This window comes from Streptomonospora sediminis (assembly GCF_054778995.1).
Genome location: NZ_BAAGYZ010000082.1, coordinates 1 through 171,994 on the forward strand (window position 1 = coordinate 1; position 171,994 = coordinate 171,994).

A 171,994-nucleotide genomic window follows, 5' to 3' on the forward strand; every position below is an offset into this window, starting at 1 on the left:
GTGCGCGCGCCGCCGCCGGTTCGCCGGCGGCCGGGCAGCGGACCGGCCGCCTCAGGCGGTCCCGGACGCCTGGCTGCGCGGGGTGAAGTCCACGGGCACCCGTTCCGGGCCGCGGGTGAACACGCCGGCGTCGCGCCGCGCGTAGTCGTCGGCCAGGCGGGCGTCGGGCATGGCATCCAGCAGCATGTTGGCCGCGACCTCCACCTCGGTCTCGGCGAGTAGCGCGCCGACGCAGAAGTGCCGGCCCAGCGCGAAGGCGAGGTGGCCGGCCGCCGCCGTGAAGGCGGTGGAGGCGTCGAGCTCGGTGCGGAAGACGTCGAAGGAGTCGGGTTCGGCGTAGCGTTCGGGGTCGCGGTTGGCGGCGCCGATCAGGCAGGTCACCGTGCTGCCCGCGGGTACCGCGCCGCCGCTGAAGACGACGTCTTCGGCGGGCTGGCGCATGATCATGTGCACCGGCGGGCTGTAGCGCAGTGTCTCGGCAAAGGCCTTGGGGATCAGCGAGCGGTCGGCGCGCACGGCCTCGAACTGGTCGGGGTGGGCCAGCAGGTTGGCGAACATGGCGGCGATGGCCTTGTCGGTGGTTTCGCCCCCGGCGGCCAGCAGGAGGCTGCAGAACGCCTTGATGTCGTCGTCGCTCATCGAGGTGCCGTCGATCTCGGCCCGGCACAGCACCGACAGCAGGTCGTCGCCCGGGTTCTCGCGGCGCGCGCGGATGATCGGGATCATGTAGTCGGCGAACTCCTGGCGGGTGCGCAGGCCGTCGGCGGCGACATCGGGGTCCTGGGTGAGGTTGCCGAGGAACGCGATGATGCTGGTGTACCACTTGTGGAACCGGTCGTGGTCGGCCTTGTCCAAGCCCAGCATGTCGACGATGACGTTGATCGGGAAGTGCGTGGCGAACTGGGAGACCAGGTCGGCCGATCCGGCGCCGCGGAACCCGTCGATCAGCTCGCGGGCGTTGCGCTCGATGACCGGGCGGAACTTCTCGCGCAGCTCGCTGCCGCGGAACGCCGGCGCCACCAGGGCCCGGCGCACCGCATGTTCGCGCCCGCTGAGCTGGAGGATGGTGCGGCCGTGCACCGGCTCCAGCTGCCAATCGTAGTTGGCGGTGGTGAACACTTCGTCCTTGAACGCCCGCTGCACGTCCTCGTAGCGGGAGATGATGTAGCTCTGCATCGGCTCGTGCCAGATGAGCGGTGCCTCGCTGCGCATGATCCGGTAGGCGGAATACGGGTCGGCCGTGAACTCAGCGGAGAGGATGTCGGGGACGCTGGGCGTGTCCGGAACTGTGGTCATGCTGCGCCTCACTAATGAGGGGACGAAGATCGACTCGCCCAGCTTAGAGAAGTGATTGGCGGTGATCCAGCCGCATCCGTCGCAATCGGGCGATCAGCTGCTGGAATTTCCAGTTCAGGGGATTTGGCTGCTTTGGGTCTTAGGTGGCAAACCGGACAGCCGGTATCGGGGTGCCGGTCCGGTCGCGGTGAGTCGGGATCCGGTTGCCCGCAGGCGTTGCGGCGCTCAGGGGCCGGCTACCGCGGGGCCGCGGACAGGTGGAGTTTCGCCCGTCCGAAACCCGGGATAAGGCTCCGTGTTGCCGAGAAACACGAGTGCGACGGAAGTTAAAGAAGTGGCATGTGATACGGGAGATAATTGCTCCGGTGTCGCCGCACGGAATTTCACCGCGGCCGTTATGGGGGAATCACCGCCGGCGGCGGACCGGCGGCCGGCTCAATTCCGCACTGCGCTATACTTCCGCCGATCCGCCGGGCTTTCCGCCGGCTCGAATCCGATCGCTGCGCACCTGCTGGTCACGCGGTCCGCGGAGATGCAGGGGCGGGTCGGGCTACTGCGCGGGCTCAAGCAGGGCCAGGAGGATCCGCTGCAGCTCGGTGCGATCGCGAGGGGCAATCCTCGCCAGCCTGCGGTCGAACTCCGCCGCGAGCGCTGCGAGCGCACGATCCCGCGCCGCCTCGCCCGCGGCGGTCAGTACGAGCCGATGCCGCCGCAGGTCCGCGTCGTCGATCTCGCGGCGAATGAGCCCCTTTGCGACGAGGTTGCGCACGTAGACCGTCACGCTCGCCTTGGGGATCATCAGCGTCGCCGCCAGCTCTGCCGGGTACGGCGACGCGGTCACCTCGGCTAGCACGAAGAACTCCTTGGTCTCCAGGCCGAGTTCGGCCAGTTCGGCGCTGCAGGCATCCATCACGACGGTCAGCAGGCGATGGTTCAGCGTCCACAACTGGGCGGCGTCAACCGACACGCGACCCCCCTCATCCTGGTGGTACAGTTTGGAACTAGTTCAAATTCGTATTAGATCAGCTTCGGACTGATCGGTTATCGCACGAATCATACGTGGAAGGTGCCATCAGGTGCTTCAGCATGTCACGGTCCCGCGCGGACCGATCGAGCTCGCGGCCGACCTCCATCTGCCCGACGGCACCGACGGGGCCGCGCCGCTGCGCGCCGTGGTGCTCTCCACGCCTGGCAGCAGTGTGAAGGAGCAGATCGGTGCGAATTACGCATCCCGCCTCGCCGCCCGGGGCATCGCGGCGCTGGTGTTCGACCCCGCCCACCAGGGCCGGAGTGGCGGTGAGCCCCGCGACCTCGAGGACCCGTACCGCCGCGGTGAGGACATCTCCTACGCGATCGACGCGCTCAGCACGATGCCCGGCATCGACCCGGAGCGCATCGGCGTCCTCGGCATCTGCGCAGGCGGCGGCTATGCGGTGCACACCGCCCGTACGGACCACCGCATCAAAGCGGTTGGAACGGTCGTTCCGGGCAATATGGGCACGTCGTTCCGCGGCTTCCAACCGGACGGCCCGGCGGCCGCGCTCGATGCCATGGCCGACGCGCGCACTGCAGAGACCCGCAGTGGAGAGCTGACCCGCGTGAACTGGTTGCCCGACACCTTGGCGGATGCCGCCGCGGCAGGGCTGACCGATATCGACACCACCCAGGCGATCACCTTCTACCGCACCGGGCGGGGCTGGAACGAGCACACGACGAACCGCCGCCTTGCCCGCGGCGACTCCCTGCTCCTGGGCTACGACGCGTACCACCTGGTCGACCAGCTCATGACCCAGCCGCTGCAGGTCGTCCTCGCCGGACGCATCGGCAACACCGGCTCCTATGAGTCCGGCATGAAGCTTTGGGAACTGGCACCCAACCCGGTCGATCTCATGGTGGTCGAGGGCGCCGGCCATTACGAGATGTACGACGAGCCCGAGTACGTCGACGCCGCCGTCGACCGGCTCGCCGACTTCTACACGGACAACCTGTAAGCCGGACGCGGCGGCCCGTTGCCCCGAAGCGCTCAATGCCCGGCCGCGGACCCGATAGCGATGAGCGGCGGAGGAAGCGGGGGTTCCCGGACGAGCAGGGCGTTGCCGTGCTGCCGTGCTGCCATACGGCGACCGCGGCGGCACGGGCCGCGCTATACAGAGCGAGTGCCGGCGGGTTGAATGTAACGCGCATCGAGGCGGTCACCCAGCGGGCACAGCGCGTGTCCGAGGTGCCGGTGCCCGGCGCGGCGATCCCTCCCCGCGGATGCGCCGCTGCCGGGGCCGCCTGCCGCGGAGCCCGGCTCCCCGGTCACCGCCCGGTGGTCCCGCCCGTCCCGCAGTGCCGACGAAAGGCAACGCCCCGGCCATGTCCCGCCCGAAACCGGAACCGCCCGCCCGCCGCCGCGACCGCTTCTACTGGCTGCGGCGCATCGCCGAGTTGGACCCCGCGACCGACTACCACCGGATCTACCGCATTTCCGCGGGCCATGAGTTCCCCTGGGACTACACGCGCGCGCTGGAACTGGCGCTGTACCGCACCTACTGCGTGCCCTCGATCTCGGCGCTGCTGGACGCCACCGGCGAGTTCGGCCGCCGCGGGCAGCGGCGCTACGACGACACCGCGCTGCTGATGGCCGAGATCGCCGAGCACGGCGCCGGCTCCGAGCGCGGCCGGCAGAGCCTGCGCTCGATCAACCGCATGCACAACCGGTTCGCGATCGCCAACGACGACATGCGCTACGTGCTCTCCACCTTCATCTTCGAACCCATCGACTGGATCGACCGGTACGGGTGGCGCCGGCTCACCCGCGCGGAACAGCTGGCCGGACTGCACCACTACACCGACGTGGGGCGCCGGATGAACATCCGCGACATTCCGCCCGATCTCGCCTCTTTCCGCGCGTTCAAGGCCCGCTACGAACGCGACCACTTCCGCTACGCCGACACCAACGCCCGGGTCGGGCGCGCCACGCTGGACGTGTTCCGCTCGTGGTTTCCCGCGCCGCTGCGGCCGGCGGCCGACGCGGGCGTGCGGGCCCTGCTCGACGACCGCACCCGCGAGGCGTTCGGGTTCGCGCCCCCGCCGCGGTGGCTGGGCCCGGCGGTGCACACGGCGTTGCGCATGCGCGCAGCGGTCGAGACCCAGCTACCGCCGCGGCGCGGTTCGCGCCTGGCCGCCGACCCGGGCAACCGCACCTATCCCGGCTACCCGCACGGCCACGACCTCGCCGACCTCGGCGCGCCGGAGCCCGAGAGGATCGACCCGAAGTGGCTCAGGAGGCCAACGGGGCCGTGAGCACGGGGCGGACGGTCCTGCCCGCCGGACGGGCAGGACCGTCCGCCGCTACCGCGTCACGGGCAGCGGCGGACGGCGCGCCTGCGGCGGCGTCCGCCGCGGGCGGCCTGCTTGCGCATGTCGTAGAGGTAGAAGTCGCGCGGCAACGAACGCACGGCCATCGGCAGCCGCGGGTACACGGCGCGCACGACAGCCACCAGCCGGTCGAACCTGCGCTGCGACACCGGCCCCCACTCCAGGCCGAACCCCTCGCGCACGTGCTCGGGCAGCAGCCCGGCCGCGAGGAACCGCTGCACCTTCACCAGCATGCGCACCACCGGGTTGGCCGGGTGGAACAGGTCGTGTGCGATGGCGCGCGCCGTGTCGTCGACCTCGATGGCCGCGATCCGGTCCTGCCAGTACCGGTCGAATTCGGCGCGGGTGGCCGGCCACCGGTCGCGGGGGCAGCCGAGCGCCGTGGCAAAGACCGCGGCGTACTGGTACACCTGCTCCTTCTCGCCGGGGTCCATCGGGCCGAAGACGAGTTCGTAGATGTGCATGTCGCAGGCGTAGAGCGTGGCCGCCACCCACACCTGCAGATCGGGGTCCTGCGCGCTGTAACCCGGACCGACCACCCGCTTGTGGACCGCGCGCACTATCCGCGAAATACGTTCGGCCTCGTCGGCGGTGCCGAACACCACGCCGTACACGAAGACCAGCGTGCCGCGCAGCCGGTCGACCGGCCGCCGCGAGAAGTCGCTGTGGTCGCGCACACCCTGCCCGACGCCCGGGCGGGCGATTTGCAACAGGACGGCGTAGGCGGCGGCGCCCAACAGCACCGCCTCGCTGTAGACCCGGTGCATCGGCGCGGCCGTTGGCGCGGGGCGGTCCTCCACACCGCCAATGGTAAACGCCGTCACACCCGCCGTCCGGCCCCCGGCAGTCCCATACGGCCCGGGCCGCCCGGCACCTCGTCCGCCGGCGCTTCCACCTCCAGCTCCAGCAGCGCCGGCCCCAGGCTCTTGCCGTGGGCATCCAGGAACAGCGACGTGGTGACCGTGTCGTCGCCCGCCCGCGGGCAGACGAAGATCAGCGCGGGCAGGTTGTCCAGCCGGTGGCGCACCACCTCGCCCGCGACCCGCTCGGCCAAGTGCTCGGCCACCCGCCGGGGCGTCACCGCCGAGCACAGCAGCGGGTACCAGCCGGGGTCGTAGGGGATCAGCGAGATGGTGTTGAGGTTGCCCTTGTCGCCGGCGCGCGCGTGGGCGATGTCGTAGAGCCGGACCCTCATGCCTCGGCGCTCCCCTCGAAAACGACGACGTCGGTCTCGACCCGCTCCCGCGGGATCGTCGTGGACAGCACGCCCACGACCTCGGTGGTGCCCACACGCAGCCCGCCGCCGCCCGCCGGGCCGGAGGTGTACAGCGCACTCACCTCCTCGCCCACCGCCTCGGCGGTCGCGCGGTCGGGGGCCGTACCCGCGACGCGCAGGCGGCACTCGTAGGGTTCGGTGCCCGCGGCGAGCGCGTCGCCGTGCAGCGCTCCGTACCCGATCACGTCGGCCCGCAGCCGCGGGACCGCGCCGCCCAGCCGCTCGCGTACCACTTCGGCGGCCAAGCGGGCGCGGTCGAGCGCGCCCCGCCCGGCGTAGGAGAGCTCCCCCTCGCCGCGGAACCCGGCGCGGTAGCCGACACTGGCCTTGAGCGCGCCGGGGCGCGGCCGGCCGCGGGCGCCGTGCACCCGCACGCGGTCGCCGCCGTCGTCGTGCACCTGAACGGCGCTCATGTCCAACTCCAGATCGGGCGTGAGGTAGGCGCGCGGGTCGGTGACCTCGTAGGTGAGCTGTTCGACCACGGTCATCCGGTCCACCCGGCCGCCGGTACCGGGCAGCTTGGTGACCACCGCGGAACCGTCGGCGCCGACCTCGGCGAGCGGGTAGCCCAGGTCGGCGAGTCCCGCGACCGGCTTGCGGGCGGGATCGGCGAAGTAGCCGCCGGTGACCTGCCCCGCGCATTCCAGCAGGTGGCCCACCAGTGTTCCGGCCGCCATGCGCTCCCAATCGCCGGGCTCCCAGCCCAGCAGGTGCGCCAGCGGCGCGAGGAACAGCGACGGGTCGGCCGCCCGCCCGGCGATGACCACCGGCGCCGGCCCGCGCAGGGCCGGAAGCAGCGCGTCGGCGCCGATGTAGGCGTTGGCCGAGACGATCTCGCCGTGGGACTCCAGCGGGGCGCCGTCCTCCCACGCCGGTGCCGACAGGTCGATGCGGTCCAGCACGTCGTCGCCGGTGACCGCCGCGGCGGTGGTGGGCACGCCCAGTTCCGTGCCCAGGTCGCGGACCATACGGGCCGCCGCGACCGGGTCGGCGGCGCCTGCGTTGGTCACGAGCCTGGTGCCGGTGCGGCTCAGCGGCTCCAGCAGGGCGGACATGCGCTTGCGCAGCATGGGGTCGAATCCGCCGTGCGGGTCGGACAGTTTGCGCAGCGCGGCCAGCGAGACGGTGCGCTCGCCCAGGCACTCCAGGGCGATGACGTCCAGGCCGCCGCGTTCGACAAGGTCGACGGCCGGTTCGATGCGGTCGGCGGCGAACCCCGCGCCGCAGCCGATCCGGGCCTGTGTTCTGCTCACGTGTGCTGCTTCCCCCCGGTTGCGGTGTGTGGTGGCGGTGCTGTTGCGGTGTGCCCGGGCTCAGCCGGCCCACAGCGGGATGGTGCCGGTCACGATTGCCGCGGCCAGCACCACCAGGCTCACCAGCCAGGCCCAGGGCAGCAGGAAGCGGATGTGGCTGCCGATAGGGACGCCCGCCAGCCCGGTGAGCAGGTAGAAGGACCCGGTGAGCGGGCTGACGGGGAAACCGACGGTCTCCTCGCCCACGATCGAGGCCTGGGCGAGTGTGCCGCCGGGGATGCCGAAGGTGTCGCCGACGGCGGTGAGCACGGGCAGCACCGCGAAGTAGTAGGCGTCGGGACCGAAGAGCAGGCTGAGCGGCACGGCGAGCAGCCCCACGAACAGCGGCAGGCCGGGGCCGACCGCGTCGGGCATCGCGCCGGTGAGGGCCTTGGCCATCCCGTCGATCATGCCGCTCTCCTCCATGATGCCCAGGAAGACCCCGGCGGCCAGCAGGGTGCTCGCCATCAGTACCGCGCCCTGGGCGTGGGCGTTGATGCGGTCGGTCTGCGCCTTGAGGCCGGTGTAGTTCAGCGGCAGTGCGATGACCAGGGCGAGCATGAATGTGAGTTCGGGCGGCAGCAGCCCGGCGATCAGCACGGCGACGGTGGCCGCGGTCAGGGCCGCGTTGACCCAGAACAGTTCGGGGCGGCGCAGGGCGCTTTCGCCGCCGGTGGGCTCGCCGGAGTCGGAGTCGGCGCCGGCGCCGGATTCGGCCGAAGGTGCGGATGCAGAACCGGATGCGGGGGCGCCGGCCGGTGCGGTCTCGGGTGCGGGGGCGGCCGAGGCGGCGGCGATGCGCGACTTCTCGCGGCGCCCCAGCAGGTAGGCGACGGCCAGGCAGGCGGCGATGCCCGCGAGCTGCGCCGGGATCAGCGGCGCCCACAGCGCGTTGGCGTCGATGCCGGTCGCCGAGGCCGCGCGGGCGGTGGGGCCGCCCCACGGGACCATGTTCATGATGCCCGCGCCCAGGCCGGTCAGCGCGGCCAGCACCAGCCGCCGCATGCCCAGCGCGTCGTACAGCGGCAGCATCGCCGGGATGGTGATGAGGAAGGTCGTGGCCCCGGCGCCGTCGAGGTGGGTGAGCATGGCCAGCACCAGCGTGGCCAGCGCGATCGTCACCGGGTTGCTGCCTGCGAAGGCCAGTACGCGCCGGACGACGGGATCGAACAGCCCGGCGTCGCGCATGACCCCGAAGTAGAGGATGGCGAAGACGAACATCGCCGCGGTGCCGGCGACACCGGAGATGCCGGTACCGGCGAACTCGCCGATCTCGGTGGGGGAGAAGCCCGCGGCCAGCGCCGCGGCCACCGGCACGCCGATGAGCGCGACGACGGCCGAGACCCGGTTGGACAGCAGGAGGCCGAGTACGGCTGCGATGGTCACGAAGCCCATTGCGGTGAGCATGTCGACGGTCCTTTGCGAAGGCGAGCCAGATGTGATGCGCCTCACGTGGTGGCTGCCACCCATGCTGGCAAGACCGGCTGTTGCGCGTCCAACATCAATCGGACAAGGATCTATGCTCGGATTGCATGGACGGCACTAACGGCACTAACGGCATCAACGGCGCTGAGGGCACGCACGGCGCCGGTGGCGGCGTCCCGGACGCTTCGGCCCGCCCGGAGTGGCCCGACCTGTCGTTGCGCCAGTTGGGCGTCTTCGCCGCGGTTGCCCGCGCCGAGAGTTTCACCGCCGCCGCGGTCGAACTCCGGGTGGCGCAATCCTCGTTGAGCCGCACGGTGCTGGAGATGGAGCGCGCCCTGGGCGTGCGGCTGTTCGACCGCACAACCCGCCGGATGCGCCGCACACCGGAGGGCCGGCGGCTGCTGGAGGCGGCCGAGCGGATCCTGGCCGCCCACCGCGCCGAAATGGCCGACCTGGAGCGCTACCTGGCCGGTGAACGCGGCGTGGTGACCATCGCGACGCTGCCTTCGGTGGCCGCGGTGCTGCTGCCCCCGGTCATCGCGCGGTTCCGCGAGCAGCGGCCCGACATCGCCGTGCGCATCCTCGACGGGATGTCGGAGGCTGCCCTGGAGCGGCTGCGCTCGGGCGCGGCCGACCTGGCCATCACCGCCGCCGAAGGGCTGCCCGCCGACCTGCGCGCCCACCCGCTCGCCGAGGACCGCTTCTTCGCGGTGCTGCCTCCCGCACACCACCGCGCCGGCGCCGCCGAGCTGGCCTGGGCCGATTTCAGCGGCGAGGAGTTCATCGCGGTGGGCGCCGACTCCAGCGTGCGGGCCGGCACCGACCGCGCCTTCGCCGACGCAGGGGTGCGGCCGGGCGGTGTGACCGAGGCGGGCAACGTCTCGACGGTGGGCGGCCTGCTCGCGGCGGGGCTGGGTGTCTCGGCGATGCCGGCGCTGGTGGAGGTGCTGATGAGCTTCGCCGACCATGTCCGCCTGCCGCTGGTGCGCCCGGTGCTGGACCGGCGGCTGAGCGTGGTGCTGCCGCGCGACCGCCGCCTGCCCCCGCCGGCCCGCGGCTTCCTGGACTGCCTGCGCGGTCTGCGCGAGGAGGACCACCCGCTGCCCGCGGATGTCCGCTGGATCAGCTGAGGCGCCGGTGCGCCGGACCGCAAGGCGGGCCGCCGGTGCACGCGCGTGCCCTGGGGCGGGTGCGTCGGCGGGCCGGTTCCGGCGGCGCACCGCACACCGCCGGCCTGGCCTGCGCAGACAGCGGCGCGCGCCCGGCGGGCGGCACCGCCCCTGAGCAGCGCGAACCGCGAGGGGAATCTGCGCGGAAACTGCATGTGGTGAAAACCTGTGTGTTATATGTGAACCCGTGCTGGTAGGGCGGGGGGCGGGGCGGCGCCGGAGCGGATCGGCGCGGCGCGGAGGGCCGCGGGTGCTCGAACGGCTACTCAGCGGCGGTTATCGTGGCAGTGGCCGCGTCATCGACTTCACGGCCCAGCGGTCCGGTGCGAACGCGGTCGAAGCGGGCGCCGGCCCGTTTCTCCGCGGCTCCGGCTCGCAGCGTTCGCGGCTTCGGCCGCCGGCGCTTCGCGAACCGGGCGCCGGGCGGTGCCTGTACGCGATCCCCCGCGCGTGCCGGGCATACCTGCGCGACCGTACAGCGGGGTGTACCCCTCCCGGGAATCATCCGGGAACCGGGTGTCTCTCCGGTGGACAGCGGTCGGCTGCGGCGTTAACGAAGACGAACTGTTTCCTTTGCTCCCAGTCGAAAAGAGCCATAAGTTCCATGAGCATGGATCTTCTACGCAAGATGAACTCGGCGCTCGGTGCGACCGTGGGCGTTGAGCTGCGCAGGGCCCGTAAGAAGCAGGAGCCGGCACCCAAGGCCAAGCCGGCGGCCGCTGCGCCGGCCCCCAAGAAGCCGCCCAAGGTCGACGTCCCCTTCCGCGCTCCGGAGAACCCCGAGCTCGACCGCCTGCTGGACCGCCCGATTTTCGTCATCTCCCCGGTGCGGTCGGGATCGACGCTGCTGCGCCTGCTGCTCAACGCGCACTCCCAGCTGCACGCCCCCCACGAGCTGCACATCCGCCGCCTGGAGGTGCACTTCCGCACCAAGCTCTCCGAGCGTGCGATGGCAGCCTGCGACCTGGAGCGCGGCGACATCGAGCACCTGCTGTGGGACCGCGTCATGCACCGCGAACTCGCCCGCTCCGGCAAGGACTTCATCGTCGAGAAGACCCCCAGCAACGCCTTTGTCTGGAAACGCATCGCCGCCTGCTGGCCCGACGCCCGCTTCATCTGCCTGCTGCGCCACCCGGTCTCCATCGCCAAGTCCTGGCACGAGGCCGACCCCGAGAAACGCACCGCCGACGAGGCCGCCGAGGACGCGCTGCGCTACATGAACGCGGTCGAGCGGGCGCGCCAGGGCCTGCCCTCGTCGCACACCGTGCGCTACGAGGACCTCACCGCCGACCCCGCAGGTGAACTGCAGCGCATCTGCGACCACCTGCGGCTGGACTACGAGCCGGAGATGCTGGAGTACGGCGACGGCGCCGAGGGCGGCTTCACCAAGGGCCTCGGCGACTGGAAGGACAAGATCCGCTCCGGCAGCGTCCAGCCCGGCCGCAAACTCCCCGAGGCCGCCGAGATCCCCGAGGTGCTGCGCAAGATCAGCGAAAAGTGGGGCTACATCGGCGAAGGCGAGAGCGAGAGCGAGGGCGACGGCGGCAGCAGCGCACGCGAAGGAGCGGCCGTCACGTGAACGCCCAGACCGAAACCCCGCATGCCGAGATCGCCGAGGTGTGGCCCCGCGACGGAGCCGTCCGCATCGTCGGCGACCTCCGCGGCGGCGCCGCAACCGGCGACGGCCCCTGGCACCTGGTGATCGTGCTGCGCGAAACCGAAACCAGGCTGCAGTACGACCTGCCCGTGACCGGCGGCCGCTTCGACGTGTCGGTGCCGCTGGGCGACTTCGTCCCGGCCGGCTCCGCCGCCGGCACGCCGGACGACGGTATCAAGTGGGACCTCTACGCGGCGCCCGCGGACCTGCTCGAATCCGGCCCCGACACGTGGCTGCGCGTCGGCCGGCACCTCGACGACATCCGCGGCAAGAAGAAGATCATGGTCTTCCCCGCTCAGCAGGCCGAAACCGGCGGTGCGCGGCTGGACGTCCGGCCGTTCTACACCATCAAGGACAACCTCTCCGTCGAGTGCGTCCCCAGCCCCCAGTCCGAGTCACCCGGCAAGGAATCGCGATGAGGATCCGCTACCTGCTGCTGAACGCCTTCGGTACCGGCGGCACCATCCGCACGGTCTTCAACCAGGCCAGCACCATGGCGAAACTGGGCCACGAAGTCGAGGTCGTCAGTGTCCTGCGGCACAAGGACGAACCGAACTTCCCGCGGGACGAGCGGATCAAGCTGAGCCACATCGTCGACAACCGCGCCGAGAAAGGCCGCGCCCCCGCCTCCGACGGGGCCGCCGAGCAGCAGCGCGGGCTGGTCGCGCGCTACCGCAAGTGGGAACGCGACCGGCTCGCGAACCTCGGCGGTTCGATCGTCCCGGAAGGCGAGTTCGGCGCCGAGGCGTTCAACCGCTACGTCGAACGCGAAGTGATCCGCTACATCAAGAGCGTGCGCGACGGCATCCTGGTGACCACGCGTCCGGCGCTGAACATCCTCTCGGCGCGCTACGCCGACACCGGCCTGATCCGGGTCGCCCAGGAGCACATGAACCTGGCCACCCACCGCAAAGACGTACGCAAGGCGATCGAGAAGTACTACCCGCGCTTCGACGCGGTGGCGGTACTCACCCACCGCGACCGCGAGGACTACGAGAAACTGCTCTCCGGCACCCGGGTCGTGCGCATCCCCAACGCCGTGCACTCCGCCGAGCAGGAGCTCTCCGACCACAGCAACAAGATCGCCCTGGCCGCGGGCCGGCTCATCCCGCAAAAGGGGTTCGACATGCTGATCCCCGCGTTCGAGCAGGTCATCAAGCGCCACCCCGACTGGCAGCTGCGGATCTTCGGTACCGGCAAGCGCAAGGCCGACCTGCGGGCCCTCATCGAGAAGCACCACCTCTACAACCACGTCTTCCTGATGGGCCACACCGACACGATGGACGACGAGCTCACCAAGTCGGCGTTCTACATCCTCAGCTCCCGGTTCGAAGGGCTGCCGATGGTCGTCATCGAGGCGATGACCCACGCCCTGCCGGTCGTCAGCTTCGACTGCCCCACCGGGCCCGCCGACGTCATCACCGACGGCAAGGACGGGGTGCTGGTGCCGCCGAAGGACGTCGACGGTCTGGCCGAGGCGGTCTCGCGGCTCATGGACGACCACTCGCTGCGGTCGTCCATGGGTGCCGAGGCGCTCAAGACATCGCAGACCTACACGCCCCAGGCCGTCCACCCGATGTGGGAGGAGCTGTTCACCGATCTGGTGCGCACCTCGGGCAAGGGCGGCACCGCGGCCGTCTGAGCACTTCCGCGGGCCCTACCGGAGCCGGCCGGGCCGCGGAAACGGGCGCCGCTTAGGGTGGCCGAAGGCAACGGGAGGTGCCCGACCGGCGGGTGCCGCCCGCGGCCGCGCCCAGCGACCGCGGCCCGCCGCGCCCCGCCGGCCCCCGGCACCGCTACCGGGGGCCGCCGCGGCGCGGTGCCGCCGCGGGCGCCCACGCTCGGAAAGGACGGCCAGTGAGCCAGGCGAGTGCGTTCGACGCGGTGACCATCGACAGCCTCCGCTCCCGCGGCGGCGTCAAGTGGACCCTGCACGGCGATGACACCCTGGGGGCGTTCATCGCCGAGATGGACTTCGGCACCGCACCGCCGATCACCGAGGCACTGCACACCGCCGTGGACTCCATGGGCTTCGGCTACCTGCCGCCCCGCGCCGCAGCGGCCATGTCCCGCGCCTGCGCGCAGTGGCAGTACGACCGCTACGGATGGCACGTCGAGGCCGCCGCCGTCCACGCGATCGCCGACGTGGTCAAGGGCTTCGAGACCGCCATCACGCACTTTTCGCGCCCGCACAGCCCGGTGATCCTGCCCACCCCGGCCTACATGCCGTTTCTGGCCGTGCCCCGCAGCCTCGGCCGCGACATCATCGAGGTCCCCATGGCCTCCGACGGCCACCGCCACGTGCTCGACCTCGACGGCATCGACGCCGCATTCCGCGCCGGCGGGCACCTGCTGACCCTGTGCAACCCCTACAACCCGCTGGGCCGGGTCTTCACCGCCGACGAACTCACCGCGCTAAGCGAGGTCGTCGAACGCCATGGCGGCCGCGTGTTCGCCGACGAGATCCACGCGCCGCTGACCTACCCAGGACACCGCCACGTGCCCTACGCGTCGCTGTCGCCGGAGACCGCCCGGCAGGCCGTGACCGCCACCTCGGCGTCCAAGGCCTGGAACGTGCCCGGCCTCAAGTGCGCCCAACTGATCGTCACCAACCCCGGCGACGCCGAGACCATGGCCCGGATCGGCCCGGTGCTGTCCAACGGCGCCGGCACGTTCGGGGTCGCCGCCGCGACCGCCGCCTACACCCGGGGCGGCCCGTGGCTGGAGGACGTGCTGGCCTACCTCGACGGCAACCGGCGCGCGCTGGCCGGCCTGCTCGCCGAGCACCTGCCGGAGGCGGGCTACATCCCGCCCGAAGGCACGTATCTGGCCTGGCTGGACCTGCGCCCCCTGGGACTGGGCGACCACCCGGGGCGCGTGCTGCACGAACGGGCCGGGATCGTGCTGGTCGACGGCCCCGCCTGCGGCGAGCCCGGGCGCGGATTCGCCCGCCTCAACTTCGCCACCCCGCGGCCCATCCTGGAGCGGCTGGTCACCGGGATCGCCGCGGCAGTGGGCGCCGGGGCCGCGGGCCCGCGGCCCTGAACCGCCCGGCCGCGCAGCGGGCCGCGGAGCGCCCCCCGCAGCCCGCCGCGTGCACCACCGGATCAGTGGCCGCGGTCGATCCACTCCTGCACGTGCGGAGCCTCGGCGCCGACGGTCGTCGTCGGCCCGTGCCCGGTGTGCACGACGGTCGCGGGATCGAGGGCCAGCAACCGGTCGCGGATCGAGGCGACGATGGTGCCGAAGTCGGAGAACGACCGGCCCGTCGCCCCCGGCCCGCCCTGGAACAAGGTGTCGCCGCTGAACAGCGCCGACAGTTCGGGCACGTGCAGCGACACGCTGCCCGGCGAGTGGCCGGGCGTGTGCAACACGTGCACACCGACCCCGGCAACGGTGAGCACGTCGCCGTCGGCGAGCTCCGCGTCGGGTTCGCGGTCGGGGTGGGTCAGCGCCCACAGCTCACGGTCGTCGGGGTGCAGCAGCACCGGTGCGCCCGCCTGCTCGGCCAGCTCCGGCGCCACCCGGACGTGGTCGTCGTGGGCGTGGGTGCACACGATCGCGGCCAGCCTCCGGCCGCCCACCGCCGCCGCGATGGCCTTCGCGTCGTGCGGGGCGTCGATGACGAGGACCTCGTCGTCATCGCCGAGGATCCAGACGTTGTTCTCGACCTCCCAGCTGCCCCCGTCGAGGGAGAAGGTCCCCGACGTGGTCAGGTGCTCCACCCGCGCGCTCACAGGACCACCACCGAGCGGAGCACGTCGCCGTCGTGCATCTTGGCGAAGGCGCCCTCGATGCCCTCCAGTGGGATGGTCTCGGTAACGAACGAGTCCAAATCAAACCTGCCCTGCAGATAGAGGTCGACCAGTATCGGGAAGTCGCGGCTGGGGAGGCAGTCACCGTACCAGGACGACTTCAGCGCGCCACCGCGCCCGAAGACGTCGAGCATCGGCAGTTCCAGGGTCATCTCCGGGGTGGGCACGCCCACCAGCACCAGCGTGCCCGCCAGGTCGCGGGCGTAGAACGCCTGCTTGTAGGTTTCGGGGCGGCCCACGGCCTCGATGACGACATCGGCGCCGAACCCGCCGGTCAGCTCGCGCACCGCCTCGATGGGGTCCTTCTCGTGCGCATCGACGGTGTGCGTGGCCCCCAGGCCGGTGGCCTTGTCGAGCTTGCGCCGGTCGATGTCGACCGCGATGATGCGGCTCGCCCCGGCCAGGCGGGCGCCGGCGATCGCCGCCCCGCCGACCCCGCCGCACCCGATCACGGCGACGCTGTCGCCGCGCCCGACGGCGCCGGTGTTGATGGCCGAGCCGATACCGGCCATCACCCCGCAGCCCAGCAGCCCGGCAGCGGCGGGCGCCGCTTTCGGGTCGACCTTGGTGCACTGGCCGGCGGCCACCAGGGTCTTGTCGGCGAACGCGCCGATGCCCAGCGCGGGGGAGAGGGGAGTGCCGTCGGCCAGGGTCATCGGCTGGGCGGCGTTGTGGGTGTCGAAGCAGTACCACGGCCGGCCGCGTTTGCAGGCGCGGCACTGCCCGCACACCGCCCGCCAGTTCAGCACCACGAAGTCGCCGGGTTCCACATCGGTGACGCCGGCGCCCACGGTCTCGACGACGCCCGCGGCCTCATGCCCGAGCAGGAACGGGAACTCGTCGCTGATACCGCCCAGCTTGTAGTGCAGGTCGGTGTGGCACACACCGCACGCCTGCACCCGGACCACGGCCTCGCCTGGACCGGGGTCGGGGATTATGACCGTCGTCATCTCGACGGGTGCGTCCTTGGTCCGCGCGACGACTCCGCGCACTTCCTGCGTCATGAAGCGATGCCCTCTTTCGTTGCCGCCCTATCGCGTGGGAGCGGCTGCCCCGCCACTTGCAGCGCGGGGCAGCGGGGCGCCGGCCGCGTGTTGGACGCCCCTCCCTGGGGCCATGGTGGCCAGTCGCCCGCACCGCGTCCAACACCCGTTGCGGATCGGATTCAGCATTCTTGGTGCTGAATCATGGCGAGTAGCGCGTGGGCGGCTGCGCTGGGGCGGCGCGTGCACGATTCCGCCACCCCTACCTGCCAGGTCGCGGTGGCGGTTAGCGGCACGGCGCACAGGGCCCGGGCCTGCGGTTTGGCGGTGACAGGGCGCGGCACCACCGCCACACCCAGCCCGCGCGCAACCAGGTCCAACAAGGTGAACACGTCGCTGACCTGCATCGACACCGTGCGTTGCACTCCGGCGGCGCTGAACACGGCATCGGCGGTCCGGCGGGCGCCCCAGTCGGGGTGCAGATCGACGAACACCTCGCCGGACAGGCGGCGGGGTTCCAGCTCGCCGGAGTCGGCGAGCGGGTGGCCGGGCCGGCACAGCAGCATCAGCGGTTCCTCCGCCAGCGGGCGCACGGCCACGCCCTGGGGCGGCGCAACACCGGCGACGAAGGCGAGGTCGAGATCCCCGGTGCGCACGGCCTCCAGTAGCCGCGCCGACCCCGCCTGCATCAGGTGCACCTCGACGCCGGGGTGGCGGGTGCGGAAGTCGGCGAGCAGCGCGACCGGTTCGACCGCGGCCATGCACTGCTCGGTGCCCACCCGCAGTGTGCCGGACAGCAGACCGCGCACCGCAGTCACCGCCTCGCGGGCGGCCGCGGCGGCGGCCAGGGTGCGCTGGGCCTCGGTCAGCAGGGCACGGCCGGCCTCGGTGAGCCGGACCCTGCGCGTGGTGCGCACGAACAGCTCCGCCCCGAGTTCGCGCTCCAACGCCCGAACCGACGCGGACAGCCCCGACTGCGCGATCCCGAGCACCTCGGCCGCCCGCGTGAAGTGCTGGGCGTCGGCGACGGCGCAGAAATGCTCAAGATGCCGGAGCTCCATGGTGGGCAAGCATAGAGCCCGCACCGGTGGAAAGCCGTGCCGGGCTCAACGAGGCCGTTGGGCCGCTTGGGGCAAGTGGGTGTACCCCATGGATTATTCCAGCTTCGCGAGTCAGAGTCCGGACACATCGGATTGCGAACTCCACAGTACGGATCGGGCGATCCGGACTGCTTTTTTGGTGGCGACCAAGCAGCCTTTGAATTCAACATGAAATTCGATAACCCCGACAATGGCGGCCCCGGGCTGGAGGTGTTATGGACGGAGAAGACCGCTCATGCGAGTACAGGCGCCCACCGGTCGCCTTGCTCGGATGTTTTGCCGGCATGCTCGCCTTCCCGGCGGGGTGCTTCTTTTCGTGCTGGGTGATCAAATATATTAAAATCGGATGCGCCGGCCCGTTTCCCGAGCCGGCGGCGTCCAGGTATATATCTGAAAACAGCGTCTACTTTGCCACGGTTCCGCTTGGTGGACTGCTGCTCTCTGTTCTTGCCGTCCTTTGTTATTCGTTCATTGTGTGGAAGTACGGATCCGGGGCGTTGAAACACCCCGATGAGCCCGATTGATCGTGGCCCGGTGCCGGACAGGGCCGCAGCGCTACCGGACCGCCGGGGCCGCAGTGCCATCGGCCGGTGTGAGACGGGACGCACTCCGGTGCCGCAGGGGCCCATGGGGTAGAAACGCAGCATGACGGAAACCACGGACACCTCGCCCGGCTGGCTCTCCCGCACCGAGATCGAGGAGGCGCGCGGGCGCCTGCCCATCGTCTACGTCAACGCCGTGCCGGTGAGCGTCGACGACTCCGGCACGGTGACCAGCGTGGGTCTGCTGCTGGGTGTGGCCCCCGACGGCACCATCAGCCGCTCGCTGGTCTCGGGCCGGGTGCTCTACCACGAGCGGATCCGCGACGCCCTGCTGCGCCACCTGGAGAAGGACCTGGGGCCGGTCGCGCTACCGCGGGTTCCGGCGTCGCCCCAGCCCTTCACGGTCGCCGAGTACCTGCCCACCCCGGGCGTCACCCCCTTCCACGACCCCCGCCAGCACGCGGTTTCGCTGGCCTACATCGTCACGGTCACCGGCGACTGCCGTCCCCGCCAGGACGCGCTGGACCTGGTGTGGGTCTCCCCGGAGGAGGCGGTGGGCGAAAGCGTCCAGCAGGAGATGAGCGGCGGACAGGACGTCCTGCTGCGCCAGGCCATCGCGCACGCCGGGCTGGCGCCCTGAGCCCTCTCCCAGCGCACGTTCCGTGGTGTTCCACCGGCGCGTTCGGCCGCTGCTGCCCCGCGGTTGCCCTGCGGTGCGGGCCCGACTGCGGGGACCGGCCGAAAGGGCGGATGGGCGGTGGGATACCGTATTCCATTGTCACTGCACGTAAGCGGCGCTAACCGCACGGCCCGGTGCGCGGCGGCCCCCCTTGCCCGCCGAGACGGCCGCCGCCCCTAGAGACATCCGATCGCCCCACGCCCGCGCCGCCCCCCAGCGCCCTCCGTTGCCGCGGCCGCACCGACGAAGGCAGGTGTCCTCGCTGTCCTCCCGCCCCCAGACCGGATCCCCGGCCGGCACCAACCCCGCAACCGGAGACGGCGGCAGCGCCAGGACGGCCCGCCCCGCTGTCGCGGTCGCGCTGTGCGGCGCGGTCCTGGCCCTGAGCGGCCCCGGTCAGACCGCCGGCATGTCGGTGCTGATCGACCACTTCATCGCCGACTTGGACGTGAGCCGCTCCGCCGTCTCCACCGCGTATCTGATCGGCACCCTGTGCGGCGCCCTGGCCCTGCCCTGGATCGGGCGCGCCGTCGACCGGTTCGGCGTGCGGCCCGTCCTCGCGGCCGTGGCACTCGTATTCGGCTCGTTCCTCACGCTGCTCTCGCTGGTCGAAGGCATCGTCGGGCTGACGATCGCCTTTGTGGGCGCCCGCGCGATGGGCCAGGGCGGAATGACGCTGGTGGCCACCACCGCCGTCGCCATCGCCGTGACCCGCAAGCGCGGCACCGCCATCGGCATCACCACCGCGGTTGGCACAGCGGGGATCTCGCTGGTCCCTGTGGCGGCGGAGATCCTCATCGCCGAGTTCGGTTGGCGCGCGGCCGTGTTCGGCGAGGCGGTGGCCGTCTGGGCCATCGCGCTGCCGATCGCGGTCTGGGGGCTGCGCGGTGTGCGCGGCGGTAGGCGCACGGCGCCGCCGCAGCAGGCGGTGGCTGGAGCGGACGGCGGCGATCCCGGCGACGCGGAAACGGACAGTCTCGAAACCGGCAGCGCCGAAGCCGACAGCGCGGAGGCAGACGGCGCCGGCAACCCCGCCTGGCCGCTGCGGTCAATCGTGCGGACGTCGATGTTCTGGGTCATCACCGCGGCGGTCGCGTGCAGCGGCCTGGTGACCACGGCGGTGTTCTTCCACCAGATCGACATCCTCGGCGAACAGGGCTTGACGCCCGCCCAGGCGGCGGCGAACTTCTTACCCCAGACCGCGGCCGGCCTGCTGGCCGCCTTCGTCTTCAGTTCGGCGACCGACCGCTTCCCACCGAAACTGCTGATCATGCTGTGCATGGCCATGCAGGTGGCCGGGCTGTGCATGCTCCCGTTCGTGGGGCCCGGCGCCTCCGCCATCGCCTACGGGATGATCCTGGGCGCGGCGGCCTCGGGTGCGCGGTCGGTTGAAGCGGCGGCGTTCCCCTTCTACTACGGAACGGCGAGCCTGGGCACGCTGCGCGGACTCACCCAGGCCGTGGCGGTGTCGTCGACGGCCGTGGCACCGCTGCTGCTCTCGCTGGGCCGCGACCTGACCGGTTCCTACATGCCGGCGGTGGTCGCACTGGCCGCGCTGCCCGCCCTGATCACCCTCGCCGCCCCCTTTGCCCGCCGTCCCCGCCGCAGCACGGCTCCCGCCAACCCGGCATAACCAACACGCCCGCGCCCGCCCGGCCCCGGCCCCGGCCGCTTACGTGCCCCCGTCGTCGCCGGCACCGCGCAAGCGGGTGTTCTCCTCCTGCAGGTCGAGGATGCGGGCGATGCCGGTGAGGTTGACCCCCTCGCCGGCCAGGACGGCGATGCGGCGCAGCCGGGCGACGTCGTTGTCGCTGTACAGGCGCCTGCCGCCGCCGGTGCGCGCCGGGGTGAGCAGGCCGCGCTGTTCGTAGAGCCGGATGGACTGGGGCGCGACCCCGGAGAGTTCAGCGGCCACCGAGATGGTGTAGAGCGCCCGGTCGGGAGCGGGGCGGCTGTCGTTCATCGGCGGGGGTCCTTCGCTTGCGGGGCGGCGCACCGGAGGGCTTCCGGGAGCACATGTTTCCTCCCCCCTCGGATGACTTCTTTTCTGCCGTGTGCATGTTTAATATCCTTACGGACAAGGTAGAAAACCTGCGTCTGGCCGTATCAGGTTACTGCGTAACACTGGAGGTGACCATTGATGCTGGTGCGTACAGACCCCTTTGGCGACTTCGACCGCATCACGCGGATGCTCGGCGACACCGCCCGCACCACCGCGATGCCGATGGACGCCTACCGGGACGAGAACACGTTCGTGGTCCACTTCGACCTGCCCGGCGTACGTCCCGACTCCATCGACCTTGAGGTCGAACGCAACTACCTCACCGTCCGGGCCGAGCGTGCCGCCACCGCCGAGGACGGCCGCGAGGTCGTCGCGGCCGAGCGCCCGACCGGGACGTTCACCCGGCAGCTCTTCCTCGGCGAGGCCCTGGACTCCGACAACATCTCCGCCAACTACGCGGACGGAGTCCTGACCCTGCGCGTCCCAGTGGCCGAACAGGCCAAGCCCCGCAAGATCATGGTCAGCGGAGGCGACTCCGAGGCGCGCCGGATCAGCACCTGACAACCGCGCCGGCCACCGAAGCCGCACCCCGGCGGGGCCGGCCACCGGCCCCGCCCTCCGGCCGTTGCGGCCGGTCCATTCGTTCCGCCGAACCCTGCTGAACCCTGCCGAAGCCCGTTCAAGGCTTGCCCACGCCCGGCTGCGCGGCCCGGCCGCGCAGCGCGCCGAGAGGAGACCCGGGAAAACCCATGCCGACCACGGTGAACAACAGCCTGCGCAAGACCCGAGCCGCCGTTGAGCACACGCTCCGCGCCTCCAAAGGCGGCGCACGCCACCTGCGCATGCTCGACCTGCTGCACGCGCTGAAGGCCTATGAGGGCGCCCTCGGCGGCGACCCCGCCGCGATCCCCGCACGGCAGGAAGCCCTGCGCGCGGCCACCGCCGCCGCACTTGCCGATGCCCCCGGCCGCCCGATCCGGATCCCGGCCGCTGCAACCGTGCGGGAACTCGACGAGGCACTGGCCGCCGCGCTGTGGGCCGGACTCGTCCACGAGCCCGGGCGCACGCCGGCGCGCTGACACCCGGCCGCGCCGGATCGCCGGGGGATTGCGGGACCACCGGAGGCCGGCTTGCCGGATCGGCGGCGCGCCGGCGGCCGCTGTACCTGCCGCACCCGCCGGACTGAGCCGCCCGGCCGGCTCAGTCCGTTGCCGCCGCCTCGGCCAGTGCCCGGAAGACCAGCGCGGTCGAGACCGCACCCGGGTCGAGATGGCCGATGCTGCGCTCGCCCAGGTAGGACGCGCGGCCCTTGCGGGCCTGCATCGGCTCGGTGGCGCGCATACCCTCCTCGGCGGCGTCCGCCGCCGCCCGCGCCGCCTCGGCCAGGCTGCCGCCGGAGTCCGCGGCTCGGGTGAACGCGTCGACGGCGGGCGCGAACGCGTCGACCATCGTCTTGTCGCCGGCCTGAGCGCCGCCCAGGCGCTGCACCTCCGCCAGCGCGGCACCGAGCGCGCCGCCGAGCCCGGCCGCGTCGGTGCGCTCGGCGGTGAGCGCCTTGCCCGCGGCGCGGAAGGCGGAACCGTAGAGCGGGCCGGAGGCGCCGCCGACCCGCGAGACCAGCGTGGTCCCGGCCTTGGTCAGCACCGCGCCGACCGTCTCGGCCTGGAGCGTGTCCACCGTGGTGACGGCCGCCGCGAACCCGCGCTGCATGTTCTCGCCGTGGTCGCCGTCGCCGACGGCGGCGTCCAACTCGCCCAGCCTCTCCCGCTCCTGCCGGATGGCCGTGTCAATGGCCCGTACCCAGGCACGGGCGAGTTCGATGTCCAATCGGTGGCTCCCAACGGTCGTGTCGCGGGTCGTACTCCACCCAGCATGCCCGACCGCCGCGGACGGCGAACGGCGCCCCGGCTCAGACGCCCCACCGCAGCCCCGGCGTGTTCACCGGTGCGTCCCACAGTTCGAGGAACCCCTGCTCGACCTGGCAGACGGTGATCGAGCACCCGGCCATGTCCAGGCTGGTGACGTAGTCGCCGACGAGGCTGCGGGCGATGGTGATACCGCGCTCCTCCAGCAGCGCGGCGACTTCGCCGTAGACCAGGTACAGCTCGCTCAGCGGGGTGCTGCCGAGGCCGTTGACGCACACGATCGCCTCGTCGCCGCTTTCCAGCGGGCGGTCGTCCAGCACCGCGTCGACCATGCCGGAGACGATCTCGGTCGCCGAGCGCAGCTTCTCGCGGCGCCGGCCCGGCTCGCCGTGGATGCCGACGCCCGCCTCGATCTCGTCGTCGGGCAGCTCGAAGCCGGGCCGGCCGGCCGAGGGGGTGGTGCCGGCGGTCAGCGCGACCGCGAACGAACGGGAAGCGGCGTTGACCCGGCGGCCCACCTCGGCGACGGCCTCCAGCGAGTCGCCGCGCGCCGCCGCCGCGCCGGCGATCTTCTCGACGAACAGGGTGGCGCCGGTGCCGCGCCGCCCGGCGGTGAAAGTGGAGTCCTCAACGGCCACATCGTCGTTGACCAGCACGGTTTCGACCCGCAGGCCCTCTTCGCCCGCAAGCTCGGCGGCCAGGTTGAAGTTCATCACGTCGCCGGTGTAGTTCTTCACGACCAGCACGGTGCCCTCGCCGCTGTCGACCGCGCGCACGGCCGCGGTGACCTGGTCGGGTACGGGCGAGGTGAAGATCTCGCCGGGGCAGGCGGCATCGAGCATTCCCGCGCCGACGAACCCGGTGTGCAGCGGCTCGTGGCCGGACCCCCCGCCGGAGACCAGGCCGACCTTCCCGGGAACGGGTCCGCTGGAGCGGGTGGCCACCCGGGACTCCAGATCCACCGACAACTCGGGATGAGCGGCTGCGAAACCGGCCAGCGAGTCGGTGAGGTAGGTGTCGGCGGTGTTGATGAACTTCTTCATACTCGTCGCTCCCGCGGTGGCGTCGGCCGTGGCGTGCGCCACAGCGCCTTCCTCGGTGAGTAGCCTAAGTGCCCATGGACACAACCGATGACTCCGCTGTCGGAATCGTGCTCGTGTCGCACAGCGAGCAACTCGCCGAAGGCCTCCGCGCCCTGATCGGCCAACTCGGCTCGGCGGGCGGGCGCGTCTTCTGCGCCGGCGGCACCGACGAAGGCGGGATCGGCACCTCCTACGACAAGGTGAGCGCGGCCATATCCGCGGCCGACTCCGGGGCGGGCGTGGTGGTGCTGCCCGACATCGGCAGCGCGGTGCTCACAGCGCGGCTGGTGCTGGAGGACGGCCCGCGCGAGGACGCCCTCGTCGTCGACGCCCCGTTCGTCGAGGGCGCGGTGGCCGCCGCCGTCACCGCAGCCACCGGCGGCACACTGGCCGCGGTCACCGAGGCCGCCCGAGAGGCGAGCGGCCAGGCCAAGTTCCCGGCCTGAAGCAACCGTGCTGGGGCACTGGCGGGGCTGCGGTGCGGAGCGCCTCGGTTGAGGGTGGTGGCGGGCGGTGTTGGGGGGGCTGCGGCGCGGAGCGCCTCGGTTGAGGGTGGTGGCGGGTGACGTCTGGGGGTTCTGCGGCGCGGAGCGTCTCGGTTGAGGGTGGTGGCGGGTGACGTCTGGGGGTTCTGCGGCGCGGAGCGCCTCCGTTGAGGGTGGTGGCGGGCGGCGTTGGGGGGCTGCGGCGCGGAGCGCCTCCGTTGAGGGTGGTGGCGGGCGACGGGTGGGAAAAGACCTTGTGCCCCCTCGTATCCTGGGGACCGGTATGAAAACGTCGCCCGCGGCCCCCTCCGGCTCCCAGCACTCCCAGCACCGCGAACTCCGCGAACTCCGCAACCGTCTGGCTCCGCTGATGCTGACCGACCGGCATCGGCTGCGTCGGCGTGTCGACGGACTGCAGAAGGTCCGCACCGATTCCAAGCGCGCCGGTATCGCGGCCGAGATCGCCGCTGAGATCGACACCGCCCAGGCCCGCGTCGACCGCCGCGCCGCCGCCGTGCCCAAGATCGACTATCCCGAGTCGCTGCCGGTCAGCCAGAAGAAGGACGACATCGCAGCGGCCGTGCGCGACAACCAGGTCGTGATCGTCGCCGGCGAGACCGGTTCGGGCAAGACCACCCAGCTCCCCAAGATCTGCATGGAGCTCGGCCGCGGGGTGCAGGGCGCCATCGGCCACACCCAGCCCCGCCGGCTGGCCGCGCGCACCGTTGCCGAACGCATCGCCGATGAGCTGGATACCTCCATGGGCGAGGCCGTGGGGTACAAGGTGCGCTTCACCGACCGCTCCGGCGAGGACACCCTTGTCAAGCTGATGACCGACGGCATCCTGCTGGCCGAGATCCAGCAGGACCGCATGCTGCGCCGCTACGACACGCTGATCATCGACGAGGCGCACGAGCGCAGCCTGAACATCGACTTCCTGCTGGGCTATATCAAGCAGCTGCTGCCGCGCCGGCCCGAGCTGAAGGTGATCATCACCTCGGCCACCATCGACCCCGAACGGTTCTCCCGCCACTTCGGCGACGCCCCGATCGTCGAGGTCTCGGGCCGGACCTACCCGGTCGAGGTCCGCTACCGGCCCGTCGATGACGAGCCCGGGCAGGAGGAGGACCAGACCCAGGCCATCTGCGCTGCGGTCGACGAACTGCAGACCGAGGGCACCGGCGACATCCTCGTCTTCCTCAGCGGCGAACGCGAGATCCGCGATACCGCCGACGCGCTGGAAAAGCGGCGATTGCGCAACACCGAGATCCTGCCGCTGTTCGCCCGGCTGTCGGCGGCCGAACAGCACCGGGTGTTCGCCCCGCACAACGGGCGCCGCGTCGTGCTGGCCACCAACGTGGCCGAGACCTCGCTGACGGTTCCGGGCATCCGCTACGTCATCGACCCCGGCACCGCCCGCATCTCGCGCTACAGCCACCGCACCAAGGTGCAGCGGCTGCCGATCGAACCCGTATCGCAGGCTTCGGCCAACCAGCGCAAGGGCCGCTGCGGCCGGGTGGCCGACGGCATCTGCATCCGGCTGTACTCCGAGGACGACTTCCTGGCCCGGCCGGAGTTCACCGATCCCGAGATCCTGCGCACCAACCTCGCGTCGGTCATCCTGCAGATGGCCGCGCTCGGGCTCGGCGACATCGCCGCGTTCCCCTTTGTCGAAGGCCCCGACCGCCGCCAGATCAAGGACGGCGTGCACCTGCTGCAGGAGCTCGGCGCGCTCGACCCCGGCGAACCCGATCCGGGCAACAGCCTCACCCCGATGGGGCGGCGGCTCTCCCAGCTGCCCGTCGACCCCCGGATGGGGCGCATGGTGCTGGAGGCCGAGGACAACGGGTGTCTGCGCGAGGTCATGATCATCGCGGCGGCGCTGTCGATCCAGGACCCGCGCGAACGCCCCGCCGACAAGCAGCAGGCCGCCGACGAACAGCACGCCCGCTTCGCCGACAAGGAATCGGACTTCCTGGCGTATGTGCACCTGTGGAACTACCTGCAGGAGCAGCAGCGCGAGCTGTCGGGCAGCCGGTTCCGCCGCATGTGCCGCGACGAGTACCTCAACTACCTGCGGGTCCGCGAGTGGCAGGACATCTACAGCCAGCTCAAGCAGGTCGTCAAGACCATGGGCGCCACGCTGAACACCAGCACCCCGGCCCCGCGCGAGATCCACGTTTCGCTGCTGGCAGGGCTGCTGTCGCACGTGGGGCTCAAGGACCCCGACAAGCACGAGTACCTGGGCGGGCGCGGCGCCCGGTTCGCGATCTTCCCCGGCTCCTCGCTGTTCAAGAAGCAGCCGCGCTATGTCATGGCCGCCGAGCTGGTCGAGACCTCGCGGCTGTGGGCGCGCATGGTCGCCCGCATCGAACCCGAGTGGGCCGAACGCCTCGGCTCCCACCTGGTCAAACGCAGCTACAGCGAACCCCACTGGGAGAAGAACCGCGGCGCCGTCATGGCTTACGAGCGCGTCACCCTTTACGGGGTGCCGCTGGTGGCCCAGCGCAAGGTCGCCTACGGTTCCATCGACCCCGAGGTCTCCCGCGAGCTGTTCATCCGCCACGCGCTGGTCGAAGGCGACTGGGAGACCGGCCACCGCTTCTTCCACGAGAACCGGCGGCTGCTGGAAGAGGTCGAGGACCTGGAGCACCGCGCCCGCCGGCGCGACATCCTCGTCGACGACGAAACCCTGTTCCAGTTCTACGACGAGCGGGTGGGCGCCGAGGCGGTCTCCGCCGCCCACTTCGACACCTGGTGGAAACGGGTCCGGCGCCGCCGACCCGACCTGCTCACCTTTGAAAAACCGATGCTGATCAACGAGGGCACCGCCCGGGTCAGCGAGCAGGACTACCCCGACCAGTGGCGCCAGGGCGAGCTCGCGTTCGCGCTGAGCTACCAGTTCGAACCCGGCGCCGACGCCGACGGTGTCACCGCCACCATCCCGCTGACCGTGCTCAACCAGGTGTCGGAGGACGGCTTCGACTGGCAGATCCCCGGTCTGCGCGAAGACCTCGTCACCGCGCTGATCCGGTCGCTGCCCAAGCCGCTGCGGCGCAACTTCGTGCCGGTGCCCGACACCGCCCGCGCCGTGCTGGGCCGCCTCACGCCCTACACCGAGCCGCTGGCCCAGGCCCTCAGCCGCGAACTCGGCACGATGAGCGGCGAGCGGATCGCGCCCGGCGATTTCGACTGGGCCAAGGTGCCCGACCATCTGCGGATCACCTTCCGCGCCGCCGACTCCGAGCAGCGCACCCTCGCCGAGGAGAAGGACCTCGCCTCGTTACGCAGTCGGCTCAAACCGCGGCTGCAGAAGGCCATTTCCGCCGAGGCCCGCGGCATCGAGCGCAGCGGTGTGACCGACTGGGACTTCGGCCCGTTCCCGCGCACCTTCGAGCGCAAGTCGGCCGGCCCCACCGTCAAGGGCTACCCCGCTCTGGTCGACCAGGGCGAGACCGTGGCCGTGCGGCTCTTCGACACCGAGACCGAGCAGCGCCAGGCCATGTGGCGCGGCGCCCGGCGGCTGCTCCTGCTGCAGGTACCGTCGCCGGCGGCGGTGGTCCAACGCGGCCTGGACAACCGCACCAAGCTCGCCCTCAACCACAACCCGCACGGCAGTGTCCAGGCGCTGTTCGCCGACTGCCAGGAGTGTGCCGCCGACTCGCTGATGGCCGCCCGCGGCGGTCTCGACGCGCTCACCGCGCCCGGCGGCGGTGAATGGGACCCGGCGGCGTTCGCGGCGCTGCGCGAGCACGTGCGCGCCGAACTCGCCGACACCATGGCCGAGGCGGTGGCCGGCGCGGCGCGCGTGCTGCAGTCCGCCCACGATCTCGGCCGCAAGCTCAAGGGCTCCACCAGCCTGGCGGTGCTGCCGTCGCTGAACGACATCCAGGGCCAGATCGCGGGCCTGGTCCACCCCGGGTTCGTTACCGAGGCCGGGCTGGCGCGGCTGCCGCACCTGCACCGCTACCTGCGGGCCGTGGAGTACCGGCTGGCCAAGCTGCCCGAGAACCCGCGCCGCGACCAGGTCAACATGGCCAAGCTGGAGCAGATGCGCCAGGCCCGCGGCAAGCTGATCGCCTCGCTGCCGCCGGGCCGCGAATCCGACACCGACGTGCGCGAGATCGGGTGGATGTTGGAGGAGTTCCGGGTCAGCCTCTTCGCCCAGGAGATCGGTGCGGCCTATCCGGTTTCGGAAAAACGGATCCTCAAGGCGATCGAGGCGGCCAAGAGCTGACAAGAGCTGAACCGGGTCCGCGGCTGCGCGGTCCGCGCAGGCCGCGGCCGCACCCCGACACCGAAGGAAGGGCACGAATGACCGCACAGCGCCTGCTGTGGATCGGGGCCTACACCCCCGGCTCCGCCACCCCCCAAGCCGCCGGATCCGGGATCCACCGCGCCTGGCTGGACCCCGGCACCGGCGCGCTGAGCGGCGGGGAACCCGCGGCGTTCACGGCCAACCCGTCCTTCCTGGCCGCGCACCCGAGTGGCGGCCTGCTGTACGCGGTCAACGAATGCGACCAGGGCGCGGTCAGCGCGTTCGCGACCGGTCCGGCCGATTCGGCGGACCGGCCGGACCTGACCGCGCTGGGCGGCACGCCGACCGGCGGGAGCTCGCCCTGCCACGTGCTGGTCCACCCCGAGGGGCACCACGTCATCACCGCCAACTACGCCGACGGCAGGGTCAGTGTCCACCGGCTGCCGGCCTTGGGCGTGCCCCAGCCGGCGAGCGTGGTGCTGGAGCACACCGGCCACGGCCCCAACCCCGACCGCCAGGAAGGGCCGCACGCCCATTCCGCGGCGATGGCCCCCGGCGGGCGGCACCTGCTGGTGTGCGACCTGGGCACCGACGAGCTGCGCTGCCACACCTTCGACCCCGCGGCGGACGAGCCGGTGGGGCCGCTGTCGATCGCAGCCCGCCTCGCCCCGGGCGCCGGGCCGCGCCACTTGGCCGTCCACCCCAGCGGGCACATCTACGTGGCGGGCGAGCTCGACTCGCGCGTGCACATCCTGTCGTGGGACGCCGAGCAGGCGCGGGCGGTCCCCGTCGCCGATGTCGCCGCCAGCGGCCACGACGGCCCAAACCACCCCGGCGAGATCGCGCTGTCGCCCGGCGGCGAGCGCGTCTACGTCTCCAACCGCGGCGCCGACACCATCGCGGTCTTCGAGGTCACCGGCGGCGGATCCGCTCTGCGCCGCATCGCCGAGGTCCCGTGCGGCGGGGCCTGGCCCCGCCACTTCGCGCTGGCGGAGGACCACATCGTGGTCGCCAACCAGCACTCGGACGAGCTGTCGTCACTCCGCCTGGACACCCAGGGCATACCCGCCGACACCGGCCACCGCCTGGCGGTCAGCGAACCCGCCTGCGTGCTGCCGGGCTAGCGTGCCGGCCCGCGGGCGGCGGGCCGACCGGAGTACTGACGATCATGCAGAAATGCCGAGACTCTAAAGCTGAGAGCGGCATTTCCGCATGGTCATCGCCGACCACCGCCCCGGCGCCCCGGCCAACGGCGGCCACCGTGCCCGCCCGCCCTGACCGGGGCCGCCGGGCGCCCGGCGGCCGCTGTGCGGCGCCTGGTAAGGGCGGGTCATCCGGCATTGCCCCGCATAGTCGACAATAGGGAGCACGCCCGCCGACCAGGATGCGTACGGAGAGGACGATTTCCCCCATGCCTGAAACTTCCGACAGCACGGTTCGCCGCCGCGGATTGGCCGCGCGCGACATTGCGCTCATCGGCGTATTCGCCGCTCTCCTCGCCGTGCTCAGCATGCCGGTGGCCATCCCGGTCGGCCCGGTGCCGATCACCTTGCAGACGCTCGGGGTGATGCTCGCCCCGAGCATCCTCGGTGCCAAACGCGGCTCGCTGGCCGTGCTGACCTTCCTGGCGCTCGTCGTGGCCGGACTGCCGCTGCTGCCGGGCGGGCGCGCCGGCCCGGCGCCGTTCGTCGGCCCCACCGGCGGCTACATGCTCGGCTGGGTCGCCGGAGCCCTGGTCATCGGGCTGCTCGTGCATCTCATGCTGCCGCGCTACCGCTTCTGGCCGGGGCTGGGCGCCAACATCGTCGGCGGCATCGGCGTGGTCTACCTGGTCGGCGTGCCCTGGAGCACGGTCGCCCTCGGCGACGGGCTGCTGGCATCGATTCTGGGCGTGGGCGTGTTCCTGCCCGGCGACCTGGCAAAGGCCGCGCTGGCCGCCGGAATCGCCGCCGCCGTGCACCGGGCCTACCCTGTGCCGCCGGCCGGGCGGCCCGTTGCGGCCGGCAGCGGCACGGCAGCCGGCACCAGCGGCGGCAGCGGCACCGACCCGGCCGGGTCCGCCGCACCCGCCGGGCCCGCCGATTCCACCGGAGCCGGCGAATCCGGTGGCCCGGAGGACCGGACGGCATGACGCTGCGCCTGGAAGGGGTCTCCCACGCCTACGACGGTCGTGCGGTGCTGCGCGGCATCGACCTGGAGCTGAGCGAGCACCGGATCGGCGTCATCGGCGCCAACGGCTCCGGCAAGTCCACGCTGGCCCGTACCCTGAACGGCCTGGTGGTGCCCGACTCCGGGCGCGTGCTGCTCGACGGGCTCGACACGCGCCGCCACGCCCGCGAGATCCGGCGCCGGGTGGGGTTCGTGTTCTCCGACGCCGCGGCGCAGATCGTCATGCCGACAGTGGCCGAGGACGTCGCCATCGGCCTGCGCCGCAGCGGCCTGGACCGCGCCGAGATCGAGGCGCGGGTCGCGGCGGTCCTGCAGCGCCACGGCTTGGCCGGACACCGCGACCACCCGGCACACCTGCTCTCCGGTGGCCAGCGCCAGATGCTCGCCCTTGCATCGGTGCTGGTCACCGAACCCGAGGTGCTGGTGTGCGATGAGCCGACCACGCTGCTGGACCTGCGCAACACCGCCGTCATCGAGGAGACGCTGCGGGAACTGCCGCAGCAGGTCGTGCTGCTCACCCACAACCTCGACACGCTCAGCGGCTTCGACCGCGTGCTGGTCATGGACGAGGGGCGGATCGTGTTCGACGGCGCACCGGCAGCGGCGGCCGCGCACTACACCGCGCTGATGGGGCCCGAAACCTCCGCCCCGCCCCCGGAGAACCGCGAACCGCACCCCGAGAGCGGCCGGCGGCAATGAGCATGACCGGCCTCTACGTCCCGCCGCGTTCGCGCGGGGCGGTGCTGCACCGGCTGCCGGCCGGTGCAAAGCTCCTGGTCCTCGTGGTGGCCGTGGCCGCCGTTGTGGCCGCCGCCAACACCGCCGTCTCGCTGGCCGCGGCGGCCCTCGTCGCCCTGCTGTACCCGGTGTGCGGGCTGGGAGTCCGCCCGGTGTGGCGCACCCTGCGCGCACTGGCACTGTTCCTGGCCGCCATCGCGCTGTTCCAGTGGCTGGCGGGGGACTGGCAGGCGGCGGCCCGGGTGTGCGGGCAGCTCGCGGCGGCGGCGCTGCTGGCGGGCCTGGTGACGGCCTCGACCCGGGTCAGCGAAATGCTGGACCTGTTCGAGCGCCTCGCCCGCCCGCTGGCCCGCCTGGGAGCCGACCCGCGGCGGGTGGCCCTGGCGCTCGCCCTGACCATCAGGTGCATCCCGCTGGTCGCCGCTTCCTGGCGGGCATCGCGCGAGGCCTACATCGCCCGCGGCCTGCGCGGCCGGCCCGACGCGATGGTGGTGCCGGTGATCGTGGGCCTGCTGCGTTCGGCCGACTCACTCGGCGAAGCCCTCACCGCCCGCGGAATCGACTGAGGGGGCGCGGGGCCGCCCGCCGCCGGTGACCGCCTGGGGGCAGGGGGCCACCCGGTCACCGATCCACCCGACCAAGGCCATGCGGCACGCCACTAGAGTGAGCAATCGGCCTCACCAGCAGATATCGGGCAGAACGGAGTCCCGCATGATCGACCTTCGCTCGGACACGCTCACCCGCCCCACCCCCGGGATGCGGCGGGCCATGGCTGAGGCAGAGGTGGGCGACGACGTGTTCGGCGAGGATCCCACCGTCCGGGCACTGGAAGAGGAGACGGCGGCGCTCCTGGGCAAGGAGGCCGCGCTGTACGTCCCCTCGGGGCACATGGCCAACCAGATCGCGGTCTACGCCGCCACCCGCCGCGGCGACGAGGTCTGGACGCACCGCGACGGCCACGTGATCGGCAACGAGCAGGGCGCGAGCTCGGTGCTGTCCGGCGTGCTGCCCCGCATCTACGACGCCGAACAGGGCTACCCCGACGCCGGGCTGCTGGAGGAGTGGGCCCGGGGCGCCGACGACGTGCACCGCGCCCGGCCGCGGCTGATCTGCCTGGAGAACACCTTCACCGGGCGGGTGGTGCCGCCGGACGAGCAGCGCCGGGTCGGCGACTTCGCCCGCAGCCGCGGAATGCTGCTGCACCTCGACGGTGCCCGGCTGTGGAACGCGGCCGTTGCACTGGGCGCGACCCCGGAACAGGCGGCCGCAGGCGCCGACACGGTGTCGGTGTGCTTCTCCAAGGGCCTGGGCGCTCCGGTGGGCTCCGCGCTGGCCGGCGGCGCCGACACCGTCGCCGAGGCGCGGCGGACACGCAAGCTGCTGGGCGGCGGCATGCGCCAGGCCGGGATCATCGCGGCGGGGGCGCTGTACGCGCTGCGCAACCACCGCGACCGGCTCGCCGAGGACCACGCGCGCGCCGAACGGCTGGCCGAGCGGATCGCCGGCACACCGCCGCTGGCCGCCGAGGCGCGCACCAACATGGTCGTGGTGAGCGTCCCCGACGGCAGGGCGCGGCACTACGCCGAGCTGTTCGCGCGCGAGGGCGTGGGCTGCGTGCCGCTGGGCCCGGACCGGCTGCGGCTGGTCGTCCACCTGGACATCAGCGCCGCCGACATCGATTCGGCCGCCGAACGCATCGCCAAGGCCGCGGCCGCCGCCTGACCGGAACGGTCCGCGCGGTCGGCACGTCCCGGCGCACGCAGCACGCCGCCCCCACCGCACCACGCCGCACCGCCCGCGCCGCAGGCTCCCGGCGCGCCGGCCGGCCGTTTCCGGCCGCCGGCACACCGGGGCCCGCCCGGCGTCCCGCGCCCCGGCCGTACCCCGGAGCCCGGCCCTGCTGCCGCGCAGTAAGCGGCTCAGCCCGTCGGCGCGGGCAGATCCACCTGTTGCGACAGCGCGAGGCGGTGCCGGTCGGCCGTGCCCAGGGCGAGCGCGTCGCTCTTGGCGCGCTTGAGGTACAGGTGCACCGGGTGCTCCCAAGTGAAGCCGATCCCGCCGTGCAACTGCACCGCCTCCTCGGCGGCCTTGACCGCCACACCCGACACGAACGCCTGGGCGAGGGAGGCGTTGATTCGGGCTTCGGCCCGCGCCTGGGCGGCTTCCGCAGGCCCGGCGCCGGGCTCCTGCGCGGCCGCCGCGGCGCTTGCCGCGCTGCGCACCACCGCCCGCGCTTGGGAGACCGCCACCCACAGGTCCGCCAGCCGGTGCTTGACCGCCTGGAAGGAACCGACCGGCCGGCCGAACTGCGTGCGGGTCTTGACGTAGTCGACGGTGGTGTCCAGCGCCCACTGGGCCACGCCCAGCTGCTCGGCCGACAGCAGCGCCGCACCCGTCACCAGGGCGCTGTCCAGCGCCCGCTCCGCGTCCGCCCCCGAGGCCAGCCGCCTGCCCACCGCACCGTCCAGCGAGATGCCGGCCAGCGGGCGGGTGAGGTCCAGGCTGACGACCGGAGTGACGCGGACCTCCTCGGCCGCGACCGCGTACAGGCCCGGCCCGTCGGAGCCGACCGCCGGCACGACCAGGGTGTCCGCCGTCAGCGCGTCGACGACGCCGCTCACGGCGCCCTGCAGCAGGCCGCCCTGCTCGCGCACCTCCTCGGGGAAGGGCGACCCCGGCACGGTGGCCAGCCCGACCGCGAGCGCGGCGGTGGAGCCGCCGGCCGCCAGGGCGCCCAGCTCCGCCGGCGCTGCGGCTCCCGCCCCGGAGCCGGGGACGGTTTCCAGCAGTGCCGCGGTGGCCAGCACCGCGCTGCCCAGAAACGGCACCGGCGCCACGGCGCGGCCGAGTTCCTCGGCGACCACCGCGCTTTCGCGCAGACCGGCCCCGGCACCGCCGAACTCCTCGGGGATGGGCAGGCCGGCGGCGCCGATATCGGCCAGTTCCTTCCACAGCGAGGTGTCGGTGACCTGGTCACCCTCGACCCGCGCCAGCACCGCGGACGGCGGGCTCTTGTCCTCCAGCAGCGAGCGGACGCTCGCCCGCAGTTCCTCTTCGATCCCGCTGTAGAGCAGGTCGAGCTGCTTCTCGCTCATCGCGCTCCCTGTTCCGCGCGCGCCCGGCGCGCCGCCGTCGTTGTCCGGTGGCCGTCCATCGCCCGTAAGCTCCTGCCCGCCGCAACCCGTGCGCCGCTCACTTGGGCAGGTCCTTCCAGGCCACGTCCTTGTCGACGCGGGGCTCGGCCGGCAGCCCCAGGACGCGCTCGGCGATGATGTTGCGCAGGATCTCCGAGGTGCCGCCCTCAATCGAGTTGCCCTTGCTGCGCAGGTAGTGGAAGCCCGCCGAGCGCTTGGCGAATTCGACGCCTTCGGGGCGGCGGAACGTCCAGTCGTCGTAGGTCAGCCCTTCGCCGCCGAGCATCTCCAGCTCCAGCCCGGAGATCTCCTGGTTGAGCCGGGAGAAGGAGAACTTGGCCGCCGACCCTTCGGGGCCGGGCTGGCCGACCGCCAGCTGCTGGCGCAGCCGCTCCTTGGTCAACCGCGCGGCCTCGGCGTCCACCCACAGCCGCAGCAGCGAGTCGTGCAGCCCGGGGGTGCGCACCTCGGGGCGCGACCGCCAGATGCCGGACACGGCCGCGATGAGCCCGCCCTCGCGCGGCTCGGGGTGGCCGCCGATGGAGACGCGCTCGTTCATCAGCGTGGTCTGGGCGACGCGCCAGCCCTCGCCCACGCCGCCGAGGCGCTGGGAGTCGGGGATGCGCACGCTGTCGAGGTGGACCTCGTTGAACTCGGCCTCGCCGGTCAACTGGCGCAGCGCACGCACGTCCACGCCGTCGGCGGCCATATCGCAGATGAAGTAGGTGATCCCCTTGTGTTTGGGCACGTCGGGGTCGGTGCGGGCGATGAGGATCGCGAAGTGGGCGCGGTGGGCCAGCGAGGTCCACACCTTCTGGCCGGTGACGGTCCAGGAGTCGCCTTCGCGCACTGCGCGGGTGCCCAGCGCCGCCAGGTCGGATCCGGCGCCGGGCTCGCTGAAGAGCTGGCACCAGACCTCCTCGCCGGTGTAGAGGGGCTTGAGGTAGCGGGCGCGCTGCTCGGCGGTCCCGTAGGCCAGGATGGTCGGGGCGGCCATGCCCAGGCCGATGACCAGGCCCTCGCGGCCGGCGGGGGTGCAGCCCAGGCGCTCGAACTCCTCGTCGACGACGGCCTGCAGCGCGCGCGGTGCGCCCAGGCCGCCCTCGCCCTCGGGGAAGTGCACCCAGGCCAGGCCGGCGTCGAAGCGCGCGGCAAGGAAATCGTGTGGGTCGGTGGTCTCGGGGTCGTGTTCGGCGACGAAGCCGGCGACCCGCTGCCGCAGTGCGGGGGCGTCGAGCGACGCTCCCGCCTCAGCCGTAGTCATGGAACCTCCGCGGTCGGGACGGATGTCGGGGGTGGAGCCGTGCCGGCGGCGGTGCCGGCGGGGATGTCAGTCCCGCGGGCCGCCGGCCACATAGATGACCTGGCCGGAGACGAAGCCGGAGTCCTCGCCGGCGAGGAAGGATACGGTCGCGGCGATGTCCTCGGGCACCCCTGTGCGGCGCACGGGGATCTCCGCGGCGGCAGCCGCTTTGAAGTCCTCGAAGTCCATGCCGACCCGCTCGGCGGTCGCCCTGGTCATGTCGGTGGCGATGAACCCGGGCGCCACCGCGTTGGCGGTGACTCCGAACTTGCCGAGCTCGACGGCGAGCGTCTTGGTGAAGCCCTGCAGGCCGGCCTTTGCCGTGGAGTAGTTGGCCTGGCCGCGGTTGCCCAGGGCGGACGTGCTCGACAGCGACACGATGCGGCCCCAGCCGGCACTGGTCATGTGCGCCTGGGCGGCGCGCGACATCAGAAAGCTGCCGCGCAAGTGCACGTTCATCACCGTGTCCCAGTCGCCCTCGGACATCTTGAACAGGAGGTTGTCGCGGAGCACGCCGGCGTTGTTCACCAGGATCTGCGGCGGGCCGAGGCGTTCGGCGACCTGGGCGACCGCGGCGGCCACCTGGTCGGCGTCGCTGACGTCGGCGCCCACCGGGATCGCCGTGCCGCCGTCGGCGGTGATGAGGTCGGCGGTGGCCTGCGCATCGCCTTCTGTGAGGTCGACGACGGCGACGGCGCGTCCGTCGGCGGCCAACCTGCGCGCTGTCGCGGCGCCGATGCCGCGGGCGGCGCCGGTGACGATTGCGACACGCGGGGTCTCTGGCATGTGGCTACCTTTCGGTCGGGAGTGGTCCGGAACACATCGGGGAGATCCTATCCGCTTCATACCGACCAGGTGGTATGTGGTGACCCTGTGCACGCCGGGCGGCGGGGCGGAGGAGCAGCCGCACCGCAAAGGCAGCGTGGCCGGTAGCGGACCAACGGGCCTTGGCGACGCGGCGCTTCCCAGGGGGCTACCGTGGTCGCTCGGGCCGAGCTGACCGCACAGGACGCTCCGGCCCGACCTTTCCTGTGCGGTTGTCCCTGATCCCGGCCGAAACGAGGCATCGGCGTTGTTCGACGCCCACCTGCACATCATCGATCCGCGCTTCGAGCTGCCCGGAAACGAGGGCTACCGCCCCGCCCCGTTCACCGCAGCCGACTACCTCCACCGCGTCCGGGAGCTGGGCGTCACCGGCGGTGCCGTGGTGGCGGGGTCGTTCAACGGCACCGACCAGGAATTCCTGGCCGCTGCCCTGAGCGAGCTCGGTCCGGCCTTTGTCGGCGTGGCCCAGCTCGCCGCCGACACCTCCGACTCCCACCTGCGCGACCTGCACGCCGCGGGCGTGCGCGCGCTGCGGTTGAACCTGTACCGGGGAACGGTCGACGACCTCGACGCCTTGGTGCAGTTGGGCAGGCGCGCGGCCGAGCTGCTCAACTGGCCCACCGAGCTCTACGTCGACTCCCGGGAGCTGCGTGCCCTGGCGCCGCGCATCGCCCCGCTGCCGCGGGTCAGCGTCGACCACCTCGGGTTGTCGCAGGAGGGGCTGCCGGCGCTGCTGGCGCTGGTGGGATCGGGCGCGCGGGTAAAGGCGACCGGTTTCGGCCGTGTCGATCTGGACGTGCCCGCCGCCCTGCGCGCCATCGCCGAGGTCAACCCCGGTGCGCTGATGGCGGGTACCGACCTGCCCGGAACCCGTGCGCCGCGCCCCTTCGACCCCGCCGACCTGGACCTGGTCACCGAAACCGTGGGGCCCCGGCATACCAACGCCGTGCTGGGGGCCAACGCGCGCGACTTCTACGGGCTGCCGGCCTCGGGGCTGCGGTGAAGCGGACGCGGAATACATTACACACGGTAATCGCAGCCGGTCCCGCCGGGCCGGCGGTAGAGAGCGGGGAAGCGGGTGCAGTGAGTGCGCACTGTGTCCATCCGGGCACCAGTAGTGCGCACTCCGTCGGCCGGTGCGGCGTTTTGCGGCCGAATCCGGCCCCGGTACCCGTTGAACGGGTGCTGGTACCACCGTTCTGGTAGGGTCTACCGGCCACTACCCGCCGTAACGGATTTCTGCCCGAATCAGCGGTATCGTGACTCTGTGAATCCGCCCGTGATACGCGTGACCGACCCGACGTCGGCGACCGGGCAACCGCCCGGCGCACTCCACCGGGCGATCACTCCTCGGCCACCCCGTGTTGGCCAGGAGCGGTGAGGCTTGAGGCGGGCCCCACCAGGACCGAGTGGAAAGAGGCGGTGGCCATGTCGCTCGCCGGTGCTCCGGCGCGCAAGGTGTCCGGTTCGGCAGCGGAACCCGGCGCAGCCCGCTGCGCCGACCCGGGTGGCTCCCGGCGGGGGTGGCGGCCGTGATCGTCGTGGCCCACCGCGGGGCTTCCGCCTACGCCCCTGAGAACACCGTTGCCGCCCTGCGCGAGGCCCGTCGGCGCGGCGCCGACATGGCCGAGATCGACGTGCGCCAGACCGCCGACGGTGCGTTCGTCGTGCTGCACGACGCCTCGCTGCGTAGAACCACCGATGCCGCCCGCGTGTACCCCGAGCGCCGCAGCTGGAACGTCGCCGACTTCACCCTGGCCGAGATCCGCCGCCTGGACGCCGGATCCTGGTTCGGCGCCGAATTCGCCGGAGAGCGCGTTCCCACGCTGCAGGAGTGCCTGGCGGTACTGCGCCGGGAAGGGCTGGGCGCGCTGGTCGAGCTGAAAGTGCACCGGCGCGACCGCACCATGGGCCGCCGCCTTGCCGAGGAGATCCGCACCGAGCCGCACTGGCGCGAAGCCGGCGCCGAGGGCCGGCTCATCCTGCAGAGCTTCGACTGGGTCACGCTGCGGGCGATGGCGGGCGAGGTCCCGGGGCTGCACACCGCTGCGCTGGGCAAGACCTACGGCCGCTACGGCCTGCGCCGGATCGCCCAGTACGCCCGGCTGATCAACCCGCACCACCTGCGGGTCTCGGCCCACTACGTGCGCCACGCCCACGCGCAAGGGCTGTCGATGTTCGGTTGGACCGCCAACAACGACCAGGCCATCCGCCGGCTGATCCGCGACGGCGTCGACGGGATCATCACCGACTACCCCGACCGCGTCCACCGCACGCTCGCCGCCTGAGGCGGTCCGGCCGCCGTTCCCGCCCGGCCCTTGCGTTGCCCGGTGCCGGGAGGCGGCGCGGGCAGGGGCGGCCCCGGCTGCTCCCGGCCCCCGGCTGCGGCCTGCCGGCCCGCCCCGCGCCGGATCGGCGGTCCGGGCGCGGGATGTGCGCGCCCATCGGCGCGTTTGGGCCGGTCGACGGCTTGCCGCCGTTTCGCCGGCGAAAACTCTGTGGCGAACTCCACGCTTTTTCTGAAGTCGGGCCCGTCGGTGCCCTAGGATGCGTGCAAGCGGAGAATGCACGTGCAGATGGCTTATGCGCGCGCGAACGCCAGGACGTTTCGGGAGCCGGGCGCCTCGGCCCGGGCCCGGAACCCGATACACGACTGCGAGGGGATCGCGGTGACCGGACAGCCAGCCCGCGGATCGATGGGAAGACTCCACGACGGACAGCGTCCGGGGCCTCTGCCGGCTCTCTCGCCCAGAGCCTGGTGGACCGCCTGCCTGCTGAGCGGGTCGCCGGACACCGCCGTTCCACCCTGCTGCGACCTGCTCTCGTGGAGCCTGGCGGCCGAACCCGGGGCGGCGGCCACGGCGCGCGAGATCTGCCTCAGCGTGCTGCGGCGGTGGGAAATGCCGGCCCACGCTCCCGACGCCGAGCTTGTGGTCTCCGAACTTGTCACCAATGCGCTGCGGCACGGGCGCCGGCCGGCGGCGGCCGAGCCCGGAACCGCCGACGATCCCATCCAGTTGAGCATGCTGCGCAACGGCTCGGAACTGGTCTGCGCGGTCCGCGACCGCAGCGACCGCATGCCCGCGCGGCGCGATCCCGACTTCCAGGTCGAAAGCGGGCGGGGTCTGCACCTGGTCACGTGCTTCTGCAGTGGCTGGGGCGTTCTGCCCATGTTGCCCTCTGGAAAGCATGTCTGGGCGCGTTTTGGGTGAGGTGGGGTTTTCGCGGCCCTTATAGGGGCCGTTCGACCTGTTCCGGGCCTGGGCGGTCGCATGCGATGCTTGCGGTTTCTCGGGTGCCGTCCTTCGAGATGCCGACCGCATCGGCGATATCGTGGGGTGTGCGTGGGCGTTCCGCGCAGCGCGGCGGCCCCTGAACACGGTCGGGCCGCGGGCAGCGATGAGTAGGGAGGCAGCGGCTGTGGACATAGCTCGTCTGAAGAGGGGGAGCGGTCCCACAGTCCGCCGTATGCTGCTGGGGTCCGAGCTGCGCAAGTACCGCGAAGCCCGCGGGATGACCCGCGGCGAGGCGGGCCACTACATCCGCGGCTCGGAGTCCAAGATCAGCCGGATGGAACTGGGGCGGGTGGGCTTCAAGGTCCGCGATGTCGAGGACCTGCTGAAGTTATACGGGGTCACGGATAAAGACCAGATTCAGACGATGGTCCAGCTTGCGCGCGACTCCAAGAAACCGGGTTGGTGGCAGACCTACGGCGAGTCGCTGCCGAACTGGTTCCAGGTCTATGTGGGCCTTGAGGAGGCCGCCACCCGGATCAGGGTCTACGAGGCGCAGTTCGTGCCGGGCATGCTGCAGACCGAGGAGTACGCCCGCGCGGTCATCGCTGCGGGGCGCGCCATCCCCGACCCCATGGCCGAGGACCGGGTGGCCGTGCGCATGCGCAGACAGCGCCACATAGAGGGCGACAACGGGTGCAAGCTCTGGGCCATCATCGACGAGGCCGCAGTGCGCCGGCCGGTAGGCGGCCCCGACACCATGCGCGGGCAGTTGGAGCGCCTGATCAAGCTCAGCGAGCGGTCGAACATCACGCTGCAGATCATTCCCTTCAGCGTGGGTGTGCACGCCGCCGAGGCCGGAACATTCACGATTCTGCGCTACCCCGACTTCGGGCTGTCCGACATCATCTACCTGGAGCAGCTCACCGGCTCGATGTGCCTCGACCGCCGAGCCGAGATCGACTCCTACACCATGGCGATGGAGCGGCTGAGCGTGATCGCCGAGCCGCCGAACCACACCAAGGACATTCTCAAGTCGATGATCGACGACCTGGCCTAGCCGGCCAACCGGCCAGTCGGCTCCTGCCTGCCCGGCCTGCAGGCGCCCTGCGGCCGGGTACCAGTAAACGCGAAAAGCCCCGCGGTGCGGCCTGTTCGGCCGCGGACCGCGGGGCTCTTGAGCTATGCGCCCCCGCTATCGCTGAGCGGGTGCTCGGCTTGCCGGTGAGGGGAGGGAGTCAGCCGAGCAAGTTGTCGAAGTCGCCGTCCTTGGCGCCGAGGATGAGCGCGTCGACCTCGGCCTGGGTGTATACGAGAGCGGGGCCGTCGGGGAAGCGGGAGTTGCGCATCGCAATGGAACCGTCGGTCAGCTTGGCCATTTCGACGCAGGCGCCCTGCGAGTTGCTGCGCTGGCTTTTCTGCCAGGTGACGTGCTGGAGTTCGGTGGCCGAGATGCCGTTGTAGGCGCTCATGGAAACTCCTGTCTCTGTGGAACCAACTGGTGCACAGCCCGATGCACTATCCAATGCACGTGCATTAGCACCATACTTTGTGCAGGATAGCGCACGTGCATCTCCATGTCCCTACTTGGCTGCGGTTCTCTAGTGTTCACCCCCAGATGAGGGGGCTCGGGCGCGCGGCGGACACCATTGCCGGGCCCGGAACAAGTGGGCCGGCCCGCCGCCGAGCGAAGGTGAGGGCTTCGTTCGGCGGCGGGCCGGCCAGTGGCGCGCGCGGGCGGTGGGCGCGGGCTGTTGGCGCGCCCCACCCGGCAAAGCTTCTAGGAGCAGCCCAGCGCGCCGGTGAGGGTCTCCAGGTTGCCGCGCATGATGGAGGGGTAGTCGTCGCCGGGCGACTTGTCGGTGATGCCCTCGATGGGGTCGAGCACCGCGGTCTCGGCGCCGGACTCGTCCGCGATGGTCTCGGCGACCTGCCCGTCGGCCAGCGGTTCGCTGAAGACCGTGGTTATGTCGTGCTCGCGGACGGTCTCGGCGACCTCGGCGATGCGCTTGGGTGAGGGCTCGCTGTGCGAGTCGAGCCCTGCGGGGCTGATCTGGTTGAGGTCGAAGCGCGCCGCCAGGTAGCCGAAGGCGCTGTGGCTCACGACGATGTCGCGGCTGTCGCACTCGGCCAGGCCCTCGTCGTACTCGGTGCCGATGTCGCCGAGCAGGCCGGTCACCGACTCGGCGTTGGCCGCGTAGTCGGAGGCGTGGTCCGGGTCGGCCTTGCTGAGGCGGTCGGCCAGACCGTTGGCGGCCTCGGCGAAGCGTTCGGTGTCCAACCACATGTGCGGGTCGAGGTCGCCGTGGTCGTGCCCGTGGCCGCCGCCCTCGCCTTCGCCGTGCTCGTGGCCGCTTTCGCCTTCGCCGCCTTCTTCGGCGCCACCGTGTTCGTGGCCGGAGCCGCCTTCGCCCTCGCCGTGCTCGTGACCGCTCTCCTCGGCGCCGTGGCCGTGTTCGGCGGCCTCGGCGTTGGCCTCCAGGGTGCGCAGGTCGACCAGGTCGGCGACGTCGAGCGCGCTCTCGCCGCCCTGGGAGTCGACGGCGTCATCCACGGCCGGCTGCAGCCCGCTGATGTAGAAGGTCACGTCGGCCTCGCCGACGGTGCCGATCTGGCGGGGGGTGAGCTCCAGGTCGTGCGGTTCGGCGCCGGGTTCGGTCAGGTTGGTGACCTCGACGTGGTCGCCGCCGATCCGGCCGGCCAGCCACTCCAGCGGGTACACGCCGGTGACCACGCTCAGCCGCTCGCCCCCGTCCGGCGAGCCCTCCTGGCCGCCGCTGCCGCAGCCTGCCACCGTGAGTATCCCTGCCGCGCTCAGCGCGGCCACCTTGACAAACGTCCGTCCTCGCATGCATTCATCATGAGGACAATGAAAATGGTTGTCAATTTTCCGGCTTTGTGAGCTTCTACCGGTATGTCCGGGCTGAGCGGGAGCGGGACCCGAGCGCAGCCGGTCCGAGACGCGTCCGGCGCGGGTACCCGCGGGCGCGATCCGCCCGCAGGGCCGGGGTTGCGGCGGCCGGCGCCTCAGGCGATCTCGGCGAACCGCTCGACGTCGTCGGTCTTGCCGGCCACCACGATGACATCGCCCTTTTGCGGGACGGTCTCGGCGGTGGCGTAGGTGAACTGCTCGCCGTGGCGTTTGATGCACACCACGGTGATCCCGTGCTTGGTGCGGACCTTGGTCTCGCCGAGGTTGCGGCCGATCATCTCGCGCGGCGCGCGGGTCTTGCCCAGCGCGAAGTCCTCTTCCAGCTCGACGTAGTCCAGCATCCGCCCTGATACCAGGTGCGCCACCCGCTCACCCATGTCGTGCTCGGGCAGGACCACGTGGTGCGCGCCGATCTGCTGCAGGATGCGCCCGTGCCGGCGGCTGGTGGCCTTGGCCCAGATGTGCGGCACGCCCATGTCGACCAGCAGGGAGGCGGCCAGGATGCTCTCCTCCAGATGGGTGCCGATCGCCACGACGGCGCGGGTGAACTCGTGCGCACCGACCTGGCGCAGCGCCTCGTCGTCGGTGGCGTCGGCGACCACGGTGTGGGTCAGCGATTCGGAGAACGCCTGCACCAGGCGGGGGCTGGAGTCCATACCCAGGACCTCCCAGCCGTGGGCGACCAGCTCCAGCGCCAGGGAGCTGCCGAACCGCCCCAGCCCGATGACCAGGACTCGCTTGTCGTGGGGCCTGCTGCGCTGCACTGTTTTCTCCGTCTCCTCGTATGCGGCCACCGGTCGGCGGTCCCGTGGCCGCTGGACCCCTGCGGTTCAGGGGGCCGGCTCAACCGATGATCGGCCGCGACTCCGCAAGGTCGTAGCGCCGCGTATGTTCGCGCAGCGCGAGTGCGGAGGCGAACGTGATGGGCCCGATGCGCCCGGCCAGCATGAGCACGACGAGCAGCAGTTGGGCGGGTTCGGGCAGATCGGCGGTGATACCGGTCGACAGCCCGACGACCCCGGAAGCCGAGACTACCTCGAAGAGCACTTGTTCGAGCTGGAAGGGCGTGGTCACCAGCAGCCCTACTGTGGACGCCACCACGACGGTCATCGACAGGAACAGCAGGCTCAGCGCCTCGCGGATGACGCCGGTGGTCAGCCGGCGGCCGAAGATGTGCACGCTGGGGTGTCCCCGGATCTCCGCCCAGACGACCAGGAAGATCACCGCCAGGGTGGCCACCTTGATGCCGCCGGCCGTGCCGGCGCTGCCGTTGCCCACGAACATCAGCATGATGGTCACCAGCAGCGTGGACTGGTCCATGGCGCCCACATCGACCACGTTGAACCCGCCGCTGCGCGGCATTACTCCGTGGAAGGCGCCGTCGACCAGCCTGGCCCAGGTGCTCAACGGGCCCAGGGTGCCCGGGTTGCCCCATTCCAGGGCGGGCACGAGCACCACGCTCGCGGCGAACAGCAGCGCGCTGGTGCACACGGTCAGCTTGGCGTGCAGCGTCCAGGCACGCGGGGTGCGCAGGTGGCGGCGCAGCTCCAGCAGCACCGGAAACCCCAGGCCGCCCAGGATGGTGGCCAGCGCCACCGGCCATAGGATCAGGGCGTCGCCGGAGAACCGGGTCAGGCTGTTGTCGTAGAGCGAGAGCCCGGCGTTGTTGAACGCGGAGATCGCGTGGAAGACCCCGCTGTAGAACGCTTCGCCCAGCGGGATCCCGTGGCCCAGCCACATCCGGGGCACGAGCACCGCGGCGAGCACGGCTTCGCACACCAGGCTGGCGCGCACCACCCGGCCGACGATGCCGCGCACGTCGCCCACGCTCAGGCTGCGGGTCTCGGCCTGGACACCCAGTTGCATGCGCAGCCCGAACCTGTGGATCACCACAACGCTGAGCACCGAGGCCAGGGTCATGATGCCGATGCCGCCGACCTGGATCAGCACGGCCACCACCACCTGGCCGAAAACGGTCAGCTCCGAGCCGATCCCGATGGTGCTGAGCCCGCACACCGCCAGCGCCGTTGTGGACGTGAACAACGCGTCGACCACGGAGAGGTCGGTGCCCCCGGTCTGAGCGGCGGGTAGCAGGAGCAGGCCGGTGCCGAGCAGGTCGACCACGACGAACAGCGCCACGAACAGCCGAGCAGGGCTCGACCACGCTGCTTTGCGCAGGCCTTGCGGCGGCCGCGGCCGCGGTAGGCGCCGCAGCCTGCGGGATAGCAGACTGCGTACGCGCGAGCCGCGCGCTGGCGTTTTCACTTGCATCGTGGTCCTGTTGTATCGCCTTCAGTCGCTGCCGCACTGGCGAGGCCGGGGGCGCAGGCGGCGGGAGCGTTTGGGAGGGGCCGCGGCCCGCCGGGGCCGCTGTCGTTTCCCATGAAACCGCGCCCACGGCGCGACCGCCTACTGGGGGAGCCCCGGCGTGTCGGGCCTGGGCGCCACCAGAGGCCGTCAGTGGGCTCCGTGCCCGGGGGAGCCGGCCCGGCGCTTGGGCGGGATCGGGCCCTGCCTGCGGTACTGCACGCTGCGCACACCCAGTACGCCGGCGGCGAGCACGGTCGCGATCAAGGATGCCAGCAGCACGCCGGCCTTGGCGTCCTCCATCATCTGCGGATGGTCGGCAAAGGACAGCTCGGTGATGAGCAGGGACACGGTGAATCCGATACCGGCCAGCAGCGACATGCCGCAGATGTCGATCCAGCGCAGCGACGGGTTCAGCTCGGCGCTGGTCAGCTTGGTCGTGACCCAGGCCCCGCCGAAGATGCCGATGAGTTTTCCGCCCACCAGCCCGACGATGATGCCCACCGCCGCGGTGTCGGTGAGGATCGTGCCGAGACCGGTGAACACCACCCCCGCCGACATCAGCGCGAACACCGGCAGCACCACGCTGGAGGACCACGGCCGGATCATGTGCTCCACGCGGTGACTGGGGTCGCCGGCCTCGTCGGGCAGGCTCACCGTGCGCATGAGCAGGCCCATGGCGACCCCGGCAATGGTGGCATGCACACCGCTGGCGTGCATCAGCGCCCAGATGGCCGCCGCCAGCGGGACATAAACCAGCCAGTTGGGCACGGGGGAGCGGTTCAGGGCCCGGGCGAGGCCGCCGCCGCGCTGGAGGTAGCCGAAGACGGCGAGCAGCGCGATGGCCGCCAGCAGCGGGGGGAAGGAGAGGTGGTCGGTGTAGAACACCGCGATGACGACGATGGCGCCCAGGTCGTCGACGATGGCAAGAGTCAGCAGGAACGTCCGCAGCGCCGGCGGCAGCGAGCGGCCGACGACGGCGAGGATGGCCACAGCGAAGGCGATGTCGGTGGCCATGGGGATACCCCAGCCGCGCAGGGCGGCGCCGTCACCGGCGTTGATCACCGCGTAGATCGCCGCGGGCACGGCCATGCCGCACAGCGCGGCGACGATGGGCAGCATCGCGCGGCGCGGGTTGCGCAGCTCGCCGTGGACGAACTCCTGCTTGAGTTCGTTGCCGACCACGAAGAAGAAGATCGCCAGCAGCCCGTCGGCGGCCCATGCCTCGACCGACAGGTGCAGGTGCAGGTTTTCGGGGCCGAAGGTGAAGTTGCGGATGACTTCGTAGGTGTGGCCCCAGGGGGAATTGGCCCATATCAGGGCGACCACAGCGCCGGCTATGAGCAGGAACCCGCTGACGACGTCTTCGCGGAGGGCATCGGCGAGTCCGCTCAGGCTCCGTCTGTTGGTCATGTGTCGTGTCTCCCCCACAGGCAGGATCGATCCTCTCGCTACGCCACTTACCCCCTGCGCCGCCGTTCGATGGCCGAGTGGCCTTCCGATACGCAGGTTGCCGGTGTTTACCGGTGAGGCGCGCGACCAAGATCGCCCGAGCCCGAGCGGTGACTTTGCCAGAGAATCGGGCCCTTTGTCCAGATCAACGGGCGTAACGCCGGTTCAGTGGCGCCCTTTCGGGCTTTGTCACGAACTCTGACCGTATGTGGGGTGATGTGTGTCACGCGTGGCGGGCCCCCTCGTGGTCGACATGTCCGTCGGGTTCCAACTGCAGTGTGGAGTGCTCGACATCGAAGTGCCCGGACAGACACGCGTGCAGATCGTCGAGGACGCGGCCGGCGTCGGCGAGGCGGTGCTCCTCGACCACCACGTGCGCCGACATCACCGGGATGCCCGAGGTGATCGTCCAGGCGTGCAGGTCGTGCACGTCGATGACGCCGGGTTGGCGCATCAGGTGCGCACGCACCTCTTCCAGGTCGACCTCGCGCGGGGTGGACTCCAGCAGCACGTGCACCGCCTCGCGCAGCAGGCCCCACGCGCGGGGCACGATGAAGGCGGCGATACCCACGGAGATCAGCGAGTCGGCCCGCTCCCAGCCGGTCAGCCAGATCACCAGGCCGCCGATGATGACCCCGACCGAGGCCAGCGCGTCGCCCAGTACCTCCAAGTACGCGCCGCGAACGTTCAGGCTCTGGCGCTGCCCGCCGCGCAGCACCAGTAGCGCGATCACGTTGGCCACCAGGCCCAGGGCGGCCACGGCCACCATCCAGCCGCCGGTGACCGGATGCGGGTCGAACAGCCGCTGCACCGCCTCGTAGGCCACGAAGCCGCACAGTGCGAACAGCACCAGGGCGTTGATCGCGGCGGCGAGGACCTCGGCCCGCTGGAGTCCGAAGGTGCGGTCTGCGCTGGGCGGGCGGTTGGCGATCCACACCGCGATCAGTGCGAGCACCACGCCGAAGGAGTCGGTAACGGTGTGCCCGGCGTCGGCGAGCAGCGCCAGGCTGCCCGACATGGAGGCGCCGATGACCTGCACCACGGCCACCGCCAGCATCAGCCCCAGCGCGATCGCCAGCCGGCCGCGGTTGGCACCGGCGGCGGTGGCGGGACCGTGGCTGTGGGTGTGTCCGTGGCCCATTGGTGTCTCCTCCTCTTCCTGCTGTGTGCATGCGTTGCACGGGCGCTCGGGCGCTCGGGCTCGCGGGGGACCGGAGCCGGCGCCCGCGCTCCGGTGGCCGCCCGGCGGTTAGGCGGTTCGGCGGGTCGGCAGCGCCGCCGCGGCGGGCGGGAGCGGGTCCGGTGCGGCGCGCAGCTGATTGTTCAGCCGTGACTGTTTATACAGCCTCGGCTGTCAATACAGCAAATACTGTAAAATGATTTTCATGTTGACCACCGAGCAGCGCCTCGCAGCCATCCAGCGTCTGGGGCGGGCGCTTGCCGACCCCACCCGATGCCGCCTCCTGCTCGCTCTCCTCGACGGCCCCGACTACCCGGCTCACCTTGCCGAGCACTTGGGACTTACCCGGCAGAACGTGTCGAACCACCTGGCCTGCCTGCGCGAGTGCGGCCTGGTCACCACCACTGCGCGCGGCCGCCAGGTCAGCTACCAGTTGGTCGACGACTCGCTCACCCACGCGCTGGACGACCTGCTGCGCGTGGTCTGGGGGGTCGCCGACGAGCACCTGCCGCCGGGCGAGAGCACCCCGGTGCCCGCCGGCTGAACCGGCGCCGCGGGCCGAACCGGGCTCCGCCTGCGCCGCGCCTTCTGGCGGCCGCCCGCAGGCCCGCCGCGGCGCCGTTGCCGCCCGGCCCCCTGTAGGCCGCCGGGCCGTTGCTCAGCGTTGACCCCCGGGGTTCCGCGCGCCGGTGGCCGAAAGTGGCCCGCCCCGGTGGCCGTGTACGCCTTGCATCGGTGCTCCGGCGACCAAAGCCCAGGTCACCGGATCTCCCGTTGGTTCGGGCCGTATCGGGGACCCCCTGATAGCACCCTGATACGTCCCTGACAGGCACCTGATGTCGGCTCACTCACGGTGAATTCGGGCGATGTCGCGAAGTATCGTTGTTGCTGCGTGCCCGGCAGTACACGTGCGGCCCCGTTCTGATGCCCGCATGACGATTCCACCATCTACCGCTCGTCGCAGCGGTGCCGTTCAGCGCGAGAAGTCTTCCTGAGGAGTAACGACTCTCATGTCCCAATCTGCCAAGTGTTCTCTTGGCGTCGAGATCCGCCCCTTCCGACGAACGGGCGCGCAGCGGCGCAGGGGGGCGAAGTGAACCGGCTAGCGAAGCTCTCCCTCGGCAACCGGGCGCTCATCCTGCTCATCACCCTGGCGGCCGTTGTCTTCGGCGGGCTGGCCACGGTCAACACCGAGCGCGCGCTGATGCCCGCACTCGAAGTCCCCATGGTCTCGGTCAACGCCCAGTACCAGGGAGCATCCCCCGAGGTCGTCGAGTCCGACGTGGCCGAGCCGCTGGAGCAGGCGGTGCAGGGCGTTCCCGGCGTCGTCAGCTACACCTCGACCTCCAGCACCGGCTCCGTCCAGGTGAGCGCCGAGTTCGACTACGGCGACAGCAGCGAAGCCGTCGTGCGCGACGTGCAGCAGGCGGTCGACCAGGTCGAGGCCATGCTGCCCGAAGACGTCGACCCCACGGTGTCGGCCTTCGGCACCGACGACATCCCCGTCGTGATGCTGGCCGCCGGCGCAGGCGACGGCGACGCCCAGGCGCTGGCCGACCCGCTCCAGGAGCAGGTCGTGCCCGAACTGGAGTCGATCGACGGCGTGCGTGCGGCCACGGTCACCGGTATCCGCGAGTCCTCGGTCATCATCACGCCCAAGGACGACAAGCTGGAGGACGAAGGCCTCAGCGTCAGCGACCTCACCGGCGCGCTGGAGGCCAGCGGCACCCTCACCCCCGGCGGCCAGATCACCGAGGACGGCAAGTCCCTCACCGTCACCACCGGCGGCAAACTGGAGTCCGTTGACGGCGTCAAGGACGTCTGGGTAACCCCCGGCGGCGGAGGCGCCGCGGGCCAGGGCGGTGCCGCGGCAGGGGCGGGCGCCGCAGCCGGCATGGCCGGCGCAACGCAGACCGCATCGGACCCGGTGCGGCTCGGCGAGGTCGCCAAGGTCGAACTGCGCACTGACGAAGCCTCCAGCATCACCCGCACCAACGGCGACCCCAGCCTCGGCGTGATGATCACCAAGACCCCCGACGGCAACACGGTCGAGATCTCCGAGGCCGTGCAGTCGGCGATGGACGACATCGAGCCGATGCTCGGCGACGACGCCGAGGTCAACGTGGTCTTCGACCAGGCACCCTTCATCAACGACTCCATCGTGGCGATGGCCGAAGAAGGCGGCCTGGGCCTGGCGTTCGCCATCATCGTCATCCTGGTGTTCCTGCTGTCGCTGCGCTCCACCCTGGTCACGGCCGTGTCCATCCCGGTCTCGCTGCTGGTGGCCATGATCGGCGTGCAGGCGTTCGGCTACTCCCTCAACCTGCTGACCCTGGGCGCGCTCACGGTCGCGGTCGGGCGCGTGGTCGACGACTCCATCGTGGTGCTGGAGAACATCAAACGGCACCTGTCCTACGGCGAGGAGAAGTTCGACGCGGTCTTCACGGGTGTGAAGGAGGTGGCCACGGCCATCACCTCCGCCACGCTGACGACCATGGCGGTGTTCCTGCCGATCGGCTTCGTCGGCGGCCAGACCGGCGAGCTGTTCCGGCCCTTCGCCGTCACCGTCAGCCTCGCGCTGGGCGCCTCGCTGCTGGTGTCGCTGACCATCATCCCGGTGCTCGCGTACTGGTTCATGCGTCCGCGCGTGGTCCCGCCCGAGGACCTGGAGCGGGTCAAGGCCGAGGAGAACCAGCGCGAGCTGCGCACGCCGCTGCAGCGCATCTACCTGCCGGTGATCCGCTGGTCGACGCGCCACCGCATCATCACGCTGGCCGCGGCCGTGCTCATCCTGGTCGGCACGTTCTTCGGTGCCGCGAACCTGCAGACCAGCTTCCTGGGCGACCAGGGGCAGAACACCTACTCCGTCACGCAGGAGCTGGAGCAGGGCACCTCGCTGGACGAGGCGGACGAAGAGGCCAAAAAGGTCGAGGACACCCTTGAGGGCTTGTCGTGGGTGGAGTCCTACCAGTCCTCCATCGGTGGCGGCGGTGGCGGCGGTATGGCCGCGATGATGGGCGGCGGCGGCAACAGCATCAGCTACACCATCACCGCCGATCCCGAAGAGGACCAGTCGGTGCTCCAGGACCGGCTGCGCCAGGCCATGGACGACGTCGAGACCGACGCCGAGCTGCGCGTCGCCACGGCGGGAGCCGCGGGCGGTAGCTCGCTGGAGGTCCAGGTCCGAGCCGAGGACCGCGAGGCCCTGGCCGAGGCCGCCGACCTGGTCGAGGACGAAGTGCGCGACATCCCCGGCGCCGCCGACGTCGAGAACAGCATCGCGGCCTCGCAGCCGATGCTGGACGTCGACGTCAAGGGCGAGAAGGCCGCCGACGAGGGCCTCACCGAGGGCGCCATCGGCCAAGCGGTCTCGCAGGCGTTCCAGGGCGCCGAGGTCGGCACCGCCACCATCGACGGCACCCAGCACGACATGGTCGTGCGCGACATCCCCAAGCCGTCGACAGTGGAGGACCTGCGCGACCTGGAGCTCACCACGGCCACCGGCGACGACATCCGGCTGGGTGCCGTCGCCGACGTCAAGGAGGTCATGCAGGCACCGGAGCTGACCCGCTCCGACGGCGTGCGCACCGCAACGGTGTCGGCTTCGCCCACCGCCGACGACCTCGGCGCGGTCACCACGGAGCTGACCCAGGCGCTGAACGGCCTGGACCTGCCCGAGGGCGCCTCCGCCAACATCGGCGGTGTCAGCTCCGACCAGTCCGACGCCTTCACCCAGCTGGGCATCGCCATGCTGGCCGCGATCGCCATCGTGTACCTGATCATGGTGGCGACCTTCAAGAGCCTGGTGCAGCCGCTGATCCTGCTGGTGTCCATCCCGTTCGCGGTCACCGGTTCGGTCGGGCTGCTGCTGCTCACCGGCCAGCCGATGGGCCTGGCGGCGATGATCGGCATGCTGATGCTGATCGGTGTGGTGGTCACCAACGCCATCGTGCTGATCGACCTCATCAACCAGTACCGCAACGACGGCATGGACCTGCGCGAAGCGGTCGTCGAGGGTTCCCGGCACCGGCTGCGGCCCATCCTGATGACCGCCCTGGCCACCGTCGGCGCGCTCACGCCGATGGCGCTGGGCATCACCGGCGGCGGGGCGTTCATCTCCCAGCCGCTGGCGATCGTGGTCATCGGCGGTCTGATCAGCTCGACGCTGATCACGCTGGTGCTCGTGCCGGTGCTCTACACCATGTCCGAGGGCCGCAAGGAGCGCCGTATCGAGCGGCGCCGCCTCAAGCGCGAAAAGGCGCTGCAGAAGGCCCGCGAGAAGTCCGGGACCGGCGAGGAGGAGGCCGGCAAGGTGTCGGCGTCCGCCGGCGACCCGGGCGGCGATTCCAGCGCCTGAGCCGCGTTCGGAGTAATTCGCAGCAGTACGCAGCCGGGGCCTCAGGTCCCACCCGGCATTGAGGCGGCGGCCGCCGCGGGAGCCACCCGCGGCGGCCGCCGCCTTTTGCGTGCCGGCGCTCTTGGCACCGGGCGCCGGCAGGGGAGGGCGGAACCCGGTTGCGGGTGCTGCGGGTGCCTTGGGGGCTCAAGTGGGCCGGGTGGCCAGGTGCCGGGTACGTCCGGTGCGCCGTGCCGCGCCGGAGGCGGCGACTCCGCGCCCGGGAACCGGTATCGGCCCAGGTGCGGACCCCCGCGGATCGCGGATTCCGCGCCCGTCCCCGGAGCGCTGATTTGTGATCCGCCCCCTACGGCAGGCAAGCTGCAGATATGGAAAGCAAGGACACTGAACTCGACGAGCTCGTCCGCGAGGAACTCGGCGAAGAGCCCTCCCAAGAAGCCAAGGACTACGCGCGCGAGCTGTACGAGAAGTACCGGCTGCCGAGCACCCCGCCCGACACCGAGGAGGACAGTTAGTTCATGGGCTTTTGCCCAGCCTGTTTTTCCTATCCGCCATACATCCCACGACGACCGGGGTCTCCCCGAGCGGGAGGCCCTTCGTCATGCCTGGGCCCGCTTGGCGGCGTTGCCTGCCCCGTCCACCCGGCGCACCGACGTGACCCTGCAGAAATGCCCGAAAATCGGCGCTGAGATGGGCATTTCTGCAGGTTCGTCGCCGACCAGCGCCCCGGGTGGCCCGGGCGCGCCGCGAGTAGCCGCCCGGTGGTCACTCGTCCGGGTCTGCGGCGGCGTCCGTGCCGTCCCACACCAACTCGAACCAGACCCGCCGGCCCAGCCCGTCGGGCCGGGCCTCGCTGCCCCACTTGGCGGCAAGGGCCTCGACCAGGTCCAGGCCCCGTCCGTGCTCGCTGGTGTCGTAGGCGTCGCGGTGCTGGGCGCGCGGATGCTCCGGACTGCCGAGGTCGCGGACCTCCACCCGCGCCCAGCCCTCGCCCAGATCGACCGCCACCTCGAATTTCCCGCCGGGCATGCCCGACGTGCTGTGCGTAATGGCGTTGGTTGCGAGCTCACTCGTGAGCAGGGTGGCCGTGGTGAGCTCGGGCGAGCGGGCGAGCATCCGCTCGACGAAACGGCGCGCGTGCTGGATCTGGCTGGCGAGTCCGGGAAACCTGCGGCGCGCAGTCGGGTCGCCGGGCCCGGAGGGCGGTGGGCGCTCTTCCATGGTGTTGGCCGGATCGGTGGAGGGTCGGTTGTCGCCCGCCTCGGCGAGCGCGGTACGCGGACCGATGCCGCCCTGCGGTCTCGCCGTCGGGATGTCGGGCATGCGGGTCTCACTCCCCTGTGACGTTGGACGGCGCCACGCCGCGGCGGTGCCGCAGTGACGTTGAGCGGCGGCGCCTGCAGCGGTCCGTTCGTGCCCGTTGCCGGGTCACGACGTACTGGCACAGGCGCAGGGGATCGCTCATCGGATCGGTGTCGGGCGGGTGCGGGGGTCAGTGGAGCCGGACCTCACTGCCTCAGAGGTCACATCCACGCACAGAATACGCGGGTTGACTTCCGGTGAATCGGGTGGGGTGGTATGTCCCACGTTAGGGACCGCGCATGCTCCGATGCATTCGGAGCCGTATTCGAACACGTATACGCATCAGGACCCGGAGTTACCGACCGGCGCTCGGGTCGGGCCCGGCGGGTCGCGCCGGGTTGCAACGGGTTTCTGCAGGTTCCATCGGGTAGCAACCGCGGAATGGGGTGAATGTGGCCGGAACCGGTCAAAACAATCGTGCCGCAGCCGGCGGCCGCGGCGCCCGTCCCGCGGCTCCCTCCGCGGCCGCCGCCGCCCCGGAAACCGGTCTGCGGCGGGACGGTCGCAGGCGGTGCATGCGGCGTGCGCGATGCGTATGCGCTGCAGGTGTGGTGACGAATTGTCGGGCCATTCACGGTGGATTCACGTCCTCGAACGACTTCTCCGCCATGGTCTTGAAGGTTCGGACACCGCTACCGGACCGAACGCCGACCACCAGCGCGCGGCCCCCGCGACCGCCGCGCCCCCGGTCGAAGGTCATCCCCGCAAGCAATAGGAGGACCCAGTGCCGCAATCCGCGCCCCACCGCCGTTCACTTCCGCTGATCGGCCAAGTCGGCGGTGGCCGGTCCCGGCAGACCTGCCGATTCCGCTGCGGCGACGCCTGCTTCCACGAGGCGCCCAACAAGAGCGACAACGCCTATTTCGGCGACATCGCCGCCGCCGCGCTTTCGCGCCGCAACGTCCTCAGGGCGGGCGCCGTGGGCGCCGGCGCCACCGCTGTCGCCGGGTTGGGCGGCATGGCGCCCGCTTTGGCCGACCGCAACCACGGCAGAGGCAACCCCCGCCTGAAGTTCGAGAGCATCGAAGGCGGAACGGCCGACAAGGTCGAGATCCCCCGCGGCTACGAGCAGAGCGTCGTGGTCCGCTGGGGCGACCCGGTGCTGCCCGACGCCCCGGAGTTCGACTTCGCGAACCAGACCGCCGAGGCCCAGGCCAAGCAGTTCGGCTACAACTGCGACTACGTCGGCTTCCTGCCGTTCGGCCGCAACCGCGGGCTGCTGTGGGTCAACCACGAGTACACCAACGAAGCCCTGATGTTCGCGGGCTACACCGACGGCAACGACGCCGACCCGGAGCTGATCAAGACCGCCATGGCCGCGCACGGCGGCTCGGTGGTCGAGCTGCGCCGCGATGACGGCGACCACGGCCGCGGCCGCGGCAAGGGCAAGCGCTCCGGTGCCTGGCGGCTCTCCCGCGGCAGCCGCCGCTTCAACCGCCGCATCACCGCCTCGACCCCGATGAAGCTCACCGGCCCGGCCGCAGGCGACGACCTGCTGCGTACCGAGGCCGACCCCGAGGGCACCCGCGTGCTGGGCATGCTGAACAACTGCGCCGGCGGTATGACCCCCTGGGGCACCATCCTCACCTGCGAGGAGAACTACAACCAGTACTTCGTGGGCGGCGAGCAGACCACCGGCGACACCAAGACGGCCCTGGCCCGCTACGGCTTCGCCACCGAGGGCGACACCCGCGAGGGCAACCGCCGCTTCGACCGGGTCGACGAGCGCTTCGACCTCTCGCGCCACCCCAACGAGGCCAACCGCTTCGGCTACGTGGTCGAGATCGACCCCCTCGACCCCGACTCCACGCCGAAGAAGCGCACCATGCTCGGCCGGTTCAAGCACGAGGGCGCCAACCACCGCATCACCCGCGACGGCCGCATCGCGGTGTACATGGGCGACGACGAGCGCTTCGACTACATGTACAAGTTCGTCAGCGAGGGCCGCTACCGCAAGGGTTCGCGGCGCGGCAACGACCGCCTGCTGGACTCGGGCACGCTCTACGTCGCCAAGCTGCGCGGCGACAGCCCCGCCAAGGAGTTCGACGGCTCCGGTGCGGTGCCCTCCGACGGCGCGTTCGACGGCTGGGGCGAGTGGGTTGCGCTGTGCACCGACAAGGAGAGCTTCGTCGACGGCTTCACCGTCGCCGAGGTGCTCGTGCACACCCGGCTCGCCGCCGACAAGGCCGGCGCCACCAAGATGGACCGCCCCGAGGACTTCGAGGCAAGCCCGGTCACCGGCAAGGTCTACTGCGCGCTGACCAACAACACCTCCCGCGAGCCCGGCCAGGCCGACGAGCCCAACCCCCGCGGTCCCAACCGCTACGGCCACATCCTGGAGATCACCGAGCGGCACAACGACGCAGGCGCCACCCGGTTCCGCTGGGACGTGCCGATCGTCTGCGGCAACCCCGAGGACGCCGGCACCTACTTCGCGGGCTACGACAAGTCGAAGGTCGTGCCGATCTCCTCGCCGGACAACCTCACCTTCGACGAGCAGGGCAACCTGTGGATCTCCACGGACGGCCAACCCGGCACGCTCGGCATCAACGACGGGCTGTTCGCGGTCCCGGTCGAAGGCAAGTACAAGGGGCAGCTCAAGGCGTTCGCCAGCGTGCCCAAGGGCGCCGAGTGCTGCGGCCCGCTGATCACCGAGGACCAGAAGACGGTCTTCATCGCCCCGCAGCACCCCGGTGACGGCGGCAGCGTCGAGGAGCCGGTGAGCACCTGGCCGGACGGCGACTTCCCGCGTCCTTCCGTGGTGGCCATCTGGCACGGCCGCGGCAAGGACATCGGCAGCTAAGGGAACACCGACAAGCCGGGACATCGGCGGCCGAGGCCGAACGTTCCCGGCGCCGGCTGAACGGGCGGGGCCCGGCGCCCCGCCCGTCACGCCGGCCGCACGCGGGGGACCCGCGCCGGTGCGGACACGCCCCGGCGAGGTACGGCTGCGGTGCCGCAGTGGGATCATGGGACGCATGGTGCGAGAGAACGACATACCCCGACTCGACGTCCCCAGTGCCGGTGTCCACCGGGCCGGCACCGACCGCTACGACGGGCGGATGCCCTACCGGCGCACCGGGCGCAGCGGGCTGCAGCTGCCCGCTGTCTCGCTCGGACTGTGGCAGAACTTCGGCGACTCCCATGCGCTGGACAACCAGCGCGCGATCCTGCGGCGCGCCTTCGACCTCGGCGTGACCCACTTCGACCTGGCCAACAACTACGGCCCGCCGCCGGGCGCGGCCGAGCTGAACTTCGGCCGCATCCTGCGCGAGGACTTCCGCGCCTACCGCGACGAACTGGTCATCTCCACCAAGGCCGGCTATGACATGTGGCCCGGTCCCTACGGCAGCGGCGGCGGCTCGCGCAAGTACCTGCTGGCCAGCCTGGACCAGTCGCTGGCGCGGATGGGGCTGGACTACGTCGACATCTTCTACAGCCACCGGTTCGACCCCGACACCCCGCTCGAAGAGACGATGGGGGCGCTGGCGACCGCCGTGCACTCCGGCCGGGCGCTGTACGCGGGCATCTCCTCCTACTCCGCCCAGCGCACCGCCGAAGCCGCCGCGCTGCTGCGGGAGATGGGCGTGCCGCTGCTCATCCACCAGCCCTCCTACTCGATGGTGAACCGCTGGATCGAGGACCAGGGTCTGCTCGACACCCTGGAAAACGTCGGCGCGGGCTCCATTGTGTTCTCGCCACTGGCCCAAGGCCTGCTGACCGGGCGCTACCTGCAGGGGGTCCCCGAAGGGTCGCGGGCGAGCCGCAGCGGGTCGTTCTCCCGGGAGTGGCTGGCAGAGGGCAACCTGGAGCGGATCCGCGCCCTGGACGCGGTGGCCCGGGGGCGCGGGCAGACGCTCGCCCAGCTGGCGATCTCCTGGGTGCTGCGCGATCCCCGCGTCACCTCGGCGCTCATCGGAGCCAGCAGCGTCGGGCAGTTGGAGGACAGCCTGGCAGCGGTGAGCGGCCCCGCCCTGAGCGGTGACGAGCTGGCCGAGATCGACCGGAACGCGGTGGACCTGGGCGTCAACATCTGGAAGCGCTCCAGCGACCGGTAAGGCGGCGCAGCCGCCGGTTCGCGGCCTCCCGCTCGCCGGGGGCCGCCGCCGGGCCGGCGGCTGCGGCAAGTGTTCCGGGCGCCGGCGGCGACGAGCACGGGGGGTTGCGGCGGGTGAGCGGCGGGCACAGCGTGATACCCCCGACACAGTGCGTCCGCAGCAGGGTTAAAATTCTTCCATGTGGCGCAGTGAGATGCAGAAAAGCTACGCTCGTTGCGCTTTCTTGATTCACCGGTAACCCTGCAGTGTCCGAACGCGGCCCAAACTCGTGGGAATTCGGATCACTAACCGTGAATCGGATGTAAGCGGGATGCGGTCACCGCCAAGAGCCGATCCTCTGGCGGACACCGGGCTTGCTCCCTTGCGCCGGTAGCGCCTGTGTGGTTACTCCATGGCAGGGCGGCGCACAGACTTGCGCCGATCCACCACGGTCGTTCCAAGGTGGTCCGTTCGGGCGACAGGTAGGGGCATGAGTTGGCGAAGTTCTTGGTCAGGCGGCTACTCGGCTATCTTGTCCTGATCTTCCTGGCGTCGAGCATCGCCTACCTGATCGCATCCACCACGCTGAGCCCCCGCAGCTACTTCGAGCAGCAGCAGCCCCCGCCCAGCCAGCAGGCCATCGAACGCCAGCTCGACCGGCTCAACCTCAACGACGAAACGCCGCTCGCGGAGCGCTACGCCACCTGGGCCACCGACCTGGCCGTCGGCGACTTCGGCCGGACCATCACCGACGAAAGCGTCAACGAGGCGATCGCCCGCAAAGCCGGTGTCACACTGCGGCTCATCCTCGCCGGCACGCTGATCGGAGCCACGCTGGGCGTGGCGGTCGGCGCCTACTCCGCGGTCCGCCAGTACGGCAGGTTCGACCGCGCCGCCACGGTCGCGGCGTTCTTCCTGCTCGCGGTGCCGGCCGTCGTCGTCGCCGTAACACTGCAGGTCATCGCGGTGTGGATCAACGATGTCAGCGGCCAGCAGTTACTGGAGTACGGCGGCGAGTACAGCGCCAACCTCCAAGCCGGGTTCTGGGGCACGCTGGCCGACCGCGTCCAGCACGCGATCCTGCCCACGCTGGCGCTGTCCCTTTCGTTGTTCGCCGCGTTCAGCCGCTACCAGCGCAACATGATGCTCGACGTGCTGGGATCGGACTTCGTGCGCACCGCCATGGCAAAGGGCCTCACCCGCCGCGCCGCGATGCTCAAGCACGCCCTGCGCACGGCGCTGATCCCCACCATCACCTACTTCACCTTCACCTTCGGCATCCTGATGGCCAACGCCACCTTCACCGAAAAGATCTTCGGGTGGCACGGCATGGGCGCCTGGGTGGTCGACTCGATTGTGAAGAACGACGTGAACTCGGTCGCGGCAGTCACCTTCTTCATGGCGGTGTGCGTCATGGCCGCGTCGTTCCTGTCCGATGTGCTCTACGCATGGCTCGATCCCCGGGTGCGGGTGAGCTGAGCATGGCTGCCATCTGCCGTACCACCGGCCGAGCGCAGCGCCCGGCACCGAGATCCCTGCGCACAGCGTTGGAGGAGAGCGCATGAGCATGTCAGCCGAACGCGAGGCGGCCGCCCCGGGTGCCGCCGCGGCGGTGGAGATCTCGGGCCGGTGGACCTCCCTGGCCAAAGAACTGCTGGCCACCCGCCGCGTCATGGCCGGACTCGCCATCATCGGGGCGCTGATCATCCTGGCGTGGGTGGGGCCGCTCGCGAGCCCGTGGGACTTCGACGAGCGCGACTTCACCGCCTTCCGCAGCCCGCCCAGCGCCGACCACTGGTTCGGCACGGGCAACACCGGCCGCGACATCTTCCACATGACCATGGTCGGGTTGCAGAAGTCCATCCTCATCGGCCTGTGCGCCGCGCTTGCCACCACCATCATCGCCGCGCTCGTGGGTGCGTTCGCCGGCTACTACCTCGGGCTGACCGACCGGGCGCTGATGTGGGTCACCGACCTGTTCCTGGTGCTGCCGCAGTTCCTGATCCTGGCCATCCTCTACCCGATGCTGCGCGACCAGGGCTGGCTGGTGTTCGTCCTGCTGCTCGCCTGCCTGATGTGGATGGTCACCGCGAAGATGGTGCGCGGCATGACCATCTCGCTCAAGGAACGCGAGTACGTGCTGGCCGCCCGGTTCATGGGCGTCAGCAACGGCCGCATCATCCTGCGCCACATCCTGCCGAACATGTCGTCGCTGCTCATCGTGGACGCGACCATCAACGTCAGCTCCGCGATCATTCTGGAGACCGCGCTGTCCTACTTCGGATTCGGCGTGCAGCCGCCCGACGTCACGTTGGGCTCGCTGATCGCCGACGGGGCGCGCCAGGCGCTGGCCTTCCCGTGGACGTTCTGGTTCTGCACCGGACTGCTGATCGTGCTCGTGCTCGCGGTCAACCTCATCGGTGACGGGCTGCGCGACGCTCTCGACCCGCACGCCAAGAGCAGGACCTAGAGGGGGATCGAACCGCCATGACCGCAACCAGTGGTACGGCCGCCGCCGCGCAGGAGAACGCCGGCGCGGCCGGCGGGCCGGACGGCACCGGTGCCCCCGTCCTCGAAGTCCGCGACCTGGAGGTGACCTTCCCCGGCGCCCGCGGCAACGCCGACGTCACCGCGGTGCGCGGCGTCAGCTACGAGGTCCGCCGCGGCGAGATCCTCGGCATCGTCGGCGAATCCGGATCGGGCAAATCCGTGTCGTCGATGGCGGCCATGGGACTGCTGCCCGACTACGCGCGGGTGAGCGGCTCCATCCGGCTGCACGGCGAGGAACTGCTCGGGCTGGGCGACCGGGCCATGTCGCGCAAGCGCGGCCAAGCCATCTCCATGGTCTTCCAGGACCCGCTGAGCGGGCTGACCCCGGTGTACACCGTCGGCGACCAGGTCGCCGAGGCGGTGCGCGTGCACAACCCGCAGATGGCGCGGGCCGCGGCCGAGAAACGCGCCGTCGAACTGCTCACCCTGGTGGGCATCCCCGACGCGCAGCGGCGCCACCGGTCGTTCCCGCACGAGTTCTCCGGCGGCATGCGCCAGCGCGTCATGATCGCGATCGCGATCGCCAACGACCCCGACGTCATCATCTGCGACGAACCCACCACCGCGCTGGACGTCACCATCCAGGCCCAGATCCTGGAGGTCCTCAAGACCGCCCAGCGCGAGACCGGCGCCGCCATCATGATGATCACCCACGACCTGGGGGTGGTGGCCGGCCTCGTCGACCGGGTCCAGGTGATGTACGCGGGCAGGCTGGTCGAGACCGGCAGGGTCGACGACGTCTACTACCGCACCCGCATGCCCTACACCATGGGCCTGCTCGGGTCGGTCCCGCGCCTGGACCAGGACGAAAAGACGCCCCTGATCCCGATCAAAGGGACCCCGCCCAGCCTCACCGACATGCCGCCCGGCTGCCCCTTCGCGCCCCGGTGCCCCATCGCCGTCAGCGCGTGCGACTCCGCCGAACCTCCGCTGGAGAACGCGGGCGGCGAGGGCCACCGCGCGGCGTGCATCCGCGCCGGCGAGATCGAGGCCAACTCCTGGACCGCGCACGACGTATACCCGGTCACCGAGATCGAGGAGAGCCCGGTCGCCCGCGTGCCGCGCGAGGACCGCGACGTCGTACTGCGCGTCGAGGACCTCGCCAAACACCACCCGCTGATGCGCGGCGCGCTGTTCAAACGGCGGGTGGGCACCGTCTACGCGGTCGACGGGCTCAGCTTCGACATCCGCGAAGGCGAGACCCTGGGCCTGGTGGGCGAGTCCGGGTGCGGCAAGTCGAGCACACTGATGGAGATCCTCAGCCTGGAGAAACCGCAGCAGGGGTCGGTGGAGCTGCTCGGCAAGGAGTCGGGGAAGGCGGGCAGGCGCGAGCGGATGGACGTCCGCCGCGACGTGCAGGTGGTCTTCCAGGACCCGATGAGTTCGCTGGACCCCCGCATGCGGGTCTTCGAGATCGTCGCCGAACCGCTGCGCACCCACGGCCACCCCAAGGAGCAGGTGCGCTCCCGCGTGATGGAGCTGATGGACCTGGTTGGACTGGACCCCTCCGCCGTCACCCGCACCCCCGCGGAGTTCTCCGGCGGCCAGCGGCAGCGCATCGGCATCGCCCGCGCGCTCGCGCTGGAACCGCGGCTGCTCGTGCTCGACGAACCCGTCTCCGCACTGGACGTGTCCATCCAGGCCGGCGTGATCAACCTGCTGGAAGAGCTCAAGGCGCGCTTGGGGCTCTCCTACCTGTTCGTGGCGCACGACCTTTCGGTGGTGCGCCATATCGCCGACCGAGTGGCGGTGATGTATCTCGGCAAGATCGTGGAGATCGGCGACGTGCAGTCGATCTATCAGCGCCCCACCCACCCCTACACCAAGGCGCTGCTGTCGGCGATCCCGCTGCCCGACCCCGAAAAGGAGCGGCGGCGTTCGCACGTCGTGCTGCAAGGAGACCTGCCCAATCCGGCCGAGCCCCCGTCCGGATGCCGGTTCCGTACCCGGTGCCAGAAGTTCGCGGTCCTCAGCGCGGACGAACGCACCGCTTGCCTGGAACAGGAGCCGGAGCTGCGGTCGCGTGTGGAGGGGGTGGCCGACCAGCAGGCCGCCTGCCACTACGCCGAAGCGGATCCGGTCTGACCGTGCGCGGCCCAGCGCCGCTACCAGCCGAAACACCAGCCGAGGCACCGGCCGAACGACCAGCCCAATCCCGGCCGAACCACCACCACTCGATCCCCCCGGTAACAGATCAGTGAGGAGAATCCCGTGCGAATCAGACGCGCCGCCAAGGTCGGCGTCCCGCTGCTGGCTCTGGCCCTTATGGCCGGCGCCTGCGGCGGCGGCGATGAGGGGAGCAACAATGAAGAGACCCTCGCCGACATCCCCGCGATCGACATCAACGCAACGGACCGTTCCGAGCTGAAGGACGGCGGCACGTTCCACTGGGGGATCAACGAGTTCCCGCCCCAGTACCAGGTCAACCACACGCAGGGGAACCTCGCCAACGCGGTGCGCATCGCGTCGGCGGTGATGCCGCAGGCCCACTACTACGACGAGAAGGGCCAGCCGCATCCCAATAAGGACTACGTCCTCTCCAGCGAGGCCAGCGACGACGGCTCCGAGCTGACCTTCGAGCTGAACCCCGACGCCGAGTGGTCCGACGGCAAGCCCATCACTTGGGAGGACTACGCCGCCCAGGTCGAGACCATCGGCGGCCACCGCGACAACGCCAACGAGTTCGACGTCGGCGACACCACCGGTTACGAGCGGATCGGCGAGGTCGAAAAGGGCAAGGACAAGTACGAGGTGATCTTCCACTTCGACGAGCCCTTTGCCGAGTGGCCGCGCCTCTTCGACGCCGTGTACCCCAAGGAGTACATGGAGGACCCGAAGAAGTTCAACGAGGGTTACCAGAAGGCGTTCCCGGTCACGGCCGGGCCCTTCGGCGACGTCGAGTTCGACGAGACCGCCCAGACGGTCACCGTCCACCGCAACGAGGACTGGTGGGGCGACTCCGCCAAGCTGGACGCCATCGTCTACCACACCTACGGCAACGACGCGCTGCCGGGTGTGATGAACAACGGCGAGATCGACGGCTTCTACCTCGGCTACGATGCCGCCGCCTACGACCAATTGCACGACGCCGACGGGGTGCGCCTGACCAAGGCCATCGACAACGCCTACCGCCACCTGACCTTCAACGGCGGCGAGGGCAAGCTCCTGTCCGACAAGGAGCTCCGCAACGCGCTGGTGCACGCCATCGACCGGTCGCAGATGGCCAAGGCGACACTCAGCGGCGTCAACTGGACCACCGACCCGACGGTGAACCGCCTCATCCGCTCCACGCAGACCGGCTTCAAGGACAACAGCGAGGGCTACGGGGAGTACGACCCGGAGAAAGCCGCCCAGATGCTGGACGACGCCGGCTGGACCCAGAGCGGTGAAGGCGAGATCCGCACCAAGGACGGCGAGAAACTGCAGCTGGACTGGGTGATCCCGAGCGAGCTGCAGAACACCGCGGACGAAGCCGAGATCGCCAAGGCGCAGCTCAAGGAGGTCGGCGTCGGCGTCAACATCGAGACCGTGCCGTCCAACTCCTTCTTCCCCGAGTACATCGTGCCGGGCAACTACGACGCCACGACCTTTGTGTACGCCAGCACCAACCCCTACGCCGGGTACTACGCGGAGAACTTCACCGGACCGGTGGGTGAGGACGAGAACGGCAACCCCAGTTGGGGCAACAACCTGCACTTCTTCACCACCGACGAGATCAACGCGGCGTTCGAGGAACTCTCCACGCTGACCGACCCGCAGGAGTACGCGGCCAAGGCCAACGAGATCGACCGGATGCTCTGGGAACAGGGCATGGCGGTGCCGCTGTTCCAGCGGCCCGGCATCTTCGCGGTCAACCCCAAGGTCGCCAACTGGGGTGCCCGCGGACTGGCCTCCATCCGCTACGAGGACATCGGCTTCACCGGCTAGGAGCTCAGAGTTCCTGGAGCCTGGAGGCAGGCGCCGGGAGCCGGGATCGGCCGGAGTCCTGCGGGATGCCGCCCCCGCCCGCCCGGGCGGGGGCGGTCCTGTGCTCTTAGGGCGCGCCGCCCGGCGGGCACGGATCCGTGAGCGGGTGCGGCGGGCATGCTGATGGCCCTCCGCGCGCCCGCGCGAGCGCAGAGACGTGCAGCCCGCGGCGCCCGGCCGGCCGATGGGGAAGAGCCGCGCCGGGTCGGCGGGGCCGTGCGCTGGGCAAGCCCTGGAACCAGGGCTGCGCCGGGTTCCCCGGCCCGGCGGCGACTGCCGATCTCCGGGCGGTTGGGTCTAGACTCGGTGCGGCCGCACCGCGCGTCCACGCGGACCCGGTCGGTCACCGCCGCGAGGCGGCGCGAGCGGTGCGGCCGTTTTGCGTACCGCCGGCGCGCGGCAAGCGCGGTACCCGAGCACAAGTCGGCGGATCGGCGGAGAGGCGATGGTGGAGTACATCCGGGCGTGGGTCATCGGCGCCGTGGCATGGTTCATGCTGACAAACCTCGGGACCCTCGCGTTCGGCGTCCTGGCGCCGGCCGAGCACCTGCGCAGCTTCGGGTGGGCGCTGCTGTGGCTGGGCGGGATCGGGTTCGCCGCCTACTTCCTCTCCGCCGTCGCCGCAGCCGCCGTGCACCGCGCGCCGGACCGCCACCGGTTCGGCCGCAACGCCGCCGCGGTCCTGGCGGCCCCGGTGGTCGGTACCGCGGTCGACACGGCGCGACTGCTCACCGGCACCGGGGTGAACTGGGCGCTGTACGGTTCTTGGACCGCCATTGCGCTGGCCGGGGCCGTACTCGGCTTCGTGCTGATGCGCCGCGTACAGGCCCCCGTCGTACTGGACTCGGCCACCGGCGAACGCGTCCGCGTACCCCGCACATACTGGGACCGCACCGAGTCGGCCGCCACGGACGACGCGGAGCCGGGCGAGCCGGGAACTGCGGAATCCGGCAACGCGGAGCCCGGCGATGCGGAGCCGGGTGAGACGGGTGACGCTGATCCGGACAATGCCGGGGCGGGCAACGCAGGGAAGGATATGGCGGGCGCCGCCGCTGACACCGGGTTCGGCACCGAGGCCCGCGCGGAGGACGCTCCGAGCGCGGCTGAGACCGACCGCACGGCGCCGTAGCGCCCGGGGGCTCAGCGCTCCGGCAGCGAATGGGCTCCTTGCCGTGCGAGGGCGCCACCCGGCATTGCGCCGCGAAGTACCCCATCCCTGGGCGGATCTCCGCGCGCCGCTCCGATGTGCCCACGCAGGACCTCGGCGGTCTGGTGCCGCTGCGGTGAGTCTCGCGTCTTCAGTACCTTGTCTGCTTGCTGCGCGGGGGGCCGCAGGAGACCTGGAACCCCCGGGGCATAAGGCGGAACAATGCTCTCGCCGCCGAGCGGGGGTGTCACAGGCGACCGGCTCCGGATGTGCTGCCAGGCGCCCGGAATCGGACTGTTCGCCCCTTGTCCGGCTGTTTTTCGGGTCGTGTCAGCCTGTGGCCTGCGAATGTGCCCAAGGCAAGGGCGGGCAGCGCTGCAAGCAGGGCAGGGAGGTCGAGGCCGTTTCGGGTGAGGGCGGCCACCTCAACGGCGGCCCCGAGGACGGGCAGCGGCAGGACGGCGCCCCACTCGCGGGAACGGACTCTCCGCGGGCGGGCCGCCAGCCCGGACGCGAGTGCCACCAGGGTGTAGCCCGTCAGCGTGGTCGCGGCGATCCAGAGCAGCCGCACGTGCGGTACCGCGAGGGCGCCGAGCGGTAGCAGCCACAGGTGCAGCAGAGCGCTCGCCGCCGCCCAGGCGACCCATACGGCGGCGCCGGCGCACCAAGAGCGCACGAGGTCCATGATGGCGGCCGTCCCTTCCAAGAGCCGGTCAACGCGCGGGCGGTGAGTGGGTTGGGTGGCGCGGCAATGCGGCTGCTGCGGCGGCGGTCGCGGCCGGTTCGGGTGGCGACGGGTGAGCCGCCGGACACGGCTCACCCGGCACACTCCGCAAAGGGGACGAGCTCTCGGCGCCCGTGCGGGCCGGGCGCTGCCAGGTAGCGCGCACCGGTGGCCGCCCGCGAGACCGACTCCCACCCGGTGGCTCCACCGAACGACAGACCGCCCAGTGTCGCGTCGGCGCTGAACTCCCGGCCGGTTGTCTCGGTGGCGTAGCGGACGGTGCTGTAGGTGCCTTCGCGGTACAGCAGTTCGTCGAAACCGCCGACCCTGCCGACCCTGCTGCCTCTGCCGGCTCCGCCGCCCTCGCCGGCCCCGCCATGTGCGGCCTGCGGCGCGGCCGGCTGCGTTGGGCGGCCGGTCGTCGACAGGAATGACAGGGCCCGCAAGGATTCGCCCGCTGCGAGCCAGCGGCGGACGGTCGCCCTGTTGCGGTCGGTGACCTCCAGCCGCGCCGTCCCGACGACGTGCCCGCCCCCGTCGCCGCCATTTCCCCTGGCGCCTCCAGCGCCGTCCGCGCCGCGGCTGTTGTCCACTTCGATCACGACCTCCTCCAGGTCCCCGGTGCCGCGATCGCGGGTCGTGGTCAGGGCGGCGCGGGCGAGGCGGTCGTGCGCATGGCCCGGGCTCAGCACGGACTCGGGCACCAGGGGTCCGACCGCACCGGTCTCGGCGAACTCGAACGCGACCGTCTGCGACACCGTGCCGCGCCGATCGTCGGTGGTGCGGGTCAGCTCGGCGTTGCCTTCGGCGCCGGCGGAAACGAGGTGCAGCAGGTCCGGGCCGCTGGTCACACCGGCTCGGCGCTCGTCGGAGGCGGCGGGATCACTGGTATCAGCGGCATTGCCGGGATCGTCGGGGGCGCCAGCGGTGCCGGCGGCCCCGCCACCGGCCGAATCCGCGGGCCTGTCGGCGTTGGCGTCACCGCCCACATGCAGCTCGACCCCCGCATCACCGGCCAGATGGACCCCGGCGTGCGTTGTGACCGCGCGCCGGTCGGGTGGCGGCAACCCGGCGGCACCCCCATCGCCGAGCAGTTGCGCGGCGCCACCCGCGATCCGGGCGCCCAGCGCGTCGAACGCACCGCTGTCCGCGCGGAGGCCGTCCAGATGCTCCGACCGAGCGACGCGCTCGCGGAAGCGGTCGGCTGCGTGCTTGCTGGGGAACACCCACGTGCTGGTCGCGGCCGCTCCGCCGTGCACACCGGCGCCGAGTCCGGCCTCGGCTTCGGCGGGGCCGAGGCCGGCTCCCCAACGGAACGGGTTGGGCGCGTCGGCGGTTCCGTGCACGGCGCGGGTCAAGCTGACCTCGGCCGTGCCGTCGGTGAAGTGGCGTTCGCCGATGCGCACGCGCCCGCTTGGGGAAGCGGCCACCGAGACTCCGGCAGAGGCGCTGACCTGCTGTGCGCTGGCCGCGCACACTTTGGGGCGCAGCGGGTCGGCCCGGTGGTCGCGGCCGGTTGGGCAGGGTCCGAGGCCCAGGGCAGCGCACACGGCACGTTCGACTTCGGTCAGGATCCGGCGGCCATGGTCGGTGGCGCCGAACAGGGCGATGCCAAGAGCGCAGGCGAGGATGGCGACGCCGGCGTAGCCGATCGCGGTGGCGCCGCAATCGGCCGCGGATGGCGGGGTGGGAGGGCGGAGAATGGGGCGGGGACGCTTCGGCGCAGCCATGGTCGGCCTCGCAGCAGAGGGCAGGCGGCGGACGAACCCTGAGCAGCGGGGCGGGTCGGCGTCTTCCGCGCGGCTGTCGGATGCAGCGGCGGCACGGCGAAAGCGCGATGGCGCCCGAAACGGGGTTGCAGGCGGGCGGCGACGCGGCGGCCGTTAGTCGGCGGGGGCGGTCACCGGTGTGACGTTGTTCCAGTTGCGCAGCGACAGGGCGAACCAGCGGGCCTGTAGCCCTGTGCGGTCGGGTGGGAGGTACTGGTAGTAGGCGACAGGGCGGTTCTTGCCGTCGACCCACAGCTCCACATCCACGGCGGCCTCGCCGAGGTTCAGCGCGATGAGCTTCGCGTACTCCTGCTGGGCGTAGCCGACCGTGTTCTCATGCAGGTCGTTGACATAGGCGGTCCCCTGCCAATGGGAGACCGGAGCGCCGTTGACTTCGATCGCGTCCACCAGGCGCAGGTCGCTGCTGGCGGCGAGAGTGGCGGTGATGTGCGAGCAGTTGGCCCCGCGGGCCGCGGCGAGGTCCTCGGTGTAGGCGGTGGGGACCTCGGCGGCGTCCAGTGTCCAGGAGCCGTCGCCGCCGTTGGCGTGCAGCCCTTCATCGGTCGCAACGGAGCCTGCGGCTTTAACCTGGGCGGGGACGAGCTCCTTGGCATCGAACTCGCGGCCCGGCACGAAATCATCCGCGGGCGTTGACCGGGTCGCGTCGCCCTCGATCGCATAAGCCCCGGAGCCGTCGCCACCGCAACTCAGCCGACCGGTGTTGATCGTCACGAGACCGCTGCTGTCGAAACTGAGCAGCTGCCAAGCAGCCGAATCCGCAGCATCGAGAGCCGCAGGCAATACCTCGGCGAGTTCGGCGCGGTCGCGGGCGTCGCCGGGGGTCGGCACGGCCGCGGGACCGGCGGGTTCGGCGGGGGAGCCGACGCAGGACGTAGCCGCCAGCACGGCCAAACACAGCGGTAGGCTCAGCGCCGCGGTCTTACGCGGCACGGATCGCAGTCGGCGCGGTTGCACACATCGCCCTTCTTCTCAGCCCTCGGCTCAGCCTTGCGGGATACGGGCCTGACCATGCCATCTGGCCTCCCAGTACGGATTCCCGAGGACCTGCACGACCTGCACGGGATCGCCGGCGTGCACCATCTGGCCGCCTCCCATGTACATCCCCACGTGCGTCGGCTGGGGACCGGACATCGTCTCGAAGAAAATCAGGTCGCCCGGTTTGAGATCGCTCTTTGGGACCCGCTGCAGCGCGGCGATCTGATCCCAGGTGGTCCGCGGAATGCTCACCCCGGCTTCGCGCCACGACTCCATCATCAGCGAGGAACAATCGTAGGTCTGCCGCCCGGTCGCCCCCCACTCATACCGCTTCCCGCGCTGCGCAAGCGCGAACTCGATCGCCACCTTCGCACTGCCCGACCCCCGCACCTGTCCGTCCCAGGAACTGGCGGTCAAGGTCCAGCTGTACTCTTCGGGCTTCTCCGGCCGCTCGCGCTCGACCCAGGTCTCGCTACCGCACTCGGGCCCTTCGACACGGCAGACGTACTTCCGCGTCGCGTCATGGAGGGTATCGCCGATCGACGACGACGAAAGACCGATAACGACAATAGCGGCGATCGAAACCAACGCCGCAGTCTCCAGAATCGAAGCCCCGCGATCACTCCCATCCTCATGCAGCCGCGCAAGCACTCTCTTCGGCACCGTCACCGGACCGTCCTCCTCACCTCAGCGGCACGTCACCCGACAGGAACATCTTCAATGGGATCGAAGCCCGGGATCTCCACGGTGACGCTCTGCACGTCCCTGGGAATGCTGTACATGGCCCAGTAGTCGACGGACCCGCCAGACCAAACGAACGGCATATACGGCGCTCTGGGAGCGTAGCCCGAGCAACTGCAGTAGCTCTTTTCATCCATTATGGGGCTGTGGCGTGAATTGCTCGTTTCGTTGAAAATTTGCACGCCGCTGAAAACGTCTTCCCGATAAATATATACAGGGTGGCCGAACCACTTGTCGTGTATGTTGTCCGAGCCGTCGTTCGTGACCTTAATGGTGACCGAAGTCAAGTTGCTGGAATCAGATCGGTTGATGCCGATGACTTCCGCTGTCGCGTTCGTGATGCGATCGTCCGAGCCATTGCTCTGCGCGCTGGCCAAGGAGGGTGGAGGTGTGTTGTCGGATGGAGAAGCAGTGGTTGAGGGGGGAACTGCTGCTGCTGAGGTAGAAGTGGACACCACCAAAGCCAAGCTTCCCAACAGGGACGATATCGCCGAAGAACGCGAGATATGCTTCAGCATGTGGTGATCCCTTACCTCTTAAAGGTGATGGTGACTCGCCGGTTCTTCTTCTTTCCCTCGTCTGTTTCATTTGTTGCGATAGGCTGGTCAGATCCATGGCCGGTCGACTCATATTCGACGCCGGGCTTTTTCACGAGTTCGGAGAGTGCTTGTTCGACAGATTTCGCGCGGTCGAGTGACAACGGGTTGTTTACCGAGTCTGTTCCGGTGTTGTCGGTGTGGCCATCTATCTTCACTGATGTCCCCGAAGAGTCGTCTACCTCGTTTGCCACCTGCTTGAGCGTCTTGTTTGCTTGATTGTCCAGTTTAGACTTTCCAACATCGAATAGCACGTCGGTGGATAGTGATATTGCTACTTCTTCCCCGGTTTCCTCGCGGACTGATCCGGCTTGGAGATCGTCTTCGATTGAACGAAGATTCCAAATCACCGGCTGTGCAACCTCACCAGAAGGTTTCCTATTTTTTCCTTCGTTGGTTACGGGGATATCGAGTATTGGGGGAGCGATGGCCGAAGTGAGTGCCATGGAGGCGGTACCCTTTGGAGGGCTTGGGAACGCCATCCATGCCCTTATCCGATTGCCAGGATCGATCCCTGTATCTTGCCAGTCACTGCAGTAGCAATCCCCATTTGAATAAAGCATTGGCAAGTGCTTGGTGTTATTTAGTCCGTCCAAGAGCGAAAAGGGTTGGAAGTCGGCTGCAGCATCACCTGATTTCGGAGCGGTTAGGGCGGTCATCCTCTCTTGGCCCATGTTTACCATGGAAAAATCGAGGATGGTAACATCGGCACTTTGCCGGTGCAGAGCGTGGACCTCAATGCGGAGGTCATTCCCGAATTCAGTGGATGAAGTTTCGGTTCTCGCAATGACTGGTGGACCCGGCTTGTTTTCTGTGGACTCCCCAGAGGAAGACGCCGAAGGGCGATCCTCGCCACCGTCGTCGCTGACATTCCCCTCGCTGCTCACGCATGACGAGAGCGCGATTATAGAAGCGGCGAGTACGGAGCCAACAATATAGTTCCGACTGGATCGATCCCGTCTTCTCTGCATCGATAGCACCGTAGATCCGTCTCGGAGTTTCTATTCGGGCCCGGAGGATTCATCCCCCATTGGCTTGTATATGTAGCGTCCTTCTTCATCGGTGATCCGAATATCTATGAGTTGCTGGGCATGGCGGAAACTTTGGATACGCTGCCCGTCGCATGTTATCCCTGAGATGGTTGTATCGCCGATGGCGTATTCGCATTCGGGGAGCACCACTTCGGCAATGGATGCCGCGTTCCCTGTATGCTCTGCGTCCTCCTCTACTCCAGTATTTCCGTCACAGGCAACATCGGACCAGTCTTGGCTCCGATCTTCCTGGAGTTCCTTTTGGCACGCATTGGTATTGATTTCCACCCGGACGACGTTTCCCAGATTTCCTTGGCTGTCGTCGCTCGCGCGGATGGCCTCTACAAGCGCTCCGTTCGTTTTGGCGTAATGGTCGGCCGCAGCCCGTCCTTTTGCTGGATCGTAGAGCCGGCTGTAAGGTATTTCGTCTTCGGCCAACGATTGGGCCGCCGTGTCTCGGGCCACTCCAGCAGCGGCTAACGCAGCGGCGTCTGCTGCGGTTTGAGCGTCACTTCTAAGGTTGTTGGCGTTTCCAAGCCTCGTGAAAAGCAGCATGATGGCTATCAAGGAAATTGTCAGGCCAATCAAGAAAAATAGATTGGCTTGCCCGTTTTCGCTTTTTCTGTCCGCGAGGGTTAATTTAGCATACATGCATGGCTTCTATGGATTATTCTCCAGGGTTTGGGTTCAGTACTTCCTGGATGGAGGTTGAAATGCTCGTTGGTATTTCCTTGAAAACCTCTAGTTGCATTACCGCAACTGCGATTCCGCCAACCAGGATGATCACAGCCGCATACTCAAGTATGCTCCCGCCCTTGTCTTGATTGTTCGGGATGAGATGTTTTGTGATCATCGCTCGTGTTCGTGCGTGCAGGGACAGCAGTAGTTGGTGCATTCATCCCTCCCGGGAGGGTGCGTGGGGTGTGGGGGCCCTGGCGACTGTTATTAAGTTACGGGCGCCGCGTGCTTTTGTGTAGGGCCTTGGGCCCGGTTGTGGATAACTCATCCGCCGAAGACACCTCCGAAGTCGACTCCAGAGCCCAAGATCATTGCTCCTCCGACGAGGAGTAGGAGGCCGGGAAGCATGGTGGCCGCGGTGATGCCGGTGACTCGCGGGTTGAGGCGCTGGGCCTTGCGGCGCATGTACTGGGCGTCTTGGCGGCGCATGTCCTGGCCGATGTTGAGGAGGGTGTGCGAGAGCGGGGCGCCGAGTTCCTCGGACTGCTGGATGGCGGTGACGAACTTGCCCAGCGACTCGTTGGAGTTGCGTTCGCGCAGGGCGTGGAAGGCGGCCTTGCGGCTGGTGCCGAGATCCATTTGGCGCAGGGCGATACGGAACTCGTCGGCGAGGGTGCCGGGCATGGAGTCGGCCACCCGGGCGAGTGCCTGGCGGAACGCGAGGCCTGCTCCGACGCTGACGGCGAGGACGTCGAGGAAGTCCGGCAGCTGGCGCTGGATGTCGTCCTGGCGCTGGCGGGTCTTCAGCAGCAGGTCGGCGTCGGTCAGCAGCACGAAGCAGAGGGCGAGCAGCGCGAGCATGGTCTGGCCGCGGGTCAGCAGCAGTACGGCGGCGCTGCTGTAGAGCAGCACCTCGCCGATCTTGCGTTGGAGGTAGCGGTCGACTGTGAGGCCCTCAGGGCGGCCGGCGGCCTCGATGCGCACGCGGATGCTTTCCTGGCGCTCTTCGCCGATGATCTCGCGCACGGCCCCGCGGAAAGGCCGGCCGATCAGCTCGGTGAGGCGGTTCAGGATGAACGTGGATTCCCGCTTGGGCTTGGGCGGGGCGATCGAGATGTCGCCGGACACCTCGCTCTGCTTGGTGAACAGGTAGATGCCCCAGCAGAAGACCGCGACGACCGCAGCCGCGCCGAGGCCGAGCGCCAGCGTGAGCGCGAAGGTCATGAGGACTCCGGGGGTCGGGGGATCGGGGGTCGGGTGGGACGAGGGGCGGGCCGAGTGCGTGGCCGGGGTGGCGGGTGCCGCACCGGCCGGGTGGGCCGCCTCCCGCTGGTGCAGCCGGTACGGCAGGTGCGGTCAGAGGTCGATACCGGTGGTCATCCTGCGGACGGCGATGAACCCGGTCAGGAACAGGCCGCAGGACAGTGCCAGCACCAGCGTTCCGGCCGCGCTTTCGGTCATCGTGCGGATGGCGTCCGGCTGCAGCATGTTGACCAGGAACAGCGCCCCGATCCCCATGGCCAGCAGCGCCCACGCCGTCGACGTGGTCTCGGTGAGGATGGTGTGTACCTCGCGGCGGGACTCCTTGCGTTCTTCCAGGGTCTCGGAGATCGACCGCAGCGCCGACACCAGCGCCCCGCCGGAGCGCGACGACACCAGCAGGGTCGACATCAGCACCCCGATCTCGCGGGAGGGCATCCGTTCTCGGAGCTCGTTCATCGCCTCTTCGAACGGCAGACCCAGCTTCATCGACTCGGCGGCGCGGCGCAGCTCCGAACCTCCCGGCTCCTCAAGCTCGTCGGCCGCCATGTCGATCGCCGTGGGCAGCGCCAGCCCCGCCTGGGTTGCGTTGGACAGCACCCGGGCGAGCTCGGGCAGTTGCGCTGTGAAGGCCTCCTTGCGCCGTTCCTCCTGGCGTTTGAGGTAGGCGAAGAACGCGAAACCCACGCCGATCGCCGCGGCCAGTCCGAACACCGGTGCCAGCGCCTGCCAGACGAACACCACCGCGAGCACCGCGGCCGCCGCCATCAGCGACACGAACGTCGACACTTTGACCTTGACCCCGGCGCGGGCCAACCGGTATTCGATCCGCTGGCCGGGTTCGGTGCGCCGCAGCAGCACGTCCAACCGGGCGAGCGGAGTGTTGGCGCGCCGTTCGACCTCGTGCAGCGCGCTGCGCGAGGCGAGCTGGCGCCGCTGCACGCTGCCGTCGATGTAGATGACCAGCCCGACGACGAACAGGCAGATCACCACCAGCGCAGCGGACAGGATGACGGTCGTGTAGATCACAGCGGGACCTCCGGGGAGGGCAGGGCGGCGCCGGTATCGGGCCGCCGGTGGCCGTTGGCCGCAGGCTGCACACCGAACGCACCCGGCACGGTCTCGCCGGCGCTGTGGATGCGCGCAGCGATGTGGCGGGGCAGCCGGTAGCGGCGGAACTCGCCCCGCACCCACTCGTTGCCGTCGCTGGGGTAGGGCTGGAAGTGCAGCAGCGGCTCCAACCGGAACTCCTCGTCGCGCTGCGAGGCCACGACGCCGACGTGCGACACCCGCCGCGAGCCGTCGGCGTAGCGACTCAGGTGCACGATCACGTCCACTGCCGCGTTGATCTGGTCGCGCAGCGCCTCGAAGGGGATCTTCACCTCCGACATCGACGCCAGGGTCAGCAGCCGGTACACCGCGTCCTCGGCCGAGTTGGCGTGCACCGTTGCCAGCGAACCGTCGTGGCCGGTGTTCATCGCCTGCATCATGTCGAGGGTTTCGGAACCGCGGACCTCGCCGACGATGATGCGGTCCGGGCGCATGCGCAGCGAGTTGCGCACCAGGTCGCGGATGGTGATCTGCCCGGCACCCTCGATGTTGGGCGGGCGGGACTCCAGCCGGATCACGTGTTCCTGCTGCAGCTGCAGCTCGGCGGAGTCCTCGATGGTGACCACGCGCTCGTCGGCCGGCACGAAGCTGGAGAGCGCATTGAGGAACGTGGTCTTCCCGGTGCCGGTACCGCCCGAGATGACCACGTTGAACCGCGCCCGCACCAGCGACGCCAGCAGGACCGCGGTGGTGCCGTCGACGCTGCCCTTGGCCACCAGCTCCTCGACCGTGAACGGCTTGGGGAAGCGGCGGATGGTGACCACGGGGCCGCTCAGCGACAGCGGCGGGATGATGACGTTGACGCGTTCGCCGCTGGGCAGCCGCGCGTCGACCATCGGGCTGGACTCGTCGATGCGCCGGTTCACCTGCGAGACGATCCGGTCGATCGTCTGCATCAGCTGTTCCTCGCTGGTGAAGGCGGTATCGAGGCGGTGCACGCGCCCGCGCTGCTCGACGTAGATGTGGTCGGGGCCGTTGACCATGATCTCGGTGATGCTTTCGTCGGCCAGCAGCGGCTCCAGTACACCCAGCCCCAGCGCTTCGTCGACGACGCGGCGCACCAGCCCGCCGCGCTCGCGGTCGCTGAGCACCGGGCCCTCGCGGGAGATGATGTGCCCGACGACCTTTTCCAGGCGGGTGCGGCGCTGGTCGAGGGTGAGCATGGCCATGTCGTCCAGGTTGACCTCGCGCAGCAGCCGCTGGCGCCAGTGCGCGACATGGTCGGTCTGGTGCTCGGTGGCGGGGTCGTCGGTGAGGCGGTCTTTGAGTCCCATGGGCAACTACCTGCGCTCGGATGGCGGTGAGTGGCGGACGGGGGATTCGGGGGTCACAGCGGCATCTCCACCCGGCGGGAGAGGTCGAACTCGAAGCCGGGGGTGGGGAACATCAGCGGGAAGTCGACGGTGATCTCGGTGTAGTACCCGCCGCGCCCGTTGTTTCCAACCGACACCTCGGCCTGGTCCAGCCACCCCGGCAGGGCCGCGCGGGCGGTGGATTCGGCGCCGGCCGGGCCCGCGGTGCCCGCAGCGCGGGCGGCGGCGCGCGCCGCGTGCTCCATCCGTTCGGTTGCGATGAACGCGAAGAAGGTCTCAAGCGCGATGGTGGCGACCAGCAGGAACACCGGGAAGTAGGCGGCGAACTCCAGGATCTGCGAACCGTGGTCGCCCCGGCCGGCCCGGCGCCGCGGGCGCGCCGCACGGGCGGGCCCGCGGGTGTCATACCTGCGCGGGCGCATGGGTGCTCACCTCCCCGGATGGCTCAGGCACCGTCGGTCTGTGCGGGAACGGACGGGTCGGCGGCGGGGTCGGGATCGCCGGAATCCTCGGGGACGATCAGCGCTTGGCTGCTGATGTTCCACGGGCCGTCGATGCCCGGCAGAAACACCGGTGTGGCGATGCTGACCTGGACGGCCCGCCCGGCATCCGTGCCGATCACCTCGGCGGTGAACGTACCTTCGTCGTTCCAGGGCGGGCTGACACGTTTGGCGGCCTGATCGGTGATGGCCTCGGTGTCGGAGACGTCGATCGCCGCCTGGCGCGCACCCTCGTTGGCGGCGTGCGCGGCGTACATGCCGGTCAGTCCCACCAGCAGAACCTGCCAGGTCAGCAGCAGCGCCAGCCCGACGAACGGCAGGGTGGCGGAGAACTCCACGAACAGCGCCCCGGAGTCGCCGCGCCGGCGCCAGGCCCGGGATCGGCGATCGCGCGGGGCGGCGGGTTCGGGACCGGTGTCGGCGGCGCCGGGTGCGGCGAAGTGGGCGGGGTCGCCGCCGGCCGCGGGGTCGCGGTCGTAAGGGGACTCGGGTCCGTGCAGCAGGCCGAGTTCGCTCGCGATCTGGGCGAAGGAGCGCAGCAGGGTTTCGTCGGTGAGACGGGCCGGGTTGCCGGTGTTGGAGGCTTCCTCGACCGCCCGGTAGGCGGCCGGCACCGCAGTGCGCAGCATGGGGGTGGCCAGCAGCTTGCGGGCGAAGTCCGGCTGGATCTCGTTCTTGCGGCTGTGGCGCATCAGCAGCGCGGTGGCGTTGCGGGAGTCGCGGATCTGCAGCCGCCCCCACATCGCGACGATGCGCTGGGCCGCCCGCAGCGCGGGCAGATCGGGGGTGACCAGCAGCACCGCGGTTTCGGCGAGTTCGACCGCCATGGCGGTGGCCTCGGTGGTCGCGGTGCCGCAGTCGACCAGGACGAGGTCGTAGCGCGACCGCAGCGCCCCCAGGATCTGGCGGGCGGCGCGCGCGGTGACGTCCTCGCCCCGCTCGCCGTCGTTGGGCGCGAGCAGGATGTGCAAGCCCTCGGGGTGGACGTAGAGGGTATCGGCGAGCATGGAGGCGCTGATGTCGTCCGCGGCCTCGACGAGGTCGGCGATGCTGCGCCGGTGCTTGATGTCGAAGTAGCCGGGAACGTCGCCCGACTGCAGGTCGAGGTCGACGAGGCACACCATCTTGCCCGAGCGGGCCGCGGCGCGCGCCACGTGGATGGTGCTGGTGGTGGTGCCCACCCCGCCCTTGGCGCCGCTGAAGGTGACGATGGTCCCTTTGCGGCCGTCCATCGGGACGTCGAGGGAGGCCGCCTCCAGGTGCCGCCGCAGCGTGCGGGACCAGTCGGCCGCTGCGGTGACCCGCTGGCCGATCTGTTCGGTGGTGGCGTGCGCCGGCAGCACACTGCGTGCGCCGGCCTCCATGGCGTTGGTGAAGGTGTCGGCATCGGCCTCGTCGACGATGAGGATAACGGCGAGCTGGGGGCGGTTGCGGGAGAGGTCGCGGATCAGCTCGAAGACCGGCAGCGGCCCCAGCCGCTCGTGGACGAGGACGACGTCGAGGGTGGGCATGCCGCTGACGCTGTCGTTGACCTCCTGCGAGGTGTGGTGCACGCCCACGACCTCGGTTTCCAGGAGCTCGTCGAAGCGCCCGCGCAGCGAGTCCTCAAGATCTGGCGAGGGGACGCCGAGCATGACCTGGTAGTTGCTCATCAGTTGTCCTCGCCCTGTTCGGGCTGCTCGGTCTGCCCGCTGCCCGACTGCGCCTGCTGGTCGGACTGGGCCTCGATCTGCTCGAGCTGGTCCTCGGCGCAGAACTGGACGTTGCCGGGGTCGCCTCCGCCCTGGGGGCTGACTCCGGCCAGACGCAGGCTGGTGGAGAAGGACTCGGCATAGGTGAGGTTCAGCGCCTGGTCGGGGGTGAGCCGGAAGGTCACCGGTACGACGCTGTTGGTATCGCCGGTGGTTTCGTCGATGGTCGACCCGGTGTCGCCGATGTCGAGGATCTCGATGTTGGTCAGCACCCGGTAGGCGCACGCCTGCTGCTGGCCCTCGCCGGGGTTGAAGGTGGCGTAGATGTCGACCCGCGACTGGCGGCCGACCTTGCCGGCCACGCCGGTTTCGGCGTCGACCATGATCGCGATCTCGCGTTCGCCCTCTTGGAGGTCGGGCGCTGCGATCACCATGCTGCTCTGCAGGAGTTCGCCCTTGCGCAGCGCGCTGGAGGCGACCGGCAGTCTGCCCACCTCATCGCTGATCTCGCCGAAGTCGCCGATGAAGGTTTCGGGGTCGAAGAAGCGCGCGGGGACCTCGTACTCCTCCAGCATCTGCGGAGTGATCTCCTCGTAGGGCTCCACGTTCTGGGTCAGGCGCAGAGTCGTGCGGGAGGTGCCGAGTTCGCTGTTGAGGTCGCTGACGTAGGCGACCACCCCGAGGAACACGGCGACACCGCCGATGGTGGCGATGATCATGAGCAGGATGCCGCGCCGTTGACGAGGGTTCATGGCGCTCCGTTTCTAAGCGGACGGGGGGCCGGAAGGCCGCTGCGGATCTCTCGGCGCCGGGGCGGGGCGGCCCGGGGCGCTCATTCGGGGGCACGGGGGACGAAGACGCCCTGCGCCCGCCGCGTATCGCCGGTGCGGTCGTCGGGGGGCGCGGGGTGCTGCGGTCCGGAGTCGGTCGGCGGGTCCGGGGCGGGACCGCCGGCCGGCGGCAGGGCCGGCAGTGGCCGTGCGGCGGCCGCCTGCGGCCCGGAGGCGGGCGGCGGTTGCGGCGTGTGGGCGCTCGGCGGAGCGGAGCCCGAGGAGGCGGACGGAGCCGGCGGGCCGTCGGGGTTCTCGGGCAGCGGCGGCAGCGCTTGGGGCACCGGCAGGTCCTCGTCCTCGACGGGTTCGGGGCGCCGCGGCCGCCGCGGCCGTGCGGGTTCGCCGGGAGCGGGCTGCGGCTGCTGCGCGGGTGCCGCAGGCGGGGGCCCGGTGGGCTGGGCCGACCGGGCCGGATGCGCGGCGGGATCGGCTGGGGCCGGGCGGGCCGGTGCGGCCGGCTGCGGCCGCGGCACCGGTGCAGGTGCAGGTGCGATGGCCGGGTTGCCGCCGGTGCGGGGACGCTGGGCCGGTACGGAGTTCGCGGCGCCGCAGAAGCGGCACACCTGGGTGACGGTGGGTTCGCCGCACCACGCGCAGGTTCCCGGCCGCACCGACCGGGCGGGTTCGGTCAAGGCGCGGGGGTGGGCGCTGAAGGCCACGAACTCGACATATCGCGGTGACCCCCAGTAGAGCGGTCCGAGCGGCTGGGCGGGCAGGCGGCGCGCCGCCACCGCCTGCAGCGCAGGCAGGAACTGTTCCTCGAAGCCGGAAGGGTCGGTGCTGCCGCCGCTGGAGAGCAGCACCTGCACGGGTTCCGGGGGCCGGAACGGCAGATGGGCCGCGAGGTCGGCCTTTGGCATGCGCCCCACCTGCGGCACCGGCGAGCACAGCGCGAGGTAGGTGACACCGGGGGCGAACGAGCCCAGGTGCTGGGGCACCGATATGGGGATCGTGGCGAGGTTGGCGACATTGCGCAGCCATCCGCCGGCCAGGGTGTGGCGGGGGAGTTCGCCGGCCAGGCCGGCGATCATGCCGGCCGGCAGGTAGGGGCAGAGGTAGGCGAGTTGGTCGGCGACAAGGGACAGCGCCAGCGGCGACAGGTCCAGGCCGACGGCCGCGATGGAGTCCTCGCGCAGGGCGCCGCGCGCGAAGGCGACGGCGCGCCGCGGGTGTTCGCCGCGCCAGTTCGGGTAGAGCGCGACCACCTTGGTGCCCTGGGCCGCGTGGTAGCGGGCGTAGTCGACGAAGGCGCCGGACCGTTCCGCCGGGTCATGGCCGTCCAGGGTGAAGCGCTGCGCCTGCACCCCGCCGAGGTGCCCCGTGCTGGGGATGTCGGCGAGGAGGGCGACAACGCTTGCGGACCTGGGCTGGTCATGGCTCACGTGGCAGGCTCCCGGAGGTGGGCTGGCATTGCTGCGGCCGGAGATCGGCTTTTCTGCTGCGGGGGGACAGTGAAGGGGCAAGCGGCACTGTCCTGGCATATGGTAACGGTGCGCGTCTGATCAATGGGGTTGGAGTCCGCTCTCTTGTTGCATTGGCGGTTCCGGGGCGCGGGAAGCCCGTAGTGCGGCCGGAGCTGAGCATGACCAGGGCGGGCCTGCAGCGGAAATGATCGCGGCCCTTGGTCCGGCGGTCCCGCGCGATTCGATTTGCGGTCATTGGCCATCGTGCGCGAGCGGAAAAAGGTGAGTAGAGCCGCACCTGTGCGGTTTTCGTTCCCCTGATTTGCACCCGCTCTTTGCCGGGCCGAACGGCGGTGTTCTCTCGGGTGGCGTCCGGACCTGCGGATCCGCGGACCGGTTCAGGGTGCGGGCGGCGCGGCGGCTGCAGGGGGTGCAGCGGGGGCGGGCTCGGGCGCCGGCGGTGTTCGGCGGGTATCGGGCATGGGGGGCTCCTCGGGTAGGCGCTGCGCGCGGGTGCGGCGGTGCACCCGGCGATGGATGGGGGAGTGCGGGTGGCCGCCGGCCCGGTTGCCGCAGGCTGCGGAGTTCCGCACGAACCCCCATCGCGTTTGTATCGTAACCAAGCACTGCCGCCCCGTGCCTAGGAGAATCCGGCGGCTGTGGAAAACCGGCGTGCGGAGGCTGGGGTGCCCGGTGCGGAGCGGAGCCCGCTGGGAGCGGGCGGATAGCCGGTTCGCCGGCCGCGGCACACGGGCGCTGCGGCGCGGCGCCGCGCCCGGAGTCCGAGCGCAAAAAGGCCCCGCGCCACGGTCTGAACCGTGGACGCGGGGCCGATACCCGGGTGAGTGAGGGGACTTGAACCCCCGACTTCTTGGACCACAACCAAGTGCTCTGCCAACTGAGCTACACCCACCATGGCCGCGGGCCCGGGATGTGCCCGTGCCTGCGCTCCAAGATGATTCTAGCGGATGTGCGGGGGTGCTCCGATCAGTTTTCCGATCCGGGGGAGCGGTCGGCCGGCTGGCGCGGGCGGCCCGTGCCCCCGGCGACGACGTCGGCGGCGATGGAGCGGGCGGTCGCGCTGTCGGGTCCGGGCGGCGCGACAAAGGCCGCGGCGCGGTAATACCGCAGCTCGCGGATGCTTTCGGTGATGTCGGCGAGTGCCCGGTGGCCGCCGTGCTTGTCCGGGCTGGCGTAGTAGATGCGCGGGTACCAGCGCCGCAGCAGCTCCTTGATGCTGGAGACATCAACCATGCGGTAGTGCAGGAAATCGTCGATCCGGGGCATGTCGCGGGCGAGGAAGAGCCGGTCGGTGGCGATGGAGTTGCCGCACAGCGGCACCTTCTTCGGATCGGCGACGTAGCGCCGGATGTGCTCCAGCACGAGGTCCTCGGCCTCCTGGAGCGAGACCCCGCCGTCGAGCGCGTCGAGCAGACCCGAATCGGTGTGCATCTGCGTTACGAACTCGCCCATCTGGTCCAGCGCGGCCCGCGGCGGCTTGATGACGACATCGACGCCCTCGTCGAGCTGGTTCAGCTCGCCGTCGGTGATCAGACAGGCCACCTCGATCAGCGCGTCGTGTTCGAGGTCGAGCCCCGTCATCTCGCAGTCGATCCACACCAAGCAGTCATTCATACCGGCCAGCTTAAGCCGTTCCGCCCTGCGGTCGACCGCGGTGATCGTGCCGCGTACGCCCGGGAAGCCCTTTGCCGGGTGCGCAAAGCACCGCAAGGGGCCCGCCCGCGGCTACAGGTCGATGCCGATCAACTGTTCCATGAAGTTGTAGGTGTCCGAGAACTCCAGGTAGGCGGCGAGGCCCACGCCTCCCACCAAAAGCAGCAGCACGAACATGAAGCAGCCCAGGCAGCCGCCGCATCCGCTCTTCTTTTTCTTGCGTTGGCGGGGCTGCTGCGGCGCGGGGCCGGGCGCGGGCCGACCGCCACCGCCTCCACCGCCCCACGGGCTTTGGCCGCCGGCGGGCGGGCCCCACTGCTGCGGGCCGCCGCCGGGCCCGGCCTGGTAACCCGGGCCGGGCGGCTGCGGCGGCCGGCCGGCGTGCGGCGGGTATCCGCCCGGTTGGGGCCCGCTGGGATAGCCCTGCGGCATCGGCGGCTCCGAGCCCCGCTTCTTCTTGCCGCGGCGTTTCTCCGGCGCCGGTCCGGGCGGCGGCTGCTGGCCGTAGTAAGGGGCGGGCGGCCCACCCGGCGGCGGGTATGCGCCCGGCGCGGCGTTGGCGCCGTAGCCCGGTTGCGGCGGGTAGCCCGGGGGCGGTCCGTAGTCCCGCGGGGGGCCTGGCGGCTGCGGTGGTTGCTGCTGCGGCGCGGCGGGCGGGTAGCCGGGGGCGGGGCGGCCGCCGCTGGGTGTGTAGCGCTGCGCGGCGTTGGGGTCGTAGGGCGCCTGCGGGCCGGACGGCGGAACTTGCGGTCCCGACTCGGGACGCTCGGCCGGCCGGTCGGCAGCGGCCCCCGGCCCGCCGGGGGCGCCCGCACCGGCGGCCCCGCCCGTTCCGGGTGCCTTCGGTGCTTCCTCTGCCGGGCGCTGCGCCGCCTGCTGTGCTTCGGCGGCCCGCCGGGCGTTCTCCTCTTCAGCCCGTTTGGCCTGCTCCTCGGCGCGTTTGCGGGCCTCTTCCTCGGCCTGCTTGCGTTGCTCCTCCTGGCGCTGCTTGCGCTCCTCGGAGATCTCCGACCAGCCCTCCTTGAGGTCGCCGAGCAGCTTGTTCAGGCTGAACTTGCGCTGCCGCTCCTCCTCGGAGTCGGAATCGCCAGGCTGCGCGGCGGCTTCAGCGCCGTAGGCCCCGGCGCCGCCGACCGCACCCGCTCCCGCGTTCAGGGTCATGCCGGGGTCGCCGGGGTTGAACACCGCGGTCTGGGGCGCACCGCCCCCCTGCCCGCTGCCCGCGGACGGACGCTGTCCGCCGCTGGCGAGGTCGGCGGTGGACTCGGCACCGCCCTCGCGGGGCCCGATGTGCATGGTCGAGCCGGCCGCCGGGCCGCCGCCCAGCACGTCGTCCGTTGGTTCGTCGTCGGCGGGGTCGTGGCCGCCGGGGGGTGCGGGGGGAGTCTGCGGGGTGAAGCGTGCGGTGGCGTCGGGGATGGCGCCGTGCAGGTCGTCGGTGGGTTCGTCTTCGTCGGCGGGGTCGTGGCCGCCGGGGGGTGCGGGGGGAGTCTGCGGGGTGAAGCGTGCGGTGGCGTCGGGGATGGCGCCGTGCAGGTCGTCAGTGGGTTCGTCTTCGTCGCCGGGGGCGGGAACGTCCCGAGGCGGTGGGGATTGGCCGGATGCGGCCGCGGAGCCGATACGCATGGTGCTGGGCTCGTCGCCGATCCCGGGGCCGGCGGGTGCGGAGCCGGGCCACCGGCCCGGTTCGGCCCGCATCGTGGCGCCGTCGGCGAAGCCGCCCGCGGGCTCGGCGTTGCCGCCGCCCGGAGGCGGCCCGGGTTGCTGCCCCGGGGACATGCGCATGGTGCTGGGCTCGTCGCCGATCGCAGAGCCGGGGCCGCCGGCAGCCGCACCCGGTCGCTGGTCAGGGGCGATGCGCATGGTGCTGGGTTCGTCGCCCACCTGCGGGCCGTCTGCAGGCGCGGCGCCGCCGAGGCCGGGCGCAGTGGCCTCGGCATCCGCCTCGGCCGCCGCCCCGCTCAGGTCCGCGGTCGCCTCGCCGTCCGTATCCCCGTCCGCGGCCGGAGCGGGCACCGCCTGGAGTTCGGATAGGGAACGTACGTGCTGCGTCCACTCGTCGCCGTTCCACCAGCGGAGGAGGTCCTGCCCGCCGTGCGGATCCGCGTACCAGCCTGGCTCGATCGATCCACCCATGGCCGACAGACTAAAGGGTGCGCGGACCGGCACCGACCGGCCGTCCCCCGCCCTGCGGCCCCGTGCGGGGCTCATGTACCTGGGGTAACCGGCGTTGCAGTACCGGGGTTGTCCGGTCGGTGGTGCGGCGCCGGCGAAACCGGTCCATCCGGGACATCGATCCTGGCGACATGTCCTAGGCGCTCGCCGCCGCCGCGTAGCGGAGCTCGGTGTCGGAGGCGCGCTCCACCGGGGGCAGCGCCGGCGGCTGCGGGGCGGCTGCGGGCCGCGGGCGGCCGGACTGCTGGGGGATGCCGAGCAGCAGTTGCGGAGAGATCGCCCCAGGCGTGCTCGACTGCGTACCGGGCACCTGGGAGTGGCCGAAGTGGCCGCCGCGCGCCCATAACCGCTCGCAGGAGGCCCGTTGGTGCGGGGCCGGCAGTGCGGCGGGCGGAGCGCCGGCCGGCCAGCGGCGCGGGATCTCCCAGGAGTCCAGCCAGTGCAGGATCGGGTCCAGCTCCCGCAGCGGTGATTCGGTGAAGGGGGAATGGGACCATCCGATCACCCGGATGACAACGCACACGCGTCCCTCGCAGGCCCGGTCGGGGGTCCCCGCGGTGAGTTCGCCTCCGGCCGGCGCCGTGGCCGGGAGCAGCTGCACGGTCTCGCCGGTTCGGGGGTTCCACACGAGGTGTCCGGTGCGCCCGTCGCCGACGAGGCGCTGCGCCACCGAGCGGGCCGTCAGGGCAGTGGGATCCGATTCCGTCGTCAGCCATACGGCGCGCGGCGCCCCGCCCGCAAGATGCGCTCCTTGCGGGGATGTGCAGGGGACTCGTTTGGCGCCCGGCATCCATGCGTTGACCACTGCAGCCACCTCTCACCACTCCCGCGCGTTCCGACCCCCTTTGAGTACGTGAAGTGGAGGCCTAAGTCCATAGGGGGTAAGCGAGGGGAAAGGGTGATCTATCCGTCCGGATTGATCCCCGGTCTCCCGCCCCCGGGCCCGGCTGCACGCGGCCCCTGCCGGGCACGGCCGGACGGTGCTTGGCAGGGGGCCGGCCGGGCTCAGTCGCCGCCGGTGTCGAGCCGGTGGGAGAACGCCTTGAGGAAGATGTCGCCGATCTCGGTGGGGTCCTCGGTGGTGTATGCGGCGCCGCCGGTCGTGTCGGCGATCCGCTGCAGCGGCTTGGGGTCGATGTCGGGACCGAAAGCGATGGTGAAGATCGGGATCGGCCGGACCGGGGAGGATTCCTCCTCCAGTTTCGCGATCAGCTTGTCCAGGCTGATGCTGTCGGCGTCGTCGTTGTTGCCGTCGGTCAGCATCAGGATGGAGTTGACCCGGTCGTCCTTGTAGGTGCGCGACATCTGCCGGTACGCGGCGAGGTAGGTGTCGTAGAGGCCGGTGTCGCCGTCGGGCACGGGCTGCATGGAGCCGAGCGCGGCGGCGATCGCTTCCTTCTGCGTCGCGCCGTCCTCGGCTTCTGCAGTCAGCTCGCGCACCGGCAGCAGCTCCTCGTAGTCGAGCCCGTCGTTGATGCCCACGGAGAAGCGCCACAGCCCGTGCTCGGCGTCCTCGGGGAACAGGTCGAGCCCCTGGGTGGCGGCCGCCGCGGTGATCTGCATGCGGTTCATGCCGGTCCCGGGCACGGATTGCAGCATGGAGCCCGAGACGTCGACGACGGTCAGCAGCCGCGAGTCGAGGCTGAGCCGGTTCCAGGCCTGGGTGAGCCGCTGCACGTCATTGGTGGAGGGGGTGGGCAGGTCCTGGGGCGCCGTCTTGTTGAATCCGGAGTCCGCGGTGAGCACCTGCGGGTCGGCGTCGCCGCCGGGGGTGCGGAATCCGTCCTGGAGCAGCAGCCGCTTGGAACGCTTGCGGGTCAGCTCTTTGCGGAACAGGTCGGCCGCCTGTGAGACGACCGGGTCGGTGCTGCGGTCGATGTAGGGGTAGTCCAGCGTGTAGGTGCCCCCTTCGGGGTAGCTGATCTGCGCCGGGGCGCCGCTGTGGTCCTGGTTGTACCGCCAGGCCGCCTGCTCGGAGAGGACCAGCATGCTGGAGGCGCCGGGGTGCTCGGCGAGCTCGGTGAAGGCCGCCTGCTGGTCGGGCGCGACATTGCGCTGCAGGGCCTGCAGCGCGGCGACGAGCTGGGGCCCGCTTTCCTTCTTTTGCTCCTGGCCGATGGCGCCGGCCACGAGAGCGAGCGTGGCCATGCCCGAGGAGCTGCGTACGGGATCGACGAGCTGCACCTGCGGATCCTCGGAGCCGCCGGAGTCCGCGGCCGGTGCCGCGGTGGGCACGAGCGACTGCCAGGAGGGCTGGTCACCTGCCGCCTCGGCTTCGGCCGGGCGTGTCAGGACCAGCGGCGAAGCGGCCACCGAGGTGCCGGTGTCGGTGAATGCGGCGTCGCCCGAGTCCTCCCTGACGAGGTTGGACCACAGGGAGGAGTCGGGGATCCACACGTCGGACTCGGTCCCGCCGGAAGACGGTCCCGAACCGGTGATGCCGTAGGTGACGCCGGCGGACTCGGCGGCGCGAACCTCGGCCTGCACGCAGCGGCCTTCGACGCCCTCGTTGTTCTCGTTGAACCGGGCGGCGGCCTTCTTGAGAGCCGGAGCGATTTCCGGGCTGGCGGCGACGGTCAGGGGGACCTCCTCCCCGCCGCAGCCTCCCCGGGTCTGCACGACGTACCAGCCGGTGGCACCGAGGCCGATGATGAGCACGAAGGCGGTGGAGAACGCAAGGACGGCCCGTCCGCGCCGGCGTCTGCGCCGGCTGCGGCCGGCCGGCCGGTGGTCGCGGCTGCGGGTCCGGCGGTCCGGGCCATCGGAGTGGTCCGGGTGGTCCGCGCCGTCTTCGGGGTTTCCGCGGTGGCGTCCCAAAATCTTCCTCACGGGGTCTGTACCTGGGGGCAGGTGTGGAGAACGGTACTGAACTCCGCATTACGGGTTAAAGACCGTCTAAAGGATGACCACTCCGTATCCGGGTGCGGGATGATCATGGGGTCGGCGGCGAACTCCCGGTGAGTCCGGGGTTCGCGGTGTCGCTGCGGACGGAGGGGCGCGGCGATGCCGGGGTGATACCGGAAGTAACACCGTTATGCGATCGTGACAATCTTGGTGGCCGGGTCGGTCCGGGCGGTACCTCGGAAGCAGTGCACTGCGCGGCCGGCCCGTCACCGCTCGCAGTCCGGAACGCACAGCCGGCGCGAGATCGAGCTGAGGAAGATGTCGCCGATCTCGTCGGGGTCGTCGGTGACCGAGAGGGTTCCGCTGGTCGCGGCGGCGATGTCGGACAGTGCGGCGCGGTCGGCCTGGTCGCCGAAAGCGATGATGAACAGTGTCACTGGGCGTTCGGGATCGAAGCGGTCCTGCAGCTCGGCGACCAGCTCCCCGCGGGAGATCCGGCTGGAGCCCCCGTCTCTTCCGGCGGTCAGCACGATGACGCTGTTGATCCGGTCCTCGCGGTAGGAGCCGGAAACGGTGTCGTAGGCGGCGAGAATGTTGTCGTACAGCCGCGATCCGCCGCCTTCGACCTCGATGCCCTCGGCGATCCCCTGCAGTTCCTCGCGCCGGGTCGTGCCCGACCCCGTGTCGGCGCTGCCCAGCTCGGCCGGCCCCTCGACCTCCTCGCGCCCGGATCCGCCCAGCTCTTCGGAGAGCAGCCACAGCCCGAGTTCGGTGCTGTCCGGGAACAGCGACAACCCCAGCAGCGCGGCGTCGCGGGTGACATCCAGGCGCGTGCCGCCCCCATCGATGCCGGCGCGCATATGGCGCGAGACGTCGGCCAGCACCAGGGAACGCGAGGGCATCGACAGCCGGTTCCAGTCCTCGACCGACGACAGCAGCGCGTCGCCGGTCAGTTCCCGGTGGGTCTGCGGCGGTTCGGCGACGATGCCTTCGCTGCCCAGCAGCGGAGCCGCGGCCGTGCCGTCGGGTTCGCGGAAGCCCAGCTCGCGCAGCCGCTGCCGGTAGGGTCCGCTGCGCAGGACCGACCACAGGTCCTCGGCCGCGGCGCGCATGTCCGGGTCGCCGCTGGTCAGCACGTAGGGGTAGTCCAGGCTCACCGTTCCCTCCCGCGGGTACAGCGCCTGCAGTGCCGTTTCGGGACCGGTTTCGTTGTACCTGATCACCGCCTGCTCGGGGAGCACGGCCAACGGGGCGCGGCCCGAGGGCACCGGGTAGACGCCGGCCGGGTCGACCGCGCCGAAGGCGGTGTCGGGCTGGGCGTCGCGGACGAACGCGGTCATGGCCGTGTCGGCCTCGTCGCCGCCGCCCAGGTGCCGGCGTATGGCGTGCATCGCGGTCATGCCCGCGGCGCCGCGGTTGGGGTCGACCATCACCAGCGGGCGCTCGCCGGGGCGCTCCTCGGGCAGCAGCATCTGCCAGCGGGCGGAGGAGGGCGCCGGCAGTCCGGGGGTGTCGGCGGGCGCGGCGATGACCACCGGGGTGGAGGCCGCAGAGCGCGGATCGGTCCCGATCGTGCGCGCGCCAGCTTCAGAGACCCGGGCGAGCTCGACCCAGGCGGAGGACTCCGGCACCCACACGTCGGGCGCGATGGTCGAACGGCCGGTGCGCCCGCCGGACAACTCGGTCATGACCAGGTGCGGCGGCACCTCGGCGGCCTGGGCGAACACGCAGTTCCCGGAGTATTCGCGGTCGCCCTCGTTGAACCGGTCGGCGGCCTGCTGCAGTACCGGCGCGATGCTCAGTGCCGCGGCCACCCGCAGGTAGCGGGTTTCGGCGCAGTCGGCGAAGCGCACGGCGACCGGGACGGCGGCGCTCAGCGCGGCGATCAGTGCGACCACCGCAGCGGTGAACCCCAGGGGGGAGGTCAGCGCGGTGCGGGTGCGCGAGGTCTGGCGGTGTCGGCCGTTGGGCACGTGGCCTCCGGGGGTGCAGCGGGTGCTTGGCCGCGACCCTACTGGTTGGTAATGCGGGAGAGAAGCGCCACATTCGCAATGGGATCGAACCATACGCCCGGCATGGCCACTCTTACCGAGCGTGGCTATTATGCGTACTCGGCTCAGACCGGTATCTTGCGGTGTGCGCGCCCATGCGGCCGGATTGCTTCCCGATCGCCGCTGTGCCCGGGTTCCCTCAACCGGTGCAAAGCGCGCCTTCGGGGGTATTCGCGGGAAGAAGGGGCGACATGGGGATCTTTCCCCGTCATTGCCCTGCGTAGTAAATCGACTCCCTAGAGTGGCGGCTATGGTGAAGCTGAACCCGCGCCGAGGATGGATCGGCCCCGCCGGGACCGCGGTCCTCGGGGCACTCTGCCTCGGTGGAGCCCTCTCCTACGGCGTGGCCGTGGGCGGCTCACTGCTGGCGCCCGAACCCGCGCCGGCCGCCGAATCCGCGGTCAACGCGGTCAGCAGCCTCGGCCCGACCCCGGATGCGCCGGTGGGCGAACTCCACATCCAGGTCGTCGACCAGGGCCGCGCCTACGTGCAGAACCTCACCTGCGAAGGCGATCCCAAGTCCGACCCCGGCGCCTGCGCCGAAACCGCGCGAGTCGCCGCCGAATGGGCTGCAGGCACCGCCGAAGGCACGCCCGAAAACCCCTTCGCCGAGGTAGCCGAAGGCGCGGTGTGCACGGAGAAGGAGTACGGCCCCCAAGAGGCGGTCATCACCGGAACCTGGGAAGGCGAGCGGGTCGACACCACGGTCGACCGGTCCGACTCCTGCCAGGAGGCCCGCTGGCAACGGCTCCGGCCGGTAACCGCACCGCTGGGCTGATACCGGCGCCCGATGGCCGCCGGCCGCCGCTACCACGCCCGGCCGGCCGCCGTGCCCGGTCACGGCCCCGGACCCCCGTCCGAAACACCGCCGGATGCCGCCGATAATCGGTGGGCATGGACGTCATCGAGGTGCCCGATCCCGGCGATACGCGCCTGGCCGACTACTTCCGGCTGCGCGACGCCAACCTGCGCAAGAGCATCGAGGCCGAGCACGGGCTGTTCATGGCCGAAGGCGACAAGGTGATCCGGCGGGCCCTCACCGCGGGCTACACACCCCGTTCGCTGCTGCTGACCCGGCGCCGCCTCGAAACGCTCTCGGGACTGGCCGCCGCGGTCGATGCCCCCGTCTACGTGGTCGACGACACCGTCGCCGAGGACCTGACCGGGTTCGATGTGCACCGCGGCGCGCTCGCGTCCTTCCACCGCCGGCCGCTGCGCGGCGTCGCCGAGGTGCTGCACGGCGCCCGCCGCATCGCCATCCCGGAGGACGTACCCGACCACACCAATGTGGGGTTATGTAAAACGGCGGACTCGGCGAGCGGGCGACCGCGGGTCGCGCTCCTGGAGAACCTGGTGGACCACGCCAACGTTGGCAGTGCGTTCCGGAATGCGGCCGCCCTCGGCATCGACGCGGTCCTGGTGACTCCGGAGTGCGCTGATCCGCTCTATCGGCGAGCGATCAAGACGAGTATGGGGAACGTCTTCAATGTCCCCTGGACACGTATCGGCAAGATGCCTGAGACGCTCGACCTGCTCGGAGCCCACGGATACACGACGGTCGCTCTCACGTTGTCAAAGGACGCGATCACACTGGATGACCTGGCGCAGCGAGATCTGCCGGCGATCGCGATGGTCTTCGGCACCGAGGCGGCGGGCGTGGATCCTCGGACTGCCGGGCAGGCCGACCTGCGGGTGAGGATCCCCATGGAGGCCGGTGTTGACTCGCTCAACGTCGCAGCGGCAACAGCGGTGACGTTCTACGCGACGCGGTAGGCCCTGAGCAGCAGAGCGGGTTCATGATGGCCGGGACCTCGGGGCTGCTGCGATCTTCACAGACTGCGCTCCGTCGTATCGGCATCGGCATCAGCAGAGATGTTGTCGGGTTGTGGGGCGCGGAACGCTAGGGCGGTGAGGAGCAGGCCGAGGAACGCGAACATCGCGCCGCCGAATCCACCCCATCGCAGGAGCCCGGCGGCGACGCCGAATCCCCCGAGAGCCGATCCGATCGCGTTGGCCATGTTGAACGCTCCCACGTTGACAGCCAGAGCCAGGGTCGGCGCGGTCGAGGCGTGGCGGAGTATGAGCGACTGCAGGGGCGCGATCGTCGCGGTCGAGAGCAGGCCCAGGATCAGGACCAGCCCGATCGTCGGTGTCGGATCCCCGGCGAGCAGCGGGAACGCAGCCAGGACGACGGTCAGCGCGAGGAACACTCCGACGAGGGTCCTGCCGAGCGAGAGATCGGCAAGACGTCCGGCGATCAGGTTGCCGGCGAAACCACCCGCACCATAGGCCAGCAGCAGCGCGGGGATGACACCGGCGGCCATACCGGTCACGTCGGTGAGCAGCGGCACGAGGTAGGTGTAGACGACGCTGACTCCCGAGAAGCCGATCACCGTGGTCGCCACCGCCAGCAGCACCGGCCCGCGCAGCAGCGTGCGGACCTCGTCACCGATGCCGGTGGCCGGAGCGGGTGTTCGGGGCATGGCCGCGGCCAGCAGCAGCGCCCCGAGCGTCGCGGCGGCCGCGACGGCGACGAACGGTATCCGCCAACTCGTGCTTCCTCCCAACAAGGTACCCAGCGGTACCCCGAGCACGGTGGCGACAGTGAGCCCGGAGCTGATGATCGCGATCGCCTGTCCCTGGCGCGTCGGCCCCATCGTTTCAGCCGCGGTGGTCAGTCCGATGGCGAAGAGCGTGGCCTGGCTGCACGCCGAAACCACTCGTCCGGCGATGACCCACGCGAACGACGGCGCGAGGGCGGTCACCACGGTGCCTGCGATGAACAAGCCCCCCATACCCAGGGCCAGGCCTTTCCGCGGCAGTCGGGCGGTGAGCACTGTGACAATGAGGCCGCCGATCGCGACCCCGAGTGCATACGCCGTCACGGTCTGCCCGGCGGTGGCGATGCTCACTGACAGATCGGCGGCGAGCTGCGGAAGAACCCCGGCGACCAGGTACTCGGCGGTGCCCGTGCAGAACACCAGCAGTACGAACCCGGCCAGCATGAGTACAGGTCTGGTACGGGCAGTGGAGGAAGGAGAGAATTCAACGTTCACGCTGCTATGCTCAACATTCACATTGATGTGAAGGCAAAACGGTGGGTAGAGAGTGGTGCGAGTCACTTGCGTATTGCCGAGGTCGCCGACCGCACCGGCACCCCCTCCCGGCTCCTTCGGTACTACGAGGAGCAGGGCCTCTTGGCGCCCGCGCGCAACTCATCCGGGTACCGCGACTACAGCGAGCACGACGTTGAGGTCGCGCGGCGCATCCGCCGGCTCCTCGATGCCGGGCTCAGCACCGCGACCATTCGCATTGTGCTGCCCTGCCTGGCCGAACGCGCCGGCCGTCTCGCCCCGGTCTGCAGCGACACCGTCGACGACCTCAAACGCGAACAGGCGCGCATCGAAGCGTCCATCGAAGCCCTGACGGCCTCGCGCGATGCCATCAGCGCTGTGATCACCGGTGGGGAATGGGCCGGTGCGTAGCACGCGGGACGGCGGGGGCCGTTGGGTGCGCTCGTGAGGCGGCCATCGCCTGCTACGAGCTGATGCGGCCCGCCTGCCCGGCCGGGTGACGCGGCGGCGCGCGGAGCCGCGCCGCGGGACGTTCCGGCGGGGATGCTAAAAGTGGGCACAGCGGGCGCTGCCCGGCCGGGACGGCGCCGAGAGCGACGAGCAGTAGGAGACACCGAACATGGCCGAACGCGTGCTGGTGCCCTGGGCGCAGAACCTGGACAACGCGCCGGAGGGGATGGTCGGCGACGTATTCGCCGGCGAGGGCGAGCCCGCCGCCGACCTGTCCCAAGTCGCCTTCTACGTGGTGCCCTACGGCCGCGGACAGCGCCTGGACCTGATGGAGCGGATGCCGCGGCTGCGCGTCGTCCAACTGCTCACCGCCGGCTACGAGCGTGCGCTGGCGCAGCTGCCCGACGGGGTCGAGCTGTGCAACGGGCGCGGCCTGCACGATGCGAGCACCGCCGAACACGCCCTGGCGCTCATCCTCGCCGCGCAGCGGGAACTGCCGCGCTGGGCCGCCGACCAGGCCGCGCAGCGCTGGCAACCGCACTACACGCGCTCGCTGGCCGATTCCCGCGTGCTCATCGTCGGCTACGGCAGCATCGGCGCGGCGCTGGAGGAACGGCTCGCCCCCAACGAGTGCGACGTTGTGCGGGTGGCCCGCCGCGCCCGCCCCGACCAGGGCGTGCACGGCATCGACGAGCTGCACCGGCTGCTGCCCGAGGCCTCGGTCGTGGTGCTGACCGCGCCGCACACGCCCGATACCGAAGGCCTCATCGGAGCCGCGGAACTGGCACTGCTGCGCGACGACGCCCTGGTGGTCAACGTCGGCCGCGGCGCGCTGCTGGACTCCGCCGCGCTGCTGGCCGAGAAGGGCCGGGTGCGCGCGGCCCTCGACGTCACCGACCCGGAGCCGCTGCCCGCCGGCCACCCGCTGTGGGAGGCGCCGGGCGTCTTCGTCACCCCGCACGTCGCCGGGGGCGCCGACACCTTCTACCCGCGCGCCCGCCGCTTCGTCGACGCGCAGCTGCGGCGCTGGGCGGCCGGAGAGCCGCTGGACAACGTGGTCCGCCCCGGAAGCTGACCCGCCACCGGGGACCGCCCGCGCTGGTCTGCACCCGAGCGTGGGCCGGTGCCGCCGTGCCGGGTGGGAAATGCGGGCACCATGGAGCAGACTGGCCGGTATGCGTATCGCGGTGGTGGCTGAGGCCGAAGGCGGCGGGCGCCTGCGCGAACTCTCCGAGGACGGTGCCGGTGCCGGCGGTGCGCTGTGGCGGGTCGGCAACCTCGCCGGCGCCGTCGCCGACCACGAGAGCCGCGGGCGGCCCGGATCGCCCATCCGCTGGATCCTGGACGACACCGCCCAGATCTACCCCGCCCTGCTGGACCGCGGGGTGCGCATGTCCCGCTGCCACGACACCACCCTGGTGGAGGCGCTGCTGCTGGGCTACCACGGCCGTTTCGGCGAGCCGCATTCGCTGGGCGCCGCCTGGGCGCGGCTGCACGGCCGCGAGGTCCCGGCCGACCCCGCGCCCGCCGGCGGCGAGGGCGCCGATCCCCAGCCCACCCTGTTCGAACCCGACCGCTCCACCCTGCCGCCCGACGCCGACCCGATCGAGGCGCTCACCGAGGTCTACACCGACCACCAGCGCCGCATCGCCGAGCTGCCCCACCCCGGGCGCTTCGCACTGCTGGCCGCCGTGGAGTCCGCCGGAGCACTGGGCGCCGCCGAAATGGCCCACGCAGGCGTCCCCTGGCGCGCCGACATCCACGACGCCGTCCTCACCGAGCAACTGGGCCCGCGCCCGCCCGCCGGTACGCGCCCGCCGGTGCTGGCCGACCTCGCCGCCCGCATCTGCGAGGCCTTCGGCCGCACCGTCAACCCCGATTCCCCCTCGCAGCTGCTGCGGGCCTTCGAGGCCATCGGCCACCCGGTCCCCTCCACCCGCTCCTGGGTGCTGGAGCGGGTGGACCACCCGGTCGTACCGCTGCTGCTGCGCTACAAGGAACTCGCGCGGCTGCACTCCGCGCACGGCTGGGCCTGGCTGGACAACTGGGTCTCCCGCGGCCGGTTCCGCACCGACTACGTCGTGGGCGGGGTGGTCTCGGGCCGCTGGGCCACCCGCGGCGGCGGTGCCCTGCAGATTCCCAAGGTCGTGCGCCGCGCCGTGGTCGCCGACCCCGACTGGACCCTCGTCTGCGCCGATGCCGGCCAGTTGGAGCCACGCATCCTGGCCGCGGTATCCGGCGACTCCGGGCTCGCTGCGGCGGGCGGCAGCGACGACCTCTACGCGAGCCTGGCCGACTCATTCGGCGGCGACCGCCAGCGCGCGAAGATCGCCCTGCTCGCCGCGATGTACGGCCAGACCAGCGGCGACGCGGCCCAACTGCTGCCGCGGATGCGCCAGTCCTATCCGCGGGCCGTCGAGTACGTCGACTCCGCCGCGCGCGACGGCGAGGAGGGCCGGCTGGTCCGGTCGTGGCTGGGCCGCACCTGCCCGCCTCCGGCGTGGGGGTCGGCATCCGGGCTGTTCGGCGGGGCCGGCGAGCACACCGCGGCACCCAGCGAGCGCGCCGCACGCGAACGCGGCCGCTTCACCCGCAACTTCGTCATCCAGGCGACCGCCGCCGAATGGGCGCTGGTGCTGATGGCGGCCGTGCGCCGGGGGCTCGCCGAACTCGACACCGCACACGGCCGCGCGCAGATGGTGTTCTTCCAGCACGACGAACTGCTGCTGCACGTTCCCCGTTCGCTGGCCCAACCCGCCGCCGACACCCTGCGTGCCGCCGCCGACGAAGCCGCGGCGATGATGTTCGGCGACACCCCCGTCCGCTTCCCGCTCGACATCGCCATCGTCGACCGCTACTCCGACGCCTGAACCCGCCTCCCGCAGCACCGCCCGCGCCGCCGTGGTTCCGCGAACGCGCCGGCGAAATCGGCCCGGCGGCCTTACACGTCGCTGACCTTGCCAATGTCCCCTGAATACGCCGCGTTCACGTGTCGGACGCTTGAAATCGGTACCCGGGGAACAGCATGCTTGTATCCGATCGGCGGGGTGGACCCTGTCCGGGGCGCCAGGGTTCAGCAGGCGAGAGCAGGGAAGCAGGGTACACGTGCGTCATCGGTTGAGATCATGCGCGGGAACGACTGCGGCGTTCGCGGTCGCGTTCACCGCTTTCGGGGCCGCTCCGGCATGGGCGGCGCCCTCGCCCGACGTCCAGGACCGCCCGCCCGTCGGCGAGCACCTGGCCGCACCCGCCGGCGCTGCGCAGCAGAACCCGCCGGCGTCCGGCTCCTCGCGCCCCGGCGCCTCGCCGCCCGTGGGCGACACCGGCGAACTCGACGGCGGGGTCGAAGTGGCCGACTTCGATGCGGCCCGCTCCCGCGAATACTTCGCCGTCCTGCCCGAATCGGTGCCCGAGCGCCGCATCGACCAGGTGCGCGGTCTCAACGGCGTCGAGTCGGCCGAGGTCGTCGACGCCGCCCGGGTCGACATCGACGGCAAGAGCACCTCCGTGCTGGGTGTCGACCCCTCCGACTTCCGCAACTACGCCCCCGAGCCCTCCGCCGAATCCGACGAAATCTGGCAGGGCATCGCCGAGGGCCGCGTCGCCCTCTCCGACCAGGTCGGCAAGCAGCGCGGGTTGGACGTGGGCAGCAGCGTCGAACTGGCCGGCGCCAACGGCGGTGTCACCCGCGAGGTGTGGACCCACGCCACCTCCGGCGTCGCCGGCATCGACGCGCTGGTCTCCCGCGGGCTGGCCCAGGACCTGGGCTTTCCCCGCGGCAACGCGCTGATCGTCTCGGCGCCGGACGCCGACCTGTGGGATCTCCACGACCGGCTTGAGGATGCGCTCGGCGACGAGGCGTCGCTGCAGCTGCTCGCAGAGGACCCCGAACCCCGCCCCGCGGGTGCGCCCGGCGAGGCGCTGGACTCGGCGACCCTCGATACCGCGATCGAGGCGGCCAAGACCCGGATCGGCGTGCCTTACGTGTGGGGCGGCGAGTCGATGTCCGAAGGCGGCTACGACTGCTCCGGGCTCGTGCAGTGGGCGTTCGGCCAGGCCGGGGTGTCGGTTCCGCGCGTCACCCACGACCAGTGGTTCGCCGGGGAGCAGGTCGACTACGCCGACGCCCGCCGCGGCGACCTGATCTTCTGGCGCACCGACCCCACGGCGCCCGACTACATCTCCCACGTCGCCATCTACCTGGGCGAGGGGCGCATGCTCGAGGCGCCCCGGACGGGGCTGGACGTGCGCATCACCGAGGTCCGCACCGAGGACATGGCAGGCGTCGTGCGCGTCCACGGCTGATCCGCGGGTTCCCGTTGCTGATCATGCAGAAATGCCGGTCCCAGCGTTGAAATCCGGGCAATTCTGCAGGGTCGGTGCGTCGCCCGCGCCCGCCCGGTTCCACCGGGCCTCACCGAACAAAGAAGGGGCGGCGCCGCGCCGGCACCGCCCCTTCACTCCTGTCGGATGAGTCCAGCCGGGAGGGGGTGGCTGGGCTCGTTCCACAGGAGAGGACGCAGGGCAAGTCACTGAGGGAGGGGGAGCCAGCGAAACCAGCCCTGCCTGTGGTCCGTATCCAGGCCGCCGCAGAGAACCCGGCGGCCATCGACTTCTGGATCAAGGTAAGCAGTGCCCGGCCGTTTTGGCAAGAGCGCAGACCGCGGGCTCCGGTCCCGTAAACAGCCAGGAAACCCGCGTTTCATGGGTATTTCGCCCGTATCCCACGCAAGGGGAGGACAGCCCGCAAAGCTGGGTAGAAGGACACATACAACCGCACCGCCGGTGCTCGGTTCCAGCGCGGGCAGCGGGTCGCACGGCACGGAGGAGGTGCCGATGGAGGGCAGCAGCGCACGGCCGGAGGATAGGGTGCTGCAGCGGCACCCCGGCAGCGGTGCCGCGGTCGGCCCTGCTCCCGGCGGGCCGGGCACGAACACGGGGCACCGGGCATACGGCGCATCCGACGGGGGGTATGCGGTGCAGGCCGGTGAGGACACCCCGGCGCAGATCCTGCTGCGCGGGCTCGTCGACGACGCGGGCCTGTGCCCGCCCGACGGCCACCCGCTGCAGGCCGCCTCCCGCCACCACCCTGCAACGGGGCGTGGCGCACCGCCGGACCACCTGCCGCTGCCCGTGGTCCAGGCGGTCGAGCGGCACCGCTCGGACGGCATTGTCGGCCACCCCATGCTGTCGCACCGGCTGCTGTGCCCGATCGGCCGCTGGGCCGAGCTGCTCAACAGGCTCAACGGCAGCGAGCCGATCGAGGTCGGCCTCATCCTCGACACCGCCGAGGGCACGGCCGGGGAAGTCCCCGAGCGCGACTCCCGCGTGCGGGTCGCCCACTACGAGACCCGGGCCCGCCCCGACGACCTCCGCCTGGTGGCCGAGCTTTTCCGCAGCGGCGAGATCGGGGCCGCCGGCCGCGTCGTCTACTTCGAACCGGTCCGCGAACCCGACTGGCTCGAAGCCATCGACATCCTCAGCGGGGCGCGCCCGCTGGGAGCCAAGATCCGCTGCGGCGGCCCGCGGTCCGAACTCGTGCCCAGCGCCCGCGAACTCGGCGCCTTCATCACCGCGTGCGTGGAGCGCGACGTCCCCTTTATCACAGCCGCGGGACTGCACCGGGCGGCTGCGCGCACCGACGCCGCCACGGGAGCGGCGCAATACGGCTACCTGAACGTGCTACTGGCCACCGCAGCCGTGGTCGAGGGCGACTACGACGACGTTGTGGACCTGCTGACCAGCAGCGACCCCTGGTGGCTGGCCCGCTTGGCCACCGGCCTGGACCCGGCCACGGCGCTGCGCACGCGGGAACTGCTGATGAGCTACGGATCGCGCAGCACCGGCGATCCGGTGCGCGAGGCCGCCGAGCTGGGGCTGCTGGGATCCTGGCAGGTGTGAGCGGCCGCGCCCCGGCCGTGCCGGGACCCGGCCCGCTCCGGCCGCCGGCGGGCAATGCCCGCCGCGCGGCGTCCTGCTGAATCCCGCCGGTACCAACCGCGCCTCCGGACCCGCCGGTTCCGCCGGTGCCGGATCCGGCCCCTCCGCCGAACCATCGAGCGTGTCGGGTGGCCGCGTGTTCGCTCCTGCAGCCGCCGCCCCCATAAAATCGCACGATGTGTAATCAAGCATGCACACTCCGCGGTACGCATGTCGCAAAAGCGACACCGGTGCGCAATGCCGCACAGGGGAGTTTCGGGGCACTGCACCGCCGGATCTTCTCCGCGACACCTGGCCGCAACCGACCGGGATCAGGGTGGGACGGTCAGTGATGTACCTGGGAACGAGGGAGTGACATGTTCCGACGGTTCGGGCTAGCCGCGGCGGCCCTGACACTGGCGGTGGTGGGTACCAGCGGCGCCGCAGTGGCGGCGCCGGCGTCCCCCGCCGTGCCGGGGGCCGCCCCGGGAGCGGGTGCGCAGGTGCCCGACGTCCTCGACGTCGCACACCGCGGGGCCTCGGCCTACGCGCCGGAGAACACGCTGGCGGCCATCGACGCCGCCGACCGGCTCGATGCCACAACTGTCGAGCTGGACGTCCAGCGCACCAAGGACGGCGAACTCGTCATCATCCACGACACCGACCTGCAGCGCACGACCGACGCCGAGGAGGTGTTCCCCGGCAGGGGCTCCTACGCGGTCGCCGACTTCACCCTTGCCGAACTGCAGCGGCTCGACGCCGGATCCTGGTTCGGCGCCGAGTTCGCCGGCGAAGGGCTGCCGACACTGGAGCAGGCGCTGCAGCGGCTGCGCCGCCACCGGCTGAACCTGCTCCTGGAGGTCAAGTCGCCCGCGCTTTACCCGGGCATCGAAGCCGAGATCTCCGCGGAGCTGCGCGAGCACCGCTACTGGCTGCGCCCGGGCCCGGCGCGGGCCTGGCCGCGGCTGGTGATCCAGAGCTTCGACTGGGCTTCCATGCGCCGCTCGCACGACCTGCTGCCGCGGGTGCCGCACGGTCTGCTGGGCAAGGTCCCCGCAGCCGAACTCGGCGACTACGCGCGCTGGGCCGACCAGGTAAATCCCAGCCACACCGATCTCGATGCCGACTATGTCGAGCAGGTGCACGACGCCGGCATGCAGGTGCACACCTACACCGTCAACGAACCCGCCGACATGCGCGCGGCCATCGGCAAGGGCGTCGACGGTCTGATCTCCGACCACCCCGACACGGCCCGCGAGGTGATCGCCGAGGAGACCTCGGCCCGCAAGTCCCCGGCGGCCTGATCCGCCGCACGCCCGGCCGCGGCCGCGGCCCCGGCTGCGGCCGGGCGTGCGGCGGTCCGGTCAGGTACCGGAGCGCGGACGCCCCGGCACTCCCGGGCGGCGCTGCCAGGGCCGGGGGCCCGACAGCGGGCGGTACTCCACGCCCAGGGCGTCCAAGCGCCCGAGGTGGTGCTCCAGCCGGGGCTCGAACTCGGCGTGGTCGCGCGGGCCCGCCGACCACACCGCTTCGGCAAAGGCCGACAGCCGGGGGAAGGCCATGTAGTCGACCGAGCGGGGCGTGTCGAGGTGCTCGGTCCAGATATTGGCCTGGGCGCCCAGCACCCGCTGGGCCGCTTCGCCTGCCAGTTCCTCCGGCACCGGATCGGCGGCGTAGACGTCGGCCGTGGTCAGGACGGTGCCGACCGGGATCGGCTCGTCGTCGCCGTCCGACTGCCGGTAGTCCAGGTAGGACGTGGCGGTCGGGCACATCACCACGTCGTGGCCGGCTTGTGCGGCGGCGATGCCGCCTTCGGTGCCGCGCCAGGACATCACGGTGGCGCCCGGCGCAAGGCCGCCGTCGAGGATCTCGTCCCAGCCGAGCAGGCGCCGGCCGCGTTCGGCGAGGTAGGTGTCGAACTGCCGGATGAACCAGCTCTGCAGTTCGTCCTCGTCGGCGAGGCCCTCTTCGCGGATCCGCTGTTGGGCGGTCTCGCTGACGCGCCACTGCTTCTTGGGGCACTCGTCGCCGCCCACGCACACGTAGGTGCTCGGGAACAGCTCCAGGATCTCGTCGAAGACGCCGCGGTAGAACTCCAGTGTGGCGTCCCCGACGTTGAGGACGTGCTCGATGATTCCCCAGTTCCGGGCGACACCGACCGGCTCGCCCTCGCCGAGTTCGGGGTAGGCGGCGATGGCGGCCTGGGAGTGTCCGGGAATGTCGACCTCGGGTACCACGGTGATGTGCCGGGCGGCGGCATAGGCGACGATCTCGCGGATGTCGTCCTGGGTGTAGAAACCGCCGTGCGGACGGCCGTTGAAGGCGGGCGGCCGCCCGGCGCCGACCTGGCTCTCCGCGCGCCAGGCGCCGACCTCGGTCAGGCGCGGGTAGCGCTTGATCTCGACCCGCCAGCCCTGGTCGTCGGTCAGGTGCAGGTGCAGCACGTTGAGCTTGTGCAAAGCCAGCAGGTCGATGAAGCGCAGCACGTCGTGCTTGGGCATGAAGTGCCGCGCGACATCGAGCATGCATCCGCGCCAGCCGAAGCGCGGCCGGTCGGTGATGCGCACGCTGGGCAGCGTCCATTGCGCCGCGGCCGGCGAGTGGGCCGAGTGCGCGCCCTGGTTGCCCGGTGCGGCCCGGTTGCCGTGGGCGGCCTGCGCCGCGGCGTCCAGCGGTGCGCGGCGGTATGCGGCGGGCGGCAGGAGTTGGCGCAGTGTCTGGGCGCCGTAGAAGACCCCGGCCGCGTCGTGCCCGACGACCAGCGCGCCCTCGCCGTCGACGATGAGCCGGTAGCCCTCGGCGCCCAGGCCGGCGGAGGGATCCACACTCAGCCGGATCTGGGCGCTTTGGCCGTCGCCGCGGGACAGCGGCAGGCCGGTGGCGGCACCCAGTTCCGCCCGCAGCCAGACCTCGGTGCCGCGGGCGGCGGAATCGGCGTCGATCCTCGTCGAGGTGTTCAGTACGAGGCCGCCGTAGGTGCCGGCCGACAGTTCGGCCGGCCGCGGCACCAGAGTGTGTGCGGGCACGGATGTGCTCCCATCCGGTCTAGACCAATGGCCGCCCCATGGTGTCATGCCGGAAGGAGTCCGCGGGAGTCCGGGGCCGCAGCCGGACGGTACCGCGCACCCCGGCGGCCCTTCGCGCCCGCACCGCCCGCGAGAACGGTGGGGGAGTGCGGGCGCGGAAGGCCGCCGGGGCCTACCGGATCGGAATGCGGATGCGCTCTGCGTTCTCGGCTGCGGGCGACGAGGGCGATAGCCATTCGTTGGAGAGCAGAACGGCCATGGAGTAGAGGTGCCAGGTCTGGCCCGTGCGCCGGACCGGTTCCTCGCGCAGGAACGCCTCGGTCTTTTCCTTGTCGACCAGTTCGAACAGCTCGGGGGTGTCCAGGATCCGTTCGCGCATCGGCGCGACGTATTCGGGGCCGAGCTTCTTCCGCCAGTCGAACCCGCCCACCGTGGTGGCGGGCTTGAGCGCCTTGCGCCGGCCGCGGGCCCTGCGCTCCATCGGGTTGAGGATGCGCCGCTGGTCGAACCGCCAGGGGCGGTCGGCCACCGGCATGCGGGCCAGTTCCGGCGCGAGGTGCAGCAGGAGTTGGTAAATGACCTCCTCCGACCAGCGCCAGCTCGGCGAGAGCCGCATCGCCTCCCACCGCACCCGGTGGTCCAGGAACGGGTGGTACATGCAGAAGCCGATGAGCGTCGCCGTTCGGGACCCGGGCAGCCAGCGGCCGCTGCGGAACCGCAGGAACATCCGGTCCAGGCCGGTCGCCAGATCGTCGAACTCCGACGTGTAGGCCTCGTAGAGCCGATCGCCCTCGGCGTTGGCCTGCGCGGTCATCATCGGGGTCTGCGCCCGGGTGATCGTGTCGAACTTCTTCAGCAGCGACTTGCGGTCCAGGCTCTTCTGATCGTTGAGCCAGCCGCCGCGCAGCGCCTCGCCGCCCGATCCGGACAGGCGGGCCTCCAACAGGAACTCCTTGGGCGCGATGACGTTCTCGAACGCCGAGTTCATCCCCTCGGTCATGCGCAGCAGCCGCGCGGTGCGCGGCAGCGGGTGCTCGGCGACGACCGCATCCTCGCCGTCGCGCTCGGGCGGGGTGACCCGGTGGTCGGTGACACCCAGCCGCGAACAGATCTGCCGGGCCAGGATGACGTCGGGGTGGTCGTCGAAACCGCGCGTGGTGGCACGGAACGGAATGCCGGCCGCGTGCAGCAGGGCGGCGACCAGCCGGCTGTCGCGCCCGCCGGTGAGCGACAGCGAGATCGCCTCGTTGTGCTTGCGCACGGGCTGCACCGACTCCATCAGCGCCTCGGCGAGTGCGGTCACCCGCGCCCGCCGTGCCCGGGTTCCGCTGGGGGCGGGTTCGGGCTCGGGCAGGTCGCGCCGGACGGTGCGGGCGGCGCCGTCGCGGATGCGCAGCGTGCTGCACTCGGTGAGGATCGAGGTGCCCCGGAAGGGGGTGTGGTCGGTGACGTAGAAGCCGTGGCGCACCAGTGCCTGCATCGGCGGGATGTCGTAATCGGGCGCGGGCGGCAGGTGCGCGTCGGGGCCCTCTTCGGCCGCACGCGCGACGAGGTGGACCAGTGCCGCGCGGTTGCCGACGACGTGCAGCCGTGCCCGTTCGGTGAAGTACACCGGGTCGTTGCGGGTGATGGTGGTGACGGCGTCGATGCCGGCGGGCGTGGCGCGGAACACCCCGAAGGCTCCGCCGGTGTGGTCGACCCGCGGCCCGGGGTCGCCGGGGATTCTGCGCAGTGTCTCAAGGTCGCCGGGATCGGCCAGGTAGCCGCTGTAGCCGAGCACGCCCTCTTCGGCGGCCAGCGGGTTCAGCGGTTGCGGCAGCCATTCGTGGTCGGGTTCGTTGGTCCACGCCAACAGGGCGATGTTGCCCGCGGGCGACTGCCAGGAGGTGTGCCGCAGGGTCTCGGCCGGCAACGGGAGCACCTGATGGGCCAGCGTGCGCGCCGACGCCAGGACATGCTCCGGGATGGGCGCTCTGCCGTCGGGGACGGCCGAGCTGAGAGCCAGGTAAAAACGCATGCGGATCCTTGCCTTTCGAGTGGGTGCGGTCCTGACTTCGGTCGTCGGCTGGATGCGTGGTGCTCGTGGTGCTCGTGGTGCTCGTGGTGCGCGTGGTGCGCCCGCTCGCGGGTCACATGAGGACGCGGCGAGTTGCCCGCGGGTGCACGGACACGGAGCGCAGTCATTGAATGTTCGGTCAGAGTTCACCGAAAGTCAGTGCACAATGCCGATTAACTTGGAAAAGGTTGCCCGCTGATTCGGTAACCCGGTGGAATCCTTGAGTGGAGCGATTCATCGGATCACCATGACATCGCATGAATATGCTGTCTGTTTTTAGCTGCTTAAGGTGATTTGTAGCCCAGATTTCTCCGAGCTGGTGCCTGCCGTGCCAGTGTGCCGTGCCCCATACAGCGCCTGCGGTTCGCGCCGGAAGGGCCGCTGATCGGATATCCGCGTATCCACCGCAACGGAGCGGAGCGGGGCGCTTCATGGGTCGGGCGGGCTAATCACCCATATTCCCATACCGCCATTGAATCCATTTCAAGTGCACTGGATGGAAAACCGCGGAAACGCAACCCGGCTTCCCCGGAAACGCATTGCCGTCCGTTGCCGCGGCGCGCCGCGGCGCCGACCGGGCGCGAGCCGGGTTTCGGGCTGGTTTCGGCCGGCTGTGCGCCGCGAATCGTCCGCAGCCCGGCCAAGCCCCCGTGCAGGCCGCTCACCGGCACCGCCGCCACCGTGCGCACCGGTGGCCGCACCCGGGCACCGGGCCAAGAACCCAGGTGTCCGCGGGCTCGGCGGTCCATCCGGCCGCACCGCCGCCGCTCCGATTCCGCCGTTTCGCGCATCGCCCCGGTCGCTCCGCGGGCCCCATTCGGGCGGGTTCCGGGCACTCAGCGGGCGGGGTGGCCGACATGGCGGTGATTCCCGCGGGTAGGGGATCCGGGAAAGGCCGCATCCGGTCACCGACTCTTGACTAGATGTTTCCCCTGATTCCCCGTACGGCGGGCGACAGGACAGATCGGGCGGATATCCAAGGGGCAGGATCCGCGTACGGCGCGGTCGGCGGGCAGCGGCACCGATGGAGCCGAGGGAGGCAGTGTGCATCCGCAGCGGGTGCGGTAGAGCGGTAGGGGTGGCACTACCCGGATTCGGGTGGTGACTTCCTCGATCCGCCGAGCACTTTGTAATTGGCTAGCGGGTAGGCAGGGGGCGTCCGACCGGCGCCGCAACGGCCGTCGATGATGGGGAGGCGCGACGAGCGTGATCTTGTGGTCCATACTCATCGCCCTGGCGGGCGCGTTCTGCATGGCTCTGGGATCAGCGCTGCAAGAGCGGGACGCCATACGCGCGCCCGGCCGCAGCGTCGCCCCGGTCGGGTTCCTGGTGCACCTGGCCCGCCGCCCCCGCTGGGTCATCGGCACCGCGGGTGCGGGTGCCGGTGTGGCGCTGCACCTGGTCGCGCTGAGCGCCGCGCCGCTGACGATCATCCAGCCCATCGGCGTCACCGGGCTGCTGTTCGCCATCGTCCTCTCGGCGCTGTTCAACCGCCGCCGGGTGCACATGCGCCAGATCGCCGCCGGCGCGGCCGTGATGGTCGGGCTGACCGGGCTGCTGCTGCTTTTCCCGCACAGTGCGCAGACCCCGCAGATGTCGACCGGTACCGGGCTGGCGCTGGCCGGGGTGGTGGTGGCATTGGGTGCGGCCGCCTACATCGGCGCGCACTGGGTGCCGCCCACGCCGCGGGTGCTGCTGCTGGCCGCGGTCGGCGGCGCGGCGCTGGGCACCACGTCGGCGCTGGCCCGTGTCGTGGCCGCCAACGCGGTGGCCGACCCGGCGGCGCTGCTGACCTGGCTGACACCGATGTGCGTTGCGGTGGCCATGTTCGGCGGGCTGTTCCAGCAGAACGCATACCGCACCGGCCATTTCGCGGCCGCTTACGCCACGCTGCTGGTCGTCGACCCCATCACCGGTGCCGGTATCGGCGCGCTGCTGCTGGGCGAAGGCCTGCCCGCCACTGGAACCGACCAACTGCTGGCCACCGCCGCGGGGGCACTGGCCATCGCCGGAACCGTCGTCCTGGCCATGGCGCGCAACCGCAACCCCGAAGCGTCGCGCCCGTCCGCGGCCGAAACCGGATCTCCCGCCACCGATCCCGACCCCGCTGCGGCGGGCAGTACCCGAGCATCCACGAGCACGAACTCAGGAGAGTCCCGATGACCCCGATGAGCCAGCGCGCACTGCTCCGCACCGCCCACCGTGAGGCGTCCGGCGGACAAGCCCGGCTCCGTATCCTGATCGCGACGGACACGTACCCGCCCGACGTCAACGGTGCGGCCTACTTCACCTACCGCCTGGCCACCGGACTGGCCGCCCGCGGGCACGACGTGCACGTGGTCTGCGCCTCGCCGACCGGCGAACCCGGCATCAGCATCCGCTCGGGGGTGACCATGCACTACCTGCGCTCGGTATCGGTGCTGGTGCACGACTCCATGCGCACCACGCTGCCGGTGGGCATCAACGGCCACCTCACGCGGCTCATCGACCGCCTGCGGCCGCACGTCGTGCACGCCCAGAGCCACTTCACCGCCAGCCGGGCCGCGATGTCGCGCGCCAAACTGGCCGGCGCCGCCGTCGTGCTGACCAACCACTTCATGCCCGACAACCTCTTCGCCCACGCCCACATCCCCGACCGGCTGCACACCGCGGTGGGCACGCTGGCCTGGCGCGACATGGTCCGCGTGGCCGAAGCGGCCGACTACGTCACCACACCCACCGAGCGCGCGGCTGCGCTGCTCAGCGACAAGGGCTTCAGCCGGCCGGTCGAGGCCGTCTCCTGCGGCATCGACCTGGACCGCTTCCACCCGCGCCCGGCCGAGCGCGCCGCCGCGCGCGAACGCTTCGGCCTGCCCGACCGCGACACGATCGCCTTTGTCGGCCGGCTCGACGAGGAGAAGCGCATCGACGACCTCATCCGGGCGCTGGCACGGCTGGTCGACCGCCGCGACGCGCAGCTTGCCCTGGCAGGAGTCGGCCAGCGCGAGCAGGAGCTGCGCCGCCTCGCCGCCGAACTCGGCGTCGCCGACCGCGTGCACTTCCTCGGGTTCGTGCCCGACGCCGACCTGCCGCAGGTCTACGTCGCGGCCGACCTGTTCGCCATCGGCAGTGTCGCCGAACTGCAGAGCATCGCGACCCTGGAGGCGATGTCGACCGGCCTGCCGATCGTGGCCGCCGACGCGCTGGCGCTGCCGCACCTGATCTCCTCCGGCCGCAACGGCTACCTCTACACCCCCGGCGACGTCGAGACCCTGAGCGAGCGCCTGCTGGCGGTGCTGGAGCCCGGGCGGGCACGCAGTGAAATGGGAGCCGCCAGCCGCGAAATCGCCCGCCAGCACGACCACCGGCGTTCGCTGGACCGGTTCACCGAGATCTACGGCGAGGTCCGCCCGCGCCACTTCGCCGGTCTGCGCCGGCGCCGCACGCTGGTGGGCGCCCGGTCGCGCCGGCCGGTCATCGCCGCCTGAGCGGCCCGGCCGCCGGTCCACTGAACCCGGCATCACGCCACATTTGCGGCGTGTGGTGCAAACTGCGCGTTCCACGTCAAGTAAGCGGTTTGACGGACGTCGGTGACTTTCCGCATTCTTTGCACCACATACCGGTGATGGTGTGGACCTGCAGGATAGGTCTCTTGATGTGTGGTTCGTTGGGACAGGGCGGCTGAACGGTGCGGCGCACATCCATGGTGTGGCCGTCCGGCTGCGGCGTGTCCAGCGCGAGGCCGACGAGTGCGACGCCGCACTCGCCGGCCTGGAACGCGCCCACGCCGAGGTCCAGCGCCGGGTCGAGGCGGCCGAAGCCGAATTGGAGGAGCTGCGCCAAGAGCGCATCAAGGCGTTCGAACGTTTCTGGGCGGCCCGCGAGCAGCGCGACCGGGCCCGCCACGTCGCCCGGCGGCTGCGCAGGCGCCTGCAGCGCCTGCACCGCCGGCTGCGGCCGTTCGAAGGGTGCGCCGGCGACTGACACGCCTCCGGCCGCCTACAGCACCCCGGTGCCCTCCAGCGCATCGTCCAGGCTCTGCTGCACCTCGGCGGCCGACTCGCGCAGCGCCCGCAGGGTGGCGTCGATCGCCGGGCGGCGCACGCTGCCGGCGCGCACCACCGCATAGATCTCCCGGGCCGGGGAACGGGGCAGCAGCCGGAACGTCAGCCCGGCCGTGCCCGCCGCCAGCGCCAGTGCGGGCACCGCGGCGATCCCGATCCCCTGTGCCACCAGACTCAGGATGGTGCCCTGGCCCTGGAACTCCCAGGCCGCCGCCGGCGCCCCGCCGACCTCGGCGAAGAGCCGGTCGGTGCCCGCGCGCGAGGGTTCGCCCTGCGGCGCGGCGATCCAGGGCTCGTCCAGCAGCCGGCGCAGTTCGACCGGGCGCCGGGTGTCGGCCAGCGGGTGGTCTTCGGGCAGGGCGAGCACCAGCGGGTCGCGCAGCAGGTGCAGATGGCGGAGCTTGCCGGCGCCGCTGTCGGGAAACCGCCCCGTCCAGTCGTCGATCACCGCGATATCGGCCTCCGCCGAGGACACCCGGCTCGCACCGGCCCCGCCGATGCTCTGCCGCAGCACGAGCTGCATGCCCTCGTGGCGGTGCAGGCTCTGCGCCAGCAGCGGCGCGAAGGCGACCGCGGCGGTGGGGAAGGCGGTGACGGTGACCACCCCCTGGGCGACGCCGCTCTGCTCGGCCAGCACCGACTCCGCGGCCTCGACCATGGCCAGGATCTGTTCGGCGTGCACGACCAGCAGCCGGCCGCTGTCGGTGAGTTCGGCGCTGCGCGCGGTGCGGTCGATCAGCGCAGTGCCGGCCTCGCGTTCCAGCGCCGAAAGCTGCTGGGACACCGCCGAGGGTGTGTAACCCAGGACATCGGCCGTACCCGCGATGGTGCCCTGCTCCGCGAACTCCTTGAAGATCTGCAGCCGCCGGAAGTCAAGCATAAGTACAGCTTACTGTCTGCATCGCAAAGACTCGCTTGTACTGATGGGGGCGAGTGGGCAGGGTGAACGTACAGGCCGCAGCCACCTCCGCCGCGGCCGGCACTTCCGTCACTCGGACGATTGCGGAGTTGATCTCTCCATGCCTGTCACCCTGTCCGCAACCCTCGCCGTGAACGAGGTACTGGCCGAGAAACGGCGCCGCGGCATCCCCGTGCTGCCGCTGGGATTCGGCGAGGCGGGGCTTCCCGTCCACCCGGCGATGCGGGAGGCCCTTGCCGCGGAGAGCGGCAGGAACGGCTACGGGCCGGTGGCCGGCGCCTGCGAACTGCGCGACGCCGCCGCCGGGTACTGGCAGCGCCGCGGCCTGCCCACCGACCCCGACCTCGTGGTGGCCGGGCCCGGCAGCAAACCGCTGCTCTACAGCTTGCTGCTGAGCATCGGCGGCGACACCGCCGCAGCGGCGCCCAGCTGGGTCAGCTACGCCGCCCAGGCCCGGCTCGCCGGGTACCGCTGCCTGCAGATCCCCACCGCACCGGCCCAGGGCGGCGTGCCAGAGCCCGCCCTGCTGGCCGGCGAAGTGTGCAGGGCCCGCGCCGAGGGCCGCGACGTCCGCTCGGTCGTCATCACCGCCCCGGACAACCCCACCGGCACGCTGGCCTCGGCGGCGACGGTGCGCCGGCTCGCCGAAACCGCCCGCGAACTCGACCTCGTCGTCATCTCCGACGAGATCTACCGCGACCTGGTGCACCAGGAAGGCACGGACGTGCACAGCGCCGCCGAGTACGCGCCGGAACGCACCGTGGTCACCACCGGGCTGAGCAAGAACCTGGCTCTGGGCGGCTGGCGGCTGGGTGTCGCCCGACTGCCCGACAGCGACTCCGGCCGCAGGCTGCGCGCCGCGCTGCTCGGGGTCGCCAGTGAAATCTGGTCCACCCCGGCCGGTCCCGTGCAGCAGGCGGGCGCCTACGCCTTCACCGAACCCGCCGAGCTCACCGCGCACATCCGGCGCAGCGCGCGGCTGCACGGCACCGTCGCGCGCGCCGTCGCCGACCGCTTCGCCGCCGCCGGCGCAATGGCCGCCGCACCGCAGGCCGCCTTCTACTGCTATCCCGACCTGGAGTCCTGGCGCGGCCACCTCGCCCGCACCCACGGAATCACCACCGGGGCCGGACTCACCGCGCTGCTGCTGGAGGAGTACGGCATGGGCGCGCTGGCGGGCGAAGAGTTCGGCGACAGCCCGCAGGCGCTGCGCATGCGGGTGGCCACGAGCCTGCTCTACGGCGACACCGACGACCAGCGGTCCACCGCCCTGGAGGCCGATGACCCCCTCGCCCTGCCCTGGATCGCCGACCACCTCGACCGGCTCGGCGAGGTCCTGGAATCGGCGGGCCCCGCAGAGGTGCCCGAGCCCGCCGCCGGCCCGCCGGCCGGGGAGCAGCGGTCGGCGGGGAGCGGAGCCCCGGTCATTGCGGAAGGGCCGGGTCCGCACCCCGCCGCGTGACAGCGTAGCGCTGCCCGAGCGGCCTCAGGTGCGCAGGGGCACGTGGGGCAGCGCCACCTCGCCGGGTGCGATCACCGAGCGGTAGTGGTCGAGCAGCTGATCGCCGACGACCTCCCAGGTGCGCGACTCCACCGAAGGCCGCGCAGCGGCGGCCATGCGCCGCCGCAGCGCGCCGCTGTGGATCAGCCGCCCCACCGCCACGCGCATCTCGCGGACCGACGACGGGGCGTAGAGCAGCCCGTTCGCTTCGGGGTCGACCAGGTCCAGCGGGCCGCCCGCCGCCGGGGCCACCACCGGCACGCCCGAGGCCAGCGCCTCCTGGATCGCTTGGCAGAAGGTCTCGTCGGCGCCGGTGTGCACGAAAACGTCCAGCGCGGCGTAGAGGCGCGACAGCTCCGCTCCGGTGCGCTGGCCGGTGAAAACCGCCGAGGGCATCTTGCGGCGCAACCGCTCCCGATCGGGGCCGTCGCCGACGATCACCAGCTTGGCGCCCCGCAGCCGCGCCGCGTGGGCCAGCAGACCCGCCCGCTTGTCCTTGGACAACCGGCCGATGTAGCCGACCAGGACCTCGCCGCCCGGGGCGATCCGCCGGCGCAGTTCGTCGTCGCGGTGGCGGGGATGGAAGCGCTCGGTGTCGACGCCGCGCTGCCACAGGCTCAGCCGCGGGAACCCGCGCTCGGCCAGTGCGTGCATCGTGGCAGACGAGGGCACCAGGGTGCGGTCGACGGCCGCGTGGATCTGGCGCAGCATCGGCCAGAGCGCATCCGAGCCGGGAACGCCGTGGCGGGCGGCGAAACCCGGCAGGTCGGTCTGGTAGACCGCCACAGTGGGCAGCGCCAGCGGGCGGGCGACCTCCACCGCCGCGTTGCCCAGCAGGGCCGGCGAGGCCAGGTGCATGAGATCGGGCGCGAACGCGCGCAGCGCGGCCGTCAGCAGCCGGCGTACGGGAAGTCCCAGCGCGAACGTGCGGTACCCCGGCAGCGGCACGCTGGGCAGCCGCACCACCGGGAAACCCGCATAGGTCGCCGGGCCGTCGCCCGGCGCGAGGATGATGGCCTGGTGGCCGCGTGCGCGCAGGTGGTCGGCCACGCGGCACACGGAGTTGGTGACACCGTTGACCTGGGGGAGGAAGGACTCGGTCACGATCGCCACGCGCAGCGGGCGGGTCGAGTCGGGACTGGGGGACGAGTACGGCGGACGCATGCGGCTCTCCCGCTTTTCGGGACTGCTCCTGGTCGGCACGTTAGGCACCGTGTGTGAACCGGTGCGGACCGCCGGCGAACGCCCGGTCGACACTCTGCCACCGGGAATGCGACGCGGGTCCGGGCGATGCGCCGCGCCGCCGCACGCAGCGGCGCCCGCGCCCGTATGATCGGCGACTGTCGCCCCAACACCCCGGCAGAGGAGCAGCGACGATGACCCTGGTCGAATGGGCGCAGCAGGTCTGCGCCGAACTCGAACTCGCAGACGAGATCGGCAAGTCCGACGTCGATCGCGTCCTCGACCTCGCAAAGGACGCTGCGCACTCGATCGCCCGCCCGGCGGCGCCGGTGACCGCCTACCTGGTCGGCATCGCGGTAGGCCGGGGTGCCGACCCCGTGGAGGCCGCCGCGGTGGTGGCGGCACTGGCCCGGGATCAGGCCGACGGATCCGCAGCGGACGGCTGAGTAGCCGGATCGACCGTCCACTGCCGGGGAAACCGCGCAACCGCGATCGGTACGTGCGCCAACCGTGACTTGTGTGTGACACGACAGTGCAAACCTTGCCGTGCTTTCCGCGTGCTGGCTGCTGTGCCGATTCGCCACGCCGAGCCGCGCCGTGCATTCACCGCCCGCGCCACTCGCTGCGCTGGATTCCCCCGGTGAAGTACCCCCCGTATTTCGATTGATTGGATCTCGTCCATGGCACAACTCCAGGCGATCCTGGACCAAATCTCATCGGTGGTGTGGGGGCCGTTCGTCCTCATCCCGCTGCTGCTGTTCACCGGGATCTTCCTCACCCTCCGGCTGAAACTACTGCAGTTCCGGGTGCTGTTCCATGCGCTGTGGCTGGCGCTGTTCCGCCGCAAGGAGCACCACTCGGTCGAGGGCGACATCTCGCACTACCAGGCGCTGAGCACCGCCCTGGCGGCGACGGTGGGTGTCGGCAACATCGCCGGTGCCGCACTGGCGGTCGGCGCCGGCGGCCCTGGCGCGCTGTTCTGGATGTGGCTCGTCGGCCTGGTCGGCATGGCGACCAAGTACAGCGAGGCGCTGCTGGGTGTGAAGTTCCGCCGCACCGACGCCAAGGGCGAGCAGAGCGGCGGCCCCATGTTCTACCTGCGCCGCGGCCTGCCCGGCGGGCTCGGGCTGGCACTGGGCGGCGCGTTCGCGGTCTTCGGCGCCGTCGCCTCGTTCGGCATCGGCAACGGCACCCAGGCCAACACGGTCGCGCTGCAACTGGAGTCGGTGTGGTCCGTGCCGCCGTGGGTCTCGGGCCTCGTGCTGATGGTCCTCGCCGGTGCAGTCATCATCGGCGGCATCAAGAGCATCGGGCGGTTCGCCGCTGCGGTCGTGCCGATCATGATCGTGCTCTACATCGGTGTCACCCTGCTGGTGCTCGCCGCCAACGTCACCGCGCTGCCCGGCGCGCTCGCACTGGTGTTCACCGAAGCGTTCACCGGCGCCTCGGCCACCGGCGGCCTGCTCGGGTCGGCCCTACTGTTCGCCATCCAGCAGGGAGTCTCGCGCGGCATCTTCTCCAACGAGTCGGGTCTGGGCACCGGTGCCATCGCCGCCGCCTCCGCAAAGACCGACCAGCCCGTGCGCCAGGCCATGGTCTCGATGACCCAGACGTTCATCGACACCATCATCGTGGTCACCATGACCTGCATGGTCATCATCGTCACCGGCGCCTGGCAGGCCGAGGACGCCGAGGACGGTTCGCTGCTGACCTCCCAGGCGATCTCGGACGGCCTGTCGACGATTTCGCCGGCGCTGGCCCCGATCGGCGGCTACAGCGTCGCCATCGCGGTGATGGTCTTCGCCTTCACCACGATCGTCGGCTGGTCCTACTACGGCGAGCGCTGCATCGACTTCCTCATCGGACGCAAGGGCGTGCTGCCGTTCCGCTTCGTTTTCGTGGTCGTCGTGTTCGTCGGCGCGACCGTGCCGCTGGACATCATCTGGAGCTTCAGCGACATCGCCAACGGCCTGATGGCGCTGCCCAACCTCGTCGGGCTGCTGCTGCTGTCCGGCGTGGTGGCAAACGAGACCAAGAAGTACTTCGCCAACCCCGACTGGAAGAACCCCGAGTCGAACATCGAGAAGGTCTACGACTCCTGACCCCGGCCGCGGCGGGGCCGGAACACGCATTCGGCCCCGCCCGTCCCGGAAAACGCAATGGGGGTGTCCGCCGCGGCGGACACCCCCATTGCGCATTTGCAGTACCCGGAAGGACCAGGCGTGCCTGGATCGGGGATGGGGGTTTGCTGAAGCACCTGCGGATACGACGGAGTTGCCCCGAATCCGCCCGTGGCGCGGCGGTTGGCAACCGCCGCGCCACGGGAGTGGGAATCACTCGGGCCGAGGGGCCTCAGTTGGCACTGCAGGAGACCGTCGGCCACGTCCAGTTGCCGTTGTGCTCGATCGTCGCGCCCCAGTTGTTGCCGTTCCCGTTGGGAGTGGCGACCAGCGTCTGGGCGTCGGGATAGTTCGCGTCGATGTTCCACGTCGACATGACCTTCGCCGGCGACGGCACGTTCATCGTCACGGTCCAGTCGTTGGAGCCGCTGACGGAGACCCCGAGGTTGTAGCGGTCGTCCCACTGCGAGCCCTCGGACAGCGTGGCGGTGCAGCCGTTGTTGCCGCCGCCGCCACCACCGCCGCCTCCGCCACCACCGCCGCCGCCGGAGGTGCCCAGGGTGATGTTGGAGCTGCCGCTGCTCTGGTAGCCCTCGGTCGCCATGATCATGTAGTCGTGGTTGCCCAGGTTCATACCGTGGCCGGCCCAGGCGTCGAAGTGGTTGCCGGCGGTGATGGTTCCGCCCGTCCTGCGGGACTGGCGGACACTCCAGTACTGGGGGAACGTCGCAGTGCCCTCGATGGAGGGCTTGTCGTAGCGCATCGTCCGGTAGATGTCGTAGGTGCCGCCGTCACTGGTGACGGTGCCCTGGTACTCGCCGTTGGGCCGGTAGCTGCCCCAATTGTCGACGACGTAGTACTCCACGAGCGGGTCCCGGGTCCACCCGTAGAGTGTCAGGTAGGAGTTTCCGGAGGGGTTGTAACTGCCGGAGTACTCCACGGTGCGGCGCCCGCCGGTACTCCAGCCCTTGCCGGCGACGAAGTTGCCGGTGTTGCTCCATTGGGTGCTGTAGTTGCCGCCGGGGCCGTTCTCCATGGATACGGTGCCCTCGGAATCGGTCCAGAACGAGTAGAAGTAGCCGTCGTGGGTGCCGGTCTGGTTGGACGTGATGGCCGCGCTGGCGCTGGTAGGCAGCACGGTCGAGGCCGTGACCATCGCTACCGCGGCGACGAAGGCGCGTCCGGCGACCCGTCTGACTCTGCTGTGTCGACGGCTCTTCGGACGTGTGGGGGATGTGATCATCTGCGGTTCTTCCTCCTCGTGAAGAACGGCGGGACTGACGGCGGCCGGGGGCGGCCGCCGCGGCTCGGCGCTGTCCGACGCGTCGGAATGGTCCGGTCGACCTGCGCCGACGAACGGAAAGACCAGGTCGAAGTGGGTGGTCGCGGTTGCAGCTCGGGGTCGCTCCGTCAGTAGTGACAGTGTTCGGGCGGCCACATGGGGCTGTCAATAATTTCCGGAAGATTTCGGAGGCTGTCGACCGTCCCTGCGGCAGGAAGCCCGCATAACTGGCACCCGAAAACCACCGCAGGCGCCCAGCTATGGCTAGTCGATAGTTTCGGGTGGCTTCCGGATCACCGTTCGGTGTGATCGACGGGGGTGCGCCCTGCCGCACGCGAGCGCGCCGACGGGCTGCAGGGGCCGCCTGCCCCAGGACAACGGCGCCGCGAGCAGCTTGGTGAATCCGAACTGCGGCGCGATCTCCTCGAACTCCGCCTTCTTGCTCCACAGGTCGCTCTCGAAAACGGCGACCGTGTGAGCGGCGTTCTTCCCGTTCGCCGTTTCCACGACGACGCCGCAGAACCCTCGGTCCCCGATCTAGTGGGTTCGGTCCCCGCCGTCCCACCAGGGGTGGAAGTGGTGCACCGGGCCCCGGCCGCGGCCCGCGTCGAGCTCGTCGGCGCGGCGCAGCGCCTCGGTCAGGTAGTCCTTGGCGCCCCGCACCGCCTCGGCGAAGTTGCGCCGCTGGGGGCGCAGCGCAGCGATCGCCGAGGACAGCGTGCAGCCGGTGCCGTGGGTGTTGTACGTGGCGATGCGCTCGGCGGAGAAGGTCTCGGTCATACCGTCGGCGGCCACCAGCAGGTCGGTGCTGCTCTGCCCGCTGAGGTGGCCGCCCTTGAGCAGCACCCGCTCGGCCCCCAGCTCCAACAGCCGCTCGGCCTGCTCGCGCATTGAGGACAGGTCGTGGCGCTCGTTCTCGCCGAGCAGTTCGGCGGCCTCGGGCAGGTTGGGCGTGATCAGGTCGGCGCGCGGCACCAGGTCGGTACGCACGGCCTCGATGGCGTCGGGTGCCAGCAGCCGGTCGCCGCTCTTGGCCACCATCACCGGGTCGAGCACTACGTTGGGCGGTTCATAGGAGTCCAGCGCCTTGACCACGGCGCGGACCACCCCGGCGTTGGCCAGCATGCCGATCTTGACCGCGTCCACGCGGGCGTCGGTCAGCAGCGTGTCGAGTTGGCGTGCGACGAACTCCGCCGGGATCTCCTGCACCCCCGCCACACCCGTTGTCGACTGCGCGGTGAGCGCGGTGATAACGGTCATGCCGTAGCCGCCCAGGGCCGAGAACGTTTTCAGATCCGCCTGGACACCGGCTCCGCCGCTGGGGTCGCTGCCGGCGATGGACAGGATGTTGCAGGTGCTCACGTTCGTTCCTTCGCTGCTACGGGCGGTCGGATGCGGGGGTCGCCGGTGCGGCGGCCGGGAACGCGGCAGGGGGCCGCCTCCCGTCCGGAGTCGTACCCGCCGGCGCGGCGCCCACATGCCGTGTCCGCGGCGAAACGATGCCGAACCGATCACAGGCTTTCACGGCGGCGGCTCCCGGCCGCGGGCGGCAGGGGCTGTGCGCCGCCGGGTGCAGCTGAGGGCCGCCGCGGCGGAAGCGCTTCGCGCACCGGGGGAGCGGGTATCCACTCAGCGTCAATCGATCAACGGTGATCGGAGGAACCTGGATGAGCGAGACCCGCGCTCTGGGACCACAGGATTCCGGCGGCGACCCCGCCGGAGCCATCGACTCCACCGGCGAGCACATCAGGCTGGCCGAAACCCACTCCGCCCGCAACTACGCCCCGCTGCCCGTCGTCATCGCCGAGGGCGAGGGCGCCTGGGTCACCGACGTCGAGGGGCGCCGCTACCTCGACTGCCTGGCCGGATACTCCGCGGTGAACTTCGGCCACCGCAACCCCGACCTCGCCGCTGCCGCACAGCGCCAACTCGAACGCGTCACGCTGACCAGCCGCGCCTTCTACCACGACCGGTTCGCCCCCTTTGTCACTGCGCTGGCCGGGCTGGCGGGCAAGGAGCAGGTGCTGCCGATGAACTCCGGGGCCGAAGCGGTCGAAACCGCCGTCAAGGTCTCGCGCCGGTGGGCCTACGACGTCAAGGGCGTTCCCGCCGACCGGGCGACCATCGTCGTGGCGGGCGGCAACTTCCACGGGCGCACCACCACCATCGTCTCCTTCTCCGACGACCCCGACGCCTACGGCGGCTACGGTCCCTACACCCCCGGGTTCCGCAGCGTTCCCTACGGCGACGCCGACGCGGTGGCCGGCGCCATCGACTCCACCACCGCGGCGGTACTGGTCGAACCCGTGCAGGGCGAGGCCGGCGTCATCGTCCCGCCACCCGACTACCTGCCGCGCCTGCGCGAACTCTGCGACCGGCACCGGGTACTGCTCATCGCCGACGAGATCCAGTCGGGCCTGGGCCGCACCGCAACCGTGCGCGCCTGCGAGCACACCGGTGTCGTCCCCGACGCCTACCTGTTCGGCAAGGCGCTGGGCGGGGGCATCCTGCCCGTCTCGGCGATGGTCGCCGACGCCGACGTGCTGGGGGTCATCAAACCCGGCCAGCACGGCAGCACCTTCGGCGGCAACCCCATGGCCTGTGCCATCGGGACCGAGGTGGTGCGGATGCTGCGCGAGGGCCCCTACCTCGGCAATGCGCGGCGCCTGGGCGAGATACTGCGCACCCGGCTCAAGGAGTTCGAGGGCAACGGCGCGGTCGCCACCCGCAGCATCGGCCTGTGGGCGGGCATCGACGTGGCGCCGGAACTGGCCACCGGCCGGCTGATGTGCGAGCTACTGGCCGAACGCGGCGTGCTGGTCAAGGACACCCACGGCTCCACGATCCGGCTGTCGCCGCCGCTGGTGGTCACCGAGGACAACCTGAACTGGGCACTCGACCAGATCGGCGCCGTGCTGGCCGAGCTGGGCGCCACCCGCGGCTGAGCCCGGCCGAACCCCCGCGGACACGGCGCCCCGCCGCCGCGAGCGGGACGGGCGAGCGGGTGCGGGCGCCGCGCGCGCCGGCACCCGCTCGCCCGCCGCACCCGGGCCGGGCACAGCGGTCGGGCTCAGTCGACCTCGCCTGCGAGGACCTCGGAGTCCACACCCTCCAAGGTCTCCTGCGCGGCGTACAGCGCCCGCCCCGGCCCGTCGTCCAACTGCCGCACGATCCGCTTGGTGAACGCCTTGTGCCCGCGGGCATTGGGATGGAAGGTGCCGTGGTCGACCTCGACACCCCCGGAGAGGTCGCCCAGCAGCACCCCGTTGAGCCACGGATGCTCGGCACCGATCTCGTGGCCCTTCAGCGCCGTGTACATCCGTACGTACTCCACGCTGCCGGTCTGGCGGTCGTCGACGATCTGGGCGTCCAGTTCGCCCACGTCCTCCTGGATACGGGCGTCGAACCGCTTGAGGATCGTGTTCAGCCACTCCTGGTCGTGGGGCGCCAGCGTGTAGTACATGCCTTCCGGGTCGGCGGGGAAGAGCCGCGGGTAGCCGACGACCAGGATGCGCGCATCGGGGGCGCGCTCGCGGATCTCGCCGATGATGTCGTCGAAGGTGGAATCGAACGCGTTGATGCGCGCCTCGATGTCCTCCTCCTGGTCGCTGCAGGCGCTGGTCTCCATCAGCGGCACCCGCACCATGCAGGCGCGCAGCACGCTGGTGAACCCGAGATCGTTGCCGCCGATACCGATGGTGACCAGCGACGTGTGCGGGCCCACCCGCCCGATCTGGGACTCCGCACCGTCGAGGGTCTCCAACATGTCAGCGCCGCGCTGGCGGCTGCAGGCGTAGAACCCGAGCTGCCCGGAGAAGTCGTAGGAGTCCGACAGGCGCCGGGGGTAGGCGTTGGCCGAACGCCGGCAGCCGTCGGTGGCGGCCGTTTCCGGCGTGTAGTCGCCGGCGCCCTCGCCCGAGGAGTAGGAGTCGCCCAGTGCGACATAGTTGCCCCAGGACGCGGCCTCTTCAGGGGTGAGGCGCTGGCGCCAGCCCGATGCGCCGTCGTAGTCGCGGCGGGGGTCCTCCAGCCGGGAACAGCCCTGCCCGGTGGTTTCGCACCAGGCGTCGAGGACGCCCTCGCGGGTGGGGGGCACCAGCATGACGGCCGTGCAAACGAGCACGATCGCAGCCGCCGCCGCGCCGATGATCCGCGCCCGTCGGCTGAATTCGGGAATGCGCACCGCCCGATCTGCCTCCCGTCCCCAGCACGTCCGCGGCCTTGGCATGTAGGGGAGCCCCGGCACGGCGGACCGGAGCCCACGCAACGAAGGTTACCCGGGCCGCGGCCGGCGTCCGCAGCGGCGGCGGCGCCCTATCGCCGCAACTTCCGCTGCGGGGTGTCCGGAAGCCGCCGCGGCCGGCGGGCGGATGGAACCCGCAGGGCTTTGCGCCCCCGCCTGCGTGGCGTACCGGCATGTTGTTGGATGATGGGCGTCACACTTACGCGGCCGGACCTGGAATTCCGGCGTGCAGCAAGGAGGGAGCCGGATATGCGGACAGCACCGCCGCTGCTGTGGGAACCGGACCGGAACCGGCGCGAGCGCGCCAACATCACCCCCTTCACACAGTGGGTGCGCGAGCACCGCGGAATCGAGGCCGCGGATTACGACGCGCTGTGGCGGTGGTCGGTCACCGACCTGGACGGGTTCTGGTCGGCGATCTGGGAGTACTTCGGGGTCAGCTCCCGGACGCCCTACGAACAGGTGCTCGCCGACCGCTCGATGCCGGGTGCGCAGTGGTTCCCCGGTGCGCAACTGAACTACGCCCAGCACGTCTTCGCCGACCGCGACGACGACACAGTCGCCATCCGCCACGCCGCGGAGCTGCGCATGCTGGGCGAGTGGACCTGGGGCGAACTGCGTTCCCGCACCGCCGCCATCGCGCAGGGACTGCGCCACCTGGGCGTGCGGAAGGGCGACCGTGTTGTCGCCTACCTGCCCAACATCGCCGAGGCGGTGGCCGCCTTCTTCGCCTGCGCCTCCATCGGCGCCGTGTGGTCCTCGTGCTCGCCCGACTTCGGGGTGCGCAGCGTCGTTGACCGCTTCGCCCAGATCGAACCCAAGGTGCTGCTGGCCGTCGACGGCTACCGCTACGGCGGCAAGGACTTCGACCGCACCGGCGTGCTCGCCGAACTGCGCGCGCAACTGCCCAGCGTCGAGCACACCGTGGTGCTGAACTACCTGGGCGGCACCCGTGTCGAGGGCGCGCTGGACTGGGAGGACCTGGAGTCGGCGGGGGCGGGCGCCGAACTGGCCTTTGCCGAGCTGCCCTTCGACCACCCGCTGTGGGTGCTGTTCTCCTCGGGCACCACCGGCTTGCCCAAGGCCATTGTGCAGGGCCACGGCGGCATCCTGCTGGAACAGCTCAAGAACCTGAATCTGCACATGGACGCCCAAGCGGGCGACCGGGTGTTCTGGTACACCACCACCGGCTGGATGATGTGGAACCTGCTGGTGAGCATGCTGCTGACCAAGGCCTCCATCGTCCTCTACGACGGCAGCCCCGGCCACCCCGACCTCGGCGCGCTGTGGGACCTCGCCGAGCGGGCCCGGATCACGGTTTTCGGCACCAGCGCGGGCTTCCTCTCCTCCTGCCTGAAAGAGGGCATCCACCCGGCCCGCGGCCGCGACCTCTCGCAACTGCACGCGGTCGGCTCGACCGGTTCGCCGCTGAGCCCCGAAGCGTTCGAGTGGTGCTACCGCGAACTCGGCCGGGACCTGTGGCTGTTCTCCACCAGCGGCGGCACCGATGTCTGCAGCTGCCTGGTCGGCGGGGTACCGGTCCGGCCGGTTTACCAGGGCGAGATCCAGGCCCGCGCGCTGGGCATGGCCGTGGCCGCCTGGGACCCCGAAGGCAACGAGCTGATCGGCGAGGTCGGCGAGCTGGTCGTGACCGAACCGGCCCCCTCGATGCCGCTCTACTTCTGGAACGACCCCGACGGCCAACGGCTGTACGAAAGCTACTTCTCGACGTATCCGGGCGTGTGGCGCCACGGCGACTGGATCGAGATCACCGAGCGCGGTACCGCCGTCATCTACGGCCGCTCCGACTCCACCATCAATCGCGGCGGCATCCGGATGGGCACCAGCGAGATCTACCGCGCCGTGCTGGCGCTGGACGAGGTCACCGACGCGCTGGTGGTGGACGTGCCCCAGCCCGAGGGCGGCTCGCGCATCGAGCTGTTCGTGGTGATGCGCGGGAACGCCGACCTCGACGACCAGCTCGTCTCGCGCCTGGCCCGGCGCATCCGCGAGGATTGCTCGCCGCGGCACGTGCCCGACGCGGTGCGCGCCATCAGCGAGGTTCCGCGCACGCTGTCGGGCAAGGTGCTGGAAGTGCCCGTCAAACGCATCCTGATGGGGGAGCACCCCGAGCGCGTCGCCAGCCGCGATTCGCTGGCCAACCCCCAGGCCCTGGACTACTTCAGCCGGCTGTCCGCCGAGCGGCCCGGCGGCGCCTGAGGCGGTGCGGCCCGCAGCCCGCGGCCCGGTGCGACCGGTGCGCAGGCCGCGGGCCGGCCGGGTGTGCCGCCGCCGGACGGGCACGCTGCATATCCGGCGCATCGGGATCGAGGGGACAACCAACCGCAATCCCGCCTAGTCTGGTCCGCGTGTCGCAGCAGATTCCCCACCGGGGGTCCGAGCCCTCCCGCGAAGCCCGCGACGGGCGGATCGCCGGGATCGACGTCGCCCGCGCCCTCGCGGTGTTCGGCATGTTCACCGTCCACCTCGGGGTGGGATCGATCGGCGTCTTCGGCGGCGACGCGTTCGGCGAGGCCGCCGCCGAAACCCTCCACGGGCTCACCCGCGGCCGTTCTTCGGCGCTGTTCGCGTTCTTGGCCGGTGTATCGCTGGCCCTGATGACCGGCCGCACCCGCCCGCTCGCGGGCACGGCCCTGCAGGCCGCCCGCGCCCGCATCCTGGTACGCGCTCTCGTACTGGCCGTGCTCGGGCTGCTGCTCGACCTCTCCGGCGCGCCGATCGCGGTCATCCTCACCTACTACGCCGGGTTCTTCCTGCTCGCACTGCCGCTGCTGCGCCTGCGCGCGCCCGCACTGGGCGCGATCGCCGCCGCCATCGCGGTGCTGGGACCGGTGCTGTCCTACCTGGTCCGCGGCGCCATGGGCGAACCCGGCGCGCGGGTCTCCTCCATCGGCGGAGTCACCGACTTCCTGCTGACCGGCTACTACCCGGCCGCCAGCTTCATGGCCTTTGTGGTGGCGGGCATGGCCGCGGGCCGGCTGGACCTGAGAGCGCCGCGGGTGCGCGCGGCCCTGGCCGCGGGCGGAGCCGGCCTCGCGCTGGTGGGATACGGCGGCTCCTGGCTGCTGCTGTACCCGCTCGGCGGCATCGACCGGCTGCTGCAGGCGCGCTTGGGCGGCTCCTTCGACCTCGCCGGCACCGACCCGGTGCTGCGGGGCCCGATGCGCAGCGACGTCGCCGCCGATCTAGGCGACCTGCACGGCCAGGTGCCCACCGATTCCCTCTGGTACCTGGTGGTGGCCAGCCCGCACAGCGGCACCGGCTTCGAGATCGCCGGCGCCGTCGGCACGGCGCTGCTGGTGCTCGTGGCCTGCATGGCCGCCACCGACCTCGCCGCCGCGCCGCTGTATCCGCTGGCCGCCGCCGGTTCCATGGCGCTGACCATCTACACCGGCCACGTCCTGGTGATCGCGGCGCTCGGGTTCTCCGCCCAGGACATCGCGCCCTTCCGGCTGGAGGCGTTCGTGCTGGGGTCGCTGCTCTCCGCCGCCCTGTGGCGCCTGGCGCTGGGCCGCGGGCCCCTGGAACGGGCGCTGGGTTCGGCCGGCGATGCGGTCGCCGAGCTGGCGACCGCCGCCCCACCGGTGGATACCGGCGGCTCGCACCCGCCGCCGCCCGCCCGCTGAACCGGCGCTGGCCCTCGGGCCCGACACCCGGTCACTGGGGCCAGACCGGCGGGCGTTTTTCCAGGAAGGCGGAGATGCCTTCGCGGGCCTCGGGAGTCTGGCTGCTGGCGGCCATGACCTCCACGGCGTGGCTGTAGGCCTCGTTTTCGGGGCGGTCGAACTGGGCGTAAAGCGTCTGCTTGCCCAGCGCGGTGCTGCGCGGGGAGCCGCGGGTGGCGCGTTCCAGCAGATGGCGCGCCGCACTGTCGAGCTCGGCGTCGGGCACCGCCATGTTGACCAAACCCCATTCGGCGGCGGTTGCGGCGTCGATCGTGTCGCCGGTCAGCGCCATCTCCATTGCGCGTTTGCGGCCGACACAGCGCGAGACCGCCACCATCGGCGTGTGGCAGAACCAGCCGCCCTTGCCGCCGGGGGCGGCGAATCCGGCGCTGCGGCCCGCCACCGCCAGGTCGCAGTCGGCGACCAGTTGGCAGCCGGCGGCGGTGGCCAGCCCGTGCACCCGCGCCAGCACCACCTGCGGTACCGACTGCACGGTCTCCATCAGCCGTACGCAGGTGTGCAGCAGTTCGCGGGCACCGTCGAGGTCGGCCGCCGCCACGTCGGCGAAGTCGTGCCCGGCGCTGAAGACCGGGCCGTTGCCGGCCAGGATCACGCCGGTGGCACTGGAGGCGCCGACCTCCTCGAAGGCCGCGGTCAGCCGCCGCATGTGGTCGGCGGACAGCGCGTTCCGGCGGCCGGGCCGGTTCATGGTGATGGTGGCCACGGCACCCTCGTGTTCGACGAGGACGGGTTCATCGCTCATGCCCCGACGCTACGCTCCGGCCGCGCCGCGTAACAGCCGAGCGCGCCGCCGGGTTGCGGCAACGATCGGCCCCTGTAGAAGATGTTTGAGGGTTGGCCGCCGGAATTCCGGCCATGAACAGGAAGCTGCAGCAAAAAAGTCTCTAAAGCAATTTCAATGAGATTATTGAAGGAAGGGCGATCGGGAACCCGCTGCGAACCACCGATCGCCCGGACCGGTCAGCCTGTGCCGAAGGAGGCGCGCGATGAAGTTCGTTCTTGAGGTAGAGATGGGCGAGGACGCGTTCGGCGGCAACGCTGTCGCGGAACTGGGCCGCATCCTGCGGTACTGGGGCGGCAACCTGCGCTACTACGACATGAAGCCGGGCGATGGCTCGGACATCTACGACTCCGAGTACAACGACGTGGGGACCTGGAAGATCACCGCGGCCGGATCCTGACCGGGGGCGGCCGGAGCGGCACTCCTCCACCGCTCCGGCCGCCCTCAGGAGCCGTCCCCGCCCGCGGTCTTGCCCGTGCCGCCCTGGTCGGGGCCCTTGGCCTGCTCGGCGCGTTCGGCCAGGGCCGCCTCGTGGCGGGCACCGGGATCCCAGCCCCGTTCGACCGCGCGCTTCTGCACCAGCACGGCACCCGCCAGCAGCACCGCCGCCATCAGCAGCGCCAGCACCACGCCGCCGGCGTCGCCGGTGCGGAAGGCGTAACCGATCGCGATGCCGAACCAGCCGAAGTCGGCGTCGCCGAACGTGGTGTTGGCACCGCCGAAGTCGCCCAGCACCCCCAGCAGGAAGGCGGGCAGCAGCGTGATCAGCACGCCGTTGACAAAGGCGCCCGCCGCCGCGCCGCGCCTGCCGCCGGTCGCGTTGCCGAACACCCCGGCCGCACCGCCGGTGAAGAAGTGCGGCACCAGCCCGGGCAGGATCAGCGCCAGCCCGAAGACCGGGTTGACCGCCACCGCCATCACCGCCAGGGTCACCAGTCCGCCGGCGAAGCTCGCGAGGAAGCCCACCAGCACCGCGTTCTGCGCGAACGGGAACACGATCGGCACGTCCAGCGCAGGCACCGCCCCCGGCACCACGCGGTCGGCGATCCCCTGGAACGCGGGCACCAGTTCACCGAGGATGGTGCGCACGCCGTAGAGGATCACTGCGACGCCGATGCCGAACTGCAGGCCCTGCATCACCGACTGCATCAGGAAGTGCCCGATGGTGGGGTCGATGCCTTCTGCTGGCGGGAACGTTTCCAAGGCGGCCGCGGTGCCCTGCCGCGCCCAGAACACCAGCGCCACCGCCACGTAGATGAGCACCATCGACAACGCGGTGGCCACCATGGAGTCGCGCAGGAACCGCAGCCCTTCGGGCAGTTTCAGGTCCTCGGTGCTGCGGCTGGTCCGCCCGACCAGCTGCCCGGTGGCGCCGGCGGCCACATAGCCCAGCGTGCCGAAGTGCCCGATGGCGATCTTGCCGTCGCCGCCGACCCGGCGGGTCCACGGCTGGGCCAGTGCCGGAAGCGACACCATCACCGCGGCCAGCAGCACCGCGCCCAGCACCACCGCCGCCGCGGTGGGCAGCGCGGTCGTGGCCAGCACCATGGTCAGCAGCGTCGCCATGAACAGGATGTGGTGGCCGGTGAGGAACACGTAGTGCAGCGGGGTGAACCTGGCCAGCACCAGGCTCAGCGCAAAGCCCGCGATCATGGTCCAGGCGACCTGGGCGCCGAACCGCTCCTGGGCGATGGCCACGATCGCCTCGTTGGTGGGGACCACGCCCTGGGCGCCGGCGGCCCCCTGGATCATCTGCCCCAGCGGCTCCAGCGCCGCCACCACGATGTCGGCCCCCGCCCCGATGAGCAGGAAACCCAGTACGGCTTTGAGCCCGCCGCCCACGATCTGGCCGGTCGACCTGCGCAGCGCGATCAGACCCACGGCGGTGATCAGCCCGACCATGTAGGCCGGGATGCTCAGTATCTCGTTGACGATGAACTGTACGACGGCGACGAGCCAATCCATAGAGCCGCTCCTGGCAGACAGGGATGGTTCGGCCGCTGCGGCCGCGGGTGCCCGGCGGCCGCAGCGCGGGCAGGGTGCCGGCGGGCCGGCCGGGGCCCGCGGTCACGCGCCGATGGCGGCGCCCAGCTTCTCGCGGATCTCGGTGGCGTCGACGAAGTTGTTCACCACAACCACCGGAATGCCCAGGTCGCCCAGTTCGGTGGCGAGTTCGCCCGAGGTCAGCACCACGTCGGCGGTTGCCGCCGCCCCGCGGGCCGTGCCGATGTCGGCGACCTCCACGTCGGCGTCCAGGCCCAGGTCTTGGACCGCTTTTTCGGCGTTGCCCTTGAGGAGGATGCTGGTGCCGATACCCATGCCGCATACCGCGAGAATCTTCATTCTGCTGCGCTCGTTTCGTACTCGCTGATGGTGCTGTGGATCTCCGCCGCGGTGGTGGCGCCGGTCAGCCGCGCCCGCCGCGCGGGGTCGGCCAGCAGCCGGGCCAGCCGCGACAGCGCCGTGGAGTGGCCGTCGTGGTCGGCGGCGGCCAGCCCGATCACCAGCCGGACGGGGTCGTTGGTGGTGTGTCCGAACTCGACCGGATTCTGCAGCCCTGCCCAGGACAGCCCGGTGCGCAAGACGGCGGGGGAGGGCCTGGAGTGGGCGAGTGCGAGACCGGGCGCGATCACGATGTAGGGGCCGTACTCATCGACGGCGTCCTGCATCTCGCCGATGTAGTCGGGTGTGGTGGCTCCGGTGGCGACCAGGAGTTCGCCGGCCGCTCTGATCGCCGCGCGCCAGCCCTCGACCTCGATGCCGGTGACGATCGCGTCGACCGGCAGCAGTTGCGACAGGGACGGTTGCGTCATGCGTGCCTCCCGGTGGTGTACCCGGCGCGCCGCGTGCGCTCGCGCGGCGGACCGCCCTTTCACGCTAGGGCGTAATCGCCCGAATGTAACGTAGGCCACGCTTTGGTGTCGTGCCGGTATTGATCCAGGTACGCTCCTTGGCGCAGAAACCGCTACAACGGCGCGCACAACCGCGCGGGGGAGCCGATGCCGCGTCCGATGAACCTGATCTTCGACGCCGACGACACGCTGTGGGAATGCAACATCCTCTTCGAGCAGGCGATCGAGGAGTTCGTCGACTACGTCGGCCACCCCACCCTCTCCCGCGCCGAGGTCCGCGCGGTGCTCACCGAAATCGAGCGCGAGAACAGCGCCGCCTACGGCTACGGCGCCCGGGTCTTCGAACGCAGCCTGGGCGACTGCCTGGCGCGGCTGCGGCCCGGCACCGGAGTCGGCGCGGCCGACCGCGCGCACCTGCACCGGCTGTGCACCCGGATCGTCGAAGGCGAGATCGTCCTGCTCGAAGGCGTGCTGGAGACCCTGTACGCGCTGCGGGAGCGGCACACCCTGTACCTGCTCACCAAGGGACACAGCGCCGACCAGCAGCACAAGATCGACGGCTCGGGACTCGCCCCGCTGTTCACCGGGGTCGGGATCGTGCCCGAGAAGGACACCGCGGCCTACCGCACCTTCGGCCGGTCCCACGGGCTCAACCCCGAACACACCTGGATGATCGGCAACTCGGTGCGCTCCGATGTGCTGCCGGCGCTGGAAGCCGGGCTGGGCGCGGTCCTGGTGCCGCATCCGGCGACCTGGGTGCTCGAACACGCCGAACCGCCCGAGCGGCACGACCGCTTCCGCGAGGTCACGCCGTTCGGACGGCTGGCCGAGGTCTTCTGAACCCGCTGCGCGCGGCCGATCAGAATACGCGTTTGGCGCCGGGAGCCAGGCGCAGCAGGTGGGACGCCGACCAGCACAGCGGTAGTGCCAGCGCGCCCACCGCGGCGAACTTGGCGATCGCCGGCGCCTCCCACCAGGACAAGGCGTGGCTGAGGCCGACCAGCACCAGCGGGTGCAGGAAGTAGACGCCGTATGCCCGGTCGGCGAGGAACCTCCCGAACGCGCCCCTGCGGTTGAACCAGCGCTGGAACAGCCACAGCACGGCGATGATCATCGAAACGGCAAAGGAGCACTCCACGGCGGCGGTGGCCAGCGTTTGCCATGATCCGGGCCCGGTGCCGACCCCCCAGAACACGAGTGCGGGGAAATAGGCGACACCGGAGACGCCGGCGAACGCGAGCGTCGCCCACCCCGCCGTCCGGGGGATCCCTTCGAGCAGGTTCAGCCACCCGTTGCGGAAGGCGAGGATCCCGACGGTGAACAGCAGCGCGTACTGCGGCATGTAGGCGGGCGAGGGCAGGCCGGTGACCGGCCAGGACGTATTCATCGGGACGGGGATGCGCCACAGGTAGGTGGCGGCGATGAGCAGCACCGTGAAGCCGGCGACCGGCAAGAGGCCCTTGGTCCACGCGCGGGGCGGGGCGGCGCCGGCCCGCTGCGGCGCCCCGGTGGCGCGCGGCGCCCGAATCCTCCTGATCAGCACATAGACCAGGCTGAACACCAGCAGCGTCTCGACGAACCACATCGGCCCCGTCCCCCAGTTGTTGAGGAAAACGCGCCAGAAGGGGAGGCCGGCGGGGTTGTCGATGTAGTCGGGGAGGTTGAGCACCGGCCGCATCAGCAGCACGAAGAGCAGCAGCGGGACTCCGAGCCGCAGGAGGCGTCCGCCGAGGAAAGGGCGGGAGCCCCGGCGGTCGTGGGAGCCGGGGACGAAGAATCCGGAGATAAGGAAGAAGAACCCCATGAAGTACGCCTGGTTCATGACGACCAGGAGGTCGAGCAGGCCGCCGGTGGGGTCCTGGGCCGGCTCGGCGTAGTACCAGCGCGGGATGTTGCCGTAGGTCACCCCCACGTGGTGCAGGACGACGAGCATCGTCAGCGCGATGCGGATGTTGTCGAGGTAGTACACCCGGGGGCGCGGTGCAGCGGCGCGTGCCTGCGGGTGCGGGCCGGGTGCGGTGCGGTCGGCGGTGGGGCCGGAGACAGCTGCGGCCGATTTTTTGTCCATGCGGACAGTTTTCAGGTTGTACGCCCAGAAAGCAAGCTATATGGACACGCCGTTGGCTGCACGGTCGACTTTCGGTACGGCAGGCCGGGCGGGGTGCGGGAGTCGGAAGGCACATCCGTGCTGCTCGGCCGGTGCTTGCGCCGCCGGTGGCCGCAAGCGGCCGCGGATGGCGGGGCGGCACAGGCGGTGCAGGAGGGGGTGAACTGGTGGCGGTTGGGGCTGAAGTAGGCAACGACCATGCAGAAATGCCGGTCTCAGCTCTAATATGTGGGTATTTCTGCATGATCATCACGACGGGCAGCCCATGAGCGACGCATTGCTCCCGAGATGACCGGTTTGCGTTTTGATTCGAGTGGGACGAAACAGGTAGCGCGGTCAGCCGCAACGCCGCCCGCCATCGCCGCCCCGTTGCGGCCTCGGCCACCCGTGCACGGCACCGGTGGCCGCCCGCCCGGGCCCGCGCCGCCCCGGCGCCGCCTTTCCTTGCAGGCCGCCCGGTACCCGGCCGACTGCAAGGCCGCACAGCGGACCGGTGCCGCCCCGTTGGGGCCGCTACCGCCTGCTCGCAGTACCGCCGCAGCCGGCCTTGACCCTTTGCGGCCGTCGATGCCGCTTTTCACGTCCAGATCCGTGGGCCGACCGGGGCAAGGCCGCCGAGCGGACCCGTGTCCACCCGAATCACGGTCCCCCGAATCACAAAGCGAACGAATCAACCAGGCTGGTTCTCAGCCCGGGTGGCGCGGTCGAAGAGGTCCGCGAGTTCGCGGGCGTGGGCGCTCATGTCGTACTCGGGGTAGGTGTACCAGTACTCGAACATGCCGTCTATGGCCGACTGGAGCGTCACCGCCATCACCCGCCGGTCGAAGTCGCAGAACACACCGGACTCCTGGCCGGCGCGGAACCTCTCCTCGTAGGACCGGTAGATGGGTTCGAGGCTCGCGACGCCGTACCGGGTATTGCCTTGGGCGGTCCGCGACCCGTTGTAGATGCCGGCAAGCGCGACGAACCGGTCGCGGTGCCCCTGCATGTACTCGGCGACGGACAGGATGTGCGCGCGCAGCGCCGATCGGGCGTCCTCCGACTCCAGGACGTGCGGCACCACGAACTCGATCACGTCGCGGTAGACCCGGGCCACGACCTGCTCCATCAGTTCGTCCTTGCCGGAGAAGTGGTAGGAGATCACGCCCTTGCTGATGCCGGCCTGTTTGGCGATCCTGGCCAGCGAGGCATTGGAGAAACCGGCATCGGCGATGGTGCTGATGGCGGCCTCGATTATCTGCGCCCGCCGCGCTTCCTCGATGAACGAGCGCTTTTCGTGACCGTCCGCACTGATTTCTGGCCGCATGGTCAGAAATTACCAGGTCTGCGGCACGCAGCGCTGCAGGTCCGGCAACCGGAATCCGGGAAACCGGCCCGCGAGGCAGGGCGGCGCGGTCTCCTAGCGCTTCGACCGGGTGATGTGGTTGGCGGTGCGGTCGCGGTGTTCCAGCGCGTCGCTGGTGGTGCGCGACTGGGCGCGCATCAAGCGGCGGGCATCGTCGGCGGCCGCCCGCGCGGTCTGGGCGGAGGCGGCCCGGCGGGGCGTATCGGCATCGTCCTCTCCCAGCCCCAGGTCGCTGGGCAGCCCGATCCGGCCGACGATGCGCAGCTGGGCGCCCTCTTGCGAGGCCGACGGGCGGATGTCGCCGGTTTCCGACTTCCAGTTGCGCAGCCGGTGCTGCAACCACTCGACGCCCTCATAACCGGCACCCTGGGGCCACGGCGCACCATCGTGGCGGTGGCCCAGGGCATGCAGCAGATCGCCCAGAGTCCAGCCCGCGGAGAAGAACCGGGCGGCTTCATCGCGCAGCTCGGTGAACTCGACCCCCCGCAGCGAGGGGTCGCTGCGGCGCAGGGTCTCGCACGCCCGGTGCACGTCGCTGCGGGTGTGTACCGGGGCCGCCAGCGGATCGGGCGCCCGCCGCGACAGCAGCGCCGGATCGACGGTGACCACCACGTCGCCGCCGCCGCGGTTCTGCCAGATGCTCACCTGGTCGCGCGGCCAGCCCTGGGATTCCGCGAGATCGGCCGCGAGCCGCCGCAGATCCAGCTCGCCGCTGTCATCGGAGGTGATGCGAAATTCGGCCACACTCCCCGCCTTCCCCTGGCAACGCCGCGCTGCCTGCGCGGCCACCCGTGTCGCGGTGAACCCTTCGCCCCCATCATGCCCGATGGGTCCGGCCGGCCGCGGCGCCGTACTTTTGCACAGGCCACTTGCCGGCGATGGCCCCGAGGTGCGGCGTGGCACTATGGTGGCGATGCCCACCGGCGCCACAAGCTGCCGGTGCGACCTTCGCGACCAGCGATATCCGTGAGGTGCCCGTGCCAGAAACCGCCCCCCTGCCCGACCCGGCGCCCGATCTGCCGAACACGTCGCTGCGGGCGCTGCTGCACGGGCTGCCCGGCGTCGACGAAACCGGGGTCCGTGCGCGCGCCGCCGACCTCGCCACCCGCTCCATCAAGACCACGGCCAAGGCGCGGGCGATCGACCTCGCCATCGGCATAATCGACCTCACCACTCTTGAGGGCGCCGACACCCCCGGGAAGGTCCGCGCGCTCTCGGCCAAGGCCATGCGCCCCGATCCCGCCGACCCCGCTGTTCCGCCGGTCGCCGCCGTGTGCGTCTACTCCGACCTGGTCGCCCCGGCCGCCGCCGCGCTCGCCGGCTCCGGTGTCAAGGTCGCCTCGGTGGCCACCGCCTTTCCCGCGGGCCGGGCGCCGCTCGAAGCGAAACTCGCCGACACCCGCCGCGCGGTCGCCGACGGCGCGGCCGATATCGACATGGTGATCGACCGCGGCGCGTTCCTCGCCGGCGACTACCGGGCGGTCCACGACCAGATCACCGCGGTCAAGGAGGCCTGCGGCGACGCGCACCTGAAGGTCATCCTGGAAACCGGCGAACTCGGCACCTACGACAACGTCCGCCGCGCCTCCTGGCTGGCCATCCGCGCCGGTGCCGACTTCATCAAGACCTCCACCGGCAAGGTCGCCCCCGCCGCCACCCTGCCGGTCACGCTCATCATGCTTGAGGCGGTGCGCGACCACTACGCCGCCACCGGGCGCCGTGTCGGCGTCAAACCCGCGGGCGGCATCCGCACCACCAAGGACGCCCTGCGGTACCTGGTGCTCGTGAACGAGGTCGCCGGCGGCGCCTGGCTCGACCCCGCTTATTTCCGCCTCGGTGCTTCCAGCCTGCTCAACGACCTGCTGATGCAGCGCACCCGGCTTTCCACCGGCACCTACCCGGGACCCGACCACTACACCCTGGACTGACCGGGCCGACCGGCATAAGGACCAACGGGACCAACAGGACTAAGAGGGCCGAGCAGTGGCAGCACAGGACCACGGGATCTTCGAGTACGCGCCTGCACCCGAATCGCGCAGCGCGGTGCGGCTGCGCCCCGCCTACGAACTGTTCATCGACGGCGAGTTCGTGCCCGCCAAGTCCGGCGAGCACATGGCCACGGCCAACCCCGCCGACGAAGAGCACCTCGCACACGTCTCGGTGGCCGGCGAGGCCGACCTCGACCGCGCCGTCACCGCGGCCCGGCGCGCATTCGAGGGCGTGTGGAGCGCCATGCCCGGCGCCGAACGCGGCAAGTACCTGTTCCGGATTGCCCGCATCCTCCAGGAACGCGCCCGCGAACTCGCCGTGCTGGAGACCCTCGACAACGGCAAACCCATCAAGGAGACCCGCGACACCGACCTCCCGCTGGTCGCCGCGTACTTCTTCTACCACGCCGGGTGGGCCGACAAGCTCGACCACGCCGGTATGGGCCCCGCCCCGCGCCCCGTCGGAGTAGCCGCCCAGGTCATCCCGTGGAACTTCCCGCTGCTGATGCTGGCCTGGAAGATCGCGCCCGCCCTGGCCGCAGGCAACACCGTCGTGCTCAAGCCCGCCGAAACCACTCCGCTGACCGCGCTGGTCTTCGCCGAAATCTGCCAAGAGGCCGAACTCCCGCCCGGCGTCGTCAACATCGTCACCGGCGCGGGCGGCACCGGACGGTCCCTGGTGGCACACCCCGGAACCGACAAGGTCGCCTTCACCGGTTCCACCGCGGTCGGCCGCGAAATCGCGCGCACCGTCGCCGGCACCGGCAAACGCCTCACCCTCGAACTGGGCGGCAAGGGCGCCAACATCGTCTACGACGACGCCGCGCTGGACCAGGCCGTCGAAGGCATCGTCTCCGGCATCTTCTTCAACCAGGGGCATGTCTGCTGCGCCGGGTCGCGGCTGCTGGTCCAGGAATCGGCCGCCGACGAACTGCTGTCCCGGCTGCGCGCCCGCATCGAGCGGCTGCGGCTCGGCGACCCGCTCGACAAGAACACCGACATCGGCGCCATCAACTCCGCCGCACAGTTGGAACGCATCCGCGAACTCGCCCGCGCGGGCGCCGACGAGGGCGCCGAAGCCTGGTCGCCGCAGTGCGAACTCCCCGAACACGGCTACTGGTTCCCCCCGACCGTGTTCACCGGTGTCACCCAGGCCCACCGCATCGCCCGCGAGGAGATCTTCGGTCCGGTGCTGTCGGTGCTGACCTTCCGCACCCCCGACGAAGCCGTGGCCAAGGCCAACAACACCCCCTACGGCCTCTCCGCGGGGGTGTGGACCGAGAAAGGATCGCGCATGCTGTGGACCGCCGAACGGCTGCGCGCCGGTGTGGTCTGGTCCAACACGTTCAACAAGTTCGATCCGGCCAGCCCATTCGGCGGGTACAAGGAATCCGGCTACGGCCGCGAGGGCGGCCGCCACGGACTGGAGGCATACCTTGTCCACGCCTGATCAGCCCGGCCCCGCCGCCGCCCGGCCCGCCGCCGATACCGTGCACGCCGAGGCCGCCGAACTCGCCGACCCCGCCGGTGCGCCTGCCGCCGCGCGCATCCCGGTCCGCAAGACCTACAAGCTCTACGTGGGCGGGGCGTTCCCCCGCTCCGAGTCAGGCAGGTGCTACTCCGTGACCGCATCCGGCGGCGCCCACCTCGCCAACGCCGCGCTCGCCTCACGCAAGGACGCCCGCGATGCCGTGGTCGCCGCGCGCGCCGCCTTCCCTGGCTGGTCGGGGCGCACCGCCTACAACCGCGGCCAGATCCTCTACCGCGCAGCCGAGGTGATGGAGGGCCGCCGCGCCCAGTTCGCCGCCGAGCTCACCGAGGCCGACGGCATCAGCGCCGACCGGGCCGATGCGGTCGTCGGCGCTGCCATCGACCGGTGGGTGTACTACGCCGGCTGGCCCGACAAGATCGCGCAGGTACTGGGCGCCGCCAACCCGGTCTCAGGGCCGTACTTCAACCTGTCCAAGCCCGAGCCCGCCGGCGTCGTGGCGGTCCTCGCCCCGCCGCAGGACCCGCTGCTGGGCCTGGTCTCGGTGCTGGCGCCGGTGATCGCCACCGGCAACACCGCGGTACTCGTCGCCGGCGAGCGCGCACCCCTGCCCGCCATCACCCTCGCCGAGGTGCTGGCAACCTCCGACCTGCCCGGCGGGGTCGTGAACATCCTCACCGGCCGCCTCGCCGATATCGCGCCGCACCTGGCCTCCCACGCCGACATCGACGGCCTCGACCTCACCGGCGCCGACCCGCAGGCCGCCGCCGAACTCGAACGCAGCGCCGCGCAGACCCTCAAACGGGTGCTGCGCCCCAACGACGGCGAAGACCGGTGGGCCGCGCCCGGCACCGCCCGCATGACCCCGTTCCTGGAGACCAAAACCGTCTGGCACCCCATCGGCACCTGATCCGCCGGCAGCAGGCGGCCGCCCCGGCCGTTCGCCGCCCGCCGGGCGCCGCGCGCACCGTCGGCCGCGCAGGTCGGCGGTGATCCGGGGCGGCTCTGCCATAGTGAAAACACCGGGCGCGTCCGGCAGCGGGCCGCCGGACGCGCCGAACAGCACGGAACGCCGGCCGGGCGGGCACGACACGCAAGACAGGGGACCCAGTGGGCGAGAGCGCGAGCGCAGCAGGATTGCGCGCGGCGATCGACCTGGTGCGGCTGGACCAACCCGGCCCCGAGGTCGAACGGCTCCGCGCCGCCGTCCTGCGCATCCGGGTCGCGCCGGGCCAACGCGGCCTGGTCACCGAAGCCGTCCAGACGCTGCCGCGCGCCGACGCCGACCCTTACCGCACCCCGTTCGCCGTGCTGCGCGACCGCCGCCCAATCGGTTTCGGCATCATCGACCGCGGCGGCGCCCTGGCCGATCTCGCAGGTGTCGCCGCCGATCCGGCGCGCACCGTCCTGCTGCGCGCGTTCTACCTCGCCCCCGAATGGCAGGGCCAGGGGATCGGCCGCCGCGTCTGCGCCGCCATCGACCCGCTGGTGCGCGGCGTGCACCCGGACGCCGCCGAGGTGTTCGTCGTCGTCAGCGAGGCCAACCCCGCCGCTGTGCGCGCCTACCTCGCCGGCGGCTTCGCTCCCACCGGGTTCGTCCCCACTGGAAACCGCCTGGTCAGCGGGATGGCCGGGCCGCACGCCGTGCTCCGCAGGGGGATCGGGTGAACCCCGCGCCGCCGCGCTGCCGGCACGCGCCCCCGCGCAGTTCCCCGAACCTGGCGGTTCACCGTTGCCAGCCCGGGTCGGCGCGCGCCAAGATCACTGAGCGGGCCAACCGCGACACCCACAACCCAGGAGGTAAGCCCCAGTGACGACCGATCCGCACACCGCAGCCGCGAAGGCGGCCGATGAGCTGCGCTCCCGCACCGGCGTCGACTCCTACGACGCCGCGCTGGTGCTGGGGTCCGGGTGGGGGCCCGCCGCCGACACGCTCGGCACCGGCGGAGCCGAAGTGCCCACCAGCGAGCTGACCGGGTTCCTCGCGCCGGTGGTCGAGGGGCACAGCGGCACGGTCCGCAGCGTGCGCAGCGGCGACCGCGATCTGCTGGTGTTCCTCGGCCGCACCCACCTCTACGAAGGCCACGGTGCCCCCGCTGTCGCGCACGGCGTGCGTACGGCCGCCGCGGCCGGGGCGGCCACCGTCATCCTCACCAACGCGGCGGGCTCGCTCAACACCGACCTGGGTGTGGGCTCGCCGGTCCTGATCGCCGACCACATCAACCTCACCGGGCGCTCCCCGCTGGCGGGTCCGGCGTTTGTGGACCTGACCGAGACCTACTCCAAGGCGCTGCGCGACCTCGCCAAGCAGGTCGATCCCTCCTTGGCCGAAGGCGTCTACGCGGCCATGCCCGGACCGCATTTTGAAACCCCCGCCGAGATCCGGATGCTGCGCGCCATGGGGGCCGACCTGGTCGGCATGTCCACGGCGCTGGAGGCGATCGCCGCCCGCGAGGCCGGCGCGGCGGTGCTCGGGCTGTCGCTGGTCACCAACGTCGCAGCGGGACTGACGGGCCAGCCGCTGGACCACGAGGAGGTGCTGGCCACCGGCCGCGACGCTGCGGCCGACGTGGGTGCCCTGCTCGCATCGGTGGTCGAACGCCTGCCGGCGGTGCCGCGGAGCGCTTGAGACCGGCGCCCCGGCCGACCGGACCGACCGGCCCGGTTCTCCGAGGGCAGAGTGTCCGGACCCCCGGTGCCGGAGCACAGCCCGGCTTCCGCGGCCGCACCGCCGCGGCGCCCGGCAGGTAAGCGCGCCGAACAACGTCTTCACCGGCGTGCGCGGCAGCACAGCACGATAGGCAACGGATGGCGCAGAGCATGGGCGATTCCTACCGCACCGCGGCGCGGACCTGGCTCGACCAGGACCCCGACCCGGCGACCCGCGAAGAGCTGGCCGCGCTGCTCGACGCCGGCGACGAAGCGGCCCTCGCCGACCGGTTCGGCGCCAAACTGGAGTTCGGCACCGCCGGCCTGCGCGGCGCGCTGGGCGCCGGCCCCAACCGGATGAACCGGGTGACGGTCATGCGCGCCGCTGCCGGGGTCGCCCGGTGGGCCGGCGCCGGCAGCACGGTCGTCATCGGCTACGACGCCCGCCACCGCTCGGCCGACTTCGCCCGCGACTCCGCGGCCGTGCTGGCCGGGGCGGGCTGCACCGCACTCCTGCTGCCGCGGCCGCTGCCCACCCCGGTGCTGGCGTTCACCGTCGGCGACCTCGGCGCCGACGCCGGGATCATGGTCACCGCCAGCCACAACCCGCCCGAGGACAACGGGTACAAGGTCTATGTCGGCGGAACCGGCCCGGACGCCGGCAGCCAGATCGTCCCGCCGGCCGACACCGAGATATCGGCCGCCATCGACGCGGCGGGCACCGTGGCGGCGATCCCCCGCGCGGACACCTGGCAACTGCTGGGCGAGGATGCGGTCGAACGCTACGTGGCCGCCGTGAGCGCGCTCGCGCCGGGCCGCGACCGCGACATCACGGTGACCTACACCCCGCTGCACGGGGTCGGCGCGCAGACACTCGCCACGGCGTTCTCCTGGGCCGGTTTCCCCCCGCCGCACGCGGTGCGGGAGCAGAGCCGGCCCGACCCCGACTTCCCCACGGTCCGGTTCCCCAACCCCGAAGAGCCCGGCGCCATGGACCTCGCGCTGCTGGCCGCGCGCGACGAGGGCACCGACATCGTCCTGGCCAACGACCCCGACGCCGACCGGATGGCGGTGGCCGTGCCCGGCCACGGGCTGCTCACCGGCGACCAGGTCGGCGGGCTGCTGGCCGAGTACCTGCTGGGCCGCACCACCGGTGCCGACCGGATGGTGGCGACCACCATCGTCTCTGCCGGGCTGCTGCCCAAGATCGCCGCCGCCCACGGGGTCCGTTGCGCCGAAACCCTGACCGGATTCAAGTGGCTGGTGCGTGCGGCCGGGCCCGGCGAGCGCTGCGTGTTCGCCTACGAAGAGGCGCTGGGCTACTGCTTGGCCAACGACCAGGGGCGCCCGGTGGCCGACAAGGACGGCATCGGTGCCGCGCTGGCGCTCGCCGCGCTCGCCGCCGAAACCAAACGTGCGGGGCGCACCCTGCTCGACCTCGTCGACGACCAGGCACGCCGCTACGGATTGCACGCCACCGGCCAGGTTGCGCCGCGGGTCGCCGACCTCGCCGTGATCCCTGCGGCCATGCGCCGCCTGCGCGCCGATCCGCCGCGCGCCTTCGGGCCCTTGGCGGTGGAGGGGGTCGAGGATTTCACCGCGGGACTGCACGGCCTGCCGGCCACCGACGCCCTGCGCTACCGCCTCGGCGGTCCCGCCCGCGGCCGGCTCACCCTGCGCCCGTCGGGCACGGAACCCAAGTTGAAGGCCTACCTGGAAGTGGTGCTGCCGGTGGAGGGGGACGTCGCCGGCGTCCGAGCGCGGGCCGAGTCCCTCCTCGGCGACCTCGGCCGGGCGGTCGCGGACCTGTTTCCGGAACAGCAGCGGCCCGCCGCCGGTTAGCGGCGGGCGGTCCGCAGCCGCGCCTGAAGGCCGCGGCCGACCGGTGCCGGCTCAGCCGACCCGGTCGATCACCAGCGGCAGCCGGCGCTCGGCGCCGTCGATGGCGAACGCGTCGGCGACGGCCTCGGCGGCGCGCTCGAAGCGGGCGGGCTCGTCGGTGTGCAGGGTCAGCAGCGGGCGGCCCGCGCGGACCTGTTCGCCCGGTTTGGCGTGCAGTTCGATCCCGGCGCCGGGCGAGACGGCGTCCTGTTTGCGGGCACGGCCCGCGCCCAGGCGCCACGCCGCCACCCCGATCCCGTGGGCGTCCAGGCGGGTGAGCGTGCCGGTGGCGGGAGCCAGGATGTCGCGCCGCTCCGCGGCCGCCGGCAGCGGCGCATCGGGGTCGCCGCCCTGCGCCGCGACCATCCGCCGCCAGACGTCCATGGCCGAGCCGTCGCGCAGCGCCTCGGCCGGATCCGGTGCGGCGCCGAGCCCGGCGGCCTGCAGCATCTCCCGGGCCAGCTCCACCGTCAGCTCCACGACATCGGCCGGCCCGCCGCCCGACAGCACCTCGACCGCCTCGGCGACCTCCAGCGCATTGCCCACGCGGCGGCCCAGCGGGACGTCCATCGCGGTGAGCACGGCCCGGGTGCGCACCCCGTGGTCGGTACCGATCGCCACCATGGTCTCGGCGAGCTCCCGCGCCGAGCCGGTGTCCTTCATGAACGCACCCGAGCCGACCTTGACGTCCAGCACCAGCGACGCCGTGCCCTCAGCGAGCTTCTTGGACATGATGGAGGCGGCGATGAGCGGGATCGATTCCACGGTGCCGGTGACGTCGCGCAGCGCGTAGAGCTTGCGGTCGGCGGGCGCCAGGCCCGGACCCGCCGCGCACACGGCGCAGCCCGCCTCGGCCAGTTGGGCGCGCATCCGCTCGGGTGAGAGGTCGGCGCGCCAGCCGCGGATGGACTCCAACTTGTCGAGGGTGCCACCGGTGTGGCCCAGTCCCCGCCCCGACAGTTGCGGCACCGCCGCGCCGCAGGCGGCGACGGCCGGGGTCAGCGCCAAGGTGATCTTGTCGCCGACGCCGCCGGTGGAGTGCTTGTCGGTCGTGGGCCTGCCCAAGCCGGTGAAGTCCAGCCGCCGACCGGAGTCCAGCATGGCCCGGGTCCACGCGCCGACCTCGGCCCGGGTCATCCCGCGCCACACGATGGCCATGTTCAGGGCGGCCATCTGCTCCTCGGCCACCGCGCCGCTGGTGTAGGCGTCGATGACCCAGCCGATCTGTTCGCCGCTCAGTTCGCCGCCGTCGCGTTTGGCGGTGATGATCTCGATGGCCTCCATCGCGTCCCTCCGCTTGCCCGGGGGTGCTCCGCCGGCCTGTCCAGCGGGCCGGATCAGCCTTCCAGGTCGGCGGGGCCGAACGCCAGGGGGAGCAACTCGTCCAGCGTGCGCACACCCCGCGGCGTATCGACCAGCAGCGCCGGCCCGCCGTGTTCGAAGAGCAGTTGGCGGCAGCGGCCGCACGGCATCAGCGGGGCGCCGCCGCGGTCCACGCAGGCGAACGCGCGCAGCCGCCCGCCGCCGGTTGCGTGCAGGGCCGAAACCAGACCGCATTCGGCGCACAGCCCCAGCCCGTAGGACGCGTTCTCGACGTTGCAGCCCGACACCGTGCGCCCGTCGTCGACCAGGGCCGCCGCGCCCACCGGGAATCCGGAGTAGGGCGCGTAGGCGCGCTCCATCGCCCGCGTGGCCGCGGCACGCAGCCCCGGCCAGTCCGGTTGGGGCGGCTGGTCCGGCCGGGGCGACCCCTGCGTGCCGGCCGGGCGGCCGCCGCCGCCCGGCTCCGGAGCCGCGCCGCCGCCGCTCATGCGCGGCCCTTGCGCCACTGGCGGCCCACTCCCGCGGGCGGGCGCAGCCGCTGCGAGGCCAGGGCGAGCACCAGCAGCGTTGCGATGTGCGGGCTGTAGGTCACAAGCTGGCCCGGCAGCGTGTCGGTGCCGAGGTACCAGACCAGCACCAGTGATCCCACCAGCCCCGCGGCCACCACCGGGACCCCGGAGCGGCCGGCCTCCTGCGGCCAATCGGTCGCCAGGAACAGCGCAACCCCGGCGAACAGCACACCGAGGATGCCCAGCGCCCAGGCAATCGGCACCATGCCCGGACCGCCGAAAGCCAGGACCGCGCCGCCGGCCGCGATCGTCACCGTGCTCATCAGACTCACCCAGGCCGTGGTCGCCACGGCGCCGAAGAGGCTCAGCTTCGACGTACTCCGCTCCGCGCCGCACGGGCCGAGGGTCCAGTACGGCTCGCGCTCGGTGCCGACCCCGAAATGGCCGCGCACACGCCACATCGCAGTGAGGAACATGGCCGCACACGCCACCAGCAGCGCCGCGGCGATCAGCAGCAGCAGCGCGTGTACCGCCCCTCCGCCGCCGCGCACCTGCAGCGCGTCGGTGAGTCCGAACAGCCCGGCGCCCATCGCCAGCCCGCCCGGACGCCAGTTCCCGAAGATCATCGCGGCCAGCCCGATGTAGCCGCGCCCGCCGGTCTGGCCCTCCTGGTACACCGACGAGGCCACCATTGCCAGGAAAACCCCGCCGAGTCCGGCGAACCCGCCGGAGAACACCACCGCCGTGAACTTGTAGGCGTAAACCGGCACGCCCAGCGACTCCGCGGCGTCGGGATTCTCGCCGCACGAGCGCAGCCGCAGCCCGAACGGGGTGTGCCACAGCACGACGAACGTCAGCGGCGCAAGCAGGATGCCCAGCAGCGTCACCACCGACATGCCGGTCGTCAGCCCCGTGATCAGCGACGCGGTGTCGGAGACCAGGAACACCCCCGAATCGCGCAGCGGCGCCAGCGCCTCGGCCACATACGGCAGCCCCACAGTGGGGAACTCGGGCAGCTGCGGCGACTGCGCCGCGCCGCCCCCGGGCGCGTCGGCGAAGAACAGCAGCGACAGGTAGCGCATCGCACCGACCGCCAGGATGTTGATCGCAACACCCGAGACGATGTGGTCGACACCGAAGGTGACGGTCGCCACCGCGTGGATCAGGCCGCCGGCCATACCGCCCAGCACGCCGGCGACCAGACCCGCCCACGGGCTGTCGAGGCTCCAGGCGAAGTAGGCGCCGCACCAAGTGCCCAGCACCATCATGCCTTCGAGGCCGATGTTGATGATCCCGGCGCGTTCGGCCCACACACCGCCCAGCCCCGCCAGCCCGATGGGCACGGCAAAGGCCAGGGTCGCTTGGATGGTGCCCGCGCTGGTCAGCATCGACTGGCCGGTGATGGCGCGTACCCCGGCCAGCGCCACGAACGCCGCGATCGCGATGGTGGCGAACCGCCACCGCGACCGGGTGGTGCGCCGCGCGGCGGCGTCGGCCGGCTCGCGGGAGACCGTCAGATCCTGGCTCATGACGCCGCCGCCTCCTCACGGTCGCCGCGGGCGAGCTCCCGGCCGACCTGCTGCTGCTGGTAGCGCAGACCCCAGCGGTGCACGACCTCGTACACCACGACCACGGTCAGCACGATGGTGGCCTGGGTGACCACGGCGATCTCCTTGGGAATGCCCTCGAAGTCCAGGATCTGGCTTGACTGGTCCAAAAACGCCCAGAACAGTGCGGCGAACGCGATCCCGACGGGATGGTTGCGCCCCAGCAGCGCGATCGCGATGCCGGTGAACCCGAGCCCGGTGGGAAAGTCCAGCGCATAGTAGTGCGACTGGCCGAGCAGCTGCGGGACCCCCACCAGCCCGGCGATCATCCCGGAGATCACCATCGACAGCAGCACCATGCGCTTGATGTCGATCCCGCTTGCCCGCGCGGCGGTCGGCGACTGGCCGGTGGCGCGCAGGGCGAAACCGAAGCGGGTGCGGTTCAGCATCAGCCAGTAGCCCGCCCCCACCGCGATCGCCAGCACCACCAGGCCGAAGATCTCGCGGTCGGCGCCCATGAAGCCGGCGGGGATGCCCGGCACCCACCCCGACTCCGCGATCTCGCGGGTGCCGATGTTGTTGGTGCTGATCTGCACCGCCAACCGGTCGGTGTTGAGCAGGTAGGCGGTGATGCCGGTGGCCACCGAGTTCAGCATGATCGTGGAGATCACCTCGGACACCCCGCGGGCGACCTTGAGGTAGCCGGCGATACCCGCCCAGAAGCCGCCGACGGCCACCGCAACCGCGATGATGACGATCTGGTGGATCACCGGCGGCAGCACCCAGGCGCCGCCCACGGCGGCGGCCATCAGCGCCGCCAGCCGGTACTGGCCGTCCACACCGATGTTGAACAGCTTCATCTTGAAGCCGATCGCCACCGCCACCGCCGACAGGTAGAAGGTGGTGCCGGAGTTGACGACGAGGACGAGGCTGTCGGGCTGCAACCCGAAGTCCAGCATCTTGCCGAAGGCCTCCAGCGGCGCGACCCCGCTGACGCCCAGCACCAGCGCGGTCAGCGCCAGCGCGAGCACCCCGGCCGCCGCCACCGCGCCGAAGGACAGCGCAAGCGTGGTCGGCAGGCGCCGGTAGATCAGGAACGCGGCCACCGCGCCGATCAGTGCACCCAGCGGGTAGGCCGCGGGCTCGATCAGCCACCAGTCCAGGACCCCGCCGGCCAGCACGGCCGCGACCACCGACAGCAGCAGCGCGATCGGTGTCACCAGCAGCCGGTGCACGCGGGTGTCGGCGTCCTCGGTGGCCGGGCGGGTCGTGGCCGCCACCACGGCGAACGCCGGCACCGTGCCCAGCGCAGCGGCCGCCGGAGCCAGCAGGCCCAAGTCGGCGCCGGCGGTGACCCCCGCGGCCACAACGGCGGCCAGACCGACCGCGGCCGGGGTGGGGATGGAGAACCTCATGCGCCGTCCTCACCTTCGCCGCTGCCGCCGCCGTCCTCGGGCGCGGCACCGCTGCCCGCTCCGGCACCGGTCATTGCCGCGCCGAGTTCCTCAGGAGTGACCGACAACGGGTCGGCCGCAGACACCAGCCGGCCGCGGAGAACGACGTGCAGCGTATCGGACATCCCGATCAGCTCGTCCAAGTCAGCCGATACCAGCAGCACCGCCAGCCCTTCGCTGCGCGCCCGGCGCAGGTGCTCCCAGATCGCCGCCTGGGCGCCCACGTCGACACCGCGGGTGGGATGGGCGGCCACCAGCACCTTCGGGTCGCCGCTCATCTCGCGGCCCACGATCAGTTTCTGCTGGTTGCCGCCGCTGAGCGCCTCGGCGATGACGTCGATGCCGGGCGTGCGCACGTCGTACTCGGCGACGATCCGCCCGGTGTCCTCGCGCGCCCCCGCCCGGTCGATCCAGATACCGCGGGCGTTGGGAGCCTCGCCCTGGTGGCCGAGTATGCGGTTCTCCCACAGCGGGGACTCCAGCAGCACCCCGTGGCGGTGGCGGTCCTCGGGGATGTAGCCGACCCCGGCCTCGCGGATGTCCAGGGTCTGCCAGCCGGTGATGTCGCGGCCATCGAGCCGCACACTGCCCTGCTCGATGGGGCGCATCCCCATGACGGCCTCGATCAGTTCCGACTGGCCGTTGCCCTCAACACCGGCGATACCGACGATCTCGCCGCGGCGGATGGTCAGCGACACGCCGTCGACGACCCGCCGCCCGCCGGGCTCGGCCACCCGCAGATCGGCGACCTCCAGCATCGGCCGGTCGGTGACCGTGGATTCGCGCAGCTCGGGCACTGGCAGCTCACCGCCGACCATCAGCGTCGCCAGTTCGCGGGCGCTGGTGGCGCCCGGGTCGACCGTTGCCACGGTGGTGCCGCGCCGGATCACGGTGATGGTGTCGGCGACCGAAAGCACCTCGTCGAGCTTGTGCGAGATGAAGATGACCGTCAGGCCCTCCCGCTTGAGCTCGCGCAGGTTGTCGAACAGCTCGTCGACCTCCTGGGGCACCAGCACCGCCGTGGGCTCATCCAGGATGATGATGTCGGCGCCGCGGTAGAGGACCTTGAGGATCTCCACCCGCTGGCGCCGGCCCACCCCCAGCTCCTCCATCAGCCGGTCGGGCTCCACCCCCAGCCCGTACTGCTCCGACAGCGAGACGATGCGGCTGCGCGCGCCCCGCCCGATGCCGCTGCGGCGCTCGGCGCCCAGCACGACGTTCTCCAGCACGGTGAGGTTGTCGGCGAGCATGAAGTGCTGGTGCACCATGCCGATGCCGTGCTTGATGGCGTCGGAGGGGGAGGCCAACCGCACCGCCGCACCCTTGACCGAAATGGTGCCTTCGTCCGGCCGGTGCATGCCGTAAAGGGTCTTCATCAGGGTGGACTTGCCGGCACCGTTCTCGCCCACGATGGCGTGCACGGTGCCGGCCTCCACGGCTATGTCGATGTCGTGGTTGGCCACGACCCCCGGGAACCTTTTGGTTATCCCGCGCAGCTCGACGGCGGGCGGTGCCTCTCCGCCGCCGGATGGTGCGCTGCTCATCCGACTCCTCGTAACTGACTTCGGGCCGCGGCAGGCCCGTGCCCGGGGGACGGGCCCGCTGCGGCGGAGCTGAGGGGGAGAAGAAAACGGATCGCGGCACCGGGGCGCGGGCGGCGTGCCCGTGCCCCGGTGCCGCGGGGGAGCGGCCCGGCGGCGGCCCCATCGGGACCGCCGCCCTGCAACCGCTACGGCTTGGTCGGAACCTCGATCTCGCCGTCGATGATCTGCTGCTTCAGTTCGTCGAGCCGGCCTTCGATGTCGGAGATCTCCTCCTTGTTGGCCTTGCTGTAGCCCACACCGCCGCTGGCCAGGTCGAAGCGCTGCACGCCCGATTGGACCTCGCCCTCCGACGCCGACTTCACGTAGTCGAACACCGCAGTGTCGACCCGCTTCAGCGCCGAGGTGAGCACGTACTGCTTCTGGTCCTCGGCCGCGCTCTTGTACTGGTCGCTGTCGACACCGATGAACAGCTTCTCGGCGTCGGCCACGGCTTCGAGCACGCCGTTGCCCGAAGCGCCGGCCGCGTGGTAAATGACGTCCGCGCCCTGGTCGAGCTGTCCCTGGGCGGTCGAACGGCCCGTTGCCGGGTCGGAGAAACCGCTCATGTCCGGCGGCTGGGTGAGGTAGGTGCTCTCGATCTCGATATCGGGATTGACCTCCTCGGCCCCTGCCACGTAACCCGCCTCGAACCGCTTGATCAGCGGGGTCTCGACACCGCCCACGAACCCGATGTGGTCCTCTTCGCTCTTCAGCGCGGCGGCCGCACCGGCCAGGAACGACGCCTGCTCGGCAGCGAAGACCAGGCTGGTGACGTTCTGCTCGTCCTTGATCTCGGAGTCGACGATGGCGAAGTCCACGTCCGAGTAGGCGTCCTGGCTCGCCACGTTGATCATCGGCTGGGTGTAGGCGAAACCCACCCCGATGATCACGTTGAAGCCCTGGTCGGCCATGTTCTTCAGGCGCTCTTCCTTGTCGACGTCGGACTCGCCCTCGCTGGGTTCGAAGTCCTGGACGTCCTCGCTGCTGAGGCCGAGTTCCTCCTCGACGCGCTGCAGCCCGCGGTAGGCGGAGTCGTTGAACGACTTGTCGCCCCGGCCGCCGACGTCGTAGGCGAGGCCGACACGGATGCCGTCGCCGCCTTCTCCAGTGCCGCTGCCCTCTTCGCCTCCGCCTTGCGGGTTGTCACAGGCCGTCAAGGCCAGGGTCAGCACGCCGGCCGCGGTGGCGGCGGCGAGCTTGGCGGCTCGCTTGTTCACTCTTCACTCCCCTTCAGCCCTGAAGCGGCCCACGTTCGTGGGTGGGCTCGCCGGGTTCTGCTGCCGGACGATATCCGTTCCGCGAATGGTCACCAATCACCGGGGAAGGGTTGTTATGAAGGCGAGAGCAGAGTGAAACGGACGTGACCTCCTGCGCCGTTTCCGCCGCTCGGCGGTGCCGTCTCGGCTGGTCTGCGGCTGCGGCGCAACGGCAATTCTCGCCCAGGCTCCGCGGCTCCGTTGGGTAACGGTGCCGCCACGGGCGCGTCGCGCCGCCGCGGGCGGTTCAGCCGCCGGTTCGGCCGCCGGAACGCGCCGGGTCTTCGGCGGTGAGGAACCGGACAGCGGCCTGTTTGAGGCGCTGCGCCGAGACCGCGGTGCGGTGGTCGCGGCCCGGTGCCCGCAGCCCGGTGCCGCCCACCTGCACGGCCAGGCCCTCCATGCCGGCGGCGAGGTCGTCGCGGTCACCGGCCATCAGCAGCATCGGGGTTGCGCGCGGCGCGGGTTCGGGGCGGAACGGCTGGGCCGCCTGCCCGCGGGCGCAGGCCGCCAGCGCCGCCGGATCGCTGCCGGGCAGTTGTGCGGCCGCCCGGTAGACCCGGCCGAACGGCGAGTCGCCGGCCCCGGAGCCTGCCGGGCCGCCCGGGCCTGCCGGCCCGGCAAGGCCGTCCAGGCCGGCCGGATCGGTGCCCGCGAACGCGTCGTGCGGCCCGAAACCGCCCAGCACGGCCCGGCGCACCCGCTGCGGATGCGCCAGCGCCAACTCCCAGGCCAACCGCGCCCCCAGCGAGTACCCCACCACGTCGGCGCGCTCGGCCCCGAGCGCGTCGAGCACGGCCAGCAGGTCGCCGACAAAGGCTTCGGTGGTGTAGGCCGCCGGGTCGTGCGGCTTGCCGCTGGCGCCGTGCCCGCGCAGGTCGCAGCCGATGACGGGCAGACCCGCGAGGGCCCGCGTCCAACCCGTCCGTACCCAGTTCAGCTCGTGGTCGGAGCCGAAACCGTGCACCAGCAGCACCGGGACGCCCGCGGCATCGGGGTCGGGGGCGGTGTAGTGCAGCGGTACCGGCGCGCCCGGCCTGTGCCCGGTCACTGCTCCTCCTCCGGCGGCGGGCTGAGGGTGACGCGGCGGCGCGGCGGTTGGTCGGCGGGGACCGTGCCCACGATCCCCGCGGCGGCCTCGGCCGGGCCCTCGGCCGCGCTCTCGGCGGCGACCTCGAAGGTCGCCAGCGGCGCGCCCACCGCCACCGACTCGCCGGCTGCGGCGTGCAACCGGGCGACAACGCCGGTGTGCGGCGACGGGATCTCCACCGCGGACTTGGCGGTCTCGACCTCGACCAGCGGCCCGTTGCGCTCGACCCGATCGCCCGGGCGCACCAGCCACTCCAGCACGGTCGCCTCGACCAGGCCTTCGCCGAGGTCGGGCAGCCGGAAGACCGCCTCGTTCGCGTGTGCCATGGTCACCGCCCCTCCGGTCGGTCGTCCGGCCGGGAACCGAACGTGCGTTGGACGGCGAAGAGGATGCGGTCGACGGTGGGCAGGTACTGCGGTTCCAGCGGCCCCGCCGGATAGGGCACGTCGAACCCGGTGACCCGCTGCACCGGCGCGGCCAGCCGGGAGAACGCCCGCTCGGTGATCAGCGCGCTGACCTCGGCGCCCAGCCCGGCCGTCAGCGGGGCCTCGTGGACCACCACAGCGCGCCGGGTGCGGCGCACCGATTCGGCCGCCCCGGCGGCGTCGATGGGTTTCAGCCACCGCAGGTCCACCACCTCCAGCTCCACACCGTCCTCGGCGGCGAGCTCGGCGGCCTGCACGCAGCGGTGCACCATCGCGCCCCAGGCCACCAGCGTTGCGTGGCGGCCGCTGCGCACCACGCGGCTGGTCCCCTCCGGCGGCTGCCCGGCGGTCTGCGCGGGCCCGGCGAAGGAGCGGCGGTCCCAGTAGCGCGCCTTGGGCTCCAGGAAGACCACCGGGTCGTCGCAGCGCACCGACTGCAGCAGCAGGCCGTAGGCGTCGTCGGCGTCGGCCGGTGCGGCCACCTTCAGGCCGGGGATGTGCGCGAACAGCGCCTCCAGGCTCTCCCCGTGGTGCTCGGGCGCCTGGATACCGCCGAAACTGGGGATGCGCAGCGTGATCGGCATCGGCGCCCTGCCGCGCGAGCGGTAGTTCATCCGCGCCATCTGGTTGGCGATCTGGTCCAGGGCCGGGTAGGCGAACCCGTCGAACTGCAGCTCGGGCACCGGGCGCCGGCCGTTCATCGCAAGGCCCACGGCCATACCGACGATGCCCGCCTCCGCCAGCGGGGTGTCGAACACGCGGTGCGCGCCGTGGCGCTCCTGCAGGCCGTCGGTCACGCGGAACACCCCGCCCAGCTTGCCCACGTCCTCGCCGAAGACCAGGGTGGCGGGGTCTTCGGCCAGCGCCCGGTCCAGCGCCCGGTTCAGCGCCTCGCGCAGCGTGGCCGGGGGTGCGGGCGCCTCGGCGGGACCGGTTTCCGCGGCGGCCGGGCTCATCGGACCTCCTCCTGCCAGATCCGCTGCTGGCGGGCCAGATCGCCGCCGGGCTCGCGGAAGACGTGGGTGAACAGGTCCGTTCCGGGCGGTTCGGGAGCGGTGCTGACGCCGTCGCGGATGCGTTCGGCCGCGGCGCGGCACTCTGTTTCGGCCCGGTCGAAGAAGTCCGCGCCGGCGTGCCCGGCCGCCTCCAGCGTTGCGCGCGCCCGCAGCAGCGGGTCGCGCTCGGCCCAGGCGCGCTCTTCGCCGGGATCGCGGTAGCGGGAGGTGTCGTCGGAGGTGGAGTGGGGTGCGGCCCGGTAGGTCAGCGCCTCGACAAGGGCGGGCCCGCCGCCGGAGCGGGCGTGCTCCAGCGCCGCGCCGACAGCGGCGTGCACCGCCGCGAGATCGTCGCCGTCGACCGCGGTGCCGGGCATCCCGTACCCGGCGGCGCGGGCGGCCACCGACCCGCCCGCGATCTGGCCGTCGTTGGGCACCGACAGCGCCCACCGGTTGTTCTGGCACACGAATACCACGGGCGCCCCCATGACGCCGGCCAGGTTCATCGCCTCGTGCACGTCGCCCTCGGAACTGGCGCCGTCGCCGAAGTAGGACACCGCGCAGCCGGTGCGTCCGGCCAGTTTCTCGCCCAGCGCCCAGCCGACCGCGTGCGGGACGGGACCGCCGACCACGGCGTTGATCGGCGCGAACCGCGAGGCGACGGGGTCGTAGAGGCCGCCGTGCCACAGCGCGCGGTGGCTGGCCATGTAGCCGACCATGTCGACGCCCAGCGTCAGCGCGACGGCCATCTCGCGGTAGGTGGGAAACGCGAAGTCGCGTTCGGGATCCATTGCGGCGGCGCTGCCGACCTGGGCGGCCTCCTGGCCGCGCAGCGAGACATAGGCGGGCAGGACCCCGTGGCGCTGCAGTGCCACGGCCTCGCCGTCCAGCAGCCTGGCGGTGAGCATGGTGCGGTACAGGCGCCGCGACAGCGCGGCCGGCAGGGCCGGCGCGGGCTCCTGGCGCGCGTGCGCAGGTTCGCGGGTCGGTGCGGCGGGCGGCTCCTCGGTAGCGGGGCTTGGTCCGGGCGGCTGCGCCGTCTCCGTGGTCTCCATGGCCCGATTGTGCGCCGGGTATCGACAGATACGCCAGATATTCGCGGAAGATGCAGACAGGCAACCACGAAAATGGTTGGATGGTCCGCAATCGTCTAACTCGGTCTGGTGTAGTGGAAGGTGTATGGGCAACCGGTGCGGACGATCGGTTCCTGTTCCTGTTCCTGTGCCTGTTGCTGCTGCTCCCGGTGCGGCGGTGCGGGCGGGCGCTCAGCGCTGTGCCCCGGATCGCAGCCGGATCAGAGGTCGGGCAGCGGATCGGGCGGCAGCGACGCGGTTCCCTCCGACTCGGCATCGCAGGCGTTGATCACCGAGACGTACTCCTCGTCGACCTCGAAGGTGTGGGCGCCGAGGTGGAAGGTGGGGATCAGGTGCGTGTCGACCGGGCCGATCCGCACATCGCGCGGGAACACGTGCCAAATGCCCTTGGGCCGGGTGCGGCTCCAGAACCGGTTCACCAGTATGGTCACGGTCGCTTCGGTCACCACGAACACGAAGAACTGCGACTCGTTCCACGAAGCGGGGAAGATGTAGCGGATCTCGGCTCCGGCCGGGAGGAAGCCCCGCGCTCGCTCGCGGATCCTGGGGGATACCGGCATGGTGCCTCCTTGCGGTCACCGCACGCGTGCGCCGCGCGCCCTGGCACCATGTTAGATCCGGATTACGCAGCAGCCGAGTGCCGGATCCGCGGCGCAGGCGCCAAAGCGCGCCCGCGGTCCCGCGGATCGCCAACGACTCGACCCCCAGGAGCCAGGGCATGACCGACGGGCAGCAGCGGCAAGGACACGGCCAATCGCGGCAGGGCGCCGAACCCGAACGCGGCAAGCCCGTGCGCACCGGGCCGCCGGAAGGGCCCGGAGCATCCGGTGAGCGTCCCCGCCAGCGCGGCCCCCGCCTGCCCGACTCCACCGACGAGGTCATCATCGGTGCGCTGGCCGACGACGCCCGCACGGGCATCACCGAGATCGCGGCGATGGCCAACGTGTCGCGGGCGACCGCCTACAACCGCATCAAGCGCCTCACCGACGACGGTGTCATCCGCGGATACTCCGTGGTCGCCGACCACGCGCGGATGGGGCTGGGCGTGACCGCGCTGGTGCTGATCTCGGGCAGCCAGCCCGACTGGAGGGCCAACCGCGAGGTCCTTTCGTCCTACCCGGAGATCGAGTACTGCTGGTATGTGGTGGGTTCGGCCGACATCGTGCTGCTGGTGCGCGTGGCCGACACCGATCGGCTGCGCGACCTGATCCTCACCCGGCTGCAGGCCCTGCCGGGTGTCACCGCCACCCAGACCCTCACCGTCATCGACGAGGTCGTCCACCGGCCGGTGGTCAAGCCCGCCGACTGAGCCGGGCGACCAGGGCCGCCTGCGCGGCCGGCGCGGGGCCGTGCCCGCCCGGTCAGCGGACGGGCACGGCATCGAGGTAAGCGCTTACCAGAGGGCTGGTCGTCCGCGCCCCCGGTAAGGCGGGGGCGGGTGCTACAGGTTTCCGGCTCCGGCGCCGTCGGGGACGATCCCGGGGATGTCCCCGGCCGGGTCGAGGTCGTAGGAGTAGGGCACCTCGGCGACACTGCCGGCGGTCTCGGGATCGCCGGAGTTGTCGAACACGTTGTCGCGGGCCTCCAGGCGGCCGTCGTCGGAGGAGCCGTAGCCGACCTCGGTGGGAGTCTCGACGTTCTCGAAGTAGTTGCCCTCGACCAGGACGCCGGCGTCCATGGTGGAGGCCACTCCGTACTCGGCGTTGTCGCGGTAGTAGTTGTTGTACACGTGCACGGTTTCACCGAAGCGGACCCGGGGGTGGCGGGTGTCGCTGCCGTCGAAGAAGTTGTGGTGGTAGCTCACTCGCAGGTGGCCGATGTCCTCGGTGTGGCCGTCGGAGTGGCCCAGCAGCATCGACTTGTCGTGGTCGTGGACATGGTTCCAGGACACCGTGACGAAGTCGGACTCCCGCTTGATGTCGACGGCGCCGTCGCTTCCCCCGGTGAAGCTGTTGTGGTCGATCCAGACGTTGGTAGAGCCCTCCTGGACGTTGATCGCGTCGTCGCCCCAGTCGGAGAAGCCGATGTTCTGCACGATGACGTTGTGGGCTTCGTCGATGTCGATGCCGCCGCCGGTGATCTCGGCGTCCGAGCCGGCCCCGATGAGGGTTTTGTCGGAGGTGAGGTCGTTCATCCCGGAAAGCTCGATGCTGCCCTGGACCTCGATGACGCTCGGGCCTTCGGCGGCCATGGCCGCGGTGAGCTCGTCGGCACTGCTGACGGCGACCGGTGTGCGGTCGCCGCCGCCGGTGGTGCCCCCGTTCTGGGTGGCCCACCCTTCCGGCGAGCCGACCAGTTGGGCGGCGCCGGTTCCGGTGTCGGCCGCGGCCGACAGGGTGCCGGCGATCAGAGCGGCGCCTGCGCCCAGCGCGGCGAATCCGCCGGCGTAGCAGGTGAGGCGCGTGCGGCTGGAACGGCTGTGCTTCCTGGTGCTGTACATGCTTCGGGTCTCCTAGCGGGGAGAGGGGGATGCCCGATTCCTACCGGGCGGTACATGGCGGTTCCGGTGGAACCGTCCTCAGGTGACCCCGGGCACGGTGTCCCCAGGGGGCCGCCGGGCGCCGTGTACGGCCGGCGGGTCTGGGCCTCCGCTTCGGCTCTGCGGAGACCTGGGAAGCGCTTTCCAGTGCTTGGTAAAGTACGGGAACGTAACAGTGATGTCAACGGTGTGTCATTGGCCGATGACGGAGCGGTCCCTGTTGTTCCTGCGCAAGGCGGGACTGCGGCCCAGTGGGCGGCGCAGCGGGCAGGGCGGGCCGCCGCGGCCGCAGCAACCGAGGGGGCGGTGCGGCCGCGGGGAGGTATCGGACCGGGCCGGTCCAGCGGAACGGGCCGGCGAGGCTACATCGGCGGGCCTGTGGGCGCCGGAGCCGGAGCCGGGACGAGCACCCAGGCCACGATCGAGATCAGCGCGAACAGCACACCGATGAGCACGGCGGCCCCCGCCGCCCAGCGCGCCCAGGGGCGGGTGTGCACATTGGCCATGCCGCCGCTGACCAAGCCCAGCACGACAGCCACCAGTGCCACCACACCGTCGCCGATGATGGTCCGCGAGATGGCCGAAACCTGGTCCTGGGCGGTCACGCTGGAGAGCATCTGCACCAGCCGCGGCCCGACCAGCGCACCCCCGACCGCCAGCATCGCCGCGACGGCGAAGGTCTCGGCGCCCAGCAGGCCGCCCCCGCCGGGCGCGACCGCCGGTGTGGCGCCGCCGGCCGCCTCGGCGTCGAGGGGCTCCTCGTCCTCGGGCTCCGCGGCGATGAAGGGGTCGTAGGGATCCCCATCGTCATCGCGGGTCTGCTCGCCGGCGCCCTCTGCGGCCGGTTCGCGCAGGCCCGGTGCGGTCTCGGGCGGCTGTTCGCGCTCCGGTTCCGGGGCGTGGCCGTCGGGTTCCGGTCCGTTGCCGGACCGGTCGTCACTGCTCGATGAGGTGTTCATTGCGGCCAACCTACCGGCGGCTTCGGCCCGCAGCGGCCCGGCACGCCGTTGAGCCGGGCCGCCGTCCACGTGCCGGAGATGGCACTGCCGGGCCCATCGCCCACCCATTAGCCGCGTGCGGTTGGGGTAGCTGGCAGGCGGCGCGGTCGGGGCGGCGAGCCGTACCGCGCGACATCCGATTCCGCCGATCGGCGGACAGCGGCACCAGGGGGACGACCATGACGGACACCAAGCAACGGGCCGAGGTCGCCGCAGTGCGCACGCTCGGTGACACCGAACTGCGCCGGACCGACCTTTACTTCCGCGCGGCCAACTACCTTTCGGTCGGCCAGATCTACCTGCTGGACAATCCGCTGCTGCGCGAACCGCTGCAGGCCGAGCACGTCAAACCCCGGCTGCTGGGCCACTGGGGGACCACCCCGGGGTTGAACTTCGTCTACGCGCACCTGTCGCGCCAGGTGCAGCGGCGCGGCACCGAGATGATGTGGATCGTGGGGCCGGGGCACGGCGGCCCGGCGGCGGTGGCCACCTCCTGGCTCGACGGCACCTACACCGACATCTACCCGGAGGTCACCCAGGACGCCGCCGGCATGCGCAAACTGTTCCGGCAGTTCTCGTTCCCCGGCGGAGTGCCCAGCCACGTCGCCCCGGAGACCCCGGGTTCCATCCACGAGGGCGGCGAACTGGGCTATGCGCTGTCCCATGCCTATGGCGCGGCCTTCGACAACCCCGACCTGGTGGTGGCGGCGGTCGTGGGCGACGGCGAGGCCGAGACCGGCCCGCTCGCCGGAAGCTGGACGGCCCACGTCTTCACCGACCCGCGCCGCGACGGCACGGTGCTGCCCATCCTGCACCTGAACGGCTACAAGATCGCCGGGCCGACCGTACTGGCCCGCATACCAGAGGGCGACCTGGTCTCGATGCTGGAAGGGTTCGGCTACCGCCCGCACATCGTCGCCGGCGACGATCCCGCCGAAATGCACCAGCGCATGGCCGCCACCCTGGACCGCGTGCTCGGCGAGATCGCCGAGATCAAGGACGCCGCCCGCCGCGGTGCGGTCCGCCCGGCCGTGCACTGGCCGATGATCGTGCTGCGCACCCCCAAGGGCTGGACCGGCCCGGCCGAGGTCGACGGCGAACCGGTCGAGAACACCTGGCGCTCGCACCAGGTGCCGCTGGCCGCCGTGCGCTCCGATCCCGGCCATCTGCGCCGGCTGGAGGAATGGCTGCGCTCCTACCGGCCCGGCGAACTGTTCGACAGCGGCGGGGCCCCCGTCGCCGAGGCCACCGCGATCGTTCCCCGGGGGCAGGCGCGCATCGGCAACAGCCCGCACGCCAACGGAGGGCTGCTGCTGAAGGACCTGGCGATGCCCGACTTCCGCGACCACGCGGTCGAGGTCCCGGCGCCGGCGGTGGAGTCTTCCGAGGCCACCCGCGTGCTCGGCCCGTTCCTGCGCGACATCATGCGGGCCAACCCGCACAACTTCCGCATCGTGGGGCCCGACGAGACCGCATCCAACCGGCTGGGCGCCGTCTTCGAGGAGACCGGCCGCGCCTGGGACATGGCATCGCTGCCCACCGACCGCGACCTGGCGCCCGACGGCCGCGTCATGGAAGCGCTCAGCGAGCACCTGTGCCAAGGCTGGCTGGAGGGCTACCTGCTCACCGGCAGGCACGGCCTGTTCAACAGCTACGAGGCGTTCATCCACATCATCGACTCCATGTTCAACCAGCACGCCAAGTGGCTCAAGGTCAGCCGCGGGCTGGCCTGGCGCCGGCCCATCGCCTCGCTGAACTACCTGCTCAGCTCACACGTGTGGCGCCAGGACCACAACGGGTTCAGCCACCAGGACCCCGGATTCATCGACCACGTGGTCAACAAGAAACCCGAGATCATCCGGGTCTACCTGCCGCCGGACACCAACACCCTGCTGTCGACGGCCGACCACTGCCTGCGTATGCGCGACACGGTCAACGTCATCATCGCGGGCAAGCAGCCCTCGCTGAACTACCTGCCCATGGACGAGGCCATCGCGCACTGCACCCGCGGGCTGGGCATCTGGGAGTGGGCAAGTACCGACGCCGGAGTCGAGCCCGACGCGGTGCTGGCCTGCGCCGGCGACATCCCCACACTGGAGACCCTGGCGGCCGCCCAGCTGCTGCGCGAACACCTGCCCGACCTGCGGGTGCGCGTGGTCAACGTGGTGGACCTGATGCGGCTGCAGCCCGCCGGGGAGCATCCGCACGGGCTCACCCAGAAAGCCTTCGACGCGATCTTCACCACCGACAAACCCGTCATCTTCGCCTTCCACGGCTACCCGTGGCTGATCCACCGGCTCACCTACCGGCGCAACGGCCACCCCAACCTGCATGTGCGCGGCTTCAAGGAGGAAGGCACCACCACCACACCGTTCGACATGGTGATGCTCAACGACCTGGACCGCTTCCACCTGGTGATGGACGTCATCGACCACCTGCCGGGGCTGGGTGTCAGCGCCGCGCACCTGCGCCAGCGCATGGAGAACGAGCGGCTGCGCTGCCGGTCGCACACCCGCGAGTTCGGCGAGGACGCCCCCGACATCCGCAACTGGACCTGGTCGGCGGTCCCGCAGCCGGAACGGACCCTGTAGGCGCCGCCCCGGCGGGTCCGGTCACCGGCCATCCGGTCACCGGTCGGCGGCGCGCTGTTCGCGTTGGCGCTGCTGTTCGGCGCCCAGCGCGATGGGCGCCGCCAGCCACTCGTCGGGGAGCCCGAAGGCGTCCACGAGCGCTTCGGCGTGCGGGCGCAGCTGGGCGCACAACCGGTTGACCTGCTGGGTGACGGTCTTGGCGCGGGTGGCGGTGATCCGCTCGTGCTCCAGGAACCAGGCGCGGTCCTGCTCGACCGCCGAGAGCACGAACAGGTCGCACACCCGGTTCAGCAGCGCCCGGGTCCCGCTGTCGGCGCACCGGTCGATCGCGGCGACGAACGCCTCCAGGACCACCCGCTCCATGTGCGCCCGCCCGGCGGCCAGCACGTGGTCCTGGGCGTCGTTGAACACCTCGAAGGCGTCGGTGCCGGCCGCCCCGGCCCGGCGCAGCCGGCGCGCCAGCCCGTCCAGGATGTGTTTCTCGCGGTCCTCCAGCAGGCCCAGCTGCCAACCGCGGTCCAGCAGGTCGGAGGTGTCGCCGCGGCCCGGTGCGGCGCTGACCAGGCGTTCGATCACCGAGCGCGCCGCGGTGCGCTCGATGACCGCGCCGAAGAACTGCCCGGCGGCGAAACGCGCCATGCCCAGCGGATCCAGGTCGCCGAACTCCTGGCGGTAGTCGGTGAGCAAGCCCTTGGCCACCAGCTGCAGCAGCACCGAGTTGTCACCCTCGAACGTGGTGAATACGTCCGTATCGGCCTTGAGCTGGGGGAGCCGGTTCTCCTCCAGGTAGCCCGCCCCGCCGCAGGCCTCGCGGCAGGTCTGGATGGTGGCGGTGGCGTGCCAGGTCGCCAGGGCCTTGAGCCCGGCGGCGCGCGCCTCCAGCTCCCGCTGCCCGCGCTCGTCGCGGGCCGGCTCGCCGCTGTGGCGCTCGTGCAGGGCCGAGACCAGCTCCTCCTGGGCGAAGTGCAGCGCGTAGGTACGCGCCAGCGCAGGCAGCAGCCGGCGCTGGTGGCTGCGGTAGTCCAGCAGCGCGACCTCCTCGCCGGTGCCGGGGCGGTCGAACTGCCGGCGGACCTGCGCGTACTTGACGGCGATCGCCAGCGCGGCCTTGGTGGCGCTGCCCGCGCCGCCGGCGACGCTGATACGGCCGCGCACCAGGGTGCCCAACATGGTGAAGAACCGGCGGTTGTCGCTTTCGATCGGGCTGGAGTAGGTGCCATCGGCGGCTACATCGGCATAGCGGTTCAGCAGCGCCTCTCGGGGCACCCGTACCCGGTCGAACCACAGCCGCCCGTTGTCCACCCCGTTCAGCCCGGCCTTGGGTCCGCAGTCGCCGATGCGCACCCCGGGCATGGGGCTGCCGTCGGTGTCGCGGACGGGCACCAGCAGCGCATGCACGCCGTGGCCGGTGCCCCCGGTGATGAGCTGGGCGAAGACGACGGCCAGCCGGCCGTCGCGAGCCGCGTTGCCGATGTAGTCCTTGCGGGCGGCATCGTCGGGCGTGTTGACGACGAACTCGCCGGTGGCGGGATCGTACTCGGCGGTGGTGCGCAACCGCTGCACATCGGAGCCGTGCCCGGTCTCGGTCATCGCAAAGCAGCCGGGCAGCTCCGCCGACATCACCCGGGGCAGGTAGGCGGCGTGGTGGCGCTCGGTGCCCAGCGCCTGGATCGCGCCGCCGAACAGCCCCCACTGCACACCGACCTTGACCATCAGCGACAGGTCGCACACCAGCATCTCGAAGGCCACCACCGAACCGCCCACGTCGTCGGTGCCGCCGTGGTCGCCGGAGAACCCGTAAGTGGGGATCTCGGTGTCGGCGATCGCCTTGAGCTGGCCCAGCACGCGCTCGCGGTGCTCCTCGGCGCCCAGCCCGGCGACCGGGGCGAACCGCTCGCCGCGCAGGTACCCGCGCGCCAGCTCGCGGATACGGCCCCAGCGCCCGTCCAGCAGTGTGCGCAGCTCGGGCGGGTAGGTCGGGCGTTCGGCTGCCCTTGTCATCGCAAGTCCCCCTTGTGCGGCCCGGGAGAGCCCGGAGCGGGCCCGTGCACCGTCGTACCACCCGCACACCGCAGGTGTCGCGCGCTGCGCGGCGCCGGCACCGCCGATACCGATGCGGCCAACCGATATGAGCGTGATACGGCGATGTGTCGTATAACCCACATTCGCGGGGAAAGCTAGAAGCCGCGCGGCAAGCGGCGCTTCGTCGCACGCGGGGCCGCCGGCACGGCCGAGACCCCGCAGCGCAGGACCCCAGGCACCACGACGCGGGGAGGGCGATGGAAACGCACCAGCGGCCCGATGTCCGGGCGGCCGAACCCGGCCACATCGAGGCGATCGTCGAGCTCGCGGCGCAGCGGCGCCGCGAATACCGCGAACACGCCCCCGGGTTCCGGGACCCGGCGCCCGACGCGCGCGAACGCCACCGCGCCCGCGTCAGCAGGACCATCGCCGACCAGGGCGCACTGGCCCTGGTCGCCACCCGCGGACCGCACCTGAGCGGATACCTGCTGGCGGCGGTGGGCCCGGCCGACGACGTCCACGCCCCCGGCGGCCGGCTCGCCTACATCGACGACTTCTGGGTGAGCGAGCCCGGCGACTGGTGGGGTTCCGGCGCCGCACTGCTGGAGGAGGCCCGCCCCCGGCTGAGCGCGCTGGGCGCGGTGCGGATGGTCATCGGCGCCGGCGGCCACGACTCGCCCAAACGGGCGTTTCTGTGGCGGTCGGGACTTGCCCTGGCCTCGGAGAGCTACCAGGCACCCCTGCGCTGAACAAACAGCGGTGGCGCCGCCGCGCCCGAGCCCCCGGGCCGCGGCGGCGCGCCCGCCCCCCGTTCGGCCGCGCGTCGGCTGAAGTTCGCGCCCGCTTCCCGGCCGGAGGCGCCCGCCGATGTTGCAAGCCGCCCTCTTCGGGGCAGGGATAGGTCTACGTCCGCGACACGAGGAGTGCGGTCATGGCCTACCTGACCGAGAACGACGTACAGGACTACATCAACGGCATCTGCTTCAAAACCGGCCCGCCGGGCCGCGTCGGCGCCGAAACCGAGTGGCTCGTCCGCGACCCGGTGCGCCCGCGCGAACCCGTCCCACTTGCCCGCCTGTCCCCACTCGTAGCAGAAGCCGGGCCGCTGCCCGGCAACAGCACCGTCACCTTCGAACCCGGAGGGCAGCTTGAGCTCAGCTCGCCGCCGCTCCCCGGCCCCGGAGCCGCACACGCGGCACTGGCCGCCGACCTCACCCTGATCCGCGACCGGCTGCACGCCGCAGGCCTGGCCTTGGACGGAAACGGCCTCGACCCGCAGCGCCCACCGGTCCGCCAGCTCACTCTTCCGCGCTACGCCGCGATGGAGCGCTACTTCCACTCCGCCGGATCCCGCACCGGCCCGCTCATGATGTGCAGCACCGCCTCACTGCAGGTGTGCCTGGACATCGGCGCCGACGCCGACGACGCCGCCCGCCGCTGGCAACTGGCCGGCAGGCTGGGCCCGCTGTTCGTCGCCGCCTTCGCCAACTCACCCATCCACCAGGGGCGCAACACCGGGTGGCGGTCGACCCGCTGGGCCATCTGGGACGCGATCGACCCCACCCGCACCCGCCCGGTGGCATCCGGCGACCCCGTCGCGGCCTGGACCGGCTACGCGCTGCGGGCCAAGCTCATGACCATCCGCGACGGCGCGCCGCCCGGGGTGGTCGACCCCGGCATGGCCTTTGGCGACTGGATTGCCGGCGGCTACGCCAACCGGCGGCCCACCCGCGACGACCTCGTCCACCACCTGAGCACCCTGTTCCCACCGGTGCGGCCGCGCGGATGGCTGGAGTTCCGGATGATCGACGCCCCGCCCGCCCGCTGGTGGCCGGTACCCATCGCGGTCGCCGCCGCCCTGCTCGACGACCCGGCAGCTGCCGGGACCGCAACCGAGGCCGTCGACCGCCTCGGGCGCGGCGCCGATCCCGACCGCCCGCTGTGGGTGCGGGCGGCCCGGGCCGCACTGACCGACCCCGCCCTGGCCGAGTGCGCGCGCACCTGCTTTGCCGCCGCCGCGGCGGCGCTGGGGCGCATGGGCGCCGCCGAACTGGCCGGCGCCGTCGACGACTACCGCGAGCAGTTCGTTGAACGGGGCCGCTGTCCCGCCGACCTGCAGCGTCTGGACAAGGCGGCCTAGCAGAGCAGGGCTCGGCCGCTTAACCCGCTTCCCGTTTATCCGGTCCACCCGCCCCGCTCCACCGCATTGCGGCCGCGGCCGGCGGCGCCTGCCCGGGGCAGCGCTGCGCCCGCCAGCGGCGAAAGGAGACCCGATGTCCGAGAACACCACCGGCGACCGCCCGGCGGCCGAACGGCTGCGCCGGCGCATCGCCGCCGAACTCGACCATGGCCGGGCGCGCAGCGTCGGCCTGACCCTCGAAGCGCTCGACGAGGCCGAACTCGTCACCCAGCACTCGCCCCTGATGTCACCGCTGGTGTGGGACCTCGCCCACGTCGGCAACTACGAAGAGCAGTGGCTGCTGCGCACGGCCGCCGGAGGCGAGGCGCTGCGGCCCGACATCGACACGCTCTACGACGCGTTCGAGAACCCGCGAGCCGACCGCGTCAGCCTGCCGCTGCTGTCGCCCGGCGAGGCCCGCGACTACAACGCCCGGGTCCGCGACCGGGTGCTGGACTCCCTGGACCGCGCCGACTTCGGCGCCGGCACGCCGCTGCTGCAGGACGGGTTCGTCTACCACATGGTCATCCAGCACGAGCACCAGCACGACGAAACCATGCTGGCCACCCACCAGCTCCGCCGCGGCGGCCCGGTACTGGCCGAAACCGCGGAGGCACCGGCACCGCCGCCCTTCACCGGACCCGCCGAAGTACTGGTCGAGGGCGGGCCGTTCACCATGGGCACCACCGCCGACCCCTGGTCCTACGACAACGAACGCCCGGCCCACACCGTCGACCTGCCGCCCTACCGGATCGACACGCGCGCGGTGACCAACGCCGACTACCTCGCCTTCCTCGACGACGGCGGCTACGACAACCCCCGCTGGTGGAGCGGGCGCGGCTGGCAGTGGCGCACCCGCTCGGGCAAGCGCGCACCCGCGTTCTGGATCCGCGACGCGGGCGGGGGCTGGTTGCGGCGCCGCCTGGGCCGGGTGGAGCCGCTGCCGCCCGGCGAACCGGTCCAGCACGTGTGCTTCTTCGAGGCCGAGGCATATGCCCGCTGGGCCGGCAAGCGGCTGCCCACCGAGGCCGAATGGGAGAAGGCGGCGCGCCACGACCCCGCGACCGGCGCCTCCCTGCGCTTCCCGTGGGGCGAGCAGGAGCCCGAACCCGAACACGCCAACCTGGGCCAGCGGCTGCTGCGGCCTGCACCGGCCGGGGCGTACCCGGCGGGCGCGGCGCCCAGCGGCGCCCTGCAGCTGCTCGGCGACGTCTGGGAGTGGACATCCTCCGACTTCACCGCCTACCCGGGCTTTGCGGCGTTCCCCTACCGGGAGTACTCCGAGGTGTTCTTCGGCGGCGACTACAAGGTGCTGCGCGGCGGGTCGTGGGCCACCCACCCCACCGCCATGCGCGCCACCTTCCGCAACTGGGACCACCCCGTCCGCCGGCAGATCTTCAGCGGGTTCCGCTGCGCCCGCGACGCAGAGGAGACCGGGGCGACCGGGGCGGGGGAGATGCGCTGATGTGCCGCCACCTGGCCTACCTCGGCCCGCCGCGCACCCTGTACGAACTGCTCTACGCAGCACCGTTCTCGCTGCACACCCAGTCCTACGCACCGCGCGAGCAGCGGCACGGCACCGTCAACGCCGACGGTTTCGGAGCCGGCTGGTACGACCGGCCGCCGTCCGAGCCGCAGGCGCCGCCGCTGCGCTACCGCCGCGCGATGCCGATCTGGGCCGACTCCTCCTTTGCCGACGCCGCCCGCGCGGTGACCGCCACCTGCGCGGTCGCCGCGGTACGCGACGCCACCCCCGGGTTCGGCAGCGACGAGTCCTGCGCCCAGCCGTTCCGCGGCGACACCTGGCTGTTCTCGCACAACGGCGCCGCCTCCGACGACGAGTCCCTTGCCGAGCACCTGGGCACCCCCCTGCCGCAGGGCGCACTGGACGCCCGCACACCGGTCGATTCCGCGCCGCTGTTCGCCGCCGCGCTGCGGCAGTGGCGCTCGGGCGCCGGACTGGGCCAAGCCCTGGCCCGGGTGGCGGCCGAGGCCCGCGCGTGCTCACCGGGCCGCTACAACCTGCTCGCCGCCGACGGCCGCCGCCTGGCGGCCACCGCCGACGGCGACACCCTCTACGCCCGCCACGGCGACTCCGGCGCGTGGCTGGCCTCCGAACCGCTCGACGACGACCCCGCCTGGCAGCGGATCCCCGACGGCAGCCTGGTCACCGCCGACTCCGAAGGCCTGTACATCGGCCCCATCACCGCGGCCGTCTGAAAACGGAGAGCCCATGCGCATCGACCACCACCTGACCGCCGACGACCTCGCCAAGTCGCTGCGCAGCGACGTCCTGGCAGGGCTGGCGGCGAGCCCGAAAGAACTGCCGCCCAAATGGTTCTACGACGAACGCGGCAGCGGGCTGTTCGAGGAGATCACCCGGCTGGAGGAGTACTACCCCACCCGCGCCGAACGCGCGATCCTGCGCCGGCGCGCCCCCGGCATCGCCGCCGCAGCGGGCGCCGACACGCTCGTCGAGCTGGGGGCCGGTTCGGGCGAGAAGACCCGGCTGCTGCTGGACGCGCTGCGCGGGGCGGGCACGCTGCGCCGGTTCGTGCCGGTCGACGTCAGCGGCGATTTCCTGCGCGAGGCCGCCGAAGCCATCGGCGGCGCCTACCCCGGCCTGGAGATGCACGCAGTCGTCGCCGACTTCGAACGCCATCTGCACCTGCTGCCCGCCGGCGGGCGCCGGCTGGTCGCGGTGCTCGGCTCGACCCTGGGAAACCAGCCGCCCGCCGGCCGGGTGTCCTTCCTCACCGACCTGCACAGCGGGCTCACCGGGGGCGACACCCTGCTGCTGGGCCTGGACCTGGTCAAGGACCCGCAGCGCCTGGTCGCCGCCTACGACGACACGCGCGGGGTGACCGCCGAGTTCAACCGCAACGTGCTGCACGTGCTCAACCGCGAACTCGGCGCGGAGTTCGACCCGGCCGCGTTCGACCACCTGGCCGTGTGGGACCCCGGGGCGGAGTGGATCGAGATGCGGCTGCGTTCGCGGACCCGGCAGCGGGTGCCCATCGCGGCGCTGGACTTCACCGCCGAGTTCGCCGCCGGCGAGCAGATGCGCACCGAGATCTCCGCGAAGTTCCGCCGCGAAGGCATCGAAGCCGAACTGGATTCGGCCGGGTTCACCTTGGACGCCTACTGGACGGACCCCGGCGGCGACTTCGCGCTGCTGCTCGCCCGTCCCTGACTCCGCCGCACCGGTCGGCCGGTTTCTCCCGGCCGCCCCGGCGCGCACCCCCCGCAGCGGGCGTGCGCGCCGGGATCCGGGCCGGCGGCGCACTCCGGTACGGTATGGCCGTGATCAAGGTAGGAGTGTTGGGCGCCCGCGGGCGCATGGGGTCCGAAGTCGTCAAAGCCGTCGAAGGTGCCGACGACACCGAGCTCGTCGCCGGGGTCGGCGGCGAGGCCGACCGCGAGCGGGTGCGCGGCGCCGACGTGGTCGTCGACTTCACCCACCCGGACGCGGTGCTGGACAACCTCCGCTGGCTCGCCGAGCACGGCATCCACGCGGTCGTGGGCACCAGCGGTTTCGACGACGCCCGTGTCGCCCGGGTGCGCGAGCTGCTGGCGGCCAATCCGGGCCCGAACGTGCTGATCGCGCCGAACTTCGGCATCGCGGCCGTGCTGATGATGAACTTCGCGGCCAAGGCGGCGCCCTACTTCGAGTCCACCGAGATCATCGAGCTGCACCACCCCAACAAGGCCGACGCCCCCAGCGGCACCGCCGTGCGCACCGCCGAACTGGTCGCCGGTGCGCGGGCGCAGGCCGGGGCCGCGCCGATGCCCGATGCGACCACCGCCGAGGTTCCCGGCGCCCGCGGCGCCGACGTCGAGGGGGTGCCGGTGCACGCACTGCGCATGACCGGCATGATCGCCCACCAAGAGGTCGTGTTCGGCACCCACGGCGAGACCCTGCGCATCCGGCACGACTCCATGAACCGCGAGTCGTTCATGCCGGGTGTGCTGCTGGGTGTGCGCCGGGTCGCCGGCCTGCCGGAGCGGGTGACCGTGGGTCTGGAACCGCTGCTCGGGCTGGACTGACCCGGTGGACGGGCCGGCCGGTGGCCGCCGCGGCAGGGCAGCGGCGGCCGCCGGCCGGCCGGCGCGGCCTCAGACGTCGAATCCCAGCAGCACGAACACCTGTGCGGCGAGCACGCCGCCGACGATCGGCGCCACGATCGGGACCCAGGCGTAGGACCAGTCCGACCCGCCCTTGCCGGGGATCGGCAGCAGCGTGTGGGCGATGCGCGGCCCCAGGTCGCGGGCGGGGTTGATGGCGTATCCGGTGGGGCCGCCCAGCGACAGCCCGATGGCCAGCACCAAAAAGCCCACGAGCAGCGGCGCGACCCCGGTTCCGAACAGGTCGGCGAGGGTGCCGTCGCCCGCCGCGCCCAGCGGGTTCATGTTGGCGTTGATGCCCAGGATCCCGAAGACCAGCATGAACGTGCCGACGACCTCGGTGAGGAAGTTGGCGGGGATGCTGCGGATCGCGGGGATGGTGCTGAACACGCCCAGCTTGGTCTCGGCGTCGGGGGTCTCGGCCCAGTGCTTCAGGTAGGACAGGTAGACCAGCACCGCACCGAAGAGGCCGCCGAGGATCTGCGCGGCGATATAGCCGGGCACCTGGGCCCAGGGCAGTTCGCCGATCGAGGCCATGCCCATGGTGACGGCCGGGTTGATGTGGGCGCCGCTGTACTGGCCGACGACGTAGACGGCCATGGCCACGGCCATACCCCAGCCGAAGGTGATGACGATCCAGCCGCCCCCCGCGGCTTTGGAACGGGCGAGGGTGACACCTGCGACGACACCGCACCCGAGCAGTGTCAGGATCGCCGTTCCGACGAACTCGGCCAGATAAACCATGGGACCTCCGCCTTTATGCTGCCGCGGCCGGACGGGACGCGGGGAGGGCTGCGAGGCGGCCGGCTGGCCGACTCGCGGCCGTTGAGTGGACCGAACTCCCGGTCAGAGGGTGTGGAACACTGAAAGTGAGTGTGATCCAGCTCACCCTAAATGTCAATGATTGTCCCGAATCACTCCTGAGTAGCGTAAGTCCGGGCCGCCGGGCGATTCCCCATGTGACATGCGTTGGACAGCGCCGCGGCGCAGCCGCCGCACGCTCATCCCAGCGCGCCCAGGGCCAGCCCCGCGGCGAACAGGGCACCGAAGGCCATCTGCAGCCGACCGGTCTCGCCCAAGCCGGCGATCAGGTCGCGGCCGGACTCGCCGCCCAGCACCCGCCGCAACGGCGGCACCGCCGGCAGCACCGCAAGCAGCAGCACCGCCACCCACGGGCTCGCGGGCGCGGTCGCCAGCGCGCACACGAAGGCGGCGGCGATACAACCCGCGTACAGGCGGCGGGTGCCCGTCTCGCCCAGGCGCACCGCCAGCGTGTTCTTGCCCGTCTCGGTGTCGGTGCCGATATCGCGCAGATTGTTGATGACCAGCACCGAGCAGGAGAGCAGCCCGACCGGGACCGCAGCCACCCACCCCTGCCAGGGCACCGTCCCCATCTGCACGAACACCGTGCCCGCCACGGCCACCAGGCCGAAGAACACGAACACCGAAACCTCGCCCAGCGCCCGGTACCCGTAAGGCCGCCGGCCGCCGGTGTAGAACCAGGCCGCGACAATGGCGACCGCACCCACCAGCACCAGCCACCACGCACTCGCCACCGCCAGCACCAGGCCCAGCACCGCAGCGACCGCGAAACACACCCAGGCAGCCGAGAACACCCGCCGGGGCGCCGCCAACCGGGCCGCCGTCAGGCGGACCGGCCCGACCCGCTCCTCGGTGTCGGTGCCGCGCACGCCGTCGCTGTAGTCGTTGGCGTAGTTGACGCCCACCTGCAGCGCCAGCGCCACACCGGCCGCCAGCAGCGCCTTCCACCACACAGCGGCACCGGCGCCCAGCGCAACACCGGTACCGACCGCCACCGGGACGATCGAATTCGGCAATGTGCGGGGGCGCGCCCCCGCTACCCACTGGCTGACCGTGGCCACCCGTCGGCCCTCTCTCCTCGTGCCGGCCGCCCCGGGCAGTGCGCCCAGGGCCGGAAGTCCACGTTAGCGCCGCACAACCGCGGCGCTGAGCGGGGTCCGGCCGCAGCGCCCCGCGGACGCGCCGGCCGCCCCTACTCGCTGATGTCGGCGTGCAGCCGCACCATGGGCAGCGGCGCGCCCAGGTTCAGGTCCCGGGTCGCGCCGTCGGGGCGCCACCCCGCCTTCTCGGCAAAGGACCGCAGCGGATTGGGGCGCTCCAGTACCCACAGCAGCGCCGTCCGGAACCCGTCGTCGAGCAGGTGGTCCACCGCCGCGTTCAGCAACCGGCTGCCGTTGCCACCGCGCACCTGGTCAGGGTGCACATGCAGGGCGTAGATCTCGGCGTCGGTCGCCGGCCACCGGTCGGGATCACCCGCCGGACCCAGCGCTGCGAACCCGACCACCGCGCGCTGGTCGGTGGCCACCAGCAGCCGGTGCCGCGAGGTCGGGGGACTGGTCAGCGCGGTGAGCCACTGCTCGCGGAACCGCGCAGCCGCCTCCTCGCTGCCGATCTCCGCCAGCACCGGCTCGGGTAGCAGCGGACCGTACATCGACCGCCAGGCGGCCACCTGCACCTCCACCACGGTGTCGATGTCCGCCTCCCGGGCGGACCTGACAAAACGCTCTGCCGACACCGTTGCGCCCTCGATCCATCCTCGACTGCTGCGTCGCCCCCGCCCGCACGGGTCCGGGGCGTGTCCGGCATGGTTTCAGCAGCAAGGGGCGGCGGCAAAGCCCACCCCGCGCCGGCGCGGGCGCCGGGCGGATTTTCCGCCGACCACCGGCACCGCGTTCACCCCGCGGCACGAACATGGCAGCATCGTGGGCGTGAGCATCATCATCAGAATCCTCGTCAACGCCGTCGCCATCGCCGCCGCGGTCTTCCTGATCGACGGGCTCAATGTCGACTCGTCCTCGACCGGCGAACTGATCGTCACCTACCTGGCTCTCGGCATCATCTTCGGTGTGATCAACGCGGTCATCAAACCGCTGGTCAAAACGGTCGGATGCGCCTTCTACGTGGTGACCCTCGGCCTGATCGCGCTGGTCGTCAACGCCCTGCTCCTCCTACTCACCGCCTGGCTCGCGGGCGTGCTCGGCCTGCCCTTCACCATCGACGGCTTCTGGCCCGCCTTCTTCGGCGCGATCGTCATCGCGGTCGTGAGTTGGCTGCTGAGCGTCCTGCTGCCCGGCGACGACGACGATTGAGCCGCCGCCACCACGATCCGGTTCCGGGGCCGGTGCCGGGGCGGTATCCCGGCACCGCACCCGGTCCGGCGACCCCGCCGCGGGCCCCCGGATCCGCCCTGCGCCGGTGATCCCGCCGCACCGCAAGCCTCGGCCGCCCCGCAGCCGAAGAGGTACGCACATCGGTCGGATCATGGGTCGACGCCCGGAAAATCCACTTCGGTGGGGGTCGTGTGGGCGCAGGTGGGCCGGTGGCGCGGTACGTTTTCCCTATGTCAGGCAGCACTTCGCCGAGCGCGCCTTTCGGCCAGATGTTGACCGCGATGGTCACACCTATGCAGGAGAACGGGGACGTCGACTACGACGGCGCCGCCCGTCTCGCCACGTACCTGGTCGACGAGCAGCGCAATGACGGCCTCATCATCAGCGGTACCACTGGAGAGTCGCCGACCACCAGTGACGAGGAGAAGGACCGGTTGCTGCGCGCCGTGCTCGAAGCCGTCGGCGACCGGGCCGTTGTCGTAGCCGGTGTCGGTACCAACGACACCCGCCACAGCATCCGCCTCGCCGAAAGCGCCGAACGCGCCGGCGCCCACGGCGTGCTCCTGGTCACGCCCTACTACAACAAGCCCCCGCAAGAAGGGCTGATCCGCCACTTCACCTCGATCGTCGACGCCACCGAGCTGCCGGCGATGCTCTACGACATCCCCCAGCGCACCGGCACCCCGATCGCGTCGGAGACCCTGGTCCGCCTCGCCGAACACCCGCGTATCGTGGCCAACAAGGACGCAAAGGACGACCTGGGTGCGAGCTCCTGGGTGATGGAGCGCACCGGCCTGGCCTTCTACTGCGGCAGCGACATGCTCAACCTGCCGCTGCTGTCGGTGGGCGCCTCCGGATTCGTCAGCGTCGTCGGCCACATCGTCGGCGCCGACCTGCACGACATGCTCGACGCCTACGAGTCCGGCGACGTTGCCCGCGCCCTGGCCATCCACCGGCGGCTGACCCCGGTCTACACCGGGATCTTCCGCACCCAGGGCGTCATCACGACCAAGGCGGTACTGAACATGTTCGGCCTGCCCGGCGGGCCGGTACGCACGCCGCTGGCCGACGCTTCGCCGGAGCTGCAGGCGCTGCTGCGCGAGGACCTCGCCGCAGCAGGCGTTAAGGGACCAATCGGACTGGCCCCCCACCAGGCGGTGCCGGCCAGCGTGGTGGGGGTCGAACGGCTGACGGAAGGATCTGCATGAGTCATCCCCACCCGGAGCTCGGCGCGCCGCCCGCGCTGAGCTCCGACGCGCTGCGCGTCGTGGCCCTGGGCGGCCTCGGCGAAATCGGCCGCAACATGACGGTTTTCGAGTACCAAGGAAAACTGCTGATCGTCGACTGCGGTGTGCTCTTCCCCGAGGAGGAGCAGCCCGGGGTCGATCTGATCCTGCCCGACTTCGACTTCATCCGGGACCGGCTCGACGACGTTGAGGCCCTCGTGCTCACGCACGGTCACGAGGACCACATCGGGGCTGTGCCGTTCCTGCTGCGCGAACGCCCCGACATCCCGCTCGTGGGGTCGCGGCTGACCCTGGCGCTGCTGTCGGCCAAGCTCGGCGAGCACCGCATCAAACCCGAGACCGTCCAGGTCGGCGAGGACGAACGCCGGTCGTTCGGCCCGTTCGACCTCGAATTCCTCGCGGTCAACCACTCCATCCCCGACGCGCTGGCGGTGGCCATCCGCACCGGGGCGGGCACCGTCCTGCACACCGGCGACTTCAAGATGGACCAGTTGCCGCTCGACGGGCGGCTGACCGACCTGGCCGGTTTCGCGCGGGTCGGCAGCGAGGGCGTCGACCTGCTGCTGGCCGACTCCACCAACGCCGAGGTGCCCGGCTTCGTCACCAGCGAACGCGACATCTCGCCGGTCATCGACAAGGTTTTCGACGACGCCGACCAGCGCATCATCGTGGCCTGCTTTGCCTCGCACGTGCACCGCGTCCAGCAGGTGCTCGACTCCGCCAAGGCCCACGGGCGCAAGGTCGCCTTCGTCGGCCGCTCCATGGTCCGCAATATGAACATCGCGCGCGACCTCGGCTACCTGACCGTGCCCAACGACCTGCTGGTCGACGTCAAGCAGCTCGACGACCTCCGCCCCAGCGACGCCGTACTGGTCTCCACCGGCTCCCAGGGCGAGCCGATGTCGGCGCTGACCCGCATGGCCAACCGCGACCACCAGATCCGCATCGAGGAGGGCGACACCGTCCTGCTGGCCTCCTCGCTCATCCCCGGCAACGAGAACTCCGTCAACCGCGTCATCAACGGGCTGACCCGCTGGGGCGCGAAGGTGGTGCACAAGGGCAACGCGCTGGTGCACGTCTCGGGCCACGCACCTGCCGGCGAACTGCTCTACGTGCACAACATGGTGCGCCCGCGCAACTTCATGCCGGTGCACGGCGAATGGCGGCACATGCGCGCCCACGCCCGCGTGGCCGCGCTGGCGGGCCTGGCCGAGGACCGCATCTGCCTGGCCGAGGACGGCCTGGTCGTCGACCTGCACAAGGGACGGGCGCGCATCACCGGCAAGGTCCAGGCCGGCTACGTCTACGTCGACGGCGCCTCGGTGGGCGATGTCACCGAGTCCGCGCTCAAGGACCGGCGCATCCTCGGCGAAGAAGGCTTCATCTCCGTCATCGTCGCCGTCGATTCCACGTCCGGCAAGATCGTCGGCGAACCCGAGATCCACACCCGCGGTGCCGGGATCGACGTCGAAGCCTACGACGTGGTCATCCCCAAGCTCCAGGATTCCCTGGAGAAGGCGGCCGCCGACGGAATCACCGACCCCAGCCAGCTGCGCCAGCTCGTGCGCCGCGGCATCGGCCGCTGGGTCAACGAGACCTACCGGCGCCGGCCGATGATCGTCCCGGTGATCGTGGAGATCTGACCGCAACGGGGGCGGCCCCGGCCGCCCCCGTACCGCTCGGCCTGCTTGACCTGCTCGGCCCGCTCAGCCGCCGCGGGGCCGCGACACGCCGGAAACGGGTGGGGGACCCGTTGCCCCGTGCGGTTGTAAGCTGCGCACCATGGCCACCCGTGCGCCCAAGACCCCCCAAGGATCCGGCGGCGGAGCATCCCGGGGCGGCGGCACCGGAACCTCCGGCAAGAAGAAGGCCCCGGCGCGCCGCACCGCGGCCGGCTCCGCGCAGCGGTCCCGCGCCTCTGCGGCCAAACGCACCTCCACCGCAGGCGAAGGCCCCATCGCCCTGCTGTTCGTCTGGGCGGGACGCGGCCTGCTGCTGGTGTGGCGGCTGATGGCCCACACCGTCGGCGGCCTCGCGCGCGCCGCCGGGCGCAGCGCACGCGACCTCGACCCCGACCTCCGCCGCGACGGCCTGGGCCTGGTGCTGCTGGCACTGGGGCTGCTCATCGCCGCCGCTGTGTGGTGGGAGACCGACGGCCCGCTGCCCGAAGCCACCCGCACCGTCGTCGTGGGCGCCTTCGGCACCTTCTCCCCGGTGCTGCCGCTGCTGTTCCTGCCTTTTGCCTGGCGGCTGATGCGCACCCCCGGCACCGGCGAAACCGATGTCGGCCGCCTGGTCATCGGCTCCACCGCCCTGCTGGTGGGTCTGCTCGGGCTCATCCACATCGGCCACGGCATCCCCTGGCCCGCCGACGGCGCCGAAGACGTCCAGCGCGCCGGCGGCCTCATCGGATTCGCCGCCTCCGGGCCGCTCAGCCTGCTCATCACCCCCTGGGTCACCGGGGTGCTGCTCGGGTTCGTGCTGGTGTTCGGGCTGCTGGTGGTCACCGCCACCCCCGTCCACCGCATCCCCGAACGCATGCGCTCCCTCTTCGGCGGGCTCATGGAACGCGAATCCGGCGCCGACTCCGGGATGGACATCCTCGCCGCCCCCGCCGGCGGTACCAAACAGCCCGACAAGCCCAAGCGCAAACGCAAGCCGCGCGCAGCCGCCGACTCCGATCCGGCCGAGGACGGCGCCGCGGGCATCGCCGGCTCCACCGAACGCCCCTACGACACCCCGGTCGTGGCCGCCTCCGACAAGCCCGCACCCGCCCCGGCGCCGGCGCCCGACCACACGCCGCCGCCCGAGGCCGCCGAACAGCTGTCGATTCCGCCGCGCGTCGTCGACGGCGACTACGAGCTGCCGCCGCCGCCCATGCTCAAGCCCGGCACACCGCCCAAACCGCGCACCAAGGCCAACGACACCGTGGTCGAAGCGCTCAACGGCGTGATGGAGCAGTTCAACATCGACGCCGAGATCACCGGGTTCACCCGCGGGCCCACGGTCACCCGCTACGAGATCGAGCTCGGGCCGGCCGTGAAGGTCGAGAAGGTCACCGCGCTGACCAAGAACATCTCCCTGGCCGTCAAAAGCGCCGACGTGCGCATCCAGTCGCCGATCCCCGGCAAGTCGGCCATCGGCGTCGAGATCCCCAACGCCGACAAGGACGTCGTCAGCCTCGGCGACATCCTGCGGTCGGCCCCGGCCACCTCCGACGAACACCCGATGCTGGTCGGCCTGGGCAAGGACATCGAGGGCGCCACCGTGGTGGCCAACCTCGCCAAGATGCCGCACGTGCTGGTGGCCGGCGCCACCGGAGCCGGCAAGTCCACCTGCATCAACGGGCTGATCACCTCGGTCATGATGCGTGCCACCCCCGACGAGGTGCGGCTGATCCTGGTCGACCCCAAACGGGTCGAGCTGACCATGTACGAGGGCATCCCGCACCTGATCACGCCCATCATCACCAGCCCGAAGAAGGCCGCCGACGCCCTGCAGTGGGTCGTGGGCGAGATGGACCGCCGCTACGACGACCTCGCCGCCTCCGGGTTCCGCCACATCGACGACTTCAACGCGGCCGTGCGCGCCGGCGAGCTCACCGCACCGCCCGGCAGCGAACGCGTCTACGAGCCCTACCCCTACCTGGTGGTCATCGTCGACGAGCTCGCCGACCTGATGATGGTCGCCCCCCGCGACGTCGAGGACGCCATCGTGCGCATCACCCAGCTCGCCCGCGCCGCAGGCATCCACCTGGTGCTGGCCACCCAGCGGCCCAGCGTCGACGTCGTCACCGGGCTGATCAAGGCCAACGTGCCCTCCCGGCTGGCGTTCGCCACCTCCAGCCTCTCCGACAGCCGCGTCATCCTGGACCAGCCCGGCGCCGAGAAACTCGTGGGCAAGGGCGATGCGCTGTTCCTGCCGATGGGCGCCGGAAAACCCGTCCGGCTGCAGAACGCCTGGGTCACCGAGAAAGAGATCCGCGGCGTCGTCGAGCACTGCAAGAAGCAGGCCGAGCCCACCTACCGCGAGGACGTGGGCGCCGCCGAGGCCAAGAAGAAGGAGATCGACGAGGACATCGGCGAGGACCTGGACCTGCTGCTGCAGGCCATCGAACTGGTGGTCACCACCCAGTTCGGCTCCACCTCGATGCTCCAGCGCAAGCTGCGGGTGGGTTTCGCCAAGGCCGGGCGGCTGATGGACCTGATGGAGAGCCGCGACGTTGTCGGCCCCAGCGAAGGCTCCAAAGCGCGCGACGTCCTGGTCCAGCCCGACGGCCTGCCGGGCGTGCTGGCCGCGGTGCGCGGCGGAGAAAGCCCGAGCTGACCGTTCCGTCCGCAAGCCCCCGCTCTGCGGTGGTCCTGGCGCGTTGACCGACTTTTAACCGCTTCATGGGGTGTGTCTGAGTGCCTTTCCGAGCGCGGGCACGCACAGTGGTGAGAGACCTACTCTGCGGTTTCGGCGCAGTCGGGCCCGCGCCCGGCGCAGCCGAGTAACGCGCAGGCCCGGGCATCCGGGCCACCGCGACCGTACCCTCACCCTCGGAAGGGGCGGACATGACGACGATCGGCCGGACAATCGCCGCCGCCCGCGAAGGCGCCGGCTACACCCTTGCCGACCTCAGCGCCCGCACCTGTATCCGCCGCCCGGTGCTCTCCGCCATCGAGGCCGACGACTTCCGCGCCTGCGGCGGCGACTTCTACGCCCGCGGCCACATCCGCACGATCTGCCGCGAATTGGGCATCGACCCGGCGGAGCAGATCGAGCGGTTCGACCGCGAGCACGCCCACGAGCGCACGGTCCCCGCCTTCACCGGCAGGCCGGTCACCGGCGGCCCCGACCCGCACCCGCCCGAAGGCGGCGCCCCGGCAGCGGAGCCCGGCACCGGCGAGCCCGGCGGCACCGCCGGCACGGGTCCTGCCGACCGCGTGCCCCAGCAGC

At 71.4% G+C, this 171,994-nt stretch carries 145 protein-coding genes and 1 tRNA gene; 71 read left to right on the forward strand and 75 right to left on the reverse strand.

What is annotated here, in order from left to right:
• Positions 1-51: 51 nt before the first annotated feature.
• Together ACYVD5_RS16700 and ACYVD5_RS16705 are read right to left on the reverse strand one after the other, a co-directional pair.
• On the reverse strand, positions 52-1,296 hold the full coding sequence (locus tag ACYVD5_RS16700) for a cytochrome P450 (protein ID WP_461001978.1): 1,245 nt from the start codon (positions 1,294-1,296) through the stop codon (positions 52-54).
• Between the two features lie 550 nt (positions 1,297-1,846).
• Positions 1,847-2,263: a MarR family winged helix-turn-helix transcriptional regulator gene (locus ACYVD5_RS16705; protein WP_461001979.1), complete on the reverse strand. Its 417-nt coding sequence runs from the start codon at positions 2,261-2,263 to the stop codon at positions 1,847-1,849.
• 109 nt (positions 2,264-2,372) lie between these two features.
• Here ACYVD5_RS16705 and ACYVD5_RS16710 point away from each other — a divergent pair, with 109 nt between their 5' ends.
• Both ACYVD5_RS16710 and ACYVD5_RS16715 read left to right on the forward strand, forming a co-directional pair.
• A complete protein-coding gene (locus ACYVD5_RS16710) occupies positions 2,373-3,287 on the forward strand; it encodes an alpha/beta hydrolase (protein WP_461001980.1) in 915 nt (304 codons plus the stop codon).
• A gap of 367 nt (positions 3,288-3,654) precedes the next feature.
• On the forward strand, positions 3,655-4,584 hold the full coding sequence (locus ACYVD5_RS16715) for an oxygenase MpaB family protein (RefSeq protein WP_461001981.1): 930 nt from the start codon (positions 3,655-3,657) through the stop codon (positions 4,582-4,584).
• Between the two features lie 56 nt (positions 4,585-4,640).
• Here ACYVD5_RS16715 and ACYVD5_RS16720 read toward each other — a convergent pair whose 3' ends face one another.
• Genes ACYVD5_RS16720 through ACYVD5_RS16735 form a run of 4 tightly spaced genes read right to left on the reverse strand, consistent with a single transcriptional unit; the run spans position 4,641 to position 8,634 of the window.
• The gene (locus tag ACYVD5_RS16720) at positions 4,641-5,459 is read right to left on the reverse strand and encodes an oxygenase MpaB family protein (protein ID WP_461001982.1); all 819 of its coding nucleotides are present in this window, start codon (positions 5,457-5,459) and stop codon (positions 4,641-4,643) included.
• A gap of 20 nt (positions 5,460-5,479) precedes the next feature.
• A complete protein-coding gene (locus tag ACYVD5_RS16725; RefSeq protein WP_461001983.1) occupies positions 5,480-5,854 on the reverse strand; it encodes an AtuA-related protein in 375 nt (124 codons plus the stop codon).
• Entirely contained in the window at positions 5,851-7,188 is a 1,338-nt protein-coding gene (locus ACYVD5_RS16730; RefSeq protein WP_461001984.1) for an acyclic terpene utilization AtuA family protein, read from the reverse strand. The genes ACYVD5_RS16725 and ACYVD5_RS16730 overlap by 4 nt, the downstream gene beginning before the upstream one ends.
• Before the next feature lie 60 nt (positions 7,189-7,248).
• A complete protein-coding gene (locus tag ACYVD5_RS16735) occupies positions 7,249-8,634 on the reverse strand; it encodes a CitMHS family transporter (RefSeq protein ID WP_461001985.1) in 1,386 nt (461 codons plus the stop codon).
• Positions 8,635-8,759: 125 nt separating this feature from the next.
• Here ACYVD5_RS16735 and ACYVD5_RS16740 point away from each other — a divergent pair, with 125 nt between their 5' ends.
• The 5 genes from ACYVD5_RS16740 to ACYVD5_RS16760 all read left to right on the forward strand — a co-directional run bounded on the left by ACYVD5_RS16740 (position 8,760) and on the right by ACYVD5_RS16760 (position 14,523).
• Positions 8,760-9,782, forward strand: a complete 1,023-nt coding sequence (locus tag ACYVD5_RS16740; RefSeq protein WP_461001986.1) for a LysR substrate-binding domain-containing protein — start codon at positions 8,760-8,762, stop codon at positions 9,780-9,782.
• 643 nt (positions 9,783-10,425) lie between these two features.
• On the forward strand, positions 10,426-11,400 hold the full coding sequence (locus ACYVD5_RS16745) for a sulfotransferase family protein (RefSeq protein ID WP_461001987.1): 975 nt from the start codon (positions 10,426-10,428) through the stop codon (positions 11,398-11,400).
• The gene (locus ACYVD5_RS16750; RefSeq protein ID WP_461001988.1) at positions 11,397-11,897 is read left to right on the forward strand and encodes a hypothetical protein; all 501 of its coding nucleotides are present in this window, start codon (positions 11,397-11,399) and stop codon (positions 11,895-11,897) included. Before ACYVD5_RS16745 ends, ACYVD5_RS16750 begins: the two co-directional genes overlap by 4 nt.
• A complete protein-coding gene (locus ACYVD5_RS16755; protein ID WP_461001989.1) occupies positions 11,894-13,120 on the forward strand; it encodes a glycosyltransferase family 4 protein in 1,227 nt (408 codons plus the stop codon). Before ACYVD5_RS16750 ends, ACYVD5_RS16755 begins: the two co-directional genes overlap by 4 nt.
• A 215-nt stretch (positions 13,121-13,335) precedes the next feature.
• A complete protein-coding gene (locus ACYVD5_RS16760) occupies positions 13,336-14,523 on the forward strand; it encodes a MalY/PatB family protein (RefSeq protein ID WP_461001990.1) in 1,188 nt (395 codons plus the stop codon).
• 62 nt (positions 14,524-14,585) lie between these two features.
• On the opposite strand, the gene ACYVD5_RS16765 is transcribed toward ACYVD5_RS16760, so the two are convergent.
• The 3 genes from ACYVD5_RS16765 to ACYVD5_RS16775 form a co-directional block, all read right to left on the reverse strand.
• Complete coding sequence (locus ACYVD5_RS16765; RefSeq protein WP_461001991.1) at positions 14,586-15,215, reverse strand: MBL fold metallo-hydrolase; 630 nt, start codon at positions 15,213-15,215, stop codon at positions 14,586-14,588.
• Positions 15,212-16,297: an S-(hydroxymethyl)mycothiol dehydrogenase gene (locus ACYVD5_RS16770; RefSeq protein WP_461001992.1), complete on the reverse strand. Its 1,086-nt coding sequence runs from the start codon at positions 16,295-16,297 to the stop codon at positions 15,212-15,214. The genes ACYVD5_RS16765 and ACYVD5_RS16770 overlap by 4 nt, the downstream gene beginning before the upstream one ends.
• A gap of 161 nt (positions 16,298-16,458) precedes the next feature.
• On the reverse strand, positions 16,459-17,337 hold the full coding sequence (locus ACYVD5_RS16775) for a LysR family transcriptional regulator (RefSeq protein WP_461001993.1): 879 nt from the start codon (positions 17,335-17,337) through the stop codon (positions 16,459-16,461).
• A 254-nt stretch (positions 17,338-17,591) separates the two neighbouring features.
• Between ACYVD5_RS16775 and ACYVD5_RS16780 the strand changes: the two genes are divergently transcribed.
• The 3 genes from ACYVD5_RS16780 to ACYVD5_RS16790 all read left to right on the forward strand — a co-directional run bounded on the left by ACYVD5_RS16780 (position 17,592) and on the right by ACYVD5_RS16790 (position 20,230).
• Positions 17,592-17,900, forward strand: a complete 309-nt coding sequence (locus ACYVD5_RS16780) for a hypothetical protein (RefSeq protein WP_461001994.1) — start codon at positions 17,592-17,594, stop codon at positions 17,898-17,900.
• Between the two features lie 121 nt (positions 17,901-18,021).
• A complete protein-coding gene (locus ACYVD5_RS16785; RefSeq protein ID WP_461001995.1) occupies positions 18,022-18,558 on the forward strand; it encodes an NUDIX hydrolase family protein in 537 nt (178 codons plus the stop codon).
• 292 nt (positions 18,559-18,850) lie between these two features.
• The gene (locus ACYVD5_RS16790) at positions 18,851-20,230 is read left to right on the forward strand and encodes an MFS transporter (RefSeq protein WP_461001996.1); all 1,380 of its coding nucleotides are present in this window, start codon (positions 18,851-18,853) and stop codon (positions 20,228-20,230) included.
• A 39-nt stretch (positions 20,231-20,269) separates the two neighbouring features.
• Here the strand turns inward: ACYVD5_RS16790 and ACYVD5_RS16795 are convergent, their stop codons facing one another.
• A complete protein-coding gene (locus tag ACYVD5_RS16795) occupies positions 20,270-20,560 on the reverse strand; it encodes a MerR family transcriptional regulator (RefSeq protein ID WP_461001997.1) in 291 nt (96 codons plus the stop codon).
• 177 nt (positions 20,561-20,737) lie between these two features.
• Between ACYVD5_RS16795 and ACYVD5_RS16800 the strand changes: the two genes are divergently transcribed.
• Both ACYVD5_RS16800 and ACYVD5_RS16805 read left to right on the forward strand, forming a co-directional pair.
• A complete protein-coding gene (locus tag ACYVD5_RS16800) occupies positions 20,738-21,160 on the forward strand; it encodes an Hsp20/alpha crystallin family protein (protein WP_461001998.1) in 423 nt (140 codons plus the stop codon).
• Between the two features lie 188 nt (positions 21,161-21,348).
• Complete coding sequence (locus ACYVD5_RS16805; RefSeq protein WP_461001999.1) at positions 21,349-21,678, forward strand: hypothetical protein; 330 nt, start codon at positions 21,349-21,351, stop codon at positions 21,676-21,678.
• Between the two features lie 121 nt (positions 21,679-21,799).
• On the opposite strand, the gene dhaL is transcribed toward ACYVD5_RS16805, so the two are convergent.
• Complete coding sequence (gene dhaL / locus ACYVD5_RS16810) at positions 21,800-22,426, reverse strand: dihydroxyacetone kinase subunit DhaL (RefSeq protein WP_461002000.1); 627 nt, start codon at positions 22,424-22,426, stop codon at positions 21,800-21,802.
• 82 nt (positions 22,427-22,508) lie between these two features.
• Positions 22,509-23,507: a dihydroxyacetone kinase subunit DhaK gene (gene dhaK, locus ACYVD5_RS16815; protein ID WP_461002117.1), complete on the reverse strand. Its 999-nt coding sequence runs from the start codon at positions 23,505-23,507 to the stop codon at positions 22,509-22,511.
• A gap of 74 nt (positions 23,508-23,581) precedes the next feature.
• Here dhaK and dhaM point away from each other — a divergent pair, with 74 nt between their 5' ends.
• From dhaM to ACYVD5_RS16850, 7 genes are all read left to right on the forward strand, one after another.
• Positions 23,582-23,992 (forward strand): dihydroxyacetone kinase phosphoryl donor subunit DhaM, encoded by a 411-nt coding sequence (dhaM, locus tag ACYVD5_RS16820; RefSeq protein WP_461002001.1) that lies wholly within the window; start codon positions 23,582-23,584, stop codon positions 23,990-23,992.
• Positions 23,993-24,314: 322 nt separating this feature from the next.
• Positions 24,315-28,268 (forward strand): ATP-dependent RNA helicase HrpA, encoded by a 3,954-nt coding sequence (gene hrpA, locus ACYVD5_RS16825; RefSeq protein WP_461002002.1) that lies wholly within the window; start codon positions 24,315-24,317, stop codon positions 28,266-28,268.
• Between the two features lie 77 nt (positions 28,269-28,345).
• Complete coding sequence (locus ACYVD5_RS16830) at positions 28,346-29,413, forward strand: lactonase family protein (RefSeq protein ID WP_461002003.1); 1,068 nt, start codon at positions 28,346-28,348, stop codon at positions 29,411-29,413.
• 287 nt (positions 29,414-29,700) lie between these two features.
• Positions 29,701-30,420 carry a biotin transporter BioY gene (locus ACYVD5_RS16835; protein ID WP_461002004.1) on the forward strand — a complete coding sequence of 240 codons (720 nt, stop codon included), beginning with the start codon at positions 29,701-29,703 and terminating at the stop codon, positions 30,418-30,420.
• Entirely contained in the window at positions 30,417-31,157 is a 741-nt protein-coding gene (locus ACYVD5_RS16840) for an energy-coupling factor ABC transporter ATP-binding protein (protein WP_461002005.1), read from the forward strand. Before ACYVD5_RS16835 ends, ACYVD5_RS16840 begins: the two co-directional genes overlap by 4 nt.
• On the forward strand, positions 31,154-31,762 hold the full coding sequence (locus ACYVD5_RS16845) for an energy-coupling factor transporter transmembrane component T (RefSeq protein WP_461002006.1): 609 nt from the start codon (positions 31,154-31,156) through the stop codon (positions 31,760-31,762). The genes ACYVD5_RS16840 and ACYVD5_RS16845 overlap by 4 nt, the downstream gene beginning before the upstream one ends.
• A gap of 145 nt (positions 31,763-31,907) precedes the next feature.
• Positions 31,908-32,918 carry a threonine aldolase family protein gene (locus ACYVD5_RS16850; RefSeq protein ID WP_461002007.1) on the forward strand — a complete coding sequence of 337 codons (1,011 nt, stop codon included), beginning with the start codon at positions 31,908-31,910 and terminating at the stop codon, positions 32,916-32,918.
• Positions 32,919-33,115: 197 nt separating this feature from the next.
• On the opposite strand, the gene ACYVD5_RS16855 is transcribed toward ACYVD5_RS16850, so the two are convergent.
• From ACYVD5_RS16855 to fabG, 3 genes are all read right to left on the reverse strand, one after another.
• Complete coding sequence (locus tag ACYVD5_RS16855; RefSeq protein WP_461002008.1) at positions 33,116-34,291, reverse strand: acyl-CoA dehydrogenase family protein; 1,176 nt, start codon at positions 34,289-34,291, stop codon at positions 33,116-33,118.
• Between the two features lie 97 nt (positions 34,292-34,388).
• On the reverse strand, positions 34,389-35,594 hold the full coding sequence (locus ACYVD5_RS16860) for an acyl-CoA dehydrogenase family protein (RefSeq protein WP_461002009.1): 1,206 nt from the start codon (positions 35,592-35,594) through the stop codon (positions 34,389-34,391).
• A gap of 66 nt (positions 35,595-35,660) precedes the next feature.
• On the reverse strand, positions 35,661-36,419 hold the full coding sequence (gene fabG, locus ACYVD5_RS16865) for a 3-oxoacyl-ACP reductase FabG (RefSeq protein ID WP_461002010.1): 759 nt from the start codon (positions 36,417-36,419) through the stop codon (positions 35,661-35,663).
• Positions 36,420-36,705: 286 nt separating this feature from the next.
• Between fabG and ACYVD5_RS16870 the strand changes: the two genes are divergently transcribed.
• The 4 genes from ACYVD5_RS16870 to ACYVD5_RS16885 all read left to right on the forward strand — a co-directional run bounded on the left by ACYVD5_RS16870 (position 36,706) and on the right by ACYVD5_RS16885 (position 40,751).
• Positions 36,706-37,461, forward strand: a complete 756-nt coding sequence (locus ACYVD5_RS16870) for an amidohydrolase family protein (RefSeq protein ID WP_461002011.1) — start codon at positions 36,706-36,708, stop codon at positions 37,459-37,461.
• Positions 37,462-37,990: 529 nt separating this feature from the next.
• On the forward strand, positions 37,991-38,746 hold the full coding sequence (locus ACYVD5_RS16875; RefSeq protein WP_461002012.1) for a glycerophosphodiester phosphodiesterase: 756 nt from the start codon (positions 37,991-37,993) through the stop codon (positions 38,744-38,746).
• Positions 38,747-39,127: 381 nt separating this feature from the next.
• Complete coding sequence (locus tag ACYVD5_RS16880) at positions 39,128-39,670, forward strand: ATP-binding protein (RefSeq protein ID WP_461002013.1); 543 nt, start codon at positions 39,128-39,130, stop codon at positions 39,668-39,670.
• A 256-nt stretch (positions 39,671-39,926) separates the two neighbouring features.
• Positions 39,927-40,751: a helix-turn-helix domain-containing protein gene (locus ACYVD5_RS16885; RefSeq protein WP_461002014.1), complete on the forward strand. Its 825-nt coding sequence runs from the start codon at positions 39,927-39,929 to the stop codon at positions 40,749-40,751.
• A gap of 178 nt (positions 40,752-40,929) precedes the next feature.
• Here ACYVD5_RS16885 and ACYVD5_RS16890 read toward each other — a convergent pair whose 3' ends face one another.
• From ACYVD5_RS16890 to ACYVD5_RS16915, 6 genes are all read right to left on the reverse strand, one after another.
• Positions 40,930-41,163: a DUF397 domain-containing protein gene (locus tag ACYVD5_RS16890; RefSeq protein WP_461002015.1), complete on the reverse strand. Its 234-nt coding sequence runs from the start codon at positions 41,161-41,163 to the stop codon at positions 40,930-40,932.
• A gap of 308 nt (positions 41,164-41,471) precedes the next feature.
• A complete protein-coding gene (locus ACYVD5_RS16895; protein ID WP_461002016.1) occupies positions 41,472-42,542 on the reverse strand; it encodes a metal ABC transporter substrate-binding protein in 1,071 nt (356 codons plus the stop codon).
• A gap of 176 nt (positions 42,543-42,718) precedes the next feature.
• Positions 42,719-43,387: a potassium channel family protein gene (locus ACYVD5_RS16900; RefSeq protein ID WP_461002118.1), complete on the reverse strand. Its 669-nt coding sequence runs from the start codon at positions 43,385-43,387 to the stop codon at positions 42,719-42,721.
• A gap of 79 nt (positions 43,388-43,466) precedes the next feature.
• Positions 43,467-44,894: a TrkH family potassium uptake protein gene (locus ACYVD5_RS16905; RefSeq protein WP_461002017.1), complete on the reverse strand. Its 1,428-nt coding sequence runs from the start codon at positions 44,892-44,894 to the stop codon at positions 43,467-43,469.
• A gap of 186 nt (positions 44,895-45,080) precedes the next feature.
• Positions 45,081-46,343, reverse strand: a complete 1,263-nt coding sequence (gene nhaA, locus ACYVD5_RS16910; RefSeq protein WP_461002018.1) for a Na+/H+ antiporter NhaA — start codon at positions 46,341-46,343, stop codon at positions 45,081-45,083.
• Between the two features lie 262 nt (positions 46,344-46,605).
• A complete protein-coding gene (locus ACYVD5_RS16915) occupies positions 46,606-47,523 on the reverse strand; it encodes a cation diffusion facilitator family transporter (RefSeq protein WP_461002019.1) in 918 nt (305 codons plus the stop codon).
• 235 nt (positions 47,524-47,758) lie between these two features.
• Here ACYVD5_RS16915 and cmtR point away from each other — a divergent pair, with 235 nt between their 5' ends.
• From cmtR to ACYVD5_RS16930, 3 genes are all read left to right on the forward strand, one after another.
• Positions 47,759-48,106, forward strand: coding sequence for a Cd(II)/Pb(II)-sensing metalloregulatory transcriptional regulator CmtR (gene cmtR / locus ACYVD5_RS16920; RefSeq protein WP_461002020.1), 348 nt, complete (start codon positions 47,759-47,761; stop codon positions 48,104-48,106).
• A gap of 549 nt (positions 48,107-48,655) precedes the next feature.
• Positions 48,656-51,919, forward strand: a complete 3,264-nt coding sequence (locus ACYVD5_RS16925) for an efflux RND transporter permease subunit (protein ID WP_461002021.1) — start codon at positions 48,656-48,658, stop codon at positions 51,917-51,919.
• Positions 51,920-52,287: 368 nt separating this feature from the next.
• The gene (locus ACYVD5_RS16930) at positions 52,288-52,434 is read left to right on the forward strand and encodes a hypothetical protein (protein ID WP_461002022.1); all 147 of its coding nucleotides are present in this window, start codon (positions 52,288-52,290) and stop codon (positions 52,432-52,434) included.
• Positions 52,435-52,684: 250 nt separating this feature from the next.
• Here ACYVD5_RS16930 and ACYVD5_RS16935 read toward each other — a convergent pair whose 3' ends face one another.
• A complete protein-coding gene (locus ACYVD5_RS16935) occupies positions 52,685-53,140 on the reverse strand; it encodes an ATP-binding protein (protein WP_461002119.1) in 456 nt (151 codons plus the stop codon).
• Between the two features lie 865 nt (positions 53,141-54,005).
• On the opposite strand from ACYVD5_RS16935, the gene ACYVD5_RS16940 reads away from it, so the two are divergent.
• The 7 genes from ACYVD5_RS16940 to ACYVD5_RS16970 all read left to right on the forward strand — a co-directional run bounded on the left by ACYVD5_RS16940 (position 54,006) and on the right by ACYVD5_RS16970 (position 64,963).
• Positions 54,006-56,084 (forward strand): PhoX family protein, encoded by a 2,079-nt coding sequence (locus tag ACYVD5_RS16940; RefSeq protein ID WP_461002023.1) that lies wholly within the window; start codon positions 54,006-54,008, stop codon positions 56,082-56,084.
• 175 nt (positions 56,085-56,259) lie between these two features.
• Entirely contained in the window at positions 56,260-57,339 is a 1,080-nt protein-coding gene (gene mgrA, locus ACYVD5_RS16945; protein ID WP_461002024.1) for an L-glyceraldehyde 3-phosphate reductase, read from the forward strand.
• 474 nt (positions 57,340-57,813) lie between these two features.
• Entirely contained in the window at positions 57,814-58,797 is a 984-nt protein-coding gene (locus ACYVD5_RS16950) for an ABC transporter permease (RefSeq protein ID WP_461002025.1), read from the forward strand.
• Positions 58,798-58,879: 82 nt separating this feature from the next.
• Positions 58,880-59,788 (forward strand): ABC transporter permease, encoded by a 909-nt coding sequence (locus tag ACYVD5_RS16955; protein WP_461002026.1) that lies wholly within the window; start codon positions 58,880-58,882, stop codon positions 59,786-59,788.
• Between the two features lie 17 nt (positions 59,789-59,805).
• Positions 59,806-61,953: a dipeptide ABC transporter ATP-binding protein gene (locus ACYVD5_RS16960; RefSeq protein WP_461002027.1), complete on the forward strand. Its 2,148-nt coding sequence runs from the start codon at positions 59,806-59,808 to the stop codon at positions 61,951-61,953.
• 126 nt (positions 61,954-62,079) lie between these two features.
• On the forward strand, positions 62,080-63,795 hold the full coding sequence (locus ACYVD5_RS16965) for an ABC transporter family substrate-binding protein (RefSeq protein WP_461002028.1): 1,716 nt from the start codon (positions 62,080-62,082) through the stop codon (positions 63,793-63,795).
• 484 nt (positions 63,796-64,279) lie between these two features.
• The gene (locus ACYVD5_RS16970; RefSeq protein ID WP_461002029.1) at positions 64,280-64,963 is read left to right on the forward strand and encodes a hypothetical protein; all 684 of its coding nucleotides are present in this window, start codon (positions 64,280-64,282) and stop codon (positions 64,961-64,963) included.
• Positions 64,964-65,228: 265 nt separating this feature from the next.
• On the opposite strand, the gene ACYVD5_RS16975 is transcribed toward ACYVD5_RS16970, so the two are convergent.
• The 20 genes from ACYVD5_RS16975 to ACYVD5_RS17070 form a co-directional block, all read right to left on the reverse strand.
• The gene (locus ACYVD5_RS16975) at positions 65,229-65,666 is read right to left on the reverse strand and encodes a hypothetical protein (protein WP_461002030.1); all 438 of its coding nucleotides are present in this window, start codon (positions 65,664-65,666) and stop codon (positions 65,229-65,231) included.
• A 131-nt stretch (positions 65,667-65,797) separates the two neighbouring features.
• The gene (locus tag ACYVD5_RS16980; RefSeq protein ID WP_461002031.1) at positions 65,798-67,435 is read right to left on the reverse strand and encodes a hypothetical protein; all 1,638 of its coding nucleotides are present in this window, start codon (positions 67,433-67,435) and stop codon (positions 65,798-65,800) included.
• A gap of 153 nt (positions 67,436-67,588) precedes the next feature.
• Positions 67,589-68,425 carry a hypothetical protein gene (locus ACYVD5_RS16985; protein WP_461002032.1) on the reverse strand — a complete coding sequence of 279 codons (837 nt, stop codon included), beginning with the start codon at positions 68,423-68,425 and terminating at the stop codon, positions 67,589-67,591.
• A gap of 51 nt (positions 68,426-68,476) precedes the next feature.
• Positions 68,477-69,139: a C40 family peptidase gene (locus tag ACYVD5_RS16990; RefSeq protein WP_461002033.1), complete on the reverse strand. Its 663-nt coding sequence runs from the start codon at positions 69,137-69,139 to the stop codon at positions 68,477-68,479.
• A gap of 29 nt (positions 69,140-69,168) precedes the next feature.
• Entirely contained in the window at positions 69,169-69,729 is a 561-nt protein-coding gene (locus ACYVD5_RS16995) for a hypothetical protein (protein ID WP_461002034.1), read from the reverse strand.
• Between the two features lie 11 nt (positions 69,730-69,740).
• Positions 69,741-70,694 (reverse strand): OmpA family protein, encoded by a 954-nt coding sequence (locus tag ACYVD5_RS17000; RefSeq protein WP_461002035.1) that lies wholly within the window; start codon positions 70,692-70,694, stop codon positions 69,741-69,743.
• Positions 70,695-70,808: 114 nt separating this feature from the next.
• Positions 70,809-71,489 carry a pilus assembly protein TadG-related protein gene (locus tag ACYVD5_RS17005; protein WP_461002036.1) on the reverse strand — a complete coding sequence of 227 codons (681 nt, stop codon included), beginning with the start codon at positions 71,487-71,489 and terminating at the stop codon, positions 70,809-70,811.
• A gap of 351 nt (positions 71,490-71,840) precedes the next feature.
• On the reverse strand, positions 71,841-72,740 hold the full coding sequence (locus tag ACYVD5_RS17010) for a type II secretion system F family protein (RefSeq protein WP_461002037.1): 900 nt from the start codon (positions 72,738-72,740) through the stop codon (positions 71,841-71,843).
• Between the two features lie 132 nt (positions 72,741-72,872).
• Positions 72,873-73,805: a type II secretion system F family protein gene (locus ACYVD5_RS17015; protein ID WP_461002038.1), complete on the reverse strand. Its 933-nt coding sequence runs from the start codon at positions 73,803-73,805 to the stop codon at positions 72,873-72,875.
• Positions 73,802-75,160 carry a CpaF family protein gene (locus ACYVD5_RS17020; protein ID WP_461002039.1) on the reverse strand — a complete coding sequence of 453 codons (1,359 nt, stop codon included), beginning with the start codon at positions 75,158-75,160 and terminating at the stop codon, positions 73,802-73,804. Before ACYVD5_RS17020 ends, ACYVD5_RS17015 begins: the two co-directional genes overlap by 4 nt.
• Positions 75,161-75,213: 53 nt before the next feature.
• On the reverse strand, positions 75,214-75,621 hold the full coding sequence (locus tag ACYVD5_RS17025; protein ID WP_461002040.1) for a TadE/TadG family type IV pilus assembly protein: 408 nt from the start codon (positions 75,619-75,621) through the stop codon (positions 75,214-75,216).
• Positions 75,622-75,644: 23 nt separating this feature from the next.
• Positions 75,645-77,351: an AAA family ATPase gene (locus ACYVD5_RS17030; RefSeq protein WP_461002041.1), complete on the reverse strand. Its 1,707-nt coding sequence runs from the start codon at positions 77,349-77,351 to the stop codon at positions 75,645-75,647.
• Positions 77,351-78,142 carry a Flp pilus assembly protein CpaB gene (gene cpaB / locus ACYVD5_RS17035; RefSeq protein ID WP_461002042.1) on the reverse strand — a complete coding sequence of 264 codons (792 nt, stop codon included), beginning with the start codon at positions 78,140-78,142 and terminating at the stop codon, positions 77,351-77,353. The genes ACYVD5_RS17030 and cpaB overlap by 1 nt, the downstream gene beginning before the upstream one ends.
• Positions 78,143-78,222: 80 nt before the next feature.
• Positions 78,223-79,605, reverse strand: a complete 1,383-nt coding sequence (locus ACYVD5_RS17040; RefSeq protein WP_461002043.1) for a hypothetical protein — start codon at positions 79,603-79,605, stop codon at positions 78,223-78,225.
• Positions 79,606-80,466: 861 nt separating this feature from the next.
• A tRNA-His gene (locus ACYVD5_RS17045) sits at positions 80,467-80,539 on the reverse strand.
• A 74-nt stretch (positions 80,540-80,613) separates the two neighbouring features.
• Positions 80,614-81,261, reverse strand: coding sequence for an oligoribonuclease (gene orn / locus ACYVD5_RS17050; protein WP_461002044.1), 648 nt, complete (start codon positions 81,259-81,261; stop codon positions 80,614-80,616).
• Between the two features lie 111 nt (positions 81,262-81,372).
• Positions 81,373-83,436, reverse strand: coding sequence for a DUF2510 domain-containing protein (locus ACYVD5_RS17055; protein WP_461002045.1), 2,064 nt, complete (start codon positions 83,434-83,436; stop codon positions 81,373-81,375).
• Positions 83,437-83,611: 175 nt separating this feature from the next.
• Complete coding sequence (locus ACYVD5_RS17060; RefSeq protein ID WP_461002046.1) at positions 83,612-84,145, reverse strand: hypothetical protein; 534 nt, start codon at positions 84,143-84,145, stop codon at positions 83,612-83,614.
• A 335-nt stretch (positions 84,146-84,480) separates the two neighbouring features.
• A complete protein-coding gene (locus ACYVD5_RS17065; RefSeq protein ID WP_461002047.1) occupies positions 84,481-86,304 on the reverse strand; it encodes a substrate-binding domain-containing protein in 1,824 nt (607 codons plus the stop codon).
• Positions 86,305-86,585: 281 nt separating this feature from the next.
• Positions 86,586-88,292 (reverse strand): substrate-binding and VWA domain-containing protein, encoded by a 1,707-nt coding sequence (locus ACYVD5_RS17070; protein ID WP_461002048.1) that lies wholly within the window; start codon positions 88,290-88,292, stop codon positions 86,586-86,588.
• 328 nt (positions 88,293-88,620) lie between these two features.
• Between ACYVD5_RS17070 and ACYVD5_RS17075 the strand changes: the two genes are divergently transcribed.
• Together ACYVD5_RS17075 and ACYVD5_RS17080 are read left to right on the forward strand one after the other, a co-directional pair.
• Positions 88,621-89,148 (forward strand): hypothetical protein, encoded by a 528-nt coding sequence (locus ACYVD5_RS17075; protein WP_461002049.1) that lies wholly within the window; start codon positions 88,621-88,623, stop codon positions 89,146-89,148.
• Positions 89,149-89,264: 116 nt separating this feature from the next.
• Positions 89,265-90,143: a TrmH family RNA methyltransferase gene (locus ACYVD5_RS17080; RefSeq protein ID WP_461002050.1), complete on the forward strand. Its 879-nt coding sequence runs from the start codon at positions 89,265-89,267 to the stop codon at positions 90,141-90,143.
• A gap of 56 nt (positions 90,144-90,199) precedes the next feature.
• Here ACYVD5_RS17080 and ACYVD5_RS17085 read toward each other — a convergent pair whose 3' ends face one another.
• Complete coding sequence (locus tag ACYVD5_RS17085) at positions 90,200-91,426, reverse strand: MFS transporter (protein WP_461002051.1); 1,227 nt, start codon at positions 91,424-91,426, stop codon at positions 90,200-90,202.
• A 66-nt stretch (positions 91,427-91,492) separates the two neighbouring features.
• Here ACYVD5_RS17085 and ACYVD5_RS17090 point away from each other — a divergent pair, with 66 nt between their 5' ends.
• From ACYVD5_RS17090 to ACYVD5_RS17115, 6 genes are all read left to right on the forward strand, one after another.
• Positions 91,493-91,855: a MerR family transcriptional regulator gene (locus tag ACYVD5_RS17090; protein ID WP_461002052.1), complete on the forward strand. Its 363-nt coding sequence runs from the start codon at positions 91,493-91,495 to the stop codon at positions 91,853-91,855.
• 208 nt (positions 91,856-92,063) lie between these two features.
• Positions 92,064-92,969 (forward strand): 2-hydroxyacid dehydrogenase, encoded by a 906-nt coding sequence (locus tag ACYVD5_RS17095; RefSeq protein ID WP_461002053.1) that lies wholly within the window; start codon positions 92,064-92,066, stop codon positions 92,967-92,969.
• Positions 92,970-93,069: 100 nt separating this feature from the next.
• Positions 93,070-94,764 carry a bifunctional 3'-5' exonuclease/DNA polymerase gene (locus tag ACYVD5_RS17100; protein WP_461002054.1) on the forward strand — a complete coding sequence of 565 codons (1,695 nt, stop codon included), beginning with the start codon at positions 93,070-93,072 and terminating at the stop codon, positions 94,762-94,764.
• Between the two features lie 235 nt (positions 94,765-94,999).
• Complete coding sequence (locus tag ACYVD5_RS17105; protein WP_461002055.1) at positions 95,000-96,199, forward strand: C40 family peptidase; 1,200 nt, start codon at positions 95,000-95,002, stop codon at positions 96,197-96,199.
• 672 nt (positions 96,200-96,871) lie between these two features.
• A complete protein-coding gene (locus ACYVD5_RS17110; RefSeq protein WP_461002056.1) occupies positions 96,872-97,795 on the forward strand; it encodes a hypothetical protein in 924 nt (307 codons plus the stop codon).
• 395 nt (positions 97,796-98,190) lie between these two features.
• Positions 98,191-99,117 (forward strand): glycerophosphodiester phosphodiesterase, encoded by a 927-nt coding sequence (locus tag ACYVD5_RS17115; protein WP_461002057.1) that lies wholly within the window; start codon positions 98,191-98,193, stop codon positions 99,115-99,117.
• A 60-nt stretch (positions 99,118-99,177) separates the two neighbouring features.
• Here ACYVD5_RS17115 and ACYVD5_RS17120 read toward each other — a convergent pair whose 3' ends face one another.
• Entirely contained in the window at positions 99,178-100,887 is a 1,710-nt protein-coding gene (locus ACYVD5_RS17120) for a beta-N-acetylhexosaminidase (protein ID WP_461002058.1), read from the reverse strand.
• Between the two features lie 124 nt (positions 100,888-101,011).
• Positions 101,012-102,856, reverse strand: coding sequence for an asparagine synthase-related protein (locus ACYVD5_RS17125; RefSeq protein ID WP_461002059.1), 1,845 nt, complete (start codon positions 102,854-102,856; stop codon positions 101,012-101,014).
• A 1,248-nt stretch (positions 102,857-104,104) separates the two neighbouring features.
• Here ACYVD5_RS17125 and ACYVD5_RS17130 point away from each other — a divergent pair.
• The 3 genes from ACYVD5_RS17130 (at position 104,105) to ACYVD5_RS17140 (ending at position 106,858) form a co-directional block, all read left to right on the forward strand.
• The gene (locus tag ACYVD5_RS17130; protein WP_461002120.1) at positions 104,105-105,058 is read left to right on the forward strand and encodes a DMT family transporter; all 954 of its coding nucleotides are present in this window, start codon (positions 104,105-104,107) and stop codon (positions 105,056-105,058) included.
• Positions 105,059-105,063: 5 nt separating this feature from the next.
• Positions 105,064-106,362: a glycosyltransferase gene (locus ACYVD5_RS17135; protein ID WP_461002121.1), complete on the forward strand. Its 1,299-nt coding sequence runs from the start codon at positions 105,064-105,066 to the stop codon at positions 106,360-106,362.
• 142 nt (positions 106,363-106,504) lie between these two features.
• Positions 106,505-106,858 carry a hypothetical protein gene (locus ACYVD5_RS17140; protein ID WP_461002060.1) on the forward strand — a complete coding sequence of 118 codons (354 nt, stop codon included), beginning with the start codon at positions 106,505-106,507 and terminating at the stop codon, positions 106,856-106,858.
• A gap of 15 nt (positions 106,859-106,873) precedes the next feature.
• Here ACYVD5_RS17140 and ACYVD5_RS17145 read toward each other — a convergent pair whose 3' ends face one another.
• Positions 106,874-107,818, reverse strand: coding sequence for a LysR family transcriptional regulator (locus ACYVD5_RS17145; RefSeq protein ID WP_461002061.1), 945 nt, complete (start codon positions 107,816-107,818; stop codon positions 106,874-106,876).
• Between the two features lie 139 nt (positions 107,819-107,957).
• On the opposite strand from ACYVD5_RS17145, the gene ACYVD5_RS17150 reads away from it, so the two are divergent.
• Positions 107,958-109,319, forward strand: coding sequence for a pyridoxal phosphate-dependent aminotransferase (locus tag ACYVD5_RS17150; RefSeq protein ID WP_461002062.1), 1,362 nt, complete (start codon positions 107,958-107,960; stop codon positions 109,317-109,319).
• A gap of 24 nt (positions 109,320-109,343) precedes the next feature.
• On the opposite strand, the gene ACYVD5_RS17155 is transcribed toward ACYVD5_RS17150, so the two are convergent.
• The gene (locus ACYVD5_RS17155; RefSeq protein ID WP_461002063.1) at positions 109,344-110,522 is read right to left on the reverse strand and encodes a glycosyltransferase family 4 protein; all 1,179 of its coding nucleotides are present in this window, start codon (positions 110,520-110,522) and stop codon (positions 109,344-109,346) included.
• A gap of 212 nt (positions 110,523-110,734) precedes the next feature.
• Here ACYVD5_RS17155 and ACYVD5_RS17160 point away from each other — a divergent pair, with 212 nt between their 5' ends.
• Positions 110,735-110,986, forward strand: coding sequence for a DUF6457 domain-containing protein (locus ACYVD5_RS17160; RefSeq protein WP_461002064.1), 252 nt, complete (start codon positions 110,735-110,737; stop codon positions 110,984-110,986).
• A gap of 234 nt (positions 110,987-111,220) precedes the next feature.
• The gene (locus ACYVD5_RS17165) at positions 111,221-112,642 is read left to right on the forward strand and encodes an alanine/glycine:cation symporter family protein (protein WP_461002065.1); all 1,422 of its coding nucleotides are present in this window, start codon (positions 111,221-111,223) and stop codon (positions 112,640-112,642) included.
• 250 nt (positions 112,643-112,892) lie between these two features.
• Here ACYVD5_RS17165 and ACYVD5_RS17170 read toward each other — a convergent pair whose 3' ends face one another.
• From ACYVD5_RS17170 to thiD, 3 genes are all read right to left on the reverse strand, one after another.
• A complete protein-coding gene (locus ACYVD5_RS17170) occupies positions 112,893-113,903 on the reverse strand; it encodes a glycoside hydrolase family 11 protein (protein WP_461002066.1) in 1,011 nt (336 codons plus the stop codon).
• 303 nt (positions 113,904-114,206) lie between these two features.
• Positions 114,207-114,449, reverse strand: a complete 243-nt coding sequence (locus ACYVD5_RS17175) for a hypothetical protein (RefSeq protein ID WP_461002067.1) — start codon at positions 114,447-114,449, stop codon at positions 114,207-114,209.
• A 30-nt stretch (positions 114,450-114,479) separates the two neighbouring features.
• Positions 114,480-115,304, reverse strand: a complete 825-nt coding sequence (gene thiD / locus ACYVD5_RS17180; protein WP_461002068.1) for a bifunctional hydroxymethylpyrimidine kinase/phosphomethylpyrimidine kinase — start codon at positions 115,302-115,304, stop codon at positions 114,480-114,482.
• Positions 115,305-115,609: 305 nt separating this feature from the next.
• On the opposite strand from thiD, the gene rocD reads away from it, so the two are divergent.
• A complete protein-coding gene (gene rocD / locus ACYVD5_RS17185) occupies positions 115,610-116,887 on the forward strand; it encodes an ornithine--oxo-acid transaminase (protein WP_461002069.1) in 1,278 nt (425 codons plus the stop codon).
• Positions 116,888-117,012: 125 nt separating this feature from the next.
• Here the strand turns inward: rocD and ACYVD5_RS17190 are convergent, their stop codons facing one another.
• On the reverse strand, positions 117,013-118,125 hold the full coding sequence (locus ACYVD5_RS17190) for an SGNH/GDSL hydrolase family protein (protein ID WP_461002070.1): 1,113 nt from the start codon (positions 118,123-118,125) through the stop codon (positions 117,013-117,015).
• A gap of 309 nt (positions 118,126-118,434) precedes the next feature.
• On the opposite strand from ACYVD5_RS17190, the gene ACYVD5_RS17195 reads away from it, so the two are divergent.
• Positions 118,435-120,405: an acetoacetate--CoA ligase gene (locus ACYVD5_RS17195; protein ID WP_461002071.1), complete on the forward strand. Its 1,971-nt coding sequence runs from the start codon at positions 118,435-118,437 to the stop codon at positions 120,403-120,405.
• Positions 120,406-120,554: 149 nt separating this feature from the next.
• Complete coding sequence (locus ACYVD5_RS17200) at positions 120,555-121,832, forward strand: heparan-alpha-glucosaminide N-acetyltransferase domain-containing protein (protein ID WP_461002072.1); 1,278 nt, start codon at positions 120,555-120,557, stop codon at positions 121,830-121,832.
• A gap of 31 nt (positions 121,833-121,863) precedes the next feature.
• On the opposite strand, the gene ACYVD5_RS17205 is transcribed toward ACYVD5_RS17200, so the two are convergent.
• Positions 121,864-122,634 (reverse strand): enoyl-CoA hydratase-related protein, encoded by a 771-nt coding sequence (locus tag ACYVD5_RS17205; RefSeq protein ID WP_461002073.1) that lies wholly within the window; start codon positions 122,632-122,634, stop codon positions 121,864-121,866.
• Positions 122,635-122,878: 244 nt separating this feature from the next.
• On the opposite strand from ACYVD5_RS17205, the gene ACYVD5_RS17210 reads away from it, so the two are divergent.
• Complete coding sequence (locus ACYVD5_RS17210; RefSeq protein WP_461002074.1) at positions 122,879-123,073, forward strand: hypothetical protein; 195 nt, start codon at positions 122,879-122,881, stop codon at positions 123,071-123,073.
• A gap of 44 nt (positions 123,074-123,117) precedes the next feature.
• Here the strand turns inward: ACYVD5_RS17210 and ACYVD5_RS17215 are convergent, their stop codons facing one another.
• From ACYVD5_RS17215 to ACYVD5_RS17225, 3 genes are all read right to left on the reverse strand, one after another.
• Positions 123,118-124,638 carry a PTS ascorbate transporter subunit IIC gene (locus tag ACYVD5_RS17215; protein WP_461002075.1) on the reverse strand — a complete coding sequence of 507 codons (1,521 nt, stop codon included), beginning with the start codon at positions 124,636-124,638 and terminating at the stop codon, positions 123,118-123,120.
• Positions 124,639-124,740: 102 nt separating this feature from the next.
• On the reverse strand, positions 124,741-125,016 hold the full coding sequence (locus ACYVD5_RS17220) for a PTS sugar transporter subunit IIB (RefSeq protein WP_461002076.1): 276 nt from the start codon (positions 125,014-125,016) through the stop codon (positions 124,741-124,743).
• Positions 125,013-125,486 carry a PTS sugar transporter subunit IIA gene (locus ACYVD5_RS17225; protein ID WP_461002077.1) on the reverse strand — a complete coding sequence of 158 codons (474 nt, stop codon included), beginning with the start codon at positions 125,484-125,486 and terminating at the stop codon, positions 125,013-125,015. Before ACYVD5_RS17225 ends, ACYVD5_RS17220 begins: the two co-directional genes overlap by 4 nt.
• A 186-nt stretch (positions 125,487-125,672) precedes the next feature.
• Here ACYVD5_RS17225 and ACYVD5_RS17230 point away from each other — a divergent pair, with 186 nt between their 5' ends.
• Positions 125,673-126,365 carry an HAD family hydrolase gene (locus ACYVD5_RS17230; RefSeq protein ID WP_461002078.1) on the forward strand — a complete coding sequence of 231 codons (693 nt, stop codon included), beginning with the start codon at positions 125,673-125,675 and terminating at the stop codon, positions 126,363-126,365.
• A gap of 19 nt (positions 126,366-126,384) precedes the next feature.
• On the opposite strand, the gene ACYVD5_RS17235 is transcribed toward ACYVD5_RS17230, so the two are convergent.
• From ACYVD5_RS17235 to ACYVD5_RS17245, 3 genes are all read right to left on the reverse strand, one after another.
• Complete coding sequence (locus ACYVD5_RS17235) at positions 126,385-127,593, reverse strand: acyltransferase family protein (protein WP_461002079.1); 1,209 nt, start codon at positions 127,591-127,593, stop codon at positions 126,385-126,387.
• Between the two features lie 709 nt (positions 127,594-128,302).
• Positions 128,303-128,938 carry a TetR/AcrR family transcriptional regulator gene (locus ACYVD5_RS17240; protein WP_461002080.1) on the reverse strand — a complete coding sequence of 212 codons (636 nt, stop codon included), beginning with the start codon at positions 128,936-128,938 and terminating at the stop codon, positions 128,303-128,305.
• A gap of 93 nt (positions 128,939-129,031) precedes the next feature.
• Positions 129,032-129,721 (reverse strand): hypothetical protein, encoded by a 690-nt coding sequence (locus ACYVD5_RS17245; RefSeq protein WP_461002081.1) that lies wholly within the window; start codon positions 129,719-129,721, stop codon positions 129,032-129,034.
• 227 nt (positions 129,722-129,948) lie between these two features.
• Between ACYVD5_RS17245 and deoC the strand changes: the two genes are divergently transcribed.
• From deoC to ACYVD5_RS17275, 6 genes are all read left to right on the forward strand, one after another.
• A complete protein-coding gene (deoC, locus tag ACYVD5_RS17250; RefSeq protein ID WP_461002082.1) occupies positions 129,949-130,905 on the forward strand; it encodes a deoxyribose-phosphate aldolase in 957 nt (318 codons plus the stop codon).
• Between the two features lie 55 nt (positions 130,906-130,960).
• Entirely contained in the window at positions 130,961-132,415 is a 1,455-nt protein-coding gene (locus ACYVD5_RS17255) for an aldehyde dehydrogenase family protein (RefSeq protein ID WP_461002083.1), read from the forward strand.
• Positions 132,416-132,455: 40 nt separating this feature from the next.
• Positions 132,456-133,364 carry an aldehyde dehydrogenase family protein gene (locus tag ACYVD5_RS17260; RefSeq protein ID WP_461002122.1) on the forward strand — a complete coding sequence of 303 codons (909 nt, stop codon included), beginning with the start codon at positions 132,456-132,458 and terminating at the stop codon, positions 133,362-133,364.
• A gap of 200 nt (positions 133,365-133,564) precedes the next feature.
• Positions 133,565-134,122 carry a GNAT family N-acetyltransferase gene (locus ACYVD5_RS17265; RefSeq protein WP_461002084.1) on the forward strand — a complete coding sequence of 186 codons (558 nt, stop codon included), beginning with the start codon at positions 133,565-133,567 and terminating at the stop codon, positions 134,120-134,122.
• Between the two features lie 142 nt (positions 134,123-134,264).
• Positions 134,265-135,083, forward strand: a complete 819-nt coding sequence (locus tag ACYVD5_RS17270) for a purine-nucleoside phosphorylase (protein WP_461002085.1) — start codon at positions 134,265-134,267, stop codon at positions 135,081-135,083.
• A 179-nt stretch (positions 135,084-135,262) separates the two neighbouring features.
• Positions 135,263-136,945, forward strand: a complete 1,683-nt coding sequence (locus ACYVD5_RS17275; protein ID WP_461002086.1) for a phospho-sugar mutase — start codon at positions 135,263-135,265, stop codon at positions 136,943-136,945.
• A gap of 51 nt (positions 136,946-136,996) precedes the next feature.
• Here the strand turns inward: ACYVD5_RS17275 and ACYVD5_RS17280 are convergent, their stop codons facing one another.
• The 11 genes from ACYVD5_RS17280 to ACYVD5_RS17330 form a co-directional block, all read right to left on the reverse strand.
• Positions 136,997-138,268 (reverse strand): thymidine phosphorylase, encoded by a 1,272-nt coding sequence (locus ACYVD5_RS17280; RefSeq protein WP_461002087.1) that lies wholly within the window; start codon positions 138,266-138,268, stop codon positions 136,997-136,999.
• A 53-nt stretch (positions 138,269-138,321) separates the two neighbouring features.
• The gene (locus ACYVD5_RS17285) at positions 138,322-138,795 is read right to left on the reverse strand and encodes a cytidine deaminase (RefSeq protein ID WP_461002088.1); all 474 of its coding nucleotides are present in this window, start codon (positions 138,793-138,795) and stop codon (positions 138,322-138,324) included.
• Positions 138,792-140,345: an ABC transporter permease gene (locus ACYVD5_RS17290; protein ID WP_461002089.1), complete on the reverse strand. Its 1,554-nt coding sequence runs from the start codon at positions 140,343-140,345 to the stop codon at positions 138,792-138,794. Before ACYVD5_RS17290 ends, ACYVD5_RS17285 begins: the two co-directional genes overlap by 4 nt.
• Positions 140,342-141,778 (reverse strand): ABC transporter permease, encoded by a 1,437-nt coding sequence (locus tag ACYVD5_RS17295; protein WP_461002090.1) that lies wholly within the window; start codon positions 141,776-141,778, stop codon positions 140,342-140,344. The genes ACYVD5_RS17290 and ACYVD5_RS17295 overlap by 4 nt, the downstream gene beginning before the upstream one ends.
• Positions 141,775-143,361, reverse strand: a complete 1,587-nt coding sequence (locus ACYVD5_RS17300; protein ID WP_461002091.1) for an ABC transporter ATP-binding protein — start codon at positions 143,359-143,361, stop codon at positions 141,775-141,777. Before ACYVD5_RS17300 ends, ACYVD5_RS17295 begins: the two co-directional genes overlap by 4 nt.
• 185 nt (positions 143,362-143,546) lie before the next feature.
• Entirely contained in the window at positions 143,547-144,617 is a 1,071-nt protein-coding gene (locus tag ACYVD5_RS17305; protein ID WP_461002092.1) for a BMP family lipoprotein, read from the reverse strand.
• 286 nt (positions 144,618-144,903) lie between these two features.
• Complete coding sequence (locus tag ACYVD5_RS17310; RefSeq protein WP_461002093.1) at positions 144,904-145,707, reverse strand: alpha/beta fold hydrolase; 804 nt, start codon at positions 145,705-145,707, stop codon at positions 144,904-144,906.
• Positions 145,704-146,072, reverse strand: coding sequence for a biotin/lipoyl-containing protein (locus ACYVD5_RS17315; RefSeq protein ID WP_461002094.1), 369 nt, complete (start codon positions 146,070-146,072; stop codon positions 145,704-145,706). The genes ACYVD5_RS17310 and ACYVD5_RS17315 overlap by 4 nt, the downstream gene beginning before the upstream one ends.
• 2 nt (positions 146,073-146,074) lie before the next feature.
• Positions 146,075-147,127 (reverse strand): alpha-ketoacid dehydrogenase subunit beta, encoded by a 1,053-nt coding sequence (locus tag ACYVD5_RS17320; protein WP_461002095.1) that lies wholly within the window; start codon positions 147,125-147,127, stop codon positions 146,075-146,077.
• Positions 147,124-148,221, reverse strand: a complete 1,098-nt coding sequence (locus ACYVD5_RS17325; RefSeq protein ID WP_461002096.1) for a thiamine pyrophosphate-dependent enzyme — start codon at positions 148,219-148,221, stop codon at positions 147,124-147,126. Before ACYVD5_RS17325 ends, ACYVD5_RS17320 begins: the two co-directional genes overlap by 4 nt.
• A 239-nt stretch (positions 148,222-148,460) precedes the next feature.
• Positions 148,461-148,820 (reverse strand): hypothetical protein, encoded by a 360-nt coding sequence (locus tag ACYVD5_RS17330; RefSeq protein WP_461002097.1) that lies wholly within the window; start codon positions 148,818-148,820, stop codon positions 148,461-148,463.
• 158 nt (positions 148,821-148,978) lie between these two features.
• Between ACYVD5_RS17330 and ACYVD5_RS17335 the strand changes: the two genes are divergently transcribed.
• Complete coding sequence (locus ACYVD5_RS17335) at positions 148,979-149,569, forward strand: Lrp/AsnC family transcriptional regulator (RefSeq protein WP_461002098.1); 591 nt, start codon at positions 148,979-148,981, stop codon at positions 149,567-149,569.
• 132 nt (positions 149,570-149,701) lie between these two features.
• Here the strand turns inward: ACYVD5_RS17335 and ACYVD5_RS17340 are convergent, their stop codons facing one another.
• A complete protein-coding gene (locus tag ACYVD5_RS17340) occupies positions 149,702-150,700 on the reverse strand; it encodes a pectate lyase family protein (RefSeq protein ID WP_461002099.1) in 999 nt (332 codons plus the stop codon).
• Positions 150,701-151,101: 401 nt separating this feature from the next.
• Entirely contained in the window at positions 151,102-151,698 is a 597-nt protein-coding gene (locus tag ACYVD5_RS17345; RefSeq protein ID WP_461002100.1) for a hypothetical protein, read from the reverse strand.
• 218 nt (positions 151,699-151,916) lie between these two features.
• On the opposite strand from ACYVD5_RS17345, the gene ACYVD5_RS17350 reads away from it, so the two are divergent.
• A complete protein-coding gene (locus tag ACYVD5_RS17350; RefSeq protein WP_461002101.1) occupies positions 151,917-154,328 on the forward strand; it encodes a phosphoketolase family protein in 2,412 nt (803 codons plus the stop codon).
• 36 nt (positions 154,329-154,364) lie between these two features.
• Here ACYVD5_RS17350 and ACYVD5_RS17355 read toward each other — a convergent pair whose 3' ends face one another.
• Complete coding sequence (locus tag ACYVD5_RS17355) at positions 154,365-156,329, reverse strand: acyl-CoA dehydrogenase family protein (protein WP_461002102.1); 1,965 nt, start codon at positions 156,327-156,329, stop codon at positions 154,365-154,367.
• A 278-nt stretch (positions 156,330-156,607) separates the two neighbouring features.
• Between ACYVD5_RS17355 and ACYVD5_RS17360 the strand changes: the two genes are divergently transcribed.
• From ACYVD5_RS17360 to dapB, 6 genes are all read left to right on the forward strand, one after another.
• Positions 156,608-157,099 carry a GNAT family N-acetyltransferase gene (locus ACYVD5_RS17360; protein WP_461002103.1) on the forward strand — a complete coding sequence of 164 codons (492 nt, stop codon included), beginning with the start codon at positions 156,608-156,610 and terminating at the stop codon, positions 157,097-157,099.
• A 182-nt stretch (positions 157,100-157,281) separates the two neighbouring features.
• Complete coding sequence (egtA, locus tag ACYVD5_RS17365; RefSeq protein ID WP_461002104.1) at positions 157,282-158,490, forward strand: ergothioneine biosynthesis glutamate--cysteine ligase EgtA; 1,209 nt, start codon at positions 157,282-157,284, stop codon at positions 158,488-158,490.
• Between the two features lie 133 nt (positions 158,491-158,623).
• Positions 158,624-159,994 (forward strand): ergothioneine biosynthesis protein EgtB, encoded by a 1,371-nt coding sequence (egtB, locus tag ACYVD5_RS17370; RefSeq protein WP_461002105.1) that lies wholly within the window; start codon positions 158,624-158,626, stop codon positions 159,992-159,994.
• Positions 159,994-160,749, forward strand: coding sequence for an ergothioneine biosynthesis protein EgtC (gene egtC / locus ACYVD5_RS17375; RefSeq protein ID WP_461002106.1), 756 nt, complete (start codon positions 159,994-159,996; stop codon positions 160,747-160,749). Before egtB ends, egtC begins: the two co-directional genes overlap by 1 nt.
• Positions 160,750-160,762: 13 nt before the next feature.
• On the forward strand, positions 160,763-161,722 hold the full coding sequence (gene egtD / locus ACYVD5_RS17380; protein WP_461002107.1) for an L-histidine N(alpha)-methyltransferase: 960 nt from the start codon (positions 160,763-160,765) through the stop codon (positions 161,720-161,722).
• A gap of 104 nt (positions 161,723-161,826) precedes the next feature.
• Entirely contained in the window at positions 161,827-162,576 is a 750-nt protein-coding gene (gene dapB, locus ACYVD5_RS17385; protein ID WP_461002108.1) for a 4-hydroxy-tetrahydrodipicolinate reductase, read from the forward strand.
• Between the two features lie 69 nt (positions 162,577-162,645).
• Here the strand turns inward: dapB and ACYVD5_RS17390 are convergent, their stop codons facing one another.
• The 3 genes from ACYVD5_RS17390 to ACYVD5_RS17400 all read right to left on the reverse strand — a co-directional run bounded on the left by ACYVD5_RS17390 (position 162,646) and on the right by ACYVD5_RS17400 (position 165,211).
• The gene (locus ACYVD5_RS17390) at positions 162,646-163,398 is read right to left on the reverse strand and encodes an MIP/aquaporin family protein (RefSeq protein ID WP_461002109.1); all 753 of its coding nucleotides are present in this window, start codon (positions 163,396-163,398) and stop codon (positions 162,646-162,648) included.
• A gap of 257 nt (positions 163,399-163,655) precedes the next feature.
• Positions 163,656-164,537, reverse strand: coding sequence for a 1,4-dihydroxy-2-naphthoate polyprenyltransferase (locus tag ACYVD5_RS17395; RefSeq protein ID WP_461002110.1), 882 nt, complete (start codon positions 164,535-164,537; stop codon positions 163,656-163,658).
• Between the two features lie 131 nt (positions 164,538-164,668).
• Positions 164,669-165,211, reverse strand: a complete 543-nt coding sequence (locus ACYVD5_RS17400) for a GNAT family N-acetyltransferase (protein ID WP_461002111.1) — start codon at positions 165,209-165,211, stop codon at positions 164,669-164,671.
• Between the two features lie 193 nt (positions 165,212-165,404).
• On the opposite strand from ACYVD5_RS17400, the gene ACYVD5_RS17405 reads away from it, so the two are divergent.
• From ACYVD5_RS17405 to ACYVD5_RS17425, 5 genes are all read left to right on the forward strand, one after another.
• The gene (locus tag ACYVD5_RS17405) at positions 165,405-165,785 is read left to right on the forward strand and encodes a phage holin family protein (protein ID WP_461002112.1); all 381 of its coding nucleotides are present in this window, start codon (positions 165,405-165,407) and stop codon (positions 165,783-165,785) included.
• Between the two features lie 251 nt (positions 165,786-166,036).
• Entirely contained in the window at positions 166,037-167,014 is a 978-nt protein-coding gene (dapA, locus tag ACYVD5_RS17410) for a 4-hydroxy-tetrahydrodipicolinate synthase (protein ID WP_461002113.1), read from the forward strand.
• Positions 167,011-168,696 carry a ribonuclease J gene (locus ACYVD5_RS17415; protein ID WP_461002114.1) on the forward strand — a complete coding sequence of 562 codons (1,686 nt, stop codon included), beginning with the start codon at positions 167,011-167,013 and terminating at the stop codon, positions 168,694-168,696. The genes dapA and ACYVD5_RS17415 overlap by 4 nt, the downstream gene beginning before the upstream one ends.
• 139 nt (positions 168,697-168,835) lie before the next feature.
• The gene (locus ACYVD5_RS17420) at positions 168,836-171,379 is read left to right on the forward strand and encodes an FtsK/SpoIIIE family DNA translocase (protein WP_461002115.1); all 2,544 of its coding nucleotides are present in this window, start codon (positions 168,836-168,838) and stop codon (positions 171,377-171,379) included.
• Between the two features lie 230 nt (positions 171,380-171,609).
• Positions 171,610-171,994, forward strand: a 385-nt coding sequence (locus ACYVD5_RS17425; RefSeq protein WP_461002116.1) for a helix-turn-helix domain-containing protein, incomplete at its 3' end; no start/stop codon positions are given.

Excerpts from the sequence above, each read along its gene's own strand:
- dhaK (WP_461002117.1), bottom strand. The coding sequence starts at position 23,507 with ATGAAGAAGTTCATCAACACCGCCGACACCTACCTCACCGACTCGCTG.
- ACYVD5_RS17170 (WP_461002066.1), bottom strand. The coding sequence starts at position 113,903 with ATGATCACATCCCCCACACGTCCGAAGAGCCGTCGACACAGCAGAGTC.
- fabG (WP_461002010.1), bottom strand. The coding sequence starts at position 36,419 with ATGCCAGAGACCCCGCGTGTCGCAATCGTCACCGGCGCCGCCCGCGGC.
- ACYVD5_RS16930 (WP_461002022.1), top strand. The coding sequence starts at position 52,288 with ATGGAAAGCAAGGACACTGAACTCGACGAGCTCGTCCGCGAGGAACTC.
- ACYVD5_RS17220 (WP_461002076.1), bottom strand. The coding sequence starts at position 125,016 with ATGAAGATTCTCGCGGTATGCGGCATGGGTATCGGCACCAGCATCCTC.
- dhaM (WP_461002001.1), top strand. The coding sequence starts at position 23,582 with ATGGACACAACCGATGACTCCGCTGTCGGAATCGTGCTCGTGTCGCAC.
- ACYVD5_RS16995 (WP_461002034.1), bottom strand. The coding sequence starts at position 69,729 with ATGCTGAAGCATATCTCGCGTTCTTCGGCGATATCGTCCCTGTTGGGA.
- ACYVD5_RS17080 (WP_461002050.1), top strand. The coding sequence starts at position 89,265 with ATGGACGTCATCGAGGTGCCCGATCCCGGCGATACGCGCCTGGCCGAC.
- ACYVD5_RS16935 (WP_461002119.1), bottom strand. The coding sequence starts at position 53,140 with ATGGAAGAGCGCCCACCGCCCTCCGGGCCCGGCGACCCGACTGCGCGC.
- ACYVD5_RS17330 (WP_461002097.1), bottom strand. The coding sequence starts at position 148,820 with ATGCCGGTATCCCCCAGGATCCGCGAGCGAGCGCGGGGCTTCCTCCCG.
- ACYVD5_RS17030 (WP_461002041.1), bottom strand. The coding sequence starts at position 77,351 with ATGAGCAACTACCAGGTCATGCTCGGCGTCCCCTCGCCAGATCTTGAG.
- hrpA (WP_461002002.1), top strand. The coding sequence starts at position 24,315 with ATGAAAACGTCGCCCGCGGCCCCCTCCGGCTCCCAGCACTCCCAGCAC.
- ACYVD5_RS16700 (WP_461001978.1), bottom strand. The coding sequence starts at position 1,296 with ATGACCACAGTTCCGGACACGCCCAGCGTCCCCGACATCCTCTCCGCT.
- ACYVD5_RS17095 (WP_461002053.1), top strand. The coding sequence starts at position 92,064 with ATGGCCGAACGCGTGCTGGTGCCCTGGGCGCAGAACCTGGACAACGCG.
- ACYVD5_RS17335 (WP_461002098.1), top strand. The coding sequence starts at position 148,979 with ATGACCGACGGGCAGCAGCGGCAAGGACACGGCCAATCGCGGCAGGGC.
- ACYVD5_RS16960 (WP_461002027.1), top strand. The coding sequence starts at position 59,806 with ATGACCGCAACCAGTGGTACGGCCGCCGCCGCGCAGGAGAACGCCGGC.
- ACYVD5_RS16980 (WP_461002031.1), bottom strand. The coding sequence starts at position 67,435 with ATGGCTGCGCCGAAGCGTCCCCGCCCCATTCTCCGCCCTCCCACCCCG.
- nhaA (WP_461002018.1), bottom strand. The coding sequence starts at position 46,343 with ATGACCAACAGACGGAGCCTGAGCGGACTCGCCGATGCCCTCCGCGAA.
- ACYVD5_RS17145 (WP_461002061.1), bottom strand. The coding sequence starts at position 107,818 with ATGCTTGACTTCCGGCGGCTGCAGATCTTCAAGGAGTTCGCGGAGCAG.
- ACYVD5_RS16785 (WP_461001995.1), top strand. The coding sequence starts at position 18,022 with ATGACGGAAACCACGGACACCTCGCCCGGCTGGCTCTCCCGCACCGAG.
- ACYVD5_RS17150 (WP_461002062.1), top strand. The coding sequence starts at position 107,958 with ATGCCTGTCACCCTGTCCGCAACCCTCGCCGTGAACGAGGTACTGGCC.
- ACYVD5_RS17020 (WP_461002039.1), bottom strand. The coding sequence starts at position 75,160 with ATGGGACTCAAAGACCGCCTCACCGACGACCCCGCCACCGAGCACCAG.
- ACYVD5_RS16735 (WP_461001985.1), bottom strand. The coding sequence starts at position 8,634 with ATGCTCACCGCAATGGGCTTCGTGACCATCGCAGCCGTACTCGGCCTC.
- ACYVD5_RS17240 (WP_461002080.1), bottom strand. The coding sequence starts at position 128,938 with ATGCGGCCAGAAATCAGTGCGGACGGTCACGAAAAGCGCTCGTTCATC.
- ACYVD5_RS17345 (WP_461002100.1), bottom strand. The coding sequence starts at position 151,698 with ATGAACACCTCATCGAGCAGTGACGACCGGTCCGGCAACGGACCGGAA.
- ACYVD5_RS16970 (WP_461002029.1), top strand. The coding sequence starts at position 64,280 with ATGGTGGAGTACATCCGGGCGTGGGTCATCGGCGCCGTGGCATGGTTC.
- ACYVD5_RS17355 (WP_461002102.1), bottom strand. The coding sequence starts at position 156,329 with ATGACAAGGGCAGCCGAACGCCCGACCTACCCGCCCGAGCTGCGCACA.
- ACYVD5_RS17115 (WP_461002057.1), top strand. The coding sequence starts at position 98,191 with ATGTTCCGACGGTTCGGGCTAGCCGCGGCGGCCCTGACACTGGCGGTG.
- ACYVD5_RS17350 (WP_461002101.1), top strand. The coding sequence starts at position 151,917 with ATGACGGACACCAAGCAACGGGCCGAGGTCGCCGCAGTGCGCACGCTC.
- egtC (WP_461002106.1), top strand. The coding sequence starts at position 159,994 with ATGTGCCGCCACCTGGCCTACCTCGGCCCGCCGCGCACCCTGTACGAA.
- ACYVD5_RS16775 (WP_461001993.1), bottom strand. The coding sequence starts at position 17,337 with ATGGAGCTCCGGCATCTTGAGCATTTCTGCGCCGTCGCCGACGCCCAG.
- ACYVD5_RS17125 (WP_461002059.1), bottom strand. The coding sequence starts at position 102,856 with ATGCGTTTTTACCTGGCTCTCAGCTCGGCCGTCCCCGACGGCAGAGCG.
- ACYVD5_RS17120 (WP_461002058.1), bottom strand. The coding sequence starts at position 100,887 with ATGACACCATGGGGCGGCCATTGGTCTAGACCGGATGGGAGCACATCC.
- ACYVD5_RS17160 (WP_461002064.1), top strand. The coding sequence starts at position 110,735 with ATGACCCTGGTCGAATGGGCGCAGCAGGTCTGCGCCGAACTCGAACTC.
- ACYVD5_RS17390 (WP_461002109.1), bottom strand. The coding sequence starts at position 163,398 with ATGGTTTATCTGGCCGAGTTCGTCGGAACGGCGATCCTGACACTGCTC.
- ACYVD5_RS16795 (WP_461001997.1), bottom strand. The coding sequence starts at position 20,560 with ATGAACGACAGCCGCCCCGCTCCCGACCGGGCGCTCTACACCATCTCG.
- ACYVD5_RS17100 (WP_461002054.1), top strand. The coding sequence starts at position 93,070 with ATGCGTATCGCGGTGGTGGCTGAGGCCGAAGGCGGCGGGCGCCTGCGC.
- dapA (WP_461002113.1), top strand. The coding sequence starts at position 166,037 with ATGTCAGGCAGCACTTCGCCGAGCGCGCCTTTCGGCCAGATGTTGACC.
- egtA (WP_461002104.1), top strand. The coding sequence starts at position 157,282 with ATGGCCTACCTGACCGAGAACGACGTACAGGACTACATCAACGGCATC.
- ACYVD5_RS16745 (WP_461001987.1), top strand. The coding sequence starts at position 10,426 with ATGAGCATGGATCTTCTACGCAAGATGAACTCGGCGCTCGGTGCGACC.
- ACYVD5_RS17155 (WP_461002063.1), bottom strand. The coding sequence starts at position 110,522 with ATGCGTCCGCCGTACTCGTCCCCCAGTCCCGACTCGACCCGCCCGCTG.
- ACYVD5_RS16895 (WP_461002016.1), bottom strand. The coding sequence starts at position 42,542 with ATGCGAGGACGGACGTTTGTCAAGGTGGCCGCGCTGAGCGCGGCAGGG.
- ACYVD5_RS16915 (WP_461002019.1), bottom strand. The coding sequence starts at position 47,523 with ATGGGCCACGGACACACCCACAGCCACGGTCCCGCCACCGCCGCCGGT.
- ACYVD5_RS17055 (WP_461002045.1), bottom strand. The coding sequence starts at position 83,436 with ATGGGTGGATCGATCGAGCCAGGCTGGTACGCGGATCCGCACGGCGGG.
- ACYVD5_RS16890 (WP_461002015.1), bottom strand. The coding sequence starts at position 41,163 with ATGAGCGCCTACAACGGCATCTCGGCCACCGAACTCCAGCACGTCACC.
- ACYVD5_RS16755 (WP_461001989.1), top strand. The coding sequence starts at position 11,894 with ATGAGGATCCGCTACCTGCTGCTGAACGCCTTCGGTACCGGCGGCACC.
- ACYVD5_RS17285 (WP_461002088.1), bottom strand. The coding sequence starts at position 138,795 with ATGAGCGGCGGCGGCGCGGCTCCGGAGCCGGGCGGCGGCGGCCGCCCG.
- rocD (WP_461002069.1), top strand. The coding sequence starts at position 115,610 with ATGAGCGAGACCCGCGCTCTGGGACCACAGGATTCCGGCGGCGACCCC.
- ACYVD5_RS16725 (WP_461001983.1), bottom strand. The coding sequence starts at position 5,854 with ATGAGGGTCCGGCTCTACGACATCGCCCACGCGCGCGCCGGCGACAAG.
- ACYVD5_RS17415 (WP_461002114.1), top strand. The coding sequence starts at position 167,011 with ATGAGTCATCCCCACCCGGAGCTCGGCGCGCCGCCCGCGCTGAGCTCC.
- ACYVD5_RS16860 (WP_461002009.1), bottom strand. The coding sequence starts at position 35,594 with ATGACTACGGCTGAGGCGGGAGCGTCGCTCGACGCCCCCGCACTGCGG.
- ACYVD5_RS16885 (WP_461002014.1), top strand. The coding sequence starts at position 39,927 with ATGCTGCTGGGGTCCGAGCTGCGCAAGTACCGCGAAGCCCGCGGGATG.
- ACYVD5_RS17230 (WP_461002078.1), top strand. The coding sequence starts at position 125,673 with ATGCCGCGTCCGATGAACCTGATCTTCGACGCCGACGACACGCTGTGG.
- ACYVD5_RS17295 (WP_461002090.1), bottom strand. The coding sequence starts at position 141,778 with ATGAGGTTCTCCATCCCCACCCCGGCCGCGGTCGGTCTGGCCGCCGTT.
- ACYVD5_RS17280 (WP_461002087.1), bottom strand. The coding sequence starts at position 138,268 with ATGGAGGCCATCGAGATCATCACCGCCAAACGCGACGGCGGCGAACTG.
- ACYVD5_RS17420 (WP_461002115.1), top strand. The coding sequence starts at position 168,836 with ATGGCCACCCGTGCGCCCAAGACCCCCCAAGGATCCGGCGGCGGAGCA.
- ACYVD5_RS17195 (WP_461002071.1), top strand. The coding sequence starts at position 118,435 with ATGCGGACAGCACCGCCGCTGCTGTGGGAACCGGACCGGAACCGGCGC.
- ACYVD5_RS17360 (WP_461002103.1), top strand. The coding sequence starts at position 156,608 with ATGGAAACGCACCAGCGGCCCGATGTCCGGGCGGCCGAACCCGGCCAC.
- ACYVD5_RS17225 (WP_461002077.1), bottom strand. The coding sequence starts at position 125,486 with ATGACGCAACCGTCCCTGTCGCAACTGCTGCCGGTCGACGCGATCGTC.
- ACYVD5_RS17010 (WP_461002037.1), bottom strand. The coding sequence starts at position 72,740 with ATGACCTTCGCGCTCACGCTGGCGCTCGGCCTCGGCGCGGCTGCGGTC.
- ACYVD5_RS16845 (WP_461002006.1), top strand. The coding sequence starts at position 31,154 with ATGAGCATGACCGGCCTCTACGTCCCGCCGCGTTCGCGCGGGGCGGTG.
- egtB (WP_461002105.1), top strand. The coding sequence starts at position 158,624 with ATGTCCGAGAACACCACCGGCGACCGCCCGGCGGCCGAACGGCTGCGC.
- ACYVD5_RS16780 (WP_461001994.1), top strand. The coding sequence starts at position 17,592 with ATGGACGGAGAAGACCGCTCATGCGAGTACAGGCGCCCACCGGTCGCC.
- ACYVD5_RS17290 (WP_461002089.1), bottom strand. The coding sequence starts at position 140,345 with ATGAGCCAGGATCTGACGGTCTCCCGCGAGCCGGCCGACGCCGCCGCG.
- ACYVD5_RS16835 (WP_461002004.1), top strand. The coding sequence starts at position 29,701 with ATGCCTGAAACTTCCGACAGCACGGTTCGCCGCCGCGGATTGGCCGCG.
- ACYVD5_RS16805 (WP_461001999.1), top strand. The coding sequence starts at position 21,349 with ATGCCGACCACGGTGAACAACAGCCTGCGCAAGACCCGAGCCGCCGTT.
- ACYVD5_RS17165 (WP_461002065.1), top strand. The coding sequence starts at position 111,221 with ATGGCACAACTCCAGGCGATCCTGGACCAAATCTCATCGGTGGTGTGG.
- ACYVD5_RS17275 (WP_461002086.1), top strand. The coding sequence starts at position 135,263 with ATGGCGCAGAGCATGGGCGATTCCTACCGCACCGCGGCGCGGACCTGG.
- ACYVD5_RS17315 (WP_461002094.1), bottom strand. The coding sequence starts at position 146,072 with ATGGCACACGCGAACGAGGCGGTCTTCCGGCTGCCCGACCTCGGCGAA.
- ACYVD5_RS16850 (WP_461002007.1), top strand. The coding sequence starts at position 31,908 with ATGATCGACCTTCGCTCGGACACGCTCACCCGCCCCACCCCCGGGATG.
- ACYVD5_RS17320 (WP_461002095.1), bottom strand. The coding sequence starts at position 147,127 with ATGAGCCCGGCCGCCGCGGAAACCGGTCCCGCCGAGGCGCCCGCACCC.
- ACYVD5_RS17340 (WP_461002099.1), bottom strand. The coding sequence starts at position 150,700 with ATGTACAGCACCAGGAAGCACAGCCGTTCCAGCCGCACGCGCCTCACC.
- ACYVD5_RS17075 (WP_461002049.1), top strand. The coding sequence starts at position 88,621 with ATGGTGAAGCTGAACCCGCGCCGAGGATGGATCGGCCCCGCCGGGACC.
- orn (WP_461002044.1), bottom strand. The coding sequence starts at position 81,261 with ATGAATGACTGCTTGGTGTGGATCGACTGCGAGATGACGGGGCTCGAC.
- ACYVD5_RS16770 (WP_461001992.1), bottom strand. The coding sequence starts at position 16,297 with ATGACGCAGGAAGTGCGCGGAGTCGTCGCGCGGACCAAGGACGCACCC.
- ACYVD5_RS17215 (WP_461002075.1), bottom strand. The coding sequence starts at position 124,638 with ATGGATTGGCTCGTCGCCGTCGTACAGTTCATCGTCAACGAGATACTG.
- ACYVD5_RS16840 (WP_461002005.1), top strand. The coding sequence starts at position 30,417 with ATGACGCTGCGCCTGGAAGGGGTCTCCCACGCCTACGACGGTCGTGCG.
- ACYVD5_RS17210 (WP_461002074.1), top strand. The coding sequence starts at position 122,879 with ATGAAGTTCGTTCTTGAGGTAGAGATGGGCGAGGACGCGTTCGGCGGC.
- ACYVD5_RS17005 (WP_461002036.1), bottom strand. The coding sequence starts at position 71,489 with ATGTATGCTAAATTAACCCTCGCGGACAGAAAAAGCGAAAACGGGCAA.
- ACYVD5_RS17025 (WP_461002040.1), bottom strand. The coding sequence starts at position 75,621 with ATGCGCCCGCGCAGGTATGACACCCGCGGGCCCGCCCGTGCGGCGCGC.
- dapB (WP_461002108.1), top strand. The coding sequence starts at position 161,827 with ATGGCCGTGATCAAGGTAGGAGTGTTGGGCGCCCGCGGGCGCATGGGG.
- ACYVD5_RS16715 (WP_461001981.1), top strand. The coding sequence starts at position 3,655 with ATGTCCCGCCCGAAACCGGAACCGCCCGCCCGCCGCCGCGACCGCTTC.
- ACYVD5_RS16830 (WP_461002003.1), top strand. The coding sequence starts at position 28,346 with ATGACCGCACAGCGCCTGCTGTGGATCGGGGCCTACACCCCCGGCTCC.
- cmtR (WP_461002020.1), top strand. The coding sequence starts at position 47,759 with ATGATTTTCATGTTGACCACCGAGCAGCGCCTCGCAGCCATCCAGCGT.
- ACYVD5_RS17205 (WP_461002073.1), bottom strand. The coding sequence starts at position 122,634 with ATGAGCGATGAACCCGTCCTCGTCGAACACGAGGGTGCCGTGGCCACC.
- ACYVD5_RS17300 (WP_461002091.1), bottom strand. The coding sequence starts at position 143,361 with ATGAGCAGCGCACCATCCGGCGGCGGAGAGGCACCGCCCGCCGTCGAG.
- ACYVD5_RS16800 (WP_461001998.1), top strand. The coding sequence starts at position 20,738 with ATGCTGGTGCGTACAGACCCCTTTGGCGACTTCGACCGCATCACGCGG.
- ACYVD5_RS16855 (WP_461002008.1), bottom strand. The coding sequence starts at position 34,291 with ATGAGCGAGAAGCAGCTCGACCTGCTCTACAGCGGGATCGAAGAGGAA.
- ACYVD5_RS17235 (WP_461002079.1), bottom strand. The coding sequence starts at position 127,593 with ATGGACAAAAAATCGGCCGCAGCTGTCTCCGGCCCCACCGCCGACCGC.
- cpaB (WP_461002042.1), bottom strand. The coding sequence starts at position 78,142 with ATGAACCCTCGTCAACGGCGCGGCATCCTGCTCATGATCATCGCCACC.
- ACYVD5_RS16955 (WP_461002026.1), top strand. The coding sequence starts at position 58,880 with ATGAGCATGTCAGCCGAACGCGAGGCGGCCGCCCCGGGTGCCGCCGCG.
- mgrA (WP_461002024.1), top strand. The coding sequence starts at position 56,260 with ATGGTGCGAGAGAACGACATACCCCGACTCGACGTCCCCAGTGCCGGT.
- ACYVD5_RS17135 (WP_461002121.1), top strand. The coding sequence starts at position 105,064 with ATGAGCCAGCGCGCACTGCTCCGCACCGCCCACCGTGAGGCGTCCGGC.
- ACYVD5_RS16975 (WP_461002030.1), bottom strand. The coding sequence starts at position 65,666 with ATGGACCTCGTGCGCTCTTGGTGCGCCGGCGCCGCCGTATGGGTCGCC.
- ACYVD5_RS16740 (WP_461001986.1), top strand. The coding sequence starts at position 8,760 with ATGGACGGCACTAACGGCACTAACGGCATCAACGGCGCTGAGGGCACG.
- egtD (WP_461002107.1), top strand. The coding sequence starts at position 160,763 with ATGCGCATCGACCACCACCTGACCGCCGACGACCTCGCCAAGTCGCTG.
- ACYVD5_RS16905 (WP_461002017.1), bottom strand. The coding sequence starts at position 44,894 with ATGCAAGTGAAAACGCCAGCGCGCGGCTCGCGCGTACGCAGTCTGCTA.
- ACYVD5_RS17325 (WP_461002096.1), bottom strand. The coding sequence starts at position 148,221 with ATGGAGACCACGGAGACGGCGCAGCCGCCCGGACCAAGCCCCGCTACC.